The sequence below is a fragment of the Tenacibaculum sp. 190524A05c genome, assembly GCF_964036595.1.
Taxonomy (GTDB): domain Bacteria; phylum Bacteroidota; class Bacteroidia; order Flavobacteriales; family Flavobacteriaceae; genus Polaribacter; species Polaribacter platacis.
The window spans coordinates 2,607,573-2,838,258 of the sequence record NZ_OZ038523.1; the positions used below are offsets into that span (position 1 = coordinate 2,607,573).

The window sequence follows — 230,686 nt, forward strand, 5'->3', positions numbered from 1 at the left end:
GTTCCAAACTTTTCAACACAGAACGATGCCAAGTTCGAACCATAAATAATTGCATTCTTCATGTTTTCAAAAGAGTAGTCTTCTGTTTTAGCTAAATATCCACAGAATCCTCCAGCAAAAGTATCTCCTGCTCCTGTTGGATCGTATACTTCAGCTAATGGTAATGCTGGTGCATAGAACATATTCTCGTCATTAAATAATAATGCTCCGTGCTCTCCTTTCTTAATTACTACATACTTAGGACCCATTTCATGAATTTTCTTCGCTGCATTAACTAAAGAATATTCTCCACTTAACTGACGCGCTTCTTCGTCGTTAATTGTAATAACGTCAATTCTTTTTAATACTTCGTGTAAATCATTTAATGCAATGTCCATCCAGAAGTTCATAGTATCTAAAACTACTAACTTTGGTCTTTCATTCATTTGATCTAAAACAGAAGCTTGTGTTAATGGATGTAAATTCCCTAACATAACAACCGGAGCATCTTTAAAAGATTCTGGAACAACAGGAGTAAATGTTTCTAATACATTTAATTCTGTAACTAAAGTGTCTCTTGAGTTCATATCATTGTGATATTTTCCACTCCAAAAGAACGTTTTTCCATCTTTTACAATTTCGATTCCTGCTGTATCGATTCCTTTTCCTTCCATCATATCTAAGTATGATTGCGGGAAATCTCCTCCTACCACAGAAACTACTCCTGTACTTACTCCAAATTGAGATGCTGCTAAACCTACAAAGGTTCCAGATCCTCCTAATATTTTATCAGTTTTACCAAAAGGTGTTTCAATTGCATCAAAAGCAACTGTTCCTACTGCTAATAGTTTACTCATTTATTAATTTTTATCAGTAATTTTGCACAGTGAATGCGCAAAACAATTTATAAAGTGCAAAAATAGTTCTAAAAAATGACTATCAAAGAAATACAAGAAGAAATTATCGATGAGTTTTCAATGTTTGAAGACTGGATGGAGCGTTACGAGTATATAATTGAGTTAGGAAAATCGTTACCTATTATTAATGAGACATATAAATTAGACGAGAATTTAATCAAAGGATGTCAGTCTAAAGTATGGATGCACTCTGAGATTGATGGTGATATCATAAAATATAGCGCGGATAGCGATGCTATTTTGACTAAAGGAATAGTAGCGTTATTATTACGCGTTTTTTCCGACCAAAAACCACAGGATATTTTAGATGCCGATACTAAATTTATTGATGAAATTGGTTTAAAAGAGCATTTAAGTCCAACTAGAGCAAATGGTTTAGTATCTATGGTAAAGCAAATTAAAATGTATGCCATTGCTCAACAATCTAAATTAACTAGTTAATATTTCAAAAAGTGTTATGAAAAGAATATTTACAGGCCTGTTAATTTTATTTTTGATTTCATGTTCAGAAGATGATTCATTTGTTAACAATGGATTTGTTAAGAAAGTAGAAGTTAAAGATATTTATTTAGGCAACTTATACTCATCATTTTCAGATAATTATTTTTACAATGATAAAAATCAAATTGTAAGAATTGAAAGTGAGTATGATACAAACAGTTTTTATGAAAAAGTTTACACTTATAATGGTGAATTAATTGTAAAAGAAGTATGCTTTCTCAATTCTGAGCTTATCGAAAGTAGATCTTTTGAATATGATAATTTTGAGAATCTAACAAAGCAAGTTTACTCAAGACCTAATTCCTTGAATCAAGAAATGGAAGTTATTCGTACCTATGAGTACTACTACGATTCTAATTCAAAATTAATCAGAGAAAAGTATACTTTCAAAAATACTGAACCAATAATATATGAATACAAATATATTGGAGGTAATAAAGTATCCTATCAAAAAACGGATTACAGCTATGTGGTTATTGAATATGACTCTAAAAAAAATCCTTTTTCCGGAGTCCCATATTACAATAAAATTTATGATGATTATCTTTTTCCAACAAAGAACAAATTATCTATAAAAAAATACAGCGTAAGTAACGATGAACTTACATCAGAAAGTAAATTCAAAAACACCTACAGCGGTAATGGTTTTTTAGTAAAATCAGAGTCTAACCTAGAGGACACTGGACATCAATTTATAGTAACATATACATATAACTAACAAAATGACTGAAGAGAATTTAGAAGAATTAGGAGATAAAATAGTTCGAGTATTAAAAACAATATTCGATCCAGAAATTCCTGTAGATATATATGAATTAGGATTAATTTATGATGTTTTTGTTTCAGAAGAAAATGATGCGAAAATATTAATGACATTAACTTCACCAAACTGTCCTGTTGCAGAAACTTTACCTGTTGAAGTTGAAGAAAAAGTAAAAACCTTAAAAGAAATTAATGATTGTGAGGTTGAAATTACTTTTGATCCAACTTGGACTCAAGATATGATGAGTGAAGAAGCAAAACTTGAATTAGGAATGTTATAAAACCTTTTCTATGGCTGAAGAAATTGTAAATAGAGTAGCAAATAGTAAATTAGTTACTATTGATTTAGAAGACTTCTACCCTTCTGGACAACGTGTGAAATTCGATATTTCAGATTGGTTGTTTGAAGGTTTACTTTTAAGAGAAAAGGATTTTAGAGACCAAGTGAAAAATCACGATTGGTCTCAGTATAAAGATGCTTATGTAGCCTTAGGATGTTCAACAGATGCAATAATTCCTTCTTGGGCATATTTATTATTGTCTACTCAACTAAATCCTTTTGCTAAAAAAGTAATTGTTGGTGATTTGGAACTTTTAGAAACTGTTCTTTTTTCTGAAATCATTGGAAATTTAGAAGTTGATTCTTTCCAAGGTAAACCTGTAATTATTAAAGGTTGCGCCAATAAACCTATACCACAAAGTGCTTATTCTTTTTTAATCGAAAGAATTCAGCCCGCAGCAAAGTCTATCATGTTTGGAGAGGCTTGCTCAACAGTTCCCCTATTTAAAAATAAGTAATCCCTAATTTTTAGATATGATAAAAAAACTACTATTAGTTATTTTATTGGTTAGTAACATTGCATTCTCTCAAGAGGAAAAAGTACAACAAGAAAAAAACCAAGATAGTATTCCGAAAAAATGGAACACTATTACCAAGTTGGCATTTATATTAAATCAATCAACATTTTCAAATTGGGTTGCTGGTGGAACCAATACAGTTGCTGGTAATTTAAATGTAAACTATGAATTCAATTACAAAAAGAACAACTGGAACTGGGATAATAAAATAACTTCTGCTTACGGCTTAAGCTATGTTGATAAACAAGGTGTTCGTAAAACTGATGATCGAATTGAATACAATTCTCTTCTGGGTTACAAATCGAAAAAAGATTGGTTCTTTTCTTTTTTCAATAATTTAAAAACTCAATTTACACGAGGGTATGATTATGTTCAAACACCGAAATTAGCTATTTCCGATTTCTTCTCTCCTGCCTATTTAAGTTTCGGACCAGGAATGTTATGGAAGAAATCAGATACCAAGTTTATCAATATTGCACCTTCTTCTTCTAGATTTACATTTGTTTCTCCTGATTTTTCAGGAAAGTATGGTGTTGACGAAGGACAAACAAGTAGTTTCGGTTTAGGATTTAATTTATCATCTTATTATAAGTTTTCTATAACTGAAAACTTAACTATGGAAAATATTTTGGCTTTATATTCCGATTATCTAGATAACCCGCAAAATGTTGATGTTGATTATCAAATTAATTTTTTAGTAAAAATCAGTAAATACTTTTCTACAAACCTTGGTTTTCATACTATTATAGATGATAACGCCTCTAAAAGCATTCAGTTTAAACAACTTTTTGGCTTGGGCGTGAATTATGTTTTCCTATAATATGTGACTTTTTCATTTCATATTGGTCTAAATTCCAGAGAAAGCGTAGTTTTGCGCTAACATTTATTTAATTAATTTATTTATAATGAAAAAATTATTAGCTATTGCTATAGTATTAGGAGGATTAACTCTTTCTGCTCAAGATGAGAAAAAAGAAGAACCAAAAGAAGGATGGAAAAAAGGAGGTACTATTTCTTTTCTTTTTAACCAATCTGCTTTTAACAACTGGTTAGCCGGTGGTACAAACAGTATTGCAGGTACTTTAGGAATTAACTACGATTTTAATTACATCAAAGGAGACTGGACTTGGGATAACAAGATTATAGCTTCTTACGGTTTAACAAAATTAAAAGGACAGAGTTTACAAAAAACGGATGACCGTTTTGAGTTTAACTCTTTAGCTGGTAAAAAAGCACAAGGAAACTGGTACTACTCAGCTTTCTTTAACTTTAAAACGCAAATGTCTTCTACAGATGTTAATGGTGTTCAACAATCACACTTTTTCTCTCCAGCATATTTCCAATTTGGACCTGGTATGTTATGGAAGAAAAGTGATAACTTAAAAGTAAATATTGCTCCAGCAACATCAAAATTAGTTGTTTTAGCAGAAGATTTAGCTCCTGCTTTTGGAGTTGATGCTGGTGAAACTACACGTTACGAATTAGGTGCTTCTGTTAGTGGTTATTACAAATTCAATGTTATGGAGAATGTTTCTGTAGAAAACATTGTGAACTTATACAGCAACTATTTAGAAGATCCACAAAATATAGATTTAGACTACACAGTAAATGTAGTTATGAAAATCAATAAGTACTTGTCTGCGAATTTAGCATTACAAACGATTTACGATGATAATGCCTTCAAAGGATTTCAAACGAGAGAAGTATTTGGTTTAGGTGTAAACTACGTTTTTTAAACCAAAATCATAAAACATTAGAAACCCCAAGTGATAATCTTGGGGTTTTTTTATTTTTACAAAAAAATCAAAAAATGGGACTATTAATTTTATTTGGTGTTTTATCTATTGTTTTTTCCTTTTTATGTTCAATATTGGAAGCAGTACTATTAAGTGTTACACCAACATTTGTTAACGTAAAAAAGAAAGAAGGTAAATCTTATGCTACAGGCTTAGAAGAATTAAAAAAAGATGTAGATAAACCTTTAATTGCAATTTTAACGCTTAACACAATAGCGCATACTGTAGGTGCCATTTTAGTTGGTTCACAAGCGGAAACAGTTTTTGCTGAAGATTCTGGAAGTGGAATTTTTAGTGGAGTATTTATAGTTTCTGCAATTATGACTATTTTAATTTTAGTGGCTTCAGAAATTATTCCTAAAACAATTGGAGCAACATACTGGAAATCATTAGCAGGATTTACTACCAAAGCACTTAATATCTTAATATTCTTCTTTAAGTACACAGGAATTATTTGGATCCTACAATTATTTACAAAAATGTTTGGTAAAGGTGGTCATGGAGAAAGTGTTTTAAGTAGAGAAGATTTTTCTGCAATGGCTGAAATTGCTGAAAAAGAAGGTGTTTTTGAAGAAAATGAAAGTAAAGTAATCAAGAACATGCTGAATTTTAAAGACGTTTGGGCAAAACATATAATGACACCACGAACTGTGTTAAAAACAGCGGACGCATCTCAAACGATTCAATCGTTCTTTGATGAAAACCCGACATTGCGTTTTTCACGTATTCCTTTGTATGCAGATACTACTGATAATATAATTGGGTACTTTTTAAAAGATCAGCTCTTAGAAGCTATTATTCGTGGTAAAGGAGGAGAAAAACTTGAAACTATTAAACGTGATATTATTGTTACTAAAAGAGAATTACCAATTCCTGAGTTATTTGAGCAATTAATTGAAAAGAGAGAACATATTGCTTTAGTTGTAGATGAATATGGATCGGTAAGTGGAATCGTAACACAAGAGGACGCTATAGAGACATTATTAGGTCTTGAAATTATGGATGAAAGTGATAATGTAGCTAACCTTCAAAATCTAGCTAGAAAGAGCTGGGAACAACGTGCAAAACGATTAGGAATTATCGAGTAAAGAGATTTCTACTACACTAAGAAAACATTATAAAGTAAAAAAGCCTGAGCAAATGCTCAGGCTTTTTATTTATGTAGTAGCCATTTAAAGCTTAGTCATTAATTGTCCAAGAGAAGTAGTAAACTTGCCCTATTTGTCCAGTACCTGGAGCAACTAAGTATTCGTCACCGAATAAATTTGTACCTCCGATTTTGAATTTTGATTTAATAGAAGGTACTCTATAGTTTAATTGTGCATCCATTACAGTTCTTGCATCAACATCTCCTTTTACAAATGGAGAAACCCATCTATACTTATCTAACCATCTTCCGCTAAAGTTAAATCCAAAGTTTTTTAATAGACTGTCGTTCCCAAATTGAACTTTTGCACTATGTTTTGGAGTATTAAAGTTAGGCTCGAAGAAACCGTTATCTCTTTCTTCAACGTTAAAATTTATATAATTATAATTCAACCCTAAATCAAAACTTCCGAATACCTTAGTATTAACAGCAATACTTGCACCGTATGAATTAACTTTAGATTTACTATTGGTAACAATATTAAATTCTTGAACTAATTCCTCTCCATTTGGACCTAAGTTAGTGAAAGCATATTCTGCGTAAGCATCCCAAATTAATACATTTGTATCTGGATCTATACGTCCCCCAGAAACAACTGGGTCTTGCAACTGAGCTGCTGTTAATGGAGTATTACCAAATGGAAAAACTTGACCAAATTTTGGTGTAACTATATCTTGGAAAAATACGAAGTCATTATGTATACTATAGAAACCGTTCACATCAATACTAATATTATTTGTATCAGAAATAGGGAACATACTGCGGTATCCTAATTCAATTGTTCTAACTTCTTCAGGTTTGATTTCACCATATTCTGATTTTAAAAAACTACCAGTTGTATATACAGATTCAGTTAACATGGAATTATTAATTACATCTTCACCAGTGATAACACCATCTGTAACTTGTGGTAATCCTGGGATATTAAGAATTAATCCATCTCCCACTGAAATTCTATCTAAATTATCTTTAGAGGTACCTAAATTTATTTTTCTTCCCGGTTGATTAAACAAATATTGTTCCTGAATTGTAGGGTTTCTAAATCCTGTTTGATACGATGCACGAACGATGTGGTTTTTATCAGCTCCTAAAGCATAATTCACTGCAAAACGTGGTGAATAGTTTCCTTCGAAATTTTGAGATTTATCATAACGAACAGAAGCTGTTAATTTTAATCTTTCGTCTAAAAATTTCTTTTGAATTTGCGAATAAAACCCGTATTCCTGAACTTGAATTGATTCTGTAGCATCATTAAAAATTGTTCCTCTAGAATCAGGATTATACTGTCTAAAAGATCCTCCAACTTGTACGTCTGCCCAATCGTTTAATAAACTTGCAAAGTTGTAGTTCCCATCAAGATGAGTATACGTACTTCTGTCATAAATTCTACTACCACCTTCTGTAATTAAAGTTGATCGAACATCATTCAAAGCTTCTCTGAATTCAGTTGTACCCGGTTGTAGGCTAAAACCATCTGCATACGTTCTTGCAGCTTGTAAAATTGAAAGATCAGCTGAAAAATTATTCCAATCAATTCCGTTATTGCTTAATCCAAGCACATAATCAACTCCCCAACTTCCTAGTAAGTTAGTTGCCTGAGTCCTTCTATTAAGAGCAGCTCCAGTAACATCTAAATTATAAGAATCTCCAGCATCATTTCTTGTATGATAAGCTCTAACATAAAAGTTTTCTCCTTTTACCTCAAATTTAGATTGTCCAATTGAATAGTTTCTTTGTGAGAATCTAGATGAATTTCCTTGTAACAAGTTATTTCCACGTGCTAATCTAGTTGTTAAAATCAGCTCTAAAGTTTCATCCTCAAAAGGTCTATAATGTAAAGAAGTAGAGAATCTCAAATTCTTAGATTTATCATCTATTAATAAATCTCTTTCAGCAAACCCTGTTCTACTAACTGTTTCATTTGGCAATGCTACTCCAAAAACATTCGCTCCTATACTTGCAACGTTAATACTAGTATTAAACTCATCTCCGTATATGTTAACTCCGTCATAATTCAAGGTATTACCTCTTTCACCTTCAGTTAACTCATTTGTATCTATTAATTTGTTTCTAGTATCATTGGCTAACCATTCTGTTGCTTCAAAATAGGTGAAATTAACTTTAGCAGCAAAAGACTCGCTGAACTTATATGCAAACCTAGAAGATAAATCATAGAAAAAATTAGTACCTGCTAACTCTTGATGAGTAACCCCTGTTTTATATAAAACACTTATTCCTGTAAAGTCAAAAGGGTTCTTAGTATTCATTAACAATATACCATTATAGGCATTGGCACCATATAAAGCAGAAGATGCTCCTGGTAATATTTCAACATTATTGATATCTAAATCAGATACTCCAGAAAGATTTCCTGCACTAAAATTAAGTGCTGGAGCGGCAGTATCCATTCCATCAACCATTTGCACAAATCTAGAATTAGAAAAATCAGCAAATCCTCTAGTGTTTATTGATTTAAATCCGTAACTCCCTTCTCTTGATTGAACTCCTTTAAGGTTTACTAATCCATCATAAAACGAATTTGAAGTTGTTTTTCTGATTTCTGTTAATCCAAATCTTTCGATAGTTACTGGAGATTCAATAATTCTTTCCGGAACTCTCGAAGCGGAAATTACAACCTGATCTAAAAGTAAGTTCTCTTTTAAGATTACATTTACTTTTTGACCTACTCTTGTGATTTCTACAATTTCAGATTGGTGACCAAAAGCTGAAACTGTTATCGTTTGTGGTAAACTACCTTTAACGGTGATTGTAAATTCACCATTATCATTCGATGCAGTTGTCTCAGAACCACTTACAACTTTAGCTCCATAAAATGGCTCTAAATACTCGTTGTAAACCACACCATTAATTTTTACCTGTGCAAAATTTACTACAGCACTTAAGGTAAAAACAATTACTAGTAATTGTTTTTTCAACATTTTAAATTATTATTTAAGGATTGGAAATTATTCTTATTCTTCTAAGGAAAAGTTGATTGGGAAACCGTACTTTACAGCTACAGCTTTTCCATCTTTCTTAGCAGGGATAAATTTTGTAAGTTTAGTTACTACTCTCTTTGCTTCTTCATCAAGAATCTCAGCATTTTCAGGTCCTAATGTTTTAATATTCCTAACGTCTCCATTAGAGTCAATAATAAAACGAACCCATACTTCTCCTTGAACCATATTAGCTACGGCTTCAGCAGGGTATCTAAAATGCTTTTGAATATGCTTAATCATCTCTTCGTTGAAACAATCAACCATTTCACCTTTTTTAGCTTTTTTACATCCTGTAAATAAAGGTAATCTATCTACAGTTGTAAATCTTTGTGCTTTTCTTACTTCCTCTTCAGATAAACTGTTTGTTAAAGCAGCAATATCTGTAGCAGCAGTTTTTCTTTTCAAAGTAAGTGAACTCGAAATTCCTGAAGTAGTAGAAATTTCAGACACTCCTGAAGTGTTTAAAGAAGCTGCATTTGTTGCAACTTGTTTCTTCTTTTTTACTTGTCTTTTCTTTAAAAATCTTTTTGAAGCAGAAACTCTTACAGTAATTTGTCTACTTCTTTTACTTTTACCTTTCTTTGAAGGTTTAATAGAACATTTTGTGATGCTGTTAAGGTCTTCAATTACATCTTCCTTAGGAGTTTCACAAACTTCTTGGCCAAAAATGTTAAGGGAAGCTAACAATACGATTAAAAGTACTTTTATTTTCATATATTCAATATTAACGCGTAGTTGTTAGTTTAGGTTTGGGTTTTCGCGGTGCAAAAGTACTGCTTTTTTGCGAATAATTCATTTTTTAAGATTTTTTTAACAAAAAAAGAGTTAGCAAAATGCTAACTCTTAGATAATTATATGATGTATACCCTAGTTATTAATTGTCCAAGATACATAATATTGTGATCCAATAATACCTGCTCCAGGAACTGACGTGTAATTTTCTCCTGTTAAATTAGTACCTCCAACTTTAATTTGAGATTTTAACGAAGGAACACCGAAACTCATCTGAGCATCTAAAACTAATCTGTCATCAACTAAAGCATCAATAAATCTAGATTGATATAAGAATTCATCCTGCCATCTTGCATTCACTCCAAATCCAAAGTTCTTGAATAATCTCTCGTGACCTAATTGTAACTTCACTTGATGTTTTGGCGTATTAAAAGACGGTTTAAAGTCAATTGTTTCAGCATCTACCTTAAAATCTGAGAATGTATAGCTTCCTCCAAAGTCAAACCCTCCTAGGATTTTAGTAGAGAAACCTGCTGCAAATCCATAAGTGTCAATCTTAGAACTTGTATTTGTTCTCAAGATATATCTTAATACATCATTACTTACAACAGCAGTTAATGCTTCCGTTCCAGGACCATTTTCTGGTGTAGTTGGATTATTTACATCTCCATATAATGGAGCAAACACCTCCTTAGTAGTAATGAAATCTTCGTGGAAGTTATAGTACCCTACAAGGTCAAATTCAAATAACTTTCCAGCTAAATCAACTGCTCCCCTGTATCCTAATTCAAAAGATTGTACTGTTTCTGGACGTAAAACCTCAAGTTCTGCTTTTTGTAATAAACTTAAATCTGGCGCATTTCCTAATCTCACGTCTGCTAAGAAAGCATCTACAGACTCCGCTGTAAATGAATTATTAAATGCATCTTCTCCAGTTAATGTTGCTGTTAAAGCCGGATTAGAACGATAAGGAGTTGTTGTAATTTCTCTTGTTAAATTTTCCTCTACCGTTCCTAAGAATACTCTATCTCCTAATTGAAGACCTAAATATTGATCTTGAGAGGTTGGGTTACGGAAGGCTGTTTGGAAACCAATTCTAAAGTTATGATCTCTTCTTTCACCTACAGCATAAGAAAGTGTTGCTCGTGGAGAGAATTTTCCTTCAAAGTTTCTTGCCTTATCAAAACGAGCTGTCGCTGTAAGTTTTAATCTATCGTCATTAAACGTTTTTTGTAACTGTGTATATAAACCGTACAGTCTATGTCTAATTACTCCATCATCATCCGTATAAACTTGTCCTTGAGAATCTAATGCGAAACTTCTAAAACTACCTCCAACTTGAATATTTGCAAAATCAAAATAATCAGATAAGTTCCAGTTTGCATCCGCATGATAATAACCAGTTTGGTCAATTAATCTAGCACCACCAGCACTTAACGTGGTGCTTTTTGCTTTATTTAAACTCGCTTCATATTCCGGTGTTCCTGGAACAAATCTTCCAGTTTCTGCTGTTTGTCTTGCAAAAGCATGTGCTTGCTCATTAGTAGCTCCAGTAAAAACAGACGCTAAGTACGCAATACCATATTCACCAAAATAAGTTCCATGATCTTTCCAATCGTTTGCTACGAAAATACCGGCTAATCTAGTATCCGTAGTTTGCCCTGCATCATTCTCAGTATAATAACCTCTTACGAAGTAATTCTTACCTTTTACTTCTAACTTATACTGTTCCATGAATCCTTGACGTTGATCATATCTATTACTAGCATGAATTACGTTATCTGATAAATGAAATTTAGAAGAGAAGATAATTTCAGCAGATTCTTTACCCCATGGTCTAAAGTGTAAAGCTCCATCAAAAGTTAAGAACTTTGTTCTGTAATTATTTAAATCTTCCTCACGATAACCAACTCTTGATACGTTAGTATTGTCAACAGTTAACCATGTTCCAGCAGGAATTGGTTGTCCGTTTGGTAATGGAACATTTCTATTTTCAAGACTTCTAATAATATCTCTTAAGTTGAATCCGATTTCATCACCGTAAACATTAACTCCGTCATATCCTACATCATCAGCATGACTAAAACCTGGAATAATAGTTCCACCTTGACCTGTTGTATTTCTGTAATCTCTTGCATACCAATCTTCACCATTCGTATATACAATATTTGCTTTAGCTGCAAAATGCTCACTAAACTTAAATGCCATTCTAGCACCAACATCATAAAAAGCGTATGCTCCTCTATCATCTTGAGTAGTAACCCCAGATTTGAAATACGTACTCATTCCGTGATCATCAAATGGGTTTTTACTTGTCATTAATAAGATACCGTTAAATGCGTTTGCCCCATATAATGCAGAAGCCGCACCTGGAAGAATCTCGACAGTCTTTACATCTAGTTCATTTAATCCAAATAAGTTTCCGAAAGAATATTCGAAAACAGGAATAGAACTTTCCGCTCCATCGACTAATTGTACGAAACGGTTATTAAGTGTATTTCCAAAACCTCTATTTGACGTAATAATTTTAGTAGAAAAACTATTTCCAAGAACATCAATTCCTTTCAAATTTCCTAAACTTTCAAAGAAATTTGGCGAAGCTGTTCTTTTAATATACTTACCATCAATTCTTTCAATTGTTACTGGCGATTCCATAACTCGTTCAGGAGTTCTCGAAGCCGAGATAACTACTTGGTCTAATACAAATGCTTCTTTTAAAATAACATTCAAATCATCAGATGCACTAGTTACTTGAACAACTTCTGTTTGGAATCCAACAGATGATACATTTAGTGTTACTGGAAACTTTTTAACCGAAATGGTAAACTCACCATCAATGTTAGAAGTTGCCGATGTTCCTTCGCTTGATGTAATACTTGCACCTGGAAAAGGCTCCAAATACTCATCAAATACCAATCCTGACAGTTGGGTCTGAGCCAGCATGGTAAAATTTACTGCACAAAATAACAGTAGAAGTAGTTTTCTAACCATAATAAAATGTTTGATTAATTGATTTTGCTCTCTTAAAGTAACAAAAAATTAGTTATCCTCCAAAGAGAAGTTAATTGGGAACCCATATTTTACTGAAGTTGGCTCACCATCTTTTACTCCCGGAATAAACTTAGGTAAATTTGAAACTACACGAATAGCCTCATCATTTAATATTTTTGCTCCTTTAGGTCCAAGAGCCTTAATGTTTGTTACGTTACCGTCTTTATCGATAATAAATCGAACCCAAACTTCACCTTGAATTTTATTCACCAAAGCGTCATCTGGATATCTGAAGTGTTCTTGGATGTGTTTCATCATTTCTGTATTGAAACAATCCAACTGATCATCTCCTTTTTCTCCTTTACACGAAGGAAATAAAGGAATATCATTTACAGTACTGAATTTATCTGCCTTTCTAACTTCTTCTTTTGATAAGGTATTTGTTAAAGCTGCTAAATTAGTTTTTAATGCTACAGCTTTTGAAATACCAGTAGAGTTTGTGCTTGCTAAACCAGAGCTGCTTAAGTCATTTGCTCCAGCTACTTGCTTCTTTCTTTTCTTTAAAAATCTTCTTTTTGGAGCTGATACTCGAACAGAGATTTGTCGAGCTCTTTTGTCTTTTGATTTTTTCGAAGGTTTAATAGTACACTTCGTTATACTGTTTAAGTCTTGAACTGCGTCTTCAGGTGTTTCACAAGTATCCTTTTGTGAAAAAGCATTAAATGAAAGGGTCACTAATGCAAAAAATATCAATTTCTTCATAATCTGGGGAATGACTACCTAGCATAGATTGCTCTATATTAGATAATTATACATCAACTTTACACTAAATATGTTCCGCAACAAATTTAACGAAAAAAACTATACGTATTTTTTGTTATTATTTTTTTGCTTTTTTTTAACTGTTTTCAATAAATTATTAACAATTACAATGCCAGAAAAGTTGTATTAATACAAAAAGTTGTTGTAAGGGAAGATTTTGGTATGGATTTTCATTACCTCATCATAAACCATTTCTTTAAACTCTTCAATATTTGTTTTTTCTCCGGCAGAAATAAAGGAAACTTTTTCGCTCAAGTCGTTAACCCATTTATTTTTCCAGTCTTCTAATGTAAAATGAGCTTTAGTCCTTTCTGTAACTAAATCATCTTCATCTATAGTTTCACAAATATAAGCGTCGATTTTGTTGAATACCATAATGGTAGGTTTATTGGCACTGTTTATTTCGACCAAAATCTTGTTTACTGACGATATATGGTCTTCAAAACTTGGGTGAGAAATGTCTACAACGTGAATAATTAAATCCGCTTCTCTAACTTCATCAAGTGTAGATTTAAAGGATTCAACCAGTTGTGTAGGTAGTTTTCTAATGAATCCAACTGTATCTGTTAGTAAAAAAGGAATGTTTTTAATTACCACTTTACGTACAGTAGTATCTAAAGTTGCAAATAATTTGTTCTCGGCAAAAACATCACTTTTACTTATTAGGTTCATTAAAGTTGATTTACCAACATTGGTATACCCAACTAATGCAGCACGAACCATTTTACCTCTGTTCTTTCGTTGAACAGCCATTTGCTTATCTATCGTTGCTAATTTCTTTTTCAGCAACGTTATTTTATCACGAATAATTCGTCTATCAGTTTCGATTTCAGTTTCCCCTGGTCCTCTCATACCAATACCTCCTTTTTGCTTATCTAAGTGCGTCCACATTCGCGTTAAACGAGGTAATAAATATTGATATTGTGCAAGTTCAACCTGAGTTTTGGCAGAACTTGTTTGTGCTCTACTAGCAAAAATATCTAGAATAAGATTTGTTCGATCTAAAATTTTACAATCTAAGATTCGCTCAATATTTCTTAATTGTGCAGGAGATAATTCATCATCAAAAATTGCTGTTCCTATATCATTTGCATCAATAAAGCTTTTCACGTCATTTAATTTTCCTGTTCCCAAAAATGTTTTTGGATTAGGTCTATCTAGTTTCTGTAAAAATCTTTTCACCGGAACACCTCCAGCAGTTACGGTTAAGAATTCTAATTCATCTAAGTATTCTTTGGCTTTATCTTCATTTTGTAATTGCGTAATTACACCTATCAACACTGCCTTTTCAGAAGTTACTTTTCTTGTCTCTATCATAAGCCACAAAAGTACAAATAATTAAAAATGGATATCAATTTTTGTGAAGTTCTTTCCTGAATTTAGTTCTTCGAACATTGATACACAAAAGCAGGAGGAATATTAATAGCTTCAAATTGAATTGAAATATTCTCTTTTCCGAATACGGTTTTCAATTTCTTTAAATAGTTTAACGAATATTGAAACTGAATATATTTACCGCCATTTTTTAAAATATCATGAGATTTATTCAAAATACTCATTGAAATTTCCTTTGGTATTATAGATAATGGTAAACTAGAAACAATATAATCAGCTTCATTAAAACCGAAATTCTGAATTTCTCGCCTCAAGTATTCAGCAGACTCTTTTAAGACTACTAGTTGAGGATGATCTATTTTTTGCAATTCATTATAAAAGTTTTCATTTATCTCGAAACAAATCAGTTTTGTGTTTGGTCCAATTCTTTGCAATAGATGTTTTGTAATGGCACCATTACCTGGACCTAACTCTACAATTAGCTCTGCTGAATCAAAATCAATTCCTTTTAACATTCTATCTGCTAAAAATCTAGAACTAGGAGCTATTGTTCCCGAGGTTTTTGCTGTGGCTATTGCTTCTTTAAAAAAATTAAACTTTTTACCCAAAAATTAGATCTATTTGTATATTTATAAAAAAATTGCTTCGCAAATATGCGTTTTTTAAAAGACTTTTTCAGGGTATTTTACCCTAAAATATGCGTTGGATGCTCCAACGAGCTACTTTCATCAGAAAAAATATTATGTAATTTCTGTAGTAATGATCTTCCTATATTGGAACTAGACGATCATTCTAACAATATTGTTACAAACTCTTTTTACGGAAGAACAAAAATTGAAAAAGCGATTTCTTTTCTTTCATTCCACAAGAAAAATACAACACAAAAATTAATTCACGAATTAAAGTACAATGGGCGACAAGAGATTGGTACAAGTTTAGGATTATGGTTTACTGAAAATCAAAAAGATGGAACTTTCTTTTCCAACATTGATTATATAATTCCTGTACCGATTCATCCTAAGAAAATGAGAAAACGAGGTTACAACCAAGTAAGTAGTTTCTGTAAAAGTTTAAGTGAAAAATTTAACATTCCTGTTTTAGAAAAAGTTTTATTCAGAGGTAAAAATAGCAGTTCTCAAACTTCTAAAAATCGTCTTGAACGATCAAAAACCATTGAAAATGATTTTATGCTTAACCATTCAGAAGAAATTGAAAACAAACATGTCCTATTAATAGATGATGTTATAACTACAGGTGCAACTATTGAAGCTTGTTGTAAAGAATTGTTAAAAACACCTAATTTGAGAATAAGTGTTTTAAGTATTGCGTTTACAGCACATACTTAGATTGTTTTTTTACTACTTTTGACTAGATTTAAATACCTGTTTCTTGTGAAGTTTTTTAAATACTCTTTATTTCTTTTTTCATTAGGTTTAGTAATTCAAAGTTGCGCTAGAAAAGGAACTCCTGGTGGAGGACCTAAAGATGAAGACGCGCCAATTATGGTTGTTGCCAAACCTGCACATGAGAGTTTAAACTTTAATGAAGATGAAATTCGTATTTATTTTGACGAGTATATTGTTTTAAGAGAATTGACCAAGAAATTAATTATTTCTCCTCCTTTTAAAACTCCCGCTTTAATTACTCCACAAGGAACACCAAGCAAGTATATTGATATAAAGATTCTTGATACATTAAAGAAAAATACTACCTACACTTTTAATTTTGGAGATGCCGTTCAGGATAATAATGAAGGGAACAAACTAGATAATTTTAGATATGTGTTTTCTACTGGTGATTATATCGATTCCTTAACATTAAAAGGTTCTGTAATTGATGTTTTAGAAAGAAAAAAGACTAAAAATTACAATCTATTATTATACAAAATAGACTCTGCCTTTAATGATTCAATTATTTACAAGAGAAAACCTGATTATGTTACCAAAACTTTTGATTCTTTAAACTATAAGTTTGAGAATATTAGTGAAGGAAAATACAGAATTTACGCATTGGAGGAAGAAACTTCAAACTATTTATTCAACTCCAAAACAGATAGAATTGCTTTTTTAGAAACAGAAGTTTCTCTACCGAAGGATAGCATACTTAATAAGCCTATTGTGCTTTTTTCTGAAGATCAACCTTACAAATACAAACGCGTAAAAGAAATAAAAAAAGGTAAAGTACAATTTGCATTTACAGGAAAGCAAACTGATTTAAAAGTTAAATTATTAACGGACGTTCCTAAAGATTTTAAAGCTTTCTCTAAACTCACAAAGGATAAAGACTCGTTAACCTATTGGCACACTCCTGTTGAGCTTGACTCTCTTAATTTTATTGTGACCAATGGAACAAGTATTGACTCAACTAGAGTTACTTTAAGGAAGAAGAAAATAGATTCATTATCTATATCTACCAATATTAAAAACAGGAACTTACATTTAAAAGATACGCTTAAGATATTTACGAACAATCCTATCGTAGATTTTGATAGAGAAAAGTTCACCATGACCGTTTCAGACAGTATTCCTTTAGATTTTGAGGTTAAGAAAATGGCCTTTGATGAGCTTGCGGTTTTATTTGAAGTGAAACCTAAATCTAAATATCAATTAAAGGTGCTTCCTGAGGCCATTGAGGATTTATATAAAGTAAAGTCTAAAGATACCTTAGATTACATAATACGTACTGCTCAAGTGGAAGATTATGGTGCAATTATACTAGATGTTAAAAAAGAGGTTGAAGAACCTGTTATACTTGAACTTGTTCTAGACAATAAAGTTGAAAAAAGAATCTTTTTAAAGTCTTCTAAAAAATTGGAATTTAGACTTTTAAATCCTAAAGACTACATCATAAGAGCAATAATTGACGCTAACGATAACGGTGTTTGGGACACTGGAGATTATTTAAAAAATATTCAACCAGAACGTATTGTGTTTTTCGAAAAAGAACTCAAATTAAGAGCCAACTGGGAGCTCAACGAAACTTTTACGATTAAAAAAGAGAGTCCCTAAACTCTCTTCTTGACACACTTCCCTTTTTTCTCTCCGTTACAGAGAGAAATCAAGAGAAAGTTCATATGATAACGGAACTGAAACTCCGTTTTTCTTAGCAGGTTTAAATTTAGGAAGCTTAAGAATTAGGTTTTTTGTATAGTTTCCTAATACTTTATCTTCATTTTCGTCAAGCACTTCATTGATTTTAATGTTTCCATTTTTATCAAAAATAAACTTGACAGTAATTTTACCTGTAATATCGTTTTCTAACGCCTCTTCTGGGTATTCAAAATTATTCTGAATATGTTTTCCTATTTCCGATTTAAAACACTTTAAAGTATTCATATCCTTAGTTTCCAAACAAGAGTTGAAAACAGGAATGTAATCCACTTCATTTAATTTAAAAATAGACGAACTGTGTTTTTTGGTAACAAGATTTTCGCTAGGTATAGAAGTTTTATTAGAATCCTTATTTAAACCTTTAGAATCTAGTTCGCTGATAGCTTGAACAGCTTCTTTAGCTTTACGAATAGACTTTACATCTGGTTTACGTTTTCTTAAAAATCTTCTATTTACATGACTTAATCTTAGATAGATTTGTCGTGAAGGCTTTTCTTTATTGCTGAGTTTATCATTTAAAGCTTTGCATTTATCAATGCTATTTAAATCTTCAACTACAACTACTTTGGAGCTACAAACCTTATTGGTTTGAGCTGTGATTATGTTTACTAAAAACAAGTAAACTAACAATCTTAGGGGGGTTTTCATTTTGCGAGGGGATGTTAAATTGTTGTTTAATTATTATTTGGTAAATACCTTAAGTATTTATAGAGTATTGGGTCTTATATATCTATGGTTTTAGTTAAAGTGAAAAATCTAATTGAAACTCATATGAAGATGCCACAGGTTTACCTTCTTTAAGAGCTGGTTCAAGTTTTGGTAACTTAGAAATTAATTCTACACTATACGATGTAAGTGTTTCAGAGTCATTGGTATCTGTAGCAATTACATTTACTACTTTACCATTTTTATTTATCGTGAATTTGATATTTACTTTACCGGTAATTCCATCTTCAATAGCATCTTCTGGGTATTCAAAGTTGTTTTGAATAAACTTACTTATTCCTACCTTAAAACATTTCTTGGAATTTCTTTTACCATTTACGTTGCAGTTTGAGAAGGTTGGTACAATATCTACTTTATCAAAAGTAAAAACAGAGTTCTTTTCTACAGACTTTACCTTTTTTACTTCTTTAGTTTTGGTTTTAACTAAGGTCGTCTTATCGGTCTTATTGTCCTTTCTCTTTATTCTAAATCGAGTTTTATCGGGACTTGCAGTTTCAGTAATTTTAGGTGGAGTTTTTTTTGTTACCGACTTTCTGTTATAAACAATTTCCACTTCAATATTCTTTGAAGCGCTATTGCTCTTTTTGATTTTAACAGTATGGTCGTTGCTACTCTGGCCAAAGGCCGAGTTCATCATAAATAAACTATAGAGTAACCAAATAACTTTTTTCATTTCTGAGGGGATTAAAAGTTTGGTCCTAAATAATATTGGGATTACTAAAGTAATAAAAAAAATTAGTTTTTTAACATTTTTTTTAACTAAAAATCAATAAGATAAAGAATTTGTAACGAAAATTTCACAAATCTTACTTGTTCACTTTTGCCCAAGTATCTCTTAAACCTACTGTTTTATTAAAAACTAACTTTTCTTTGGTACTATCGTCATCAACATTAAAATATCCTAATCTTTGAAATTGGAATCTATCACCTATTGCGGCAGAAGCTAAACTTGGTTCAACAAATGCCTCAATCTTCTCCAAAGAATTAGGATTTAAAAACTCCATAAAATCTTTGTCTTTGTGAGAATCTGGTGCTTCATCAGAGAATAAACGATCATAAACTCTTACTTCTGCTTTAACAGCATGTTTCATCGAAACCCAATGTAAAGTTCCTTTCACCTTTCTCTTACTCTCTTCTGTTCCACTTCCTGACTTACTTAAAGGATCATACGTACAGTGAATTTCTGTAATATTACCATCCGCATCTTTCACACAGCTCTCTCCTTTTATAATGTAAGCGTTCTTTAAACGAACTTCTTTACCAATTGTTAATCGGAAATACTTTCTGTTTGCTTCTTCCTTAAAATCTTCTCTTTCTATGTATAATTCATGTGAAAACGGAACTTCTCTTGTGCCTGCATCCATTTCTGGATTGTTCTCCGCAATTAATATTTCCTCTTCTCCTTCAGGATAATTGGTAATTACTAATTTCACAGGATTTAAAACTCCCATTACTCTATTAGCCGTTTTATTTAAGTCCTCACGAATTTTGAACTCTAATAAAGCAACATCAATTACATTCTCTCTTTTGGAAACTCCTACTGTTTCAATGAAATTTCTAATAGACGCTGGAGTATATCCTCTTCTACGTAAACCAGAAATTGTAGGCATTCTAGGATCATCCCAACCAGCAACGATTCCTTCCTCAACTAATTTTAGAAGTTTACGCTTACTCATTATGGTATAGCTCAAATTCAAACGAGAAAACTCTCTTTGCTTTGGTGCATTAGGATATTCATCCTTACTATATTCAAATACGTTATCTCTAAACCAATTGTATAAATCACGATGTGGTTTAAATTCTAAAGAACATAATGAATGTGAAATTTGTTCGATATAATCACTTTCACCATGTGTCCAGTCGTACATTGGATAAATTACCCAATCATCCCCTGTTCTATGGTGTGCTTTTTTAAGAATACGATACATGATAGGATCACGCATTAACATGTTAGGTGAAGCCATATCAATCTTAGCTCTTAACACATGAGAACCTTCATCAAACTCACCATTTTTCATACGTGTAAACAAATCAAGATTCTCCTCTACAGATCTATCTCTGTATGGACTAGCAACACCAGGTTCAGTTGGAGTTCCTTTTTGTTCAGCCATAGCTTCAGAAGATTGACTATCTACATAAGCTTTTCCATCTTCAATTAACTGAACTGCCCAATCGTATAATTGTTGAAAATAATCAGAAGAATAACATTCGTTTGCCCATTGATAACCTAACCAAGAAACATCTTTCTTAATTGCATCAACATATTCTTGCTCCTCTTTTGCAGGGTTAGTATCATCAAAACGTAAGTTTACAGGAGCATTATACTTTTCTCCTAAACCAAAGCTAATTCCAATAGCTTTTGTATGACCAATATGAAGATATCCATTAGGTTCTGGTGGAAAACGAAAACGTAAATTTTCATTCTTCATTCCGTTTCCTAAATCCTCTTCTATAATTTGCTCAATAAAGTTCAATGATTTCTTTTCTTCTGACATCTTCTATTAAATTGAAGAGCAAAATTAATGAAAATAGTTGAGCAAACATTCTGTATAACCTTAAGTTATTTGTTTAATATTTTGTACTTCTTAATTTCCTCTTGCGTCATGTTATGTATATTATCTGCAGACGCTGCTTCAAGAGTATACCAATAGAATTCTGATGGAATTTCCATTTCCTTGTAGTACTCTAAATACATCTTATGAACTTCATCTTCTCTTGGATATTCTATTCCTTCTTTTTCGCCATCCGACCAAGAATGAACACCGATTTCTGCAGTACTATCAGCATTTCTTTTTTTACCAGCCAAAAACATATCTGTTCCCCCAGAAGCTACCATTCCACCTTTAGGAATAAATGTATTTATATTTCTTTTACGAATTTCACGAGATGCTAATAAGTTAATATGATCATCAATCGATCCAGGTACTTCCTCCATAACTAATGTTTTTACCTCTGGATTTTGATCTAATACTTCCTTAAGATCATCCAATGTATTTGCATAGATGACACCGTTCATATACAAGCTATCTTTTGATGAAGATTTAAATTCGAAGGTTGCAGTTTGTTCTCCCATTACTTTCATCATCATCTTTTGTCCAAATCCTGTTGAGAAATACAGTTGTGGATAAAAGAAAAATGCTAAAACTCCAATGAATATTAATGTAATTGTTCCAAAAAATAATTTTTTCATAATGACTTTGATTTAAAAATTTGAACATAAAAAAACTCCATACACCTATCGTTTTATTGATAAGGTATATGGAGCATTTCCATAAAAATTAACTTATAACCCTCAATTTCTTCCTTATGATAGGATTATAAACTTATGTATTTGATTATATGACGTAGAACCTCTTCTAATGTTACAAAATCAAGTAAAATTAATTTACCTTTTATAAGTTCCATCGGGTAAAACAGTTGGGAATTTGTATGTATTATTTGTCAATAACGTATAAATATCCTTGTCCTTATCTTCAACCTTTTCCTTTGTATTTAGCTTCCATTCTTGTTGAATTTCACTCAAACGATTTGATTGCGCTCCTAAAATAGAAGTCATCGCCCAATAAAAGTATTCCGTTGCTTGACAATCGTAAGTACATGTTGTATCATCATAAGTATACCAGGCTTCAGAAGGATAAGTACTTGGGATGCTTGTAAAACTACCACCACGTGCTTTATCCATAGCATTAGTTAGTGATGTTCCAGCATTTTCACCGAAAATTTCCGGATATGCTTTAGAATATCCTGCATGCGTAATAATGTGCCAAACTTCTTCTAATGAAGCATCAAACCGTCCTGTTTTTCCATTTGAAACAAAACTCGGAATCGTTTCTTCATTTCCTAAATCCTGACCTAATCTTCCTGAAGGAGGATTAATTGAGTTTAAATCAGATTCAGATTTCCACATAAATAAAAACGCCTTATTCTCTAGCATTTTATCCAGAACCAATTGATTATCTATTACTCCATCTTCGTTATTATCTAAATATTGCGCCATAACATTTGCCGCGTGCAGTAATTTTGCATCTTCTACTCCTGAAACCGCATAAATATCAATTCCAAAGACGACAACCTTTCTATTAAACGCTGTCATGCCAGCATCTGTGTTGGCAACGATTTTAAAATTTGGATCGTTACCCTCATTTATTGCACCTGAACCAACTACTTCATTTCTTTTTGAACAGGAAATACAACTTATAGAAATTGAGATTAGAATTAGTACTATTGAATTTCTAATAACTCTTTTGAATTGCTTTATCATACTTTTAAAATTTACATTATTACACTTGTAACTTCAAAAGTATTACCACCATTGTATTCTGGAGTCTTAAACAAGTCCGTTTAGACGTTATTCGGACTTTTTTAGCGAGTTTTGATATTGTTTTGGAGTAATACCTTCAAGGTTTTTAAAAGCACTGTAAAAAGTTGATTTAGAAACGAATCCTGCTTCCTGGGCCAATCCAAGAATAGATAATTGCTTAGCTTTATCTGATTGAAGTAGTTTTTTGAACTCATTTACCCTAAAGCCATTTATAAACTGATAGAAATTAGTTTTTGAATGACTATTTATCAACTTGGAAAGTTCTTTTTCTCGAACATTCACTAAATCTGAAAGCATTTTTAAATTTAAATTGGAAATTGTGTAGAATTTTTCTTTTTCAATTAATTCGAAAATTTCGGTGTACTTCTCCTTTGAATATTCTTGCTCTGCAACAATCTCCTCTTTTTCTATTTCAAATAACACCGAAGAAAACATTGCCGATTGTGTGAATCCGTTATAACCGATCCAATAAATAATAAGGAATGTGAGTACTGTAGATACTAGAGCAAAATACTGAGTAATATTGCTATTGCTAAAATCAATAATATCTTCAATAATCCAGAAGAAATGAAATATTAAGAAAATATAGATAATCCCTTTTATCCAGGATAACGTTCTTGATTGTAAATCTGAATAAAAATCCTTTAATCTGTGTTGATCTTCATTTATCTGTTTTAATGTAAATATCAAAAGTGAAATATTAAACAGATAAGAAATGTACTTTACAAGCTCCTCATCGAAATTAGAAACCACAACCACTAACCAAGGAATACACAGCAGCACCAACCATTTCTTAAACTTGTTTTTAAATGTAAAAAAGACATAAAAGAAAAGAAAAACTATAGTAAGTAACTCAGAATTGAAGTTAAGATGTGTAATTCCATCAATAGCTTCGGAAAAGCTTTCCAAAACTTCGAACCCGAGCGAAAAAAGAAATAATCCTAAAAATATATTGGCTCTCCTATTCTTTGTTTTTGAAGTGAAAAATAGTAAGCCTAGCATTACACATGTTGCTGTTGATAATACATCTAACACTAAAGGAAAACTCAATTCTACTACTACTTCTTTCATCTGATCACAAAACTTAAAGTAAATATAGTTATAAATAAAAATGGTTGAGAATAAGAACTCTCAACCACTTCTATGTATTATTATGAATGTAAATTATTCAATTGAAAATGTGTTGTTTAATGGGTTTACATCTGCCATTAAACCACTTTGATCTATTTTCACAGCTTTAACAGCTTTACTTGCCGTAAAACTATATGTTGGATATGCCCAACCCCAGTCTTTCAGTAATTTTGCATCCGTTGTTTTTGCACCACGCATTATTTCTAATGGAATGTAGAAAGATTCTTTAGAACCGTCCGTATACTCAACTTCTAAATCAATAGGCATTGGCATTGCACCAATTCTCTCCAAAGTAATTTCTTTATCCTTTACTTCTTTAATTCCATAATCGATTGAGTGTGTAGTTTGCGTCCATTCGTTTAAATACCAATCTAAATGAATTCCTGAAACTTTCTCTGCTGTTCTTTTAATATCATTTGGCGTTGGATGTTTAAAGGCAAAATCATCGTAATATTTCTTTAATGTTTTTGCAACATTATCAGCTCCAATAATATATTCTAACTGGCTTAAAAAGATATTTCCTTTACTATAACTACCAATGCTATACGCAAAATTCGTTTCATATCTATCTGCATGTGTAGAAAGTGGTTTCTCTTTTCCTGTTTTTACTAAATAAGCGTAACCTCTGTAAGATCCAGCATGTGGATTTTCCCTTCCTTTTCCTAAAACTGCATTTTCTGCCTTATTAGAAATATAAGTTGTAAAACCTTCGTCCATCCAAGGATGCTTACTTTCGTTTGTAGCTAATAAAAATTGGAACCAACTATGTGCTAACTCGTGCGCAGTAACACCAAATAAACTTCCCCATTTTCTCTTTCCAGTAATTAAAGTACATTGTGCATACTCCATACCACCATCTCCTCCTTGAATAACACTGTATTGCTTGTAAGGATATGGACCAATATGATCACTGAAATACTTCATTAAATCAGCAGTTTTTGGCTGTAATTTTTTCCAGTTTTCTAAGAATTTTGCATCAAGATTTTTCTTATATAAGAAATGTAAATCAATTCCATTATCCATCTTGAAAATATCATGCTGATATTCTGGATCTGCAGCCCAAGTAAAGTCGTGAATATTCTTACCAACAAACTTCCAAGTTAACTTATCTCCTTTTGGCAAATCTAACTTCTTGTTCTTATCCTCATATCCATGACCTACTTCTTGAGGATTTTGAAGGTTTCCTGTCCCACCAACAACATAGTTTTTATCAATATGTAATGTTACATCAAAATTACCCCAAACACCATGAAACTCTCTTGCGATATAAGGTGGTGTGTGCCAACCTTCAAAATCATATTCCGCCATTTTAGGATACCATTGCGTCATTGATAAAGCTACTCCTTCTTTATTATTTCTTCCAGATCTTCTAATTTGCTTTGGAACTTGAGCATCAAAATCCATCACAAATGTTGATTTTTTCCCAGATTTTAAAGGCTTATCTAAGGTTACTTCTAAAATAGTTCCAACAATCTCATATTTTAAAGGTTTACCGTCTTGAGTAAGTGCATTTACCTTGATAAAACCAACTTCAGAAGGACTTAATTTAGCGATTCTACTTTCTGCTACTGGATTTTCAGCAGTTCCTGTTTTATCTACCATTCTTCCATCTGGATCGTCAATGGTATGTAAACGAGCATCCATTTGAGAGTTTGGTTGGAAGGCATTGAAATATAAATGATAAAATACCTTATCTAATTCATCTGGTGAATTGTTAGTATAGACTAACTTTTGTTTCCCTTTGTATTGATATGTTTTTACATCCATATCAATATCCATAGTATAATCTACTTTTTGCTGCCAATAGTCATTATTATTACCAGCATTTTGTGCTGTACTACCGCAAGCAAAAACTAGTAGACTACTAACTAAGAAAATTGCTTTTTTCATTATTTATGGTTTAATCAAAAAAAGAGCATTTGTCAATGCTCTTTCTTTTTTATTGTTTCTTTAAATTACTTTCCGTTCACTAATCTGTCGGCCATTTTTAATGCGTTATATGCATTAACTACACGACCAGAAACTGATAAATCTGAGAACGGTACTAATTCATCTTTAGTTCCAGGCTTAATTACTTTAAAGTCTATTTTTGTTCCAGAGTTCATTAAGATTCTCTTTACTTGACTCGCTGATAATTCTGGGTAGTAAGAACGAACTAATGCTGCAACACCTGCTACTGCTGGAGAAGCCATTGACGTTCCACTTTTCTTACCATATTCACTATCTGGAGTAGTAGAATATACCGCTACACCAGGACCGAATACATCCACATTAATTTTACCGTAATTTGTAAAACTTGCTGGTAATTTTTCGTTGTAGTTTGAACTCATTGCTCCAATTGTAATAAAGTTATCTGATACTTCATTTACTTGATCTGGTGCATCATTCGGGAATGTTTTGTCTACATCAATATTCTCACTTGAGTTTCCTGCTGCATTTACAATTAATACATCTTTTTCAGCTGCATACTTAATTGCATCGTAAACCCAGTTTTTGTGAGGAGAGTATCCTTTACCAAAACTTGTATTGATTACTTTAGCTCCGTTGTCAACAGCGTAACGAATACCTAAAGCAACATCTTTATCATACTCATCACCATCTGGTACTGAACGAACTGCCATAATTTTTACATTACTAGCAACACCATCCATACCTTTTCCATTTCCTCTAGTAGCACCAATGATACCAGAAACGTGAGTTCCGTGAGATTCATCTTTTGTAGAATGACCAGAGTTTCCATTTCCGTAACCTGGGCTATCGTTAATATCTTCTGGGTTATCACCAACTACTTTACGATAGTTTTTCTTTAAAAGATCTCCAGAAATCATAGCCTTATCAGACTCTAACTTTCCTGTGAAGTAGCTCACAGCTCCTTCTAATTCTGATTTAGCTTCAGAAAGAGATCCAATTCCAAATCCAAAGATTTGTTTTGCAACAGCCACTGAACTTTCTAACTCAGCATTGTCTTTAATACCTAAAACATCTTGACTAGAATAATCTGATTTACCAAAATGCTTTGTGAATTTCTTATCAGCCTCAATTACGCTTTCTAACATTTTGCTGTATAATCCAGCATTTTGCTCAACTTTAGCAATCCCTTTTTTTGCTTTTTCTAACTCTTTGTTATAGAATTCTTTTACTTCAGCAGCAGTTTCTTCATCTGCAATTGAAGGGTTTTGCATGATTCTTTGGTACTCTAATAATTCTTTATAAGAATCACCTAAGAAGTTCCATCCGTTGATATCATCAACATATCCGTTTTTATCGTCATCAATTCCGTTTCCAGGAATTTCATCTTCATTTACCCATGCAACATCTTTAAGATCTTCATGTTTTAAATCTGTACCACTATCAACTACACCAACGATAACTTCAACTCCTTTTTTTCCTTTTAAAAACTCTTGAGCTTTATACGTACTCATTCCAGGAATTGTATCTGTAGCTAAATCGTAATGTTGCCAGTTTTTTCCTTCCTTATCTGTTAATTCAGCTTTTTTAGCTGGAATATCTATAGATGTATTTGGTCCTTGAGGAACCTCTTTTTTTGCAATACTACCGGCTGTAGAACAGCTCGCTAAAGCTACTGCTACAGTTGAATATAAAATTGGTTTTAAAACTTTCATGTTTATTTAATTAAATATATCTGTGAATTTATGTGTCTCTTTTAATCGAACTCCTTTTTCTGTATGCTTAACTGTAACTAGCTCGTTATGCGCGTCGTGCTCTAAGAAAAGGTAATATTCGTTATCTGCCGCCTCTTTTAAAAAGGCTTCTTTTTCTTTAAGTGTTAATAATGGTCTGGTATCGTAACCCATTACATATGGTAACGGAATATGACCTGCTGTAGGTAACAAATCAGCCATGAACACCATTGTTTTTCCTTGATATTCTATTTTAGGCAACATTTGCTTTTCTGTATGACCATCTTTAAATATTACATCAAAACCAACATAATCTTTTGCATTTAAATGCAAGAAGTTTAATTGTCCGCTTTCTTCAATAGGTAAAATGTTCTCTTTTAAAAACGAAGCTTTTTCCCTTGGATTCGGATTTACAGCCCAATCCCAATGTCTGCTATTACTCCAAAATCTGGCATTTTTAAAAGCTGGCTCAAAACCAGTTCTATCTTTATTCCATTGAATTGCACCACCACAATGATCAAAATGTAAATGAGTTAAGAATACATCTGTAATATCATCTCTGTGAAAACCATGAGCCGCTAAAGATGCATCTAACGAAAAGTCACCATACAAATAATAATATCCAAAAAACTTATCGGATTGTTTATTTCCAATTCCTGTATCAATTAGAGTTAATCGATCGCCATCTTCGATGAGCATGCAACGCATTCCCATTTCGATCATATTATTAGAATCTGCTGGATTTGTTTTTTGCCATAAAGTTCTTGGCACAACTCCAAACATTGCTCCTCCATCTAGTTTGAAATTACCTGTTTCTATTGGATATATTCGCATAGAAAACAAATATCTGAAAATTTAACAAAACTTAAAGTTAATAATCTTCTAATTTTAATTTAACAAAAAAGTGTTGCTAAAATTAATACTCTGCTAAAATCGCTGAGCTAAACATTACTTTTTGAAGGATTTATACAAAACGAAAAACTCCAGCCGCTAAACTGGAGTTCCACAATCTCAAGTAATAATCACCTAAAACACAAAAATTATTGTGCATTACCTGTTCCAAACGATGGTGTTGCATCCTCATTCCAATCCGATGACGCATCGCCTTCACCATCGTATGCGATACTGTATGAAGCTTGACTTACCACTGGCACAAAATCTCCAGCTGTCCAAATTCCTGCAGCCGCAGCTACATTTTCTCTAGCACTTCCAGCAGCTCCCCACTGAACAAAATCTTTAATTGCTTCTGAACTTGTAAATTGATTTGTTTCATATAATCCTAACCCAGCGCTATCGCTTAAATCATCCCAGCTTACTACTAAGAATTCGCTAGCATTTAATTGCGTGCTTCCACTGATTACAGTTGCATTTTTAAGTTGTAAATACTTTCCAGGACCTAAGCATAACCAATAGTTTGAAATATCAACATCAACATCTCCGTTATTCCAAATTTCAATTTGTTTGCTATCTGAATAGTTTACTTCGTTAATTACGATTGATTTCACAGCTTCTGGTTCTTTTAATACGTTTTCTGATCCGAAAGTAGCTTCTGTAGTTTCTGCCCAATTTTCTAATCCGTTTCCTTCTCCGTCGTAGATAATTGTATTTTGAGCTGTTTTTACTTCAGCAATAAAATCACCAGCTGTCCAAATTCCAGCTGCAGCTGCAACATTTTCTCTAGCACTTCCTGCCGCTCCCCACTGAACAAAGTCTCTAATTGCTTCCGAACTCGTGAATTGGTTTGTTGCATATAAACCTAAACCTGCACTGTTACTTAAATCATCCCAAGTAACTACTAAGTAATCTCCTGCATTTAATTGCATGCTTCCGCTAACTACTGAAGCATCTTTAATTTGTACATATTTTCCAGGGCCTAAACATAACCAGTACTCTGATAAGTCTACAGTTACATTTCCGTTATTCCATAACTCAATTTTCTTGCTATCTGCGTAGTTTACTTCGTTGATTACAACAGATCTCACCTCTGCTACTGGTTCTTTTAATACATTTTCTGCTCCAAAAGTAACTTCTGTAGTCTCATCCCAGTTTGACTTTCCGTTTCCTTCTCCATCGTAAATGATACTGTTATTTTCGCTTTGCACTACAGGAACAAACTCTCCTGCTGTCCAAATTCCTGCTGCAGCTGCAACATTTTCTCTTGCACTTCCTGCTTCCCCATATTGCACGAAATCTACAATTGCATTTGAATCTGTAAACTGATTTGTTTTGTATAATCCTAACCCTCCTTTTGCATCATCTAAATTATAACTCACCACTAAAAAGCTTTTTGCAGGAATTACAATATTTCCACTTTCTGGAGTTAACTCTCCAATTTTTTGATAAGCACCAGGACCTAAGCATAACCAATAGTCATTTAAATCTGCAGCTTCATCTCCGCGGTTATAAATTTCAATTAGGTCTTTTGTACCTTGGTATTTTATTTCACTAAACACCACATCTAAAACCGTTTCTTGTGGTGGATTGTTATCATCTGGTTGTTCTGATACTACTTCGTCATCACTACATGACGCCATTAATAGTAAAATAGGTAGTAAAAAATAATTTAATCTTTTCATGATATATACTTTTATAAATTCTGAGACAAAATTATTTTAAGACCAGTGTTTACAAGCTATTAAACATGGCTAGGAGGAAATAAAGTTGGTTAAAAAGGAAAAAAAAACGTTGAATTATATCTTGATAATATAATTTTAAACTATGTTTTTAAGTTTTTAAATAAGTTTTGGGTATTCTTTTGGTTTAAATAAAATCAACTTTATTTAACATTTTTACTTAATTAAGTTTTACATCAGATTGGGAATAAACAACTCATCAATGAAATATGAGTAAAAAAGTAAGATTATAGCTTTTTAACCTTAATCAACAGGTACTCTAATTTTTGTTTCCGTTAATTTAAGTCTTGTTTTATCAAGAGTAAGATATTCAGGTTCTTTTCTTGTTCTATCATAAATTATATTTTTGTAAATTTTAATTTCTTTGACGGCTATAATTTTTACATTTACATCAATTCCTCTTGTTAAATTGTCATTTGATAAACCAATGTAAAAAGTACCTGATTTTTGTTTGTCATTTCTACCATAAGCTGAAATTCCTTTACCTCTATCAAATAAATAAAACTGGTTGCCATTTAAAAAATTAGAAATATTATTAAATCCTCTTACAAAATAATATTCAACATCTTCTCCTGTACTTGGAACTGTAAGATTCGATATAGCTCCTAAAGCGATTCCAGCAAGAGGAGTTTGAAAATATGTGTTTGCCGCATTACTAATTAATTTTTCAACAGCTTTAACATTATCATCATAAGCTTTTTTTGACTCTTGACCAACACCAATCCAATAGGACCAAGCAATTAAATTTTCCTCCGTAAATTGATCATTAGTTAACTCTGGTAAATCAATTTTAAGATAAGTTTTACTCCTATGTTTATTGTAAAAAGAATGTACTCTTTGAACCTTATCTATAATCTTTATTTCCTTAATTTCTTTTCTTTTTAGTTCTCTAACTTCTTCTTTAAAGGAAATCATTTTATAACCTATCAAACTATCCACAGTATAATGAACCAAGCTAGTATCAATTTTTTTCTTCCATTTCCAATTAGTGTTAAAATGTTTTAATTGATTATTTGCAGGAATCCTCTGAATATTAACATCTGCTACTCTGTTAAAAAGACCTTCGCTGTAAAACCTAAATTGGTAAACTCCTCTTTTTAATGCGTATATTTTTTTACTACTAATTGCACTCGCATTAAATTTCGAGAACTTCTTGCTTTTATTAGAATCATAAACCTCAACATTTTTGAAATGTTTACCCTTCATCATTTTAAAATTCAATACAATTGTATCTCCTTTCTCAAAAGCATAAAAATAATCTTTAGTTTCACCCATTGATAATTTTACATTTAAATGAGCTACATCTATTCTATTTTGACAAACGATATAAGAATACTGAAGTAAGAGAATGGATAGCCAAACTTTTGATTTTGTTACCACCATTTTTATGGGTTTAAATGTTAATTAGAACAAATCTAAAATCTGGGCAAAAAATAACCTTACGGGATTCCGTATAGTGTCAAATTCCAATTAAAAGTTAGCTTGATATCATAAAAAAAGCTTTTACAATTTGTAAAAGCTTTTTGAGGTGTCGAGCGGATTCGAACCGCTGTAGATGGTGTTGCAGACCACTGCCTAGCCACTCGGCCACGACACCCTAAGTGAGAATGCAAATTTAATACTTTTCTTATTTAAGACAAGTATTTTTTAATTTTTACGCGAATTTGATAGTTCTATAGTTACCTCTCCAACGTTCCCACCAATCGGAGGGTTTAGTTTTGAGATACTTACGGTTGCTTCCTCAACCATTTTAATTTCATCAAAAATCCTGTCTATGATTCTTTTTGCTACTTTTTCTAACAATTTAGAACGAATAGCCATCTCTTCTTTTGCTATTTTATTCAGATGAACATAATCAACAGTATCTTCTAATTCATCACTTTCGGCTGATTTCATTAAATCAGCTTTTACTACAATATCCACACGATACTCTGAACCAATTCTAGCTTCCTCATCTAAACATCCGTGGTTTGTAAATAATCGGATGTCAGTAACTTTAATAATTCCCATTCAGTCTATTTAATTTCAAATGTCTTTTCTTCTTTACCTAACTTCACTGTATACTTTCCTTTAGGTAAATATGTTTTTCCGTTTTTAGCTTTCGATAAAATTGCCTCTTTTTTCGCCTTTTTAAATGCTTTTAAACCTTTTTCATCAAAAGAAACATCAAACATAGCTTCATTTATTCCTTTTTCCGCATTAACAGTTAAAGAATTTACTTTTACATCACCATTGTAAATGTCAATAGTTACTTTTTTATCTCCATTTACATAAAAAGGGATTTTGAATTCGGGTGTATTTGGCTTTAACCATTTACTCCATGAATTTCCCCAAAATCTTCCTTTTCTAATATTTTCAATTGAAAAAATATGATTCTCTTTACTCTTAACTTCATTTGTTAATTCTTGAAGTGAAGCAACATTAGCTTTGTATAAACTTCTTCCGTGTGTTCCTACCACTAATTCTTTTGCCTCTGGTTGAATCACAAGATCATGAACAGCAACATTAGGTAAATTCTTATTGAAAATCTCCCATGAATTACCTCTATCTAGCGAAATATATAATCCATTATCTGTTCCTACGTAAAGTAACTCTGATTTCTCAGGGTCTTCCTTAATCACATTTACTGGCGAGTTTGGAATTGAAGTTCCAATGTTTTTCCAAGTTTTACCGAAGTCATCAGAAACATAAACATACGATGTAAAATCATCCCAGCGATATCCATTTAACGTAACATAGACGCGTCCTTTTTTGTGTTTTGAAGCAATTACTCTACTCACCCATAAATCTTTCGGCAATGAATTTGAAATCACTTCCCAGCTTCCTCCTCCGTTTTTTGTAATGTGAACTAAACCATCATCAGATCCTGTATAGATTAAACCAAATTGAAACGGACTTTCACTAATGGTAGTTAAGGTACCGTAAGCCACATTTCCTTTTTTACCGCCTTGAGTTAAATCTGCAGAAATGGTTTCCCAATCGTTACCTTGATTTAAAGAACGGTGTAATTTATTTCCTCCTAGATATAAAATATCTTGATTATGAGCTGACAACAAAATTGGTGTTTGCCAATTGAATCTGTAAGGGCTTTCTCCTAAATTATGCTTTGGCTGAATATATTTCTGACGACCAGTTTCTCTATTAATTCTAAAGTAATTTCCGAATTGATAACCTGTATATACAACATCTGCATTTCTATTGTCAACTTGAACTTGCATTCCGTCTCCACCCATAATTGATTCATATGGATTCTTCCCAGATTGATGCCAAGCTTTGCTTATTCTAGCATTATTTGTAGCTGTCCAAACACCGTTATCTTGTAATCCTCCATACACATTATACGGTTTTTGATTGTCTGCATATACCGCATAAAATTGCCCAACTGGAGGCGTATTTAATTTTAACCAGCTTTCTCCATCATCATATGAAACATTCAATCCACCATCATTTCCATCAATTAAATGACCTTGAACTTTAGAATTTACCCATAATGCCTGATGATCAGCATGAACGTTTTCTCTACTGATTGACGTAAATGTTTTTCCTCCGTCTTTTGATTTTAAAATCGGAACTCCCAAAATATAAATCCCATCTTTATCTTGTGGATCTACTCTAATTTCACCAAAATAATATCCATAAGAATAGTATAAATCATCTAAATATCCTTCACGAGTTTTCTTCCAAGATTTTCCTCCATTCGTCGTTTTAAAAACCTCTGCTCCAACAACTGGAGTATCAAATAACAACGAATTTGCATTTTCAAGATACTTTGCTAAATCTATTGGTTTAACTGAACCTGAACGTACCATTTGTTTTACATTCTCAGCTCGATATTTCTCTTGAAAACCATTCATTTTTAAATATGAATTCAGTTTTTTATCTGATAAGGCTAAAAACTCATCAACTGACATCGTTTTAAAGTCCTCTTTTGATAACGCATTCGTTGACGACTTTTTCTTACCTTCTTGTTTTCTTCTAAACTGACTATCATGAGAGGCATATACTGTATTCTCATCAAAAACCGCTAAACCAATTCTACCTACTCCTTCTCCTTGAGGAAATCCGCTGTTATCAGATATTTTTTTCCATGAATTTCCTCCATCTTCCGATTTATAAATCGCAGAGTTTTTTCCGTTTCCAGTAAAATTCCATGCTTTACGATCTCTTTCCCAAGAAGCCGCATATAAAACATTAAAATTATTTGGAGCTGGCTGAATATCAATAATTCCAGTGTCATCATTTATAAATAACACTCGCTTCCATGATTTCCCTCCATCGGTTGTTTTATAAATTCCTCTTTCGTTATTTGGTGAGTATAAATGACCTAATGCTCCTACAATAACTTCATTTGGATTATTTGGATTAATTAAAACTCTACCAATATGATGAGAATCGTACAATCCAACATTTTCCCAGTTTTTTCCTCCATCTGTAGATTTTAAAATTCCAATTCCAGCGTATGAAGATCTTGATGAATTGTTTTCTCCTGTTCCAACCCAAATGGTATTATTCTTCCAATCCACAGCAATATCTCCGATGTTTTGCGTATCGGTGTTATCCATTACCGGTGTAAAAGTATTTCCGTTATTCTTTGTATGCCATAATCCACCTGAAGCATAGGCTACATAAAATTCATTTGTATTTATAGGATTTACATCAATATCCACAACTCTTCCGCTCATTACAGTTGGTCCAATATTGGTAAAAGGAATATTCTTTACTAATGAATTTTTTACCATTGTTCTCTTTTTAGCTAAAGCTTGTTTGACTTTATCTGCAGATGTTGGATTTTGTTGGCTGTAAACTGAAACTCCTAAAAGTAATAGAAGTACAAGGATTTTTCTCATTTGGTTTGATTTATAAAGTAGTATCAAAAATAAAAAATAAATATTCTGTCGTCTATTAATAATTATTTTTAACATGTCTGATTCATTTCATATTTTAGTTAGATTTGTAAAAAAAGCCATATGAACATTTTTATTCTTTCTGTCGGTGAACATGTTTATTCCACAAAACGTTTGTATGATGAAGCCGTCAAAAGAGGTCATGATGTGAGTATTATCAATCACATGAAATGTTCTATTAAATTAAGTGGAGGAAAACGAGAAATTGTTTACTACGGTGAAAATATAATTGACGAACCGGATATTATTATTCCTAGAATTGGTGCCTCTGCAACAAGACATGGAGCTGCAGTAGTAAAAGAATTTGAAATGAATGATGTGTTCAGTTCTGCTCGTTCCTTAGGAATCATTAGAGCGCAAAATAAAGTTCGCACACTACAAATTATGAATCGTAAAGGAATTCCTATTCCCGACACTTTATTTTCTGTAAATCCTGAAAACATTAAAGAACAAATTGAATTACTAGGTGGTGCACCGGTAATTATAAAACTACAAGAAGGAACTCAAGGAATGGGTGTAATGTTGGCTGAAAGTAAAAAGTCAGCCAAATCAATTATTGATACATTCTACAGAATGAATATGCATATTTTACTTCAGGAATTTATTAAAGAAAGTAATAGTGAAGATATTCGAGTAATTGTAGCTGGAGATAAGGTGATTACAGCAATGAAACGTAAAGGTTTAGATGACGATTTCAGATCTAATATTCATAGAGGCGGTTCAGGTTCAAAAGTTGAATTGACCAATAAAGAGAAAAACATGGCAATAAAAGCTGCAAACTATTTAGGCTTGCCCATTGCCGGTGTTGACTTAATTAGATCAAAAAGAGGTCCTTTACTTATCGAAGTAAATTCAACTCCAGGTTTACAAGGAATAGAGGCGTACACAAAGGTTAATGTGGCTGAAAGAATTATTAAATACTTAGAGAAGAAATGTTCGATACAAAATTCAAGAACGAGGAGATAAGCATAAGAAGTGAGAAAATTGGTCTAGGTGAATCTAAATTGATTAAAATTCCCGTAGATAGATTACCCACAGGAACTCTCATAGAAATTCCAGTATATGTATTTAATGGTAAAGAATTAGGTCCGACAGTACTTTTACAAGGAGGATTACATGGTGACGAAACAAATAGCATTGAACTTGTTCGAAGAATGCTAATTGATAAATCTTATAAAATTCATAAAGGCTGTGTAATTGTTGTTCCCTTGTTAAATATTTTCGGATTCTTGAGTTTTTCAAGAGAACTGCACGGAAAAGATGTTAATCGAAGTTTCCCAGGATCGAGAAGAGGATCTTTAGCAAGCAGACTTGCGTATTATTTAATGAAAGAAATTACAAAGAATGTAGATTTTGCAATAGATTATCACACAGGTGGAGCGCAAAGAAGTAATTTCCCTCAAATTCGATATACTCCACAAGATGAAAGAGGTAGAAAATTAGCCGATATTTTTAATTCACCTTTTGTATTCCCTTCTAAAGCAATTCCAAAGTCATTCCGAAATGAGTGTTTTAAACATGATATTCCAGTGATTGTTTATGAAGGAGGAGAATCTTTAAGATTAGATGAACATGCCATAAACGAAGGAATCTACGGTACTTTAAGAATTTTGAGACACTTTAAAATGATAAGTGATACTGTTGAAATTCCAGAGAATAATTCTTCTATTTCCATTGAAAAACGAAGCTGGATTCGTGCCAAAGCTGCAGGAATATTCAATTCAAAAGTTGAAAACGGAGCAGCAATTTTAAAAGGAGATGTTCTTGGATTTATAATGGATACCTATGGTGAAACTAAGTTTGCTGTTAAGGCTCCAAAAGATGGATATATCATTGCAAAAAACAATTTTCCCGTTGTAAATTTAGGAGACGCTCTTTTCCATGTAGGCTACTAAATTTGTGTTATTAGTTGATTTTTTGTTAATTTATTGTCTAATTAACAAATTTTAAATCAAATAATTATGGAATTAATTGTTAGCTTACTTACAGGTGCCTTAGGTGGAAATATTGCTGGAGCTTTATTAAAAAAATACTCAATGGGTACTTTATGGAATTCTGTTGTTGGAATTCTGGGAGGTGGTCTTGGTAGTCATTTACTAGGAATGCTAGGTTTAGATCTTGGAGGATTACTTGGTAGCATTGCTGGAGGAACAGCTGGAGGTGGAGTTTTAATGGCAATTATTGGTATTATAAAAGGAGCAATGAAAAAATAACATTTCACTAGAATAGATTATAAAAGCGCCTAAAACTAATTTAGGTGCTTTTTTCATTTACAAGAGGTATAAACAGTACCTTTGTGATCGATAAAGAAATAAACTTAATTTATTTCTACACACATATTTATGACATTTGAATCGTTAGGATTAAAAAAAGAGCTTTTAAAAGCAATTGAAGAAAAAGGATATACAACTCCATCCCCAATACAAGAAAAAGCAATCCCAGTAATTTTAAAAGGAAATGATGTACTTGCCTCAGCTCAAACCGGAACTGGTAAAACAGCAGGATTCACATTACCTATTTTACAAATAATAACAGACACCAAGAATCCAAAGTTCCGCCCTATTCGAGCGCTTATATTAACACCAACAAGAGAATTAGCCTCTCAAATTTATGACAACGTAAGAGATTACAGTAAACATGTCAATATAAAATCCACCGTAATATTCGGCGGTGTAAACCCTAAAAAACAGATTGCTGCCATTCGAAATGGAGTTGATGTTTTAGTTGCTACACCAGGAAGACTTTTAGATTTGCATGATCAAAAAGCATTGTCTTTAAAACGAGTTGATATCCTCATTCTTGATGAAGCGGATAGAATGCTAGATATGGGATTTGTTAGAGATATTAAAAAAATAATTGCTCTTCTGCCAAACCAAAGACAAAACTTACTTTTCTCGGCTACTTTTTCAAAAGAAATCAAAAAACTAGCTCAAGGAATTTTAACCAATCCTTCCTTAGTTGAAGCTGCTCCAGAAAATACAACTGCGGAAATGGTAACACAAAAGATTTATCGTGTTCCAAAAAGTAGAAAGGCTGCAATGGTTATTGAATTGATTTCAAAAGGCAACTGGGATCAAGTACTAATTTTCACAAGAACCAAACATGGTGCGAATAGGTTAGCTGAGAAACTCCAAAAGAAAGATATTTCTTCAGCCGCTATACATGGAAATAAAAGTCAAAGCGCACGTACAAAAGCTTTAAAAGGATTTAAAGAAAATAGCATTCGTGTTTTAGTTGCTACTGATATTGCCGCACGAGGCATAGATATTCCACTATTACCACATGTTATCAATTATGAACTGCCTAATATTCCTGAAGATTATGTACACAGGATAGGAAGAACTGGTAGAGCTGGTGCAAGTGGAGAAGCAATTTCTCTAGTCAGTAGAGAAGAATTAGAATATGTAAAGAGCATAGAAAAGTTATTACAGCAAAAGCTCAAAATTGTTGAATTAGAAGGTTTCGATCTTACGCCTACTGAACAATCTCAACAAAATAGGTCTTCCACTAAAAAACCTAAATCATCTCAAAGTAATAAACCTAAAAGAAACTTTAGTCGTAAAAAGAAAACTAACGATACTAAAGAAAACAACCCTAAATCAACTAAAAACAGACGAAATAATAATAAGAGAAGGTTTAAAAAGGGACCAAGAAAAGATAACGGATAATCTTTTTACGTTAATAAAGGATAATTCAATGTAAAGGAATATATCTTAATTTGTATTATGAATTTAGAGAAATATCTAAAACATATTATTGATAATCCTTCTTTGGATCAAGAATTACCAGAGGTAATTAATGCCTTCGAAAAAACCACACTAAAAAAAAATGATTTTTTCGTGAAGGAAGGTGCGGTATGCAATCATTTCTGCTTTGTAGAGAGTGGAGTTTTACAGCATGCAATTCTTCTAAACGGAGAAGAAAAAACAACATATTTAGCATTAAAAAACTCCTGTACTGTTGCACTTAAAAGCTTTTTAAATCAAAAACCATCTAGAAAAAGCATCAAAGCGTTAAGTGATTGTACTTTGTGGATTATATCTGCGGATAATTTCAAAGACTTACTTAAGAATAATGAAGCATTTTTCATGTTTTATCATAAGCTCATCGAAAATCAAATTTTTAGAATCGATGACTATAGAATAGACTTGCTTACTCTATCACCAGAAGAACGATATCAAAAATTACTTCATAACGATCCTCAACTTTTACAAAGTATTCCTCTTCATTATTTAGCTTCCTTCTTAGGAATTTCTACAAGACATATGAGTAGAATCCGTAAAAACATAAAATAACGCCATTTGGCTACTTTGAGTACAGATTTCTTTAATTACATTTGGAAATACAAACACGTAAATGCCAAATTGAAATGAAATATTTACCAATAAACAAACAACTTTTCATAAAGAATAGAAAAAACTTTATGGCTCAAATGAAGCCAAACAGTTTAGCTGTATTTAATTCTAATGATATTTATCCTGTAAGTGCAGATTCTACACTTCCTTTTGAACAGCACAGAGATATTTTCTTTTTAAGTGGAGTAGATCAGGAAGAAAGTATTTTAGTGGTTTTTCCAGATTGTCCTAAAGAAAACTTAAGAGAAGTATTATTCTTAAGAGAAACTAATGAGCATATTGCGGTTTGGGAAGGTGAAAAGCTAACGAAAGAAAAAGCTTTTGAAACTAGCGGAGTAAAAACTGTTTTTTGGTTACAAGATTTAGAGAAAGTATTGGCGGAAATGATGGCGTATGCAGATACTGTTTACATCAATACAAATGAGCATTATCGTGCAAATATTGAAACAGAAACCAGAGAAGCACGTTTTACAAAATGGTTACTAAATAAATACCCAGCACATTCTGTTGCTAAGAGTAATCCTATTTTACAACGTCTGCGTTCTGTAAAAGATCAAATCGAATTAGATTTAATTCAAAAAGCTTGTGATATAACGGAGAAAGGTTTCAGAAGAATCTTAAACTTCGTACAACCTGATGTTTGGGAATATGAAATTGAAGCGGAGTTTTCTCATGAATTCTTAAGAAATCGTTCTAAAGGATTTGCTTATACTCCAATTATTGCTAGTGGTAGTAATGCCAATGTTTTACACTACATAGAAAATAACCAACAATGTAAAGCTGGTGAATTAATTTTACTAGATGTTGGTGCTGAATATGCAAATTATTCAAGTGATATGAGTAGAACAATTCCTGTTTCTGGACGATTTACGTATCGTCAAAGAGATGTGTATAATGCTGTAAATCGAGTTAAAAAGGATGCTACTAAAATGTTAGTTCCTGGTGCAGATTGGACAGAATATCATAAAGAGGTTGGGAAATTAATGACTTCTGAGTTGCTTGGTTTAGGATTATTAGACAAAGCCGATGTTCAAAATGAAAATCCAGATTGGCCTGCATATAAAAAGTACTTTATGCACGGAACTTCTCACCATATGGGATTAGATACGCATGATTACGGATTATTACACGAACCGATGCAAGCGAACATGGTGTTTACTGTTGAACCAGGAATTTACTTGCCAGATGAAGGATTTGGAATTCGTTTAGAAGACGATGTTGTAATCCAAGATAACGCAGAGCCATTCAACCTAATGCGAAACATTCCAATCGAAGCAGAAGAAATTGAAGATATTATGAACAAATCATAACTTATGAAAATCCCGTTAAAACGGGATTTTTTTTGATCTAGTTCCAACCCTATATAGAAAATCTGATTTTAAAATAATTTCATACTTTTACCAAAATTGCACACTGAAAATCAAATTGCTATATATTCATGTCAACACATTTTGAACTGAACAATATCTTATTTTTAGATATTGAAACGGTTCCTCAATATGAACATTGGAATGATGTTCCTGAGGAAACCCAACATTTATTTGAACTGAAAACTCAGTATCAACGAAAAGATGAATTCACACCAAAACAGTTTTACGAACGCGCCGGAATTTGGGCTGAGTTCGGAAAAATTATCTGTATTTCTGTTGGTTATTTTGTAGAAAAAGAAAATGATTATCAACTTCGAGTTACCTCTTTTGCAGGAGAAAATGAAAAAGATCTGCTTCTTGACTTTAAGGAATTACTGGATGTTCATTTCAATAAGAAAAAACATTTGTTATGCGCCCACAATGGTAAGGAATTCGACTTTCCTTTCATTGCTCGGAGAATGCTAATTAATGGAATCCAATTGCCTGAAAAGTTAAATCTTTTCCGCAAAAAACCATGGGAAGTTCCACATTTAGACACCATGGAATTATGGAAATTCGGAGATTACAAGCATTTTACTTCATTGAGTTTATTAACTCATATTTTCGGTATACCTTCTCCTAAACAAGATATCGATGGAAGTGAAGTTGCGAGTGTTTATTATCAGGACAAAGATATTCCTAGAATTATTCGGTATTGCGAAAATGACACAATTGCTGTAGCACAACTGCTTCTTAAATTCAATAATTTGCCTATTTTAGAAAAGAAAAACATTCTGCAAGTCAGTTTACAACTAGAAAATAGTTGAAAAACACTTCAAGAAGAATAACTAAAACCCTCACAATAAGCAATGGAGCAAAAATATCTAGTCGCTTTCGATCAAGGTACAACAAGTACACGAACAATTATTTTCGATAAAAAAGGACAAATAAAAGCGATTGCTCAAAAAGAATTAACGCAGCATTATCCTAAATCTGGTTGGGTTGAACACGATCCTGTTGAGATTTTTAATGATCAACAAGCAACTTTTCATGAAGCTGTTAAAAAATCAGGAATTCAACCTTCAGAAATTGCAGCCGTAGGAATCACCAATCAACGTGAAACTACAGTAGTTTGGGATAAAGAAACAGGAGAACCTGTTCATAATGCAATTGTTTGGCTAGATAAGCGAACTACAGCTATTTGTGAAGATTTAAAAAATCGTGGATTATCAAATTATGTTCGAGAACATACTGGTTTGGTCATCGACTCTTATTTTTCTGCTACAAAATTAAAATGGATACTAGATAATGTTGATGGTGTTAAAGAAAAAGCTGCGGTTGGTAAGCTTTGCTTTGGAACTATCGATAGCTGGTTGATTTATAAATTTACCAATCATCAAAAACATGTTACGGATCACAGTAATGCATCTCGTACCATGATTTACGATATCAAGAATTTAAGTTGGGACGATACTTTACTCAAGGCTTTAGAAATTCCGACTTCTTTACTACCTAAAGTACAGACATCATCTTCACATTTTGGAGATATTAATTTTGAAGGAAATACAATTCCAATCTATGGTGTTGCGGGAGATCAACAAGCTTCTTTATTTGGACAAGGTGGTTTCAAATCTGGAATCGCTAAAAATACGTACGGAACAGGATGTTTCATGCTATTAAACACGGGAACAAAACAAGTTCAATCAGAAAGTGGTTTACTAACCACCTTAACGTGTAGTCTAGAATCAGAACCTGTTCAATATGCATTGGAAGGAAGTGTTTTCGTTGGTGGAGCCTCAATTCAGTGGTTACGAGATCGAATGAAATTAATTGATAATGCTGCCGATACAGAAGCCATTTGTAATAGTATTCCACCGTTAAAAAATATTTATGTTGTTCCTGCTTTTGCTGGTTTAGGTGCTCCGTATTGGGATGCAGAAGCTAAAGGTAGTATTTATGGAATGACGTTAGATACTGGAAAAGAGGAAATTATTAAAGCTACTGTTGAAGCTTTAGCGTATCAAACCAAAGATGTAATTACTGCTATGATTAAAGATAGTGGTAAAGAAATGATAACACTAAAAGTTGATGGTGGAGCAAGTGCAAACAACTATTTAATGCAATTTCAATCCGACATTTTAAATGTTGCTGTTGATCGACCAAAAATGATTGAAGTTACTGCTTTTGGAGCCGCATTATTAGCTGGAATAAAAGCTGGTGTTTGGACTAAAGAAGATATTGAAACCATTAGAGAAGTTGATACTATTTTTACCACCAAAATGAAACCTAAGGTTCGTAAGAAAAAGTATAAAGGTTGGTTAAAAGCTATTGAAAAAACACAAACGTCTAAGAAGAAAAAATTAAAACCTCAACCTGTTCGTTTTTCAGTTTTAGATCGTGATAAGCACCTTAAAAAATTAAAATCAGAAACTTTTGATTTGCTCGTTATTGGCGGAGGAATTACAGGAGCTGGAATTGCATTAGATGCATCTTCTAGAGGAATGAAAGTTTGCTTGGTTGAAAAAAACGATTTTGCTTCTGGAACTAGCAATAAATCAACAAAACTTATACATGGTGGACTTCGATACCTAAAGCAATTAGAAATTGGATTGGTAAGAGAATCTGGTTCAGAACGTGCAATTGTTCATAAACTAGCGCCGCATTTAGTAATTCCAGAAAAGATGTTGTTGCCTTTAATTGAAGGTGGAACTTATGGTAAAATGATGACTGCAATTGGTTTGAAGGTTTACGATTTATTGGCCAATGTTGGCGGAGATGATGCTCGAAGAATGCTGGATAAAAAAGAAACCATGGAAAAAGAGCCAATGTTAGATGAAAAAATAACATTGGGTAGTGGTTATTATGCAGAATACAGAACAGACGATGCCAGACTTACCATAGAAATTCTTAAAAAAGCCACGGAATTTGGTGCTACAGTAATTAATTATTGTGAAATGGAATCTTTCCTTTACAATAAAGAAGGAAAAATTGAAAATGTACAATGTGTCGACATCAATACTGGTAAAAAATTCAATGTAAAAGCGCGAAATTATGTTTCTGCTGCCGGACCTTGGGTTGATTTACTGAGAGAGAAAGACACCTCTATGAACAACAAACACTTGCATTTAACCAAAGGTGTTCATATTGTTTTTCCGCACGAGAAATTACCAATTAAACAGTCAGTTTATTTTGATGTACCTGATGGAAGAATGGTTTTTGCAATTCCAAGAGGAAGATGCACCTATGTTGGAACTACAGACACGAATTATTATGGTAGTTTGGATCGCGTAGTTGCTACTAAAGAAGATGCTGAGTATCTTTTAGAAGCAGTGAATAATACATTTCCCGATGTTGATTTGACCATCAAGGACATCGAATCGAATTGGGCCGGTTTACGACCTTTAATTCATGAAGAGGAAAAGGATCCTTCAGAACTATCAAGAAAAGACGAGATTTTCATCTCTAAAAGCGGATTGATATCTATTGCAGGAGGAAAACTCACTGGATATCGTAAAATGGCACATCGTGTTATTGATGCTGTTTTAAAAACCATGGATGAAAAAAGAAGAAATTCCTATAAAAAATCGCAAACGGAAAACATCTTGTTGGTAAATCCAAGTATGCATTCGGTTGAAGAAGTTGAGGCTTATCAACTAGAATTAGAAAAACAACTTTCTGATTTAGGAGTTAATGATGCTTACTATGCTTGGCACTTATGCACTACCTATGGTAAAAAAGCAAATACAATTCTGGAAAGAACTTCGTTTTTTGCTAGTGGAAGCATTGAGCAACGATTAATTCGTGCAGAATTATGGTACTGCATCAATTTTGAAATGACAAATAGTTTAGCTGATTTCTTTGTGAGACGTACTGGAAGGTTATATTTCAATATTGAAAGTATTTCTAAACATTTAGACATAATTATCAATGATTTTGTTCGCAGTTTAGACTGGGATGAAAATCGAGTTCATGAAGAAAAAACGTTATTGAACCAACTTTTAGCTGACGCAACAACCTATTACGATTCAGAGTTTTAATACTTACATCTTGTTTTTTTACCTAGTTGTAAGGATATTCTCTAGCTCAGAAGATTATAATTTTATAAATACTTAAAAGCTTTAAAGATCAAGCGCATTCTCATAAAGAATTGCGCTTTTCTTTTCTTCTGTTTTTAAGTATATTACAACTCAAATCAACCAACCATGAGCTCAAAAATCGATCTAACTTTCTTAAAACAATTATTCCCTAAAAATGGTAACTTCTTAAAAACCGTCTTTATTATTGCGCTTATTCTTTTAGGCAGTATCAGTTTTTATAAAACAACCAGCTTTTTTACAGTTCAAGCGGATGAAATGAATGGATATTTCCAGGATAAAGATTCTATTATTGAAAAAACAGTTTTCGCGTATCAATCGGATAAAAAGGAAATAAAACAATTAAAAGAACAGTTTGAAATTCTTTCATTGCTAAAAAAACCTCATTTAGTTACTGCTAAAAAATACGCATCTTTCAATTATTCGTTTTCAATTTTCTTAACCTTATTTCTAACCATTACAGCAATTTTAGGATTTATCATTGTAAAAATAGGTTGGGATAACGTTACTAGTTTTTATTTAAAAACAGCTTTTTTAATATCGTTCTTCTTCTCTTCTATCTTTGGAATTTTACCTAAAGTATTAGGGAATCAAGACAACATAAAAAATAACTTAACTAAATATAACTTCTACAACGGATTACAACTTGATGTGTATAGTTTAATCAATGATAATAAAGGTTACTTAGAGCGAAATACAACGCAATCTCTTGACAGTTTAAATCTGGAAATTTTAGCGATTACTCAAAATATTAAAGAAAATCAGGACTTGTATTTCGATGTTTATATTGATAGAGTTCCGAAGGAAATCAAACCTTTTTAAATTCATTTTAATAACCTAATCTCTTCCATACCTAAATCAGCATCTTTTATACATTAATTCCTTGGTGTTAAGGTCTTTTTCACAAAATCAATCTATGTTTTCGACAACTTTGGTATATAATTTAACCAACCTCATTAAACATGGAAACATTAACACCTATCTTAACAAAAAAACATGAGCCGGTAGTGTCTTCTTTACAAGAAATTCTTGCAGAAGATCCAGCAATGGCTGCTGCATTAACTGCATCTTTGAATGTTGCTGTTGCTGCTGCTAAGAAAAATTTAAACTCAGATTTGTACAATGCAATTAATAACGAGTTTAAAGGAAACGGATGGCCAACATCTATATCTGCGTATTTAGATTACTTAGATTTATACGTACGAATGGTTCCTAATGAGCGTAACGATCCTGAATACCCAAATGCTTGGAAAAGTAACGGAGAAAAAAACGGTTATAACCAAAAGGTATACGACTTACTTTGTCAATCATATTGGTTAATTGATCAAAAAATTCCAGGAACAAATACGACCATGCAAAGCTTTGAAAAATTCGCTGATTGGTTAGTTCAATTCGCTGTAGCTTGGGGTAAATTTTTAGATACTCCTGCTTCTTTAACTAAAGAGAGTTTACATTCTTTCAAGTATGATAGAATGTATAATTTCCCATTATATGCTAAGAATGAAGATTCTTGGAAAACATTCAATCAGTTTTTCTATAGAGAGTTTAATGACGCCGACCCTAATACTGGGATTAGTCCATTACGTCCTATTACCGCTCCAAATGACAACACAGTTGTGGTTTCGCCTGCAGACTGCACATACAAACAGTTTTATCCAATTGATCAAGATGGAAATGTAATTGGTCTTGAAGGAGATAAAAAACAACTTAAATTAAAAGGAACGCATACTATCGGAACTATAAGTGATTTATTACAGGATAGTCCGTATGTGAACGACTTTAATGGCGGAACTTTTGTTCACTATTTCTTAAGTCCGTTTGATTATCACCGTTTCCATACACCAGTAAGTGGAGAGGTTAAAGAAATAAGACCAATAGATGGAAAAGTTTACTTAAACGTAGAATTAAAACCAGACGGACAATGGGATGCTCCTGATGGTGCTGGAGATGGTTACGAGTTTACCCAAGCAAGAGGTTTAATTGTTGTAGATGCTGGACCAGAAGTTGGAAAAGTAGCAATTTTACCAATTGGTATGTGCCAAGTTTCTGGTGTAAAAATGTATGAAGATTTACTAGGAGAAAATGTAGTAAAAGGACAAGAGTTTGGTAAATTCAGATTCGGCGGATCTGATATTATCATGTTATTCCAAAAGCCACCAAGAGATATTTACATGTATAAATATAGTCCAGGTCAAGAACCAATTCACTTTCAATACGGACAAGCATCTGTGTTATTCAATAAGTAATCAGCAAACGTTGATATTGGATTAGTTTTTGAAGTTTTTAATTCAATGAGAAAAGGAAGATATTATGTCTTCCTTTTTTATTTCAAATAGTTTATCTTTTTTCATCGAAAAATGTAACAACTTAAAACTTGGTTTGTCTTTTCTAAAAATATTTTCATGCTTAAAAAACTAGTATTAGTCTTAATCGCTTTAACTTTCTTCAACTGTAAGAACAATCCGAATCAAAATATACAAACCGAAGGCTTAAACAGGCATGAAAAATGGGTTTTTGATATCAACTATTTCGAAAAAGAGTTTTTAAACAAGGCTAAAACCTATACAGAAACTTCAAAAGACTCATGTCTTGTTTTATTAAATACCTTAAAAAAGAATATTGATAACCTTACTGATTTTCAAATTAGATTAGAGTTATCAAAATGTGTTGTATTAGCTGATAATGCTCATACTGAAATTGTTGTACCTCTTCTTTCTCAGATTCCTTTGCGTTTATATCGTTTTTCTGATGGATTACGTGTTATTAGAACTGATTCTATGAATGCTACATACTTAGGATCAAAACTTTTAAAAATAAACGATTTAGAAATACCAAAAATCGAGGAGAAACTATTTCCTTACTTATCTGGAATTGAAAATTGGAAAAGATTTAAAACTCGAGATTGTATGCTTGCTCCTGAATTGCTACATGCATTGGATTTAAATAAAAGCAAAGACTCATTAAAAGTTACTTTACTTAAAGATAGAGATACTGTTCATATCAAACTTGCTGCACAAAAATTCAATAAAGATCGTTATTGGTTTGAATCATGGGCAAATTTATATCCTATTGATAGTAAAGAAAACAATTGGCAATTTCTAAAGAAGCAAACTAGTAACTTACCATTATACTTGAAACGTGCTGAAGAGGGTGTTTTTTATGATTTTAACACAACTGAAAAGATCGCCTATTTTCAAATTAATTCCTTTTGGGATAAATGTCCGAACTTCAAAGAAAGAGTAGACACATTTAATACAAAACTGAAGTCGAAAAAAGACTACGATGTGGTTATTGACTTGCGTTTTTATACTGGAGGAAATTATGCCTACGCAAAAAAACTTGCCACTCAACCTCCGAAAATTATCAATTCTGATAAAAAAATCTATTTAGTAGTTTCTGAAAAAACTTATTCTGCTGGTATTGTAACAGCCGCAAGAGTTAAGCATTTTGCCAAAGATAAAATTGTCATTGTTGGTGAAGAAGTTGGAGATCGCTTAAAGTTTTGGGCAGAAAGTGTTGCTTGTGTTTTACCTCATTCTAACATTAGAGCATATAATTCTATGGAAGAGCACGATTGGAAAGACAATAGCAAGAGTATTTTTAGAACTCACTATCCTAACTTTTTTCATGGAGTTGCTGCTAAAAACTTAAACTTAGATCAAGAAATACAATTAAGTATTGAAGATTATTTGCAGGATAAGGATCCAATTATGGAATGGATTCTTAAGCAGAAGTAATTTAAACATCAAACCTTATATTCAATATTATCTTTCTTCTTTTTCCATAATATAGTTGGTTAATTATACCTAATTATAGGTATTTAAGACACTTCACATCCTTCATACTTTTATCAAAAGATAAATTATGAAGACTAATAGCATCTCAAAATTAAAAGTTGAACTGGATAAATCGCCTGAATTAAAACAATCTTTTCTAAATGATCCGATACACTTCATTAACTCAGTTGATACAAAAGACCCTATAAAAGATAAAATAGTATTCTTAGTTATTGTTGGAATTGTTGGAGTTGTATTACTGATATCAATAATTCTAGGAGCTGTAATCATATTTAAAAGTTCAGATGTAAGTAAGGCAAAAGTTCCTGAATTTATAGTATCAATAGGGTCAACAGCATTAGGTGCCATAGTTGGGCTTTTAGCCCCAACTCCAAGGAGTTAAACTTGATCTATAATTAGACTCCAGAAATGGTTTACCCAATAGTTTTGCGATTCATGCTTCAGAATAATATTTCGTTTTATGTTTTCACAAAGGTTTACATAGAAGTATAAAAAATTACACAAAATGAAAAATATACTCTTAATTACACTCTTTATTATCTCTTTGTCTTTAAATGGACAGACAAACAAGTCAATTGAAAGACAATTAAAACTTGAAAAAATAAAAAAGGATATCGATAAACTAAACTATCAAGTTGAAGAATTAGAAGATGTTTTTAGAATAATAACTGAAATAAAGACTAATTACAATGATAATAAATTAGATAAAAATTCTATTAAGAATGAAATTGATTTAATAAAAAGTTATTCTGACAATAAATCAAAATCGATAATAAAATCATTGAGACAATTATCTAAAATATCATTTAAAAAAATTATCAATCTTAGAAACCAACTTTCGCCTTACTACAGAAAGGACGATTATAAATATAGGCAACTTTCAAACTTATATTTTAAAACAAGAGATATAGACTTATCTTTAATTCAATATGATGATTTAATCGATTTCGACGATAATGATAACGAAAGACTAGATTATAATAGATTTAAAGAATTTCAAAAAGAACTCGATTCAAATAAGTTCATTCAAGACTTAACGAATGTTATAGATAAATTAAAAAGCGAAGTGGATGGAGTATTCAAGTTAATATCCACAGATTTAAATAAGAAAAATAAAGCTTTAGATGATTTGACAAAAAAGAGAATAGAGCTAGAAATTGAAAAAAATAACGAATCAGATTATGATAGAACAATTTTTCAATGGGGCTTTCCTGTTTTCATCATTTTTATACTACTTCTATATTTGGTTCCATTGTGGCTTCTACATAAAAAACAAAATACTAATGAACAAGGAATTACTAATCTTTATCAGTCAATTTACGGAACGGGTCTATTAACAGAAATTGTCACAGTATTTTTACTTACATCTACAATTTTATTACTAGGAATTACCAATAAGTTAAATCCTGAAATTCTAGGTACACTAATTGGGGGAATATCTGGTTATGTTTTAGGTCGGTCTTTCAATGCTACGAAAAAAAATTAACCTCGAAAAAAGCTGGAGTTTGTTTTAGTTTAGTTTTTGTAAATTTTGAAGGTAAATTGGGCAACCCTATAAATGAGACTATTCACAATATTATTAACGCAAATGAGCTTATAAATCATGGTGATACTCCTTAGTTGGTTCTCACAGTGATCATCATAAACCAAAGTTTAGAAATTTCATTTCTAACATCATTATTAAGCTGGTAATAAATACGACTTCAAATAGGATTTAAGTTGATAGTCAATGTATTTTAATATTGCTATTTTTGATTTTTACCATTAAATTTTTACATTTAGATCCAAATAAGATAAAAGAAATAGACAGTCCCCCTGTTCCTTTCCCTTTTTCTTAGAACTAAAATTAGTTTAAAAATGTATCCATCACATTTGATTCGAATACATTTTTATTTCAACCAGTTAACCATTAAAATAAATCTATAACCAAATAAAACCAACCAAACATTTATCAACTCAATTTTTTCACAATTAAAATTTTAGACATTCTAAAATCAATATAACTCTTTGTTTTAAAACTGGTTTACACCAGGGAAATAGTGTTAATATCACAAGGAAACAGCAGGGAATTTTAAAATAATTTAATTTTTTCAGGTATCCGATAGTAACAATTTATTTATGGAGGTAACTTGATATTAGAATTGGATAACGTTTGATGGCATTATTATTCAAATAATGTATCAAACCAAAACAATAGAAAGGTCAAAATTAACCGCCCAAGACCTTAATGGGGCATAAAATCAACCATTATTATGAAAAATCTATTTTTCGTTTTTTTATTCGCTTTTACAATTATGAGTTTTAACACAACTCAAGAAACAGAAGTAAATTCAGAATTCACTAGCTCTATTCAAGTTGAAAACCTTGACAATGAGGATCGTCCTTGTCGTTGGAGAACTTGTACGTATAGAAACGGAGTTCTTGTAGGATGTACTGAATGGACTTATGGTGAATGTTTAGACGAAGTAGTTATTACTGCTAAAAGGTAATTTCATTCAATCTAGCCTGTGCTTTACTATTAAGCACAGGTTTTTAATTTTTTTAAGAAACAATGAAAAAAATATTTTTTATAATTACACTTCTGGTTGCTAACTCTGTTTTCGCACAAAACTCAACGATTTGTGGTGAAATTGATTACATCCAATCTACACACTTCTCAAAAGATTTTTCAAGGGATTTTACACTAAAATTCAATAATCAAAATTCCATTTATAGCGAAGCTAATTTGAACAAAACCAAGGAAAAAATTGATCAATCAGATAATGATGATGGTCGTAAGCTATCTCGTGAAATATCAAGAAGTAATTTAACTCCTGAGTTTTATTACAATGATAGATCAGAATTTCATTTTATGGAAATTTGGTTCGATGAAGAGTTATTAGTAAAAGAAGACTCTTTTCAATGGATTTGGACCTTAAAAGATGAACAAAAGAAAATTGGAGGGTTTACGTGTCAAAAAGCATCAATAGAATTCAGAGGAAGAACATATATCGCTTGGTTTACAAAAGAAATACCTGTTCCTTATGGGCCTTGGAAATTTAATGGTTTATCTGGTTTAATTTTAGAAGTATATGATACAGATCGTGTGTTTCATATTGTAGCAAAAAAAGTAAAAATTGAAAAAAATCCAGTTTGCAAAATAACTGTTGATAAATCAAAGTTTAAATCATCATTAACAATTGATCAATATCGAAAACGTAAAGTTGAATTAATTAAAGAAGATCTTGCAAAATTATCTGCTAGACTTCCAAAAGGATATGGGCCATTAAAATATGATGAGAATTGTGATGATTGTAGAGAAGATGTTGAACTATTCCCTAAGAAGGCAAAGTAGTAGAATACTTTTATTATTTATTGTATTAAGCTCAAGTTTCTCTTTTTCTCAAACCACAATTAAAGGAACGGTTTTTAACGAACAAAACAAACCGATTCCTTTTGTAAATGTTTTTGCTAAAAAAGACAGTCTTTCTAGCATTATTAATTACTCCTACTCTGATAATCAAGGTAAATTCAAAATTACTATCAAGAAAGAAGGAAGTTATGATGTACATTTTTCAATTTTAGGTTTTGAAACTAAAATCATTAAAATTGATGTTACCTCGTCGAACGTAGAAGTTATAAAAAACATTACGTTACAAGAAAAATCCTTTTCTCTTGAAGAAGTTATAATTACTGCCGATAAGGCGATTTCAGTAAAAAAAGATACCGTTGTTTTTAGTGCAAAACATTTTTTAACTGGAGAAGAACAATCTGTTGAAGATTTACTTAAAAAAATCCCTGGAATTTCTGTTGACGATAGCGGAACCATAAAAGTTGGTAATCAAGAAATTGAAAAGCTAATGGTAGATGGTGATGATTTCTTTGAAAAAGGATACAAAGTATTATCTAAAAACATGCCTACGCATCCCATCGAAAAAATAGAAGTTCTCAATAATTTTTCGAACAATAAACTTCTTAAAAACATTGAAATAAGTGATAAAGTAGCTTTGAACTTAACACTTAAAGAAAAGTTTAAAAACGTTTGGTTCGGAAATGTAGATCTGCACTATGGTTTTGGCTCAGAAAACACGTATGAGTCGCGTTTTAACCTCGCGAGCTTTGGTAAAAAGAACAAATACTTTTTTATCGGGAATTTTAATAATATTGGTTACGATGCTGTTGGTGATATTGAAAACCTAATACAACCTTTTAGAAGCCGAGATGAGCCCGTTACAATAGGAGATAACCAACGCATAAACAATCTACTTAGTTTAAATCCTCCGTTCCTTAGTTTTAAGAAAAGCAGAACCAATTTTAACAATGCAGAATTAGCATCGTTAAACGCTATTTTCAAACCCATTAAACATCTAAAAATAAAATCTTTAGCATTCTTTAATTGGGATGAAACTAATTTTTTTCAAAATGGTATTACCACAGTTAACACCACAAATTCAAACTTTTCGAATACAGAAGATTATCAGCTTCAAAACAATAAAAAGGTAGGTTTTGGTAAAATTGATTTGACCTATGATTTGTCGAAAACAAAAATGTTAGAAGCAACAACAAAATTCAATAGTGGTACTTTTAATGACAATTCTAACTTAGTATTTAATGGTAATTCTACCATAGAAAATCTTGACTATCAAAACACGCTTTTCGATCAAAAAATAAATTACACCGACAAGTTCAAAAACAATAAAGTTCTGCTAGTTACAGGTAGATTTATAGATGAAAAAACACCTCAATTATATAAAATTAATCAGTTTTTTTATCAAGATTTATTTCCATCAACCACAAATGCGAACAATAGCCAACAACGAAGTGATGTTAAAATGCAATTCACTGGAATAAATGCGCATGTATTAGATCGAAAAAGTAACGGAGATTTATTGGAACTACAAGTTGGAAACGAATTTACCAAAGAAGAATTAACCTCTCAATTTTCTTTATTTAATAACGACTTACTTATTGATCAGCCAGTAGGATATCAAAACCAAACCAATTACAACGTAAACAACTTGTACGTAAAAGGTAAATATCGCTTAAAACTGAATGATGTTAGTATAACAGGAAACTTAAACGTTCATCAGCTCTTTAACAGCTTACAAACCGATAATGTTCGTCAAAATCAAAGTCCGTTTTTCATAAACCCAAGTATATCTTTAGATTGGGAAATAAATGATAACAATAAAATCACCTCTTCTTTCTCAAGGAATACAAGTAATGCCAAAACACAAGATGTGTATAGCAACTTTGTACTCACAGGGTTTCGTTCATTTACAAAAGGAACAGGAAGTTTTAATCAATTAAGTTCTTCAAATTTGGTTGTGAATTATCAACTTGGAGATTGGAGCGATCGTTTTTTTGCCAATACTTTCTTTATTTATAATAAAAATCATGATTTCTTCTCTACCAATACAACTATAGATCAAAACTTTGTACAAACTGAAAAAATTCTGATTCAAGATCGAGAGTTTTTAAGCATTAACTCGACATTAGATTTCTATTTAAAAAAGCTTGCTACGAATTTAAAAGCGAATATTAGCTATTCTAAAAGTGAATTTAAAAACAGTATTAACAATGGAAGTTTAAGAACAGTACGTTCTAACAATTACAACTATGGTTTAGAGCTTCGCTCTGGTTTTAAAGGTATTTTCAACTATCATTTTGGTACCAAATGGACCACTTCTGAAATTCAAACCAACATCAACAATGTATTTACCAACAATGTGAGTTTTTTAGATGCCTCTTTTGTTATAAACTCTAAATTCAATTTTCAACTGCAATCAGAGCGTTACGATTTCGGAAATGTAGATAATAACAAAGCCTATTACTTTCTTGATTTTGATATGCAATACAAACTAAGCGAGCAAAAAATTACCCTTGGTTTATCTGCTAAGAATTTATTGAACACAAAAGAGTTTAACACCTTTTCTATAAACGATATTGGAAGTTCGAGTACTACATATCGTTTACTTCCTCGTTATGCAATTTTAAAGCTTGGCTATCAATTTTAAGATGTAATTCTATAACAAATAAGAACGGTTTATGCTTGTATTACCTCATATATAAACCACCATTTATACACTATTTAAAACAACTCATACTTGTGTGCTTACCGAATTTATATAATTATGGTTTGCACACTATTTATTTTCTCCCTACATTTAAAACCGAAAATGATAAAGAAATAGACCAGTCCCCCTGTTCCTTTCCTTTTTCTTAGAAATTTTATGATTTAATAAATAACTGTGGTTTATACTGCTGAATTAGCAGTATATCCAACATAAAGGTTTGTATATACACAGTTAGCCACAATTAAAACGAACCAACAGAATGACAAGAATTATACTTTGGGCACTTACAATAGCTTCTTTAATTGGAATATACTTCTCATCTCAAATTAACACTTACCTAAACACAAATTTGTCTTTCTACAATTTTGAAGATGCAAATCTATTGCAGGTGATTTTGGCTGTTGTTGCAGGTGTTTTTGCAACTAAGGCAACTGATTCAAGTACTCAACTAAAAAGATTGATGAAAGTTCCTGAAATCAATGAAATGATTGCAAAAGCTGACTCTGCACAGGAACGATATGAAAAGTTGGAGGAACTAATTAAAGATGAAACTAAACGACAATTTGCGAGAGATATGCTGGTTAATCACAGAAAGCAATTGATAAACCACTGGGAGCAAATTACAGAAATGGAAAGAGTTCTTTCGGAAAATCTTGACACAGAATTTGACCCTAAAGTAAGAAAGCAGATTAGAAATTACATTCTTAAAACTAAATACATTGACTATGTTGGAAGAGGAGTTTTAGGCAACATTCCTTTAATAGGTGGAATGTTGGACTTTCTCTTAGGTCCACTTTGGGACACATATTATAGTAGAAATTTGGAAAAGTTTGAGAAAACCAAAAGAAAAGACAACAGTGGCTAACATTGTATAAAAATAATAGCGGCTTAGTCGCTAAAACGAAAATGAGTTTTATAAATCAAACAACAGTTATAATCGGAAAAGTAAGCACATAAAATCCGCTACTATTCTTATACGAGACCGTTGTGCTTCATTTGACAAAAAATAAACAAAGAACTATGTCAGAAGAATTTAAAGGTGAAAAAATAGAAAGAGATTTAACTACAAAACAAGTTTGGTTCTACCACGACACAGAAGCTGGCATAAAACAAATTTCCAAAGAAGTATTCAAAAAAGTTGACAAACTTATTCATTACCCAAGAGGCTTTGAAGGTAGAGAAAAATATAAGTTTATTAAAAAATTTACCTACTTAGGATTTGGGAAGAAACTACCTGTTGGAGTTGTCAAAGCTACTTCATATGGTTATGGTTTTACTAAAACTTTAAATCCATTTTCATACTTTATTGATGAAACATATGAAATTAAAGAAGTAATAATTGAAAAGAAAGGAAAAACTGAATTAGACGTTGATAATAAATTACTTTATTTAAATGAAACTAGCTTACAAAAATTACAAAATTCATTTAGTGATATTTATAAAAAAAATCGTGCTGAAATAGATTTTGTATTACAGTTAACTTTAAATAGTATTTTCCCAAAAGTAATTGACAAACCTGAAAAGACATATATAGAAAATGCTCTTGCTTCTTCCTTGGCAAGTTGGGGAAATTCTATTAATGAATTTTCAGATGGAGATAAAAAAGCTATCCAAGATTTATTTGACAAACTATCTATAGGAACAGACTTTTTAAGCAAAGAATCTTTGGCTAAAACAAAGGAAATTGTTGATAGTAAATTCATTCAAAAGACAATTGAACGATTTAATGAACTTTTTGCATTATCAACTGATGGAGAAAGTCTTGAAAAACATTGGCAAGTATTTCTACAAGAAAACAACTGGGTTTTTTCTTCAATATTCGCACAGCCAATTATTCTATATCAAAGAGAAGCTTATGTTGGAGGAAAAAGTCTTGACAATACAAATGGAAAAATGAATGATTTTCTAATTAAAAATAGTCTAAGTGATAATGTTTCTTTCTTGGAAATAAAGACTCATAAAACTAAACTTGTTGAGAATAGTTCTTACAGAGGAGAAGATGTTTATAGTGTTTCAAAAGACCTTTCTGGTTCGACTGCTCAAGTTCTAAATCAAAGGGATAATTTTCAAAAGGAATTTTATGCATTAAAGGCAAAAAGCAGGAAAAACGGAAATTTTGAAACCTTTAATTCTAAATGCATTGTATTAATTGGAAACTTGGCAGATTTGAATGAAGACCAAAGATATTCTTTTGAACTTTCTAGAAGCAATAGTAAGGATGTTGAAATTATAACCTTTGATGAATTAAAAGCAAAAATTGAGAGCTTTCAAGAATTATTAAATGAAGAATAAAAACGAACGCACAACAATGGGTATAAGTAATTACTTTTTCTCTTCTACTTCTGAAAAATTTAAAAGTAATATTAAATGAATAAAAAAAATTTAAAATATTCAGCAAAAATAAGAACCGAATCGACTCAATCTTTTGCCAACTTTCAGCAAGAAATTCTAAGGTCAGAAATGCTAATAAGCTATTTAGATGTTGGAAATATTCTTATTTCAGAGAATAAAAATGATGCTAAACAATATTTTACAAGTATTTACGACCATGTATATAACCCTAAAATTGTAAAAAAAAGCTTAAATAATAATTTGGAAAACTTTCTAAATGTAGAATTTTATGAAATCCATCTAAGCTCAATGATTTACGTGAATACAATCGATAACTTTACTACTTACTTTAAAGATATTCTTTCAGAGGTTGTACTTGCAAAACCTCAAATTTTAAAATCACAAGAATCCGAAAAGCTTGACTTCATTTTAAGCCATGAGTCAATGGATGATTTAATTAACTCGATAGCAAGTAAAAAAATTGAAGAGCTTTTTTATAAAGGAATAGAAGACATCGAAAAATTCTTTAAAACTAGATTAAACATAGATATTTTTAAAAATAAAGAACAAAAAGAAAACACCAATTTCTACATTAAACAAAGAAATTTAACGGTACATAATAGGCGAAAAGTATCAAAAGAGTTTGCTAAACAATTTCCAGGTTTTGAAAATCAAATTGGTAAACATCTAAATTTTAAATTTGATTATGTGTCTAAAGTGAATTTAATCTTATTTAACTTTTTAGCAGATATAGATCAAGAGATTTCTCAAAAGTTTAAACTTAAAATCATAAACTCTAAAAATTAAGCATATAAAGATCACCCCTCCATTTTCATCGATAGCTCAAACCAACGTTCTTCTTTAGTTTCTAGGTCTTCAATAATTTGTTGGAGCTCTATAGATTTGTCGTTAATTTCTTCAGGAGCAATGCTACCATTAGCAAATTGTCCTTCTATATCGGTTTTCTTTTTTTGGAGTTTTTCAATGTCAATTTCTAAAATTCCAAACTCTCGCTTCTCGTTATAGCTTAACTTTCCTTTTTGAGGTGTTTTTTCGCGTTTTACAGCTTCTTTCTTCTCAATCTTAGGTTCTGGAGTTTTAGAATCTTCATAAGCTCTAAAATCAGAGTAATTTCCAGGAAAGTTCTCCACTACTCCATTTCCTCTAAATACAAACAACGAATCCACAATTTTATCCATAAAATAACGGTCGTGAGAAACCACCATTAAATTCCCAGGATAATCCAACAAGAAGTTTTCTAATACGTTTAGCGTTACCACATCTAAATCGTTGGTTGGCTCATCTAAAATCAAGAAGTTCGGATTTTGTATCAACACCGCACACAAATACAAACGCTTTTGCTCACCTCCACTTAACTTCTCTACAAAATCGTATTGTTTTTTACGATCAAACAAGAAACGCTCTAGTAATTGCGCAGCAGAAATCCTTCTTCCTTTGGTTAATGGAATTTCTTCCCCAAATTCTTTAATCACTTCAATTACCTTCTGCCCTTCTTTGATCTTTATTCCTTTTTGGGTGTAATACCCAAACTTCACCGTTTCACCTACTACAATTTTTCCGCCATCAACAGGAATTTGTCCAGTTAGTAAATTTAAGAATGATGATTTTCCGGTTCCGTTTTTACCAATAATTCCAATGCGTTCTCCTTTTTTAAACACATATTCAAAACCATCTAAAATTACTTTATCGTCAAAGGATTTTTTCAGTTTGTGTAATTCTACAATCTTACTACCCAAACGCTCCATGTTAATTTCTAACTGAACTTCATGTTCTTGTCGGCGTTGGTGTGCTTTGGCTTTGATTTCGAAGAAATCATCAATTCTAGATTTTGATTTGGTCGTTCGTGCCTTTGGTTGACGACGCATCCAATCCAATTCTTTTTTATATAAACTCTTCGCTTTACTAAGATTCGTAGCCTCTAAAGCTTTTCGTTCTTCTTTGTTTTGTAAGTAATACGAATAGTTTCCTTTGTATTTATATAACTGTCCGTTATCTAACTCAATAATTTCATTACACACACGCTCTAAAAAGTAACGGTCGTGCGTTACCATAAACAAGGTAATTTTTTCACGAGCAAAAAAGGATTCTAACCACTCAATCATTTCTAAATCTAAGTGGTTGGTTGGCTCATCAAGAATTAATAAATCAGGTTTGTTAATTAAGATAATCGCTAATGCCAAACGCTTTTTCTGTCCACCAGAAAGTGTTCCTACTTTTTGCTGTAATTTATCAAGCTTTAATTTCGATAGAATTTGTTTGTACTGCGTTTCAAAATCCCAGGCATTGTGTTGATCCATTAAATCAAACGCTGCTTGATACGCTTCTGCGTCATCTGGATTCTGCAAAGCTTGTTCGTACTTTTGAATAATTGGAAGAATCTTATTCTCTGTTGCAAAAATAGTTTCCTCTATAGATTTGTTTGCGTCAAAATCATGCTCTTGAGATAAATATGCAATATGAATTCCTTTTCTGCTAATCACCTGACCAGAATCAGGAGTGTCTTTTCCGGCAACAATATTTAATATTGATGTTTTACCACTTCCGTTTTTAGCTACAAAAGCTATCTTTTGATCTTTATTAATTCCAAAAGACAAGTCATCAAATAAAACGCGTTCTCCGTAAGCTTTTGATATGTTTTCTACAGTAAGGTAATTCATAATGTATTAATAGCGTATTAAGGCAAGCAAAGGTAGTGTTTCAGAGTGAAATATTTTGTTACAACTACGTATTTAGAAATTAGATTCCGCATCTCCCGAAGCATCAACAACTATAAAAACAAAAACCCAAGCACATGGCTCGGGTTCTTGTCTTAATAATAAATTGGGGATTTATTACTTCTTAATCAGTTTTGTTCTAAATGATTTCTGACCATCAGTCACTTCAATCAAATACATTCCTTGCGTTAAGCTAGAAACATTAACTGTTCCGTTGCTTAGGTTTCCTCTTTGAACCGTTTGCCCGATTGTATTTACAATTCTGTATGATGTTAATTCTGCCTTAGAGTTCAACTTCACTTGTACAAAGTCAGTTGTTGGGTTAGGATAAGCTAATAAATCAATAGAAGCTTCGTTTCCTAATCTATCTGTAGTAGCTGTTACACCTTCTACACGAGCAGAGCTTACGATGTTAATTGTATAGTCTTCAACTTCTCCATCAGCAAAAGTTTCACAAGCTGTTTGAGCTGCGTTATACTTCATAGAAACACGCATTCTAGTTTGACCTAAAGTTGCATTAGCTGGTACGTTTACAGTAGCTGATAAGTTGTTTGCGCTAGAAGAAGATCCAGAAACTACTTTTTCACTATCCGCAAATGTTCCATCTTGGTTAAAGTCAATCCAAACTGCCCAGTGCTCTGTATAAGCTGTTCCGCTAAAACCTGCACTTACAACCATGCTGTTTGTACTTCCTTGAGCTAATGTTCCTACTTGAGCTGTAAAGTCAGAATATCCGCTTCCTGCTCCTGTTGCATTTGCAATTCCTCCTAATTCTACATTATCAATCCACTCAAACTGAGTTCTGTTACTGCTAGATGCACAGTAATTTACTGGAGCTGGAGTATTACTTTCTGTAGTAAATGAAACTGAACCAGCAGCAGATTGGTTTCCTGCAGCATCGTTAGCTCTTACTGAAATTGTATATGAAGTTCCAGCAACTAATCCTGTAATGTTAGCAGAAGTTCCTGTAACTGTTCCTAAACTAGAAGATCCTTGGAAAATTTCATATCCTGTAACACCAACGTTATCCGAAGAAGCTGACCAGCTTACTGTAGCACTAGTTTGTGCAATGCTAGAAGCTTGTACATTTGAAGGAGTTGTAGGTGCTTGTGTATCTGCAGTTGAACCTCCACCTGTTGTTACAGATAATGCATCAACAGCGATATCACTTGACCAACCGTTTCCTGTTGTTCCAACGATTCTTAATTTTACTTTTCCACCTAAGTATGCGCTTAAGTTTACTGAAACCGCATTCCATTGGTTTCCTTTATTTCCTGAATCAGACCAAATAGATGTCCAAGTTGATTCTCCATCTTTTAATGCTTGAACCGCTAACGATCCTACATTAGTTCCATACATATGGTTTTCGAAAGCAAATGTTGCTGAAGACTTTCCTGATAAGTCAAAACATGGGCTTTCTAAAATTGCAGTTGCATTTGATCCAATTTGACCTGTACTACTGTTTGAAGATGCTTCTAAGAACATGTAGAAAGATCCTTCTGCTCCAGTACTTGGTCCTGTGTTGCTAGATGGAGTTCCTCCACTATCTCTTACCCAATCTCCATCATCTCCAGAAGCTTGAGTCCATCCTGTTCCAGATTCAAATCCTTGACTGTAAGGGAAAGATGAAATTGTTGAAGAACAAGAACTTGCAGGTGGATTAGATCCTCCTCCATTAGTTTTATCAGATAAAGCTAAAGCACGTCTTGCACCACCAGCTTCTAAATAGGTATGCATTCTATCTCTTTGTCCTGCTGTGAATAAATTCATACAAGAATCATCGGAGTAATCCATATAGTTTTGAATCATATCTTCAGAACCACAAGAAGTATGTCCAGAAGCACAACCATAGTTTGGTGCATCAGATTCTGGAGTATCAGATACAAAATCATCTACACCACAACCTCCGTCACCCCAAATGTGACGTAAACCAAAATAGTGTCCTACTTCGTGCGTTGTTGTTCTACCTCCATCAAAAGGAGCTTGAGCAGTACCTGTTGTACCAAAATATTGATCTGCCATTACAACACCATCAGTTGATGCATCTGTATCCCAAGGGAACTGAGCAAATCCTAAAATTGTTGCTGTGCCAGTTGGAGTGTTTCTAATAATATTATCAACAACCCACATGTTTAAATATTCTGAAGTATCCCATGGATCAACACCACCTTGAGAAGATTTTTTAAGATCGTCTCCTTCACCTAATGAAGTATTCCAAGTTGATTTACTTACTTGTTTTCTAGTAATACCTGTAGTTGCATTTCCATTAGGATCAACCTCTGCTAAGTAAAACTCGATTTTAGTATCAGCCGCCTGAGACCATTTATTGTTCGCATCAGAATTTGTTCTACGGAAATCAGCGTTTAAAACATCTAATTGAGATTGAATCTGAGCATTACTAATATTGTTAGAAGAGTTTGTGTATAAAACATGCACCACTACTGGAATTTGATATACATCTCCTACTATTTTTCTTTGTGTATTTTTTAATTCAAGAATCTTCTTTTGAGTATACTTCTCCATTTGTTGCATATACTCTTCTGCAGCAGGATTGTTTTTAAATTTTTCTTTGATCATTTCGTCAGCGTGACAAGTACGTTTTTGCTGAGAAAATACCACACCAGAAAGGAGTAGCAATGCTAAAGTAATTTTCTTCATTTTTTTAGGGCTTTTTAATGAATTTTCGAAACTGTTACATATCCTATAACCAATTCGGTTCTTTATTGAAGAATTTATGAATGGGGATTTATAGGGTTGCCAAATATACAGTAATGTTAGTTTTATGTTAGAAATATGTTAACATATTGTATAAACTGACACATAAAACACAATAAAAGGTTATTTTTACATTATAGATTGCAAAACAAAAAGCCTTAAAAATTCAAAAACCCGAGTAAATTACTCGGGTTTTCTCAGTTAATAATAGGGTAAGGGTCTCTATTATCTCTTAACTAGTTTTGTTCTAAATGATTTTTGACCATCATTTACTTCTAAAATATACATTCCTAAAGTTAAATCAGAAACGTTAATTACTCCATTTGTTACTTCTCCTCTTTGTACCGTTTGTCCGATTGTATTTACAATGCTGTAAGAAGTTAATCCTGCATCTCTATTATTTAATCGTACTTGCACAAAATTTGTTGTTGGGTTAGGGAATGCTAAAAGATTAATAGCAGATTCATTTCCTAAAGCATCTGCATCTGTAGATACAGTATCTATACGAGCAGAACTTGTAATGTTAATAGTGTAATCTTCTACTTCACCGTCTCCAAAGTTTTCACATGCCGTTTGAGCCGCATTATACTTCATAGAAACACGCATTCTAGTATTTCCTAATGTCGCATTCGAAGGTACATTTACAGTAGCTGATAAGTTATTTGCACTAGAAGAAGATCCAGAAACTACCTTTTCACTATCAGAGAATGTTCCATCTTGATTGAAGTCAATCCAAACTGCCCAATATTCAGTATATGCAGTGCTTCTAAATCCTGCACTTACAATCATAGTATTTGAACTTCCTTGCGCTAATGTACCTACTTGATCTGTAAAGTCTCCATATCCTCCATTACGTCCAGTAGCATTAGCAATTCCTCCTAATTCTACATTATCAATCCATTCGTAAGTAACTCTACTTCCGCTTGAAGTACAATAAGAAACTTGATTACTTAATGTTGTAAATGTAACCGAACCAGCACTTGATTCGTTTCCAGCAGCATCTTGCGCTCTTACCGAAACTGTATAAGAAGTATTAGCCGATAAACCTGTTAAGTTTGCTGAAGTTCCTGTTACAGTTCCTAAACTTGTAGATCCTCTGAACACTTCATATCCTGTAACTCCTACGTTATCAGAAGAAGCGTTCCAACTAACTGTAGCTGTAGTTTGTGTTACAGCAGAAGCCTGTACATTTGATGGAGTAGATGGTGCTTGTGTATCTGGTGCAGAAGCTCCAATTACAACAGTATAATCTTCTACTTCTCCATATGAGAATGTTTCACATGAAGTTGGAACTCCATTATATTTCATAGAAACACGCATTCTTGTAGCTCCTTCAGCAGCACTTGCTGGTACTGTGAATGATCCAGAAACTGGTGTGTTTTGAGTAGCAGACTGTGTCCAAACAGTTTCTCCACTATCTGCAAAATCTCCATCTTGGTTATAATCGATAAATACTGCATATCCTTCGCTGTAAACAGTTCCTGTCCAAGTTGGTGTAATTGTAATACTTGCAGAAGCAGACTTCGCTAAAGAAGTAGACTGTGAAGTAAAGTCTGAATATCCATTTCCGTTTCCAGAAGCATTATTAATTGATCCGATAGCAACTCTACCGATATATTCGTCGTTTACATTATTTCCTTTAGAATCACAGTAGTTTAATTGAACCTCTGTTGTTGTAAAACTAACCGTTGAACTATAAGAAGAATTTCCTGAAGAACACTTGCTTCTTACTTGAACTTGATATTGTGTTGTAGCTGATAAACCAGATAATGTAGTTGAAGTTCCTGAAACTGCATTTACAGTCCAAGAAGTTGTTCCTGCTGGACGGAATCTTACATCATAAGTCGCTCCTGAAACTGCATTCCAAGAAATTGTAGCTTCAGAAGAAGAAACTCCTGAAACTGAAACTCCAGTTGGCGTAGTTGCGTTACAAACTGCAGGTGAAAATTTATCAGATAAAGCTAAACTTCTTCTAACTCCTCCAGCCTCTAAAACAGCTCTCATTCTATTCTTTTGTCCAACTGTATATAAGTTCATACATGAATCATCAGAGTAATCCATAAAGTTCTCTACCATATCCTCAGTTCCACAAGATGTATGTCCTGTTGCACATCCATAGTTTGCAGCGTCTGATGTAGGTGTATCAGATACGAAATCATCAACTGAACATCCACCATCTCCCCAAATATGGCGTAAGTTTAAAAAGTGACCTACTTCGTGAGTTGTAGTTCTTCCTTTATCAAATGGAGCAGATAAGTAAAAACCTGATCCTTTATCAGAACTTCCGAAGTATTGTGGACTCATTACAACTCCATCCGTAGCAGCGCTACCTCCTGGGAATTGAGCATATCCTAAAATTCCTCCTCCGATATTACATACCCACATGTTTAAATATTCAGAAGTATCCCATGGACTAACACCACCATTTGAAGAACTTTTCATTGCATCATTAGTTCCCCAAGATGTTCTTGTAGATGATTTTCTAGTAATTCCTGAAGTTGGATTACCATTTGGATCAATTGCAGCCAAAGCAAACTCTATTTGAGTATCTGCTGCTTGAGACCATTTGTTATTAGCATCAGAGTTAGTTCTTCTGAAATCTTCATTCAATACATCAATTTGAGATTGGATTTGAGCTTCACTAATATTCTCTTGAGCATTACTATAAATTACATGAACTACTACAGGAATTTTGATGATTTCTCCTTCAATCTTTCGTTGTCCATTTTGCATTTGAAGAAGTTTGTTTTGAGTAAACTTCTCAATTTCCATCATTCTTTCTTTAATAGCAGGGTTTTTTTGTTGTCTATACTCAAGATTATCCATCGAGTGACAGTTCCTTTTCTGTTGAGAAAAGACAACACCAGTAAGTAAAAAAAATAATAAAGTAATTTTTTTCATTTTGTAAGGGTTTTTAATGGTTTTCGTTAAACTATTTGATTTCCCACAACAAAATAGGGCTCTTATTGAAGAATTATTAGAAGGGGTAATCAAGGATTCCAAATATACCCCAATGTTAACATAATTTAACACTTTTGTTAAATTTTTGTATGAATTGCAGGTTTTTGTTAAATTTTATGTTAAAAAAGTATTACAAATTGCAAATATCAGCACAATAAAAAAAGCAAAAACCCGAGCAATTGCTCGGGTTTTTCTTTGGTTTAAGTAAAAATTGAAGGGTTTCTATCTTTTAACCAATTTAGTGTTGAATAATTTTTGTCCGTCATTAACTTCTAAGATATACATACCTAGACCAAGTTGCGAAACATTAATTCTATTATTAGTTAACTCTCCAGATTGAACAGTTTGACCAATTGTATTTATAATTCTATAAGAAGTTAATCCAACATTTCTATTACTAGATCTTACTTGAATTACATCTTTAGCTGGGTTTGGATATGCTACAAAGCTAGTCGCAGCTTCATTTCCTAACACGTCAGCATTTGTATTATTAAACGTAGTAAATAAGCTAGACGTAGAAGAAGTAATATTAATTGTATAGTCTTCTACTTCACCGTCTCCAAAGTTCTCACAAGCCGTTTGAGCAGCGTTATACTTCATAGATACACGCATTCTAGTTTGACCTAAAGTAGCATTAGAAGGAACGTTTACAGTAGCTGATAAGTTATTTGCACTAGAAGAAGATCCAGAAACTACTTTTTCACTATCTGCGAAAGTACCATCTTGGTTAAAGTCAATCCATACTGCCCAGTGCTCTGTATAAGAAGAACCACTAAATCCAGCACTTACAATCATAGTATTAGTACTTCCTTGCGCTAAGTTTCCTACTTGAGCAGTAAAGTCAGAATATCCGCTTCCTGCACCAGTAGCATTAGATATTCCACCTAACTCAACGTTATCAATCCACTCATAAGTAGTTCTGCTTCCGCTAGAAGTACAATATGTTGGAGCTGGGTTATCACTAGAAGTAGTGAATGTAACCGATCCTGCGTTAGAAACGTTTCCAGCAGCATCTTGAGCTCTTACGTTAATTGTATAAGAAGTACCTGCAGTTAAACCTGTAAGGTTAGCAGAAGTTCCTGTAACGGTTCCTAAACTAGAAGATCCTTGGAATACTTCATATCCAGTAACACCTACATTATCAGTAGAAGCATTCCAGCTTACTGTAGCTGTAGTTTGCGTAATACTTGAAGCTTGAACATTAGATGGTGCTGAAGGTGCTTGAGTATCAGATCCTGCATCAACAGCAGTAACTTCGATATCATCAATTGCAACATCACTTCTCCATCCATTTCCTGTTGTACCAACTAATCTTAACTTGATTGTTGATCCTACGTAACTATTTAAATTAACAGAAACTGAATTCCATTGGTTTCCTTGGTTTCCTGATTGAGTCCAAACATTTGTCCAAGTTGATCCATCATTAGTAGAAACTTGAGCTGTTAAAGATCCCATGTTAGTTCCATACATGTGGTTTTTGAATGCAAATGTAGCCTCAGACTTTCCAGATAAATCGAAACATCCACTTTCTAAAATTGCTGTAGCGTTGTTTCCAATTTGTCCTGGACTATTATTAGTTGAAGCTTCTAAGAACATATAGAAAGACCCATCTGCTCCTGAACTTGGTCCAGTAGTTGAAGAAGGTGTTCCTCCACTATCTCTTACCCAATCTCCGTCATCTCCAGAAACTTGAGTCCATCCGTCATTATTTTCAAAGCTTTCAGCATATGGTAAAGATTCACATGCAGCAGGTGCAGCAGTAGTGAATGAAGTTGTAGAACTATAAGACGAGTTTGTTCCGTTTGGACACTTACTACGTACTTGTACTTCATATTGAGTACCGGCAGTTAACCCAGATAAAGTTGAAGAAGTTCCAGTTACTGCATTTACAGTCCATGAACCTCCAACTGGACGATGTCTAACATCATAAGTAGTTCCAGCAACAGCTGACCAGTTTACAGTAGCTCCTGTTTGAGAAACTCCAGTTACACCAACTCCTGTTGGAGTAGTTGCGTTACAAACTGCAGGTGTACCAGTTACACCAGTTACAATTAAAGAGAATGCTTGGCTTCCTCCTACTAAAGAACCTTTGTTAGTTACAGTAATTGTATAAGAACCAGAAGCTCCGTTAATATCAACTCTTTCATAAGGATCAACATTATTATCTTGTTGAGCACTTGTAGTAGGACCTGTTAACTTATATGGGAAATAAGTTGTTCCTCCTTTAGTTACTCTAATATCTAAATCATTTACTAAAACTGGAGTAGTAGAGTTTACAGTACTATTAGCAGTACCTGGTCTATCTGTCCAAGAAATAGAAGCTAATAATGGACTTGTTCCATCAGAATCAACAGTAATTGTGTAAGATTGACCACTATTTAAAGTTAATTCTTCAATCTTAGAACCATTTCCATTAGCTGTAATAGTTTCAGCAGCTCTCTTAGTGTTTAATAATCCCCATCCGAAAACAGCATCTGGTCCAGAAGCACCAGCGTCATCAGCAGTATGAAGAGCTAAACCTTTTAATGTAGCAGCTCTCATTAAACCACCACTATTTAAGTTTCCGTAGTGTTGTTGTAATAATAATAACGATCCAGCAACGTTTGGAGATGCCATAGAAGTACCTGTGATAGAATTATAAGCACTATCACTATTATCATAAGTTGAATAAACTCCAGTACCATTACCAGTAATATCCGGTTTAATACGCATATCATCAGTTGGTCCTTCACTACTTGAACTATTGATAGAAACAGAAACTAAATTTCCATTTGCATCAATGTTAGCATCTTGAGCATTTGCAACTACTAAGTTATTCTTAGAAGTTGAGTGTCCAGTTAACTTATCCCATCCAGATCCACCAGTTGGGTTTTGGTTAGCTGTATTATCATTTCCATCGTTACCAGCAGCAACAACCATTAAATAGTTTGGAGCATTAAATAAGATTTCATCCCAATCACGAGATTCATCGATATATCCTCCAAAATAGTTTTGTGGTAATTGTACTTGTCCAAATTGATTTCTGAAAGCAAAACCGTAAGAGTGGTTAGAAATAATCATTCCGTTACCAGTCTCTGTAGTTGCCTCAGACTTATCATTATTCCAGTCAGCCGTTCTTGCTTTTGCATGAGGTGCCATACCTTTTGCATTCGCAACAACTCCAGAAGCAACAATTGTTCCTGTAACGTGCTGAGCATGGAAACTGTTTCCGTTTAATGTAGAACCGTCAATTGTAGTAACACGATTATTTCCACCAGCACCATCAAATTCTTGGTGAGTGTTACGTGTTCCACCACCATCCCATACGTTGGCAGTTAATCCTTGTCCCATTAAATTTAATCCTAAAGATCCTCCTGAATGTAAGTGATCTGTTCTTGTTGATTTTGCAGCATCAACATTAAAAGTAGTGTAATAGATTGGCTTTCCATTAACTACTCTTTGAAGTTCCATAAAAGTTCCATCTTCTCTTTTGATAGTTGTTTTCCAACCTTTTTGTTGAGCAATTCTAATTGCTTCTTTCTTTTGAAGATTTTCCTTTGTTTTTAAATTCTTTTGAATTGATTGAAGCTTTACCAAATCGTATTCACTACGAATTTTTTGGATCTGCTCCTCGCTTTGTGCAAAGGTGTTGCTACCTAGAAATAGCAAACCAGCAGAAAGCAGTAACTTTGCAGTGTACTTGTTTCTCATTGTGAAGGGTTATTTTGAGTTAAATAAAACTTAAAGCCGTTTCACATTAAAAAATGTTAAAACAAACCTTAAAATTTTGTTAATAGTGTGCCAAATATAATTTTTTTTTACTTACAGCAAAATAATTGTTTGATTTCATACAGATTTTTAGAACATCTTATATATTAGTTGAATTATATGTAATCTTAAAGTTAATTAATGCTAATCCTTAAAGATTTTTCCGTTTCTATTAAAAATAAACCCATCCTTAAAAACGTGTCTTTTACCGTTCAACCCAATAGTATTCTTGGGCTGGTGGGAGAAAGCGGAAGTGGAAAATCAATTACTTCTTTGAGTATTATGGGATTACTTCCCAAAGCAGAAATTTCGACTGATGGATCCATAAAATTCGAAGAAAAAAATATTTTAAATTTTAGTGATAAAGATTTTCTGAGAGTTAGAGGAAATGAAATTTCTATGATTTTTCAAGAACCAATGACCTCTTTGAACCCAAGTTTAACTTGTGGTTATCAGTTATACGAAGTATTTAAAAATCACACAAAACTATCGAAAACTGAAATCAAGGATGAAATCATAAGTCTTTTTGAGAAGGTAAAACTTCCTAGGCCAGAAGCAATTTATAAATCGTATCCGCATCAAATAAGTGGCGGTCAGAAACAGCGCGTTATGATCGCTATGGCAATTGCATTAAAACCAAAGCTTTTAATAGCTGACGAACCCACAACTGCCCTTGATGTAACTGTTCAAAAAGAAATAATTCATCTGTTAAAGACACTGCAACAAGAAACAAAAATGAGTGTTCTTTTTATTTCTCATGATCTGAATTTGGTTAGCGAAATTGCTGACGATGTCGTAGTGATGAAAAAAGGGAAAGTAATAGAATACGCAAATGCAAAAAATATCTTTAACAGTCCGAAACAGGATTACACACGTGCCTTAATTAACTCTAGACCAAATCCTAATAAACGATTTAATAAACTACCCACTGTTGAAGATTTTATAAATGACTCTGTTGATTTCAGTATTGAAGCATCAGAAGAACGAGAAAAATATCATCAAGAGATTTACAATAAGCCTCCATTATTAAAAATCAAAAACTTAAAAAAAGAGTTTATTACAAAACGTTATTTATTTGGGAATTCATCTTCTGTAAAAGCAGTTAATGATGTTACTTTTTCTATTTATGAAGGAGAAACATTAGGACTAGTTGGTGAATCTGGTTGTGGAAAAACAACGTTAGGAAGAACCATTTTACAACTAGAGAAAGCAACTTCGGGACAAATAATCTACAAAGGCAAAGACATTACTTCATTAAATAAAAGCGATCTGAAATCATTACGAAAAGAGATTCAAATTATATTTCAAGATCCATTTTCATCCTTAAACCCTAGAATACCTGTTGGTGAAGCTATAATTGAACCGATGAAGGTTCATAATATTCTTTCATCTTACAAAGAACGAAAAGAATATGTTTTAGAAATACTTGAAAAAGTTGGTTTGGAAGCTCAACATTTTTATCGTTTTCCTCATGAGTTCTCAGGCGGACAAAGACAACGAATCGGTATTGCTCGAACTATAGCCTTGCAACCAAAATTTATCATTTGTGATGAATCCGTTTCGGCTTTGGACGTTTCAGTACAAGCTCAAGTCATAAATTTATTGAATACTCTTAAAAAAGACTATGGTTTTACCTACCTGTTTATTTCACATGATTTATCTGTAGTTAAGTACATGTCTGACAATGTAGTAGTGATGAACCAAGGAAAAATAGAAGAAATAGGTGAAGCGGACGAACTTTACAAAAACCCAAAAACACTGTATACTAGAACTTTAATAGAGGCTGTACCAAAAGATATATAACTTTTTCATTACGCCTAATTATATAGTATATTGCATCACTGAAAAACAAAAGAAAGAATTAATGAAAATTATTGTTCCTATGGCCGGTGTTGGTTCTAGATTAAGACCACACACTTTAACAACTCCTAAACCTTTAACTGTTATTGCTGGAAAGACTATCGTTCAGCGATTAGTTGAAGATATTAGTAAAGTAATTGATCAGAAAATTGATGAAATTGCTTTTGTTATTGGGCCTGCAAAAAAAGGATTTCCGTCTGACACAAAAGACAAATTAATTGAAATTGCAAAAGGATTAGGAGCAAAAGGATCAGTTTACGTTCAAGAAGAAGCTTTAGGAACAGCGCATGCTATTTATTGTGCTAAAGAATCATTAAGCGGGCCTTGTGTAGTGGCTTATGCTGATACTTTATTTAAAGCAGATTTTACATTAGATACAAATGCTGATGGTGCTATTTGGGTTAAACAAGTTGAAGATCCTAGTGCTTTTGGTGTTGTTAAATTAGAAGAAGGTTTTATTACTGACTTTATAGAAAAGCCAAAAGATTTTGTTTCTGATTTAGCTATCATCGGAATTTATTATTTTAAAGACGGAAATAAACTTAAAGAAGAAATTCAATATTTAATTGATAACGACTTAAAAGAAAACAACGAGTATCAATTAACAAATGTTTTAGAATCTTTAAAGCAACAAGGTGCTAAATTTATACCTGGAAAAGTAAATGCTTGGATGGATTGTGGTAAAAAAGATCCAACAGTAGATACAAATAAACAAGTACTTGGGTTTGAAAAAGCAGATGGAAATAACTTAGTGTCTTCGGATGTAGTTTTAGAAAACTCTGAAATTATCCAACCTTGTTACATTGGAAAAAATGTAGTTATAAAGAACTCAAAAATTGGTCCTTATGTATCAATTGGAGAGAATAGTGTAGTAGAAAATGCTACAATTACCAACTCATTAATCCAAACTAATGTTCAAATTAGTAATGCTAGTTTTGACAATGCCATGATTGGTAATTATGCAAAATATAACGGAAAATTTACCTCTATCAGTATCGGTGATTATACAGAGCTTATATAACATAAAAAACAAATTCAACTTAAACACCAATGTTTATTATTGGTGTTTGTTGCTGTTTTTTATTGCTCACTTTTCATTTGGTCAAGATAGTATTGTTTTAGAGTCGAGTATCAGCGAGAAGAAAATGATCAAATTTGAAGAACATTTCTTTGAAGCCATTACTCAAAAAGCAATAGATAATTACGAAAATGCTATTGATAATTTAGAAGAATGCAACGAAATTCTTCCGAATAACAAAGCTGTTTTATTCGAGTTGTCTAAAAACTATTATTACCTCAATAAATTTCCCGAAGCTTTAATATATGGCGATAAAGCCTTGAAATTAGAACAAGATAACGTTTGGATTCTTGAGCATATCGTAAATATTCATAAGAAGAACAGAAATTTTGATGATGCTATTATTGTTCAGCAAAAAATAGCCGAAAAACACCCGAAGAAAAAGCGCGCCTTAGTTTTCTTGTATTTACAAAACAACAATAGAAGTGCTGCAATGGAAGTGATGAATCAACTTGCAGAAGCAAAAATGTTAGATTCAAGATTACGTTCGCTTCGAAAACGTATGCAAAACATAGCTAAAAAAGCATCGAATTCTACTGCTGTAAAGACAAATAGTAACGGTAAAAAAGATTTAAAAATGCTTTTTGAAAAAGAAAAGTCTTTTTCCGTGCTTACCGATTTACTTGCTGAACTTGACAAGGAAGACAATGAGCTTTTATTAAATTATAGTGAGCGAGGAATGTCTCTCTTTCCTGCTCAACCTATAGTGTATTTAATGAATGGAAAAGCGTTAAATAAAAACAAACAATTTAAAAAAGCTATTGAAAGTTTACAAAATGGTATTGATTTTGTGATTGATGATAAATCATTAGAAAAGCGTTTTTATACTGAACTAATTAAAGCATATAAAGCTTTAGGAGACACTAAAAACGTAAATAAATATCAAAAAAAACGTAAATAACACATGAAGTTATATCGCTATCTTTTAGTTGGATTACTTGCTTTTGCATCATGTAAATCCTCTAAAACAGCTACAGAAGGCACTGGTGTAGTTGAAGAAATGTCTTCTAAAAAAATCATTAGAAAGCACAACAATAATAAGTTTCCAAAAACTATAGATGCTAAGCTTAAAGTAAATTACAAAGACGCCAAAGAAAGTCTTGGTTTCTCTGTAAAAATGAAAATGGTTAAAGACGAAGTTATTTGGTTAAAGGGAACTAAAATCATCACAATTTTTAAAGCTAAAATTACTCCTGAAAAAGTAAGCTTCTATTCTCCTTATAAAAAGAATTATTTCGAAGGAGATTTTGCAATGCTCAAGAAATTACTTGGAGTAGATATCAATTTTACACAGTTACAAAACTTGCTTCTTGGTCAGGCAATTTATAATTTGAAAAAAACTAAGCAAGAAGTAGAAATAGCAGACAATGCTTACAAGTTATTTCCAAAAAATCAATTGTCTCTTTTTGATATTTTTTACCACATAAACCCTGCTCATTTTAAAGTGGACAAACAGTATGTAGTAAACTCTTTAAAAAATCAACGATTAGATGTTTTTTATCCTAGTTATATAGAAAAGAACGACTACTTGTATCCGGAAAAAATTCAAATCAAAGCCAAAGAAAAAAATAAATTTACTAATATTGATTTAAACTTACGTTCAGTTGAGTTTAATAAAAAGCTAGTAATGCCATTTAAAATACCGTCAGGTTATAAAGAAATTGAACTATAGTGAAACGTCTTTTTTACATATCTTTTTTGAGTTTTCTCTTTTTAGGAGTGTCAGTACATGGACAATCTAGAAAAGAGCTAGAAAAGCGCCGTAAAAAGCTGAATAAGGAAATCAAAAAGATTAATAACTTACTTTTTGAAACCAACAAGGAGAAAACAAACGCTTTAGACGATTTAAAAGATTTAAGTCAAAAAATTACTGTTCGTGAGCGCTTAATAGAAACTATTGAGTTAGAAAATGAAACACTATCTAAGGAAATAGCTCTAAATGAAAAGAAAATTGAGCAAAATAATCTTGAGCTTGCCAATTTAAAAGCCGATTACGGTGCAATGGTTTTTAAATCATACAAAAGTAAATCGCAACAAAGTAAGACCATGTTTTTACTGTCTTCTGAAAACTTTTTACAAGCCTACAAGCGAATAAAATATATTGAGCAATACAAGAGTTTTAGAAAAAAACAAGGACAGCGTGTTATTGCCAAAACCGCAGAAATTAAAAAACTGAATGATTCTTTAACCAAAAGAAAGAATCAGAAAAAGATTTTAATAAATACAGAGAAGACTCAGAAGAAAAAAATTGAAAACGAAAAAGAAGAGCAAGAAACTCTTGTAACTAAAATAAAAACACAAGAAGGAAAGTATAAAAAGCAACTTCAGAAGAAAATACGTGAAGAAAAAGCCGTTGCTAAAAAGATAGATAAAGCCATTAGAGCAGCCATTGCGAAAGCCAATAAAGGTAAAAAAGGAAAAGCCAAAAAAGGAGAGTTATTATTAAGTAAAGCAGAAAAAGCTTTAAAAGCCAACTTCGAGCAAAATAAAGGAAACTTACCATGGCCATTAGACGGTGTTGTAACACGAAAATTTGGTGTGCAACCTCATCCAACTTTTAAATCGATTACCATTAACAGTACAGGACTTCATATTCGTGGGAAACAAGGAGATGTTGCTAAAAGTATCTTTAATGGTAAAGTGTTAAGTATAACGAAGTCAGATAAAGGAACTAGAAGTGTTATGATTCAGCATGGAGATTATATCACAACTTATTCTAACCTGAGAGAAGTCTTTGTTAAAAAAGGACAAACCATAACTACTGGAACTTCTGTAGGAAAAATATTTACCGATCGAATCACAGGTAAAACAGATCTAGTTTTTGTACTTTTCAAAAACACAAATCGTTTAAACCCATCTGACTGGATAAGAGCTAACTAAATGAATAAAGCGTCAAATTTTATAATTGTAACAATCGCAGTTATTGCTGTGCTTGTTATTGGAAAAGGAATTTTAATTCCGTTTATTTTTGCATTAATTTTTTGGTTTTTTACTCGTGAAATTCGAAAAAGTATTTATAAAATTCCATTTGCCAAACGATTTATTCCTAAATGGTTAAGTAACGTTATTGTATTTACTTTAATCATCCTGGCTTTTGGTTTCGTTTCTGAAATTATTACCAATAGTGTAACTGACGTTACTAATTCTTATGATAAATACGAGCCTAACGTAGAAAAGATTATTACCGATTTAGGTAATTATTTGAATGTAGATATTATGACTTCCATAAAATCCGTTGTTGGAGACTTTAATTACGGATCTGTTTTAGGCGATATTGCTAATGGTGTAAGTGGTTTATTAGGAGATACATTTATGATTATCATCTACGCTCTTTTCTTGTTTTTAGAAGAGAAAAGCTTCACCAAAAAGCTATACATGATTCTAACGAATGGGAATAATTATGATAGTGTAAAATCAATGATTGATAAGATTGAAGATTCTATTTCAAACTACATTCGTTTAAAAACATACGTTAGTTTATTGACGGGAATATTGAGTTACTTCGTACTTCTCTTTGTTGGAATTGACAGTGCGCCATTTTGGGCATTTCTTATCTTTTTATTGAATTACATTCCAACTGTAGGATCTTTAGTAGGAACATTATTTCCAGCAATTTTTAGCTTATTACAATTCGGTGAGTTTACTCCGTTTTTAATTATTGCTATTGCCGTTGGTGCAATTCAGGTTGTAGTTGGTAATATTATCGAACCACGATTATTCGGTAAATCACTAAACTTAAGTCCACTAGTTACCATTCTTTCCTTAGCTGTTTGGGGAAAAATATGGGGAATTACAGGAATGGTCCTTTCTGTACCAATTACGGTAATAATGATTATCGTGTTCTCTCAATTCGAAAAAACACGAGCTATTGCAATAATGTTATCTGAAAATGGTGAAATCGATAAAATAAGCCGTTCTAACCAACAAACAAAGCTTTAAGCTCTGTAGCTTCATTTGGAGTCATTTTACCTGCTAAAACCAAGCTTAATTGCTTTCTGCGCAGTGCTCCTTCGTATCGTTCTTTTTCTAAATCCGTTTCTGGTTCAATTTGCGCGATAGGTACAGGCTTTCCTGTTTCGTCTACGGCCACGAAAGTGTAAATCCCTTCGTTTACTTTTGTTTTTTCTCCAGACTGACGATCTTCAATCCAAACGTCAACGAAAACTTCCATTGATGATCGGAAAGCTCTAGAAACTTTTGCTTCAAGAGTAACTACACTTCCTACTGGAACAGATTTTGTAAAAGCCACATGGTTTACAGAAGCCGTTACAACAATTCTTCTTGAATGTCTTCTTGCAGCAATACTACAAGCTCTATCCATTCTTGCTAATAACTCTCCACCAAAAAGATTATCTAAGTAGTTTGTTTCTCCTGGTAAAACTAAATCGGTAAGTACAGTTAATGACTCTTTAGGATGCTTTGCTCTCATCAATAATAATTTCAATAATTACTTTGGGCAAAGATAGACAATGCTCTTTTAAAGAGCTAACAAGAAGTCGTATTAAAAATAGAGAAAAGTTTATTCTTCTTATTCTTCGTTTACTAGAATCCAAGCATCAGCAGAAACCTCATTTCTTACTGTTTCAATTGCTTCATCTGCAGCTTCTTTACTTGCGTAACTTCCCACAGATACTTGAGTAAGTCCCCATTGGTTTCTACCTAAGATTTTAGCATCTTCATAACCTTTCGCCTTTAATTGCTTAATTTTCTTCTCAGCATTTTTCTCTAACTGAAAAGCTCCAGCAATAATGTGGACTAAGTTATTTTCTTTTGCAACATTAAGACTAACCGTTGGAAGTTGATCGTCAATTACAAATGTTGCCTTTTGAATTTTTTGCTCAATAGCATCTTGCTCTTTAGCAAACTCTTGAAGTTTGTTGTTTTGATTGTACTGATTTGCACCCAAAACTCCAGCAATTAAAATCGCAGCACCAGCAGCATACTTTAAGAAATTTCCTGCTCCTGCAACTTTTTTATCTTCTTCGTTCGAAGGAGTTAACACTTTCACTTTTGGGTCTACTACAACCTCTTCCTGTGGAATCTTTGTAAGATCAGAAACCTCAGCCAAACCAAATGAATTCAAGTCAAAATTCACTTTTCCACTTGGCTCAAAATTTAATTGATTTTCATCATTTGTTGTTAATGTACCTAAACCATCAATTACAAGAGCATTAGACTCTAATTGGTTTTTCCACTCAGCAACAACTTTAGCCACTTTATCATTGGCTTCATTAAATGAAATCTTTTCAATTGAAGCTACATGATTTACGAATAATCCATCATTATGATTTAGCTGTGCGTTAAATGATACTCTTTTTGCAGGAGGATAAATTACCTCTCCTTCAATAGTTGCTCCAATCTTATTGGCAATAAAACCACCAAATCCCGGAACTATCACACAATCATAACGATATAATAAATCTTGTATATAGCTTTTCAATGTCATAACTACAAAGTTAGTTTTTTTGTTTGTCATTTCAAAAAACCAAAGTCCAATTTATCAAACAAAAAAGTTGTACTTTCGCTATGCTATTAAAAAAGAACATGCTAGAAGAAGAATTATTTGCAGTACTCAAACTGCAAGCTACACCTAATGTGGGTGACATTATTGCTAAAAAATTAATTCGTGTTATTGGCTCTGCTGAACAGATTTTTAAAGAGAAAAAATCGTCTCTTTTAAAAATTGATGGAATCGGGGAGTTTGTTGTGAAACAACTTCAAAACATTGAGATTATAGAACAGGCAGAACATGAAATGAATTACATTCAAAAAGGAGCTATTAAATACACTTATTTTCTTGATGAAAATTATCCCAGTAGATTAAAACATTGTGTTGATGGGCCTTTGTTATTGTTTTATGATGGAAACGTAAACTGGAATCAAGAAAAGATAATTTCTATTGTAGGAACTAGAAACTTAACTAATTATGGAAGGTCTTTTTGTAATGATTTAGTCGAACACTTGGCTGCATATAATCCAATAATTGTAAGTGGTTTTGCTTATGGAACTGATATTTGTGCTCATAAAGCCGCAATTGAAAACAACCTACAAACTTTTGCTGTTTTGGCTCACGGGCTAGATGATTTGTATCCTAAAGTCCATAAGAAATATATGCGGAGTGTAATGGAAAATGGTGGATTTCTAACAGAGTTTTGGCATAAAGAAAAACCGTTTCGTGAAAACTTCTTGAAGCGAAATCGGATTGTAGCTGGAATTTCACAAGCAACAATTATAATCGAATCGGCTGAAAAAGGAGGTTCTTTGGTAACTGCCGATATTGCCAATTCATACAATAGAGATGTTTTTGCTTTACCAGGAAGATTTGATGATGCCTACAGTAAAGGCTGCAACAATTTAATCAAGAACAATCAAGCACATTTACTGAATTCTCCTGATGATATTGTAAAAATGTTGAACTGGGATGTTCCACAACAACAAGAAATTATTCAACCCAAACTATTTATTGATTTAAACCTTGAAGAGCAAAAAATCTACGATTATTTGCAAAACAACGGCAAGCAGTTATTGGATGTTATTGCAATGGACTGCGAGATTCCTGTATACAAATTGTCATCTGTATTAATTCAAATGGAACTAAAAGGAGCTGTAAAATCTCTACCAGGAAAAATGTTTGAAGTTTAACCTACTCAATCATCAAATTTATAGGTAAATTATACTTGACTTTTACTCGTCGATTATCATTTTCTCCAGGAATGAATTGAGGAAGTTTCATCAATATTGATCGCACTTCTTCTTTTAATTTTGGATGAGGAGCTCTTACTCTTATTTTTTCAACATTACCAAAACTATCTATTACAATTTGGGTGAAGATTTTCCTTTTTCCAGGAGATAATCCAAGATTTTGATATGACTCGGCATGAAGTTTTTTAACTAGAAATTCCTTAATTTTTCTTTCAAAATTATCCTCCCAAGATTCATTAGCTCTTTTAACAACTCCTTTAAATCTTGGAACTTTATCAATAAGTGAAAAATAATGAGGTTCGTCATATTCTTCAAGAACTGGTTCACCTGTGACTTCAACTATAATTCCCGTAGTTTTAGGTGGTGGAGGTAGTGCTCCTAAAACTGTTATAGTGTTATCATTTTCTGGTATTTTGATATTCTTTTCATTCTTCTTTATAGTTGAATCCATTTGTATAATTGAGAACAAACCGTCTATGGTTTTATCAGTTGTTTCCATAGAATCTTTCACAATTATTTTCTCAATTTTCTGAGTTTTACCTTCAGTTTTACAACTCAGCAAACTGGTTCCCATTACCACTAAAACTATTAAAATAAACATCTTTTGAAAGGATAATTCTCTTTCAAAAATGGTATTAGGTAATTCAACAACTATACTATCCAATTGCTTTTTATAAAAATGACCGCATACTCGTTTGCCCTGATTTTGTTGCAAGTATTCCTGAATTTGTTCAGGTGATTTTTTAGTGAAATCAATAACTGTTTTAGCACAGGATTTACAAAAACGTCCTTTCTCAACAGAAGTCATTTCTTTCCAATTCTCATGACAAGGTTCTGGAATGCTAATTTTATAGTTTTTCATAGTAGTGTAGTTTTCCTTTACAGGAAACAAATTCTATTCCAAAAATCTTCGTTTAAATGCTTACATTTGAAAAAAGACCCACTCATGCATTCCGAAGAAAAGTTAATGTCGAAGAAGAAACCTGCGTTTCCAATCAATCATTTTTTAAATGAATATTTGATTGAACACAGCAGGAACATTAAAATCCCAATTTTTTATGAAGACTTACTACGATTTCAAGGATCTGTAGTAGTGTACGATAAAAATGACGAAGATACACTTTGGGTTCGTGTATATTATTCAGACTTCGATCGAGAAGAAATAGATTTGAGTTTAAAAAAGGTCTACAATATTTTACACTCCAACGGAAATGAAGACAATATTCAGTATTTAAACATTGATGCTGTTGACTATTGTACCTTCGGAAATTCTAAACCATTTCGTGTAAAAGTTCGTAATGTTTTAAATGACAACTACACCTATTTTTACGTAAAGAAAACCGATGCTTCTCGTGTTTATGGCTTAGAACTCGAACATATTTTATCTCCTTATAACTTGAACTTCTTAGTATATAAAGACACACTTATTGAAGAGCACATTGCTGGAATTCCTGGAGATACATTTATTAAAGAGATTTTACCCAATTGCTCGGAACCTGAAAAATCACAAATTGCAAAAGAGTTTGTAAAGTTTAACGAACGTTGTATGATTCGTTTGCTAGGAGATATGCGTTCTTACAATTATGTAATTGTTCCTACGCATGATTTTGATAGTGTTGTTTATAAAATCAGAGCAATAGATTTTGACCAACAATGTTTTGAAGGAAAATTTAAAGTGTATTATCCGCAATTCTTCAAGGAAAATTTTCCAATGGTGAAATTAGTAGGAGAGAAGCTTTTAGAAAATTCCATAGAGCAATATAAAATGGAGGAAAGATCTATTGTTGCTAAACGTATTTTGTCATCTGAAGATCGTATTGACGAATTAGTTTTCTGTATGAAAAACGATGAGATTTCAACAAATGACAACATCGAAAAGTTAAAAATGCAGGTCTACGAATTTACCCGTGATATTTCTTTTAAAAAGAGTAAAAATATGGGTGAAGTTTTAGAAAGTGCCCTAGATTTTGTTCGTAGAAATTATGAAGATGTTTCTACACGATAGTTCACTTATTTAATGCACTTATTCGACTATAAACTTTTTAGAATAATATCACTTCCAGCATACGTGTCATCTAACTCTCTCCAATGTCTTATCCTTGGAATTTTAATATCATCTGATATTTGAAATTCTCCTTCAAAAACTAATCGTTCACCTTTGGTTGGATCATCTGGAAAAACCATTTCTAGTCCTATAATTTTATCGCTTTTTTTAGCAATAAAAACATTCCAATGTTTAGAGAATAGTGGTTTATTAAAAATAACATTCAACTTGTATGATTCTTCTTTATTGAAGGTAGTTTCTACCACATCTTTGGAAACTATAACTCCGTCCGATTGCAACGACATTGGTAATCCTAATAAAACATTATAAAACCTTTGATATCCAGTATTTCTTTCAGGTTGTAATCGGTATTTTTTAACTAAAAGTGAATCGGTTTCCACTTGATCATTCAGATAGGTAAGTAGCCTTCCATCTTTTTGAACAATGTGAGTAGAAATATGCTCGTCTCTATTTCTTTTCAACTCAAAAGAATTTTCACGATTATTCATTTTCACTTCTGAAAATCGTTTTGCATTTCCAACTCGTGGCTCTTGAATGTAAATTGAAAAACTAGCTTTTTCCCAATTACCATTTGGGTCGTGAATACCAATACTTTTTGCTAATATTTCACTTGAAGTAGGAAGTTGTTCTTTCGCCTGACAACCTAAAAAAACAATAGTCAAAAGGAAAAAAAAGTATCTCATAACATGTCGATTAGTTCTTTATAAAGGAACACAAAAAACAGAATTCTTGTTGTTAATCAGAAGTTAAAGTTCACTATCCTTTCTTACTGCGTATACTTTCAATAACTACAGTTGCTAAAATTAATCCTCCACCTAAAAAAGTATTTAAGGTTGGAATTTCACTAAGAAATATATACGCCAAAATAATTCCAAAAATCGGTTGAATACTGCTAATAATACTTGTGGTTGACGCCGTAAAAAACTGTAAAGAATACACCATTAAACTATGACCAATCGCTGTAGTTAAAAAGGCCAAAAGCAGTAAATATGGTAATTGACTTTGGAATCCAGAAATGTCCATAAAAAACAACGTTGGTAGTAAACAAATACTGATGATTATAGTTTGATAGAACATCAACAATACGCCGTTGTATTGATGTACGTATTGCTTTAATATTAATATTCGAATTGAATAACACAATGCTGAAACTAATCCGAATAATATTCCTTGAATTGTGGAGCTTTCAAATGTCAAATCAGGTGATAAAATGTAAAGACCAAGTAAAACTAAAATACCTAAAACAATGTAAATTGGATTGAATTTTACTTTCAAAAACAGAGGTTCTAAAAAAGCTGTCATTACTGGAAATGTGTATAAAGACAACATTCCGATTGCAACATTAGAGAGTTTCAATGCGTAAAAGTAAGTTACCCAATGTACGCCCATAAATACACCTGCAATTAAAAACGGTAACCGATGTTTACTCGATTTGAGTTTGAAATTAACTCGTTTGTATTTTAAAAAGACAAACAAAATAATCATCGCAAAAGTGGCTCTAAAGAAAATAATAACCTCGGAAGGCATGCTTATATATCTTCCTAAAACACCTGAAGTACTGATAAAAAATGTAGCAACTATTAACCCTAGAAGTTTATCTAAATAATTGTTTTGCAAGGAATTATTTTTTAATGAATTAAGGGCGAAAGATAGTAATATTTACAACTTAGTTCATATAATTCTCTTTCTTTTTAAATGCTAGATTAAGATTCCCGCCTCCGCGGGAATGACAATAAAATATAAAGGTCGTTTTACCTCGTCTTAATGACGATTGTAGTTCTTTAAGTCAATTAACCTAATCATCAAAAAGCTTTCGTAATTGACGTTGGGTTTTCTTTGAATCTACTTCTTTGATATCGATTTCCATTCTTTCTCCTTTTAGAGATAAAACTATTAATGCAGGAATAGAAGAAATATCATAAGCTTTTACAATCTTAGATCGTGTTCCATCAAAGAATAACTGTAATGCTGTTTTTTTGAGTTCTGAATCTTTCACAATTCCAGACCATTTTTCAAAGTCTTCTTTTTTATCTACAGATACGCCAACGAAAATAATGTTCTTGTCCTCAAAGTTATCTCTTAATTTTTCGATGTTTTTAAACTCATTTACGCAATCTTTACAAAAAGACGCCCAAATGTATAAGAAAATATAATTTCCTTTAAAATCGGCTAATTTTATCTCTTCTCCGTTTGTGTTTAAATAACTAAATCGAGACAGGTTTTTAACCGATTCTTCTTGACGAATTTCGGCCAATCTCGTTTTTGCTTTTGCAATCAATCGATTGTCTTTAGAGTAGGCTTTAATGAAATCTAAATAAGCACGCATTCTGCTCGGTTCGTCTTTAGACATAGTTTCATACAATCGCTCCAACAATCCTTTTTGAATAGCTTCAGTTCTAATAGAAGCAACGATTCCTTCCATTACAGGATAATCATTAGTTGCTTCAATATCTTTTTGCCATTTTAAAACGGCCAATTTGTTATACGATTCGTATGTATCAGAAAACAATTGATTATCGAAATGTATGCTATTTAACGGTGCTAAAAATGCTTCTGAAACTTGAATACTATCTGTATACTCATAATGCTTTTTCGCTATCTCGAATTTCAAAATGTCTAGATAATATCCATATTGCAAATTCTTAGATTCTTCATTCACAAAACTTTCATCGAATCCGCTTCCAAACAAAGTTCCATAAAAACCTTTGTAATACTGATCAAGTCGACTTAAATATTGGTTTTCATTTCCTTCATAAAACTCTTTTGGATGAAACGGTTTTGCATTTCCGTCTTTATCTAAAAGCTCAGCATTTTTACTATGCATATAGGTATTTCTTCCTGCACCTCGTTTTCCTGTAAAACTTAGTGATTTTTGAAAATTATCGGCATCAAAAGAAATAGAAAACTCATCGTTTTTCTTTAAATACAAGAGTACTTTTTCATCTTCCTTTTGAAGAAAATAATATCCATCTTCAAAGTTGATGTCAACATTAAAATTCAAAGCTTCAATAGTAATGGTTTCTAGAATTTCATTGTTGATTTTAGTTAGGTAAAACTCACTATCGATAGAATCGTTCGTAATGTTAAACGACAATCGTTGCCCGTAAACGAAGTTTACTAAACACAAAAAAAGAAGAATAATTATTCGTTTCATTTACCTAACTTTTTAAAATCAGCTCTCTTACATCATAAACAGTACCAAAAGATACTATTTTTAAAACAGAGTTTTTATTTAGATTCCCATTTTCATGGGAATGACAATATCATCCACTTCTGTCATTCCTGCCAACTCGGAAATCTTTTTACATTTTTAAACTTTTTCCAAAGTCTCCAATGCCTTTTTAACGGAATCAATTTTTATGAATGTGATTAATAATCGTAATCCGTTTTTGGTTTGTTTTTCCTTCATTACACAGCTTTTCGAATTTCGCTGTACATACTTCAACATTCTAGTAAATGCTTCAGTTTGATAAAAATCCGATTGTTGATCTGACACAAAATATCCTACCAAACGTTTTTGCTTTAAAATTACTTTCTCTAATCCTAATGATTTTGCTAACCATTTGATTCGGACAGAATCTAGTAAATCTTGAACCTGTGTTGGGAATTCTCCAAAACGATCAATAATGTTCTTCTCGAAGGTTTGTAGTTCTTCTTCCTCGTTTAAATCACTCAATTGCTTATATAAATTCAAACGTTCTGAGATGTTATTTACATAATCATCAGGGAATAGAATTTCAAAATCAGTATCAATTTGAACTTCTTTTACATATTCCTTCGGACCCGTATTTTCATCAGCTGGATATAAATCTTTGAACTCGTTTTCCTTCAGTTCTTCAATTGCTTCTTTTAAGATTTTCTGATAGGTGTCAAAACCAATATCATTGATAAATCCACTTTGTTCTCCTCCTAATAAATCTCCAGCACCACGAATTTCTAAATCTTTCATGGCAATGTTTAATCCGCTTCCTAATTCAGAGAACATTTCTAAAGCTTGAATACGTTTACGCGCTTCTTCCGTCATCATATGATACGGAGGCGTAATGAAGTAACAAAATGCTTTTTTATTCGATCGACCAACACGTCCACGCATTTGGTGTAAATCTGATAATCCGAAGTTATTGGCATTGTTAATGAAAATTGTATTTGCATTTGGTACGTCCAATCCACTTTCGATAATCGTAGTAGAAACCAACACATCAAACTCACCGTTCATGAAAGCTAGCATTAATTCTTCTAACTTTTTCCCTTCCATTTGTCCGTGTCCGATTCCGATTTTTGCAGCAGGAACCAAACGTTGCAACATTCCGGCTACTTCTTTGATATTTTCAATTCGGTTGTGAATAAAGAAAACCTGACCTCCACGTGAAATTTCATAGGAAATTGCGTCGCGCATAATTTCTTCAGACAAACGCACCACATTTGTTTCTACCGGATGACGGTTTGGTGGTGGCGTTTTAATTACAGATAAATCACGCGCAGCCATTAAACTGAACTGTAATGTTCTTGGAATTGGCGTAGCCGTTAAGGTTAATGTGTCTACATTTTCCTTGATGGTTTTCAACTTATCTTTTGCGGCAACTCCAAACTTCTGTTCTTCATCAATAATCAGTAAACCTAAATCTTTAAACTGAACATTTTTGTTGGTTAACTGATGCGTTCCGATTACAATATCTACAGATCCGTCTGAAATCCCTTCTAAAACACCTCTCTTTTGTTTTGCAGTTCTGAAACGGTTCAGATAATCGATTTGTACAGGAAAATGTTTTAAACGCTCTGAAAACGTCTTAAAATGCTGAAAGGCTAATATCGTTGTTGGTACCAAAACAGCAACTTGTTTTCCGTTGTCAACGGCTTTAAATGCGGCACGAATGGCAACTTCTGTTTTTCCAAAACCAACATCTCCACAAACCAAGCGATCCATCGGTTGATCTTTTTCCATATCAGCTTTGACATCTTGCGTTGCGGAAAATTGATCTGGTGTATCTTCAAATAAGAAACTTGCTTCCAACTCATGTTGCATATGCGTATCTGGACCGAAAGCAAATCCTTTTTCTAACTTACGTTTTGCGTATAACTGAATTAGGTTAAAGGCAATTTCTTTAACTCGAGTTTTGGTTTTCTGCTTGATTTTCTTCCAAGCATTTGAACCTAACTTAAATATTTTTGGAGCCTTTCCATCTTTTCCATTGAACTTGGAAATTTTGTGTAACGAGTGAATACTCACATACAAAATATCGCGATCGCCATAGATTAACTTAATCGCTTCTTGTTTCTTTCCGTCAACATCAATTTTTTGCAATCCTGCAAAGCGTCCAACTCCGTGATCGATGTGGGTTACATAATCACCCTTTTCAAGATTGGTTAGTTCCTTTAGCGTGATGGATTGCTTTTTAGCGTAGCCATTTTTTAATCGGAATTTGTGATAACGTTCAAAGATTTGATGATCGGTATAACACACAATATTCTGATCTTCATCTATAAATCCTTGATAAATTGGGAAAACCACCGTTTCATAATGAACCTCTTCATCGGCGTCATCAAAAATATCATGGAAACGTTGTGCTTGTTTTTCATTCGCACAGAAAATATAGTTGGTGTATCCTTTGCTGTGATGCACATTTAAATCTTCAATTAACAAATCGAATTGTTTGTTAAAAGAAGGCTGGGAGCGAACCGCGAACGAAATGTCACCCTGAACTTGTTTCAGGGTCTCACTCGACTGCGAAACAGAACTCTTCTCTTGATGAGATGCTGAATCAAGTTCAGCATGACGTCCAATTCCTAAATAGGCAACTGTAAAGTTTTTAAGTTGATTTGCAATAGTAGTTCCGTTACAAAACAATTCTGATGGTTTTGAATGCTGAACTTCCTTCGACAGCTTTTCAAATTCTACTTCCGCTTTGCGGAAAAATTTATCAAGATTTCCAGTGAGTAAATCTTTGTTTTTTACAAACAGAACTGTTTTTGCAGAAATGTATTTCAAGAAACTTTCGCGTGATTCTTGCAATGCCTTGTTTTCAACATTTGGCATAATGCTCACTTTCGAGAATTTCTCTTTTGACAATTGTGTTTCTACATCGAATGTTCGGATGCTGTCTACCTCATCACCAAAAAATTCAATTCTGTAGGGTTCATCGTTTGAAAATGAAAATACATCTACAATTCCTCCACGTACCGAAAACTCTCCGGGTTCAGTTACAAAATCTACACGATTAAAATTGTACTCAAACAACACTTCGTTAATAAAATCAAGTGATAGATTTTCTCCTTGGGTAACTTTCAGTGTGTTTTTTTCCAGCTCTTTTTTTGTCACTACTTTTTCAAAAAGTGCAGTTGGGTAGGTAACAATTATCGCAGGTTTTTTACGAGAATTGATTCGGTTGAGTACTTCCGAACGCAACAATACATTGGCATTGTCGGTTTCTTCTATTTGATATGGACGACGGTACGAACCCGGATAAAAGAGTACGTTTTTCTCTCCAAGTAATTGCTCAAGGTCGTTTAAATAATAAGCCGCCTCTTCTTTGTCGTTACAAATAAACAAGTAAGGTTTATCGGCAGTTTTAAAAGTTTCGGATATGACAAAAGACAACGAAGAGCCGACCAAATTCGAAAGTTGAAAATGGTGTTTATCTTGTTGTAGCGCCTGTTGTACCAAAGCTACCTTTGTAGCATTTTGGTAATAGTTTACAATGGTTTGCTTACTCAACGGTAATAAATTTTTGCAAAGATACGGGGATTATATTTTACATAAATTTATTTACCCTGAGAATTATAATTTCTTTCGTATCAAACCAAAATGATAAGTTCTATCTGATAAATTCGAGTAATAAAAATAAGAACCATCCTCAAAAACATCAAGAATTCTTACATCTATCTTTTGACCTATTAAATATTTACTCTTCTCATTAGATATATTTAAGTATGTCAAAACATAGTTGCATGGAGAAGGCCATTCTACACTAAACGCCATTTTTGTATCCTTACTCGTTTCAATTTGCACATCACTTAATCGAACAATTTTAGTATTCTTTAAATTAGGATCTAAATATCTAAATTTTCCCGTCTTTAATTGAGGTTGACACTTTTGCTTTGCTAAATTCAGTGATTCATACTTCTTATTTACAACTTGAAACATGTAATCAAAGCATTTATTCTTATGACGAGTTTCTGGGTAAAAATCGAATTGTTTTCTATAATCGATTATTTCTTGAATTACCTTTTCGTTTTTATATGTAGTTTTTTCAGGAATATTAGATACCGATAATGTTTCTCCTTTACTTCCAATACATATTTTCAACCAAACATGTTCAACAGTATTTATATCATCAACAAAAAAATACTGTTGAATTTGACTCAATACGATACCTGTATTTAATAAGAAGACTAATAGGACTATCTTTTTCATGTTTATAATTTTCACAAATGTAGGTCTTTTCACTATTCACAAAAAAAATATATAGAAGTTGTTCCACGATGAACAGATTGCTTCACTTCATTGGATTTCGCTCGCAATGACAAGTTTTTGTTTTGCTCGTCATTACGAGGAAGAATGACGAAGTAATCTTTAAATCAAGAGGGAGATTGCTTCAGGTTTATTCAAACCTTCGCAATGACGGAATTGTCACATCGAGTGATTCAGAAACTTACCAAAGTTGATGAATCGTATCGAGATGTGGTTGAGTACACAGAATTAGTTCTCGGTACTCCCAAAGCGTCGGGATTTCTCTCATCTGCATTCGTGAAATTCACTCGAACTGACAGAGGGTAAGTAAAACTGTTAATTTATAAACGTAATAAGATTCCCGCCTTACTGAGACTAGCTCAGCATAAAACGCGGGAATGACAATAAAATTGAAGAACTAGTTTAAAATCAAATAAAAAAAGCCATCTATTCAGACAGCTTTCTCTTTGGTTGATAATATTATACAATATGCGGAGTATCGGTAATACAACCTCTACCATTCCAAGCACATTGTGGACTAGAAAGACATTCTTGTTCTGTTTTTCCAGGACAAGTATTAAAGAATACTCCGAATCCTCCAGATACTGTTTGTTGTTCTTGTTTACTTAATGATTTTCCTAAGTTTAAAATTGATTTTTTCATCTTTTTGTATTGTTTAAGTTGTATAAAATTTAGTTTAAATAGAAGAGTACTCCTTCATACACATAACCGTGAGCTCCAGCTCCTAATTCATTGTAGTTGTTAGTATATAAATGATCTTTTAAATCGTGATTGTAATACCCATGAATGGCTCTGTTTCCTCCAGCTCCTCCAATAATTCCTTCGTACTGCCAATAATGACGATGTGAAGTACTAAAACCATCCGCAAGAACTTGAATATTATTTCCAATATCAATTCCAAAAAACAGTTGGTGTCCGTTATATAAATAGAAGCAATCATTCGCAATAGCATGGTGGTTTTCATTTGATATTTGACCTACTGCAATAACTCTATCATAGTTTCTATGGCTATACCATCTGCTAATAAAATTACTCTCGTTAAAAGAAGTACTTGCTAAACCAAGTACTCCTTCGTAGGCAAAACCAGCATTTTGTCCTTCAGAAAAACTCTTTGTGTAAAAATGATCTCCATCTTTATAAAATCTATAAATTGGAACAACACTGTTAGGATCTAAACCAAAAGCAGGTCTTGCTTTTGAAGTACTTTCTGTAGCATTTTCTTTTTCCAATTCTTGACGGATGAAATTATTCAGTTTTTCATCCATTTTTTTATCAAACGGTTGATCTGAATTATCTGCCAAGAAGGTTTCTACTTTTGCATTAATTTGCTCAAGGCTTAGTCCTTTTTCTGCTACTTGTTCTGTTTGAGTTTCATTCAACTCGTCATTAGAACACGACACATGAAAAAGTACAGTTACTATCGCAATTATTTTAATTAAGTTTCTCACTTTCATATTATTAATTTTTAAGTTATTACTTTTTTGGTGGTTCTTCTTCTCCACATGGAACACATATAGGGTTTCCCATTGGATTGTGGTTACCAGTAAAACAATATCTTATTCCATCGCAAGTTCTTCCGCTTCCGTTAATCGATTTTAATGCTTTTTTATCAAGCATTTTTCCTAAGTTTTTTAAGTTATTCATAATTAAAAGTGTTTATGTTATTATTAATTCTCTTCTCCGAAATTAGAAGTAAAACAAGCGTGTTTTTCTCCTAGTTCATATTTGCTTTATATCAATTCAAAAGCGCAAAAAAAGGAGCTAAAGAGTAACTCCTTAGATCAGATGTTACAATCCACAAGGATGTACATCTCCGAAAATTCCAGGGGCGCAAGTACCGTTGTAGCATAAATAGCCATAAGAACTATTATGTTTGTAATTACAACAGTCGCTATCTGATTGGCAACGTAGTGATTTTCCTCCTCCATGTACACTTCTTTGTGTGGTTCTATCCAACACTTTTCCTAAGTTTAAAATTGTTTCTTTCATAAGTAAAAATTTTTGTCAGTGATTCAGTTCACTGCAGTTTTGAAAACAATTTAAACCGAAAGCTTTAGCGGTAAATTGGGAATTCAGATTTGTAAGAAATCACTTCATATACGCTAGGTATTTGATTGTTTTTTAACATTTCTATTTTTAAAAATTAGTAACTTTAGGGTTATTTTTAAATTTTTATGAAAAAGATTCTTGGGTTGTTTTTACTGCTTATTGCTGTTGTTTCATGTGAAAAAGAACACCAATCATTTGATTTCCAATCGCCCGATTTTTTCTTCAAAAAAACAAGACAAGGTTTATCAAAGGATTCTCTTGAGTTCTACCTCAATATTTTAGAGAACATTCCAACCGAAAAACTTTCTGACTCTTTACAAGCTGAGTATGCTTACATGACTTCCCGTTTTCATGATCGATTATTAGATTATGATGCTGCCATTGGAAAATTAATATTCGCTACATCGTTCACCAAAGAGAAAATTAGAAATAGCAGAGAAATGTTGTACTTCAAGGCATTAAGAGCAATGTACTATAGACGAAAAAATGACTATTTAAATGCAGCTGGAGTAAACGAGAAAATGGCAAAATTGTTAGATTCTTCTGACTATAAGAAAAGAGCTCAAATATTTTATTATAACCAATTAATTCAAAGAGGTTTAGGAAAACCTAATGAAGCTCTTTTGGCTAATGCCAAAGCAAAAGAATTCTTTTTAAAAGCAAAAGACACTCCAAATTATTTAGTGTTAAGCTTAGATAGAGTGCCGATTCTAAATAGTTTATCTAAAAATGATGAAGCTCAGGAAGAACTTCGTAGCGTTTTACCTTATGAACATTTCTTAGATACACAGAGAAAATATCAATTATACAGTGCACAAGGCTATTCATACAACAGCACAAAAAAGTTTGTTAACGCCCTAAATGCTTATAAAAAAGCGCTCGCATATTCTAAGCAACTTGATCCTAGAGTTGGCCTTCAAGAGGTTGCCAATTGTTATTTAAATGTTGGCGTAATGTATTCTAAATTAAATAATTATCAACAGTCAAAAGTTTATTTAGATTCGGTTTTTAGCTTAGGAATGGATCGTCTAAATTTTACAGATCAACAAGAAGCCTTGCGAACAAAACTTGAAATTTCCTATAAGCTAAAAGAAGATTTTAAATACACCTCTTCTCGATTGGATTCGTTATTCTCATTCTTACAAAAGAGTAGTGATACGAGAATTAATAACGAGTTACAGGTATTACGAGAGTCCTACGAAAATGGGAGAAATTTACAGGAAGAGAAAAATCAAGTAGAAATCAAAAGTTTGAAGTTTGAACGAAACCAGTATATTCTGATTGCACTACTTCTTATTTTAATTGTAATTACTGTTTTAGTTCTGAATTTTTATCGTCAACGAAGATTCAAAATAGAAAAACAAAACTTCTTATTGCAACAGCGATTACTGCGCTCACAAATGAATCCTCATTTTATATTCAATAGCCTGAGTATGATCAAACAAAATGTGGAAAGTAATCCGAATCAGTATTCAAAATACATTGTGAAACTCTCTCGATTATTACGAACTGTTTTTGATAATTCTACTCAAGATTATGTGCTTTTAGAGGATGAATTGCAATCGTTAGAAGATTATATTGAGTTACAAAAATTCCGATTCCCTGATCGTTTTGACTATGAAATTGAAAATAAAATTACTACAGAAAATGAACTCTTCATTCCGCCGATGTTATTGCAACCTTTTGTAGAAAATGCTATTATTCATGGGTTTGGAAAACTAGAAACTAAAGGCGATTTATACATTGAAATTTCACAGCAAAAGGAGTTCATAACTTGTTGTATTGAAGATAATGGTGTCGGAATGCAAAAATCCGATCTCAAAAAGAATTCGTCTATGTATTTAATTGATCAGTTTTTGTTTAAAATGACAGGAAAAAAACTGGAAATTTCAAACGATGAAACAGGAAAAGGAACTAAAATTGAAATCAAAATACCATATTCAGAACTATAAATTATGCTACGAGGGTTACTTATTGAAGATGAACAACATGTAAGAGAAGAATTGCAACAATTAATAGGCAAAAATTTTGCTAATGAAGTATCAATTGTAGGTGAAGCAACTTCCGTAAAAGAAGGAGTAAAGGCAATTTTAACTCATCAACCAGATTTGGTGTTTTTGGATGTAGATTTAGGTGATGGTTCTAGTTTTGAAATCCTGTCTATGCTTCCGGAAATTAATTTTGAAATTATTTTTGTGACAGGTTATGATTCGCATGCTATTAAAGCTATAAAACTAGGAGCCTTAGATTATCTTTTAAAACCAATTGATGAAGACGAACTTACCGAAGCAATTTTAAAGGCAATTCAACAAAAAAGTAAAGCAAAAAGTAATGAAGTTTTAGTAGATGTTGCGAGTAATTTCTACAAAAACAAAGTACATAATAAAATCGTTGTAAAGACTTTAGAGGCGCAACATATTTTAAATTTTGAAGATATTGTTTTTTGTAAATCTGAAGGAAACTATACCACTTTTCATCTTGAAAATGAGCAAGTATTGGTGTCTAAATCCATGAAAAAATTACAGCCACTTTTAGATGATACTATCTTCTTAAAATGTCATCAATCTTATCTTGTAAATACTTCATATGTTACTAAATACCTAAACGAAGGTTTCTTAGTAACTAAATATGGAGATCAGATTCCTGTTGCAACCCGAAGGAAAGATGAAGTTTTGGGTTTGTTATTTTAAAATTTTAAACAGATTTGAAGTCAATTCGAGCGAATTTGAACTGGTTTCATCTTGTATACAACTCAATAGTACTTTTATTGCCAAACTAAAAATTATAATAACATGAAGTATGTACGATTAGTAATTTTAAGCATGACTATGATTTTTTTGTCATGTTCAAAAGAAGAAGAAAGTGTGCAAATGTTAGAAACATTTGAAAAAGAAAAAGTCATCACAAATCGATCTAAAGGAGGAAATAAAGTACCACCCATAGGTACTCCATATTCTCTTATTGAAGAAGAAAATATGATGTATATGACTTCATATCTCATCGGCTTGACATTATTACAAGATCAAGCAGCGAGAGATTATTTTTATCAAGAATTAACCGGAAAACAGCAAAAAATTAGCTTAAGAACTTTATTAAACGGAACGAACAATCCTTTTGAAACAGCTTTTAGTGGGCGTTACATGTTGTACAATTGGTATACAGACCCTAAAGGAGAACCAACACCACCAATATCTTCTGCAATTCCAGATCCTTTGGAAAGAGCTTATGATGTGTTGCATATGGGATATTACACCTATTATCTTTCGATTCATAACGATTACGATTGGGATATACATGTACCGAACAAGCACATATTATTTAGCTATTTTAACTTTAATCAATACCTGAATCATAAACAATATATTATCAATTTATGGGACATGGACACTGGATTATATGATGACGGGTTAAAAATGTCTGATACAGATAAATTCTTTATTCCAAGCACTTTTGATTATGCTCAAGAACTCAACGATATCTTAATCCTAACGCTGAGAAACGCAGGAACTTATTCTATCTAAAATTTAAATTTGAAAATAATACAACCGTCTTTGTTCAAAAGGCGGTTATTTTTTCCCCTTAAAAATACCGAATAATTCATTTCCTTGTCTAGGTGGAATGGAGTTGTAACAAGCTTCAAAACGTTGAACTTCAAAATAGGGTGAGAGGTAACTCAAATATTCTTCCATGTCGCCTCCAAATGGTCGTTTTTCTAGATCTCCAGTTAATGGAATATCAAACCACAATCCTACTAATTTTCCATTTGGTTTTAGAAGTTCATTCATCTTTTCTGCATAGGATTTTCTGGTTTCTGGAAGTGGAGGAAAAGAACAGAAAAAAGTTTGTTCTAATATCAAATCAAACTGACCTTCAAACTCAAAAAAGTCGTTTTCATGTAATTGTTCCACGGGAAAATTTGGGTTTCTTTCAGCAAAAGCTTTTAGTGGTTCATTAGCAATATCTAGTACGTGAACATTTGTAAATCCATTATTGAATAAATATTCTGCCTCATAAGAATTACCAGCACCTGGAATTAAAATAGTAAGCTTCTTGTTTGACAATTGATCTATATAATTCTGCAATGGAGGAGAAGGCGCTCCTAAATCCCATCCTGTATTATTCTCATTATAGCGTTGCGACCAATATTCTTTTGTAGTACTCAAGTTCTTAGATTTTCAACTAAAAATACAGCTTTTGGTTTAATTCTAATTTAAAAAAAGTACCGATAACTTTATCTATCGGTACTTTGTAACAACTATTAGTTTCTAATTTTCAATAATTAGTTTCCTAAAATTACTGTATATACCACTTGATCAACATTCCAACCTCTTTCGTTGAAACATCCGTTTTGTGCATCAGCTTGAATAAAAGCAATTTTCAATGGGTTAATTTGACGCTGAATTTCTGCAATGTGAGCATCAAATTGGAACTGATATCTATCCATATTAATATCAGAATCGCCATCGATATAATAAGAATAATCAAAAGTAAATTGCTGTGCTTGAGGTGGAAAAATTAAAGTTCCTTGAGTATAACTAATACAGTTAGAAGTATTCACATAAGCCTCAATTTCTTGAGCAGATTCACTTCCACATTGAATATCGCTATCTAAAGTACAGTTCACAATTCTTTGAGAAATTGCAGCATTTTGTAGTTTTTTTCCAGACTTTAATTCTTTAGCTAATTGCTGAATTTCTGGAGTATTAGAAACATCAATTACCTTAACAAATTGTTGGTTTTGTGTACTAGTTGGAACTATTTCCGTAACTACATTTTCGTCGTTCTGACAGCTGTTGAATGCAACTAAAGCTACAACAGCAATAATTAATTTAAAAGTTTTCATTTTAATGATGGTTAAAGGTTAATTCGATGGCGAATTTACCGATAATCAACATCCAAAAAACGGTACTTTAAAATGGTGATAATTGTATAATATTCTTAAAGTTAACTTAACAAGTTGATAAAGATTTTTTCGAAAATTCTTAATCCGTTTTATCGTTTCAAAAACTAACTTATTCAGTTTTTACTGTAAGTTCAAATTCATTTGTTTCACCATAAAGTCAAAACATAACACTTCTAAACGTTTTCCATCAAAAGTTGCATTCCAAGGTCCATGTCCTTTTCCTTCTAAAGGATAAAACTCATAAGGAACACCAGAATTTATATAATGATCTCTCAAGGTTTCTGCCTCTGAAAATAAAACTGTAGGATCTTCTGTTCCATGAATGATAATAATTGGCGCGTCATTAGCTCCAAAACGTTGTTTTCCATATAAATCATTAATCAATCGAGCTGTAACTCCACTTCCCCAAAAATCTAAAATAGTTCTAACCCTAGTGGTTTCGCCACCATTTGTACTTGCTAAAGTAGGATCGGTAGATGAAGAAATTTCACTGTAATAATCTTCAGCTTCGGTAACTCCAAGCATTGTTGCAGAAACAGCACCAGCTGAACCTCCACCAACAGAAACATAATCTAGATTAATGTTGTAAGTACCAGCATTTGCAAATACCCAACGCAATGCAGCTTTAGCATCTCTACTTGCTGGATACAAAGCATAAGCTTGATCTTTATCTGCAATAATTGCACTATTATTTTCAATATAAGTTGCCCATTCCTGCGGAACAGTTCCTAAATCAGCTTGTAAACGGTAGTTAATTGAAAAAGCAACCCAACCTCTTTCAGCAAAATAATTTGCCAAATACGTCATTTGCGATACTTCTTTTGAACCACCTACAAAACCTCCGCCATGAATTAGTAAAACTGCAGGTCGGTTTGTAGATGAATTATTTGGAACATAAGCATCAAGTTTCAATTCTTTAACCGTTGAAGAACTGCTATTTATAGTTTGATGACTTAAGCCTTCGGCATAGGTAATATCTTTAGTTACTGTTACTTGATAAGTAGAGTTTTCAGAAACTGTTGGTGCTTGATTATTTGTATCTGGAACATCATTGGTATCAGAAGAACTACAAGCGTATAAAATAGTCGTTAAAGCAAAAGTGTAAATTAATTTTCTCATGAATAGGGATTTAATACTGAGACTCCAAAAAACCATAAAGGTTTAACGTGGAACAAATTAGCTTAAAGATAATGAATTATTTATGGCTGAATATGTGACTTTTGAAGGTTTTTTTCATCTAAAAAGTATAGAAGACCTAATTCAAAAACTAAAATTATGCCGATATACGAGTTATACTCATGGGGAAAACACAATCAAGAAATTGGATATTTTGCAAGTATTGTAAAAATTGCATTAGTAGATAATACAATTTCGAAAGGAGAACAAAAGTTACTGGATAGAGCCGCTCGAAAATTAAATATCAAAGACGAAGAATATCAGAAAATTTTAAAAAATCCTGAAAACTATCCAGTCAATCCTCCTGTTGGATATGATGAAAGTATTGAACGATTGTATTTATTAACAAAAATGATTTTTGCCGATGGTAATGTTGATAAAGATGAAGTTGCACTTATGCGCAAGATTACCACTGCTTTAAGCTTTCCTTTAGACAATGTGGAAAAGGTTTGTGATGAAGCTATTCATCTGGTAATGAACGACAATGACTTAGAAGATTTTTCAGCAGCCATAAAAAAAGTAAATGCAGTATAAATTATACTAAAATAAAATTTTACTAGTTTAGTACTGTAACAAATTCCCCTAATTATGGTTTTAAAAAGAACTTTTTTGGCCTTGTGTCTACTTTTTTTTTCTGCTAATGTATTAGCTCAAGTACAAGAACGAGGAGATTTATGGCAAATTGGTATCGGTGCTGGAGTAGTTAAATTTTCTGATGAAAATGCTGCTTTTATTGGAGATAAAAATCTCTTTCAAATTCCTAGATTAAATCTTACAATTCCTATTTCAAGCAATTTATCTGTTGATGGCGCAATGTCTTTCAATACTTTCGATGTTGGATTTATAAGTAACTCTGTAAAGTATTTCTCTATGGACGCTTCTTTGCGTTACAACTTCAAAGATCTAATTAAAGATTTCAAACCGTATGTATTTGTAGGTGGAAGTTTGGTTGACTCTGAATTGAAGATGACGCCAACTATGAATATTGGTTTCGGAGCAACATATTGGGTAACGAACACCATAGGTTTAAACACGCAGTTGTATTACAAACATTCATTAGAAATTTATGAAAGTATGCGTTCTCACATTCAAATAACTGGTGGAATTGTATTTAGTTTCAACGGATTATTCGGTGGTGGTGGAATGAGTAGAAGAAACTCATTAACTGGTGGAGCGTGTTACCATAATCCAAACGATTAGAACATGTAAAGTATTCCGTTTGTTAATCGATATTGTTCTTTTGGAATTCCTAACACAGGAAATTGATCGTATTGATACGTGAAATTCGTGGTAAACGATAAATTTTTAAAAATTCCCAGAGCAATGGTAGACTGACTAGAAATTCTAAAATCTGAAAACATATCAAATCTAGGTTGATAGTAGGTAGTACTAACAATCGAGATATTTTTTTTAGGAAATAAACTCATGGAAAAATAAGAGCTACTTCTCCAATCTCTATTTGCTTCTTCTACGTCAGAATTTACATTTTCATGTTCGTACATTACCAAACTCCCTAAATAAAACTTGTATTTCTCGTTTTTAGACAATTTAAAGCGTAATCCGGTTCCCACTAATCCTCTGAATCGAATTGCTGCTATTTCGTCCGTCTGAGACTGTAAAAACGCCTCTAGAGCGATTTTATCATTAAATCGGTAGTTGTACCTCAAATGTTGTGCATTTCGGCTTACAAACTTGTTAGAATTCGCCTCACGAAAATCTAAATCGTTTATGAACAACCATAAATGGTTTTTGGTTTTGTATTGAACACGTGTTCTATTTGAAATTCCGAATATGGTGTTCTTGTTTTTGATAAGATGTAAATCTAATCTCGTAAAGCCAGACCAACCAGTAGTATCAGTAACTCGACGTAAATTTTCAACGTTAATCACTTGAGCATTTGTGATAAATGGTAAAAATAGAAATGCAATAAAAACAAACTTTTTCATTCTGTATGGTTAAACTATTGTTGTTTGAAAGAAGCATAAAATTCTTTCTTTAGTTGTGTTATTTGGTCTTCACTATATTTCCTAGAAAAGTGAACTGGTATTGGGTTTTTGATTCCCGAAAGTCTAGCTATTTTACCTGACTGCTCAGCATAACTATGAAAATTTTTCACTGCAAAGTCTTTGTCTTCGTTCAAGTAAAACGACTCTATAAGAACTGTTTCACAAGACTTGAAATGTGTCTTGATCTTTTCATGGTTTTCAATACTCGGTGCATGATCCATAATAATTCCAAGACTATCTCCCTTTTGAATATCAAGTAAATAAAATAAGTCTTTTGCCTCGTAAGAAACATCATCAATTATAATTTCAGTATCCAATTTTTGATGTTCAAAAGCATCTTTTAATTGCTTTACCCATTTTCCTGGTTTAAAATCTGCTTTGCTTATATCAATTTTGATTTTCTCTTTTTCCTCAAATTTGTAGGCAACTGTTGGGATTTTATGATCTAAAAACACAACGGAAACATTAAAATCATCGTTCTGATAAACATAATCCACTTCGCTTTCTTCTACTTTTTTCAAATTCCATAAAGGAGGTTGAAGCTCAAATGAAGTATACTTATCCTTCGATTGTAATTCGCGAACTTCATAAATAATAGCATTTTCATCAATTAAGTTCCACGTGTAGCCTAACAGTTTAGCTTGGACTTGTGAAGCAATTCCAGGTGGACCTACAATAACAACTCGTCTTTCAATTCCTATTTGATGCCGAATAATACTATCAAAATTTATGAAATGATCAATGTGAGTATGACTTATAAAAACAACTTTTATATTTTGTATTTCTTTAACTGTCAAACCACTAGCTTCACCGCAATCGCATAAATAATTCCACGAATGGTTGTCTTTTTGAATTAAAATAGAAATATCCTCGTCTTGGGCACTTTTAACAGTAGCAGTAAACATGTTTTCTTTTCCTTGGTTTCCGTACAAAGAAACAAAAAAGTAATAACCAACAAAAAAGAAAGCGCTACTAAGAAAATCCTAGTAGCGCTTGTATTTTATCGAAATTTGAGCTTAGCCTAAAGCAGCAATTGCGTTTTGTATTCTTTTGATCGTAGTTTCTTTACCTACCATTGTCATGATTTCAAATAAATCTGGACCCGCTAATTTTCCTACTAAACTTAAGCGTAACGGTTGCATTACTTTACCAAATCCTATTTCTTTAGAAGTAATCCATACCTTAATTTCTGTTTGAGCATTTTCAATTGAGAAGTCTTCAATTCCCTCAATTATAGAAACTAGCTCAGTCATTAATTCACCTGTGGTTTCTTTCCACTGTTTTTTCGCAGCTTTTGGATCATATTCTGTTGGATCTGCAAAGAAGAAATTAGATAATTCTGATAAATCATTTACAAAATTTGCTCTTTCTTTTACTAATCCAACTACATTTTGAACATAGTTTTTATCAGCTTCAACACCTTGTGAATTCAAGATTGGTAAGAATAATTCTGTTAATTCTTCAGCTGACTTTTGTTGTAAATATTGTTGGTTGAACCATTTTGCTTTATCCGGACTAAACTTCGCTCCCGATTTACTCACTCTGGCCAAATCGAATGCTTCAGTTAATTCCTCTAAAGAGAATAATTCTTGTTCAGTTCCAGGATTCCATCCTAATAACGCCAATAAGTTTACAAAAGCTTCTGCAAAATATCCATCTTCCTTGTATCCACGTGAAACATCTCCTGATTTCTCATTTGTATATTCCATTGGAAATACTGGAAATCCTAGTTTATCACCGTCTCTCTTACTTAATTTTCCTTTTCCAACTGGCTTAAGAATTAAAGATAAATGCGCAAATTTTGGCGCTTCCCATTCAAAAGCTTTGTATAGTAAAGTGTGTAGTGGAAGAGAAGGTAACCATTCTTCACCACGAATTACATGTGAGATTTTCATTAAATGATCATCAACAATGTTCGCTAAGTGATACGTTGGCATTCCATCAGATTTAAATAAAACCTTATCGTCTAATGTGTTAGTATCAATTTTTATCGTTCCACGAACTTCATCTTCTAAAATTAAAGTTTCATCCTGTGGTGTTTTAAAACGAACAACATATTTATCGCCGTTTGCAATTCTTTGCTCCACTTCTTCTGAACTCAATACTAGAGAGTTTACCAATCTTCCTTTTTCACGATTGTGCCAATTGTAAATAAATGTTTTACCATTCGCTTCATGATCTTTTCTATGTGCATCTAACTCTTCAGCAGTATCAAAAGCATAATATGCCCATCCTTTTTCAAGTAATTCATCAGCATATTGCTTGTATAAATGCTTTCGTTCTGATTGTCTGTATGGTCCATACTTTTCATTCTTTCCTGGTCCTTCATCAAAAGGAATATTACACCATTCTAAAGAATCAATAATGTACTGTTCTGCATTTGCAACGTAACGAGTTTGGTCCGTATCTTCTATACGTAAAACAAAAGTTCCGTTGTGTTTTTTAGCAAATAAGTAATTATATAAAGCGGTTCTAACGCCTCCCATATGTAATGGTCCTGTTGGACTTGGTGCAAAACGCACTCTAACATTTTCAGACATTTCTATTTTTTTTAAAGCGCAAAGATAGTTTTAAAACATCAAGAAAAAAACAGTAAAAACAAAGCATAAAAAAAAGGTTTCATATGAAACCTTTTTAGATTTATTTAGGACAATTAATAGTTAGAGTTTGTAATATAACCCTAATGAAATTGCAGGAGATTTAGCAACGTTTCTTCCGTCAAATGCACCACCTAAACCAACGTTTGCTCCAAAGTTTTTATCAAATTCACCAATAAGTTTAAACCCGAAAGCGGCATAACTCTGATTATTAACGTATAAACCTGTTAATCTATTGTTTCTAGGATCAACAAAATCTCCGTTTTGGAAAGATGCAACTCCATCTAAAAATCCAGCAACCCATAACCAATCCAATGCTTTATAACCAGCTTCTCCTCCTAATTTAAAGGCAGAACTATACTCATTTGTTCTAATATCAACTCCTGTAAATCCTTGGATATACCAGTTATTGAATCCACGTCCAACAATAATTGTTGGAGTTAATGTCCAAGCATCATAACCTGTTCTTAAACCTGAAGCATCTTCATACGAACCTGTATTCGCTTCAACTAAAAGTTGACCAGAGATTAACCATTTTTTATTGTAAAAATTATGCTTAACTCCTAATTGAACATTTCCTAAAGATGATTGTGAATCTTCCGTTGTAAAAGGAGTGATAGAAGGACTAGTAACTTCGTTACTAGCCACCATTTTAAAAGGTAAGTTAGCAATTAAAGTTGTTTTGTCAGACAATCCATACTCTGCATAAAATTGTAATGTATTATCATTTATTTTTCTTTCTGTATTGTATTCAGGATTTCCAAAAAGTGTTGAATACGAAGGAATAGTAGTAAAACTTAATTGTAAATATGCTTCTCCTTTCTTTTGAGTCCAAGGACTTTGCGCATAAACGTTTAGCGTAATTGTTAGAAGTAATAAATAGGCTAGTTTCTTCATGTTTTAAATATTTTAGTGCTTAGTTTGTTTTGAACATCAAACCTTACAAAAAAGATACAATTTTTTATAAAAAAAGCTGTCCTTAATTGGACAGCTTAATGTTTTCTCTACATTAACACATGAAATCTTAGTTAAAAGATCCTATACAACATTGACCGTTGCGCACAGTACCAATACAATCTTGACCAGTAGGTGTGGCGATTGCACATGGACCACCTTCTCTTCCAACAAATCCGCCACCAATATCACCAGGATAATATGAATGACACCCGGTAATTAAGCAATTATTGCTTCCCCAGATTCCTCCATTGATGCTTTTTTGATCTTCTTTTGATAAAATTTTAGTGTTTGTAATGTTTGATAATTTGGTTTTCATAATCTTTAGATTTTTACGATTAATATGATATTCGGGGTTGTTACAATACTAACGAATTGTCGGGTAAAATGTTATAAGTATTTGTTTTTTAGGGATTTTTTAACAAATCTCTAGTCTTTTTAACTGTTACCACATAAACTGAAGTTCTTTTAATTACTTAATTTTACAGTAATAAGGTATTTTTTATGGCTAATTTTTCTTTGATAGAACAGAAACTTCAACAGTTTAGTAAAAAGTTTTACACTAATGAACTCATAAGAGGTAGCATTTTATTTGCTTCTTTAGGTTTACTCTATTTATTCATCATTCTTCTTGTTGAATATTTTCTTTGGTTAGAACCGAAAGCAAGAACTTTACTATTCTGGTTATTCATTCTTGTAGAAATCACTCTTTTAGTACGATTTATTCTATTCCCGTTATTCAAAATACTTGGTTTAAGAACGGGAATTTCTAAAGAAGAAGCTTCTAAAATTATTGGAGAACACTTTCCTGAAGTTAAAGATAAATTACTGAATATCATACAGTTAAAAGAAAATAATAGTAAATCAGAACTACTATTAGCTAGTATCCAACAGAAAGCAGATCAACTAGAACCTATACCTTTTTCTAAAGCCATAAACTTCTCTGTTAACGTAAAATATTTAAAATATTTAGCCATTCCAATACTTATTTGGGTTGCCACTTTAGCAACCGGAAATTCCAATAAATTAAATCAGAGTTTTAATAGAGTTGTTAACCATAATTTAGCTTATCAACCTCCAGCTCCTTTTAGTTTTAACTTAACAACACCGCAATTAGAAGTAATTCAAGGTAAACCATTAACAATTTACATAGAAACGAAAGGTGAAGTTTTACCAGATGAAGCAAAAATTTACTACAACAACGAAGAATATTTTCTAGATAACAACGGAGGCGGACTTTTTTCATACACCTTTGAAGAAATTAATGACCCAATTTCATTTTACGTACAAGCAAATGAAGTAAAATCACTCAATTATCAAATTGATATTATAGAAACTCCAAGTATTCAAAATATCAGTATCCAAGTGAATTATCCGAGTTATTTGCGTAAGAAAAATGAAATTCTTCCAAATGCTACAAATATGACTGTTCCACAAGGAACATCTTTAAAATGGATAGTCTCAACACTTCAAACTGATTCCGTAAGTTACTCAGATAAAGATAATTACACAACAAAAAAGTTTAATAAAGAAGAAGATAATCGTTTTAGTTTTCAGAAAAGAATATTGAAGAATACCAACTATGCTATCAGTACTTCAAATAAAAAACTCAAAGATTACGAAAAGCTTGAATTTTCAATCAATACGATTCGTGATGAATCTCCGACAATATCAGTAAAATCAAATATCGATAGCATTTCTAGAGGACCAGCCTATTTTGCAGGTCAGATTTCCGACGATTATGGGTTTTCTAAGTTAGAAATGGTGTATTACGATATTCAAAACCCAAATAAGCAATATTCCAAAAGGATTTCTATTACAAAAGAACCAGTTCAAAGTTTCTTTTCTTCTTTTCCAGATGATTTAAATCTACAAGAAGGAATTGATTATGAAATTTTCTTCAGAATTTTTGATAATGATGGTATCAATGGTAGTAAAAAAGCATTAAGTAGAAAATTCTCTTATCGTAAGAAAACAGAAGAAGAAGTAGAAAATGAATTACTACAAGAACAACAAAACTATTTAGAGAACATTCAGAACTCTATAGACAATCAACAAAAAAACAAACAAGAATTAGAAAAATTACAGTTCGATCTTCAAAATAAGAAGAACATGAATTGGAATGATCAGAAAAAAGTTGAGAATTTAATCAAGCGTCAAGAGCAGTACAAGAAGATGATGGAACGACAAACGGATAAATTACAAGAGAATTTTTCTGAGAAAAAGGAAGAAAATGAAAGTTTACAGCAGAAAAAGGAACAACTACAGAAAAGAATAGAAGAATTAAAAAAATTAGAGAAACAAAAGAAACTTCTTGATGAAATCAAGAAAATGGCTGAAAAGCTGAATAAAGAAGATCTTTTGAAAAAAAGTAAAGAATTAGCTCAACAAAATAAGCAGCAAGAAAAGAGTTTAGAACGTGTACTTGAATTAGCTAAACGCTATTATGTTGAACAAAAAATGAATCAGATTTCTGAGAAATTAAATGAACTTTCAAAAAAGCAAGACGATCTTGCAGAACAAAAGAAATCCGACGAAAACAAAAATCAAGAAAATAAAGATGATAAAAAGGAAAGTGATAAGGAAAATGGAGAAGAAGCTAAAAAAGATGCAAAAGATAAAGATAGTTTAGAAGAACAAAAGAAAGCTCAGGACGAAATAAAAAAAGAGTTTGAAAAAATTAAAAAAGATCTTGATGGCTTAAAAAAAGAGAATGAAAAACTAAAACAACCTATGGATATTCCTAAAATGGATGATTTAGAAAAAGAAACTGAAGAAGAATTAAATAAAGCTGAAGAGAATTTACAAAAACAAGACAGTAAAAAGGCAAAACAAAATCAGAAGAAAGCTTCTCAAAACATGCAAAAAATGAGTCAGAAAATGCAACAGAATATGCAAATGATGAGTAGTGCTATGCAAGAAGAGAACATGGAAGATTTGAGAAGTGTTGTCGAAAATTTAATTACGTTCTCTTTTGATCAAGAAACATTAATGGATTGGTATAGTAAATCAAGCTCTTCTCATCCAGAGTTTGGAGAGAAAATTCGAAAGCAAAATCAACTTAAAACATATTTCGAGCATATAGATGATAGTTTATATGTTTTGTCTATGCGTGTTCCAGAAATTAGTTCCAAGATTCAAGAACATTTAGCAACGGCACATTATAACTTAGATTTAAGTTTAGAAAATTTCTCTGAAAGTAGATTCAGAAGAGGAACATCTAATCAGCGTTATGTTATGACAGCTACCAACGAATTGGTAAATATGTTAAGTAATACTTTAGATGCGATGCAAAACCCTCAACCAGGAAGTGGATCTGGAAAAGGTAAAAAAGGAGAATCATTTAGTTTACCAGATATCATTCAACAACAAAAAGGACTTTCTAAACAAATGAAGCAAGGAATGCAGAAAAAAGGTCAGCAAGGTAAACCAGATAAAGAGAAAGATGGTAAAAAAGGAAAGCAAGAAGGACAACAAGGTAAACAAGGACAAGGAAATCCTAATGAGGATTTAGATGGAGACTTATATCAAATTTACAAGGAGCAAGCCAAATTAAGACAACAGTTAGAAAACGCTATTAAAGAAGGAGGAATAAAAGATGGAAATGCTAAGAAAGCATTGAAAGAAATGGAGCAATTAGAGAATCAAATTTTAGAAAGAGGATTTGATCAAAATACGCTGCAAAGAATGCAAAAATTAAACTACGAATTACTGAAGTTAGATAAAGCCACATTTGAACAAGGAAAGGAAAAGAAAAGAAAATCGAACACTAATATCATTGATTATAATAAAAACAGAGCTAAAGAACTTCAATTCAAAAAGCTTTACTACAACCAAACTGAAATATTGAATAGACAATCGCTACCTTTGCGCCAGGATTACAAAAAGAAAGTCCAACAATATTTTAATAACAACAAGTAATTTAAATTAATCAATGATCAAGAATTTTTTTGTGCTTGTGCTTACTTTTTTAAGCACAGCACTCATTGCTAATGAAAACCTAACTGAAACAATTAAACTGGAGAAACACTACAAAGTAGAAAACACCTTTTCGGGCGACTTATACGAAAATACATCTTTCCACTTTATCTTCGCTAAAAACAAAAAAACTAAAGAAAAAGAAATCCTCGGGTATCTATATAACGGGGCCCAGGTAGAAAAACTAGAAAACATTTCTAGTAAAAAAGAATTATCAATTATATCATTTCACAGTACTACTTCACACTTAACAGTTCTATTCTCATATAAAGAAAAGAAAAATGAATTTCTTAAAAGAGTAGTGTATGATTTATCTACTAAGAAAATTACCGAAAACGAATCTTCATCAAATGAAGACATGGAAGCTTCCTTTAGAACTAAAAATAAATCTGTCTTAATATTTAAGAATGATGATAAACTATTTTTTAAATCTTTTACAGAAGATAAAAAAGCTAAAGAAAGTTCATATACTTTTAAAGATGATAAAGATCCTATCAAAATCTTTTTTGAAGACAATCACATTTCTACGATTAAAACTGATGAGTTTGTTGCAAACGGATCAACTTCTGAACTAAAAGCATATTTAGAAAATGATAAAATCATCTTTACGAAAGAAGATGAGAAGCAAAACAAATGCTCTGTTTTAGCTTTATCACTTTCCGAAGAGACGATTATTCCACAGCCGATTTTAAATTTTACAAATACAAGTCCTAATAAGAAATTCAAGAAAACAGTATCTTATTATAGTAATGGTAAACTATTTTTAGTCTCACTTAGTAAAAAAATGGGTGGACTTAAAATATTTGATATCGCAAAGAACCAAGAATTAAATTCGATTGCTTTTGATCAAAACTTGGTTTCGCAGCTTAAAACAAGTACAGCATTTGACGGAATAGAAAAATTTTTAAAGAACGCTGGGAAAAACAAATACAATCCTACAGTAACAGTAAACAAAACTACATCCGATAAACTAGTTATCCGTATGGATTATGTTGATGTGAATTATGGATATAAATACAATTGGTGGTGGCATCATCAACAATTCTTTATGTGGCAACAACAATTCTATATGCAACAAATGCAAATGAATATGCCTTCTGGTTTTGGACCAAGTCAACCAGAATACTTTTTTCCATCTATAACGAAAGATGAGAAGCATTACTTTGAACTTCTAATTGATTTAAATGGTAAACTATTAAACGAAGAATTACCTAGAACAATGTATAATGAAGTAGACAAAAAACAATTCGTAGATACTTTAGAAAAGATAAAAAGTATAAAACATGAATCTAGTTGCTTTTTAAAAGATTCTTTTCGCTACATTGGATATTCTAAAAAACTAAAGTCATTCATATTTCAAACAAATAAAATTTAATGATAGCTTTTAATTACGAAACAGAATTCAACTTAGATAATGAAGAAGGTACATCAAAATGGATTATTGATTGTACTGAGGATGGTGGATTTGAAGTAGGGGAACTTAACTATATATTTTGTGATGATGATTATTTACACAAAATCAATGTAGAGTTTTTACAGCACAATACATTAACTGATATTATCAGTTTCGATTATACAATGGGAAAACTAATAAGCGGAGATATTTTCATCTCTGTTCCTAGAGTAAAAGAAAACGCGGATAAATTTAACGTCTCCTTTAAAGAAGAATTACATCGCGTAATAATTCATGGAGTTTTGCACTATATGGGTTATAAAGATAAAACCGATGATGAAAAACAATTAATGAGAGACAAAGAAAATAGTTGTTTAAAAACCTTAAATTTGTAGTCTGTTCCACGTGGAACAGACTTTTTTATTTTATAAAATCTAGTATATATTAAGAATGAGTTTATTCACAACAACGTATGATGTTATCGTAGTAGGAGGAGGACATGCTGGAAGTGAAGCCGCAGCTGCGAGTGCAAACATGGGAGCACGAACATTATTAATAACAATGAACTTGCAGAATATTGCACAAATGAGTTGTAACCCTGCTATGGGAGGAATTGCTAAAGGTCAAATTGTTAGAGAAATTGATGCATTAGGAGGATATAGTGCAATAGTTACAGACAAGACTGCTATCCAATTTAAGATGCTCAATAAATCAAAAGGACCTGCAATGTGGAGTCCAAGAGCACAATCTGATCGCATGCAGTTCGCAGAATGTTGGAGAACATTATTAGAACAAACAGATAATCTTGATTTCTATCAAGACTCTGTTAATGGATTAATTTTTGAAGGCGATACTATCACAGGTGTTAAAACCAATCTAGGTTTAGAAATAAAAGCTAAGACAGTAATTGTTACAGCAGGAACATTTTTAAATGGTTTAATTCATATTGGTGAAAAAACTTTTGGTGGAGGAAGAGCAGGAGAAGGAGCATCAACTGGAATTACAGAAGACTTAGTAGAAAAAGGTTTTGAATCTGGTAGAATGAAAACAGGAACACCTCCAAGAGTTGATGGAAGATCACTAGATTATTCTAAAATGACCGAGCAACCTGGTGATGAAAATCCAGAAAAATTCTCTTACTTACCAACAACCAAATCTCTTACAGAACAACGTTCTTGCTACTTAACTTATACAAATCAAACAACACATGATTTACTAAGAGAAGGGTTTGATAGATCTCCAATGTTCAACGGAAGAATCAAATCAACAGGACCAAGATATTGTCCATCTGTAGAAGATAAGATTAATCGTTTCGCAGAAAAAGATAGACATCAAATCTTTGTTGAACCTGAAGGATGGAACACAGTTGAAATTTACGTAAATGGATTTTCAACATCATTACCTGAAGATATTCAAGACAAAGCAATTCGTTCGATACCTGGATTCGAAAACGTGAAATTCTTCAGATATGGATATGCTATCGAGTATGATTATTTTCCACCAACACAGTTAAAACATTCCTTAGAAACCAAGTTAATTAATAATTTATTCTTCGCTGGACAAATTAATGGAACAACAGGTTATGAAGAAGCAGCTGCACAAGGTTTAATGGCCGGTGTAAATGCAGCTTTAAAAACTCAAAATAAAGAACCGTTTATCCTAAAAAGAAGTGAAGCTTATATCGGAGTTTTAATTGACGACTTAATCACAAAAGGGACTGAAGAACCATATCGTATGTTTACTTCAAGAGCCGAATATAGAACTTTATTAAGACAGGATAACGCTGACTTAAGATTAACTCCAAAGTCATATAAATTAGGTTTAGCTTCAAAAGAACGCATGGACAGGGTAGAAGCTAAAAAAGAAAAAACAGAATTATTAATTAATTATTTAAAGAATCTTAGCGTTACTAAAGAGGACATAAATCCAATCTTAATTAATAAAAATCTTTCACCGATTAATCAATCGATGAAGTTATACAAGATTGCAGCAAGACCTCAATTAGCTTTTAATGATTTCTTATCTATAGAAAAACTAAACGACTTTATTTATACTAATAACATCGATCAAGAAATAATAGAGCAGGTTGAAATTCATCTAAAATATTCTGGATACATAGAAAAGGAGAAGAGCAACGCTGATAAATTAAATAGATTAGAAAACGTTCCAATTCCTTCGAACTTTGATTACACCAAAGTAAAATCACTTTCATACGAAGCGAGGGAAAAACTCACTAAAATAAAACCGACTAGCATTTCGCAAGCAAGTCGAATCAGCGGAGTTTCACCCAGTGATGTTTCCGTTCTTCTCGTATACATGGGGAGATAAAAAAGACACCAAAAAAAACGTTCCATGTGGAACGTTTTTTTTATTTTCACTCCAAAATAAACTATGTTCCACATGGAACAAATCAATCTAAAACCTTAAATTGTTCCATGTGGAACATAAATAAAATTATATTGACACATCCAGAATTACTTAAAAATTCAACCGAATTATATCTCCAAACAAAAGACCATTCTCTAACTAAAGAAGAATTCTCTCTTATCCTTAATAAGGAATTCGATCTTTTAATTACACAACCTTTACCAGAACGTTTAGAAAAATATTATGAATTTGACGAGTACATTTCTCACACAGATAATAACAAATCTCTAATTGATAAAGTATATCAATTAGTCAGAAATTACACATTAAAAAAGAAACTTAAATTAATCAATTCTCAAAATACCGATACCAAAAATATCCTAGACATCGGATGTGGTACTGGGGACTTTTTATCAACCTGTTCAAAAAATAAATGGAAGACCATTGGAGTAGAACCAAATCAAAAAGCTCGTGATATATCAATAACTAAAAACTTAGTTGTAAAAGAAAAATTAGAAGAGATAATTGAAATTGGAGAACAATATGATATCATAACCTTGTGGCATGTGCTTGAACATGTACCTAACTTAATAGAATATATTGACCAATTGACACGTCTACTAAAAGATAATGGTACTCTCATTATTGCAGTTCCAAATTACAAAAGTTTCGACGCACAACATTATCACACGAATTGGGCAGCTTATGATGTTCCACGTCACCTTTGGCATTTTTCTAAAACTAGTATTCAAAAATTATTTTTTGCATTTGACATTAATCTTGTAGAAACTTTACCAATGAAATTTGATTCGTTTTATGTTTCACTTCTTTCTGAAAAATATAAAACAGGAAAAATGAATCCAATTACAGCCTTTTATATTGGTTTAAAATCAAATTTAAAAGCTCGTAAAACTAAAGAGTACTCATCTCACATATATTTACTAAAAAAAGCTATTTAATAGTATTTAATCAATTAATAAACTATTTCTATAATATCTACTTACTAAAAAATAAAAACCCTTTAAAACGTAAAATTTAAAGGGTTTATTAATAAATATAATTAATACTTTTAAATATTATTATATATTTTATCTATTTAATAAATATACTCCAAAAATAGAAATCATAAAGTAAACTGCTAACGTCATCGCTCCTGCATAATCTTTTGCCAAACGTTGACCCACTAATAAAAATACCAGACATAAAGCTGACAACTCAACTCCTAATAAAGCTAAATTAGTTTCTCCGGTTGTAGCTAATTGAAATACTCCAACAAACATTAAAGCACCAGCCATTAATTCTAAAATTAGAATAACAGCCAATAATGGTGATACCATATTTTTTAATGGTGAATTCTTAAAATGATCTTTTATGAAGGCTAAGTTACCTTTCCAATCTGTAACCTTATCAACACCCGATTGTAAAAATGTTACAATCAAAAAAAGTAATAATAAAATTTCAGTTGCATTCTTTTGTATAAGTTCCATATAGTCGATTTAGTTTTAGTAAAATTAGCACTATTTGTAACAATTCAAAAAAATTGCGTCATATAAGTAACTATTAATAGTATATTTATATACAAATCAACATTAAAAAAATTAAACTATGTATTTTCTACCATTAATTATTTTCCTATCGATTATAATTTTAATCTCTGCCGTTTTCATTGTAAAACAGCAAACTGCAGCAATTATAGAACGATTTGGTCGCTTTCAAAGTATTCGTCATTCTGGACTACAATTTAAGATTCCATTAGTTGATAGAATTGCGGGAAAATTAAGCTTAAAAATTCAACAGTTAGATGTACTTGTTGAAACAAAAACTTTAGATGATGTATTTGTTCGTTTAAAAGTTTCTGTTCAATATAAAGTAATCAAAGATAAAGTATATGACGCTTTTTATAAATTAGATTATCCACATGATCAGATTACAAGTTATGTATTTGATGTAGTTCGTGCCGAAGTACCTAAAATGAAGTTAGATGATGTATTCGTTAAAAAAGATGACATCGCTATTGCTGTGAAATCTGAATTAAACGACGCCATGATTGAATATGGTTATGACATCATTAAAACGCTTGTAACAGACATTGATCCGGATTCTCAGGTAAAGGAAGCCATGAACAGAATTAACGCTGCAGAACGTGAGAAAATCGCTGCTCAATACGAAGGAGACGCTCAACGTATCTTGATTGTAGAAAAAGCAAAAGCTGAAGCTGAAAGTAAACGTTTACAAGGACAAGGTATCGCTGATCAAAGAAGAGAGATTGCAAGAGGTTTAGAAGAGTCTGTAGAAGTTTTAAATAAAGTTGGTATCAACAGTCAAGAAGCATCTGCATTAATCGTTGTAACGCAGCATTACGATACTTTACAGTCCATCGGTGAAGAAACAAATAGTAATTTAATATTATTACCTAATTCACCACAAGCCGGAAGTAATATGTTAAACGATATGGTTGCTAGTTTCGCGGCAAGTAATCAAATTGGAGAAGCAATGAAAAAGGCAAAAGACAAGAAGAAAAATGATGGTGAAGCATAATTCACCGTTTACTAAATAAACAAAAAATCCCGAGTAAATTACTCGGGATTTTTATTTATTCTTTATTTTCAGATGATTCTTCTTTTGTTGCATCTTTAAATTCTTTGATACCTGATCCTAATCCTTTCATTAGCTCAGGAATCTTCTTTCCACCAAATAATAAAAGTACTACAACCAATACAATTACGATCTGATATCCTCCTGGTATTCCTAATAATATAGTTAATGCATTCATGTTTCAATATTTTGAGCTACAAAGATAACAAAACTTTAGTTTCGTTGTTCAACTGTACCACCAATTACCTTTTTTTCACTAAAAAATTCTGGCTCTCCTTTATATAGAATTGTTCCGCCAAATGTTACCTTAGCTTCTAAGCTTTCTCCAGCTAGAATCTCAGCTTTTGAACCTGAGCCTGCTTTTACATTAGTTTGATTCTCTGTTTCTAGTTTATAACCGTGATATGTAGCACCTAAATCAAGTTTAACAGTTTCATTCTTTGTTTTTCCAGTAAGCTTTATTACTCCACCTGAAGAACCTTTTACTGTTAAATGTTTTGTGTTTACAACCATGTTAACAAATGCTCCTTCTTGGGCTTTTACTTCAACATGACCTTGATCCAAGTTCTTACAGGTTAGTGTTACACCTTCATTAGCATCAATTGTTGAAATGTCTTTATTAAAATAAAGTACAGCCTTAACTTTACCATCTGCAGTGGTCTCAGGAAAACGCATCATAATTTTTAGTGTTTTACCACTCTCTTTCACTTTAACCTTTTCCGCTTTTTCTCCAGTAATTATAAGTTCTTGTTTTTCAGATTGTACTAATTCTATGTCTATGCCGTTATAAACCTTTAAAACTTCAAAGTCTTTTAGACTCTTTGTAATAGTAGTTTGTGCATTACATATCAGTGTACATAAAAGTATTGGTATGTATAAAAAATGTTTCATTGGGTGATTATATTAATACTATCATAACTAGATTATATCTTAAAAAGTATATCCATTACGTTAAAATTTCATTTCTACAAAGTCCTTGATTTTGATAAGTTTACCTTGTTTTGGATTACGTACAATTTGTATAACTAAATACACAAAAAATACAACTACCAATCCACCAATAAGTAAACTTCCTGTAGAGCCCAGAAAATCTGCTATTCCAACAAATAGCTTCTTTATTAATCCTCTTCTACCGGATGTACTTACATGCTCTCCTCTTTCTAAACTTTTTGCTGTAGAAAACAATAATGCCGTAATTCCAGCAGCTACCAACGCAGCTATTCCAGGTGGTTGAATTTGTTTTAATAGAGAATAATCTTTTATCGCTACACCTTTCATACTGCTAATGAAATGTTCTTTCATTTTATTAAAAATATTCTCCTCTAGTTGTAGTTCAAATTCATCAACATCGTCATCTTTGAATACTATTTTAAATGAACTGTCTGAATCTATAAATATAAATTCTTTAACGTCTTCATAACGAATTGTTCTAACCTTAGTTAATTTTTTTTCCTCTAATAACTGATCAATATCTTCATCTTGAGATATCTCAGCCAATAAAATGGAATTTTCTTTAGGAATTAAATAGTTCTTTACTTCTTCCGTCTGGAAGATTATCCATTTTTTCATAGTCTTACTTTTTTTATGGTTAATGATTAATTAGTTCAAAATCTAAATGTTTACGCTCTAAATCAGTACTTTTCACTTTCACTGTAACTAAATCTCCTAACTGAATCATAGCATTTGTTGCTTGACCAACTACAGCGTATTGCTTTTCGTCAAATATATAATAGTCATCTTTAATATCACGAATTCTTACCATTCCTTCACACTTATTGGATAGAATTTCTACATAAATTCCCCATTCAGTAACTCCGGAAACAACACCTTCAAATTCTTCATTTTGATGATCTTGCATGAACTTAACTTGCATATATTTTATAGAATCTCTCTCTGCTTTCGAAGCTAACTCTTCCATTTTAGATGAATGTTTACAACGTTCTTCATATGGATCAACCTTTGGTGAAGCGCCTCCATCTAAATAATGCTGTAACAAACGATGCGTCATCACATCTGGATAACGACGAATTGGTGATGTAAAATGACTATAGTAATCAAAAGCTAAACCGTAATGACCAATATTTTGTGTAGTGTACTCTGCTTTACTCATAGAACGTATAGCAAGTGTTTCTACCATATTCGCCTCACCTTTACCATGTACATCTTTCAACAACTTGTTTAAAGATTCAGAAGTTGATTCTCTTGTTTGCGTGTCTATTTTATATCCGAACTTGCTTACAATATTTTGTAAAGCTGCTAACTTTTCAACATCAGGTTCGTCGTGTACACGATAGATAAATGTTTTATTAGTTGGCTTTCCAGCTTTACCTTTTCCAATAAATTGAGCAACCCTCTTATTAGCTAATAACATGAATTCTTCAATCAGTTTGTTAGCATCTTTGGATTCTTTAAAATAAACTCCAATAGGATTCGCTTGTTCATCTAAATTGAATCTCACTTCCACTTTATCAAATGAAATAGCACCAGATTTCATTCTACGCGAACGCATCTTTTTGGCTAATTCATCTAACTTTAAAACAGCTTGAACAATATCATCAGAAACTTCATATTCCTCACCTGATAATGATACAGCACTTGGAATTACATTCTTTTTAGTTTCAATGATAACTTGAGCTTCCTCATATGCGAATCTTTTGTCTGAATACGTCACAGTTCTACCAAACCATTGATCAACAATGTTAGCATTTTCATTAATTTCGAAAACCGCAGAGAATGTTAATTTCTCTTCATTCGGACGTAAAGAACAAACTCCATTAGATAACATTTCTGGTAACATAGGAACCACTCTATCCACTAAATACACAGATGTAGCTCTATCATAAGCTTCATCATCTAAGATTGTTTTCGGTTGAACATAATGCGATACATCTGCAATATGAATTCCTATTTCATAATTACCGTTTTCTAATACTTTGAAAGACAATGCATCATCAAAATCCTTTGCTGTTATTGGATCAATTGTAAACGTCAAATCCGTTCTCATATCACGTCGTTTACTAATCTCTTTAGCTGTAATTTCTATTGGTAACTTCTCTGCTTCTTGCTCTACTTCACTTGGAAATTCATATGGTAAACCATATTCTAATAAAATAGAATGAATTTCTGTATCATGATCTCCAGGCTTTCCAAGGCTTTCAACTATTTTTCCAAATGGATTTTTAGAATTATCTGGCCAATCTGTAATCTTTGCTAACACTTTATCACCATCTTTCGCTCCATTAATTTTTCCACGTGAAATAAAAATATCAGCATACATTTTCGCATTATCAGGAATAACAAAACCGAAGTTCTTACTCATTTGTAATGTTCCTACAAACTCCTGTTTAGCTCTTTCAATAACTTCAACTACGTCAGCCTCAAGTTTGTTTGACTTTCTTTTGTTGTAGACATAAACTCGTACCAAATCATTTTGTAATGACTTATTCAAGTTTACTGATGGTACAAAAATATCTTCCTCAAAATCCTCACATATAAAATAACCATTTCCATTACTGGTTAAATCCATGGTTCCAATGTGATATTTTCGAACTTCATTAATCTTATACTTTCCTTTTTCTATTTGTATAATTTTTGCATTAGCAGCTAATTCTCCTAACTTTCTTATAATCTGATTTTTACCTTCAGTATTATTTATTCCGTAACGATCTGCTATTTGTTTATAGGTAAAGCCTTTAGATGCATCTTCATTTAGTACTTTAAAAATCTTACGCGTAAGATCTTTAATTACTTTTCCCTTTTTCTTATATATTTTCTTTTTTTTAGGCATAAAAAACCGTGTTTGTTTTACAGAAAGCAAAGTACAAAGAAATTTAACTTTATAACCATTAAATAATTCTTATCAATACATTTTTGTACTTTACAACTGTACTACTTATTTATTTTTTATGGATTTAACTTGGTTTGTTATTATAAACCCTACCGCTGGAAATTATTCACCTACTGTTTTAAAACAAATTCAACATCATTTAAAAAATAATAACATAACATACTCTTATGCCGTAACAACACATGAGAAACATGAAATAGAATTAGTTCATGATTCTATTAAAAATGGAATTACAAATTTTATTTCTGTTGGTGGTGATGGAACACTTCATAATATTGTTAATGGAATAATGACACAAAATTTTGTTTCAACAAGTAAAATTAAAGTTGGTGTTATTCCTTATGGTACTGGTAATGATTGGGTTAAAACTTATAATATACCTAAAAATATTTCAGAAGCGATTTTAATTATTAAACAACAAAAAACTATTAGTCAAGATATTGGTTATTTAGAGTTAGAAAATAATTCAACCTTTTTCAATAATGTAGCTGGAATTGGTTACGATGGTTATGTTGTTAATAAACTAAATAAGTTAAAACGATTGGGTAGTGTTTCATATTTATTAAGCGGTTTGTATGGTATACTATTTTATAGAAAAACTTCTTTTCTAATAAAAATTAACAACCAAACTATAAAAACAAAATGTTTAATGACACTATTTGGTATTTGTAAATATTCAGGTGGTGGAATGAGATTAACCAATTACAAAGATTCTACAAATGGTTTATTAGACATTACTATAGCTAAAAACCTAAATTTTAAAGATTTAATTTTAAATATCAAAAAATTGTATGACGGTACTCTTATTAATCATAAAAAAGTTGAAGCTCTTGTATCTGACGAAATAATAGTAACACCAGAAACTACAGATCAAAAAGTATACGTACAAGCAGATGGAGAATTAATAGGAACAGGTACTGTAAAAGTGAAAATATTTAAGAATGCTATAACTTTTGTGGTAAAAAAATAGTCTGTTTTTCCAACGAAAGTTAAAAAAAACTTAAGAAAAATGTAACATCTCTTAAAATTTCTCGTCTTTACTATAAAGAAAGTCCTTTAATTTGAAAAACTTACGCAAAATAATCATCCTTTTTTTATTCATATTCCTAGCAGGAATAGTGGTTACCGCGTTGAGTATTAACACTACACTGAACAAAAAGGAACCTTCAAAAAACTTAAAAACCAAACAAGATACCGTTTACTTGATCAAAAAGAATAAGAAGTTAGCCTAACCATAAGAGAATAGACGGCTACACTATTAGAAATAAGATATAAGACTTTAGTTTCTGTTCTACATTAAAAATTCATTTTAGCTTTTCATAGTATATCAATTTAAATACGTCATTCCGATGAGGAACGAAGAAGGAATCTTACCTTTCTGAAAAATATCAAAACTTAAATTCTTTCTTCTCGTTTTTCACAGTTATCAACACTTTATATTATTATATATTTTCTTCTTTAAAATTTAAAAAAAGAAATGATTGTTATTATAGTGTGTTAATTTGTGGAATTGATTTTACTTTTAAAATTTTGATTTCTGATTTATTAAATATAATGAACAACTTATTCATATAAATACTTACTGAAAATCAAAAGATAAGTAAGGTTATTAACAATTTTTATTAACAAGAGTTCACGTAATTTTATGGAAAGTTAATTTTATGTTCACTGTAAATAAATTGTAAATTTTATGTTGATAAATGTTCATTAAAAACTTAAAAAAAAAGTTGCATAATTCATGTGGTCCGCTGTATTGTAAAAAAAACTGAGAAAGTCAAAAATTCTTTTTCTATTCTTTTGATTAGTTCTTAACAATTTGGAAATATAGGTTAATAGATTAGTATGTAGTAGTTTATCCTACTTTTCAAAAAAACGATTGTTAATTACTGTTGATAACCGTTAATAACTGTATTTTTGTGGCTAATAACACAACACAAATCAACACATTATGACAATAGCGATAGGAAATGACCACGCTGGAACAGAATACAAGTTCGAAATCATTAAACTTTTAGAGGAATTAGGTCATGAAGTTCTAAATTTTGGAACGGATGATTCTAATAGTATGGATTATCCTGATACCATTCACCCAACAGCTGATGCAGTAGAATCAGGAAAAGCTTCTTTAGGAATTATTTTATGTGGAAGTGGTAATGGTGCTCAAATGACTGCTAATAAACATCAAGGTATTAGAGCTGCTTTATGTTGGAATAATGAGTTGGTTGCTTTATCAAGACAACATAATAACGCTAATATATTAACGATTCCTGCTCGTTTTGTTTCTGTACAACAAGCATTAGGTTTTGTAAAGATTTTCCTTTCGACTGAATTTGAAGGAGGTCGTCACCAAAATAGAGTTTCTAAAATTGCTTGTTCATAACACATGGAATTTATAGTTAAATCTTTTGATCAACTAACTACTTCAGAATTGTATGCAGTTTTGCAATTACGTTCTGAAGTGTTTGTTGTTGAGCAAGATTGTGTATATCAAGATATTGATGGTAATGATCAAAAGGCAATTCATGTTTTAGGTTATAAAAACAATCAGTTAATTGCGTATACACGTTTATTTAAACCTGCTGATTATTATGAATATGCTAGTATTGGTAGAGTAATCGTAAAACAAGGAGAACGAAAATATGGTTACGGTCATGATTTGATCCGTTTTTCAATTAATACGGTTCAAAAAGAGTTTTCAACAAAAATGATTAAGATTGGTGCACAAACCTATTTAAGAAAGTTCTACGAATCACATGGTTTTCAAAAAGTTGGTGAAGATTATATTGAGGACGGAATTCCTCATATATATATGATTAGAGAGTATTTTATTTAACGCTCTCCATTAAATCTTCAACTTCCATTACTCCACCAGATTCTAAATTATTTAATAATACATTTCCAATTCTTACACGCACTAATCGTAATGTTGGGAAACCAACTGCTGAAGTCATTTTTCTAACTTGACGGTATTTTCCTTCTTGTAATGTGATAGATATCCATGATGTTGGTCCATGTCTATCATCTCTAATTTTCATTATTCGATCAGGAAAATTTGGTGTATCAATTATAGTTACTTTACAAGGTTTAGTTAAGTACTTTTCACCTTTTATTCCAATTTTTACGCCATTTCGTAATTGTTCTATTTCGTTCATTGTAATAGCTCCATCCAATTGAACGTAATATTCTTTTTCAACTTTACCTCTAGTGGTTATAAAGTCACTTACTTTTCCATCTGTAGTTAATAATAATAAGCCTTCAGATTTTACATCTAATCTTCCAATAGCCATTGTTCCTTCAGGAAAGTCGTGTAACTCTCCTAACATTTTTTTCTTCCTTTTAGTTTGATTATTAATAAATTGAGAAAGAAAACCGAAAGGCTTATGAATTATGAAATGTCGATGTTTCGTCATTAAAAAGTAATATTGTGGTCATAAAATATTGTGCAAGTATAAAACTACTTTCTCAATAATGAAAAACTACCAACCTTAGAAGTGTTGTCTTCAAAAATTACTTTATACCAATATGTATTCGATGGCATTTTTCGTCCATTAGACAAACCATCCCAACCTTCATCTTTCGGAATAGTAACCAATAAAGATCCAAAGCGATCGAATATGTGAATAGATTGTATAGGTAGGTCTGAACTTACTCTCCAGAAATCATTTATACCATCTTGGTTAGGTGTAAAAAATGAGGGAAAAGTTTGATTAATAGTAACCGTACATATAGTTACTTTAAAGCTTGTTTCTCTAAAGCAGTTTTCATCATCAGGATCAATATTATAAATAAATATTATTTGCGTTTCATTTATTATATCACCTGGGAATAATTGATCTCCTAAACCACCAGACAAAGTATAATAATTTCCATGAGTTAAACTTGGAAGTTCATAGGGTTCACAAATTTCAACATCTTCTAAAGTATCTATTTCCGTTCCACAAGTCAAGTTATAACATTCTCTCTCAGTTTCAACATAAAATGAAGTGGCATCTTTATTCGTCCAATTGGTATTGCTATAAGAAGCATCATCTACAAAAATACAAGTAAGATTAGGATTATTTCGAATTGTAATAGTCTCTATATTAGTATTGTTTTCATTTCTTAAGTCTACAAAATTTAAGTTGTTATTATCCAACTCAACTAATTTTAAAAACTCACTTCCACTTAGATCTAAACTTTGAATTTTATTATTATTAATAGTAATAAATTCGAGTAAAGGATTGTTAGTTGTATCTAATACTTCTATTTCATTATTATCAATAAAAAGGTTTTCAAGTCTAGTATTCCAAGTAACATCTAGTTTGGTAAGTTTATTATTTTCACAAGCTAAGGTTACTAATTTTGTTAAAGAAGAAACATCAAGTTCTGTTAAGTTGTTATTGTTTACTTGTAAATGTTCTAATGCTCTAAAATCTTCAATACCTGTTAAGTCGGAAATATTAAAATTGAGAATAAATAATTCATCAACATCTTTAATGTTATCTGTGGGAACAAAATCATCTAAAGGAGGTGTATCAAATCCTTGGTCAATAAGAACCTGCTCAAAATTATCGTCCGGAACGAAAGTCATACTTTGAGAATAAACTATTGAAATAAAAAAGAAAGATATGATACCCGTTATTTTCTTCACCTCAAAAAGAATAAGTTATCTAAGATAAGCATTTAAAAATTGCTTATTAAAAGCTTAGTCTCTAATTATGGTGAGAAATTACATTTTAGAGGTAAAATTTGTATTCAGAGAGAATTAAAATTGTTAATTACTTCTTTTCATTTTGAAATATTTGTACAAAAAATCATACACATTTTTCATAACTTAGCAGTTCTTATTTTGATAAATTTTTAGCATAACTTATGGCAGCAGATAAAGAAAAAGAAGCGAAATTAAAAGCGCTTCAACTTACTCTAGATAAATTAGATAAGTCTTACGGAAAAGGAACAGTAATGAAGTTGGGTGATAAAGTGATTGATGATGTAGATGCTATTTCTTCAGGATCTTTAGGATTAGATTTAGCCTTAGGAGTTGGAGGATATCCAAGGGGAAGAATCATTGAAATATACGGACCAGAATCTTCTGGTAAAACAACATTAACTTTACATGCAATTGCAGAAGCTCAAAAAGCAGGTGGAATTGCTGCTTTTATTGATGCAGAACACGCTTTTGATCGTTTTTATGCAGAAAGCTTAGGAATTGATGTAGATAACTTAATTATCTCTCAACCAGATCATGGAGAGCAAGCTTTAGAAATTGCAGATAACCTAATTCGTTCGGGTGCAATTGATATCGTAGTTGTCGATTCTGTTGCGGCATTAACTCCAAAATCTGAGATTGAAGGAGAAATGGGAGATTCTAAAATGGGATTACATGCACGTTTAATGTCTCAAGCATTACGTAAATTAACAGCTACAATTAGTAAAACAAATTGTACAGTAATTTTCATTAACCAGTTACGTGAAAAGATTGGTGTAATGTTCGGAAATCCTGAAACAACTACTGGTGGTAACGCTTTAAAATTCTACGCTTCTGTTCGTTTAGATATTCGTAGAAGAACTCAAATTAAAGACGGCGATCGTGTTATTGGTAACAGTACGAAAGTAAAAGTAGTTAAAAACAAAGTTGCTCCACCTTTCCAAACTGCTGAGTTTGATATTATGTATGGAGCTGGAGTTTCTAAAGTTGGAGAGATTTTAGATATCGGAGTTGAGTTAGGTATTGTTAAGAAAAGTGGATCTTGGTTTAGCTATGGAGACACTAAATTAGGTCAAGGTAGAGATGCAGTTAAAGGTCTAATTAAAGATAATCCTGAGTTAATGGAAGAACTAGAAACTAAAATTAAAGACGCTATTGAGAATCAAGAATAGTAAGATTTTCAAATACTCATAAATAAAAAGCAATTGAATTACTCAATTGCTTTTTTTGTATCTTAAAATGTCAATTGTCAATTTAGGATAAAAACGCTGGCTATTTTCAATACTACATTTGCCTCATGGAAACAAAAGAATTCTATAAACAACGGTTGCAACAAGTAGTTTCCTACGTAAGAACGAAATACAATCAAAAGATTTCGATTGATGAATTAGAGCATCTATCTAGTTTCTCATATAGAAATCTACAGAGAGTGTTTAAAGCTTTGTATAGTGAAACTATTGGAGCTTATGTAACAAGATTGAAGGTAGAAAACGCGGCAAAAATGTTAGTTTATTCACAAAAGGAAATAAAACTTATTGCTGAGGAAGTAGGATATTCAGATGTCTTTGCTTTTAGTAAAGCATTTAAAAAACACTTTGGTATTTCGCCTTCAAAGTATAGAGATAAAAAGGAAGAATTATTTAAGAAAAGCGAAGAAATAACAGAAGAGATTATGCCTTTTTTTGAGGAAAGAATTACTGTTTTACCAAAGAAAAGAGTTGTGTACACCACTTTTAAAGGAGATTATTATAGTACAGACTTAGATGCTGTTTGGGATGATTTTATTGAGAAATCAGAAAGAATTGGGATTGATGTTGATGCTGCTGAATCATTTGGAATTATATGGGATGAACCTATTATATCTGAAAAGTTAAGCTATCATTATGATGCATGTTTGGTTATTGATGATTTGGAGTTAGCTAATTCAAAATTTAATGTAAAAACAATAGCTTCACAAACCTATGCAGTTTTTGAACATTTAGGTTCATATAAAACCATTGCTGATACTTACGATAAGATATTTTCGAAATGGTTGTTTACAACAAATCATGAAATCATTGAAAAGCCATTTTTGGAATTTTATATTCTTCATGATGGAAATACTTCTAATGAAGATGATTATAAAACAGAAATTTTTATCCCCATAGAAGGCTGATTGTAAAATCAGTTTTAAAGATGAATAAAATGAAAATTATAGCACTTATATTAAGTTTTGTACTGAGTTCTCAAGCATGCTCAAAAAGAGAATCTATTAATATTACAAGCAGTAGTCAGAAGTTATATTTTAATGGAAAAATTTATACTGTTGATACGAATCAACCTTGGGCAGAAGCTATGATTATTGAGGGTAATTCAATTGTTTTTGTTGGATCAAATTCAGAAGCTAGAAATATCCTTGAAAATGGTTCTGAAGAAATAGATTTAGAAGGAAAATTAGTGTTGCCAGGTTTTCATGATGTTCATATGCATCCTATGGAAGTTGGCTCTACAAGCACAACGTTTACGTTAAATGAAAACGAAGTTGACATTAACAATTACTTACCTGTAATTAAACAAGCTTCTCAATCAAATCCAGGAAACGATTGGTTAATTGGTTTTGGTCATTCTATTAATACGTTATTAGGGGCTCAGGAAAGTCCGTTAAAACTTTTAGATGAAACTGTTTCTAACAGACCAGTTATCATTATGGAACATACTTCTCATTCTATGTGGGTAAATTCTAAAGCTTTGGAACTAGCCGGATTTAAAGATGCAAGTGAAAATCCTACAGGTGGAATTCTTATGAAGGATAATGGGAAATTAAATGGAATTTTAATTGATAATGCTGGTGATATTGTCTTTCAAATAGCTCAAAAGTCTTTAGCGAATTCAGATAATGAGTACGACGGAATGGTAAGTTATGTATTACCAGAACTTGCTAAAAATGGAATAACGTCTGTATCAGATGCAAGAACGTATTGGAAGAGAGATCAACACAAAGTTTGGCAACAATTAGCAGAAGATGGAAGATTAACTGCACGCTTTAATCTTGGGCTCTGGGCTTATCCTGAAGCTAATGATAACGAACAAATAGCTAGTTTAAAGTCATTGTTTAGTAATGACAAGAATAGTTTACTTAAAATCAATCAAATTAAGTTGTATTCAGATGGAATTACCCACAATACAACAGCTGCTTTACATTCTGATTATCATGTTGATTTTTTCAATCAATCTTCTAATAACGGATTGAATTATTTTAGTGAAGATAGGATTAAAAAATATGTTCAAGAGTTAGAAACAGTAGGATTTGATTTTCACATTCATGCTATTGGTAATCGAGGAATACATGAAGCATTAAACGCTATTGAAAAAGGAAGTTTACTTCAAAATAGACACAGATTAACTCATGTTGAAATGGTAGATGCAAATGACATTAATAGGTTTAAACAATTAAATGTTACTGCAGATGCTCAAGTTGCTGGAGATTTTACTCAACCACATCATTGGCAAGAAAATGCCGAATTGGTAGGATCATCATTGGCAAATAATTTAATTCCCATAAAATCATTTTCAAATGCTGGTGTGCGATTAACATTAAGTAGCGATTGGAATGTAAGTACTTTAAATCCATTTGTGGGAATACAGAATGCCGTAACTCGAAATCCACAAAATATCTCTTTAGAAGAAGCTATAAAAGCCTATACTATTAATGGTGCATACACAATGAGACAAGAAACGGAAGTTGGATCTTTAGAAAAAGGAAAACTGGCAGATTTTATAGTTTTGGATAAGGATATTTTTTCTATTCCTAAAAGTCAGATTAGCCAAACAAAAGTAGTTCGAACTATTTTTAATGGTGAAGAAATCTATAAAAAATAAACAATTCAAAACATCTTGTATAAAATGAAAACGGTTGTAGTATAAACTATAACCGTTTGTTATTTTTATAACATCTTATGACGATTCAAATCAACGAAAATATCAGTTTAGAACCCATTACAAATTCAACAAGTAATGAGCTTTTCCAATTAATGAAAGAAGTATATCCTTTGGCTTATGATTATTTCTGGGAAGATGGTGGAAATTGGTATGTAAATTCTCAATATTCTAAAGAAAATATTAAGGAGGAGTTAGCTCAAGAAAATGCCGAGTATTACTTTGTGGTTTTTAATGGGGAGCGTATTGGTAATTTTAGAATTCTTTGGAATGAACCTTTACCAGATACAAAAGAGAATTTAAAGTCAGTGAAACTTCACAGAGTGTATTTACATGCTAATACCCAAGGAAATGGTATAGGAAAATCGTTATTAACTTGGTTGGAAAACGAAGCTATAAAAAAGCAATGTGAATTGATTTGGTTAGATGCTATGGATGAAAAACCACAAGCGTTTAACTTTTATAAAAAGTTAGGCTACCAATACCATTCACATTGTTTTTTACCTTTTGACTTATTACATGATAAGTACAGAAAGATGAGTCAGCTGTATAAGAAGTTAGGTTAAACTCCGGTACTTCCAAATCCACCAGCACCTCTTTCAGTTTCATCTAATTCAGAAACTTCTTTCCAGTTTACACGTTCGTGTTTTGCAATAACTAATTGTGCAATTCTTTCACCATCATTTATCGTAAAATCTTCGTTAGAAAGATTTACTAAAATCACGCCTATTTCTCCTCTATAATCGGCATCAACTGTTCCTGGAGCATTTAACACTGTAATTCCTTTTTTAGCTGCTAAACCACTTCTAGGCCTTACTTGAGCTTCATATCCATTAGGTAAAGCAATAAATAATCCGGTTTTTACAATTACTCTTTCAAGAGGTTTTAATACAATAGCATCATCTATATTTGCTCTTAAATCCATTCCTGCAGAACCTTCTGTTTCGTAGGCTGGAGTTTGATGCTTTGATTTATTAATAATTTGAACGTTCATATGTTAATTTTTCGAAATCAAAGATAAATAATACTAAGTATTACTGACTAGATTATAGATTTATTAATTTAGCATTACACAAACAAACAACATGTATGAGTAAATTTGAGAAAATAGCTGTTATTGGTGGTGGAAGTTGGGCAACAGCAATCGTTAAAATGCTTTGTGAGAATTGTGATAAAATAGGATGGTATATGCGCAGCGTTTATGCTACGGAACATATTAAACGTAATAAACACAATCCCAATTATTTAAGTTCTGCAGAATTACATCCCGAGCAGCTAGACTTATCAAATGATATTAATGAGATTGTAAAAGAATATGACGTTTTAATCTTTGCAATTCCTTCAGCATTTTTAAATACTGAACTTGAAAAACTTACTGAAAGTTTAGACAATAAAATTCTATTTTCAGCGATTAAAGGTATTGTTCCTGAATCTGGTTTAATCGTAGGAGAACATTTTCATCAAAAATATGATATCTCTTATGAGAATATTGGAGTAATTGCAGGTCCATGTCATGCAGAAGAGGTTGCCATGGAAAGACTATCGTATTTAACTATAGCTTGTCAAGATCAAAAGAAAGCTAAAGAATTGAGTAAGTACGTAAAAAGTAGATATATAAAAACAAAAGTGTCTGATGATATTTTTGGAACCGAGTATGCAGCAATGCTTAAAAATATATACGCAATTGCAGCTGGAATTGCTCACGGTTTAGGTTACGGAGATAACTTTCAATCGGTTTTAATGAGTAATGCTATTCGAGAGATGAAACGTTACATTAAGAAAGTTCATAGAATGAAACGTAACATTAATAACTCGGTATATTTAGGAGATTTATTAGTAACGGGTTACTCTATTTTTAGTAGAAATAGAATGTTCGGAAATATGATTGGTAAAGGATACACAGTAAAATCTGCCATGTTAGAAATGAATATGGTAGCAGAAGGATATTACGCAACCAAAAGTGCCTATAACATCAATAAAGAAAACGGTGCAAAAACGCCAATAATTGATGCAGTATATGCAATATTATACGGAAAAAAAGAGGCGAAAGATGTGTTCGAGAAATTGACTAATCTATTAGACTAATACGTTTACAGTTAAAAGTATAAAAACCCTTCAAATAATACTTTAATTGATACCCAAACGACCTCTAACGCCTATAAGTTTTAATTTTCGTAAAACTCGGGGCAAATGTAAGTTAAAATGAAAAACTAACAACATATAAAGGTTATTAAATTTTTTATTAAAAGTTAAATAAAAATTAACAACTTTTTATATTTTTACAACAAATAGTATATTTTTAAACATCCAAATGAAAACAATTCAAGAAGCTGTTGAAATTACTATCAGAAAAACCCCTTTCATTGAAGAAGCTCTTAACGAAAAACTTATCAATGTTTCATCATTAGCTAGGGTGATTTTACCTGAAGTAGCACAGCAATTAAAGAAAGAAGTAAAAGTTGGCGCCGTTATGATGGCAATCAACCGACTGTCCCCAGTAAACGAACTTCGAATCCGAAAAAACATTAAAAAATTAGCATTAAATCTAGGAGACGTAATTGTACGTTCTGATTTATGCGATTTTACTTTTAAAAACACTCCCACTTTATTTAAAAGAATCGCAAAAATATTAGATAAAGCTTCTGAAAATAACGACTTATTCTTAACTATCTCCCAAGGAATTTTTGAAACAAATATTGTTGCAAGTGTTATTTTACAGCCGTTTATCGTAGAAATTTTTGAGAAGGAAATTTTAATTAATAATGTAACAGATTTAGCTTCGATAACAATTAAGTTACCGAAAGAGAATTTGGAGCAATCGGGTATTTACTATTTTATTTTAAAACAATTTGCTTGGGCTAATATTGCAGTACAGGAAGTTATTTCTACTACACATGAAATGACAATTGTTGTAAAAGAGTCTGACGTGAATGAGACATTTGGTATTTTAATGGATTTAAAGCTGAATTAAGCTTATGAACAAAATCGATCCTTATGCTTCGCTGAGGTATAAAGAATTCAATATATTCTTACTCGTCCGTTTTCTATTGATATTTGCGTGGTCGATGCAATTTATAATCATAGAATGGCAAGTATATTCTATAACAAAAGATCCTTGGAGTTTAGGGTTAATCGGCGCGTTTGAATTTCTTCCTGCATTTTCAATGGCTTTATTTGCGGGTCATATTGTAGATCAAAGAGAGAAGCGAAATTTACTAGCACTTTGTATTGGATTATTCTCTCTAATTAGCTTTGGATTATACTTTTTAACCAACCCCGATTTTGTTGTCAATTGGAGTGAAAATAGTGTGTTGTATTCTATTTACGCTCTGGTTTTCTTCGGAGGTTTTTTACGTTCGTTTTTTGGTCCAACAATTTTTTCTTTAATAGCGTTAATTGTACCGAAAAAATTATATCCAAATGCCGCAACTTGGAGTAGTTCTACTTGGCAAATTGCCTCAGTTTTAGGTCCAGCTTTTGCTGGATTTACCATTTATAAAATTGGAGTGAATCTTTCACTTTGTATCGTATTTGGATTAGTAATACTTTCATTTTTAATGGTTTTTCTAATTAAAAAGAAACCAATTATGAATCCTAAAAAGAATGAACCAGTAAGTAAAAGTTTAAAAGAAGGAATTTCATTTGTATTTAAAACTAAAGCTATTTTAGGTGCAATTACATTGGATATGATTTCTGTTCTATTTGGTGGAGCTATTGCATTATTACCTGTTTTTGCGCAAGACATATTAGAAGTAGGTTCAAAAGGTTTTGGAGTATTGAGAGCTGCCCCTGCAGTTGGAGCTTTTTTAACCATGTTAATAACAGCATACATTCCAGTTAGTAAAAATGCCGGAATAAAATTACTCGGGGCTATTTTTGGGTTTGGAATATGTATTATCGTATTTGGATTATCTAAAATATTCTGGGTATCCTTATTAGCGTTGTTTTTTAGTGGTGTAACAGATGGAGTTTCTATGGTTATTAGACAAACAATTTTACAATTAAAAACTCCAGATCATATGCGTGGAAGAGTTGCATCTGTAAACTCTATGTTCGTTGGATCTTCAAATGAATTAGGAGCTTTAGAAAGCGGAATTACTGCAAAGCTTATGGGAACTGTAACTGCTGTAGTTTTTGGAGGAACAATGACCTTAATAACAGTTTTAACTACTGGAATTTTAAATCCTACACTACGAAAATTAGATTTGACTGAAGATTTTGAAAATCATGAGAAATAAAAAAGAATCCATTACGGATTCTTTTCTTTTTATATAAACGGCTATTTAACTAAACTCGACCAATTTTTATCAGCTTTCATTTTAAGTTCTTCTGGGTTTTCATCTAACCACAATTTCAAGGTATTGGTTCCCCAAGAATTATAGAATAGGTATAATTTACCATCTCTAATTTCAAAAGTTTTAGGATTTATTCCAACTTTTTCACCTTTTACTCCAATAGCATAGGCACAATATCCGCCATATTGAGGAATATATTTTGTTGGATTTGCTTTGAAAGTGTTTAAGTTTTCTTGTGTTGAAAACCGGAAAGTAACATCATCATATGTATAAGATAACTTCTTACTTCCTTTTACAGCTTTGTTTGAAAAGTATGCTACAACGTCATATCCATTTGCAACAGCTCCTTTTTTAGTATTGTAATTTTCCTTTTGTGAGAAAGCGGTAAGGGAAATGAATAAAATAGCGATAGTAAAAATGCGATTCATAAGTAATAAATTTTCAAAGTAGTCGAAGGATACTATGAAAATTTACAATACCATTAAGTTACAACCTCTAATATCTGAATTATCAAACCTACCAATAATCTCAAAAGAATTATCAGCATGTACTTTTCCTAAATCTTGAGTAGCAATAAACGAACAAGAGTTGTAATTGGCTAAATCTATAACATTTATTCCTCCAGTTTTTCCTTTAGTTTGAATTGATAATGGATCTTCGGTATCTCTTGTTAAAATCTTCATCCAGGGCGGACAAGCAAAAATTCCGTTTCCATTAGAATATCCTTGACTCAATAACTCAGTCATACCATATTCAGAGTGAATATTTTCAACTCCAAAACCATCAGAAAGTAATTGATGAAGCTCAGTTCTAATCAATTCTTTTCTTCTTCCTTTCATTCCTCCAGTTTCCATTATAATGGTATTTTTAAGGTTGAAAGAATGTTGTTCTACCATATCAAGCAAAGCAAAAGAAACACCGATTAAAAGCACCTTTTTACCACTGCTGTCTAATAAAGATAATTTATTGGCAAGTTCATCAAGATTATTAAGGTAAAACCCACTTTCTTCATGATTTGATTTTTGAATTAAATCATCAACCATATATACCAAAGAAGAACCTTTTCTTTCTAAATAATTAGGAAGTAAAGCAAGGATAATATAATCATCAATATCACCATAAAAATGTTGAAAACCCTTGATATAACTTTCTTGATAAAGAGAAATATCAGTAACATAATGTTTACTCGTTACAGATCCTGTAGTTCCAGAGCTTGAGAATACTTCTTCAACCTCTTTCAAGGAAGAAATTACCTTTTTAGATTTGAAAAACTGAATTGGTAAAAACGGAATTTCTTCAATATCCTTTACATCACTAGGATGTACATATAGTAAATCACAAAAAGATCGATATACAGGATTATGTTCAAACTGATGTTTAAAAACCTGTAACACAACTTCTTTAAATTCTTGCTCTGTTTGTATGTTAAAAATGGAGTTTTTCATTTTCAAGAACAAAAATAATAGTATTTCACGCAACCCTTCGATAAAAATTACATCTTATCTATAAACACCAAAAAGTTTAGCCATGAGAACTGTATTAAAACTTATCTGTTTCGCACTTATTCTGGGGGCTTGTAACAAAGATGAAGAGATAAAAGAAACCTGTTTGGTTGATAATCCACTTGAGGAATTATTCTGGTTGAAACAGATTAAAACTGGCCTTGAACAATCTGCTGCTGCAGGGAAAGCAGAAATTTATGAATACACATACAAACAACAACGTGTTTTTAGTGTGAATTCATGTGTAGGTTGTAGTGATTCTAAAACTGATGTTTACAATTGTGGAGGAAATATAATGTGTGAATTTGGAGGAATAGCCGGGTTAAATACTTGTCCAGATTTTGATTCTCAAGCAACACATAAAAAATTACTTTGGAAAAATCATGATCAGCCCATAATTGACAAAGATGTGTATGACAATACAACAACAGATAATTATTCTATTACAAATATTGAACTGAATGACGATACTTTAAAAATTAGTATTTCATTTAGTGGATGTTCACCAGATTCAGATAGAATTTATCTTGTAGATTCTGAGTCTGTTTTAGAATCTACCCCACCTCAACGTCTTTTAAAACTTGAGTTTTTTAAAGAAGAATCTTGTTTGGCCGCGTTTAATAGAATATTAGAATTTAACATTAATAATTTACAAGTTTCTTCAATTAACGAGTTGAATTTATCAATTGAAGGTTGGAATAATAACATTACATATCAATATTAAAAAGTACAGAAAATGAAAAGAATTTTAGCCATTTTAACCGTAGTATTAACCATCTCATCTTGTTCAGTTACAGATGAAGATATAAGCTTTGATCCAAAAGACCTTTTATCGGGAAATTGGACGTTTGAGTATTCCAATAATGGAGAAACAGTTTTTAAAAGAACTAATACATTACCAAATGAAAAATATGGAGTATCGTTTTTTAGAGATGGTAAATTTATAGAAAGAACATCGGGTTGGTGTGGTACTCCTCCATTAGTTTTTTCTGATCTTCAAGGAACTTATCAATTAGAGAAAACCTTGATAAAAGTTAATATTGAAGGTTTTCCAGGAAATTATCATTGGAGAATAATTTCACTAACAAATAAAGAATTAGTTATTACGTATGATAGCGCAGATCAAGAAACAGATCTTCAAGAATTGATGGATTTATTTAACGAAATTTATGCAATGGCAACGAGCGAATCATGCCAAGATGCTAATGATTGGTCGTTCACTGCTTACGGATCAAAAGCGTGTGGTGGACCTCAAGGTTATTTGACATATCCAAATTCAATTAATGTAAATTTATTCTTAGAAAAAGTTGCAGCTTACACTCAAAAGGAAAAAGAATATAATATTAAATGGGATGTAATTTCAACATGTGATTTACCAGCTCAACCAAATGGTGTCAAGTGTGAAAATGATTTACCAGTTTTAACGTATTAAGAAGACGAAGATTAATATACAAGAACTCATACAAAAGTGTAAGGAGAATAACTTACAAGCACAATCTCAAGTTTACCAGCTTTTTGCTGGTAAACTCTTTGCGTTGAGTTTAAAGTATTCAAGAAATCAGCAAGATGCAGAAGATGTATTGCAGGATAGTTTTTTAACAGCATTCAACAAAATACATCAATACAATTTTAAAGGTTCTTTTGAAGGATGGTTAAAACGAATTGTAATTAATACAGCGCTTCAGAAATACAGAAAGGAGCCATCGTTGTATTTGGTAAAAGAAGAGACAATTTCAGAGGAAGATGTAGATTTTGATGAAAGTAGTCTCGGAGTTCATGATTTGTTAGAGATGATTCAATGTTTACCAGACCGATATAGATTAGTGTTTAACTTATATGTTCTTGATAGTTTTTCGCATAAAGAAATTGCGGAAATGTTGAATATTTCTATCGGAACATCAAAATCTAATTTGTCTAGAGCAAAGCAAATACTGAAGAAGTCAATAGAAAATCGAAAGGAAAAATTAGAAAAGGCATAATGATGGAAGACAAAAAAATAGAAAGATTATTTCAAGAAAAACTAAAGGATTTTGAGATGCAGCCTTCTCCTCTAGTTTGGGAAAATATTGAAAGTAACTTAACAAAAAAGAAGAAAAGAAGAATTCTTCCTATTTGGTGGTTTACAAGTGGAATTGCATCTATGATTGTGATTGGATTATTACTTTTTCCAAAAGCTGAAAATGTAGATGAAAACATTCCTTTTGAAACTAAAGAAACCATAAAAAAACAGAATGAAAACACAAACATAGTTACGAATCAAAACAATCAAATAAAAGAACTAAATACAACACCAAAATCCGCGGAAGACAACATCATAAAACAAAAAAACACACCTGTTGTAGTTCAACAAAAAGAAGAATTAGTGGTTTCTAACAAAATTGCTACACAAAAGAAAAACCCATTAAAATCAGCCTTAACTGTGAAGGGTTTCAAAGCTGACGGAAAAATTGCTATGAAAAATGTTTTATATGATGAATTGAATCTAAAAACAAAGGAAAGAGAATTAGAAAAGAAGGATTTCATTGCTGAAGTGAGTAAGGAAAACGAAAAGAAAGAAGATCAATCAAATAATTCTAAATGGAGTGTTTCTCCTGTTTTTGGAATTTTAACTTCTCAGTCGTTCACAAAAACTTCAGCAATAGATTCTAAACTTAGTCAAAACGAAATTAGCAATCCTGGAACCATTGCTTATGGAGTTAATTTCGCTTATCAATTGAGCGATAAGTTGTCTATTAAATCTGGTTTACAAGTTCAAAATATGAGTTATGATACCGAGAATGTCGGGATAGTTGCTAGCTCAGTAATTTCAAACAATTTAGAAAACATTAGTTTTAATAATGGTAGTAATTTTCTGTACATAAATGCTACTGATGCGGAAAGTGTTTCATCTTTAGATTTATCATCTTCTAACAGTTTACAAGAAGCTACTTTAACTCAAGATTTAAATTATATTGAGTTTCCGTTAGAATTGAAATATCAAGTTTTTAGTTCGGGAACAATTCAAACGAGCATTATTTCTGGATTTAGCACATTGTTTTTAACTAAGAATAATATTTCTGCTCAGTCTGCCACATTTAGTGAAAACATAGGTGAGGCAAATAACTTAAATTCAATAAACTTTAGCGCAAATTTAGGTTTGGATGTAGAGTTTAATATAACCAGAAAAATGAGACTAAATATTAACCCAATGTTTAAGTCTCAATTAAATACCTTTTCGGAAAACCCAACTAATTTCCGTCCATATATCTTAGGCGTGTATTCAGGTTTGAGGTATAGTTTTTAAATGAATAAAATTTGCGAACTATTTGTTTCAATTTCAGTTTTAGAGTAACTTTTCAACAAATTTGAATAAACAGTTATGGCTTTAAGTGTAAGAGAAATAGAATTAAGAGATATCGATCTACTTTTAGATTATTGGTATAATTCAAGTGAAGAACATTTCTTGAAAATGGGCGCTGATATACATAAACTTCCAAAGAGAAATGAATTTCATTCGATCCTTGAAGAACAAATAAAAACTCCAATTCAAGAGAGAAAGTCTTATGCATTAATCTGGGAAGAAAATGGTATACAAATAGGTCATACAAATGCAAATAGTATACTTTTTGGAAAAGAAGCATTTATGCATTTACATGTTTGGAATACCACTAATCGAAGAAAAGGATCAGGTGTTGAATTAGTTAAAAAATCACTGCCGTTTTATTTTAAAAACTTGCAGATTGAAACACTATTTTGCCAACCTTACGCGCTAAATCCAGCACCAAATAAGACGCTAGAAAAAGTAGGTTTTGAGTTTGTTAAGGAGTACGTTACTATTCCAGGATCCATAAATTTTGAACAAAAAGTGAACCTATGGAAAATGACACGTAAATAGTTTATTTCATCTTAAATTTACTTCAGAATAAATGTAAAATTTAGTCTTTATAGATTTTTACATCAACTTCACCTTTAGCATTCATAGATGCTCTATACATTCCAGCAGTATTAAATTCAAATACCATATTTCCATTTTTGTCAACGGCAATAATTCCTCCTGTTCCACCTAGTTTGGTAAGTTTATTTTGAATCACTTCTCTAGCAGCTTCTTTTAAAGATAAACCTTTGTAATCCATCAAAGCAGAAATATCATGAGCAACTTGAGCTCGAATAAAATATTCTCCCCAACCTGTTGATGAAACTCCACAAGTGGCGTTATTAGCATAAGTTCCAGAACCAATTATAGGAGCATCACCAATACGATTCCAACGCTTATTTGTCATCCCTCCTGTTGAGGTTCCTGCAGTAATATTTCCATCTTTATCTAAAGCAACACAACCAACAGTTCCAAATTTAGAATCTTTGATTATAGGATCATAAAAAGCCGATTTTCCATCGTGATCTAATTCAGCTTTCATTTTTTCCTTTACGCGTTGTAATGAGTTAAATCTATTTTCGGTAAAAAAGTATTTAGGATCAACAATTTCTACTCCTTGTTCTTTTGCAAATACTGAAGCTCCTTTACCAGATAGCATTACATGTTCAGAATTTTCCATTACTTTTCTCGCAAGAGTAATCGGGTTTTTAATATCAGTAACACCTGCTACAGATCCAGCATTTAAATCACTTCCAGTCATTATTGAAGCATCCAATTCGTTAGTTTCTTCATGAGTAAAAACAGCACCTTTTCCTGCGTTAAACAGTGGTGAATTTTCTAAAACATGAATGGTTTGCTCGACAGCATCAATACTTTTTCCTCCATTTTTTAAGATGTTATATCCAACTTTAATAGCTTCTTCAAGCTTTTGTTTATAAGCTGCTTCTTTTTCTGGAGTCATATTTTTCTTTAAAATGGTTCCAGCTCCGCCATGAATAACCAGAGCGAACTCATTAATTTTCTGTTCTTTAACAGGTTTAGTAGTAGATTTAGTAGCACAACTAAACAGTACAAATGCTAGTATAAATAGAGAAGGAAAGTAAGTCTTCATAAAAAGTTTAATTTTAAACAAAAAACATATGATTTGTTTAATTTATTAATTTAGAAATATTTGTAAATTTGACTTTTCAATTTAAACAACTAAAACGTAAATACAAAATGGCAGATTTTGGTATTCAAGAAGCATTACAAACCTTAGGGTTAAATGAAATAAATGAAGGAACTTCAACAGGTTCAAAGTGGTTTTCTAACGGAGAAGTAATCGAAAGTTATTCTCCAGTAGATGGTAAATTAATAGGAAAAGTAAAGGCGTCTACAAAAGATGATTACGAAAGTGTAATGAAATCAGCTACAGAAGCTTTTAAATCTTGGAGAGTTTTACCAGCTCCACAAAGAGGAGAAATTGTACGTCAGTTTGGTGAAAAGTTGAGAGAGAAGAAAGAAGCTTTAGGTAAATTAGTTTCTTATGAAATGGGTAAAAGTTACCAAGAAGGATTAGGTGAGGTACAGGAAATGATTGATATCTGTGATTTTGCAGTTGGTTTATCTCGTCAATTACACGGTTTAACAATGCACTCTGAAAGACCAGGTCACAGAATGTACGAGCAATATCATCCATTAGGAGTAGTAGGAATTATTTCTGCATTTAATTTCCCTGTTGCTGTTTGGGCTTGGAATACAGCTTTAGCTTGGATTTGTGGAGATGTTTGTGTTTGGAAGCCATCTGAAAAAACTCCATTATGTGGTGTAGCTTGTCAAAATATTATTGCTGAGGTATTAAAAGAAAATGATTTACCAGAAGGAATTTCTTGTTTAGTAAACGGAGATTACCAAGTTGGTGAGTATATTTCTAAAGATACAAGAGTTCCTTTAGTATCTGCAACAGGTTCTACTCGTATGGGTAAAATCGTTGCAAAAGAAGTTGCTGGTCGTTTAGGTAAGAGTTTATTAGAGTTAGGAGGAAACAATGCAATTATTGTAACTCCAGATGCTGATATTAAAATGACTGTTATCGGTGCTGTATTCGGAGCAGTAGGAACTGCTGGTCAACGTTGTACTTCTACACGTAGATTAATTGTACATGAATCTATGTATGATAAAGTGAAGAACGCTTTAGTAGATGCTTACAAACAATTACGTATTGGAAATCCATTAGACGAAAACAATCACGTTGGTCCGTTAATCGATACACAAGCTGTTGATATGTATAAAAATGCATTAGAAAAGGTTGTTGAAGAAGGAGGAAATATTATTGTTGAAGGTGGCGTTTTAGAAGGAGAAGGATACGAAAGTGGATGTTACGTGAAGCCTGCAATTGCAGAAGCTGGAAACTACTATGATATCGTTCAACACGAAACATTTGCACCAGTATTATACTTATTAAAATATACAGGAGAAGTTGAAAATGCAATTGCTTTACAAAATGGGGTTGCTCAAGGATTATCTTCTGCTATTATGACCAATAACTTACGTGAAGCTGAGCGTTTCTTATCTCATGCAGGATCTGACTGTGGTATTGCTAATGTAAACATCGGAACTTCTGGTGCTGAAATTGGTGGAGCCTTTGGAGGTGAAAAAGAAACTGGTGGTGGTAGAGAATCAGGATCTGATGCTTGGAAGGTTTACATGCGTCGTCAAACAAATACAATTAACTATACAACTGAATTACCTTTAGCACAAGGAATTAAATTCGATTTATAGGAATTAATAATTATCACATAAAAAAAAGGACCACATCAATTGTGGTCCTTTTTTGGTTCACAGTCCCCCCGAACTATAAACGATATATTTTGAAACTTACTAACTATATTATCTTTTGCTTACACTGTAAAGATACTATAGATATTAGCATTTATAGGGTTTTGTCGATGAATAGACCATTGTTATTGCCGACTTTCAATTAACATATGCTAAACCTATATATTCTTATTAGACGTTTTATGTATAACTATTTTACAATTTTATTTTATAGAAAATTAGTAAGATTATTGCTAATTGAATTATATAAACAAACAAAGGAGCCACAAAACTGTGACTCCTTTGTTTGTTGGTAGTTCCCCCGAACTACAACCGGTATATTCTATTGAAACTTAACATTGATTCTTATTTACACTGTAAAGATATTACAGATTAGGTTTGAAATTATTTTTTATCGATGAACTGCGGTTTGTTAAAGCCGATTCAAAAATTAACCTAGGTTAATACTATTAAAAACCATTTAACGATAGTTATAAAGCATAAAAAAGCTAGAACATTGATATAATTGAGAAGTGTTGAGAAATATTATAATATTATAGAAAAACAAAAGAGCCACTAAATTGTGGCTCTTTTGTTTGTTCACAGTCCCCCCGAACCATAAACGGTATATTTTGAAACTTACATTTAATTTCTTTTGCTTACACTGTAAAAATACTACAGATTTAAAATGAATTGGGTTTTTATCGATGAATAGACGATTGATGTTGTCGATATTAAATTAACATAGGTTAACCGAAAAAAATTAAAACGAAAGAAATGTTAATACAGTTATTACAAAGATTTTATTAGTGAAACATGAAGTTTAAAGATTTGAATATAAGGTAAATAAAAAGGGCCGCATAAAATGTGGCCCTCCCTTTTTGGTTCACAGTCCCCCCGAACTATAAACGTAAAATCTAAATGAAACTTTTTTTAGTTACAATCTAAAGTTACAACGCTTTTTCGTGTTAAAAATTTTATATCGATGAATGGTAACTTAGAAAAGGTGACTCCTTATTAACACAAGTTAATTAACATAGGTTAATAGGTTTTATACAGATTTAGAAGCTATTTTATCCATGTTTATTGGTTTTAGATTAGATTTGCACCTGAAATTTAAATTATGGGTATTCTTTCATTTATTAATGGGCTATTCGGAAGTAAAAAAGAAACACAAGAAGAAATCATGAAGAAGTTTTTGATAGTTGGATTAGGAAATATTGGTGAGAAGTACGACAATACACGACATAATATCGGTTTTAAAATTGTTGATGCTCTTGTAAAGGAGTATGAAGAATCTTTTTCTACAGAGAAGCTAGGAGATTTAGCTAAATTGAAAATTAAAGGAAAAACAGTATTTGTGTTAAAGCCAAATACATTTATGAATTTAAGTGGAAAGGCCGTTTTATATTGGATGAAGAAAGAGAATATTTTAATTGATAATGTGCTGATTATTACAGACGATTTGAATATTGATTTTGGAAAAGTAAGAATCAAAGGAAGAGGAAGTGCAGGAGGACATAATGGATTAAAAGATATTCAAGACAAATTAAATACAGGATCATATCCTCGTTTCAGATTTGGTGTAGGTGCCAATTATAGAAAAGGTGGTCAGGTAGATTTTGTTTTAGGAAAATGGAGCGATGATGAAGAAAGCGCATTAATTGAGCGTGTTCCAACGAGTATTAAAGCAATAGAATCTTTTGTAAATGCTGGATTAGCAAATACAATGAATACATTTAATGGTAAGTAGTTAACGAACAATATATGTTGGTGTAAGTTTTATTTCCTCTAGGTTAGCATTAGGATTTTTGGTCAACAAATTATTAATAACATTGAATTCAGCACTCAATGATGCAATCTTCAAAATAATTTTGCTATTGGGATTTACATCAAAATACGTTGAAGTTACCTCATCTATTATTCTATACCTTATATTCTTTGAAAATGGTTTTCTAATCTTTTTGTTTTCAGAATAAAAATCAACATAATAGGGCAACCATTTTACTTGATATAACATTTTTCTACAAAAGGCTATAGGTAAAAAGATGGTAATTTCCTTTGCTTCTTTTTTAGGAATATCATGAGAAATGAGGAGTTCTAGAAGTTCCTCTATTTCAATTTCTTTGTCAAGATTACCAATTAATTTGATAGTAGTTAATACGTAGTCTCGAAATTCAATTGGTATTGGCTTTGAAAAAACATTACTAAAATTGAATTTCATTTTTAACTACAAATTATCACTCGCAAACCACTCTGCGTAGCAGGTTTCCGTTTCTTGTAATTTTAAAGAATGTAGTGAAAGACCTTCAGGTAATTGTGCTTTAATTTTTGCAGCAAAATCTAAAATCATCATTTCACTTGAAGGTTGATAATCCACTAATATAATATTATGACCTAATCCTAATAAGTGATTGGCTAATTCTAAGTGAGGAGTGTTTTTATTTAATATTGTAGCATGATCAAATACATCAACAACTTCTTTATTTACAATCTTTTTTAAATCACCAAAATCGATAACCATACCATATTTTACATTCGTAGGATCGCTTATTGGTGTTCCAATTACAGTAACTGAAAGTTTGTAACTATGACCATGAACATTTTTACATTTCCCGTCATAACCATACAGCGCATGTGCTGTCTCAAAAGTGAATTGCTTTGTAACTCTTATCGTACTCATAATAATGCGCAAAAGTATATAAAATACTAATACACCGCTTTATTTTGTATAAATAATTGACATTAAAAAAGATGAGTGATTACTGTGGCGGTAATCACTCATCATTACAAAAGAATCCCCATTAGGATTTGGTTACATAAAACCTGACAACATAAAAAATGTCTTTCTGTAAAGCTTACTCTTCTAACTCGATGTAAACTTTACTTTTAATTTTAAGTTTTTTACCTTGAATTCTAGCTTGAGAGAAAAACTCTTTAGCTATCTGTTGTTCGTTTAATAATTCTTGAATTCTTCCATTATCATACTCGCAAGCATCATTTTCATTTCCTTCTTTGATAGAAAGACGCTTAATTTTATGGAAGTTAATTTTAGCGTTTAGTACATCATTAATAATTGTTGCCGCTTCCGCTGCTGTAAATACATTATCAATTAAATTGATTTCTTGCTCTGTTTTTACAGTTTCTAATGTTTGTACCATTTTCATATAGGTTTGACTTTTATTTTCTTGGTGTAAAGATCCTACTTCTTTTTAATTAGTTTTTATTTATGTTTTTTATTATTAATATAAACTATTGTTATGACGAGTTTATAATACATAGGTAGAGTGGAATTCCTAAAGTGATATTAAAAGGAAATGTTATTGCTAATGCCATTGGAATGTATAAACTCGGATTTGCTTTTGGGTTAGCTAATTTCATTGCAGCCGGTACAGCAATATAAGATGCACTCGCCGCTAATATTGCAAACAACAGTCTATTTCCTGTTCCTGCAATAAAAAAGCTAGTTACAAAAGCAACTAAACATCCATTAACTATTGGGATAATGATTGAAAATGCGAAAGCAAAACCACCTTTTTTTCCAAAATCAGATAGCTTTTTTCCACTGGTAATTCCCATATCTAAAAGAAATACAGCTAAAAACCCTTTGAAGATATCCGTTGTAAATGGTTTAATTCCTTCAGCCTGGGCTTCACTTGCGAAAAAACCAATAATAAGACTTCCTATTATCAACAAAACACTTCCGTTTGTAAGTGAATGATGCAGTACTTTTTGAACAGAGAAATTTTTATCTCGTTTTTTCTTTTTGTTGAATATCGACATTAATAACAAACCAACCATAATTGATGGAGCTTCCATCAGTGCCATTACGGCAACCATATGACCACTAAATGGAATTTGTTCTAATTCTAAAAATGAAATTGTAGTAACAAATGTAACTGCGCTTACAGATCCGTAAGCTGCTGCTATAGCTCCCGAGTTTTCTACGGTAAATTTTAATCTTAGGATAAAATACGTATAGATAGGAACAATAATTGCTAAGAATATTCCAAATAAAAGCGACCATAAAATTTCGACCGAAAACTCGCTATGTGAAAGCTCTTGTCCTCCTTTAAAACCAATTGATAATAGCAGATAAAGAGAGATGAATTTTGAAGAATTTTCAGGTATGGAAAGATCACTTTTTAATTGAACCGCTATAATTCCTAAAAAGAAAAAGAGAAGTGCGGGGTTAGTCAAATTGTCGAATAATAAATGTAAATCCATTTTTGCTTTTTAAAATTTTCGCAAAGATGAATGGTATTATTCATATAATATTATTTATATTTATAATGTAAAATATAATTTATTGTTATGCATTATACCTTACATCAATTAGAGATCTTTCGAAAAATAGTCGAATTGAAAAGCGTAACTAAAGCTGCAGAAGAGTTATTCTTAACTCAACCAGCAGTTTCTATACAACTAAAAAAGTTTCAAGATCAATTTCAAATTCCTCTTTTCGAAGTTGTTGGAAGAAGAATTTACATAACTGAATTCGGTGAAGAAATTGCTACAGCGGCAGAAAAAATTTTAGAGGAAGTTTCTGCCATTAATTATAAAGCAATGTCTTTTCAAGGTGCACTTGCAGGGAAATTAAAAATTGCAATTGTATCTACTGCAAAATATGCAATGCCATATTTCTTAACTGGTTTTTTAAACCGACATAAAGGTGTTGATTTAGTAATGGATGTTACTAATAAATCAGAAGTGGTAAGATCTTTAGAAAATAATGAAGTTGATTTTGCAATGGTATCTACTATTCCTAAAAATTTAAAAATCAACAGAATTGAGTTGATGGAAAATAAATTACATTTAGTTGGAGGAAAACAATATAAAGGAACGGGAAAAGATGTAACAATAAAAGAATTTGAACAACTTCCATTAATTTATAGAGAACAAGGTTCTGCTACTAGAAACGCAATGGAAAGATTTATTGCTTCACAGAAAATATCAACGTATAAAAAAATGGAGTTAAAGTCTAATGAAGCATTAAAACAAGCTGTTATTGCTGGATTAGGTTATTCCATTATGCCATTAATTGGGATAAAAAATGAATTAAATAATGGTGATTTGCAGGTAATTCCTGTGAAAAAATTACCGATTATTACCAATTGGAATTTAATTTGGTTAAGCTCAAAAAACTTATCAAACGTAGCAAAGGAGCTAATTACTTATATCAATGAAAATAAAACTGATATAATGAATGAGCATTTTAATTGGTTCGAAAAATACTAGTTGATTCCTTAGCGTCTATTTCTGTTTTTATTATAAAAATACACGACTACTAATCCAACAGCTAGTACAAGAAATAAATATTGATCCATTGTTATTAATTTTTGCCTAAGGTACAATTTTAATTGACTTTCACTTTTAGAATTCAATTCTTGAAAACTTTAAAATGTCCTATTTTAACAAACAGCCAGCGGAATAAATATATAGGTTTGTATATCAGAATTGTAATTTGATGAATGAGTAATCCAACACAAATAGAGCGATATCAGAAACTACTAGAGTTTTTAGACAAGCAGTTTAAAAGCTCCATATCCTCAAAAGATATTGAAGAGGTTTCGTTTTATTCCTATCGAAATATTAATCGAATATTTTATGCACTTCAACAGGAAACTATTGGTCATTATCTTAAAAGAATAAAACTTGAAAAAGCTGCAGAGTATTTGAAGTACAGTTCAGATGAAGTATCTGACATTGCAATTGCAGTTGGTTATGCGGATCTTCCCACTTTTAGCAAAGCGTTTAAAAATCGTTTCGGATGCTCTCCTACATACTATAGAAATTCAGAAATTTTAAAAGAAGAAATACTTGAGGAAGCGATTAAAGATTCACAAGGATTCAATAAACTTGAATTTACAATTGAAGAATTACCAGCATTTAAAATATTGTATCTGCAATACAAAGGGAATTATGATAATATTAAAGCCATTGAACAAACATGGGAGAAATTAGTTCGTTACGCACTAAAAAAGAAGCTCTTTAAAGACGATACGATTATTGTTGGAGAAGTTTTAGATGATGATGAAATATCAGAATCGTTAAAGTGTAGATATAATGCTGGAATTATTATTGATTCTAATGCTGATATAACTACGGAAGGCTTATTCGGAACAAAAGAAATTGAAGCTCAAAAATATGCTAAATTCATTCATAAAGGAAGTCATGAAAGTTGTTTTGAATCCTATAATTCCATTTACATGCATTGGATGAAAGACGTTAAATTGGAGTTTGAAGATAAACCTACATTAGAGTTTTATTTGAATGACGAAGAAACAACTCCCAAAGAAAAATTAATTACTGAGATTTATATTCCCGTAAAATAATTGTCCTAAATCGACAAACAGCAGATTTCCATTTAAAATACTTTTACGCTATAAAAAAAGAGTAAAAATGGAATTAAAAGAAGTTGTTTTTCTGTTTGAAAATGCGTCAATTATAAAGTATGTAGGATTGTTTTTCATCTTTAATTTAAGTATCGTTTTCATTGAAATTATTGTTGATTTTTTAATTGCGAAGAAGAGAAGATGGAAAGATACTGGAGCTAATGTTGTGATTTTTGGAATCAATCAATTACTCGAAAAAACAATTGTAGGAAGTATTGGTATTATTTTATTGATTCCGTTTCAATGGTTATCTCTGTTTGAAATTCCAATGAACATCTGGACCTGGATTTTAGCAATTTTTGTTGCCGATTTCACCTATTATTGGATGCATAGATTAGAGCACGAACATAGAATTTTATGGGCGCATCACAGTGTGCACCATTCATCTGAAGATTATAATCTTACCATTTCAATGCGATTAAGTATTATAGAAGGATTGTTCGAATGGATTTTTCTAATTCCAATGATTTTGGTTGGTTTTAGTCCATTTCAGGCAGTTGTAGGTTTGGTTTTAGTTGCACAATATCAAACTTGGATCCATACAGAGCATATTAAAAGTTTAGGTTGGTTAGATGAGGTTTTCAACACACCATCAACACATAGAGTTCATCATGGTTCTAACAGAAAATACTTAGATAAAAATTATGGAGGAATTTTAATTATATGGGACAAACTTTTCGGAACTTTTGAACGTGAAAAAGAAAAGGTAATTTATGGCTTAACAAAAAACATTAATACGAATAACCCACTAACCATCAACTTTATTGAATACCTCAATATTTGGAAAGAAGTTAAAAAATGTAAAACACTAAAAGATAAATTCAGAATTGTATTTGGAAACTTAATTTGGAAACCCGAATACTTCAAGAGGAATGATTAACGTGGGTTAGATATAAGTACTTAAGATGATCAAAATTGTCATTGCTACAAAGGTTAACTAATTCGTCATTGCGAGCGCCAGCAAAGCAATCTCACCTCGATAAAAAGATTACTTCGTCATTCTTCCTCGTAATGACATCTTTCAGTTATGTCCTAGAAATTAATTAAATCAGTTTTTTTTCAAAACAAAGGCTTTCTTCTATTCCAGCATATTGCCCATAGTTTTCCATCAATGTATATTTATTCTTTTTGTATAGATGAACAGCTTCAACTTGTCGAATTCCGGTTTCTAGAATGCATCTTTCAAAAGACAATTCTAAAGCCCATTTTTCAAGTTCAACTAAAACTTTTGATGCCATTCCTTTACCTCTAGATTTTTCTGAAGTAAACATCCTTTTAATTTCCATGGTTTTGGCATCAAATTGTTTTATTGCACCGCAAGCAACAGGAATAGAATCCATATAACCAACAATAACATATTTGATATTGTCTAAGCCATTATACTGATTGTAAAAGTCATGATCATCGCCATCAGTAATAGCTAAAAAAGCATCGAGTTGTTTTACCAACTCGATAAAGTCTTTATTCTTAGAATCTGTTCGAATTAAGGAAATCACTTTTTAAATTTTGCTAAGGCATTTTTAGTGAATTCAGAAAGTACTAGTTTACCAGAAGTTTCTGCTCGATCAATTAGTAAAGTATCCCAATGTTCTGTGCCTAACCATAAAGCTCTTTTCATTTCATCTAAAGCTTCAGGATTGTATGAAGCTAGCTTTTCAGCTAATAATTCTACTTCTGAATCTAATTCAGAAATTGACTCAAATACACGTGCATATAATCCTTTATCTTTTGCCCAATATGCATTTTTCCAACTTGTTGCGTCTAATGTTAACTCTGCTAATCCGCTAACACCAACTTTACGTTCTACAGCCGGAGCAATTACAAAAGGTCCAATTCCAATAGTTAATTCAGAAAGTTTAATTGAAGCCGCTTCTGTTGCTAATACATAATCACAAGCACCAGCTAAACCAACTCCACCACCTACAACTTTTCCTTGGATACGACCAATAACTAATTTTGAACATTTACGCATTGCGTTGATAACATTAGCGAATCCAGAAAAGAAAGCTTTCCCATCTTCTAAATTATCAATCGCTACCAATTCATCAAAAGAAGCTCCAGCGCAAAAGGCACGTTCTCCTTCAGATTTTAAAACGATAACTGAAACGTTAGTATCATCAGAAAGTTTATCAAATTCTTTAGCTAATCTATCTAATAATTCACTTGGAAATGAATTACTTGCTGGATGTCCAAATTCAATAGTTGCTACTTTATTTTCAATTTTGGTATATAAACTCCCGTTGGGTCTTGTTGTTGTAGTCATTATTTAGTTGTTTGTTCAAAAATAGTGGTAATTTTAATTTTTGAGAAATTATGAATGATCAAAACATAAAAATTAAGTCAATTCAAGGAATCCCAAGTAACGAAGTCTTGAATGAGCTGTTGACCTTGTATACTTCGGTTTTTGAAGATGCGATAGTCGATTTTTTTATGGAAAGGATTTCAACCAAAGAAGATGTCGTTTCAATAATTGCTTATAAAAATGAAGTGCCAGTTGGATTTAAAATCGGATATCGATACAACGAAAGTACTTTTTACAGCTGGGTTGGAGGTGTTTTATTGAACCATAGAAAAGAAGGAATTGCTAAACAATTAGCAGCAACACAAGAATCAATTGTAAAAGAAAAAGGATATACCAAATTAAGAACAAAATCTATGAATCGATTTAAGCCTATGTTGATTTTAAATCTTAAAAATGGATTCGATATTGTTCAAGTGTATACCAATGAAAAAGGACAACAAAAGATTGTTTTTGAGAAGGAGATTTAAAATTAATCAGTTTCTTTTTTTAGCGGGAACTCTAAATAATGAGAGATGTCGAGTTACAATACCTTTATTAAAATCAGTAAATAACTCTAAGCTTAAAGTGTCTACACTGTTATGAATAAATATAATGCTCTCTTCTTTTTTTAGATAGGAAAAATTAAACTTTCTTAATTCGCTATTTAATTTTTTAACATCTAAATTATTTAGGTTATTGATTATGGATTTATATTGACTTTTAGAAATATTAGAGGTGTCAATTTGCATGGTATCTAAAGAATAATTAAATCCTTTCGCCACTACTTTTCTCCAATCATCCATATAAATTTGATAATATGTTCTTAACCTACCTGAATTTTCTTGTAAATTGAAGTAACCACATCCAGCAGAAATAGTGTCACAATTGTCTTTAATTAGTTTACTAACATTAACATCAAACTGATCATCAAAAGGGTTATAATTTGGCGTTTCTTTACAACTTATAAAATATAGTAAACTTATGCTAAATAGTATCTTAATAGAAATCTTCATAGTTTTTTACTTCCAAATTACTCATTTTTAGCCAATGCTAAAAACTTCTTTCGAAATACCATAATTAAAGGAAAGCCACGAGCTATGATCCAAGCAAAGAACGCAATCCAAATTGCATATAATTTGTAGTCCAAAGAATCAAAAAATAGTAGTGTTGGAATAAAGACAATTCCTGTTGTTACTAAAAGTAAATTACGCAGATATTTCATTTCTCCCATTCCTTTAAACATTCCATCATAAATAAAGGCTAAGGAACAAAAAGGTTGCATTAATAATATGATCCAAAATGAAGTATAGAAGGTGTCTAAAACTTCTTTTTCTTGTGTAAACAACCTTCCAATTGGTTCATACAGCAAAAAACCAATAATAGCCATAACTACTCCTAAAGAAAAACCATATAAAATCAATCTATTACCTAATGTTACTAAAGTTTTATATGCTTTAGCACCAAGTAATTTTCCCGATAAAATATTTCCAGCAGAAGAATATCCATCAATTATAAATGCCCCCATAAGCCAAAGATTTAAACCAATGGTATATGCAGCAATATATTCGTTTCCGTATCCTGTTGCGTAAGATGTACCGAAATATAAAGCAGTATTTAAAGCAATGGTTCTTACGAATAAGTTTAATACCATTGTGATAAAACGTGGAATTTCATCGTGAAATGGTAATTGAAACTTCAAAGAAATGTTCGTTTTTTTATACAGTAAAATCAGTGAAATAACAGCCATAATAATTTGTGCAATTACACTTGCATAAGCTGCTCCTTGTATATGCATTGGAGGAATGTAACCATCTATTCCGTATACTAAAACAATATCTAAAACAATATTTACTACCGTTCCAATAATTGCAATAATCATTGGATAATAGGTGTTTTGTAATCCTCTAAAAGTTCCGTAAACTGCTATAGTGAATAAGGTAAACGGAAATCCAAAAACTCTGATTTTATAATAGTCGACAGAATATTCTAAAACTTGACCAGAGGCATTATAAAACTCAAAAATTTCTTGTGCAAACGGATAACTGAAGACCAAAATTACAATACTTGCCAAAACAATAATTACTGTGGCTTGTGCGGGTAGCGTTTTTATATTGTCTAGTTTTTGTGCACCAACATATTGAGATACAATTGATGAAATACCACTGCGAGTTTGTCCAAAAACCCAAATTAACATAGAAAGAAAAGCCCCAACAATACCAATGGCAGCAATGCTTTCGGTAGCATTTTCTTGAATATTACCAACAATAGCTAAATCTGTAGTAGATAGCAGAGGTTCTGCAACACCAGTAATTAATGCAGGAATTGCCAATTTATTAATATATTTAAAACTGATATCGTGTTGCATAACAGTCAACAAAAATAGGTATTATTGAAATTGAAAAATGAAATCGTAATAAATTGTTTTTATGTTAGAATTAATTGCTGAAATTGTAGGTTATTTTAGTTCGATTGCTCTAGATATTCAAGAGTTTTTCTTCAGAAAAAAACGAGAAAAAAGAAGAAGGTTCGAGGAAGAAAACAACCTACCAAAAAAGAAAATGCGATCTCCTTACGATAGAACAAATATTTTGTTTGTAGTCGTTTTAATTATAGTATTTGTATTGGGTGTTTTCGGTTTTCCTAGATTTAATGTTACTTCTAAAAACTCAGAAAGGGTTAAAAAAATCAAAGAATTATTAGAAAAAGAAAAAAAAGTGTTTGGTACCTATCCGGAAAAATTGCAAAGTATAAAAAGAGGAGATCCGCTGCGTAAAAATTTACTTATTGACGATTGGGGGACAACGTTTAAGTATAGTATTGTTGAAGATTCTTATCTGTTAATATCCGCAGGAAAGGATAAAAAATTCGAGACAGAAGACGATATTCAATTCAATTAAGAACAACTAGAGCATTTACCTGTTAAGAACACAGTTGCGTTTTCAATCGTATGATTTTCAACTTGTGGAATTGAAATTTCAACAGATAAACACGTTACTTTTTTACATTCTGTACACTGAAAGTGCGGATGAATATCATTATGATGATGCGAAGAACAACTTGTGCATTTTGCATACCATTTAATTCCTTCGGTTCCCATGAAGGAATGAACAATACCATCATTTTCAAGTCTGTCTAAAACTCGATATACCGTAGTCTTATTCATTTCTTCATTAAGTTGTGACACTAAATCAACAGCTGATATTGCTGATACACCTGGCTCAAATAAACTTAATAATCTTTTTACTGCTTTTGTTTTTCTAATAACTCCCATAAAATCAACTAACGCAACATTGTTGCAATTAAAAAATTAACGTATTTTTGCTAATTCAAAATACTAAATTAAGAAATCAATGGTTCTGAAGCAAAAGTCAGATACTTTAGGAGCTTTATCAAGCGGTTTGTGTTTGGTGCATTGTGTTTTTACACCGTTTTTATTTGTTATTCAATCTCATGCTGCATGTTGCAGTCATGAAGAGGTTCCTTTTTGGTGGAAAAGCGTTGACATCCTATTTTTAATTATCTCATTTTTCGCAATTCACAAATCGGTACAAACTACATCAAAAATGTGGATGAAATATGCGATGTGGATAACTTGGTTTGTTCTTACATTGATTATTATTAATGAGCATTTCAGTTGGATGTCTTTAGCTGAAGAAACTATTTATATTCCTTCATTAACACTGGTATTTTTACACATATATAACAGTAAATATTGTCAATGTTCAACTGATGCGTATTGCGACGTGAACTAACTTAAAAAATTTCGAAATGGAGAAACATGATCATATTGGAGATAACCATATTTCAACAAGTGTAGAAACCCCTTTAGTACCAAACGCTTTTGATAAATCAGATGACGAAAAGATAGCAAACATTCAAGGGTATTTTTCAAAAATCATGGAAGAGCTAGGTTTAGATTTAACTGATGATAGTCTTTCAGGAACTCCATATCGTTTTGCAAAAATGTATGTAAAAGAATTGTTTTACGGTTTAAATCCGGCTAATAGACCAAAAGCATCAACTTTTGAAAACAAGTATGGTTATGGTAAAATGTTAGTAGAACAAAATATTACTATTGATTCTTCTTGCGAACATCATTTTCTTCCAATTACGGGTTATGCACATGTAGGTTATATTCCAAAAGATAGAGTTATTGGGCTTTCCAAAATCAACAGATTGGTAGATTATTATTCACACAGACCACAAGTACAAGAGCGTTTGTGTTTACAAATTCTAAAAGATTTACAAGAAACTTTAGGTACTGAGGATGTAATTGTGTTGGTAAATGCCAAGCATTTATGTGTTTCTTCTCGTGGAATTAAAGACAAGAATAGCTATACAACAACCATTGAATACGGAGGAAGTTTTAATGATTTAGCCGTTCGTAACGAGTTCTTTAAAATTTGTGAGTTCGAAAATAGAGAGTAGATATTCTGGACATTTCGAATAAGTGAAACGAATGAAGGAATCTTTGTATTAGGAGTAATAGTAAAGAGATTGCTTCTTTCATTCTTCAATCGTAATGACGTTTGAGAAACTACTTCTTAACCAACATTCTCTTAATTTCATTTAGTTTCATTAACGCTTCAATTGGCGTTAGAGTGTCAATATTTGTAGTTAAAATTTCTTCCCTGATATCTTCTAATAAAGGATCATCTAATTGGAAGAAGCTCATTTGCATTTCTTGATTTTGAACATCTTTTAAAGTGTCTTCAACTTCTTTGTGTGAATGACTCTCTTCTAATTGTTTCAAAATTTTATTTGCTCTATGGATAACTTGATTTGGCATTCCTGCAAGCTTTGCTACATGAATTCCAAAACTATGATTACTTCCACCAGCTACAAGTTTACGCAGGAATATGATACTATCTTTTAACTCTTTTACAGAAACATTAAAGTTTTTAATGCGTTCAAAAGTAGTTGTCATTTCATTTAACTCGTGGTAATGTGTAGCAAATAAGGTTTTTGCTTTTGCTGGGTGCTCATGTAAATATTCAGAAATTGCCCAAGCAATAGAAATTCCATCATAGGTAGAAGTACCACGACCAATTTCATCTAATAAAACTAAACTACGTTCTGAGATGTTATTTAAAATAGAAGCAGTTTCATTCATTTCTACCATGAATGTAGATTCTCCCATCGATATATTATCACTAGCACCAACTCTGGTAAATATTTTATCTACAATTCCAATTCGAGCTTGTTGAGCCGGAACATAACTTCCCATTTGAGCTAATAAAACAATTAAAGCAGTTTGACGAAGAATCGCAGATTTACCTGACATGTTTGGCCCGGTAATCATGATAATTTGTTGCTGATTGCGATTTAAAACCACATCGTTTGCAATATATTCTTCACCAATTGGAAGTTGTTTTTCAATTACCGGATGACGACCATTTTTGATTTCAATATCTGTGGTTTCATCGACAGTTGGTCTTACATAATTATGATCGATAGCCAATTGCGCAAAGGATAACAAACAATCTATTTTAGCAATAATTTGTGCATTTTCCTGAATTGGTTGCACAAAGTTGATGATATATTGAATTAACTTTCCAAACAACTCAACTTCTAAAGCTTGAATCTTCTCTTCAGCTCCTAATATTTTTGTTTCATACTCCTTTAGTTCCTCCGTAATGTATCGTTCAGCATTTACTAAAGTTTGCTTTCGAATCCATTCTTCAGGAACTTTATCTCTGTGCGTATTTCTTACTTCAATATAATATCCGAAAACATTATTGAATGCTATTTTTAAACTCGGAATTCCGGTACGTTCTGTTTCACGAGCAAGCATGTTATCTAAATACTCTTTTCCAGAATTTGCAATGGCTCTCAGTTCATCTAATTCTTCTGAAACACCATTTGCAATTGCATTTCCTTTGTTGATGTTTACAGGAGCATCTTCAAAAACAGTAGTATTTATTTTATCTATTAAATCAGTACACGCATGTAGTTGTTTTCCTAACGATTTTACTGTTGCATTTTTAGTAGCTTCAGCAGCTTCTTTAACAGGAAGAATTGCTTTTAATGAATTCTTTAATAGTACTACTTCTCTAGGAGAAACTTTCCCTGTAGCTACTTTAGAAACCAATCGCTCAATATCAGAAATTTGCTTAAGTTGATATGATGTGGTTTCAAAAAAGTCATCACTATCAATTAAAAACTTCACCAATTCGTGACGCTCTTTAATTTGTTCTAAATTTTTAAGAGGTAAGGCCAACCAACGCTTTAATAAACGTCCTCCCATAGGAGAAATGGTTTTATCAATAACATCTAATAATGAAACTGAGTTTATAGAATTTCCTCCGTACAACTCTAAATTGCGAACCGTGAATCGATCCATCCAAATGTAGTTGTCTTCAGCAATTCTATTAACACGTTGAATATGTTCAATTTTGTTGTGCTGTGTTTCCGATAAATAATACATAACAGCACCAGCAGCAACAATTCCGTAAGAAATGTCTTCTACACCAAATCCTTTTAGGTTTTTAACGTTAAAATGATTGGTTAAAGTTTCGTAACCATAGTCTTTTTGAAACACCCAATCTTCCATATAAAATGTGTGGAATCGATTGGTAAATTGTTCTAGAAAACGTTGTTTATGTTGTTTTTGAACCAAAACTTCACTTGGAGAAAAGTTTTGTAATAACTTATCTATGTAAGATTCATTTCCTTGCGCAACTAAAAATTCTCCAGTAGAAACATCTAAGAAAGAAACTCCTAATTGCTTTTTATCGAAATGAATTGCAGCTAAAAAATTGTTGGTTTTAGACTGTAAAACTTCGTCGTTTAAAGAAACTCCTGGAGTAACCAATTCAGTTACACCACGTTTTACAATTTTCTTTGTCATTTTAGGATCTTCTAACTGATCGCAAATGGCAACACGATGTCCTGCTTTCACTAATTTAGGTAAATAGGTGTTTAACGAATGATGAGGAAAACCAGCCAAAGCAGTTTCACTCTCACTACCATTTCCTCTTTTAGTTAAAACAATTCCTAAAACTTCTGAAGCTTTTATAGCGTCCTCACCAAAGGTTTCATAAAAATCACCAACACGAAACAACAACATTGCATCCGGATATTTGGCTTTAATTCCGTTATATTGTTGCATTAATGGAGTAACCTTTTTTGCCTTTGTTTTTGCCAAGTTTATAGATTTTAAGTTAGTTTTGCGAAGATAGAAAAAATACTCAGTGTCTGTTGATTGATGTGTATTGTTATTTGTCACTTCGAGTGAAATTATGAGGAGAGAAAAGTATCATAATTTTGTATCGAGAAGTGTTCAAAATAGTTCTCGATACAATTTCATCTCATTTGATTTCAATTACTCGAACTGACATTACTCGAACCAATTAAATAATAGTGAAGTATTTATGCGTAAACTAAGAAATAATGAGTTAGGAAGAATTTCTGTTGATGAATTTAAAGAAGCAGAAAAAACTCCAATAATTGTTGTACTTGATAATATTAGAAGCTTAAATAATGTAGGTTCCGTCTTTAGAACTTCAGACGCTTTTTTAATTGAGAAGATCTATTTATGTGGAATTACAGCCACACCTCCAAATAAAGAAATTCATAAAACAGCTTTAGGTGCTACAGAATCTGTAGCATGGGAATATGTAGAAGATACCTTAACGTTAATTGAAAAATTAAAAGACGAAGGTGTTAAAGTATTTGCTATTGAACAAGCAGATAATAGTACAAAATTGAATCAACTTACTGTCGCTAAAGAAGAAAAGTATGCCATTGTTTTTGGTAATGAAGTTAAAGGTGTACAACAGGAAGTCGTAACTGCATCTCACAATTGTATTGAAATTCCTCAATTAGGTACAAAGCACTCATTAAACATTTCTGTGAGTTGTGGTGTTGTACTTTGGGATTTGTTTGTAAAGTTGAGAGGATAAGATTTTAAACACACATTTTTTAAATATTAATACAAATTAACCATGCGTTACATTCTTGTTTTTTTGTTTGTTATTAATTTTTCATTTGGTCAGAACAAGAACACTGAAAAAGATAGTATTATCAAAGAGGCATTAAATGCTTATTTTAAGAGGGATACAGTTAAATTAAAGAAATATACAGGGGCTGTATTTAACTTGTACCAAAGAACAAATGATTCAACCTTACTAGCAAAATATCATCAATACAACGCGTTAAGAGCTAAAATCACATTTAAAAATGATAGCGCTTATTACTATCAATATCAAGCTCTTGAAATATCAAAAAAGCTAAAAGATTCATTGCAAGTAGGATTACGTTATTTAAGTATTGCTGGATTACAAAGAATGAACCAAGACTGGATTGGAAGTGAAGAAAATTTAATTCAATGCTTAAAGTATCATGAACCTTTGGCGAGTAAGGACGATCCTGATATTTACATGTATGTAAAATCAGCATATAATATTTTAGGTTTAATTTCTTTTGAAAGGAAGCGATATGAAGAATCCCTAAAATATTATAGAAAAGCATTAGAGTTAAATGAAAAGGTAGTTAATAAAGGAAGAAAGGAAAAAGGATATTTATATCTAATCAATAATATAGGTGTAACCTATATGAACATGAATAATTATGAGAAAGCAATTGAATATTTTAAAGAAGGTTTAGCTTTTGAAAATATAAAAGAAAACTACCCTTCAAACTATGGATTATTCTTGGAAAACTTTACTGAATCAAGTTTTAATCTAGAACGATATGATGACGTTTTAAAAAACTATAATGTAGTAATAGATATTCGTTTGAAGAACGGGAATTTGTTTGATTTAAGTGCTGTTCATATTAACATTCTAGACTTTTATTTGAAAACAGGAAATCTAAAGAAAGCAAAAGAATATGGCTTAAAAGCTCTTGATTATGCTAAAAAATCAGGAAATACTAGATACATTTTAAAATCCTATTATAACTTATCTAAAGTTACTAACGAGAAAGAGTCTAATAATTATTTAGATGCCTATATTCAACTCTCAGACAGTTTACAAGTTGCTGAGAGAGATACTAAAAATCAATTTGCAAGAATAAGTTTTGAAACAGAAAAAAAGGAGAAGGAAAATGCCATATTAACGGCAGAAAATCAATCGAAAGAATTAGAAATTTTAGAGCAAAAACAACAAAAAACATGGGGTTGGTTTTTGGCTATTTTTAGTTTGTTAGGTCTTGGAATTAGTATTCTGTTTTTCAACTTAAAGAAAAGAAAGGCCGCTTTTATAGCAGAATTAGATAAAGTTAGAGTTGCTAATAATGAACGTGATAGGATTGCTCAAGAATTACACGACGGTATTTTAGGAAGATTATTTGGGACACGATTTGGTTTAGGATTTTTGCCTGTAGGAGGAGGTAAAGAAGAAGCCGAAAAGTATGGTCAACTATTAGATGAGCTTCAGGATATTGAAAAAGAAATTCGAGAAGTCTCACATAAATTGAGTTACACTCCGAGTAGTTCTTCAGAGAATTTTAACGCAGTAATTAATGAGCTGATTAAAGAGAAAAGTACTATTGCTGATTTGAATTATAAAGTTGATATAGCCAAAGAGATCAATTGGGATATCATACAGAAAGATATTAAAACTGATATTTACAGAATTCTTCAGGAAGCCTTACAGAATATTATCAAGCATGCAAAAGCAAACACAGTTTCTGTAGCCATTAAAGAGTCCAATAATAATCTTTCTTTAGAAATAGAGGATAATGGTGTTGGTTTCGATGCTTCAGAGCAAGCTGAAGGAATTGGTTTTAGAAATATGGAAGCACGAGTTAAAAAGTTACAAGGAATTTTTGGAGTACAAAGTTCAAAAGGAAATGGGACAAACGTATTAGTTCAAATTCCTATTTAATTCTGAATTTACAGATTACTTCATCCCGAAGTTTCGGGATTCGCAATGACGTAAATGGTTACTAAAACTATGCGCAAACTAAGAAATAATGAGTTAGGAAGAATTTCTGTTGATGAATTTAAGGAAGCAGAAAAAACTCCGATAATTGTTGTACTTGATAATATTAGAAGCTTAAATAATGTAGGTTCTGTCTTTAGAACTTCAGATGCTTTTTTAATTGAGAAGATCTATTTATGTGGAATTACAGCCACACCTCCAAATAAAGAAATTCATAAAACAGCTTTAGGTGCTACAGAATCTGTAGCATGGGAATATGTAGAAGATACCTTAACGTTAGTTGAAAAATTAAAAGACGAAGGTGTTAAAGTATTTGCTATTGAACAAGCAGATAATAGTACAAAATTGAATCAACTTACTGTCGCTAAAGAAGAAAAGTATGCCATTGTTTTTGGTAATGAAGTTAAAGGTGTACAGCAAGAAGTTGTATCTGCATCTCATAATTGTATTGAAATTCCTCAATTAGGAACAAAACATTCTTTAAATATTTCCGTAAGTTGCGGTGTAGTGTTGTGGGATTTATTCGTGAAACTTAAAAAATAATTAGTATGCGTTTTTTTGTTTTTATTTTTTTTACTGTTGCCTTCGTTTTTGGTCAAGAAAAAACTACCGAAAGAGATAGTATTATAAAAGAAGGTTTGAATGCTTATTACAAGCGAGATACAGCTAAACTAAAAGAATATACTGGAGCGGTATATAATTTATATAAGTCAACAAAAGATTCGGTTTTATTGGCTAAATACCATCAGTATAAAGCTTTGTTCTCAAAAATTACTTTTGAAACAGATAGTGCTTACTATCATTATTACAAAGCCAAAAACATTTCAAAAAGCTTAAAGGACTCTGTTGAAGTCGGATTGAGGTATTTGGGGTTAGCGGGTTTGCAAAGAGTCAATAAAGATTTAATTGGTAGCGAAGAAAGTCTGGTTGAATGCTTAAAACATTTAGAGCCGTTGGCGAGTGAAGATAATCCAGATATTTATATGTATACCAAAACAGCATATAATATCTTAGGATTGGTTTTTAGAGAAAGGAATGAGTATGAAAAATCACTAACATATTATAAAAAGGCATTAGAACTAAATGATTTAATTGTTAATAAAACAAGGAAAGACCGAGGTTATTTGTATATCAATAATAACATTGCCGGAGCGTATATGAATTTAGAAGAGTATGACAAGGCAAAAGAGTATATTCAAAACGGATTATCATTTAAAAATGTAAAAAAAGATTACCCATTAAACTATGCATTGCTATTAGAAAATTTAGCTGCTTGTAATTTTAAGTTAAAAAAATACGATGGTTTATTAGTTCAATATAATGAAGCTAGAGACATTTATATTAAACAGAAAAGCTGGGTAAATTTGAGTAATGTGTATTTAAATATTGCACGCTACTATCAAAAAAAAGGAGAAGTTTTAAAAGCTAGAAAATTTGCACTAGAAGGGTTAAAAAACTCAAGAAAAACTAATAATAATAGATTTGTACTAGAAAGTTTGAGTGAGTTATCTGAAATGTCAAATAACCGAGATGCTAAGAAATATTTGGGAGAGTACATTGAACTTTCTGATAGTCTTCAAAAAGTAGAAAGAGATATTAAAAATCAATTTGCAAGAATAAGTTTTGAAACAGAAAAAAAGGAAAAAGAAAACGCCATATTAACAGCAGAAAATCAATCGAAAGAATTAGAAATTTTAGAGCAAAAACAACAAAAAACGTGGGGTTGGTTTTTGGCTATTTTTAGTTTGTTAGGTCTTGGAATTAGTATTCTGTTTTTCAACTTAAAGAAAAGACAAGCAGCTTTTACGGCAGAATTAGATAAAGTTAGAGTTGCTAATAATGAACGTGATAGAATTGCTCAAGAATTACACGATGGTATTTTAGGAAGATTATTTGGAACACGATTTGGTTTAGGTTTTTTACCTGTAGCAGGAGGTAAAGAAGAAGCAGAAAAGTATGGTCAACTATTAGATGAGCTTCAGGATATTGAAAAAGAAATTCGAGAAGTCTCACATAAATTGAGTTACACTCCGAGTAGTTCTTCAGAGAATTTTAACGCAGTAATTAATGAGCTGATTAAAGAGAAAAGTACAATTGCTGATTTGAATTACAAAGTTGATATAGCCAAAGAGATCAATTGGGATATCATACAGAAAGATATTAAAACTGATATTTACAGAATTCTTCAGGAAGCTTTACAGAATATAATCAAGCATGCAAAAGCAAACACAGTTTCTGTAGCCATTAAAGAATCCAATAATAATCTTTCTTTAGAAATAGAAGATAATGGTATTGGTTTTGATGCTTCAGAGAAAGCTGAAGGAATCGGTTTTAAAAACATGGAAGCACGAGTTAAAAAGTTACAAGGAATTTTTGGAGTTCAAAGCTCAAAAGGAAATGGTACAAGTGTATTAGTTCAAATTCCTGTTTAATTCTGAATTAAATTCAGGATAAACAGATTGCTTCACTCATTTTATTCCATTCGCAATGACGTTTTGAATTGTCATTACGAGGAAGGATGACGAAGTAATCTGTTAATTCGTATGAAAAACCCAATCTTTAGATAAATCAATCCATTCAGAATTCGAAACATTTATTAAACCTTCTTTTCTTTTTCTATTCCCTGATTTTAATTGTTTTTCTCTTATAATTGCTTCATTTATTGAATCAAACTTTTCGAGATAAACCAGTTTATTACAATTATACTTAGAAGTAAAACCTTTAAATACTTTTGTTTTATGTTGAAGAATTCTTTTCTCTATATCACTAGTAACCCCAATATAAATAACCGTATTATTTTTATTGGTAAGAAAATATACATAGCTCTTTTTCATAAAGATAAATATATATAATTTCTGTCATAACGAGGAGGTAACGACGAGGTAATCTGTCTTTTTAATAATTCTGATTTAGTCCTAAACTTAAAGATTGCTTCATTCCATTTTATTCCATTCGCAATGACGTTTCATTCCGTCATTACGAGGAAGAATGACGAAGTAATCTCTAATTTTCTATTATTCTAAATTTATTTTAGAATCCCATAATGGTTTGATGTTAAAAGTTTCTTGCAGATTGTAATATTTCTGTGATTGAATTAAGAAATTTCTAATTTTTTTTGCATATTTTCGCAAAAATTGAAACCACCCACAGGAAAATCCCCCTTTTTCGAAAAATAAAACAGTTATTGTTTTGAGAATTGATATATTAATGTCGCTCAAAGAAATAGCTCTAGAAAAACAAAAAAATTTGCTAACCTCAACAAACGCGGGGAAAAGTTTAGAATACTATTAACATATGTAGATTTTGTGTTTTTCAACTAAAATGTTTAATTTGAGAGATAGAATACATAATATTAACATTTAAATTTTTTTAAATCATGAAAAAAATTACTTACGTTCAGAAAACAGAAACAATGAAGTTCCCAGGAGGAGATGACAATAACGGTGGAGGAATGACTACCGGTGGTGGTGGATCTAGCGGAGATGGAGAAGGAGGAGGAAAAAAATTATAAAATAAGTACTATATTTATGAATAAAAAACCATCATATTATGATGGTTTTTTAATTATATTAATCTTATGCGTTTTTTTCTAATTGCTTTTATTGTAGCTTACTCTTCTTATTCTCAAAAGAGAATAGATTCCATTACGGCAAAAGTTATTGATGATGGATTAAAGTCTTACCGCAACAAAGATTCTTTAGGTTTAAAAAAGTCAATTAATAAACTTTATGAGTTATCAAATTCAGGTAAGGATTCTTTGGTTCTAGCAAAGTACTTTCATTACAAGGCATTATCATATAGGGTGAGATTTCAATATGATAGTGCTTATTACTATTATAATACTTCAAAAAGTATTTCTAAGGATATCGGAGATTCCTTAAATGTTGGTAGAAGACTTCTAAGTATGGCTGTAATGCAAAGAAGAGCTAAAGATTATTTGGGAAGCGAAATTAGTTCAGTTGAAGCATTACAGTATTTAGAGCCAATAAAATCTTATACCTTTTTAGAAAGTGTTTATAATAATTTGGGTTTAGTTTCTGAAGAATTAAATCAAGACAGAGAAGCTATTAAGTATTATAAGCAGGCCTATAAAATTAGTGAGTTAATAGAGGACAAATCAAGAAAAGAAGTAAGTTTTCTTCGTTTTCATAACAATTTGGGCTTATTATATCAGCAGGATAGTATTCATAATACTGCTGTTGAATATTTTAGAAAAGGATTGCAGTTTGATAGTTTAAAAGAGAAACATCCAATTCATTATGCTTTATTGTTAGAGAATTTAACTTATAGCAGTATTGCACTAGGAAAAAAGGGTTTTGCTGAAGAGAACTATAATGAGGTTATTCAAATAAGAGAAAATCAGAAGGACTACAGTGATTTATGTATCACTCACGTTTTATTATCTGAGTTTTATACGAGTGAGAAAAGAGTTGGTAAAGCTAAATTTCATGCTAATCAAGCATTGGAATATGCAAAGGAAACTCATAATAATAAACGTTGGTTACAGGCACTACAAAAGTTATCTGAACTTTCTACAGTAGAGGAATCTAATAAGTATTTAAGAGAATATATGACTCTTAACGATAGTCTTTTTCAACAGGAAAGGCAGTTGAAAAACCAATTTGCCAAAATCCGTTATGAAACGGATAAAACTGAAAAAGAGAATAAAGAGTTAAAAGTCGAGAATGAAAAAACATTAGCGGAAGCAGAATTACAAAAACAACGTGCAACTATTGGTTTACTTCTTTCAGGAATTAGTATAATGTTTCTTTTATCAAGTATTTCATTTTTTAGATTTAGAAGAAAAAAGCTTTTGTTTCAATCACAACTGCAAAAAATAGAGGCAAGAGAACAAGAAAGAAGACAAATTGCAAAATCTTTGCACGACGAGGTTGCTGGTGATTTACGTTTACTACATAGAAAGCTAGAAAAATCATTTTTATTAGAGGAGGCTCAAAAGTTAGAGTTGGTAAAAGATAATGTTCGTAATCTTTCTCACCAGTTGAGTAGTGTGAGTTTTGAAGACGTTCCATTTAGAGATCAAATTCTAAATTTGGTAAGCGATTATTTTTCTCCTGATTTTATTATAAAAGTTAACGGACTAAAAGAGATTGATTGGTCCGAAGCAAATAAATCAATCAAAAGATTACTTTATTTGAGTTTACGAGAGTGTATTCAAAATTGTCAGAAATATGCAGAAGCTTCTAAAATGACAATTAATTTCTCAATACATAAAAAATCTGTATTTTTGGATGTAGCAGATAACGGTAAAGGTTTCGATACCGCTACGCAAAAAAAGGGAATTGGATTACTAAACTTACAAGAACGTGTTCAAGATTTAAACGGAACATTAACCATTGAAAGTGAGGTAGGAAAAGGAACTAAAATAATCATCCAAACACCTCTAAATGCCTGATAAGATAAAAATATTAATTGCAGATGATCACCAGTTAATTATAGAAGGTATACTATCGTACATTAAAGATATTGATAATCTAGAGATAGAAACAACCAATTCTTGCGATGAAGCATTCTCTAAAATTAAGGTAGCATTAACAGAGACCCCCTTTCAAATTTTATTTACCGATTTAAGTTTTGATAACGCTAGCGAGAACTCAAGAATCGATAGTGGCGAAAACTTAATTAAAACCATTAAACAAGAAGAAATTCCAATTAAAGTTGGTGTAATTACTGGACATTCTGAAACAAATAGAGTATTTAATGTAATTCAGAATTTAAATCCAAATGCATATTTATTAAAAGGAAAGTGTAATACAGCTGAGCTAAATTTTGCCATTGATAAAATGTTGTCTGGTGAAGTATATTACACACATGAAATTCATCAAAAGTTGTTGAAACGTGCTTTAATAGATATTCAAATGGATGATGTGGCTATTCAAATATTAAAGGAATTACCAAAGCATCCAAAAATTAGTAACCTTGAAGGAATTATTACTAAAGATGACGGTAGTTTGCTTAAAATAAGATCAATAGAAAATAAATTAGCTAAGCTAAGAACAGATCTTCAGGCAAATAATAACACTGATTTAGTACTAAAAGCTAAGGAATTAGGTATCCTAGATTAATTTTGCGGAAAACCACAGTTTAGCTTGCAGATATCCCCTTTCCAGTGCTTCTAATCTCTTATATCTTTGTATCACTTACATGAAACAAATTCTTTAGGGAAGAATTACTGAAAAGAGTAAAAGAAAGACAAAAGACCTCTTAGGCGTTAAGCTTAGGAGGTTCTTTTTTGCGTTTAATTTTAGGGTACATAAATCCACATTTCAATCTGCGGAAAACCCTTTTTTTAACCTGAAAATATGAGATAGCTTTGTACCAGAATCAATCATGTAATTCACGTTGGGGGAAGGAATTACTGTAGGAGATTAGTATTCTTGAACCTCTCAAACGCTCGTTTGGGAGGTTCTTTTTTTTGCTTAATTTTTGGGTTACATAAAACCACATATTTATCTGCGGATATTACTTTTTTTCTGAGAGGATGTTCACATAACTTTGTATCAAATCAATCAGGTAATTCATTTTGGGGATTATAAATTACCATAAGAGATTAGTATAATGCGAACCTCTCAAACTTTTGTTTGGGAGGTTCTTTTTTTATCTGATTTTTAAGGGTTTGCATAAATCCACATTTTAAATTGCGGAAATCCCCTTTATTAAAATGTGACTTTAATATACATTTGTATCAGTGATCATCCGCGGAAACATAAGGGTGAAAACATTTTAGGGGATTATATGGCCTTCTAGAAATTTCTTTTCTAGAAGGTTTTTTTATGAAATTTAGTGGAGTTGTAATTGATTTCTTTTTCTATTACATTTGAGTATACTAACCATAAACTACTAATAATGAGAGGAAAAGAAGGAATTATCAACTTCTTGGTAATAGTAGCTCTCTTAGGTTACATTATCAGTTCGGTCTTACTTTTTAAAGAAGCTTTTGAATTAAAAGGACAAAAAAATCCAGAAACTAGTCCTGTTTTAATGTATTTGGCAAGTGCCTTAACAGGTCTTGTTGGAGGAATAGTTGCTGCTGCTTTTGGTGTAAAAACTGATAATGACGGCGTAGATGCAATGAATACAGGAGGAAGTTCTGCAACTGCAGGAAAAATAAAAATGCAGAGAGTTGGCGAATTTGCAATGGGAGCAAACGAAGAGAAACTAAAAGAAAAATTAGGAACGTTATATGCTTGGGCATATATCTTAGTCGGAATTGCTTCCATTGTAGTTTGGGCGATGTTAAACGCAGATGCTTCTCAAAGTATTACCACCAACGCCACAACATTTATTGGAATGATGTTGGCAATTGTGAGTGCATTTTTTAAAGATTAAAAACTATAATTTGGTTTGAATAAAAAAGGTCTTCATTTGAAGACCTTTTTTGTAGTATTTATCTTAAATCCCAAAACCAATCATTGGTTTTCAGTAGGAATGGCAAATATCCTGTAATATGTTCTCCTAAGGTATAATCGAAACTTACAGAACCTCCAAAACTTTTATGTTTTTGATAATATTCAAAAGCCTGACTCGTATAAACTGCATTATCTAACTTACCATGATACATTCTAAATTGACATCTATTGTTCCAAGGTTGAATGCTGTTTTTTCGTAACGTATTAAAAAAGTTGGCATAATCAGAATTCTGATCATTAGGATTTGCATTGATAAAATCACTCATCAATAATCTACTAGGTATATTAGGTAGAGCGAATTGAAGTTTTAAAATTGAATTTGTTCCATCATATAACGCTCGTATTTGATCGTAATTATCATATTGTTGAGTAGATGCAAATTTGTTCAATTGAATAATTCTGTCTTCACCAATAGAAATCAGATTGTTCTCTTTCATTCCGTAATATGCATATGGGAAGAAGAACGGATGTGGATGAAAACTTTCTGAACGAGCCTTAACAATAAAGTTGTCTAGTAAAGCTGGTGTTCCTCCAGCGGAAAGACCTTTTACTTTTTTAAGGTTATTTGTTTCTAGATATCTAGCAAATTGAATGGCTGAAAATGCACCTTGAGAATATCCTTGAATTAGCATTTCATCCTTTAGTTCATAACCCATGTTTTCTAACTGCTGAATTCCCGCTTTTAAGAAATCATAGTTAGAGCGGTTGTGAGCATCCTTATTCACAAATGGAGGAAAACAATCTCCGAAGGAATCTCCAAATCCTGGATAATCTGGAACAAACACTGCAAATTTACCAGTCCAAGCTTGAGCAATCATAGTTAATGGTACTAATTGATCTATCTCATCTGGAATGCTAAATATATTATTATAAGAAACTGACGCTGCAGATGAATTACTCGTATATGTAAAAGGAGTTACAAATCTAATACGATACGGGATCTTTTCTTTTTTAAACCATACAATACGGTCTTTATATTTTGGAATTAAAACAACACCAGAAATTTGAATACTTCTTCCTGATCCATCTGGATGCGGCGACTGAGTTGATACCTTATATATATTAACTGTTATTCCAGAATAGATTTTTTCAGATGATTTTGAAGATTCAATGATCTCTTCAGTTTTCATTCCATACTTTTCACCAAGTTTGGTAACTATCTCATTTGGAGGTTGAAAGTTTTTTTCATTTACTGTTGTAAGTAAGTTGACTTCGCTGAGTTGTTGCGAAACATCTTCATTATTGATTTCGTCTTCTGCACAAGAATAAAAAAAGCATAACGAGATGATTGAAGCTATTATCAATAGCCTCTTTTGAAAGGGTTTTAAAAGATTCATAATTTGAAAGGTTAAAATTTGTTACCTTCCTAAAATACTAAAAGAAAAATTACCGTAAGCTTAAAATCTTAACAAATAAACAATCATTTGGAATGTTCATAGGAAAAACCCCTAACGAGAATTCGGAAAATTGCATCCTAATCTGCGGCAATCCCCTTTTATTAGGCTTGAATTGCGTTCTATATTTGCAGTGTTATTCTTTAATAACAAGTTTTAGGGATTATTTTTTAAATTAAAAAAATGGGAAAGTTATTAATCAAAAAAGTTAAGCGAATTATTAAGGGGATCGTTTTAACTTTAAGCGAATGGGGCAAAGCTGCGAGCTATGCATTACAACATTAAAAAACAATTAACCAAATTTTTAGAGCTGTCATTATCGACAGCTTTTTTTATGGACATAATTTCAGTTTAAAAACAGGTGTTCGGAAAATTGCATTTCAAGTTGCGGATATCCCTTTTTTTAGACTGTAAAGCTATTATATATTTGTAGTGTAATTAATTAGATACTAACAATTAACAATATAAAATAAGGGGATTATGACAACAATATTACTTAAAAGAATAGATAGAATTGCAAAAGGGTTTTTAACAGCATTAGCAGAATGTGCAAAAGGTGCTAGTTATGCAATTCAACACTAAAAAGAACAAACTTAAATTCTTTAAAGCTGTCTTTATCGACAGCTTTTTTTTATGGAAATAAATTAGAGTAAAAACAGGTGTTCGGAAAATTACATTTCAAGTTGCGGATATCCCTTTTTTTAGACTGTAAAGCTGTTATATCTTTGTATTGTAATTAATTAGATACTACTAACTAACAATAAAATATAGGGATTATGACAACATTATTACTTCAAAAAATCGACAGAATTGTAAAAAGCTTTTTAACAGCATTAGCCGAGTGTGCTAAAGGAGCAAGTTATGCTTTAAATCACTAGTAAATTTAAAATCACGAATTAAGAAAGCCGCTTAACTAAGTGGCTTTCTTGTTTTTGTAAGTTATATTAAATCTAACTACGGAAAATCACACTTTTAATTGCGGAAAACCAATTTAATATATTGATAATCAGTTATATATTTGTGTTGTAACCAATTAGGGATAACAAAAAAACATTATTAGGGGATTATGGGAACACTATTAACTACAAGGATTAATCAAATTTTGAAGGGGATTATATTAACACTAATTGAATGTGGTAAAGGAGCTGGTTACGCCATTCACCACTAATCGGTTAATAGCCAAACTGAGAGAGCTGCTTTTCTTAAAAGCAGCTTTTTTTTATTTGAAAATCAATAAATTACGGAAAAATGCATTTTTTATTGCGGAAATCCCTTTTTTTAAATTAATAATCCTGTCTATCTTTGAATTGTAACGTTTAAAACACTGCTAGTCAGTAATATAAATAAAGGAATTATGACAACAATATTACTTAAAAGATTAGATCAAATTATAAAGAGCTTATTAGTGACTTTAATTGAGTGCGCAAAAGGCGCAAGCTACGCTTTAAATCACTAAACTCACCCCCCGACGCTATTAACACACGTTGTAAGCTGCCACTTGGCAGCTTTTTTATTTAAAAGCGTTTAATCCTGTAATATCTAATCCTGTTATTAGTAAGTGAACATCATGAGTTCCTTCATAGGTAATAACACTTTCTAAATTCATCGCATGTCGCATAATAGAGTATTCACCAGAAATTCCCATAGCACCTAATATTTGTCTTGATTCTCGAGCGATTTCCAAAGCCATAGCCACATTATTTCTTTTTGCCATTGAAATTTGCGCAGAAGTTGCTTTACCTTCATTTTTTAAAACACCAAGTCGCCATGCTAACAGTTGAGCTTTTGTAATTTCCGTAATCATTTCAGCTAACTTTTTCTGTTGAAGTTGAAATTGACCAATAGGTTTTCCAAATTGCGTTCGTTCTTTTGCATATCGCAGAGCGGTGTCATAACAATCCATTGCAGCACCAATTGCTCCCCATGCAATTCCATATCGAGCATGATCTAAACATTTCAATGGAGCACTTAATCCAGACTTGTTCGGAAGTAAATTTTCTTTAGGAACTTTTACATTATCGAATAATAGCTCTCCTGTTATAGAAGCACGTAAAGACCATTTGTTTTTTGTTTCTGGAGTTGAAAATCCTTCCATTCCTCTTTCAACAAGTAAACCATGAATTCTTCCTTCTTCATTTTTTGCCCAAACAACAGCTACATCACAAATAGGAGAATTTGAGATCCACATTTTAGAACCATTTAATAAGTAATGATCTCCCATATCTTTGAACTTAGTTTCCATTCCTCCAGGATTAGATCCATGATTAGGTTCTGTTAAACCAAAACTACCAATCCATTCACCAGAGGCCAATTTTGGTAAATATTTTTTACGTTGTTCTTCAGTTCCATAATTATATATAGGTCCCATTACTAAAGAAGTTTGTACAGATGCTGTAGAACGAATTCCACTATCTCCACGCTCTAATTCTTGCATAATTAAACCATAAGAAATCTGATCCAAACCAGCGCCTCCATATTCTTCAGGAATATAAGACCCAAAGGCTCCAACTTCGGCAAGACCGTTAACTAAAGTCTGTGGAAATTCTGATCGTTGTGCATATTCTTCAATAATTGGAGATAAATATTTTTTCACCCAATCTCTAGCAGTATTTCGAACTAATTTGTGTTCATCAGTTAAAAGTTCATCTAGTTGGTAATAATCAGGTGATTGGAATAAGTCGGATTTCATAAAAATGATTTTCTCAAAAATAAGTAAAAAAACAAATGATAGCTTTAGTTTACGTATGTTTGTAATAATGAAATTTACACTTGGTAAAGAAGAACGACTAAAAAGTAGAAAACTAATTGGGAGGCTTTATTCTGAAGGAGAATCGATAAAAAAGTTCCCATTGAAAATGGTGTATTTACAAACCGAACATACTTCGAAATACCCCACTCAAGTTGGAGTTTCCGTTCCTAAAAGATTATTTAAAAAAGCTGTTGATAGAAACAGAATTAAACGTTTATTAAGAGAATCGTATCGTTTGCAAAAGGAAATCGTTTATTCAGAAGTTGATAAACCCTATGTGTTCATGATTTCTTATCTTGCAAAAGAGGAGTGGAAATATGCCGATATTGAAGATAAAATGAGAAAATTATTAACTTTATTTATAGAAAAAACATCTAAAAATGAGGAATAAAAAAAATCTTATACTGCTTGTAGTAACTGTTGTTATAGTTTCTTTTTCGTTTCAAGATCGTTTTTTCGAGATTGCTAAACAAATTCAGATATATAACAATGTGTATAAAACATTGAATATAAATTATATTGATGAATTGAATCAAGGAGATTTAACATCAAAAGCAATCAATAACACATTAGAAAATTTAGATCCTTACACACGTTTTTATAATGAGCAGCAAGTAGAAGATGCAAAAATCAGAAGAGAAGGTGAATATGGAGGAATTGGAATTTCATCAAAGTATACGAAAAAAGGAATTCTAATAGTATCTGTAAAAGAAGGATTTCCAGCAGATAAATCAGGATTAAAAGTAGGAGATGTAATTACAGTTGTAAACAATCAAAAATTAGAGGAATTAGAAAGAGAGCAATTATCTCAAGTATTGAAAGGAATTCCTGGAACACCTATAACTTTAAAAATTGAAAGAGGAAATAAAAACCTTGACTTTGGATTGAAGTTAGATAAAATCATAGACAATCCGGTTCCTTTTTACGATATGATTAATGAGGATACTGGGTATTTTATTTTAACTCGTTTTACAGTTCGTAAAGCAACAGATGGAGTTAAAGATGCTATCGAAGCACTGAAATCAAAAGGAATGAAAAAATTGGTTTTTGACCTTCGTAGTAACCCAGGAGGATCTTTGTTTGATGCTGTTAATATTACCAATTTGTTTATTCCAACGGGTAAAAAAGTTGTAGACACCAGGGGTAAAACAAGAAAAAATTCTAGAACATACAGTACAAGTAATACTCCGTTAGATACAGAAATGCCAGTAGTAGTTTTAATTGATAGAAGATCTGCTTCTGCATCAGAAATTGTGTCTGGAGCATTACAAGATTATGATCGTGCAGTTGTGATGGGACAGCGATCTTTTGGGAAAGGATTGGTACAACGTTATTTTGATTTGAGTTATGGAACTCAAATGAAAGCAACAATTTCAAAATATTATACACCAAGCGGTAGATGTATTCAGGAATTAGATTATGCAAATCGTGATTTAAAAACAGGAAAAGTTCCTAAGTTTTCTGATAGAATCGTAAACTCTTTTAAAACTACAAACGGAAGAACGGTTAAAGATGGTGGTGGAGTTACTCCAGATATTGTAATTGAAATTGCTGATAAAACGGATGAAACAAAGAAATTATTAGGTTCTTCGGCAATTTTCAATTTTGCAACCGATTATGTTAGAAACAATGCAAAGCCTACACTTGAAAATTTTGCTTTTGGGAATTCAGATTTTGATGCATTTAAAAGTTATTTGAAATCTAAAGACACAACCTTTACAAGTAAGCAAGAAGCATTATTCAAAAAGGCATATAAATCAGTAAAAAATAATAAAGCCATTTCAAGTGATTATAACAAGCTATTAAAACAATTAGAGAACCAAAAGATAGCATCAATCACAACGAATAAAGATATTTTGATGACTGAAATTCAAGATGAAATATTAGAACAATACTTTTACAAAAAAGGTGTTTATCAATATCATCTTCAAAATGACGAAACGATTAAAAAAGCAGTTGAGATTTTAAACGACACTGAGAAATATCAAAAAATATTAGCAAACGGAAAGTAAACATATGACCAAAGTATATAAAGAAAGAACAAGAGCACAAGAATCAACAAATGCCATAGAAAGATTATACATTTCTATGCGTCACCTTTTTAGTAGAGGATTTTATAAACCAATGGGTGTTTCAGGAGAAACACTGAGAAAATCACTTTTATTATTAAGACCAGAGATTTATGGTTCTATTGCAGAGGAGAAATCAGAATTAAACGGATTAACATATATCATTGAGCGTTTACCAGAAGGAATTGAGGAATGTCAATTTATCAATTTAACAGCTGACGAAGGTTATAGAAATTCTCATTTTAAATGTATTGTTCCTCCAAAACGTAGAAGAAACTGTTATCGAATAGATAAAGATCAGATGAATATTGAGATTACTCGAGGAAGATCTGATATCTATGATATTTTAACTCATCTTACTTTCTTATTTATTGAATCGCATAAGATAAAAGATAGAGTTTTACTTTCTGATGCCGGAAAAACTACTAGAGAATGGTCTAACCTTGAAGATGTAGTTGTAAATAACACAACGTTATCTGATAAGGAAAAAGATGTATTAATGGTGCATCTTGGAAGTATTTTAGGAAGAACATATGATGAGGTTTATCAATCATACAATACTTTCTCTACCGAAGAAAATCCGCATCGTTTTTTCCATTTAATTTACTGGTTAGGAAAATTAGCGATTAACGAAGAGTTACATGATAAGAAAAGATCTATTCGTTTTAGTTCGGTATTATCAGAAGAGATTGGAAGACATTACCATGGAGAGCGTTGGGCAAATGATATTAAAGAAGTACTATTAAAAGAAGGTTTAATAGAAAGACCAATTCATATTATTAGTGCTAACATGCATAGTGTTTTAAATTCTATCTATGCTAAAAATGCAATTCCAAATGAAGCAAATACCAATGTAGGGTTTTCATTATTTGAACTGTTAAGTAATAGTGATAGTAAACCATTACAAACAGCGGTAAAGAATTTTGCTTCTGAAAATGGATTGATTTATTTGAAAGACAAATCAGGAACAAATATTAATGTTCAGGTAATTGATACAGCTAAAATTTCATTTGACTCTGATTTAATTTCAAAAGATAAAGGTGGAGAGAAACCTGTAATAATTGTAATGGATTATGCATTTGGTGAGCAGGCTTATGAAACAATGGATGAGTTATTAAAACCATATAAAGATGGAACAAATACACATCTTTTAAATGTAGAGTCCGTTTCTATAATGGGTAAAGCCGGAATATTAGAAGGAGGTAAAGGAGATATCATGATTCCTTCGGCTCACGTTTTCGAAGGAACAGCCGATAACTATCCTTTTAAAAATGAGTTGACCAAAGAAGATTTAGAAGGATTTGGAGTTGAGGTTTTTGATGGAAGTATGGTTACGGTATTAGGAACATCTTTACAAAATAAAGATTTATTGAAGTTTTTCCACGATTCAACTTGGAAAGTAATCGGATTAGAAATGGAAGGAGCACATTATCAAAAAGCTATTCAATCCGCTTCAAGAATTAGAGAAACTATTGGTGAAAATGTAAAGGTAAGATATGCATATTATGCTTCGGATAATCCGCTAGAAACTGGAGCAACATTAGCATCTGGTGGTTTAGGAATGAGCGGTGTAACACCAACATATGCGATCACACAAAGAATATTAGAACAAATATTAAAATAAGACAAATGTCAAAACAAGTAAAAGATAACGAGGAAGTAGACTTAGGTTCTTTATTTGTAATTATTGGTAAAGGATTTTCAAAACTAGGAAATCTTATCGTTTCAATGTTTAATGTAATTTTTAAGTTTTTAATTGAGGCGTTATTATTTCTAAAAACAAACGTTATCAAACTTTCAATTGCTGCTCTTATTGGAGGTGTTGTTGGTTTTATAATTGAGTATAAAAACGGAACAAAATATGAAGCAAACCTTTATGTTAAACCAAACTTTGGAAGTTCAAGACAATTATATAATAACGTAAACTTCTATAATGATTTAGTAAAACAGAAGAACAGTAAGGATTTATCTGAGATATTTGGAATTAGTGAAGATGAAGCAAAATCATTAAAAAAATTCTCTATTAAACCCGTTATTAATGAAAACGACATTTTAACTTCTTTTGATGAGTTAATGCAATCTATTGATACCGCTACAGTAAAGAGTTATTCTTACAAAAAGTTTAAAGAAACATTTACTGAAGTAGATTATAATATTCATGAAATTTCTGTTGAATCATTAAATGATAATATTTTTCAAAAATTAAGTCAGCCTATAATCTCTTCAATTATAAATAATGATTATTTCAAAACCTTAAAAGGAAATAAAAAAGAGAATTTAAAAAGGACTAGTTCTTTACTTAAAAAGAATTTGCAACAAGCCGATTCTCTTCACAGTTTATACAAGAAAGTTTTATTAGAAGAGGCTAAAAAGAGCAATTCTGGAACCACTATAGATCTTGCTCAAAGTAGAAATAAATCAGAAAGAGAATTGAAACTTTTTGAAACGAGTTTACGATTAAACGATAATCTTGTTGAGGTAAATGATGATTTATCTGAGAAATCAGAGGTAATTAATATTGTTTCTAATTTTCAACCTATTGGACATAAAGTAAGAGAAATTGAAAAGAATAAAGGATTTCAATTTGCTTTAGTTGGCTTTGGTTTAATGGTTGTCTTTTTATTATTAGTTCAACTAAATACGTATTTAGAAGAATACAAAGAAAGAAATTAGAACTCCTTGTAAAAGTTATTTTAAAGGATCATGTTTATGAATTTATAGAGGAATGAAAAAAGTAGCTTTAATTACAGGAATTACAGGGCAGGATGGTGCTTATCTAGCTGAGCTTTTACTTGAAAAAAACTATATCGTTCATGGTATAAAAAGAAGATCATCTAGCTTTAATACCCAACGAATAGATCACCTTTATCAGGATCCTCATAGTAATAACAGAAATTTGATTCTTCATTATGGAGATATGACTGATGGAATTAATTTAATCAGAATTCTCCAAGAAGTACAACCAGATGAAATTTACAATCTGGCTGCAATGAGTCATGTTCATGTTTCATTTGAAACTCCAGAATATACAGCAAATGTCGATGGTTTAGGAACACTACGTTTACTTGAAGCAATTCGAATTTTAAAGCTAGAGAAAAAAACAAAATTTTACCAAGCTGCTACCTCTGAATTATTCGGGAAAGCAAAGGAAATTCCGCAATCGGAAACGACTCCTTTCTATCCACGAAGTCCATACGGAGTAGCAAAAATGTATGCATATTGGATTACAGTAAATTATAGAGAAGCCTATAATATTTTTGGATGTAACGGAATTTTATTTAATCATGAATCTCCAATTCGAGGAGAAACATTTGTTACTCGAAAAATTACAAGAGCCGTCTCAAAAATTGCTTTAGGATTACAAGACCAATTGTATCTTGGAAATTTAAATGCTCAGAGAGATTGGGGACACGCTAAAGATTATGTTCGAATGATGTGGATGATTTTACAAGCAGAAGAACCAGAAGATTGGGTTATTGCTACTGGAAAAACTACCACAGTAAGAGATTTTGTGAGATTAGCCTTTGAAGAAATTGGTGTGGAGTTAGAGTTTGAAGGAGAAGGAAAAGAAGAGAAAGGAATAGTAAAATCATGCAGCAATACCGATTATAGCATAGAAATAGGAAAAACTGTTGTTTCAATTGATCCACATTATTATCGTCCAACGGAAGTAGATGTGTTAATTGGTGATGCGTCAAAAGCAAAGAAAAAACTTGGTTGGATTCCAGAATACACTTTAGAAGATATGGTGAAAGAAATGATGGTGAGTGATTTGGAGTTAATGAAGAAAGAAGCTTTTTTGAAACAAAAGGATCATAATACACATAGAGATTATGATTAAGTCATCTAAAATATTTGTAGCTGGTCACCGTGGATTAGTGGGTAGTGCTATTGTAAGAAACTTAGAACAAAAAGGATTTACAAACATCATTACTAGAACACACAACGAGCTTGATTTAACAAATCAAGTTGAGACCGCATCTTTTTTCAATAAAGAAAAACCAGAATATGTTTTTTTAGCCGCTGCAAAAGTTGGTGGTATTATGGCGAATAATACCTATAGAGCAGATTTTATTTATGATAATTTGATGATTCAGAATAATGTGATTCATGAAAGTTATAGGCATAATGTAAAAAAACTTTTATTCTTAGGAAGTACTTGTATTTATCCTAAAAATGCAGAACAACCTTTAAAAGAAGATTCATTATTAACAGGAGAATTAGAATACACAAACGAACCATATGCTATTGCGAAAATAGCAGGTATTAAAATGTGTGAGAGTTATAATTTACAGTATGGGACTGATTTTATCTCTGTAATGCCAACAAATCTATACGGTCCTAATGATAATTTCGATCTGGAGAAATCTCATGTTTTACCCGCTCTTATTAGAAAAATGCATTTGGCAAAATTACTATCGGAAAAAAAAGAAACAGAAGTTATTAAAGATTTAGATGTTGAATCTATAGAACAGGCAAAATTTTATTTAAGGAAATTCGGTGTATCTGAAAATAGTGTAGAGATTTGGGGTTCAGGAAAGCCAACAAGAGAGTTCTTATGGAGTGAAGATTTGGCTGATGCTTGTATTTATATAATGGAGAAAATACATTTCAATAATGTTATAAATGAAGTAGAAGGAGACATAAAAAACACACATATTAATATTGGTACCGGTAAAGAAATTTCGATAAAAGAATTAGCTGAAATTGTGAAGAGAGAAGTAGGGTTTAAAGGAGAATTACAGTTTAATATAAGCAAACCAGATGGTACAATGCGAAAGGTTACCGATGTGCATAAGTTAACTAAACTAGGTTGGAAACATAAAGTTGAGTTAGAGGAAGGAATTCATAGAATGTATAATTGGTATATTAACAATAATTAGAGAAATGACTGGTAAAGGAATAATTATTCAAGCAAGAGTAGGATCAACTCGATTGAAAAATAAAATCTTACTTCCTGTTGATGATCAAATCACATTTTTAGATATTCTAATTCTAAACTTGAAGAAGAATTTTAAAAACATTCCTATTATACTAGCTACCTCTATAAAGGAAGAGAACGATGTTTTAGTAACTGTAGCTAAGAAACACCAGATTAAGTGTTTTAGAGGAGATGAAAACAATGTGCTTAAGAGATTTACAGATTGTGCTAGTGAATTTAACTTAGATACAATTATTAGGGTGTGTTCTGATAATCCTTTTTTAAGTAGTAACCTCTTGAAGGAATTATTACAAGATTATCAAAACGAGGATTATTTAGCTTTCAGCGTAAATGGAACACCTAGTATTTTAACACATTATGGGTTTTTTGCTGAGATTGTAAGTACAAATGCTTTAAATAAAATTTTAAGTAAAGGGAATTCACATTGCCAAGAACATGTTACCAATTGCGTTTACACTAATAACGAAGGATTATTTAACGTAAAATTCAATGACTTAAATATACGCTCAACTAATATTCGTTGTACTTTAGATACACAACAAGATTTTGAGAATTTGAAAAACATCTACTTTAATTGGTATAAAGGAAATGAAGATAGAAGTATAGATTCGTTATTAAATTTTCTGAATAAACAAGAGGATTTAAAGAGATTAATGGAATTAGAAATAAAAAATAATAGTAAATAGATGGCTTATATAATAGGAGAAATAGGACAAAATCATAATGGTTCTGTAGATATAGCTAAACTTATTGTAGATGTTGTAACCAGACAAGTAGATGATAAGCTTTTTGGAACAGTATTAAAAGGAATGGATGCAGTAAAGCTTACAAAAAGAGATTTAGATTATGAGTTATCTGCATCACAAATGAGTCGACCTTATGATTCTCCAAATTCTTTTGGTAAAACTTATGGGGAACATAGAGCATTTCTTGAATTGGATGATCATCAACATTTAGATGTTTATAATTATGCCAAAGAAAAAGGACTTGATTTTGTAGAAACACTTTGTGCACCGTCATGTCTTAAAATGCTAAATTTATTTACTCCTGATAAACTAAAAGTAGCATCAAGAGATTTAACAAATTTACCGCTACTTGAGGCCATGGCAGAAACTAAAATTCCAATTATTCTTTCTACTGGAATGGCGGGAGAAAAAGAACTTAATGATGCTTTAAATGTTATTGAAAAACACCATAATGATATCACTATTTTACATTGTGTTTCTCAATATCCAACGGAGTACAAAAACGTTAATTTAAAGACAATCACCTATCTAAAAAGAGTGTATCCTAACTATAAAATTGGTTATTCAGATCACACTATTGGTATTGCTACACCAATTGCTGCAGTTGCAATGGGTGCTGAAGTTATTGAAAAGCACATCACATTAGATAGACAAATGAAAGGTACTGATCAAGCAGGTTCATTAAGTGTTGATGGAATATATAGAATGATGAGGGATATAAGAAATCTTGAAAATTCATTTGGAGAAGAATTAATGAAAATTGAAGATTCAGTTGATTCTGCAAGACATAAATTAGAAAGGTCTATTGCAAGTAATAAAGATCTAAATAAAGGAGCAGTTTTAAGAGAAGAAGATATTCATTTACTAAGTCCAGGAGATGGTGTTAAATGGATTGATAAAAGTTTAATTATTGGTAAAAAACTAAAGAATGATTTACCAAAGGATGAAATTATTTACTTGAATAATATTGAATAAAATGTTACCCAAATTAGTACTAACAGATATTGATGGAGTTTGGACAGATGCAGGAATGTATTATGACGAACAAGGAAATGAATTTAAAAAATTCAACACTTATGATAGTGCTGGTATTTTATTCTGTAAAGAGCTAAATATTCCTACTGGTATTATTACTGGAGAAAACTCTAAAGCAGTCAAAAGAAGGGCTGAAAAATTAAAGGTAGATTATTTGTATTTAGCAGCTAAAAACAAATTAGAACTAATTGAAAACTTATGTGATTCTTTATCAATTACCTTAAAAGATGTAGCATATATTGGAGATGATATTAACGATTTTCAGTTATTAAAAAATGTAGGTTTTAGTGCAGTACCTTCGAGTGCTCCAGATTATATTAAAGACGATGTTGATGTTGTTTTGCATAAAAAAGGAGGTGAGGGTGTTTTTAGAGAGTTTGTTGAGTTAATACTTAAAAAGAATAACATTAATATTAAGGAACTTGTTGAAACGATAACGATAAACAAGTTTAAACAGTAAAAATTGTGCGTTTACCGTCTTACTTTTCTTTTCATAAGTTAGTTAATGTATTTTTAAGAATTAGTGCCATAGGCAGTAAATTCATAGTATTTACTTATTTATCTAAATACTTTACGGATATCGAATTTGGTAATTATAGTTTAATTACATCTTTAGTAACTATTATGATTTTTGTTCTAGGATTAGATTTCTATAACTTTAGTATTAGAGATATTCTAAAAACAAAAGAAACTTCACAAATTCAAAAAAACATAGTCTCAACTGTTCTATTATATTTAGTGATATATACAGTTTTTTTTGTGTTGGGATGGGCAGTTTTTAATCAAATCAATTTCACAAAAGAATATGCTTTTCTAATTATTGCTTTGTGTGTTACTGAGCATTTTTCTCAGGAAATTTATAGATTCCTAGTTGGTTTTAATAAAGTATTATTTGCAAATATTCTTTTGTTTTTAAGAACTTTCATTTGGGGTACTTATGTTCTTTTTCTTTCTTATATGAGTAAGTCAATATCTATTGAATTCATCTTGAAAATCTGGACAGTATCGAATGCTCTAACCATACTAATTACCTTAGTTTCATCTTTAAAATATATCGATTCTAAGAGTATTAGTATTAATTATAACTGGATATCCAAAGGATTAAAAGTGAGTTCACTTTTTTTCATTTCAACTATTTTCTTAAAGCTAATAGAATACGCAAATAGGTTTGTAGTTGATATTTTTTTAGGTAAAGAAATGGTAGGTGTTTATACTTTTTATTCTAGTATTGCCATTCTCATTACAGTATATATTAATACAATTGTTATCTCTTTTGAGTTGCCAAATATACTTAAGGCTTCTAATGAGGCACAAGATCAACAGTTATTTCCAAAATTTAAGAAGTCGCTTTTGGTTCAGAATATTGTAATATCAATAATTTTACTTTTAATTATTTATCCAATATTATGGTGGCAAAATAAACCAATATTTCAAGAGTTTCAACCTATTTTATATTTTATGATAATAGGTGTGGTTTTAATGAACTACTCTTTATATTACCATTTTAAATTATATGTTAAACATTTTGATATGCAACTGGTAAAGACCATAGTTGTTTCAGGAATTATAAGTTTAGTATTAGCCATAATCGCTACGAAATATTTTGGAATCTATGGAGCAGCATTGGCTTTCTCCTTGTCTGGAGGTGTGTTATTTTATTGCAGATATTATGAGGTTAAAAAATTAAAGCTATGACGAATATATTTATAGGCCTTTCTAATAATCAAATAAAGAGTTACGAATCCTTATTAAAAAAAGGAATAAAAGGGAACAATATTTTAATTGCTAATAGTAGTTTGAATTTTGATCAAACTCTTTTTAGTACAGTTATTTTATCAGAGTCAAGTTTTAATAATCAAGCTTCAGGAAGATTACAATCAATACAGAATATAACGAATAAGATTAGCGAATATAAACGAATAGTCAAAGGGTTAAAATCATATAAAAGAGATAAAGACATAACACTTTATTTTACGTACATAGAGGATGTGTTGACAAACTATTTGTTTTTTTCTTTTAATAAAAACCTTAGAGGTATTGTTGTAGAAGATGGAACTTTAAATTATTATAATCATACAATTGAAAACTTAAATAAAAAAAAGGTCTATCTAAAAAAAGTATTAAGTTCCTTATATGGATTGAATTTTACTTTATACAAAGGTCATTCAAGCGGTATAGAGTACAATAAGGTTATAAAACAATATGTTCGTTCACCAAAACTTAGCATGTTTCCTGAAAAATCAGAGGAATTACCTTATAGTAAACGAAGTGCTAATCTTACTGATACTTTTTTAATTATTGGTCAGGAAGCCTACATAAATGAGAGCGGAAAAGAACTTTACAATACTCGACTTCAACAGTTGTTTGAAGTAATTAAAAAAAATAACGGTTACAATACAGTAAGTAAAATTTATTACAAGCCTCATCGAAACGGTGAGCGTATCGATTATAATTTACTTTACGATGCTTTTTTGGATAAAGAAGTAGAAGTGCTTTCTGCTAATGAACCTCTAGAAGATTTATATTTTAATGAGATTGGATCTGAAAATATTTTTTCATTCGATTCAAGTGCACTATTAAATATATATTTAGAAGCTGCGGAAGAAATTAAATCTAAAATTAAGTTTACAGTACTTTTAAAGTATAATAAAGAGCTAAGATTTATTTTTGAGAGATTTAACTTTAAAATTATTGAATGATAATTGCAACTAACATAGCACTAATTATAATCGCTCTGATTATTCTTATCTATATCTTAGAGAGAGATTTAGGTCTTTTTCTTTTATCCTTCATAATTTTATTGCAGTACATATGGATGTTCTGTTCCATTTTAGTAATCGAGAATGGAATTTATATTAATGAACAAGGACGAAATGGCTATTTTGTATATTCTGGTTTCATTCTGCTCTTGTTTTATGTCACCTCACTTCTATCACTTATTTTTTACAAGAAAACTTTTGGAACTTTATTTAAAAAAACACCGTCATTTAAATTTAAAATAGGTGAATTAAAAGATATAAATATTGCAAGTATATTAATAGGAACAATACTAGGTATTGCTTATTTCAATTTGTTTAATTCTCCTATTCCTCTGTTTTCTGAGGAAGTTACAAAGTTCAATTTTTGGGAGTATGCTAAATATCCTTTTTTAAAATCAATAATAGGAAATGTAATTGCTTTCGCTGGCTTTGGTGCAGCATTATTATACAGATTTAAAAAGCGAACCAGTATTTTTTATTTAACATTATATATAGGATACTTAGTTTTAATGGATCAGAAATTCACTGGGTTTCTAATAGCAATTTATGGTATTCTAGTAGCATTGTATTTTTCATCTAATGTAAGGGTACAATTCAAACTCAAGTGGATATTAAACAAATATTTAATAACAATTGTTATTGCTCTTTTTTGTTTGGTATATTACAAGTATAGTGTTAAACAACCATTTAAATACATGGGTTTAACACCATTAGAGTCTGTTTTTTATCGAGCTTTTGGATTACAGGCTCACGTGTTTTGGGGTACAACAGAACATTATATTTATAATGGAACTCCAAATACATGGAATCTATCTGAACTTTGGAAAGGAATGCATGTGTTGATGAGAGAATTTTGGCCTTGGTCGTATGAAGCTTATGTATCGGTAACAACCAGAGGTGTGAGTTGGACAAACGCTTATCCTTCTATTTTACTAAGAATTTTTCCGTTGCCTATTGCGTTACTTGTAAACATGCTATTGTTAAGTGTTGTGGGATTTTTCCAGTCTTTATTGGCAACTTTTATCGAAAGAAGATCATTTGTATTAAGTATTGTTTTCTTCCAACTTTTAATGTGGGTAAGTTATGCATACACAATGGCATATTTTAATAAATTAATAATACCTTTTATTCTCTTATTTGCTTTGAGCTTCTTTACCTTTCTAATTAATAAAACGAGAAAAAATGAATCAGAAAATTAAACTAGCTCAGAGATATGTAGTGTATGTCTTATTCTTTTTTCTTCCTACTTGGAGACTGATTCATAATATCTGTTTAGCCTTATTGTTTGTCTTACCTCCCTATAAATTTGAAATAAAGAAAAAGACATTATTAATTGGTACACCTGTAGTATTTTTAGTTTACTTACTGATTAATGCATTAGCCCAAGGGAGTTTTAATATTGAATTATCCAATATTCTTAAAATCATTCCAATAATTCTAGTGCCTTTTGTTTTATTAAGAGATGATGAGAAAACCATTGAATACGCTTTGTTAGTGCTACTATTAGGGGTTTTTTCAATGCAGTTGATTTCAATATATGGAATAACAAATTACTTCTTGACCAGTGATAAAATTGGTAGAGATTTAACAAATTATGTAAAACTGAATGAAATACTTCGATTTGAAAGACCATACTTAGGTTTTTTCTCGGCAATAAACATTTTACTTTCTTATATATTTTTCAAAAAATACAAGAAATGGTATTATGTAATCACCGCAATAATTTCGTTATGTTTTATAATCTATATATCTGCCAGGCTAGCACTTATTCTTGCAGGCATTTACATAGTTTGGATTCTTTGGAGAGAGATGAAAAATTTAAAGCAGAAATTAATTGTTTTTGGATTAATGGGGTTAACGGTAGTAGGAGTAACACTAAGCTATAACTCATCAATAAAGAAAAGGTTTTCCCAAATAAAAGAAGATTCAAGGAATATTATTTGGGGTGGAGCTGCAGAGCAATTAAGTTCTTTTAAAGATTTCCTAATAGGAAACTCCAGTTTAAAGCAAACAAGACAATATCTTTTAGAGTATTATAAAAGGTATGAACACTTTAATGATATAGAAATAAGAAATAGATTTATAAAGAACAATTACAATACTCACAATCAATTTTTAAATGAATTGGTAAGAGGAGGATTTATTGGTCTAATCCTATTTTGTTTACCTATTATCTATGGGTTTTTCATTAATTTTAAATTGAAGAATTATACCAATATCCTTCTACTTATCTCATTATCTATGTTTATGCTGGTAGAAAATCTATTGGAACGACAAATAGGAATTTATACGATTGGAATTGTATTAACAATAACGAACTTTAAGAATATATTTTACTTTAAAGAGAAATAGAATCAGTATTTATTAATTGAAGAACTTGATTCTATTAAACACAAGAATTGATGAAAAGAGCACTAGTTCATGATTGGTTTTATACCAAAGCAGGAGGAGAAAAGGTTGTTGAGGCAATTAGCGATATATGGTCGGATTTTGATTATTATACGTTAATTGATACTCTGAATGATCAATTAAGAAATGAAATTCTAAAAGGATCAAAAACAACCACAAGTTTTATTCAAAAGTTACCAAGATCTAAAAAGAATCATAGAAATTACTTAGAATTATTTCCTGCTGCAATAGAAAGTTTTGATTTATCTCCATACGACTTAGTTATTTCATCGTCATCATCTGTTGCAAAGGGTGTTTTAACAAATCAAAATCAATTACATATTTGCTATTGCCATTCACCTATTAGGTATGCGTGGAATTTATATTTCGATTATTTAAATGACAAGAATTTAAACAAAGGAATTAAAGGTTGGTATGCCAAAAGGGTATTAAGAAAAATTAGACTTTGGGATGTTATTTCTTCCAACAGAGTCGATTTTTTTATCGCAAACTCTAATTACATTGCTCAAAGGATTAAGAAAATCTACAATCGAGATTCAGTGGTAATTTACCCACCGGTAGAAACAGAGAAATTTACTTTATGTAGTGAAAAGGAAGATTTCTATATCGCCGCATCTAGATTAGTTTCATACAAGAAAATTGATGTTATCCTAGAAGCATTTAATCAAATGCCAGATAAACAGTTGAAAATAATAGGAGACGGTCCAGAAATGAAAACATTGATCAAGAAAGCAAATAAAAATATTACATTTGTTGGGAAGGTCAGTGAAGAGGATATGATATCCAATTTACAAAAAGCAAAAGCACTTGTATTTGCGGCAGATGAAGATTTTGGTATTCTACCAGTTGAAGCCCAATGTTGCGGTACACCTGTTATAGCATTTAGAAAAGGAGGTTTGTTAGAAACTGTAATTGAAAATAAGACAGGAGTGTTTTTTGATCGTCAAATACCTGAAGATATCATAAAAGCTGTAAAAGTATTCGAATCCTCATCTTTTGATTTTTCAGTCATTAGAGAGAATGCTTTAAGATTTAGTGTTGATCGTTTTCAAAGAGAGTTTAAATTATTCGTTGAAGAAAAATTAAAAGAGTTTTATTCTTGAGAAAAAGATATTCAATATATATTCCCCTAGTCTTAGTATTGGTTGATGTGTTTATCATCAATACAGTTATATACTTAATTAACGATAAAGATTATTTAAACCCGAAATTTCTTGGATATATTAATTTGTTCTGGATTCTCTCAGGAGTTATTACCAATTTTTACAAGATTTATCGTCATTATAATTACTTCAAAGTAATATCAGCTTTAAGTACTCAAGCAATCATATTTGTACTTGGTTTCTTTACATTCTTTACCATTTTTAGAGAAGGAGATATTGTTAACAATCAAACAAAAGTGTTAGCATCAATTATTCTGAGTATTGTAATTGCAAGACTTTTGTTCGTATATGCGATAAGAAAGTATAGAAGACGAGGTAATAACTACAGAAAAGTAATAGTTTTAGGTGCAGATGAGTCCGCTAAAAAATTAATAGAAATTCTAAAAAACAAGAAGAGTCTTGGATATCAATTTTTAGGGTACTTTTCAAATAAAGAAGAAGATGATAACGAAAACTTTCTTGGATCTTTATCTAAATATGAAAGTTTTGCCTTAGCCGAGGAGGTTGATGAAGTATATTGTTCGTTGGCTGAACTCAAAAGCAAACAAATTAAAAAAGTAAAAAAATTTGCTATAAAGCATAAACGAGGTGTAAAACTGATTCCAAATTCAAACGAATTAAACACAAAGAATGTTGCTGCTCAGTATTATGATGATTCTATGCTGATATTAAATGTTAAAAAATTACCGTTTGATTTACCAGAAAATAGAATTATTAAACGCGTTTTTGATTTTCTTTTTGCCGCCTTTGTTTGTTTGTTTATTATTTCATGGTTGTATCCTATACTTTGGATTTTAATAAAGTTAGAATCTAGAGGTCCAGCAATTTTTAAGCAAGAAAGGGAAGGTTTTAATGGGGAAGAATTTGTCTGTTATAAATTCAGATCTATGAGGATTAATCAAGAAGCAGATAAAGTCCATGCTACTAAAAACGATCGTAGAGTAACAAAATTAGGTTCATTTTTACGCAAAACTAGCTTAGATGAAATACCGCAGTTTTTTAATGTTTTATTAGGAAGTATGAGTGTTGTAGGACCACGACCTCATTTAGAGAGTCTTGCTTTAGAATATCAAAAAGATGTTGATAATTATTTAGAAAGACACGCGGTAAAACCTGGAATTACAGGATTAGCACAAATAAGTGGTTATCGAGGTGAAATCAAAAAGAAGTCAGATATTAAAAATAGGGTTCGCTTAGATATATTTTACATAGAAAATTGGTCTTTTATTTTAGATGTAAAAATCGTGGTTAGTACGGTTTTAAATATATTTAAAGGAGATGAAAACGCATATTAATGCTTAATCAGAACATAAACATATCAGCAGCGATAGTTTTATATAATGAGGAAGAGGAAGAACTATTACAAGCAATTAATTCCTTTTTGTCCAGTAAGCTCACGAAGAAGTTGTTTTTAGTGGATAATTCTACATCAAAATTCACAAACGCAACTATATTAAACCATCCAGATGTAGTATATATCTTCAATAATAGAAATTTAGGATTTGGACGTGCTAATAATTTAGTTATTGATAGTATCAAAGATGTTTCAGAGTTTCACCTAATCTTAAATCCTGACACAAAATTTGATCCTAATATACTAGATGAGCTAACAACTGAGCTTATCAAGAATGAAGACTTAGCATTAATAACACCAGCCATAAAGTTTCCAGATGGAAGTCATCAATATTCAGTAAGAAAGTATCCTTCTTTTTTCGATTTAATTATTAGAAAGTTAGGAGTTTTCAAGAGTAGAATTCATAATAAAGAATATAGAGATATAGATTTATCCCAACCCTTCTATCCTGATGCTGTTCATGGAAGTTTTATGCTGTTTAAAACAGAAGATTTTGTTGCTGTAGATGGTTTTGATGAACGTTATTTTTTATATCTAGAAGACATTGACATTTGTAAGAAAATAGATACTCTAGGTAAGAAAAAACTATTCTATCCTAAAGTAACTGTTACCCATGCTTTAAAGAAAGAATCTTCAAAGAAATTGAAGTTGTTTTTTTACCATTTCTCATCTGCTATTCAATACTTTTTAAAATGGTTATAGCTATATTTGCGGCTCAATAACACAACACACAATGAATATTTTAGTATTAGGTTCTGGAGGAAGAGAACATGCATTTACTCATAAGTTATTAGAGAGTAAAAAAATTGATAAACTTTATGTAGCTCCTGGTAATGCAGGAACGAATGAAATAGCAACTAATATTGCAATTAATCCAACGGATTTTGAAGCAGTAAAGAAAATTGTTTTAGAGCACAATATTAATATGGTTGTTGTTGGACCAGAAGCACCCTTAGTAGAAGGAGTTCATGATTTTTTCTTGTCAGACGAAGAGCTAAAATCAATTCCGGTAATTGGTCCTAAAAAGGATGGTGCTTTATTAGAAGGAAGTAAAGACTTTTCGAAGCAGTTTATGGAAAAGCATAATATTCCAACTGCAAAATATCAATCATTTACTAGCGAAACTCTTGAAGAAGGATATGTGTTTTTAGAAACTTTAAATCCGCCATTTGTTTTGAAAGCAGATGGTTTAGCAGCAGGTAAAGGAGTACTAATTTTAGAAGATATACAAGAAGCAAAAGCTGAACTAAAAGAAATGCTTACGAACCAAAAGTTTGGAGCTGCTTCAGCAACAGTAGTTATTGAAGAGTTCTTAAAAGGAATTGAGCTTTCAGTTTTTGTTTTAACAGACGGTAAAAGTTACAAAGTATTACCATCGGCTAAAGATTACAAGAGAATTGGAGAAGGAGATACTGGTTTAAATACAGGAGGAATGGGAGCTATTTCACCTGTTCCTTTTGCAGATAATGATTTCTTAACCAAAGTAGAAGATAGAGTTATAAAACCTACAATTGATGGACTACAAAAGGATGGAATAGACTATAGAGGTTTTGTTTTTATTGGATTAATGAATGTTGCTGGAGATCCATTTGTAATTGAATATAATGTTCGTATGGGAGATCCAGAAACAGAAGTGGTTTTACCAAGAATTGAATCAGATCTTTTAGAGTTGTTCGAAGGAGTTGCTACTCAAACCTTATCAGATAAAAGCTTTAGTGTAATAGATAAAACTGCTACTACTGTGATGTTAGTTTCTGGAGGTTATCCAGAGGCATATGAAAAAGGGAAGGAAATTACAGGTTTAGAAGCTGTAGAAGGATCTTTAGTTTTCCATGCGGGAACGAAAAATGAGGATAATAAAGTGGTTACTAATGGAGGACGTGTAATCGCAATTACATCATTTGGAGAAACCATTGAAGAAGCTCTAAAAACTTCATATAATAACATTAATAAAATCTCATTTGACAAAATCAATTATAGAAAAGACATAGGTTTTGATTTAACAAAATAGAAGATTAACAAATACTTTAATTTATAAATAAAGCTTGGGGTTTATTTCTCAAGCTTTTTTTTAAACAAAAACGAAACTAATAATTGACTTGAAGTCTGTAAAACGTACTTTTAGTAAATTAGGGGAGAATTCAATAACAATAGAATATTGTTCGATTGAATAATGATTAATAGATGTTTATGATTACTTCCAGCGCCCAACAGTAAGTTTATAAATAGAGGATAATTCATCTAATAATTCACCTCAAACTTCAACGGGTTATAGAAAATTTAGAAATGGAAAAGTAAAAAAATAATGAAAAAAATATTCTTACTAAGTTTTATTCTGATGTTGTCTTTTGGGAATGCTCAAAAAGAGAAAGAATTCTTTTTTCCTTTAGATACAATTGTTTTAAATAAACCCATCATCTTTTCTTTAAAGAATTATGAAGGTTATTTCGTAACGGAACTTTCGAACTTCAATAAAAGAGATTTCAAGAAGAAAAGTAAAGTTTTAGCTTCGGAAAATATCTATTTTATGGGATTTAATCCCTATATCTTTTCTATTAGAGATGATTTTAGATACAATACTAATAAATGTGAAATCAAAGTAAATGAAAATCTTTATTATGATAGTTTTACAGAGGATACTGTATCTTTTGCCGTAGGCTTAATAAAAGCTTCGTATTATGATAAATTAATCAGAACAGTAGATAAAGAAAAGACTGTTTTACATAAAACTAACAATAAAGTTTACTACAAGATAATTTTTCCTATTTGTAGTACCCGATAGCTCTAATGCTCTCGCCAGTTTGTAACTGGTAGCAGTTTTGGTAATAAGAAAAATAATTAGCTTAGAATACAACCACGATATTTACTAAAATAGCGTGGTTTTTTTATTTGAAAAACAATAGTAAAAACCAAAACACACCATAGTAACATTCACTAAACTTTAAGAACTTAAATAAGCGAATGCATTTAGTTTTTATGAGTCTATTTTTAACAGAAAACATAGTAACAGCCGTGCTTTTTGTTAAAGTATCGTTATAGTTCTATTAAAATTTAAAAGACAATTATTTTAATCACTAATCTTGCTAGGTTTTTAATGTAAGTGAAAAAGAAATGAGTACATATCCTGTAATTCCCTATTTACCTAAAAATTTCAATTTAGTAAAACGTGTAGTTTTTTTACTTTTTTTTAGTGCTGTTTTAACATCAAATATTACTGCTCAAACAGGTAAAGATTATCAAAATGCACAAAGAGTTGTCAATAGCGTTTTTCATAACGATTTACCCAACTCTTATATGTTGTTTTCAATAGAAAACTCAGAGTATTTAATTGTAGAGAAGAAAGGAGAATCCTTTAAAGAACATTTTGTTGAAGTAAATAAACAAAACATCATTACCAATGTAATTCAAAAGAGTATTCAGAAAAACACTACCTTAAACAGAGCCTTTCATAAAGAGTTGTACTTTAAAGATTATGTAGATTTAGAGTCTCCATATTTTATTGCTCGAAATTCATTTTCAGAAGGAAAACCCATCTATTTTTATTATAAAGATAAAGATGGAAACATGTACGGAGAATCAAAACTAACTACAATTATTCACCCTAATCCAATAGATCTTTCGGTATTTGGATATTTATTAAACGAGCTTACAGCAACGTTCAATAAGAAAGCATAACTCATTAGAAAATAAAGAAACGAGTTCCTGTTTTATTATAGGATTCATAGTTGTATTTTTACTACTGTGAAGTATGCAATTGTAGATATAGAAACCGATGGTGGTGTAAAAATCACTGAAATCAGCATTTTTGTTTTTGATGGAGAAAGTGTTATAAATGAATTTACAACACTCATAAATCCAGGTACATTTATCCCGTCGTATATTACTCAATTAACGGGAATTACCAACTTTATGGTAAAGGATGCTCCGAGGTTTGAAGAAGTTGCCAAGCAGATTTATCAAACTACAGAAGATTGTGTTTTTGTAGCGCACAATGTAAATTTCGATTATGGAATTATTGGAAAGGAATTTAAATCTTTAGGCTTAACATACCGCAGAAAAAAACTATGTACCGTTCGTTTATCAAGAAAATTATTACCAGGAAAAAGATCATACAGCTTAGGTAAATTATGTATTTCTGAAGGAATTGAAATTAAAGCAAGACATAGGGCAAAAGGTGATGCTGAAGCGACTGTAATACTGTTTAAAAAGTTATTGGAAAAAGATAAACTTAATAACTTTGAAGTTGTTAATTCATTTCTAAATCCTAAATCTAGAGAGGCAACCTTACCACCGTTGCTACCAAAAGAGGTTTTTGATAGTTTGCCAGAAACACACGGAGTGTATTATTTCTGGAGTAAAGACAAAGAAGTGATTTATGTAGGGAAAGCCAATAATATCAAACAACGAGTTGTAAGTCATTTTCACGATAAGAAAAAGAAAGAAATAGAAATGTGTTTGGCAACGGCTAACATCACGTTTACAGAAACAGGAAGTGAACTCATTGCCTTACTTGAAGAATCTGTCGAGATCAAACGTTTATTTCCTAAATTCAATCGAGCACAACGAAGAACAAATGCGAATTACGGATTATTCAGTTATAAAGATCGAAAAGGAATTATTCATTTAGCGTGGAATAACGTTAAGCTGATCAGTCAACCACTAATGAGATTTTACTCTGTACCTCAAGCCAGAAGTTTTGTAGAACAGTTATGTAAAGAGTTTGAGTTATGTCCTAAATACTGTCATTTACAAGATAATGTTACTAGTTGTTTTCATTATCAAATAAAAGATTGTAAAGGAATTTGTAGAGAGGAAGAATCGATTGAATCCTATAATAAAAGAGTTGAAAAGGCCATTGCTTCTGTCGTATTTGAAACTGAAAACTTTATCATTACAGAACAGGGTAAAACGGAAGATGAACTGAGTTATGCTCTAGTTTTGAATGGAGTATATGAAGGATATGGATATTTAAAATTAGAGGAACAGAATTCGAGCAGTTCTGAAATCTATTTGCAGCATCTTAAACCACAAAAAGACAATCAGGATATTCGTCGAATTTTAAATTCACATGTAAAGAAGAATCCTGAATCATTAAAGCAAATCGAACACAAAGAACTAGGTCGCCTTTTCTAAAGTAAAAGAAAACTCTGAACCTTCACCAAAGTTACTTTTTAGTAGAATCGTTTCGTTGTGTGCTTCAATAATATGTTTTACAATTGACAATCCTAAACCAGAACCTCCTTGTTCTCTAGATCTACTTTGATCAACTCTATAAAAACGCTCAAACAATCTAGGAATATGTTCTTGTTTAATTCCTTCACCATCGTCAATGATTTTTATAATGAACTTATTTTCGTTATAAAGTTCAACAGAGGCAGTGGTAACTCCGCCTGGTTTTCCATATTTAATAGAGTTAACAACCAAGTTAATTAATACTTGTTCTATACGTTCAACATCACCTTTTACAAATATTGGAAATTCATAAAGTCGATCGAAAATCAGCTTAATATTCTTCTTTTTAGCTTTCATTTCGAATAAGTCGAATACATTTTGAATCAGCTCAAGAATATTAAATGGTTCGAATTTTATTTTCATTCCATCTGTTTCTAATTTGGCAATCATGTCCAAATCTTTAACAATAGAAGTTAATCGTTCGACTCCTTTATTCGCACGTTCTAAATATTTATCACGAATTACCTTGTCTTCAGCAGCACCTTCAATTAAGGTTAAAATATATCCTTGTACTGTAAAAAGAGGAGTTTTTAATTCGTGAGCAACATTCCCTAAAAAATCTCTACGAAAAGAATCTCTTTCTGTTAGGTTAGCAATTTCTTCCTTTTTATCCTCAACATAATCTTGTACCGTTTTGGTAAAAGCTTCAATATCTGTGGTGATTTTATCACGTTTTAAATCTTCTACATCTAGAATAGAAATATCCTTATATAGTTTTTTAACACGTTGATAAATAAAATGTTCAGCTCTGTATTGAATTACGAAGAATGAAAAAACAAATAGAATTATTCCAAAAATAATTATGGAAACTAAACCAAGAGATTTAAAAAAGTAGAGATATGAAAAAACAGCAATAACAACTGATAAAATGGTTAAATATAAAGCTGATAAAAAAGCGTAGTTGTATGTTTTTTTTAGTTTTTTCATAAAAAGAAAGAATGCCCTTTAGGGGGCAAACTAATTCATTGTATTATTTAATATGTGGGTTTATTTATCTGTTTCAAGCACAAATTTATACCCTACACCTTTAACTGTTTTAAAGTAGTGATCGCCTATTTTCTCTCTAAGCTTTCTAATATGAACATCAATAGTTCTTCCACCTACAACAACCTCGTTACCCCAAACACTATCTAAAATAGTTTCTCTTTTAAACACTTTTCCAGGTTTAGAAGTTAATAAAGAAAAAAGTTCAAACTCTTTTCTAGGCAAAGTAATTTTCTGCTCTCCTTTAAACACAACGTATTCATCACGATTGATAAGGATATCACCAATTTTAGTAGTAACCTCAGAAACTGTATCGGTTTTTAATCGACGTAAAAGTGATTTTACCTTACTAACTAATACTTTTGGTTTAATAGGTTTAGTAATGTAATCATCGGCACCAGCATCAAAACCAGCAACCTGAGAATAGTCTTCACCTCTAGCAGTTAAAAATGATATGATAACATTTTCTAAAGGTTTAATGTTTCTTATTTTTTCACACGCTTCGATACCATCCATTTCTGGCATCATAATATCTAACAAAATTAAATGAGGAGATATTTTGCGGGCTATTTTAACACCTTCGGCTCCATTAGTTGCTGTAAATACTTGATATCCTTCAGATCTAAGATTGTATCCAACAATCTCCAAAATATCTGGTTCGTCGTCAACTAATAAAATCTTAATGTCGTTAGTGTTCATACGTTTAAATTTGATTATAAATCAACCCAAAAGTAACGATTAAATAACAAAAATGGTTAAAGCCACTTTAACTTAATGTTGATTTAATATTAATAAATTTTTTTTGAAGAAAAGTAACAATGAGAGACTTAACATTAAATTAATCCAAAAAAACCATTGTTAAGTCAGATAATTCCCTAATTTTGAGAGCTTTTTTTAAATTAAATGAAAACATGAGAAAAAATTACTTTTTAAGCTTTTTATTAATCCTTGTAAGCTATGTTTCAAGCGCTCAAATAACTGAGCTCTATATAAGTAAATATGGAGAAGGAAGTAGTAATAATAAGTTTTTAGAAATTTACAATGGTACTTCAGGAGCAATTAATCTGAATGATTATGCTTTTGCTACTGTTGGAAATGCACCAACTACTCCAGGAGAGTACGAGTTTTGGAATAAGTTTCCTGATGGGGCTACAATTGCAGCTGGAGATGTATTTGTAATAGCTCATCCAAGTGCTAATGCTACAATTTTAGCAGCTTCAGACATGACTTTCCAATTTTTAAGTAATGGTGATGATGGTTTAGCACTTGTTAAAGGTGGAACTCACAACGACGCAAATATGGATGGAGATATAGATGCTGGTGAAATGACAGGATTTACCATTCTTGATTGGTTAGGAGATTGGGATGGTGATCCAGGATCTGGATGGGATGTTGCCGGTGTTGCAGCTGCAACAGCAAATCATACATTAACGAGAAAGACTAGCGTTTGTGGACCAAATAATGATTGGGCAGCTTCTGCAGGAACCGATGCGGCAAGTTCTGAATGGATTGTTACTGATATAGATACTGAGTTCGATAAAATTGGATCTTATTCAGGATGTATTACTACACCTACATTAACAATTAGTTCTCCTACAGACGGATCAACAATTAGTTTTACTGATATGGCTACTGTTAAGTTTTCTGTAAGTAACTTTAATGTTGCTTCGGGTGGTTCAGGAGATGGATATATTAAATACACAGTAAATTCTGGTGCAGCTATTGATAAATTCGATACAACCGATATTACTTTTAGTTCTGCCGCTGGAACTACATATACTGTTTACATGGAGTTAGTGGATAATTCAGGAAATCCATTATCTACTGCGGTAAATGATACTGTAACTTTTACGGTTAATTTTCCGTGCGATATTCAGTTAGGAACAATTACAACAACTTGTAATGCAGAAACAGCAGCTCTAGATACGTATGATGTATCAATTGCTTTTACAGGAGGAGGAACTTCAACATATACATTAACAGCAGATAACGGAACTGTAGGCGGAGATAATCCATCAATGATGGCTTCTGGAACAATCACAATTTCTGGAGTTACTGAAGGGACAAATATTGTATTAACTGTAAAGGGAGATATGGCAAATAGTAGTTGTGATTTTACTAGAAATATATCTAGTCCAACTTGTAAAGGTTTACCTTTTATTGATACTTTTGACTATTCTGATGCGGCGGTTTTATCTGCGCAAGCTAACTGGGAGACTGTTAATTCTGGTGATGATATTGTAGTCGCTACGGGAAGTTTAGATTATACTGGTCTAAAAGCTTCTGAAGGAAATAAAATTACATTTAGCGAGTCAGGAGCAGAATCATATACTCAATTTACAGATGTTTCATCAGGTACAGTTTATAGTTCATTCTTATTAAAAGTAGCTGCTTTCCAAACAGGATCTAGTCCAGATACTACAGATGGTGGTTATATCGCTGGTTTGGCCGCTGGAACTTCATCTTATGATGCAAGATTATGGGTGAGACCAAATCCTGATACGAGTGGAACAACTTTCGATATTGGTTTTGGAGCTGAGTCATCTAATCCTCCTTTTACAACATCTACTTATAATGTTGGAGATGTTTTATTCATTGTAATGGCTTACGATTTAGATAATGATGTGGTAAGTTTATGGATTAATCCAGATGCATCTACTTTTGAAGGAGCTGCACCAACTCCAGATTTAGGAGGTAATGATCCAAGCGCACCATCTAATATCAATACTTTTATTTTAAGGCAAGACTCTTCGAATGAAACTCCGAGTATTGAGATTGACGAATTGAGAATTGCTAAAACTTGGGCTGAGGTTACTCCAAAAGAAGCTACTGCTTCAGTGGATAAAAATGATATTGAAGGATTTGCAGTGTATCCAAACCCTGTAAATGCTAAAACTTTTAAGTTAACAACAGCTTCATTTACAACTAAAACAGTTCAAATTTTTAACGTTTTAGGTAAAGAAGTTTACAATACTAGAGTTAATGGAGCAAATAACGATATTGATGTTGCCACGTTAAACTCTGGAATTTATATTTTAAAAGTAGTTGAAGGAGAAAAAGTAGCTTCTAAAAAGTTAATTATCAGGTAATTTTTATTTTATAATTGTATATTATAAAGAGTCCTTATTTTAAGGGCTCTTTTTTCTTTGTAGTTAATATTGTTGTTGTGCACATTCGAAGTATATTTTGTTGTCTCCTTTTCTTATCAATGAGCGTTTTTGCTCAATCAAATTATCAAAAGTTTAAAAAACTATCTTCTCCAAAAAAATGGTGGGTAATTCTACATCCTTTTAAAGCAAAGAAAGCTTTGTTAATATCTAAAGATGTAAATAAAGTTAGTGATAGCATTAGAAAAAGCAATCTTTTAGATGGAGATCATTCTGGTGGACATGTAGATGCTTTCAGACATGCATATTGGATGGCAAGGTTGAAAGAAGAGATTGGTGCTTCTGCTGCAAGATCATTAGGTAAAGCACACGAAAAAGAGAATTACTTAATGTATAAAAAAAGAAAATTGGAGGAAGGAATTGTGCCGGATGAAATTTCTTCCGAAATGGATTTGTTTAATAATGATGTTGGTCTTTCTCTTACAACAAAAGGAAATAAAACCCCGAGAAAAGGATTAATTTATAGAGTTATCAATGCTGTTTTGGAAGGAAAAATGAAGGTGATTAAAAAAGATAAAAAAGGAAACTTCTTAACGTGTAAAGGAGACATAATAAATCCGAAGTCATTAAAAGGAAAATGGAAAAACACTAAATGTTTAGTTTCGTCAAATGCGAAAAAGAATTAGTGATATTTTACCTTTCTAAGTACTCTAATCACATCTTTATATTTAATGTAAGTAGTTTTGTCTTCTAAGTTTCGAATGTAGTCCTTTGCTTTTTCTAGTTGCTCTTTCGCATCTAAAAAACCATTCAAATAACAGATTAAATAATTGTTAGGTAATCTATGAACATCTTCATGTTCAGTTACTGAAAGTGGAATGTTATTTTCAATATTAGAAACAATATTATTACTACTTTCATACATGTGATTTATAATTGATGTATCGAAAGTTGGAGGTTCAAATAAAAACTCTTTAATAATTTCTAATTTACCGTTGTTTTTAAAGTGAATAATGGTTTTCTCTAATGGATATCTAACTTCTTTTTGCTCTAACCCAAGTAAAATATATTCGACAATAATAAAGGAATGGTCGTTAATTTTTATTTGAACTTCATCAAGTGCAGAGTAGAATAATCGAACATTTTCATTGATTAGTTCAATGTCTACTCGGGAGTAATATTCCTTAGCATTTATAGTTGTTTTCTTTCCGGCCCAGCAAAGCACAAATTGCTCTTTAAAAACTTTGTATTGTGGATTGTATTCTTCTTTATGTCGATTGATAAAATCAAAAACTCCATCAAGTGTCAATTGAATATTATTGCTGGCATTTTTTTCAATAGCTTCGACTACATTACTATTAGTGTTTTTTAATTCAAATTGTTCATTAACTGGAAGTGAATTACTTCCGCGTCTATAAAATATGGTTCCTTTTGGGTATTTCCATGCAGATTTTGCCAAATGAGAAACGTTATCGTTCGGATAAATAGTTACTAATCCAATAACTTTATACCTCGGTAAGCCTGGAAAAGGGATGTTTTCGTATTGAATTTTTGGAGGATGAATTAAATAAGCGTTCACTAAATTTTGAATCTTACTATCATCAAAAAAGTCAACGCCTATTATTTTATTATCCTCATCTCTTATTCCTATTAATATATAAGAGTTGTTATCAGGATTTGAGTTTGATAGCGCACAAACGTGTTTAATAAACTTCGCTTTTCCTTCTTTAGAACTTAAGGTAAGTTTTTGCTTCTTATCATAAAAACTATTCTCATCATTATGAGAAAGTAGGTTTTTAATAAGTAAGCGTTTATTAATCATGTTATGCTACTTTATGGCCTCTGCTAGCTTCATAAAGAATAAACCAATCTTGTAATTCTAGATTTATCTTTGTAGCATCATTAGCAATTTTTATACGCTCTTTATTAGAAGTTCCTACCACAGGAACCACCGCAGCTGGATGTTTTAAAATCCAAGCAAGTAATAATTGATCTTCAGTGGCATTATATTTTTCTAAAAGAGAAGGTAGAACTTCTTTTATTCTTGAAGCCTGCTCTGTTTCTAAGGAAAAGAAACCGCCTAAAGGACTCCAACTCATAGCTTTCATTTTATGTTTTAACAAGTAATCTAAAGTTCCATTGTCTATAGCTGTATTTTGAACTAACGAGAACTCAAATTGATTACAGGTGATTGGAATTTCACTTTGTAATACATCCATTTGGCTCGGAGTAAAATTTGAAACTCCAAAATCTATAATTTTTCCTTGTTCTTGTAATTGTGTAACCGCTTCTAAAACTTCATTAGTTTCTAATAAAGGACTAGGACGATGTAACAAAAGAACATCCAAATAATCTGTTTGTAAATTTTTTAGAGATTGTTCAGCACTCCAAATAATATACTCTTTAGAATAATCGTAGTGCTTTACTTTATTATCTCTGTTTTCGGTTTTGTACTGAATTCCACATTTCGAAATCAGTTGAATTTGTTCACGTTCAATTCCACTAGTTGAAAAAGCTTTTCCGAATGATTCTTCTGTAGTGTATCCGCCGTAAATATCGGCATGATCAAAAGTTGTATTTCCTTCTTCTAAACAAAAATGAATGAGCTCATCCATTTCCTTAGTTGAGAAATTCTTTCCCCAAATTCCCCATGACATACAACCTATTATAATATCAGAAAGTTTAGTTTTCATTTTTATTAAGTAAAGTAGCACTAGCCTGTGCTGTAGGATAAACAATTAAATCTTCAATATTCACATGATAAGGTCTTGTTACCACAAAATGAATAATATCTGCAATATCTTCAGGTTGCAAAGCTTTATAACCTTGATACACCTTTTTAGCTCTATCTGTATCTCCTTTAAATCTAACATCAGAGAATTCAGTTTCAACTAATCCAGGATGAATTGCGCTTACTCGAATATTATATTGATTCAAATCCAGACGCATTCCTTTATTTAATGCATTTACAGCGAATTTTGAAGCACAATACACATTTCCGTTTGCATATACTTCTTTTCCAGCAATAGATCCAATATTTAAGATAAACCCTGTATTCCTTTTAATCATCCCAGGAATAATAGCTTTAGAAACGTATAATAACCCTTTTACGTTTCCATCAATCATTGCATCCCAATCGTCAATGCTACCGTCTTGTATTGTGGCAAGACCATGAGCATTTCCAGCATTATTAATAAGAATGTCAATATCATTAAAGTTATCGGGTAAACTTTCAATAGCATTAAAAACCTCTTCTTTAAAACGAACGTCAAACTGTAAAGTATGTACTTCGGTGAATTGAGAAAGGTCGTTTTTTATTTCTTGTAGTTTTTCTGTTCTACGACCACATAAAACCAAGCGGATGTTATTTTGAGCAAATAAATATGCAGTAGCTTTACCTATTCCTGAGGTAGCTCCTGTTATAAAAGCAGTTAAAGGCATGTGTAAATTTAGTTTTTTATAAAGGTATACTTTTTATGTAAACCCTATGTTATAAAAAATAGAAAACCGCCTTCTGAGGAGGCGGTTTCTTGTGTTGGTTTTCAAAAAACCAACCAAAAATCAACTAACCAAACTTTATTTTAAAACTCTTCTAATAATCTTATTTCTTTTAATTTTAGTACGTTTTCTTCCACTATTCCTTACAGCTTCCTTCTTAACTTTTGAATCTCCTTTTTTATACAAGATAAATCCTCTTCCTGTGAAAACGTATGTTGTGTTACTACTTAGGTGAAATAGCTCTATTGTTCCATCATTAATAACGCTCAATTCAAATTCTTCAGTATCTCCTCCATCATAATAAAGTGTTAAAAACTTTAAGTCGTCATAATCTTGAATATCCTCTACTTTATAGCTACCTACATAGTCCCAATTAATTAGATCAACATTTGTGCCAAAATTATCTTGAGAAGAGTAAAACGTTGTGATATTTTCTGGAGTAAACTGTAAGAAGTGCTCACTATCAAATGGATTTGGAGTACCATTTGCTGCTCCAGTTCTTTCCCAAGCTACATACTCTTGCAAGAAATACTCAATATTGTCATAAAACAACATGTCATAATCGAAATTATTTCTTTGATATCCAACAAGGAAATAACTAGTATTGCTTTGTAAATCGTTTAATCTTATTTCGTTTGCAGATATTTGAATAACTTCAAAGCTGTAAGACCCATCTAAATCGTGACGAGTTTCTAATACTCCATCAACAAAAGTTCTATAGCTTCCAACATGAATTCCTAATCCATTTCCTGTTATTCCTATATCTACGATGTTATTATTTGCATATAAATCTCCGTTGAAAAAAGATACTGTGAATGCTTTCGATAAATATGGAATTTCAGCATTTCCTGTTGTTCTATGAAAATCTACATACCATAAGTCATATCCTCCAACAACCTCTTCTAATGAAACGAAGTTATCTACAATTGGCTCATCATTAACTACAACACATGAAGTTATCGAGACGGATAAAAATAGTGCGAAAAGTAATTTTAATGTTTTCATAAGTATCAGTTTTTACGGTTATACTAAGTACGTTTCAAAATGCATGCCAAAAAATAAAGCCGCTAATTTTAGCGGCTTTATTTTGATGTTTGAAATAGTTGTTTACTGCATCATTACTGGCTTTCCAGTCTTTACATTACCTATTTTAAAATACTTTGTTTTTTTACCTTCAATATAACTTATCACTGCTTCATTCTCTTTTAAAGTAAAAGGCATATCTTCCTTTTTTGTTGGAGCAGAATTCCCATACTCTTTACTTGCATCATTGTGCATTTGAGTATCATTTGAAACTGAGGTTGAATAAAAAATAGCAGAAACAACGTTCATTTTATTTTCTGTAAAAGTTCTAGTTTTAGCCTTCTTATTGTTATAAAACATACTATCGAACTTTATTTCTTTATCAGAAGAATATACAATTTTCACTTCAGTTCCTCCTGGAGAACCTGGTCTACCACCAATTCTTGAAACCGATGTTGCAGATTTAACATCGAAGGGAGCTGTGTTTTCTAATTTATAACTAGCACATTTTGTTAATGTAACTAATAAAAGTGGAAGTGAAAGTAATTTAAATAATTTCATATTTGTTGTTTTTCTTTTGAGTTTTCAAGATTTATACCAAAGTACAAATTTATATGAAACCTTTTTTATAGTTTTAATTTATGAATCAATTAAGTTATTGGGAAATTAAACAATGGTTTCAACAAGTGGATTTTACTATTGTTGGAAGCGGAATTGTAGGTTTAAATTGTGCATTATCTTTAAAAAAGAAGCAACCAAATGCCAAGATATTAGTTTTAGAAAAAGGAATGCTACCTCAAGGTGCTAGCACAAAAAATGCAGGTTTTGCTTGTTTTGGTAGTTTATCTGAATTGATTGATGATTTAAATTCTCATTCTGAAGAAGAGGTTGTAAATCTGGTAAGAAGAAGATGGGAAGGATTACAGTTTCTTAGGTCAAACTTAGGTGATGAAAACTTAGATTTTCAGCAAAACAAGGGATTTGAATTATTTGATAGTAAAGACTTGTATAATGAGTGTTTATCTAGAAAAGAAGAAATAAACAAATTACTACATCCTATATTTAAGTCTGATGTGTTTTCAGAAAGTACTAATGTATTTAAGTTCAAAAATGTAGAGGAGAATTATATTGTCAACCATTTTGAAGGCCAAATTGATACTGGTAAGATGATGTTCCACTTACTCAAGAAATGTCAGGAAAGTGGGATTAAGATATTAAATAATACTTCTGTGGATAATTTTGAAGACCATGGGAATCATGTATCCGTTCAAACTTCAGATATAACCTTTACTACGAATAAGTTAATGATTGCTACTAATGGTTTTGCGAAGCAGTTGATTGATCAAGAAGTGAAACCAGCTAGAGCTCAAGTTTTAATAACTAAACCTATTAAAAATCTTCATATAAAAGGAACTTTTCATTTAGAAAAAGGGTACTATTATTTTAGGAATATAGATGATAGAATTTTACTTGGTGGAGGAAGAAATTTAGATTTTAAAGCTGAGGAAACAACAGAATTTGCGTTAACAGAATTAGTTCAGAATAAATTAGACGAATTATTACAAACCACAATTTTACCAAATATAGATGCTGAAATTGATCACAGATGGACTGGCATTATGGGGGTTGGAACTCAGAAGAAAAGTATTGTAAAGCCAATTTCAGAAAATGTGTTTTGTGGAGTGAGATTGGGTGGAATGGGCGTTGCTATTGGAAGTTTAGTAGGGAAAGAATTAGCTGATTTGATATGAGTGTAAAAGAGCAACTTTTCAAAGAGTGTCAACTGTATGTTGAAAAACGCGAGCAAACCATTCGTGAAATCATGGCTTCAAACAAAAAGGCATTACTTTCTGAAACTAAAAGTTCAGCAGGTGATAAACATGAAACAGGAAGAGCTATGTTGCAATTGGAAATGGAAAAAGCAAGTCAACAAATAGGGGTAGTTCAACAAATGAAAGAAGTTTTACATCGAGTTAAAACCACTGAATCTTCAAAGGTTGTAAGACTGGGAAGTTTGGTTCAAACAGATAAAGCGAGGTATTACTTAACTATTAGTATTGGTCTTGTTTCAGTAAATGATGAGACGTATTTTGTGATTTCAAGTTCTTCTCCAATTGGGAAGTTATTGTTAGGAAAACAAGTAAATGATGTAATTCAATTTAACGGACAACAGATAAAAATTACTCAGATAGATTAAATTCTAAATGAATCTCCGAATTTATTTCAATTGCCATTGAGTTAGATAAGAATATTGGTTTTCCTTCTAATGTTACTTCAATTAACGAATAACTACCTTTAAAGTAATTGTTTTTAACAATCGCTTTATGTTCAGATTTGTCTGTTATTAAGATTTGATGAGGATATAACAACTTAAGCTCTCCATCAATTTCAATTTCATTTACATCATCAAATAAGGCAGCTACATATTTATGTTTAGGGAATTGATATAATTCACTTGGCTTTCCTTGAGCTAAAACTGCATGGTTTTTAATTACAATTAATTGATCTGAAAAAGAAAGTGCATCGCTACCATCATGAGTAGCAACAATACAAGCGATATTCTTTTCCTTTAAATATTGAAAAAGTTTTCTGCGTAGTGAGTTTTTCTTGAAGTTATCAATTTGACTAAAAGGTTCGTCTAATAAAAGTAGCTCTGGTTCTTTGGCTAATGCTCTTGCAATGGCAACTCGCTGTTGTTGTCCACCGCTCAACGTTTTTACTTTTACATTGGCAAATTCTTCCATTTCAATAACCTCAAGAAGTTCTTGAGTTCTTTGTTTGGCTTCTTCTGGAAAGAAACGAGATAAAAACTTTGAGATATTTTCTGCTACTGTTGTGAAAGGCATTAAATCGAAGTTTTGAGGAACGTATTTAAAGAATTCCATCCCAGGAACTAAATGGTATTCTGGACCTAAAATTTGATGATCATTCCAAAACAATGTTCCTTCATTTACATCTAATAAACCATAAATTACCTTAAGTAAAGTAGATTTTCCACAACCACTTTCTCCCATAACACTCAAATGCTCCCCTGGTTTTAAAGAAAGAGTTATATTGTTAAGTGTAGGTTTTTCTTTATCGTATGAGAAAGAAATGTTATTTACTTGTAGCATAACAGCAAAAATATGCAAACAAAATAAGTTAATCTCTTGAAAGAAGAGCTTTATCTATTGAGCAAATAAATTCATTGGAATATATTCGTTTTTGATGTGTGATTGAGTAAAATGAGAATCTAGATTTTACTTTAAAATTCCCATTTGAAACCTTGAAATTATAAGTGATTTTTTCTTTTGGTGCTAGGACAATATTATTTTCTTGTCTTTGGTTTTTATGTAATAAGGTATTCGCACATTTTACAATCTGTTGTTTCGAAATATTATATGAGATCCATTTACCCATATAATAAATTTGAAAGTTTGGTTTTCCATTATAATAGCTTACCTTATTTTTTGAAGAGTTGGAAAGAACTACAGTAATGTTGTTTTGATTTTTAACTTCAGAAGTAGCGGTTAATGAAACCTTATTTGAATTAGTTTGTGCAAAACTAAATTGAATAGCTAAAAGAATTAAAATGCGTAAGAATTGTCTCATATTTTAGTAAGACGATTTACACTAAAAATTGTTCCAAAAAAATAACCGATACTTTCGCATCGGTTATTTGTGAAAAATATTTTGAATAATATATTACCAGATTTTAACTCTATCTTCTGGTTTTAAATACATTTTATCACCTTCTTTAATATCGAAAGCTTTGTAGAAAGCATCAACATTCTTTAAAGGTACATATGCTCTAAAGTTTCCAGGAGAGTGAGGATCTGTTTTAATCTGATTTTTAATCGCTTCTGGACGTGCTTTAGTTCTCCAAATTGTTCCCCATGAAAGGAAGAAACGTTGTTCTGGAGTAAACCCATCAATTTCACCTGGACGACCATTTTTATCTAAGAAGATTTGTAATCCTTCATATGCAGCATTAACACCACCTAAATCACCAATGTTTTCTCCTAATGTGAATGTACCGTTTACGTGAACATCATCAATAGCAACTAACGCATCATATTGTCCGATTAAAGCTTTACCTTCTGCAGTAAACTTTTCTAAATCTTCATCAGTCCACCAGTTGTTTAAATTTCCGTCGGCATCAAAACGAGCTCCAGAATCATCAAAACAGTGAGAAATTTCATGTCCAATTACAGCACCAATTCCACCATAATTTACAGCTTCATCAGCTTGGTAATTGTAGAAAGGTGGTTGTAAAATAGCAGCTGGGAAAACAATCTCATTATTTACTGGGTTGAAGTAAGCATTTACCGTTTGAGGAGACATTCCCCATTCAGTTCTATCAACTGGTTTACCTAATTTAGCCATATCTTTATCGTAGTTCCATTTAGAAACATTAATTGCATTTTCAAAATAGCTTCCTCCTTGTTTTACGCCTTTTACTTGTAAAGCTGAGTAATCTTTCCATTTATCAGGATATGCAATTTTCACAGTTAAACGGTGAAGTTTTTCTAAAGCTTTTTGCTTTGTAGAGTCACTCATCCAAGACAATCCTTTGATACGCTTTTCAAAACCTAACATTACATTGTCAATCATTTCCTTAGCCTTTTGCTTAGCTTCTGGTGGGAATTTTTTGTCAACATATAATTTACCTAAAGCTTCACCAATAGAACCATTAACCGAAGCTAATGCTCTTTCGTTACGTGGTCTTTGAGCTTTAGCTCCTCTTAAGTCTCTACTATAAAACTCCCAGTTAGCAGTTTCTAAATCTGTAGATAATAATCCTGCTGCTCCATTGATTGCATTCCAACGTAAAAGTGTTTTCATATCTTCAACAGAACGTTCTGTGAAAATAGTATTGAAAGCTTTAAAATAATTAGGATCTGTAACGATTACCTTATCAATATTAGCAACTCCAATTCCTTTTAAGTGCGCATCCCAATCAATAGCTGGAGCTAAAGTTTGTAATTCCTCAACAGACATTGGGTTGTACATCTTTCTTGTATCACGTCTGTCTTCTTTTGTCATCATTGGTTTTGCTAAGCTGCTTTCAAAAGCAACAACAGTTGCTGCATTTTTTGTAGCAGTAGCCTCATCATCTCCTAATTTTTGGAACATTTTAGCTACAAAACCTTCGTATTTTTTTAGTTTCCCTTTTGTATCCTCATCTTCATCAACATAATAATCTCTAGATAATCCAAGTCCACCAGACCCTAAATAACCAGCATTAATTTTACTGTCTTTTAAATCATTGAATACACCAAAACCATAGAATGCACCACCACCATATGGAGCCATATTGGTAATATAATCTTCTACGTCTTTTTTAGTTTTGATTTCATCAATTTTAGCTAAATAAGGCTTTAATGGATCTAATCCTTGACTATTACGAGCAACAGTATCCATAATACTTTCGTAATAATTTACAGCTTTTTGCTGATCGCTATCAATTTCATTTCCTTGAGTATCCTTAATTTTTGGGAAATTACCTTGTTCAATAGCTTCGTTTAAAATTGTTAAAACATCAGCATCTGTTTGTTTACGTAATTCTCCAAAACCACCCCATCGAGTTCTATCGGCTGGAATTTCAGTTTTATCTAACCAAGAACCATTTACGTATCTAAAAAAGTCGTCTGATGGTTTCACAGACGTGTCCATATTCTCAAGTATAATACCTGGAATTTTTTCCGCGGTTTCGGCTTTTTCAGTTTTACATGCCGTAATACCTAAAGAGGCTACAGCAGTAAAAAGTAAAGCTTTTTTAAGTGTAATCATTATGAATTAATTTAAGGCTTAATTTTTTCTATTTTAGGGTTTGGTAAATCTTCAAATCCCATATTGTGTAATGTAAATCCGAAAATATCGGCATATTGTTCAATGGTTTTAGCAACAGGAGTACCCGCACCATGACCAGCATTTGTCTCTATTCTAATTAAAACAGGATTATCTCCTTTTTGTTTGTCTTGTAATTCAGCAGCAAACTTAAAACTATGAGCAGGAACTACTCTATCATCATGATCTCCTGTAGTAACCATTGTAGCAGGATATTCTACTCCTTCTTTTACATTATGAACTGGAGAGTATGCTTTAAGATATTCAAACATTTCTTTGCTGTCTTGAGCTGTACCATAGTCATAAGCCCAACCTGCACCAGCTGTAAATGTATGGTAACGTAACATATCTAATACTCCAACTGCTGGCAAAGCCACTTTCATTAAATCTGGACGTTGCGTCATAGTTGCACCAACTAATAATCCTCCATTAGACCCTCCTCGGATTGCTAAGTAATCAGATGAAGTGTATTTGTTTTCAATTAAAAACTCAGCAGCCGCAATAAAGTCATCAAATACATTTTGCTTTTTCATTTTTGTTCCAGCATCATGCCATTTTTTTCCATATTCACCACCACCACGTAAGTTCGGTACAGCATACACTCCACCTTGTTCCATCCAAACTGCATTGGCAATACTAAAGCTTGGTGTTAAGCTGATATTGAATCCTCCGTACCCGTATAAAATTGTTGGGTTTTTACCATTTAATTCTAACCCTTTTTTGTAGGTAATAATCATAGGAACTTTTGTTCCGTCTTTTGAAGTATAAAATACTTGCTTACTTTCAAAGTTGTCTGAGTTAAAAGAGATACTAGGTTTCCAGTATAACTCATATTTTCCATCGTTTGGATTGAATTTGTATGATGAACCAGGTGTATTATAATTTGTAAAAGAGAAGTATAGTTCTTTAGCATCTTTCTTACCACCAAAACCTCCAGCAGAACCAACTCCTGGTAATTCGATTTCTCTTATTAGTTTACCATCATAATCATATTGTAATACTTTTGAAACTGCATCTACCATATACTTAGCAAAGAAATAGCCGCTACCAGTAGAAGCGCTTAGTACATTCTCTGTTTCAGGAATAAAATCTTTCCAATTTTCTGGAATCGGATTTGATGCGTCAACTGTAACTACTTTTTGATTAGGAGCATTAAGATTTGTAACTAAATAAAGTTTAGAATCTTTATTAGCTGCTACATAAGTATCACTATCAAAGTTGTTGATGACAGTAGTGAATTTACTATTTGGTTTAGATAAATCCTTAATAAAAAGTTTGTTTCCAGAGGTAGATGTTGAAGCAGAAACAACTAAGTATTTATCATCATCAGTTAAGTATCCACCAACATATCTGTGTTTTTCTTCAGGAGTTGCTCCAAATATGATTTCATCTGATTTCTGAGACGTTCCTAACTTATGGTAGTACAACTTGTGTTGATCTGTTTTTGCAGAAAGTTCACTTCCTTTAGGTTTGTCATAACTTGAATAATAAAATCCTTCGTTACCTTTCCAAGAAATTCCAGAGAATTTTACATCGACTAAAGTATCTTCTTTAATCTTCTTAGATTCAACATCCATGATGATTATTTTCCTCCAGTCACTTCCACCTTCAGAAATTGCATAGGCAACGGTTTTTCCATCTTTAGAAAAACTAACACTACTCATAGAAGTTGTTCCATCTTTAGCAAACGTATTTGGGTCTAAGAAAACTTCTTCTTTTTGATCTTTGTCTTTTCTATATAAAACATAATGATTTTGTAAACCATTGTTTTTATAAAAATAAGTGTAATCACCTTCTTCAAATGGAACACCTACTTTTTCATAATTCCAAAGTTCAGATAAACGTTCTTTAAGTTGAGCTCTGTATGGTATTTTATCAAGATAATCGAAAGTAACTTCATTTTCTGCTTTTACCCAGTTTTCAGTTTCCTTACTTCTATCATCTTCTAACCATCTATAGTTATCGGTAACTTCAGTTTCAAAATAAGTGTCTACAACAGGTTGTTTTGTTGTTTCAGGATAGTTCAAGTCAATATTTTTTTTAGGAGATTCAGTCTTACAGGCAGTTAGAAGCACTGCTGCAAGTGCAGTTAAGACTAATTGTTTCATAATATATTAGGTTAATCTTTTCAAAATTAGATTAAAAAATGATAGAATTGTTACAATTTAAGAGGTTTTTAACATAAAAGAATAGATTTGTAATGTTATAAAATTATATCGTCTAACAATTTGAAAACATATTTATAAAACAATGACAGAATTATTAACTAGGAGTGAATTCGTAGAGAAAATATTTGACTATGAGAATAAAAAAGAATGGGACTTTCAAGGAGACGTTCCAGTTTTAATAGATTTTTACGCAGATTGGTGTGGACCATGTAAAATGTTAGCTCCTGTATTAGAACAGTTAAGTGATGAGTATGAAGGAAAAGTAAAAATTTATAAAGTTGATACTGAAGCAGAGCAAGAACTTTCTGCTGTATTTGGTATTCGCAGTATTCCTTCTATGTTGTTTGTTCCAGTAGGAGAAGACCCACAAATGGCGCATGGAGCACTTCCAAAAAACCAAATAGAAAAGATCATTTCGGATGTTTTAAAAGTATCTAAATAATGTTAAACTAATGATAATAAGTAGCAAATAATATAAATAGATATACAAACTATAAAACAATAGTTTACCAATCACACAAAAAACCCAACCATTTATACAAAATGCAATTGAGAGGTTTGAAGATGTCTATATATTTGCTGCGTACTTTTATGTATTCAACATTTACACAATCATAAATCGTAATATTGGGGATTATTCGAATTATGGAATCAAAAACGACGTTTCTCAGACGTCGTTTTTCTTTTTTACAAACTTTTTTACTTGCAACTTTTTTATAACTTTTTCTTCAAACTAGAATCCTAGCAAAATTAACTACTTAGCGAAAATTGATGCTTCTAATTATTTGAAAAACAAGAAAATAACGCTAGTCTGTAAAAGTGTTAAAATTAGAAGAATTTTATCATTTTGTTAAAAACTTCAAGGAGTTTGTGGAAAAGTATGGCTTTATTTTAGTCATAAAATTTCCAATCTTTGTACTTCCCCCCAAAAGAGAAAAAAAAACACGAAATTTAAATTATCAGATGGCTACTATAGAACCTATTTTACAAGAAAACAAGGACAGATTTGTTATTTTTCCAATCCAACATGACGATTTGTGGGAATGGTATAAAAAACAACAAGCATGTTTTTGGACTGCCGAAGAAATAGACTTACACCAAGATTTAGACGATTGGAATAATAAGCTTTCTGATGATGAGCGTTATTTCATTAAACACATTCTTGCATTTTTTGCTGCATCTGATGGTATTGTTAATGAAAACTTAGCTGAGAACTTTGTAAATGAGGTACAGTATAGTGAGGCGAAATTCTTTTACGGATTTCAAATCATGATGGAAAATATTCATTCTGAAACATATTCTTTATTAATTGATACGTATATTAAAAACGATGAGGAAAAAAATAGACTTTTTAAAGCTATTGAAGTTTTCCCAGCAATTAAAAAGAAGGCAGAGTGGGCATTAAAATGGATAGAATCTGATTCTTTTGCAGAAAGATTAATTGCTTTTGCTGCTGTAGAAGGAATTTTCTTCTCAGGATCGTTCTGTTCAATATTCTGGTTAAAGAAAAGAGGGTTATTACCAGGATTAACATTTTCAAACGAATTAATTTCAAGAGACGAGGGAATGCACTGTGATTTTGCCGTGCACTTACACAATAATCATCTAGTAAATAAAGTTTCTAAAGATAGAATTAAACATATTATTATTTCTGCTTTAGATATCGAAAGAGAGTTTATTACTGAATCTTTACCGGTTAGTTTAATTGGTATGAATTCAAAATTAATGACTCAGTATTTAGAATTTGTAACAGACAGATTATTGTTAGAATTCGGTTGTGAGAAAGAATACAATGCAACAAATCCTTTTGACTTTATGGAAATGATTTCTTTAGAAGGAAAAACAAACTTCTTCGAAAAGAGAGTTTCTGAATATCAAAAGGCAGGAGTTAAATCAGGGGGAACGGGCTCAATCAGTTTTGATGCTGATTTTTAAGCTCTACTATATATAAAATATCAACAAATAAAATAATTAAAATCTTGAGGGAATTTTTTCCCTTAGGGCTAACCTATATAAAACCAAAATTCATATGTATGTAGTAAAAAGAGACGGGAGAAAAGAACCTGTGATGTTCGACAAGATCACAGAGAGAGTAAAAAAGATGTGTTACGGATTAAACAAAATTGTTGATCCAGTGAAAGTTGCAATGCGAGTTATTGAAGGTTTATATGATGGAGTTACGACTTCTGAATTAGATAACTTAGCCGCTGAGGTAGCAGCAACAATGACAACTGCACATCCTGATTATGCAAAATTAGCAGCAAGAATAGCCGTCTCCAACTTACATAAAAACACCAAAAAGTCGTTCACTGAAACTATGACCGACTTATATGAATATGTAAATCCACGTACAGGAAAAAAGGCTCCATTACTTGCAGATGATGTATATGAAATCATCATGAAGAATGCTGATAAGTTAGACTCAACTATTATTTATAGTAGAGATTTTAATTATGATTATTTTGGTTTTAAAACTTTAGAGCGTTCTTATTTATTAAAGTTAAATGGACAAATTGCTGAAAGACCTCAGCAAATGTTAATGCGTGTTTCTATAGGTATTCACAAAGAAGATATTGACGAAGCGATTGCTACATACGAGTTAATGAGTAAGAAATACTTTACTCATGCTACACCAACATTATTCAATTCTGGTACACCAAAACCTCAAATGTCATCTTGTTTCTTATTACAAATGCAAGATGATAGTATTGATGGTATTTACAATACATTAAAGCAAACAGCAAAAATTTCTCAGTCTGCAGGAGGAATAGGATTATCTATTCATAATATCCGTGCTACAGGAAGTTATATTGCAGGAACAAATGGAACATCAAATGGTATTGTTCCTATGTTACGTGTATTTAATGATACTGCTCGTTATGTAGATCAAGGAGGAGGAAAGCGTAAAGGATCTTTCGCTATGTATTTAGAGCCTTGGCATGCAGATATCTTTGATTTCTTAGATTTAAAGAAAAACCATGGTAAGGAAGAAATGCGTGCACGTGATTTATTCTATGCAATGTGGATTTCTGATTTATTTATGAAGCGTGTTCAAGAAGATGGAAATTGGACGTTAATGTGTCCTCACGAGTGTCCTCATTTATATGATACATACGGAGAAGAATTTGAGCGTTTATATACAAGCTACGAACAAGCTGGTAAAGGAAGAAAAACAATCAAAGCTCGTGATTTATGGGAGAAAATATTAGAATCTCAAATTGAAACAGGTACACCGTACATGTTATATAAAGATGCTGCAAACCGTAAGTCTAACCAAAAGAATTTAGGAACAATTCGTTCTTCAAATTTATGTACGGAGATTATGGAATATACAGCAGAAGATGAGGTTGCTGTATGTAACTTAGCTTCTATTGCTATTCCAATGTTTGTTGCAGAAGATGAAAACGGAAACAAATTCTTTGATCACCAAAAGTTATTTGATGTAACTAAAAAGGTAATCAGAAACTTAGATACGGTTATTGATAGAAACTACTATCCAGTTGTTGAAGCTGAAAACTCTAACATGCGTCATCGTCCAGTTGGATTAGGTATTCAAGGATTAGCAGATGCATTTATCATGTTACGTTTACCGTTTACAAGTGAAGAGGCTAAGAAGTTAAACCAAGAGATTTTTGAAACACTATACTTTGCATCTGTAACTTCTTCTATGGAAGTTGCAAAAGCAAAAGGAGCGTATTCAACTTACGAAGGATCACCAATGTCTCAAGGAGAATTCCAACACAATATGTGGGGAATTAATGATGATGAATTAAGTGGACGTTGGGATTGGAAAGCGTTACGTAAAGAAGTTAAAAAGCACGGAGTTAGAAACTCATTATTAGTTGCTCCAATGCCAACAGCTTCTACATCTCAAATTTTAGGAAATAACGAAGCTTTCGAACCATATACTTCTAATATTTATACACGTAGAGTATTATCTGGTGAGTTTATTGTTGTAAATAAACACTTATTAGAAGACTTAGTGGAGCTAGGATTATGGAATAACGATATGAAAGAAGATATCATGCGTGCAAATGGATCTATCCAGCATATTGATATCATTCCACAAGACTTAAAAGATTTATATAAGACAGTTTGGGAAATGAGTATGAAAGATATTATCGATATGGCTCGTCATAGAGGATACTTCATCGATCAATCTCAGTCGTTAAACTTATTTATGAAAGATCCTGATTTCGGAAAATTAACTTCTATGCACTTCTATGCATGGCAGAGTGGTTTAAAAACAGGAATGTATTATTTACGAACTAAATCTGCAGTAAACGCAATTCAGTTCACGTTATCTAAAGATAAAAAACAAGAAGAAGACAAGCCAATGAGCCCAGAGGAATTCAAGGCAATGGTTGATGCTTCTAAAAATGCAGGACCAGATGATTGTTTAATGTGTGGTTCTTAATTAGAGTTAAATTAAAAGGGAAAAAAAGAGAAGTCATTTGACTTCTCTTTTTTATTTTATGTTGTTATGATTATCTAAATAAGTATCGCATTACTAAAATAAAAATACCTACTATACTTGCTAAAGAAGAAGTAATTAATGATATTAAAACTGTATTGTCTAATACAAAACCAGTGTTTTTAGAAAACCCTGCGATTGTAATTATAATCAGAATTGCAGATGTAAAACTACTTAGAAACACAAAGGTTTTAGAAGCATATTTTTTACGTTCTTCTCTATCTTGAATTCTATCAGAAATTTCTTGTTGAGTAAGATTAATATTTAAATCAATATCGTTTGCATTTACTCTAGAGTTATCTGCTTTTTTTAGTAAATCATCTAAGTCTGAATTATTCACTTTCTAAAGAGTTCTTTAAACTGGTTATAAACTTATCATAGTATCTCTTAATCAATCGATTATCGATAATGTTATTCTCGCCTAGAGCATAGGTTAAACTCCATGGTGTACCTGGTCTATGTGTAGAAATAACTAAATCTTCAGCAGATGTGTTTTTGTATAAATTCCAAGTTAACTTAACGATTTTTTTATCATCTTCTGTAGTTAATTCTGGTTCGGAAGAATGTGTCCAATTACTATCTAAAATTACTGATTTAGTTGTAATAGGATCCGATTTAAAATGCTTGAACTCATGATAAATACTAGGAATAACGGGTCCGTATTTCCAAGCTTCTATTTTATCATCACTAAAAACAGGACGTTCCAATAAAGCTAAAGAAAGACCTTGAGCAATGTACATTAACTTTCCTAATTTCATATTAGTAACTTCTATACCTGTTTCGTTAGAAAGTTTAATAAATTCATTAGCAACTGAACTCGCTGTCCCCATAGGATTGATAATCTGTTTAGACAAATTTAATAACAATTTTTTGGTTTTTTCAATTTCGCAGTAACAAAGCTAGCATTTTTAGGCTAAAAATCAAACAGTTAAAATGCTTTGATTTTCAATTATTCAAGAGATATTTATAATGTCAATTTATAAGAATAGAATAAAAAGTTTAAATAACTTTGCTAGATATTGATTTTTAGATTACTTACATCAGAAACTATATAGAATGAACTGGGAACAACTACTTTCTTTAAAAAGATTTGGAGATACACATAAGAGAACTAGAGCAACACAAGATGAAACCCGTTTGGGATTTGAAGTGGATTTTGATCGAATTATATTTTCATCGGCATTTAGAAGTCTTCAAGACAAAACTCAAGTAATTCCATTATCTAAAACAGATTTTGTTCACACACGTTTAACGCATAGTTTAGAAGTGTCTGTTGTGGGAAGGACTTTAGGAAGAAGAGTTGGAAAAGAATTACTGGATCGTCATCCAGAATTAAAATCATTAGGATATACTTTTAATGATTTTGGAGCAATTGTAGCTGCGGCATGTTTAATGCACGACATCGGAAATCCACCGTTCGGTCATTCTGGAGAAAAGGCAATTGGAGAATATTTTAAAACAGGGAAAGGCTTACAGTACAAATCAGAATTAACTGAAAAGCAATATCAAGATTTGGTTGATTTTGAAGGTAATGCAAACGGATTGAAAATTGTTACTGAAAGTAAGGAAGGAACACCAGGTGGTTTGCGTTTATCTTATGCTACGCTTGGAGCGTTTATAAAGTATCCTAAAGAGAGTTTGCCAAAGAAACCAACATCACATATCTCTGATAAGAAATACGGCTTCTTTCAATCTGAAAAAGAAACATTTTTAGATGTTGTAGAAGAGCTAGGAATGTCAAAAAAGCAATCAGATGGAATTGCATATTATCGTCATCCTTTGGCGTATTTAGTGGAAGCAGCAGATGATATTTGCTATACCATTATTGATTTTGAAGATGGAATTAATCTTGGTTTAATTGATGAAGAGTATGCTTTAGAGTATATGATTAAGTTGGTGAAAGATACTATTGATATCAAAAAATACCATTCACTAAAACATAAGAAAGATAGAGTTAGTTATTTAAGAGCACTTGCTATTGGAGTATTAATTAACGAAGCAGTAGATTTATTTTTAGCTCATGAAGATGAAATTTTAAAGGGAACTTTTAATAAAGCATTACTAGATAAGTGTAAGTATGAAGCGCAAATGAATGACATTATTAAGATAAGTATTGAGAAGATTTATCGAAGTAATGATGTTATTGAAAAAGAAGTTGCGGGATACAAGATTATTGCTGATTTGTTAGATGTTTTTGTTACTGCTTTGAATAATAAGTTCACTGGAAATCAATCGAATTTTGATAGGTTAGTTTTAAATCTTTTACCAGAAGAATATCAGCTTGTTAAAGATGATTTATATGATAGAATTTTACAAACATGTAGTTATGTAGCAAGTCTTTCTGATGGTTATGCAATTCGATTACATAAAAAGATTTCAGGGAACGTTATTTAGTTGTTTGAATATAGTCATCCCAAAAAAAGGATGACCATAATCAAAAACAAATTAGGTTTATCACCATTTAAAAACCGTATTATTTTCATCGGTTTTTTGACCACTTCCATTTTCTAACCATTCGTAAATTACACCAGTATCATAAGTAATTTTTCCTGACCTATTATTTTTGTTAATAGTAAATGTAGTTTTCTCTGGAGTCATTAACTCAAGTATTAAATTACTTGAATCTGTAATTTTCCATGATAAAGAAACGGGAGATCCCGTATCTACAAAAAACACACCATTTTGTTCATTTGAAGATGTGTATCCTTTTATTGCATCTAAGGTTGTGTCACCAGCAGTAACATTGTAAACAAAATTAAATTTATCTATTCCTCTAGTGATATTATATTTTACAACCACAGAACTATTAATAAAGAAACCAAACCAATTGTAACTCTCTTCATTCTCGGTAATTTTTGAAGAAATAGCATTTTCAGGAACTTTTAAATACGTTAGTAATTGCCCAACAAGATCCACGAAAAAATCAAACTCTGCTTTCACTTCTTTTGCATTTTCATTTGTGTTAGATATAAGTGGCTCTGGAAGTTTTACATTAATAATGTTTTCTGTAAGGTTTCGAGTGACTAATTCACGTAAAGCAGTATTATCTTGTGGTGATTCGTTGTCATTATTGCAAGAGTTGAATAGTAAACCAACACTAAAAAGTATGGTATATAGAATTAATTTTCTCATGTTATAGAATTAATTTTTTTTGTTCAGCGATAAAACTCACTTTAATTGTTGTATTGATTTCAAAAGAACTATTATCATCGTTAATGATTTTCATTTTTATAGTTTCTTCAAATTGAGCTTTTACCTTTCTTTTATTGTAGACAACTTCTTTTTCCCAAGAAGATAACTCTAGTATTTCTGTTGGGGTACAACCATTAAAGTCAGCTCTAATTTCTTTATAGCTAAATTTATTATCGGTATCTCTAAAGAATAAGCTTCCGCACCCATTAGTGAATTGTTTTGAGTTTAATTTGCCAATTATCAGTTCTCCTTCAATTGATCTTCTGAAATTATTTAAAATTAAATTAGTCTCATTTTCTATGTTTTTAAACTCAAAACTTGTATAATCAGTGTTTAAATCTCCATCAATATTACTTTGAATATCATCTTTGATTTCTTTAAAAATATGCTTTCCTGTATGAGGCCCATCTAAGAATTCAATAGATAGTTGTAAATCATCAGTGATTTCTTGATTTGTACCATTTTGATCGGTTATTATTTCATCATTTTTACTGCAGGAGAAAAGAAATAATAGTAGACCAACAATGTATAAATTAAAATTTTTCATCTGGTTTAATTTTCGGTTCTTAAGTATTAATGTTTGATGTTTTAAAAGGTTAACATTTAGAATAAAAAAACCCAACTCTTAAGAGTTGGGAGGAACAGTAGAAACAGATAATACTATAATTACTCTACTATTAACCTTTTAGTAAAAGAAGAGGATTCAGTTTTTATGTTAACAATATAAATTCCTGCATTTAAGTTTTTAATGGATGTAGTAATTTCATTATGATTGACATCTTCTTTCAAGACAAGTTTACCTGTAATTGTATAAAATGCTATTTGATTTATGTTTGTACTGTTATTCGAGGTTATAGTTATTTTATCTGAGGCGGGGTTAGGGTAATAGATAATAGATTTGGAATTATACTTATCGTCTTTAATAGAAAGGGTAGAATTAACAGTATATTTCCATAAATCATAACCAGAACTGGTATAGTTCCCAGCTAAATAAAGTTCATTTTTAAAGCAAAATAGTTCAGTAGGAGTACTAATAAAAAAAGGTTCATTTGTAGCTGAATTGGGTTTTATTTTAGTAGCATTACCTGTAGTGTCAAATTCGAACAATGCATTTTCATTTCCATCATAAGCGCGGAAATACATTTTGTCGCCGCAATTACAAAAGGCTGTTGGGGCACCACTAATTGATCCTGGAGTAACATCTTCAGATAAAATAGTAGAACCATTTCTTCTAACATATAATTCTATTCCAGTTTCTGGTTTACTTGCAGTAAAGTATAATCCATTATTATATTCTATTGCAGGAGAAAATCCACCACTTCCACTACCATCATAAATATCAACTACTCTTTGGACGGCATTAGTAGTTAAATTATATCTATGCATCTCTATTCCTTTATTATCATCTGATTCAGCTTGAAAAAATAAACTTTCGCTATACACAACAAACTTTGCAGGGTTACTTGATAGATCATCTGTACTATTATCTTCTACTAATTCTGTACCTGATGAAGTACCGTCTGTTTTCCATAATTCATTACCATTCTGAATATCTGAAGCTGCAAAGTATATTTTACCTTTATATTCTATAAAATGCATTGGATTAGAACCATCCATCCCGAACTGATTAATGTCTTTAATCATTTCTGTTCCTGCTTCAGTGCCGTCAGATTTCCAAAGTTCCTTACCGTTTATACCATTATTTGCTGCAAAAATAACTTCGTTGTTGTAAGCGATTATTTGAGAATTAAATTGCAACGAGTTTGAAGTTCCTGGGTTAATATCTTTTACCATTTCTGTTCCAGCTTCAGTTCCATCAGATTTCCAAAGTTCTTTACCATTTGTATTATTTCCTGCAACAAAAAACAACAAGTTATTACTTACTGTTAGCTTTCCTTCTGGTGTAACTTGAGCAACTATTTCTGTACCAATTTCGGTTCCATCAGTTTTCCAAAGCCCACCAGTTGCAGTAAAATATAATACTCCATTAAACGGAATAAAGTTTCTTGGGTTAGAACTTCCATTCGGATTTAGATCTTTTATTTTGGACGTTCCTGTTTGTGTTCCGTCTGTTTTCCATAACTCAACTCCATCCGCATCTTTTGCTTGAAAGATTAAAATTCCATTAAATTCAGTAAAATATTTTGGTTGAAAATCTCCTGATGTATTAAAGTCAAATAACTCAAATGACTGTGCATTACCAGAAAAAATAATAATTAGAAGGAAACTAAATAGTGTAATCGTTCTCATAATCAATGATTTTATAATTTAGACTGATTTGCTAAGAATTCAACCCTAACTTTAGTTTGAATAATTTCTTGAGAACCATCGTCATTTGTAATTTCAAAAGAGATGTTATCAGAAAATTTACCAGCTACTTTTCTTCTAAACTTCACAGTTCCTTTTTTCCAAGGAGTTACTTGTGTAATTTGAGTAGTTGAACAACCAGTAAAGTTCCCATCAATTCTTTTATAGGCTTGATTGTTTTTTAAGTCGATAAAATTTAAATGTCCACAACCTTCAGTATATTTTTTGGTAGTTTGATTTCCTACGGATGCATCACCCATGAAACCTCTGGAAATAGTATGGATTTGAATGCCATTTTCAGAAACGATTTTTGAAGAGTTTAAAGTGCTTACTCCATCATGATAGCCAACATTTATCTGACTTAAATAATCGCCTTTTGCAGGTGTAAAGATATGAGTTCCTTGAAACGGCCCACCTTCGAATGTAATTTTAATATAAGGTTTCTTCTTTGCTATATTATCAATAGCGTTTCCTGTTTTTGATGACGTTTTTGCAATTGATTCTGGAGCTTTATCTTTTGGACAAGAACTTAATAATATTAAGGAAAATAAGTATATAATTGTTTTCATTTTAAAACATCGATTTATAGTCGTTAGATTTTATTTTCACTTTTTTATCTTTTTCGATATTCACAACTTTAATATTGGCTTTTTCTCCGTCATTTGAAGTGTAGTTTAATTCTAAAATAAACCCTTTAAGTTTTGTGTCTTTGGTCATTCCAAGTAATGGAGCATATTTTGATTTTATCGGGAACTTTTTGGTGATCCAAATAGAAGCTTCTCCTTCATCATTTGAATAGATATATTCATGACATTCATATCCCAAGATTTCTTTAGTTTTTCCTGATTTACTAAATTCTCCATGTTCTGTTGGTACCTTATCTGTATTATCGAATTCTAAAGTATTGTTCTCTTTCTTAATCTTCATTCCACTTACATCCATAAAAGAAATTACTTTCGAAGGAGTAATAACATTATAAATTTGATTGGTTTTGTCCACCTTCATTTCCATACAAAATACCTCAGCATCTTTGTGAAATAACAAATTGAATTTTGCTGTTTCATTGGTTTCATTTGAAGCTTCTACGGTAACACTTCCTTTAAACTCAAAAGTATCTTTACCCTTCTTTTTTGTTTTGTTGGGTTTGTCATCGAGAGCTTTATCCATGGCCTTATCAGCCTTTTGATCTATTTTATCAAGGGTTTTATTTTCTGCTTTATTTTGTAATCTTTTGGTTACTTTTTTCCAAAATTGAGCATTTGATTGTATTGGGTTAAATGCTAATAATCCAATAATTAAAGTCGTTCTGAATAATTTTTTTGTGATCATAATACTATCTGTTTTTTTATCTTAATGAGAACAAATGGAAAAGGTTAACATTCGTGTTTAAATTTTTTTATTAAGATTTTTGTTTACTTTTAAAAAAAATAGTCACTAATGAATGATAGTGAGAAGTCTTTATTAATTAGTAAAGGAGACACTAAAGCATTAAAAGAGTTTTACCTAGAGCATAGAGATGCATTCTTAGAATTCGGAAAAAAGTACGTGAGTTCTAATGAAGATGTCTTAGATGTGTATCAAGATGCAATTATTGCTTTTCAGGAGCAAGCTATGAGAGGTAAAACAGAAAACTTAACCTGTTCGCTTAAAACATATTTATTCGGAATAGGAAAGTATATGCTTTATGAAAAGAATAGAAAGCGAAATAAAGAAGTCAATCTATCACATGATAATATTGAAGATGATTATGATGTTGTAAAAGTAGATATTGATGATGCAGATGGAGTAGTAAGTTTACAGCAAAAAGCAATTGAAAAAGCAATGGCTAGTTTAGGTAAAAAATGTAGAGAAATTCTGACGTTGTTTTATTACAACAACCTAACGATTGATGAGATAAAAGAGTATTTGAATTACGATAATAAGAACGTTGTTAAAAGTCAAAAATCGAGGTGTTTAAAACAATTAAAATCAACAATAAATGGATAAGTTTTCACTAATAGAAAAGTATTTCGAGGGAACTTTATCTGTTTCTGAACAAGAGGAATTTGATAAGTTTTTAGATACTGATGTAGAATTTAAGAAGGAATTTGAATTTCAGAAAGATGTTCAAAACGCAATTCGAAAAAATACGAAGCTTGACTTGAAAGAAGAGTTAAAAGCTTTAGAGAAAGAATCTTTCCCTAGAAAGGATAAAAAGAAGTACTCACAATATTTAAAGATAGCTGCTTCCGTTGTAGTGTTGTTATCAGTAGGTATTCACTTTTTATTGAACAGCAATACTGTAAATTCAGAAGCTATTTACGAAGAGCATTTCGCTCCGTTTGAAAATGTAGTTCGTCCTATTGTTAGAGGAGAAGAGTCAGAGGATAAAGAGTTTAAGGCATTTTTGAGTTACGAACAACAAGCGTATAAAAAAGCGTTGGTATTATTTGATGAGTTATATTCTAAATCAAAAAAAACACATCTTTTATTGTACAAAGCGAATTGTTTGTTACAGCTAAATAATACTGAACAAGCTATTGAGAGTTTAGAAGACTATCTTAAAACAGAAAATGCATATGCGGATAAAGCACATTGGTATTTAGGTTTGTCAAACCTTAAACTTGGAAATACAGAAAAAGCCAAAGAGAACTTTAAGCAATTACAAGAATTAGGAACTTACAAGAAGAATACAGTTGATGAAATTCTAAATGAGCTATAGTTACTTTCGCTCTTCTGCGATTTTTTCTAATCCCATATACCAGTTTTCACCAAACTTACGTATCAAAGCTTCCTTTACAAATTCGTAAACCGGAACTTGCAATTCTGCTCCTAATGAACAAGCATCATCACAAATATCCCATTTGTGGTAATTTACTGCAGAAAACTCCGAGTAATCTTTTACACGTACTGGGTATAAATGACAGGAAACAGGTTTTTTCCAGTCTACAATTCCTTTGTTATAAGCTTCTTCAATTGCACAAAGAGCAGTTCCTTTATCGTCAAAAATAACGTAAGCACATTCGGCATGATTCACTAAAGGAGTTTCTAATTCTCCAAAATCACTAGTAACCCAAGTACCATTTGCTTCAATGGAATCAATTCCTTCTTGTCTTAGAAAAGGTTTAACCTTAGGATAAATTTCCTCTAAAATTTTGGTTTCCTCTTTATCTAAAGGAGCACCAGCTTCTCCTTCTACACAACATATTCCTTTACATGCAGATAAGTTGCACACAAAGTCTTTCTCTATAATATCTTCTGATACGATTGTCTTTCCTAACTGAAACATGACGCAAAAATAAAGTTATTTTTATTACATTTAATTCAATTAAATATACTTTTGACATTTATTAATTCAAAAACTAATAAGAGATGAATTTTGATCTTAATGAAATATTTACGGCGTTTATGGTTCTTTTTGCTGTAATCGATATTGTAGGAAACATTCCAATTATTATTGATTTACGAAATAAAGTTGGTCATATACAATCAGAAAAAGCTTCAGTTATTGCTGGTTTTATAATGATTTTATTCTTGTTTGTAGGGCAACGTTTATTAGGTTTAATTGGTATTGATGTAAACTCTTTTGCAGTTGCAGGTTCATTCATTTTATTCTTCATTGCTTTAGAAATGATACTAGGAATAACCTTATATAAAGAAGATGAAGATCAAGCATTAAACGCAACAGTTTTTCCATTAGCATTCCCTTTAATTGCCGGGCCTGGTAGTTTAACTACGTTATTATCGTTAAGAGCGGAATTTGATTTAATGAACATCATTATCGCAGTACTATTAAATGTTCTTGTGATATATGTGGTATTAAAAACATCTTCTCGAATTGAAAAAATGATTGGTAAAAACGGAATTGCAATTATTAGAAAGATTTTTGGAGTAATACTTTTAGCAATCGCTGTAAAACTTTTCGCTGCAAATATTAAAATGTTATTAGCTTAATGATATACGATACTTTAGTAATTGGAGGTGGAGTTGCGGGAATGCAGTGTGCTTTAGTTTTAGGATCTGCACACAACAAACCATATGCAAAGGATAAAAAAACTGGTGTAATAATGCATCAAAGAGCTTCACATTTGCAAGACGCTTTGTTCAATAATGTTTTAGGTTTATCTGCTGGAACTTTAGGAAGAGATATTTTAACTGAGGGAAAAGAGCAGTTACATTCGTTGTATCCTGAAGTAGATCAAATCGAAAATGAGAAAGTAATCTCAGTTTTAGATCATGAGAATGGATATAAAGTTACCACCAATAAAAATGAATATGTGACGAAGATTGTGGTGGTTGCATTGAATTATGCAAAGCCATTCACAATTGCAGGATTGGAACAATATATAGAAAGACACTCTAGAGCAAATCCAATGAAGGATAGAATTCAATTGCGAAACTTTAATCACTTGATAAAAGAAGGATTGTATTGTTGTGGAACTATTGCGGGTTGGAGAAGCCAGTTTGCAATAGCCGCAGGAAGTGGAGCTAGCGTAGCCACAGATATTCTCACATTATGGAATGATAATATTGCCACGAAAGTGCATGATAAAGTGAAAGCTGAGTAGAAATACTCAGCTTTCTTAGTTTAGTTAGACAAAACCACTTCATTCCCCCGAAAAAAAGGTTTTCTAAACCGTTTTTAAAATTAATACAGATTTAAAGTGATGTTGCTCAAAATACCTTAAGTGTAATGAGTATTGGAATAAGTGTGTTTGCTATTGGCATTAGTGATTATAAGAAATAAAAAAAGCCATCTACTATGTAGATGACTTTTAGACTTATAAAAACTTTTGTTTGCCTTATTGAGGCTTAACTACTTTTAAAGGCATAGAGTAAACTTTACCTTTCACGATAAATTTATTAGTAATTACGTGGTAGTTTAATTTGTTCTTTACATATGCTTCTACGTCAGCGCTATCAGTATCAACAGTTAATACGATAACTTCTCCTTTATTATTAATAGTAAACTCAACATTAGCAGTTAAATCTTGGTTTAACTCGATGTTTGCTTTACCTAATAATTTAATGATCTCTGTTCTTAACTCAGACTTGATTACCTCAGCTGGTCTTTCGTTATTTGCGAAAATACTAGTACTTAATGTGATTGCTAATAATAAAACTAACTTTTTCATTCTAATTCTATTTTATTGATTTTGGGTTTATTTTTTTGTTTGTTAATTACACTCCAAAAGTAGTATGAGCATCATTATTTTTGACTATTGAAAATGTTAATAAATCGTCTACTTTTAGTCAGATTTTGTTAAAGTTCTCTAAAAATTAACATACTCAAAACATTGAATTATTCTCATTTAAATAGCTTTATTATTAAGAAATAATCATGTAAAACAGTAAATACGGCTCTTTTAATACGATATATTCAAATTAAAAAAATGAAAAATTTAAAAATCAAGGTTAATTTAAGGTTAGTTTTGACCAAAAAATGGACGTCAGATTTACGTCAATTGAAGAATATTTCTTGCAATTTTAAGAGTTAAATTTCTTCATGAAATTAGGCTTAAAAGTTCTTCCTATCGGAATCTTAATTTCACCCATGCTAATTTCATTTCCAGCAATTTTATCAATATGATTTAGATTAATTATGTAAGACTTATGAATTTGAATAAAATCATCAGTCAATTTGGAGTTCCAGTTTTTTAATGAGTCGATAAAAACGTATTTCTTTTGTAGTGTCACAAAGGTGAGATAGTTTCTATCTGATTCTATAAAAAGAACATCACTAAGTAAAATCTTATGTAAGGTTTTATCAATATTTAGGAATACATGATTATTTGGTTTTACTTCTTGTCTATTAATAATGTGTTCAACCTTATGAATGGATTTTAAAAAACGATCGAACGAAAATGGTTTTACTAAGTAATCTACAATAGTGGGAAGCTCGAAACTGTCAACTGCATAATTTGGGTATGCAGTCGTAATAATAACTTGTGGTGGATTTTTAATGGTTTTGATAAAATCAATCCCAAGAATATCAGGAAGGTTAATATCTAAAAAAAGAAAGTCAACTTCATTTTCCTTTAGAAAAGTATTTGCATCAAGAGCAGTTTGAAAAGCAGCTACCAATTTTACATCAGGAATTTTCTTAAGAAAATTCTTAAGAAGGTTTTGTGCGGGAAGTTCGTCTTCAAGAATAATACAAGTCATCATATTAAATTTAGCTTTAAACTTACCTTAAATGTACCTTCTTTATTTACCTTAAATTCATGCTGATTTTGATAAAGTAAATTCAACCTCTTCTGTAAGTTTTTTAAACCAATAGCTTCTCGTTTAGAAACAGCCGAATCCGAGAAACTATTTTCACAAGTACATAGTAATGTATCATTCTTTATTTCAATATGAATACGAATTGTACTATTAGGAGTACTATGTTTGAACGCATTCTCAATTATAGTAATCAATAATAATGGTGCAATCTGATACTGAATAGAGTTAATACTTTTGGTATATGCTATCTCTTTAATTCCTTGAGTACGTATTTTCTGAAAATCAATATAATTATCAATATACTGTAGTTCTTTTTGTAAAGGAATAAAGTCAGAGTTACTTTCATACAGAACGTGCTTTAAATTATCAGATAATTTCAGAATTAAATCAGGTGTTTGATCTGGTTTTTCAATGGCATATGAATAGATAGTATTCAAATTGTTGAATAGTACATGCGGATTTATCTGTGATTTAAGAAACTTTAATTCGAGTTCTGTTCGTTCTTGTAATGCGGTTTCAATTTCCTTTTCTCTATCCAAATATTTGAACAGAATCCAAACAAATGAAAAGAAGAATAGAGGAACAAGAGTTTGCCATAAATAATCGCTTAAACACTTCATAAATGAACAGCCACAGCGCGTAAAAACATTACAATAGAGTTGTGTTGCTAAAAACGAAATAAGAATAAACAATAGGGCGTATACGATATATTGTTTCTTTTTTACAAAGTATGGTAAGAGTATTAAGTTATTGGCATAAACTATAAATACTAATATAGATAGATATTGTAAAAAAGGATTTTCAGACCAATAATATTCTGAAAACACAAAAAGTGATATAAAAACAAAAAGCAACCAAAATAAAAGGTGTACTAATATTTGCGTGATATGTTTTTTGAATAATTCCATTTCTGTTGTTGAAAATACATAATTAATAGGTTTTAAGCTTTTATAGCGGTATAAAATACATAAAGAACTATACCAACTGCATTTGGTATAGGCAACTATGTCGTTTGTACTTCGTTGTTTGTGTTACAGCAAGTTATTTTTTCTTGGAGTGTCTTACTGGTTAATTTCGAGGAACTTAAAAACTATAGCCACATGAAAAGAACATTATGGATTCTCGTACTCTTTATACTGAGTCTTACACTTCAGTCACAAATCAATCAAGTTGTCGTCGATGAGAAAGGAAATAAAATGTTGTTGGGAGAAACAAATCGAGAAGCGTTCAAGGTTTCGGATTTTAAATGGTTTGATCAAAATCATAAGAAATATCTGACGAATGATAAGATTATAAAAGAACTTAAAAAGGATCTAAATGGATATGAGATAAAAGTATTTTTTGGCTCGTGGTGTGGAGACAGTAAACGTAACTTACCAGTATTTTATAAAGTTATAGAGGAGGCAGAGTTACCGAAAGAGAATTTAAAAGTGTATGCTTTGGATAGGAAAAAAGAAGCATACAAGCAATCTCCAAATAAAGATGAAAAGGGATTAAATATTCATCGGGTACCAACATTTATTATTTATAAAGATGGGAAAGAGGTTAACAGAATTGTTGAATACCCAAAGGAAACTTTTGAAAGAGACCTTTTGAAAATAGTAAAAGGTGAGCGCTATTATCCTAATTATAGAGGAGTTCAAGTTCTAGATAATTTATTGATAAATGCTAAAGACAGTCTTCAATTTATGGAGGAACAATTAATCCGTTATCTACCAGAAGTAACTGAAGGAACTAAAGAGTTAAATACTTACGGTTTTGTAAAGCTTAGAAACAAAGAATTTGATAAAGCTGAGTTTGCTTTCAAACTAAACACTAAGATGTATCCAAAGAATTATGTTACCTATAGTAGTCTAGGAACATTGTATTACGAACAGAAAAAATATAAAGAGGCTTTACAGCAAATGTATAAAGCATTAAGTTTAAATCCTGACGAAAAAAGAATAAAAGAAATGATTACCAAGATCAATGAAAGTTTATAATTTAAAATCACATATTATGAGAGTACGTATTACCTTATTCATATTACTTTTTACTGGAGTAGTAACAAGTTATGCACAAGAATTCAAATTCGAAAAAGAAACAATTAATTATGGTAAAGTAGCACAAGGGTCTGAAGGAATTCGAGTTTTTGAATTTACAAATATTGGAGATGCACCATTAATTATAAAGCATATCAAATCTTCATGTGGATGTGCAGTTCCGCAAAAACCAGAAAAGCCAATTATGCCAGGAGAAAAAGGTCAGATTTCAGTATCGTATGATACAAAAAGACCAGGAGGTTTCTCAAAAGCAATTACGATTTTCTCCAATGCTAAAAGAGAAAGGTTAAGCTTAAAAATTAAAGGATTTGTAAACAGAAATACACCGAAAGAAAAAGTGTAGAATGTAGTTTTTGGAGGGTTATAAAAAGAAAAAAGCTCGGATAACTTCCGAGCTTTTTTGATGTATATAGAATAAATTTTTATCCTTTTAAACTTGCTTTTAAGAATTCAGTATTCATACGAGCAATGTTTTCTAAAGAAATTCCTTTAGGACATTCTACCTCACATGCACCTGTGTTAGTACAGTTACCAAATCCTTCTTCGTCCATTTGCTTAACCATGTTCAATACACGATCAGCCGCTTCAACTTGTCCTTGTGGTAATAAGGCAAATTGAGAAACTTTAGCAGATACGTATAACATTGCAGATGAATTCTTACAAGTTGCCACACATGCTCCACATCCAATACAAGTAGCTGCATCAAAGGCTTTGTCTGCATTCTCTTTATTAATTGGGATAGCATTTGCATCTTGTGTATTACCAGAAGTGTTTACAGAAACAAATCCTCCGGCATGTTGAACTCTATCAAAAGCAGATCTATCAACTACTAAGTCTTTAATTACTGGGAATGCTTTAGCTCTAAATGGTTCGATATAAATTGTATCACCATCTTTAAACTTACGCATGTGTAATTGGCAAGTAGTTACACCTCTATCTGGACCATGTGCTTCACCATTAATATATAAAGAACACATTCCACAAATTCCTTCACGACAATCATGATCAAAAGCTACAGGCTCATCACCACTTTCGATTAATTGTGTATTTAAAACATCTAACATTTCAAGGAAAGACATATCTGGCGATACATCATTGATTTTATAATCAACCATTTTTCCTTTATCGCTTGCGTTCTTTTGACGCCAAATTTTTAACGTTAAATTCATAATTCTTTCCTTATTTGTATGAACGTTGTTTTAATTCAATATCGTTAAACTCTAACTGCTCTTTATGTAAAATTGCATCTTTAGGCTCTCCTTTGTATTCCCAAGCAGCAGCATAAGCAAACTCCTTATCGTTACGTAAAGCTTCACCTTTTTGCGGTCCATCTAACTCAACAGATTCTTCACGGAAGTGACCTCCACAAGATTCAGTTCTGTTTAAAGCATCCTTAGCGAATAATTCTCCTAATTCTAAGAAGTCAGCAACACGTCCTGCTTTAGCTAATTCTTCATTGAATTCGTTAGCCCCACCTGGAACTCTAACGTCATTATAGAATTCAGCTCTTAAAGCAGCAATTTCTGCAATTGCTTCTTTTAATCCTTTCTCATTACGAGACATTCCAACTTTGTTCCACATGATTTTTCCTAAACGTTTGTGGAAATAATCAACTGATTTTGTTCCGTTATTATTAACGAACTTATCAATAGTTGCACGAACGCTCTTTTCAGCTTCTTCGAATTCTGGAGTTTCAGTTGAAATAGGTCCAGTACGAATATCATCTGCTAAATAATCACCAATTGTATATGGTAATACAAAGTAACCATCAGCTAATCCTTGCATTAAAGCAGAAGCTCCTAAACGGTTCGCTCCGTGATCAGAGAAGTTTGCTTCTCCAATTGCATATAATCCAGGAACAGTAGTCATTAAATTGTAATCAACCCAAATTCCTCCCATTGTATAGTGTACCGCTGGGTAAATCATCATTGGAGTTTCGTATGGATTCTCATCAACAATCTTCTCATACATTTGGAATAAGTTTCCGTACTTATTCTTTACAACTTCCTGACCTAATTTTTTAACTAAAGCAGCATCGTTTACATTTAAACCTTTTATTGTAGCTTGCTCTTTTCCGTAACGTTCAATTGCTGAAGCGAAATCTAAATAAACAGCTTCACCAGTTGCGTTAACTCCGAAACCAGCATCACAACGTTCCTTAGCAGCACGAGATGCAACATCACGTGGAACTAAGTTACCAAATGCAGGGTAACGACGCTCTAAGTAGTAATCTCTATTTTCTTCTGCAATTTGTGTAGGTTTTAAACTTCCTTCACGAATTGCTTTTACATCTTCCATTTTCTTTGGAACCCAAATACGACCATCATTACGTAATGACTCTGACATTAACGTTAATTTAGATTGATGATCTCCAGATACTGGAATACAAGTTGGGTGAATTTGCGTGTAACATGGATTTGCAAAGAATGCTCCTTTCTTGTGAGCTTTCCAAGCTGCCGTTACATTACTTCCCATTGCATTAGTTGATAAGAAGAATACGTTTCCGTAACCTCCAGTTCCTAATACAACAGCATGAGCAGAATGACGCTCAATTTCTCCAGTAACTAAGTTACGAGCAATAATTCCACGAGCTTTACCATCAACAATTACAACGTCTAACATTTCGTGACGGTTGTACATTTTGATTTTTCCACGACCGATTTGACGGTTCATCGCAGAATACGCTCCTAATAATAATTGCTGTCCTGTTTGTCCTTTTGCGTAGAAAGTTCTTGATACTAATACTCCACCAAAAGAACGGTTATCTAATAATCCACCATAGTCACGTGCAAAAGGTACACCTTGAGCAACACATTGGTCGATAATATTTGCAGATACTTCAGCTAAACGATATACATTTGCTTCACGAGAACGGTAATCTCCACCTTTTACAGTATCATAGAATAATCTGTATGTAGAGTCACCATCTCCTTGATAGTTTTTTGCAGCGTTAATTCCTCCTTGTGCAGCAATTGAGTGCGCACGACGCGGAGAATCTTGAAAACAAAACGCTTTTACATTATATCCTAACTCAGCTAACGTAGCAGCGGCAGATCCTCCTGCTAAACCTGTACCCACAACAATTACATCAATTAAACGCTTGTTTGCTGGGTTAACTAAGTTGATTTTATTTTTATGATTAGTCCATTTATCAGCAATTGGACCTTTTGGAATTTTTGAATCTAAAGTTGCCATACTTAAATTGTATTAATGGTGATTGAAATGGTGAAATAAAGCAATGATGATAAAACCTAGTGGTAAACCAATTGCATAAATTTTACTAAACGTTTTCAATCCTTTAGTATATTTATTGTTTGCCCCTACTGATTGAAAAGCAGAGTTAAATCCGTGTAATAAGTGTAATGCTAAGAAAACAAAACCTAAACAGTATAAAGCTACACGCCAAATAGGTACAAACTTCTCTTGTAATTCGTGGAAATATCTGAATTCACCGTTGTGCATTCCAGATAAATCTCCTTGAATGTACTTTGTGTTCATTTCTGGAATCCAGAAATCGATAAAGTGAATCACTAAGAAAATTAAAATAAATAATCCGCTGTAAATCATGTTTCTACTCATCCAAGTAGAGTTTGCAGCTCCGTTATTTTTAGCATACTTAACTGTACGTGCACTTTTGTTTTTGATCTCTAGAACAAATCCCATTGCAAAGTGAAATATTACACCAAATATTAATACTGGTTGTAATAAATACTGAACAGCCCAGAAAGTACCCATAAAGTGAGAAGCTTCGTTAAAAGCATCTGCGCTGAATACTGATAAGATGTTAATTGCAAAGTGTTGTAATAAGAAAACCATAAGAAAGAGTGCTGAAAGTGCCATTGCAAACTTTCTTCCGATAGAAGATTTAAGTAATCCGCTCATTATTTTGAATGTTGGTTATAAATAATTACAAGCAAAGTTACGACCTATGGGGAATTTGAACAAGTATTAGAGTTCGTTTTGTTAAATATTTAGAATCGGTATAAATAGAGTGTTTGATATTAATCAATCAATACAGTATTGTCAGTTTTTTACACTAAAATGAAGTTTTTTGTTGAAAATTCATCATGATTCTCTAAAATCAATGAATATTATTTAATGAAAACCAAATCAATATATTAAGAAAAACTGTTATTTCTCCTTCGTTACTTGCTCTTTAAGAATAGTAATTTGACTCTCTAAATCGTGAAGTCTATCATAAACATCAATTGGTTCTGGCATTTGTTTAGATGCATACATAGTTACATACCATACTTCCATAACTTCATCAGCATTTATAGTATAAGTAGGGTAATTCCCGTCTTTATTATCACTTTTTAAAATTAATTTTCCTCTTTCTCTAATTCTATTAATCACGCGCTTTAAAACAATACCATCATTTTTACTAACAATTACATAAACTCGTCCATCTTTTACATCGTATAAATTTTCTACATACTGACCAAAAACCAAATCGCCATCAAAGAAAGTACGGACCATAGAGTTTCCTTGCACTTCAAAACATCTAAAAGATCCATGTCGTAAATGAGGCATATGGAATGAGGGTAAATTTTGAATATATTCTGTATCTCCGTAACCAGTTAGGTAACCAGCTCGAGCTTGGGTTGGAACAAACACAATATTTTCTTCACCAGAAGTATTTGTTGCTACAACTTGCGGTGTACCTGTATAGTTGCTATTTGGTAGATCTTCACGAAGCATTACTTGGCTCTTGCCAAATAAATAGTCAGGATTTATATTGAATTCATTGATGATTGCGGTTAAAACATCATAACCAGGTTTTGTTTTCTTTCTGGATCCATCTGATTGTGGTCTACCGTTCACAATACTATCTACAGTAGTACCAGTTACACCAATTCTTTTAGAGAATGATAAGTTGTTTAACTTGTGATAATCTCTAATGTTTTTGATTTTTTCTGATATATCCATTTTTCCAATTTTTTTTAACAAAAAACATTACAAAAAACTTGTATTTTCTGTAAAATGTTTGTATTTTTGCCCTGTATTTGATTACAAAGATACATAAAATCTTTAAAAATCAAACATTTGTGTTATTTTTAATGACTTTAGGAGCTTTAATCTGATTTATTCTTCACCACTGTAAAGCTTCTGTCAAATACAAATTCGCTATAACTTATTGAATTACATTCTTATTAGTGTATAAAGCTGTTAGGAAAGCAAAAAGGACAGTATGCTCTTTTAGGAGTTAATTTATTAAAGAAAAAAAGAAAATGGAAAAAAAACCGATCAAATCAAACCTTTTTAGGTTTGTAACATTGCGTAGCCCACAATTGCTTAATGAGAAAAACAAAAACTTCATGTTTGTCTCTTATCCAGAAGGAAAAGAAAATGAGAGTTTAGCAATGGTTGCTGGTAAATTAGATGCCGCTTCTAGTGGAGAAAAAATGGAAAATTTAAAGAAGGCTCATGACACTGGATTTACTCCTGTTGAGAAGAGATATGATTTTAAAGACTCCAAAAACTCTTTGTATTATCCGTTTAGTAAAATTTATGGGTTTTCTAATTGGTTAATGCGTAATAAGTCTAGTTTATCATATGTGAGTATAAAAATGAACCTTGCTGGAGCGCAAAGTTTATCTTCAGCAAATGAAATTCTTATTTGGGAAAACCTTTTTTATCAAACTATTCAAAAAGAATCTAATTCAGTTCGTGAAGCTTTAATTCAGATTTTAATTGCTAATAAGTTTTTAAAAGCTTTCGAAGATCTTGATGCTAGTTTTGGTGGGTTAGTATATAAAACTGAAGGAACTGTTCCGGTTACTACTAAAGAGGGGGTTAATTTAGATGATGGTAGAGAATCTCCAGCTATTGGTGAGGCTTACGTTTTTACATCAGAAGAGGAGAAAGAGTTTACATATTTAGCTAGTGCTAGCGTAATAATTCCTCAAGATGTTTTGTTATCAGCAAAAAATGATTCAGTTCCGTCAAAAGAAATCTCATTACCTACAAGAGCAAAAGAATATTTAAGTGCAATTGAAAAAGTAGATAAGGCTGAAGTTAGATTGGGTGAGTATGAAACAGCTTTGAAGGAAATTGAAAGAGCTGAATTGGTTTATACGAAAGATCAAGAAAAGAAACTTCAAGAAGCAATAGATGCTTATGAGAAGAAGATTGAAGAAGTTAGGGCTAATACATCGCCTACAATTGTTAAAGAAAAAGACCTTGTAACAGGAGAGTTAATTGATGTTGAGACTTATCCAGAATTAGATGATGTAAAAGTTGATTTTGTAAAAGCGCCAGAGTTAGAGTTTTCAAGCAATTCTAGTTCAGATATGTTAGCAAGATCTATTAGTACGAATACTGTATCAATTACTTCGCAGTTGTCACCAGAAACTCAAGGTTTACTAAATAGTACTGAGTTTGATATTTACGATTCTTTTGCGGAAGTTAAAGATTCTTTAATTGATAAAATCAAGGATGAGCAACAGGTCATTTCTGATAATTCTATTGATTCTACTAGT

Annotated in this window: 208 protein-coding genes and 1 tRNA gene (2 of these 209 only partly in view); 114 read left to right on the forward strand and 95 right to left on the reverse strand. The window is 31.5% G+C overall.

The features are described 5' to 3' along the window. Window positions 1-836: the 5' portion of a PfkB family carbohydrate kinase gene (locus ABNT61_RS11350; protein ID WP_348710954.1), read on the reverse strand. Its footprint begins 91 nt before the window's first position; only the first 836 of its 927 coding nucleotides appear in the window; it begins with the start codon at window positions 834-836; its stop codon lies off the left edge, out of view. 75 nt (window positions 837-911) lie between these two features. Here ABNT61_RS11350 and ABNT61_RS11355 point away from each other — a divergent pair, with 75 nt between their 5' ends. The 7 genes from ABNT61_RS11355 to ABNT61_RS11385 all read left to right on the forward strand — a co-directional run bounded on the left by ABNT61_RS11355 (window position 912) and on the right by ABNT61_RS11385 (window position 5,901). Then, window positions 912-1,337: a SufE family protein gene (locus ABNT61_RS11355; protein WP_348743297.1), complete on the forward strand. Its 426-nt coding sequence runs from the start codon at window positions 912-914 to the stop codon at window positions 1,335-1,337. Window positions 1,338-1,353: 16 nt separating this feature from the next. Beyond that, window positions 1,354-2,115, forward strand: coding sequence for a hypothetical protein (locus ABNT61_RS11360; protein ID WP_348743298.1), 762 nt, complete (start codon window positions 1,354-1,356; stop codon window positions 2,113-2,115). A gap of 4 nt (window positions 2,116-2,119) precedes the next feature. Next, window positions 2,120-2,440 (forward strand): DUF59 domain-containing protein, encoded by a 321-nt coding sequence (locus tag ABNT61_RS11365; protein ID WP_348743299.1) that lies wholly within the window; start codon window positions 2,120-2,122, stop codon window positions 2,438-2,440. 10 nt (window positions 2,441-2,450) lie between these two features. Beyond that, window positions 2,451-2,957, forward strand: coding sequence for a DUF2480 family protein (locus ABNT61_RS11370; protein ID WP_348710949.1), 507 nt, complete (start codon window positions 2,451-2,453; stop codon window positions 2,955-2,957). A 16-nt stretch (window positions 2,958-2,973) separates the two neighbouring features. Beyond that, window positions 2,974-3,837 (forward strand): DUF3078 domain-containing protein, encoded by an 864-nt coding sequence (locus ABNT61_RS11375; RefSeq protein WP_348743300.1) that lies wholly within the window; start codon window positions 2,974-2,976, stop codon window positions 3,835-3,837. Window positions 3,838-3,922: 85 nt separating this feature from the next. After that, the gene (locus ABNT61_RS11380) at window positions 3,923-4,753 is read left to right on the forward strand and encodes a DUF3078 domain-containing protein (protein ID WP_348710945.1); all 831 of its coding nucleotides are present in this window, start codon (window positions 3,923-3,925) and stop codon (window positions 4,751-4,753) included. Between the two features lie 74 nt (window positions 4,754-4,827). Then, window positions 4,828-5,901 carry a hemolysin family protein gene (locus tag ABNT61_RS11385; protein WP_348743301.1) on the forward strand — a complete coding sequence of 358 codons (1,074 nt, stop codon included), beginning with the start codon at window positions 4,828-4,830 and terminating at the stop codon, window positions 5,899-5,901. A gap of 91 nt (window positions 5,902-5,992) precedes the next feature. On the opposite strand, the gene ABNT61_RS11390 is transcribed toward ABNT61_RS11385, so the two are convergent. The 6 genes from ABNT61_RS11390 to ABNT61_RS11415 all read right to left on the reverse strand — a co-directional run bounded on the left by ABNT61_RS11390 (window position 5,993) and on the right by ABNT61_RS11415 (window position 15,447). Beyond that, entirely contained in the window at window positions 5,993-8,899 is a 2,907-nt protein-coding gene (locus tag ABNT61_RS11390; protein WP_348743302.1) for a TonB-dependent receptor plug domain-containing protein, read from the reverse strand. Window positions 8,900-8,932: 33 nt separating this feature from the next. Then, window positions 8,933-9,673 carry an energy transducer TonB gene (locus tag ABNT61_RS11395; RefSeq protein ID WP_348710939.1) on the reverse strand — a complete coding sequence of 247 codons (741 nt, stop codon included), beginning with the start codon at window positions 9,671-9,673 and terminating at the stop codon, window positions 8,933-8,935. A gap of 153 nt (window positions 9,674-9,826) precedes the next feature. Continuing rightward, on the reverse strand, window positions 9,827-12,682 hold the full coding sequence (locus ABNT61_RS11400) for a carboxypeptidase-like regulatory domain-containing protein (RefSeq protein ID WP_348743303.1): 2,856 nt from the start codon (window positions 12,680-12,682) through the stop codon (window positions 9,827-9,829). Window positions 12,683-12,730: 48 nt separating this feature from the next. Then, complete coding sequence (locus ABNT61_RS11405; RefSeq protein WP_348710936.1) at window positions 12,731-13,444, reverse strand: energy transducer TonB; 714 nt, start codon at window positions 13,442-13,444, stop codon at window positions 12,731-12,733. Window positions 13,445-13,630: 186 nt separating this feature from the next. Beyond that, window positions 13,631-14,821 (reverse strand): GTPase HflX, encoded by a 1,191-nt coding sequence (gene hflX / locus ABNT61_RS11410; RefSeq protein WP_348743304.1) that lies wholly within the window; start codon window positions 14,819-14,821, stop codon window positions 13,631-13,633. A gap of 62 nt (window positions 14,822-14,883) precedes the next feature. Continuing rightward, window positions 14,884-15,447 (reverse strand): class I SAM-dependent methyltransferase, encoded by a 564-nt coding sequence (locus ABNT61_RS11415; protein WP_348724746.1) that lies wholly within the window; start codon window positions 15,445-15,447, stop codon window positions 14,884-14,886. Between the two features lie 165 nt (window positions 15,448-15,612). Between ABNT61_RS11415 and ABNT61_RS11420 the strand changes: the two genes are divergently transcribed. After that, entirely contained in the window at window positions 15,613-16,185 is a 573-nt protein-coding gene (locus ABNT61_RS11420) for a ComF family protein (RefSeq protein WP_348743305.1), read from the forward strand. Between the two features lie 45 nt (window positions 16,186-16,230). Next, window positions 16,231-17,847 carry an Ig-like domain-containing protein gene (locus tag ABNT61_RS11425; RefSeq protein ID WP_348743306.1) on the forward strand — a complete coding sequence of 539 codons (1,617 nt, stop codon included), beginning with the start codon at window positions 16,231-16,233 and terminating at the stop codon, window positions 17,845-17,847. A gap of 36 nt (window positions 17,848-17,883) precedes the next feature. Here ABNT61_RS11425 and ABNT61_RS11430 read toward each other — a convergent pair whose 3' ends face one another. The 14 genes from ABNT61_RS11430 to ABNT61_RS11495 form a co-directional block, all read right to left on the reverse strand. Then, a complete protein-coding gene (locus tag ABNT61_RS11430) occupies window positions 17,884-18,597 on the reverse strand; it encodes an energy transducer TonB (protein WP_348743307.1) in 714 nt (237 codons plus the stop codon). A 94-nt stretch (window positions 18,598-18,691) separates the two neighbouring features. Then, entirely contained in the window at window positions 18,692-19,348 is a 657-nt protein-coding gene (locus ABNT61_RS11435) for an energy transducer TonB (protein ID WP_348743308.1), read from the reverse strand. A gap of 133 nt (window positions 19,349-19,481) precedes the next feature. Further along, window positions 19,482-21,170 carry a glutamine--tRNA ligase/YqeY domain fusion protein gene (locus ABNT61_RS11440; protein ID WP_348743309.1) on the reverse strand — a complete coding sequence of 563 codons (1,689 nt, stop codon included), beginning with the start codon at window positions 21,168-21,170 and terminating at the stop codon, window positions 19,482-19,484. Between the two features lie 65 nt (window positions 21,171-21,235). Further along, window positions 21,236-21,865, reverse strand: a complete 630-nt coding sequence (locus ABNT61_RS11445) for a hypothetical protein (protein ID WP_348743310.1) — start codon at window positions 21,863-21,865, stop codon at window positions 21,236-21,238. Window positions 21,866-22,060: 195 nt separating this feature from the next. Continuing rightward, the gene (locus ABNT61_RS11450; RefSeq protein WP_348743311.1) at window positions 22,061-22,936 is read right to left on the reverse strand and encodes a hypothetical protein; all 876 of its coding nucleotides are present in this window, start codon (window positions 22,934-22,936) and stop codon (window positions 22,061-22,063) included. An 87-nt stretch (window positions 22,937-23,023) separates the two neighbouring features. Next, the gene (locus ABNT61_RS11455; protein WP_348743312.1) at window positions 23,024-24,067 is read right to left on the reverse strand and encodes a helix-turn-helix domain-containing protein; all 1,044 of its coding nucleotides are present in this window, start codon (window positions 24,065-24,067) and stop codon (window positions 23,024-23,026) included. A gap of 93 nt (window positions 24,068-24,160) precedes the next feature. Further along, window positions 24,161-26,017 carry a M1 family metallopeptidase gene (locus ABNT61_RS11460; protein ID WP_348743313.1) on the reverse strand — a complete coding sequence of 619 codons (1,857 nt, stop codon included), beginning with the start codon at window positions 26,015-26,017 and terminating at the stop codon, window positions 24,161-24,163. Between the two features lie 65 nt (window positions 26,018-26,082). Next, the gene (locus ABNT61_RS11465; protein ID WP_348743314.1) at window positions 26,083-27,750 is read right to left on the reverse strand and encodes a S8 family peptidase; all 1,668 of its coding nucleotides are present in this window, start codon (window positions 27,748-27,750) and stop codon (window positions 26,083-26,085) included. Window positions 27,751-27,756: 6 nt separating this feature from the next. Then, the gene (locus tag ABNT61_RS11470; protein ID WP_348710917.1) at window positions 27,757-28,602 is read right to left on the reverse strand and encodes an MBL fold metallo-hydrolase; all 846 of its coding nucleotides are present in this window, start codon (window positions 28,600-28,602) and stop codon (window positions 27,757-27,759) included. Window positions 28,603-28,808: 206 nt separating this feature from the next. After that, window positions 28,809-30,344 carry a hypothetical protein gene (locus ABNT61_RS11475; protein WP_348743315.1) on the reverse strand — a complete coding sequence of 512 codons (1,536 nt, stop codon included), beginning with the start codon at window positions 30,342-30,344 and terminating at the stop codon, window positions 28,809-28,811. Between the two features lie 300 nt (window positions 30,345-30,644). Continuing rightward, window positions 30,645-31,784, reverse strand: a complete 1,140-nt coding sequence (locus tag ABNT61_RS11480) for a hypothetical protein (RefSeq protein WP_348743316.1) — start codon at window positions 31,782-31,784, stop codon at window positions 30,645-30,647. A 143-nt stretch (window positions 31,785-31,927) separates the two neighbouring features. Continuing rightward, a tRNA-Cys gene (locus ABNT61_RS11485) sits at window positions 31,928-31,998 on the reverse strand. Window positions 31,999-32,048: 50 nt separating this feature from the next. Next, on the reverse strand, window positions 32,049-32,411 hold the full coding sequence (folB, locus tag ABNT61_RS11490) for a dihydroneopterin aldolase (RefSeq protein WP_348710910.1): 363 nt from the start codon (window positions 32,409-32,411) through the stop codon (window positions 32,049-32,051). 5 nt (window positions 32,412-32,416) lie between these two features. Further along, window positions 32,417-35,248 (reverse strand): VPS10 domain-containing protein, encoded by a 2,832-nt coding sequence (locus ABNT61_RS11495; protein WP_348743317.1) that lies wholly within the window; start codon window positions 35,246-35,248, stop codon window positions 32,417-32,419. A 120-nt stretch (window positions 35,249-35,368) separates the two neighbouring features. Between ABNT61_RS11495 and ABNT61_RS11500 the strand changes: the two genes are divergently transcribed. The 19 genes from ABNT61_RS11500 to ABNT61_RS11590 all read left to right on the forward strand — a co-directional run bounded on the left by ABNT61_RS11500 (window position 35,369) and on the right by ABNT61_RS11590 (window position 58,094). Next, complete coding sequence (locus tag ABNT61_RS11500; protein ID WP_348710908.1) at window positions 35,369-36,271, forward strand: RimK family alpha-L-glutamate ligase; 903 nt, start codon at window positions 35,369-35,371, stop codon at window positions 36,269-36,271. Next, window positions 36,238-37,200 (forward strand): succinylglutamate desuccinylase/aspartoacylase family protein, encoded by a 963-nt coding sequence (locus ABNT61_RS11505; protein WP_348743318.1) that lies wholly within the window; start codon window positions 36,238-36,240, stop codon window positions 37,198-37,200. Before ABNT61_RS11500 ends, ABNT61_RS11505 begins: the two co-directional genes overlap by 34 nt. Window positions 37,201-37,266: 66 nt before the next feature. Continuing rightward, window positions 37,267-37,518, forward strand: a complete 252-nt coding sequence (locus ABNT61_RS11510) for a hypothetical protein (RefSeq protein WP_348710906.1) — start codon at window positions 37,267-37,269, stop codon at window positions 37,516-37,518. Window positions 37,519-37,647: 129 nt separating this feature from the next. Beyond that, window positions 37,648-38,973, forward strand: coding sequence for a DEAD/DEAH box helicase (locus tag ABNT61_RS11515; protein WP_348743319.1), 1,326 nt, complete (start codon window positions 37,648-37,650; stop codon window positions 38,971-38,973). A 57-nt stretch (window positions 38,974-39,030) separates the two neighbouring features. Next, window positions 39,031-39,600, forward strand: a complete 570-nt coding sequence (locus ABNT61_RS11520) for a Crp/Fnr family transcriptional regulator (protein ID WP_348743320.1) — start codon at window positions 39,031-39,033, stop codon at window positions 39,598-39,600. 74 nt (window positions 39,601-39,674) lie between these two features. Beyond that, window positions 39,675-40,970, forward strand: a complete 1,296-nt coding sequence (locus ABNT61_RS11525; protein WP_348743321.1) for an aminopeptidase P family protein — start codon at window positions 39,675-39,677, stop codon at window positions 40,968-40,970. A 128-nt stretch (window positions 40,971-41,098) separates the two neighbouring features. After that, complete coding sequence (locus ABNT61_RS11530; protein WP_348743322.1) at window positions 41,099-41,836, forward strand: 3'-5' exonuclease; 738 nt, start codon at window positions 41,099-41,101, stop codon at window positions 41,834-41,836. 42 nt (window positions 41,837-41,878) lie between these two features. Then, the gene (gene glpK, locus ABNT61_RS11535) at window positions 41,879-45,046 is read left to right on the forward strand and encodes a glycerol kinase GlpK (protein WP_348743323.1); all 3,168 of its coding nucleotides are present in this window, start codon (window positions 41,879-41,881) and stop codon (window positions 45,044-45,046) included. Window positions 45,047-45,211: 165 nt separating this feature from the next. After that, the gene (locus tag ABNT61_RS11540; RefSeq protein WP_348743324.1) at window positions 45,212-45,925 is read left to right on the forward strand and encodes a hypothetical protein; all 714 of its coding nucleotides are present in this window, start codon (window positions 45,212-45,214) and stop codon (window positions 45,923-45,925) included. Between the two features lie 140 nt (window positions 45,926-46,065). Next, window positions 46,066-47,349, forward strand: a complete 1,284-nt coding sequence (locus ABNT61_RS11545) for a phosphatidylserine decarboxylase (protein WP_348743325.1) — start codon at window positions 46,066-46,068, stop codon at window positions 47,347-47,349. 156 nt (window positions 47,350-47,505) lie between these two features. Next, the gene (locus ABNT61_RS11550) at window positions 47,506-48,840 is read left to right on the forward strand and encodes a hypothetical protein (protein ID WP_348743326.1); all 1,335 of its coding nucleotides are present in this window, start codon (window positions 47,506-47,508) and stop codon (window positions 48,838-48,840) included. Window positions 48,841-48,967: 127 nt separating this feature from the next. Then, on the forward strand, window positions 48,968-49,282 hold the full coding sequence (locus tag ABNT61_RS11555) for a hypothetical protein (RefSeq protein WP_348743327.1): 315 nt from the start codon (window positions 48,968-48,970) through the stop codon (window positions 49,280-49,282). 123 nt (window positions 49,283-49,405) lie between these two features. Continuing rightward, the gene (locus ABNT61_RS11560; protein WP_348743328.1) at window positions 49,406-50,386 is read left to right on the forward strand and encodes a hypothetical protein; all 981 of its coding nucleotides are present in this window, start codon (window positions 49,406-49,408) and stop codon (window positions 50,384-50,386) included. A 766-nt stretch (window positions 50,387-51,152) separates the two neighbouring features. Next, window positions 51,153-51,389 (forward strand): hypothetical protein, encoded by a 237-nt coding sequence (locus tag ABNT61_RS11565; protein WP_348743329.1) that lies wholly within the window; start codon window positions 51,153-51,155, stop codon window positions 51,387-51,389. A 62-nt stretch (window positions 51,390-51,451) separates the two neighbouring features. Then, window positions 51,452-52,234: a GLPGLI family protein gene (locus tag ABNT61_RS11570; protein ID WP_348743330.1), complete on the forward strand. Its 783-nt coding sequence runs from the start codon at window positions 51,452-51,454 to the stop codon at window positions 52,232-52,234. Beyond that, window positions 52,173-54,896: a carboxypeptidase-like regulatory domain-containing protein gene (locus ABNT61_RS11575; RefSeq protein ID WP_348743331.1), complete on the forward strand. Its 2,724-nt coding sequence runs from the start codon at window positions 52,173-52,175 to the stop codon at window positions 54,894-54,896. The genes ABNT61_RS11570 and ABNT61_RS11575 overlap by 62 nt, the downstream gene beginning before the upstream one ends. Window positions 54,897-55,215: 319 nt before the next feature. Next, window positions 55,216-55,821, forward strand: a complete 606-nt coding sequence (locus ABNT61_RS11580) for a hypothetical protein (RefSeq protein ID WP_348743332.1) — start codon at window positions 55,216-55,218, stop codon at window positions 55,819-55,821. Between the two features lie 155 nt (window positions 55,822-55,976). Beyond that, complete coding sequence (locus tag ABNT61_RS11585; RefSeq protein ID WP_348743333.1) at window positions 55,977-57,248, forward strand: Shedu immune nuclease family protein; 1,272 nt, start codon at window positions 55,977-55,979, stop codon at window positions 57,246-57,248. A gap of 75 nt (window positions 57,249-57,323) precedes the next feature. Beyond that, window positions 57,324-58,094 carry a hypothetical protein gene (locus ABNT61_RS11590; protein ID WP_348743334.1) on the forward strand — a complete coding sequence of 257 codons (771 nt, stop codon included), beginning with the start codon at window positions 57,324-57,326 and terminating at the stop codon, window positions 58,092-58,094. Between the two features lie 11 nt (window positions 58,095-58,105). Here the strand turns inward: ABNT61_RS11590 and ABNT61_RS11595 are convergent, their stop codons facing one another. From ABNT61_RS11595 to ABNT61_RS11610, 4 genes are all read right to left on the reverse strand, one after another. Beyond that, window positions 58,106-59,965: an ABC-F family ATP-binding cassette domain-containing protein gene (locus ABNT61_RS11595; RefSeq protein WP_348743335.1), complete on the reverse strand. Its 1,860-nt coding sequence runs from the start codon at window positions 59,963-59,965 to the stop codon at window positions 58,106-58,108. Between the two features lie 174 nt (window positions 59,966-60,139). Then, window positions 60,140-62,680, reverse strand: a complete 2,541-nt coding sequence (locus tag ABNT61_RS11600; protein WP_348743336.1) for a GEVED domain-containing protein — start codon at window positions 62,678-62,680, stop codon at window positions 60,140-60,142. A 282-nt stretch (window positions 62,681-62,962) separates the two neighbouring features. Beyond that, on the reverse strand, window positions 62,963-65,638 hold the full coding sequence (locus ABNT61_RS11605) for a GEVED domain-containing protein (RefSeq protein ID WP_348743337.1): 2,676 nt from the start codon (window positions 65,636-65,638) through the stop codon (window positions 62,963-62,965). A gap of 282 nt (window positions 65,639-65,920) precedes the next feature. Further along, window positions 65,921-69,388 (reverse strand): S8 family serine peptidase, encoded by a 3,468-nt coding sequence (locus ABNT61_RS11610; protein WP_348743338.1) that lies wholly within the window; start codon window positions 69,386-69,388, stop codon window positions 65,921-65,923. Window positions 69,389-69,586: 198 nt separating this feature from the next. Here ABNT61_RS11610 and ABNT61_RS11615 point away from each other — a divergent pair, with 198 nt between their 5' ends. From ABNT61_RS11615 to ABNT61_RS11640, 6 genes are all read left to right on the forward strand, one after another. Further along, window positions 69,587-71,248, forward strand: a complete 1,662-nt coding sequence (locus tag ABNT61_RS11615; RefSeq protein WP_348743339.1) for an ABC transporter ATP-binding protein — start codon at window positions 69,587-69,589, stop codon at window positions 71,246-71,248. A 61-nt stretch (window positions 71,249-71,309) separates the two neighbouring features. Further along, complete coding sequence (locus ABNT61_RS11620; RefSeq protein ID WP_348741300.1) at window positions 71,310-72,326, forward strand: sugar nucleotidyltransferase; 1,017 nt, start codon at window positions 71,310-71,312, stop codon at window positions 72,324-72,326. Next, window positions 72,265-73,284 (forward strand): hypothetical protein, encoded by a 1,020-nt coding sequence (locus ABNT61_RS11625; protein WP_348741299.1) that lies wholly within the window; start codon window positions 72,265-72,267, stop codon window positions 73,282-73,284. Before ABNT61_RS11620 ends, ABNT61_RS11625 begins: the two co-directional genes overlap by 62 nt. A gap of 3 nt (window positions 73,285-73,287) precedes the next feature. Continuing rightward, window positions 73,288-74,055 (forward strand): DUF4292 domain-containing protein, encoded by a 768-nt coding sequence (locus ABNT61_RS11630; protein WP_348741298.1) that lies wholly within the window; start codon window positions 73,288-73,290, stop codon window positions 74,053-74,055. A gap of 26 nt (window positions 74,056-74,081) precedes the next feature. Continuing rightward, entirely contained in the window at window positions 74,082-75,263 is a 1,182-nt protein-coding gene (locus tag ABNT61_RS11635) for a murein hydrolase activator EnvC family protein (protein WP_348741297.1), read from the forward strand. Beyond that, window positions 75,264-76,322 (forward strand): AI-2E family transporter, encoded by a 1,059-nt coding sequence (locus ABNT61_RS11640; RefSeq protein WP_348724694.1) that lies wholly within the window; start codon window positions 75,264-75,266, stop codon window positions 76,320-76,322. Here the strand turns inward: ABNT61_RS11640 and ABNT61_RS11645 are convergent. Both ABNT61_RS11645 and ABNT61_RS11650 read right to left on the reverse strand, forming a co-directional pair. Next, window positions 76,300-76,812, reverse strand: a complete 513-nt coding sequence (locus tag ABNT61_RS11645; RefSeq protein ID WP_348710867.1) for an acyl-CoA thioesterase — start codon at window positions 76,810-76,812, stop codon at window positions 76,300-76,302. The two genes, ABNT61_RS11640 and ABNT61_RS11645, sit on opposite strands and share 23 nt — an antisense overlap. A 99-nt stretch (window positions 76,813-76,911) precedes the next feature. After that, window positions 76,912-77,829: an SPOR domain-containing protein gene (locus tag ABNT61_RS11650; RefSeq protein WP_348741296.1), complete on the reverse strand. Its 918-nt coding sequence runs from the start codon at window positions 77,827-77,829 to the stop codon at window positions 76,912-76,914. Window positions 77,830-77,927: 98 nt separating this feature from the next. On the opposite strand from ABNT61_RS11650, the gene dprA reads away from it, so the two are divergent. Continuing rightward, window positions 77,928-79,025, forward strand: coding sequence for a DNA-processing protein DprA (dprA, locus tag ABNT61_RS11655; protein WP_348741536.1), 1,098 nt, complete (start codon window positions 77,928-77,930; stop codon window positions 79,023-79,025). A gap of 1 nt (window position 79,026) precedes the next feature. On the opposite strand, the gene ABNT61_RS11660 is transcribed toward dprA, so the two are convergent. Further along, a complete protein-coding gene (locus ABNT61_RS11660) occupies window positions 79,027-79,947 on the reverse strand; it encodes a hypothetical protein (RefSeq protein ID WP_348743340.1) in 921 nt (306 codons plus the stop codon). 105 nt (window positions 79,948-80,052) lie between these two features. Between ABNT61_RS11660 and ABNT61_RS11665 the strand changes: the two genes are divergently transcribed. Continuing rightward, window positions 80,053-81,090 (forward strand): hypothetical protein, encoded by a 1,038-nt coding sequence (locus tag ABNT61_RS11665; protein WP_348710864.1) that lies wholly within the window; start codon window positions 80,053-80,055, stop codon window positions 81,088-81,090. Between the two features lie 26 nt (window positions 81,091-81,116). Here the strand turns inward: ABNT61_RS11665 and ABNT61_RS11670 are convergent, their stop codons facing one another. The 9 genes from ABNT61_RS11670 to ABNT61_RS11710 form a co-directional block, all read right to left on the reverse strand. After that, the gene (locus ABNT61_RS11670) at window positions 81,117-81,833 is read right to left on the reverse strand and encodes a DUF6503 family protein (RefSeq protein WP_348743341.1); all 717 of its coding nucleotides are present in this window, start codon (window positions 81,831-81,833) and stop codon (window positions 81,117-81,119) included. Between the two features lie 73 nt (window positions 81,834-81,906). Beyond that, window positions 81,907-82,767 carry a DMT family transporter gene (locus ABNT61_RS11675; RefSeq protein WP_348743342.1) on the reverse strand — a complete coding sequence of 287 codons (861 nt, stop codon included), beginning with the start codon at window positions 82,765-82,767 and terminating at the stop codon, window positions 81,907-81,909. Window positions 82,768-82,945: 178 nt separating this feature from the next. Continuing rightward, on the reverse strand, window positions 82,946-84,304 hold the full coding sequence (locus ABNT61_RS11680; protein ID WP_348743343.1) for a TlpA disulfide reductase family protein: 1,359 nt from the start codon (window positions 84,302-84,304) through the stop codon (window positions 82,946-82,948). Window positions 84,305-84,460: 156 nt separating this feature from the next. Next, on the reverse strand, window positions 84,461-87,862 hold the full coding sequence (gene mfd / locus ABNT61_RS11685) for a transcription-repair coupling factor (RefSeq protein WP_348743344.1): 3,402 nt from the start codon (window positions 87,860-87,862) through the stop codon (window positions 84,461-84,463). Between the two features lie 63 nt (window positions 87,863-87,925). Continuing rightward, window positions 87,926-88,561: a hypothetical protein gene (locus ABNT61_RS11690; RefSeq protein WP_348710856.1), complete on the reverse strand. Its 636-nt coding sequence runs from the start codon at window positions 88,559-88,561 to the stop codon at window positions 87,926-87,928. Between the two features lie 516 nt (window positions 88,562-89,077). Then, a complete protein-coding gene (locus tag ABNT61_RS11695) occupies window positions 89,078-89,260 on the reverse strand; it encodes a hypothetical protein (RefSeq protein ID WP_348710855.1) in 183 nt (60 codons plus the stop codon). A 29-nt stretch (window positions 89,261-89,289) separates the two neighbouring features. Further along, a complete protein-coding gene (locus tag ABNT61_RS11700; RefSeq protein WP_348743345.1) occupies window positions 89,290-90,072 on the reverse strand; it encodes a hypothetical protein in 783 nt (260 codons plus the stop codon). A gap of 19 nt (window positions 90,073-90,091) precedes the next feature. Then, complete coding sequence (locus ABNT61_RS11705; protein ID WP_348710851.1) at window positions 90,092-90,262, reverse strand: hypothetical protein; 171 nt, start codon at window positions 90,260-90,262, stop codon at window positions 90,092-90,094. A gap of 144 nt (window positions 90,263-90,406) precedes the next feature. Beyond that, window positions 90,407-90,607, reverse strand: coding sequence for a hypothetical protein (locus ABNT61_RS11710; RefSeq protein ID WP_348710849.1), 201 nt, complete (start codon window positions 90,605-90,607; stop codon window positions 90,407-90,409). 185 nt (window positions 90,608-90,792) lie between these two features. On the opposite strand from ABNT61_RS11710, the gene ABNT61_RS11715 reads away from it, so the two are divergent. From ABNT61_RS11715 to ABNT61_RS11725, 3 genes are all read left to right on the forward strand, one after another. Continuing rightward, complete coding sequence (locus ABNT61_RS11715; RefSeq protein WP_348743346.1) at window positions 90,793-92,619, forward strand: sensor histidine kinase; 1,827 nt, start codon at window positions 90,793-90,795, stop codon at window positions 92,617-92,619. Between the two features lie 3 nt (window positions 92,620-92,622). Beyond that, window positions 92,623-93,357 (forward strand): LytTR family DNA-binding domain-containing protein, encoded by a 735-nt coding sequence (locus ABNT61_RS11720; RefSeq protein ID WP_348741284.1) that lies wholly within the window; start codon window positions 92,623-92,625, stop codon window positions 93,355-93,357. Between the two features lie 102 nt (window positions 93,358-93,459). Further along, the gene (locus ABNT61_RS11725) at window positions 93,460-94,188 is read left to right on the forward strand and encodes a hypothetical protein (RefSeq protein ID WP_348743347.1); all 729 of its coding nucleotides are present in this window, start codon (window positions 93,460-93,462) and stop codon (window positions 94,186-94,188) included. Window positions 94,189-94,233: 45 nt separating this feature from the next. Here the strand turns inward: ABNT61_RS11725 and ABNT61_RS11730 are convergent, their stop codons facing one another. The 3 genes from ABNT61_RS11730 to ABNT61_RS11740 form a co-directional block, all read right to left on the reverse strand. Further along, window positions 94,234-94,830 (reverse strand): methyltransferase, encoded by a 597-nt coding sequence (locus ABNT61_RS11730; RefSeq protein ID WP_348743348.1) that lies wholly within the window; start codon window positions 94,828-94,830, stop codon window positions 94,234-94,236. Window positions 94,831-94,946: 116 nt separating this feature from the next. Next, window positions 94,947-95,510: a hypothetical protein gene (locus tag ABNT61_RS11735; RefSeq protein ID WP_348743349.1), complete on the reverse strand. Its 564-nt coding sequence runs from the start codon at window positions 95,508-95,510 to the stop codon at window positions 94,947-94,949. Between the two features lie 180 nt (window positions 95,511-95,690). After that, the gene (locus tag ABNT61_RS11740; RefSeq protein WP_348743350.1) at window positions 95,691-96,689 is read right to left on the reverse strand and encodes an alpha/beta hydrolase; all 999 of its coding nucleotides are present in this window, start codon (window positions 96,687-96,689) and stop codon (window positions 95,691-95,693) included. Window positions 96,690-96,845: 156 nt separating this feature from the next. Between ABNT61_RS11740 and ABNT61_RS11745 the strand changes: the two genes are divergently transcribed. Both ABNT61_RS11745 and ABNT61_RS11750 read left to right on the forward strand, forming a co-directional pair. Beyond that, entirely contained in the window at window positions 96,846-97,280 is a 435-nt protein-coding gene (locus ABNT61_RS11745) for a TerB family tellurite resistance protein (RefSeq protein WP_348743351.1), read from the forward strand. 81 nt (window positions 97,281-97,361) lie between these two features. Beyond that, the gene (locus tag ABNT61_RS11750; RefSeq protein WP_348743352.1) at window positions 97,362-97,946 is read left to right on the forward strand and encodes a hypothetical protein; all 585 of its coding nucleotides are present in this window, start codon (window positions 97,362-97,364) and stop codon (window positions 97,944-97,946) included. On the opposite strand, the gene ABNT61_RS11755 is transcribed toward ABNT61_RS11750, so the two are convergent. The 5 genes from ABNT61_RS11755 to ABNT61_RS11775 all read right to left on the reverse strand — a co-directional run bounded on the left by ABNT61_RS11755 (window position 97,943) and on the right by ABNT61_RS11775 (window position 102,622). Further along, a complete protein-coding gene (locus ABNT61_RS11755; RefSeq protein WP_348743353.1) occupies window positions 97,943-98,692 on the reverse strand; it encodes a DUF481 domain-containing protein in 750 nt (249 codons plus the stop codon). The genes ABNT61_RS11750 and ABNT61_RS11755 overlap by 4 nt on opposite strands. Window positions 98,693-98,706: 14 nt before the next feature. Continuing rightward, window positions 98,707-99,657 (reverse strand): peptidase, encoded by a 951-nt coding sequence (locus ABNT61_RS11760; protein WP_348743354.1) that lies wholly within the window; start codon window positions 99,655-99,657, stop codon window positions 98,707-98,709. Window positions 99,658-99,768: 111 nt separating this feature from the next. Further along, window positions 99,769-101,292, reverse strand: coding sequence for a glutamate--tRNA ligase (gene gltX / locus ABNT61_RS11765; RefSeq protein WP_348743355.1), 1,524 nt, complete (start codon window positions 101,290-101,292; stop codon window positions 99,769-99,771). Between the two features lie 120 nt (window positions 101,293-101,412). Then, complete coding sequence (locus ABNT61_RS11770; protein WP_348743356.1) at window positions 101,413-102,246, reverse strand: hypothetical protein; 834 nt, start codon at window positions 102,244-102,246, stop codon at window positions 101,413-101,415. A gap of 127 nt (window positions 102,247-102,373) precedes the next feature. Continuing rightward, the gene (locus ABNT61_RS11775) at window positions 102,374-102,622 is read right to left on the reverse strand and encodes a hypothetical protein (RefSeq protein ID WP_348743357.1); all 249 of its coding nucleotides are present in this window, start codon (window positions 102,620-102,622) and stop codon (window positions 102,374-102,376) included. A gap of 185 nt (window positions 102,623-102,807) precedes the next feature. Here ABNT61_RS11775 and ABNT61_RS11780 point away from each other — a divergent pair, with 185 nt between their 5' ends. The 5 genes from ABNT61_RS11780 (at window position 102,808) to ABNT61_RS11800 (ending at window position 111,000) form a co-directional block, all read left to right on the forward strand. After that, window positions 102,808-106,224 carry a DUF4175 family protein gene (locus tag ABNT61_RS11780; protein ID WP_348743358.1) on the forward strand — a complete coding sequence of 1,139 codons (3,417 nt, stop codon included), beginning with the start codon at window positions 102,808-102,810 and terminating at the stop codon, window positions 106,222-106,224. 13 nt (window positions 106,225-106,237) lie between these two features. Next, a complete protein-coding gene (locus tag ABNT61_RS11785) occupies window positions 106,238-107,656 on the forward strand; it encodes a hypothetical protein (RefSeq protein WP_348743359.1) in 1,419 nt (472 codons plus the stop codon). After that, the gene (gene ybeY, locus ABNT61_RS11790) at window positions 107,656-108,069 is read left to right on the forward strand and encodes an rRNA maturation RNase YbeY (RefSeq protein ID WP_348743360.1); all 414 of its coding nucleotides are present in this window, start codon (window positions 107,656-107,658) and stop codon (window positions 108,067-108,069) included. The genes ABNT61_RS11785 and ybeY overlap by 1 nt, the downstream gene beginning before the upstream one ends. A gap of 55 nt (window positions 108,070-108,124) precedes the next feature. Then, window positions 108,125-110,002 carry a tRNA uridine-5-carboxymethylaminomethyl(34) synthesis enzyme MnmG gene (gene mnmG / locus ABNT61_RS11795; protein ID WP_348743361.1) on the forward strand — a complete coding sequence of 626 codons (1,878 nt, stop codon included), beginning with the start codon at window positions 108,125-108,127 and terminating at the stop codon, window positions 110,000-110,002. Between the two features lie 107 nt (window positions 110,003-110,109). Beyond that, window positions 110,110-111,000, forward strand: coding sequence for a class I SAM-dependent methyltransferase (locus ABNT61_RS11800; RefSeq protein ID WP_348743362.1), 891 nt, complete (start codon window positions 110,110-110,112; stop codon window positions 110,998-111,000). A gap of 129 nt (window positions 111,001-111,129) precedes the next feature. Here the strand turns inward: ABNT61_RS11800 and ABNT61_RS11805 are convergent, their stop codons facing one another. Further along, complete coding sequence (locus ABNT61_RS11805) at window positions 111,130-111,528, reverse strand: DoxX family protein (protein WP_348743363.1); 399 nt, start codon at window positions 111,526-111,528, stop codon at window positions 111,130-111,132. Window positions 111,529-111,646: 118 nt separating this feature from the next. Between ABNT61_RS11805 and ABNT61_RS11810 the strand changes: the two genes are divergently transcribed. Then, window positions 111,647-112,579: an SPFH domain-containing protein gene (locus ABNT61_RS11810; RefSeq protein ID WP_348710815.1), complete on the forward strand. Its 933-nt coding sequence runs from the start codon at window positions 111,647-111,649 to the stop codon at window positions 112,577-112,579. Between the two features lie 55 nt (window positions 112,580-112,634). On the opposite strand, the gene tatA is transcribed toward ABNT61_RS11810, so the two are convergent. From tatA to rnr, 4 genes are read right to left on the reverse strand one after another with little or no spacing between them, the layout of a single operon-like run. Continuing rightward, window positions 112,635-112,814 (reverse strand): twin-arginine translocase TatA/TatE family subunit, encoded by a 180-nt coding sequence (tatA, locus tag ABNT61_RS11815; protein WP_348710814.1) that lies wholly within the window; start codon window positions 112,812-112,814, stop codon window positions 112,635-112,637. A 35-nt stretch (window positions 112,815-112,849) separates the two neighbouring features. Continuing rightward, a complete protein-coding gene (locus tag ABNT61_RS11820) occupies window positions 112,850-113,527 on the reverse strand; it encodes a head GIN domain-containing protein (protein ID WP_348743364.1) in 678 nt (225 codons plus the stop codon). Between the two features lie 60 nt (window positions 113,528-113,587). Then, the gene (locus ABNT61_RS11825; RefSeq protein ID WP_348743365.1) at window positions 113,588-114,205 is read right to left on the reverse strand and encodes a hypothetical protein; all 618 of its coding nucleotides are present in this window, start codon (window positions 114,203-114,205) and stop codon (window positions 113,588-113,590) included. A gap of 19 nt (window positions 114,206-114,224) precedes the next feature. After that, on the reverse strand, window positions 114,225-116,423 hold the full coding sequence (gene rnr / locus ABNT61_RS11830) for a ribonuclease R (RefSeq protein WP_348743366.1): 2,199 nt from the start codon (window positions 116,421-116,423) through the stop codon (window positions 114,225-114,227). A 118-nt stretch (window positions 116,424-116,541) separates the two neighbouring features. Between rnr and ABNT61_RS11835 the strand changes: the two genes are divergently transcribed. From ABNT61_RS11835 to ABNT61_RS11845, 3 genes are all read left to right on the forward strand, one after another. Beyond that, window positions 116,542-117,453 carry a diacylglycerol kinase family protein gene (locus ABNT61_RS11835; RefSeq protein ID WP_348743367.1) on the forward strand — a complete coding sequence of 304 codons (912 nt, stop codon included), beginning with the start codon at window positions 116,542-116,544 and terminating at the stop codon, window positions 117,451-117,453. A 978-nt stretch (window positions 117,454-118,431) separates the two neighbouring features. Further along, entirely contained in the window at window positions 118,432-118,863 is a 432-nt protein-coding gene (gene rpiB / locus ABNT61_RS11840; protein ID WP_348710809.1) for a ribose 5-phosphate isomerase B, read from the forward strand. 3 nt (window positions 118,864-118,866) lie between these two features. Further along, the gene (locus ABNT61_RS11845; protein WP_348743368.1) at window positions 118,867-119,316 is read left to right on the forward strand and encodes a GNAT family N-acetyltransferase; all 450 of its coding nucleotides are present in this window, start codon (window positions 118,867-118,869) and stop codon (window positions 119,314-119,316) included. On the opposite strand, the gene ABNT61_RS11850 is transcribed toward ABNT61_RS11845, so the two are convergent. Both ABNT61_RS11850 and ABNT61_RS11855 read right to left on the reverse strand, forming a co-directional pair. Then, window positions 119,309-119,893 (reverse strand): pseudouridine synthase, encoded by a 585-nt coding sequence (locus ABNT61_RS11850; protein ID WP_348743369.1) that lies wholly within the window; start codon window positions 119,891-119,893, stop codon window positions 119,309-119,311. The two genes, ABNT61_RS11845 and ABNT61_RS11850, sit on opposite strands and share 8 nt — an antisense overlap. 44 nt (window positions 119,894-119,937) lie before the next feature. Beyond that, window positions 119,938-121,053: a T9SS type B sorting domain-containing protein gene (locus tag ABNT61_RS11855; RefSeq protein WP_348743370.1), complete on the reverse strand. Its 1,116-nt coding sequence runs from the start codon at window positions 121,051-121,053 to the stop codon at window positions 119,938-119,940. 281 nt (window positions 121,054-121,334) lie between these two features. On the opposite strand from ABNT61_RS11855, the gene recA reads away from it, so the two are divergent. The 4 genes from recA to ABNT61_RS11875 all read left to right on the forward strand — a co-directional run bounded on the left by recA (window position 121,335) and on the right by ABNT61_RS11875 (window position 125,651). Then, window positions 121,335-122,342, forward strand: a complete 1,008-nt coding sequence (recA, locus tag ABNT61_RS11860) for a recombinase RecA (protein WP_100926370.1) — start codon at window positions 121,335-121,337, stop codon at window positions 122,340-122,342. A gap of 125 nt (window positions 122,343-122,467) precedes the next feature. Beyond that, window positions 122,468-123,325, forward strand: coding sequence for an AraC family transcriptional regulator (locus tag ABNT61_RS11865; RefSeq protein ID WP_348743371.1), 858 nt, complete (start codon window positions 122,468-122,470; stop codon window positions 123,323-123,325). A gap of 29 nt (window positions 123,326-123,354) precedes the next feature. Continuing rightward, on the forward strand, window positions 123,355-125,028 hold the full coding sequence (locus tag ABNT61_RS11870; protein WP_348743372.1) for an amidohydrolase: 1,674 nt from the start codon (window positions 123,355-123,357) through the stop codon (window positions 125,026-125,028). Between the two features lie 77 nt (window positions 125,029-125,105). Beyond that, window positions 125,106-125,651, forward strand: coding sequence for a GNAT family N-acetyltransferase (locus tag ABNT61_RS11875; RefSeq protein WP_348743373.1), 546 nt, complete (start codon window positions 125,106-125,108; stop codon window positions 125,649-125,651). Here the strand turns inward: ABNT61_RS11875 and dut are convergent. Then, window positions 125,648-126,079 carry a dUTP diphosphatase gene (gene dut / locus ABNT61_RS11880; protein ID WP_348743374.1) on the reverse strand — a complete coding sequence of 144 codons (432 nt, stop codon included), beginning with the start codon at window positions 126,077-126,079 and terminating at the stop codon, window positions 125,648-125,650. The genes ABNT61_RS11875 and dut overlap by 4 nt on opposite strands. Window positions 126,080-126,174: 95 nt before the next feature. On the opposite strand from dut, the gene ABNT61_RS11885 reads away from it, so the two are divergent. The 3 genes from ABNT61_RS11885 (at window position 126,175) to ABNT61_RS11895 (ending at window position 129,323) form a co-directional block, all read left to right on the forward strand. Next, window positions 126,175-127,170: an NAD(P)H-dependent glycerol-3-phosphate dehydrogenase gene (locus ABNT61_RS11885; RefSeq protein ID WP_348710798.1), complete on the forward strand. Its 996-nt coding sequence runs from the start codon at window positions 126,175-126,177 to the stop codon at window positions 127,168-127,170. Between the two features lie 226 nt (window positions 127,171-127,396). Then, window positions 127,397-128,056 carry a hypothetical protein gene (locus ABNT61_RS11890; protein ID WP_348710797.1) on the forward strand — a complete coding sequence of 220 codons (660 nt, stop codon included), beginning with the start codon at window positions 127,397-127,399 and terminating at the stop codon, window positions 128,054-128,056. A gap of 4 nt (window positions 128,057-128,060) precedes the next feature. After that, the gene (locus ABNT61_RS11895) at window positions 128,061-129,323 is read left to right on the forward strand and encodes an MFS transporter (RefSeq protein ID WP_348743375.1); all 1,263 of its coding nucleotides are present in this window, start codon (window positions 128,061-128,063) and stop codon (window positions 129,321-129,323) included. 41 nt (window positions 129,324-129,364) lie between these two features. Here the strand turns inward: ABNT61_RS11895 and ABNT61_RS11900 are convergent, their stop codons facing one another. Both ABNT61_RS11900 and ABNT61_RS11905 read right to left on the reverse strand, forming a co-directional pair. Beyond that, window positions 129,365-129,808, reverse strand: coding sequence for a YHS domain-containing (seleno)protein (locus ABNT61_RS11900; protein ID WP_348710794.1), 444 nt, complete (start codon window positions 129,806-129,808; stop codon window positions 129,365-129,367). Window positions 129,809-129,850: 42 nt separating this feature from the next. After that, window positions 129,851-130,825 (reverse strand): acyl transferase, encoded by a 975-nt coding sequence (locus ABNT61_RS11905; RefSeq protein WP_348743376.1) that lies wholly within the window; start codon window positions 130,823-130,825, stop codon window positions 129,851-129,853. Between the two features lie 82 nt (window positions 130,826-130,907). On the opposite strand from ABNT61_RS11905, the gene ABNT61_RS11910 reads away from it, so the two are divergent. The 5 genes from ABNT61_RS11910 to ABNT61_RS11930 all read left to right on the forward strand — a co-directional run bounded on the left by ABNT61_RS11910 (window position 130,908) and on the right by ABNT61_RS11930 (window position 134,756). Then, window positions 130,908-131,606: a DUF6970 domain-containing protein gene (locus ABNT61_RS11910; RefSeq protein ID WP_348743377.1), complete on the forward strand. Its 699-nt coding sequence runs from the start codon at window positions 130,908-130,910 to the stop codon at window positions 131,604-131,606. 12 nt (window positions 131,607-131,618) lie between these two features. Then, the gene (locus tag ABNT61_RS11915; RefSeq protein WP_348743378.1) at window positions 131,619-132,314 is read left to right on the forward strand and encodes a hypothetical protein; all 696 of its coding nucleotides are present in this window, start codon (window positions 131,619-131,621) and stop codon (window positions 132,312-132,314) included. Window positions 132,315-132,324: 10 nt separating this feature from the next. Further along, a complete protein-coding gene (locus tag ABNT61_RS11920; protein ID WP_412766944.1) occupies window positions 132,325-132,861 on the forward strand; it encodes an RNA polymerase sigma factor in 537 nt (178 codons plus the stop codon). A 2-nt stretch (window positions 132,862-132,863) separates the two neighbouring features. After that, on the forward strand, window positions 132,864-134,165 hold the full coding sequence (locus ABNT61_RS11925) for a hypothetical protein (RefSeq protein ID WP_348743379.1): 1,302 nt from the start codon (window positions 132,864-132,866) through the stop codon (window positions 134,163-134,165). 75 nt (window positions 134,166-134,240) lie between these two features. Then, the gene (locus tag ABNT61_RS11930) at window positions 134,241-134,756 is read left to right on the forward strand and encodes a GNAT family protein (protein WP_348743380.1); all 516 of its coding nucleotides are present in this window, start codon (window positions 134,241-134,243) and stop codon (window positions 134,754-134,756) included. 40 nt (window positions 134,757-134,796) lie between these two features. Here ABNT61_RS11930 and ABNT61_RS11935 read toward each other — a convergent pair whose 3' ends face one another. After that, window positions 134,797-135,846 carry an isoaspartyl peptidase/L-asparaginase gene (locus ABNT61_RS11935; RefSeq protein WP_348743381.1) on the reverse strand — a complete coding sequence of 350 codons (1,050 nt, stop codon included), beginning with the start codon at window positions 135,844-135,846 and terminating at the stop codon, window positions 134,797-134,799. Window positions 135,847-135,953: 107 nt separating this feature from the next. Between ABNT61_RS11935 and ABNT61_RS11940 the strand changes: the two genes are divergently transcribed. Both ABNT61_RS11940 and pth read left to right on the forward strand, forming a co-directional pair. After that, a complete protein-coding gene (locus ABNT61_RS11940; protein WP_348743382.1) occupies window positions 135,954-137,495 on the forward strand; it encodes an aldehyde dehydrogenase family protein in 1,542 nt (513 codons plus the stop codon). A 1,159-nt stretch (window positions 137,496-138,654) separates the two neighbouring features. Next, a complete protein-coding gene (gene pth / locus ABNT61_RS11945; RefSeq protein WP_348710783.1) occupies window positions 138,655-139,284 on the forward strand; it encodes an aminoacyl-tRNA hydrolase in 630 nt (209 codons plus the stop codon). Here the strand turns inward: pth and ABNT61_RS11950 are convergent, their stop codons facing one another. The 4 genes from ABNT61_RS11950 to ABNT61_RS11965 form a co-directional block, all read right to left on the reverse strand. Further along, entirely contained in the window at window positions 139,285-139,755 is a 471-nt protein-coding gene (locus ABNT61_RS11950) for a hypothetical protein (protein ID WP_348743383.1), read from the reverse strand. A gap of 6 nt (window positions 139,756-139,761) precedes the next feature. Continuing rightward, window positions 139,762-140,214, reverse strand: a complete 453-nt coding sequence (locus ABNT61_RS11955) for a 6-carboxytetrahydropterin synthase (RefSeq protein WP_348741247.1) — start codon at window positions 140,212-140,214, stop codon at window positions 139,762-139,764. Window positions 140,215-140,389: 175 nt separating this feature from the next. After that, window positions 140,390-140,692 (reverse strand): hypothetical protein, encoded by a 303-nt coding sequence (locus ABNT61_RS11960; RefSeq protein WP_348724599.1) that lies wholly within the window; start codon window positions 140,690-140,692, stop codon window positions 140,390-140,392. A 97-nt stretch (window positions 140,693-140,789) separates the two neighbouring features. Then, window positions 140,790-141,758 carry a sodium-dependent bicarbonate transport family permease gene (locus ABNT61_RS11965; protein WP_348743384.1) on the reverse strand — a complete coding sequence of 323 codons (969 nt, stop codon included), beginning with the start codon at window positions 141,756-141,758 and terminating at the stop codon, window positions 140,790-140,792. Window positions 141,759-141,845: 87 nt separating this feature from the next. On the opposite strand from ABNT61_RS11965, the gene ABNT61_RS11970 reads away from it, so the two are divergent. From ABNT61_RS11970 to ABNT61_RS11980, 3 genes are all read left to right on the forward strand, one after another. Beyond that, on the forward strand, window positions 141,846-142,769 hold the full coding sequence (locus tag ABNT61_RS11970; RefSeq protein ID WP_348743385.1) for a LysR family transcriptional regulator: 924 nt from the start codon (window positions 141,846-141,848) through the stop codon (window positions 142,767-142,769). Between the two features lie 233 nt (window positions 142,770-143,002). Further along, entirely contained in the window at window positions 143,003-143,866 is an 864-nt protein-coding gene (locus tag ABNT61_RS11975) for an AraC family transcriptional regulator (RefSeq protein WP_348743386.1), read from the forward strand. Between the two features lie 67 nt (window positions 143,867-143,933). Beyond that, window positions 143,934-144,806: a sterol desaturase family protein gene (locus ABNT61_RS11980; RefSeq protein ID WP_348743387.1), complete on the forward strand. Its 873-nt coding sequence runs from the start codon at window positions 143,934-143,936 to the stop codon at window positions 144,804-144,806. A 163-nt stretch (window positions 144,807-144,969) separates the two neighbouring features. Here the strand turns inward: ABNT61_RS11980 and ABNT61_RS11985 are convergent, their stop codons facing one another. Together ABNT61_RS11985 and ABNT61_RS11990 are read right to left on the reverse strand one after the other, a co-directional pair. Next, window positions 144,970-145,422: a GNAT family N-acetyltransferase gene (locus ABNT61_RS11985; protein ID WP_348743388.1), complete on the reverse strand. Its 453-nt coding sequence runs from the start codon at window positions 145,420-145,422 to the stop codon at window positions 144,970-144,972. After that, a complete protein-coding gene (locus ABNT61_RS11990) occupies window positions 145,419-146,189 on the reverse strand; it encodes an enoyl-CoA hydratase/isomerase family protein (protein ID WP_348743389.1) in 771 nt (256 codons plus the stop codon). The genes ABNT61_RS11985 and ABNT61_RS11990 overlap by 4 nt, the downstream gene beginning before the upstream one ends. A 50-nt stretch (window positions 146,190-146,239) precedes the next feature. Between ABNT61_RS11990 and ABNT61_RS11995 the strand changes: the two genes are divergently transcribed. Continuing rightward, the gene (locus ABNT61_RS11995; RefSeq protein WP_348743390.1) at window positions 146,240-146,695 is read left to right on the forward strand and encodes a GNAT family N-acetyltransferase; all 456 of its coding nucleotides are present in this window, start codon (window positions 146,240-146,242) and stop codon (window positions 146,693-146,695) included. A 6-nt stretch (window positions 146,696-146,701) separates the two neighbouring features. On the opposite strand, the gene ABNT61_RS12000 is transcribed toward ABNT61_RS11995, so the two are convergent. Both ABNT61_RS12000 and ABNT61_RS12005 read right to left on the reverse strand, forming a co-directional pair. After that, complete coding sequence (locus tag ABNT61_RS12000) at window positions 146,702-147,220, reverse strand: hypothetical protein (protein WP_348743391.1); 519 nt, start codon at window positions 147,218-147,220, stop codon at window positions 146,702-146,704. Between the two features lie 17 nt (window positions 147,221-147,237). After that, window positions 147,238-148,572 (reverse strand): MATE family efflux transporter, encoded by a 1,335-nt coding sequence (locus ABNT61_RS12005; protein WP_348743392.1) that lies wholly within the window; start codon window positions 148,570-148,572, stop codon window positions 147,238-147,240. Between the two features lie 61 nt (window positions 148,573-148,633). Between ABNT61_RS12005 and ABNT61_RS12010 the strand changes: the two genes are divergently transcribed. After that, entirely contained in the window at window positions 148,634-149,104 is a 471-nt protein-coding gene (locus ABNT61_RS12010; RefSeq protein WP_348743393.1) for a hypothetical protein, read from the forward strand. On the opposite strand, the gene ABNT61_RS12015 is transcribed toward ABNT61_RS12010, so the two are convergent. Beyond that, on the reverse strand, window positions 149,101-149,478 hold the full coding sequence (locus ABNT61_RS12015; RefSeq protein WP_348743394.1) for a Fur family transcriptional regulator: 378 nt from the start codon (window positions 149,476-149,478) through the stop codon (window positions 149,101-149,103). The genes ABNT61_RS12010 and ABNT61_RS12015 overlap by 4 nt on opposite strands. A 79-nt stretch (window positions 149,479-149,557) precedes the next feature. Between ABNT61_RS12015 and ABNT61_RS12020 the strand changes: the two genes are divergently transcribed. Then, the gene (locus tag ABNT61_RS12020) at window positions 149,558-149,959 is read left to right on the forward strand and encodes a MerC domain-containing protein (RefSeq protein WP_348743395.1); all 402 of its coding nucleotides are present in this window, start codon (window positions 149,558-149,560) and stop codon (window positions 149,957-149,959) included. 16 nt (window positions 149,960-149,975) lie between these two features. Continuing rightward, a complete protein-coding gene (folE, locus tag ABNT61_RS12025; protein ID WP_348710762.1) occupies window positions 149,976-150,635 on the forward strand; it encodes a GTP cyclohydrolase I FolE in 660 nt (219 codons plus the stop codon). Between the two features lie 109 nt (window positions 150,636-150,744). Here the strand turns inward: folE and mutS are convergent, their stop codons facing one another. After that, a complete protein-coding gene (gene mutS / locus ABNT61_RS12030; RefSeq protein WP_348724579.1) occupies window positions 150,745-153,354 on the reverse strand; it encodes a DNA mismatch repair protein MutS in 2,610 nt (869 codons plus the stop codon). Window positions 153,355-153,580: 226 nt separating this feature from the next. Between mutS and ABNT61_RS12035 the strand changes: the two genes are divergently transcribed. The 4 genes from ABNT61_RS12035 to ABNT61_RS12050 all read left to right on the forward strand — a co-directional run bounded on the left by ABNT61_RS12035 (window position 153,581) and on the right by ABNT61_RS12050 (window position 158,526). After that, on the forward strand, window positions 153,581-154,111 hold the full coding sequence (locus tag ABNT61_RS12035; RefSeq protein ID WP_348743396.1) for an RNA methyltransferase: 531 nt from the start codon (window positions 153,581-153,583) through the stop codon (window positions 154,109-154,111). A gap of 42 nt (window positions 154,112-154,153) precedes the next feature. Continuing rightward, window positions 154,154-156,037 carry a tetratricopeptide repeat protein gene (locus ABNT61_RS12040; protein WP_348743397.1) on the forward strand — a complete coding sequence of 628 codons (1,884 nt, stop codon included), beginning with the start codon at window positions 154,154-154,156 and terminating at the stop codon, window positions 156,035-156,037. A 69-nt stretch (window positions 156,038-156,106) separates the two neighbouring features. After that, window positions 156,107-156,637 (forward strand): RNA methyltransferase, encoded by a 531-nt coding sequence (locus ABNT61_RS12045; protein WP_348743398.1) that lies wholly within the window; start codon window positions 156,107-156,109, stop codon window positions 156,635-156,637. A 5-nt stretch (window positions 156,638-156,642) separates the two neighbouring features. Continuing rightward, window positions 156,643-158,526 (forward strand): ATP-binding protein, encoded by a 1,884-nt coding sequence (locus ABNT61_RS12050; RefSeq protein ID WP_348743399.1) that lies wholly within the window; start codon window positions 156,643-156,645, stop codon window positions 158,524-158,526. 102 nt (window positions 158,527-158,628) lie between these two features. Here ABNT61_RS12050 and ABNT61_RS12055 read toward each other — a convergent pair whose 3' ends face one another. Beyond that, window positions 158,629-158,928 carry a GIY-YIG nuclease family protein gene (locus tag ABNT61_RS12055; protein ID WP_348743400.1) on the reverse strand — a complete coding sequence of 100 codons (300 nt, stop codon included), beginning with the start codon at window positions 158,926-158,928 and terminating at the stop codon, window positions 158,629-158,631. Between the two features lie 542 nt (window positions 158,929-159,470). Here ABNT61_RS12055 and ABNT61_RS12060 point away from each other — a divergent pair. The 4 genes from ABNT61_RS12060 (at window position 159,471) to ABNT61_RS12075 (ending at window position 163,444) form a co-directional block, all read left to right on the forward strand. Further along, the gene (locus ABNT61_RS12060; RefSeq protein ID WP_348743401.1) at window positions 159,471-159,605 is read left to right on the forward strand and encodes a hypothetical protein; all 135 of its coding nucleotides are present in this window, start codon (window positions 159,471-159,473) and stop codon (window positions 159,603-159,605) included. A 66-nt stretch (window positions 159,606-159,671) separates the two neighbouring features. Beyond that, on the forward strand, window positions 159,672-161,510 hold the full coding sequence (locus ABNT61_RS12065; RefSeq protein ID WP_348743402.1) for an ATP-binding protein: 1,839 nt from the start codon (window positions 159,672-159,674) through the stop codon (window positions 161,508-161,510). Beyond that, a complete protein-coding gene (locus ABNT61_RS12070; protein ID WP_348710752.1) occupies window positions 161,503-162,180 on the forward strand; it encodes a response regulator transcription factor in 678 nt (225 codons plus the stop codon). Before ABNT61_RS12065 ends, ABNT61_RS12070 begins: the two co-directional genes overlap by 8 nt. A gap of 781 nt (window positions 162,181-162,961) precedes the next feature. After that, window positions 162,962-163,444 (forward strand): hypothetical protein, encoded by a 483-nt coding sequence (locus ABNT61_RS12075; RefSeq protein WP_348743403.1) that lies wholly within the window; start codon window positions 162,962-162,964, stop codon window positions 163,442-163,444. A 58-nt stretch (window positions 163,445-163,502) separates the two neighbouring features. Here the strand turns inward: ABNT61_RS12075 and ABNT61_RS12080 are convergent, their stop codons facing one another. Both ABNT61_RS12080 and ABNT61_RS12085 read right to left on the reverse strand, forming a co-directional pair. Next, window positions 163,503-164,861, reverse strand: a complete 1,359-nt coding sequence (locus tag ABNT61_RS12080) for a hypothetical protein (RefSeq protein ID WP_348743404.1) — start codon at window positions 164,859-164,861, stop codon at window positions 163,503-163,505. A gap of 1,567 nt (window positions 164,862-166,428) precedes the next feature. Then, window positions 166,429-167,607, reverse strand: coding sequence for an acyl-CoA dehydrogenase family protein (locus tag ABNT61_RS12085; RefSeq protein WP_348743405.1), 1,179 nt, complete (start codon window positions 167,605-167,607; stop codon window positions 166,429-166,431). Between the two features lie 67 nt (window positions 167,608-167,674). Between ABNT61_RS12085 and rnpA the strand changes: the two genes are divergently transcribed. From rnpA to ABNT61_RS12185, 20 genes are all read left to right on the forward strand, one after another. Further along, the gene (gene rnpA, locus ABNT61_RS12090) at window positions 167,675-168,058 is read left to right on the forward strand and encodes a ribonuclease P protein component (RefSeq protein WP_348710745.1); all 384 of its coding nucleotides are present in this window, start codon (window positions 167,675-167,677) and stop codon (window positions 168,056-168,058) included. Further along, window positions 168,048-169,679, forward strand: coding sequence for a S41 family peptidase (locus ABNT61_RS12095; protein ID WP_348743406.1), 1,632 nt, complete (start codon window positions 168,048-168,050; stop codon window positions 169,677-169,679). Before rnpA ends, ABNT61_RS12095 begins: the two co-directional genes overlap by 11 nt. A 4-nt stretch (window positions 169,680-169,683) precedes the next feature. After that, complete coding sequence (locus ABNT61_RS12100) at window positions 169,684-171,360, forward strand: DUF6909 family protein (RefSeq protein WP_348710742.1); 1,677 nt, start codon at window positions 169,684-169,686, stop codon at window positions 171,358-171,360. A 5-nt stretch (window positions 171,361-171,365) separates the two neighbouring features. Further along, a complete protein-coding gene (locus ABNT61_RS12105; RefSeq protein WP_348743407.1) occupies window positions 171,366-172,409 on the forward strand; it encodes a hypothetical protein in 1,044 nt (347 codons plus the stop codon). 52 nt (window positions 172,410-172,461) lie between these two features. Next, complete coding sequence (gmd, locus tag ABNT61_RS12110) at window positions 172,462-173,577, forward strand: GDP-mannose 4,6-dehydratase (RefSeq protein ID WP_348743408.1); 1,116 nt, start codon at window positions 172,462-172,464, stop codon at window positions 173,575-173,577. After that, window positions 173,570-174,619: a GDP-L-fucose synthase gene (locus tag ABNT61_RS12115; protein WP_348743409.1), complete on the forward strand. Its 1,050-nt coding sequence runs from the start codon at window positions 173,570-173,572 to the stop codon at window positions 174,617-174,619. The genes gmd and ABNT61_RS12115 overlap by 8 nt, the downstream gene beginning before the upstream one ends. Before the next feature lie 4 nt (window positions 174,620-174,623). Beyond that, window positions 174,624-175,364 carry a cytidylyltransferase domain-containing protein gene (locus ABNT61_RS12120; protein ID WP_348743410.1) on the forward strand — a complete coding sequence of 247 codons (741 nt, stop codon included), beginning with the start codon at window positions 174,624-174,626 and terminating at the stop codon, window positions 175,362-175,364. After that, complete coding sequence (locus tag ABNT61_RS12125; protein ID WP_348743411.1) at window positions 175,365-176,399, forward strand: N-acetylneuraminate synthase family protein; 1,035 nt, start codon at window positions 175,365-175,367, stop codon at window positions 176,397-176,399. A 1-nt stretch (window position 176,400) separates the two neighbouring features. Then, complete coding sequence (locus ABNT61_RS12130) at window positions 176,401-176,919, forward strand: HAD-IIIA family hydrolase (protein ID WP_348743412.1); 519 nt, start codon at window positions 176,401-176,403, stop codon at window positions 176,917-176,919. Between the two features lie 5 nt (window positions 176,920-176,924). Beyond that, window positions 176,925-178,154, forward strand: coding sequence for a lipopolysaccharide biosynthesis protein (locus ABNT61_RS12135; RefSeq protein WP_348743413.1), 1,230 nt, complete (start codon window positions 176,925-176,927; stop codon window positions 178,152-178,154). Next, window positions 178,151-179,158, forward strand: coding sequence for a hypothetical protein (locus ABNT61_RS12140; RefSeq protein WP_348743414.1), 1,008 nt, complete (start codon window positions 178,151-178,153; stop codon window positions 179,156-179,158). Before ABNT61_RS12135 ends, ABNT61_RS12140 begins: the two co-directional genes overlap by 4 nt. Continuing rightward, window positions 179,155-180,417, forward strand: a complete 1,263-nt coding sequence (locus tag ABNT61_RS12145; RefSeq protein ID WP_348743415.1) for a DUF6418 domain-containing protein — start codon at window positions 179,155-179,157, stop codon at window positions 180,415-180,417. The genes ABNT61_RS12140 and ABNT61_RS12145 overlap by 4 nt, the downstream gene beginning before the upstream one ends. Further along, a complete protein-coding gene (locus tag ABNT61_RS12150) occupies window positions 180,401-181,570 on the forward strand; it encodes an O-antigen ligase family protein (RefSeq protein ID WP_348743416.1) in 1,170 nt (389 codons plus the stop codon). The genes ABNT61_RS12145 and ABNT61_RS12150 overlap by 17 nt, the downstream gene beginning before the upstream one ends. Before the next feature lie 50 nt (window positions 181,571-181,620). Then, complete coding sequence (locus tag ABNT61_RS12155; protein WP_348743417.1) at window positions 181,621-182,730, forward strand: glycosyltransferase; 1,110 nt, start codon at window positions 181,621-181,623, stop codon at window positions 182,728-182,730. After that, on the forward strand, window positions 182,727-184,085 hold the full coding sequence (locus tag ABNT61_RS12160; protein WP_348743418.1) for an undecaprenyl-phosphate glucose phosphotransferase: 1,359 nt from the start codon (window positions 182,727-182,729) through the stop codon (window positions 184,083-184,085). Before ABNT61_RS12155 ends, ABNT61_RS12160 begins: the two co-directional genes overlap by 4 nt. Beyond that, window positions 184,085-184,846: a glycosyltransferase family 2 protein gene (locus ABNT61_RS12165; protein ID WP_348743419.1), complete on the forward strand. Its 762-nt coding sequence runs from the start codon at window positions 184,085-184,087 to the stop codon at window positions 184,844-184,846. Before ABNT61_RS12160 ends, ABNT61_RS12165 begins: the two co-directional genes overlap by 1 nt. 31 nt (window positions 184,847-184,877) lie before the next feature. Beyond that, window positions 184,878-186,155 (forward strand): phosphoribosylamine--glycine ligase, encoded by a 1,278-nt coding sequence (gene purD / locus ABNT61_RS12170; protein ID WP_348743420.1) that lies wholly within the window; start codon window positions 184,878-184,880, stop codon window positions 186,153-186,155. A gap of 294 nt (window positions 186,156-186,449) precedes the next feature. Continuing rightward, complete coding sequence (locus ABNT61_RS12175; protein WP_348743421.1) at window positions 186,450-186,926, forward strand: hypothetical protein; 477 nt, start codon at window positions 186,450-186,452, stop codon at window positions 186,924-186,926. A 329-nt stretch (window positions 186,927-187,255) separates the two neighbouring features. Next, window positions 187,256-187,819, forward strand: coding sequence for a hypothetical protein (locus tag ABNT61_RS12180; protein ID WP_348743422.1), 564 nt, complete (start codon window positions 187,256-187,258; stop codon window positions 187,817-187,819). A 66-nt stretch (window positions 187,820-187,885) separates the two neighbouring features. Then, window positions 187,886-189,277 (forward strand): exonuclease domain-containing protein, encoded by a 1,392-nt coding sequence (locus ABNT61_RS12185; protein ID WP_348743423.1) that lies wholly within the window; start codon window positions 187,886-187,888, stop codon window positions 189,275-189,277. On the opposite strand, the gene ABNT61_RS12190 is transcribed toward ABNT61_RS12185, so the two are convergent. Together ABNT61_RS12190 and ABNT61_RS12195 are read right to left on the reverse strand one after the other, a co-directional pair. Then, complete coding sequence (locus tag ABNT61_RS12190) at window positions 189,260-190,303, reverse strand: sensor histidine kinase (RefSeq protein ID WP_348710718.1); 1,044 nt, start codon at window positions 190,301-190,303, stop codon at window positions 189,260-189,262. The two genes, ABNT61_RS12185 and ABNT61_RS12190, sit on opposite strands and share 18 nt — an antisense overlap. Before the next feature lie 60 nt (window positions 190,304-190,363). Continuing rightward, window positions 190,364-191,059 carry a response regulator transcription factor gene (locus ABNT61_RS12195; RefSeq protein ID WP_348710717.1) on the reverse strand — a complete coding sequence of 232 codons (696 nt, stop codon included), beginning with the start codon at window positions 191,057-191,059 and terminating at the stop codon, window positions 190,364-190,366. Between the two features lie 212 nt (window positions 191,060-191,271). On the opposite strand from ABNT61_RS12195, the gene ABNT61_RS12200 reads away from it, so the two are divergent. Next, window positions 191,272-193,449 carry a T9SS type A sorting domain-containing protein gene (locus ABNT61_RS12200; protein ID WP_348743424.1) on the forward strand — a complete coding sequence of 726 codons (2,178 nt, stop codon included), beginning with the start codon at window positions 191,272-191,274 and terminating at the stop codon, window positions 193,447-193,449. Window positions 193,450-193,568: 119 nt separating this feature from the next. Continuing rightward, a complete protein-coding gene (locus ABNT61_RS12205; RefSeq protein WP_348743425.1) occupies window positions 193,569-194,153 on the forward strand; it encodes a DUF6973 domain-containing protein in 585 nt (194 codons plus the stop codon). Here ABNT61_RS12205 and ABNT61_RS12210 read toward each other — a convergent pair. The 5 genes from ABNT61_RS12210 to ABNT61_RS12230 all read right to left on the reverse strand — a co-directional run bounded on the left by ABNT61_RS12210 (window position 194,150) and on the right by ABNT61_RS12230 (window position 198,549). Then, entirely contained in the window at window positions 194,150-195,289 is a 1,140-nt protein-coding gene (locus ABNT61_RS12210; RefSeq protein ID WP_348710713.1) for an ATP-binding protein, read from the reverse strand. The genes ABNT61_RS12205 and ABNT61_RS12210 overlap by 4 nt on opposite strands. A gap of 1 nt (window position 195,290) precedes the next feature. Continuing rightward, on the reverse strand, window positions 195,291-196,160 hold the full coding sequence (locus ABNT61_RS12215) for an aldo/keto reductase (protein ID WP_348743426.1): 870 nt from the start codon (window positions 196,158-196,160) through the stop codon (window positions 195,291-195,293). Continuing rightward, window positions 196,150-196,908: an SDR family NAD(P)-dependent oxidoreductase gene (locus ABNT61_RS12220; protein ID WP_348743427.1), complete on the reverse strand. Its 759-nt coding sequence runs from the start codon at window positions 196,906-196,908 to the stop codon at window positions 196,150-196,152. The genes ABNT61_RS12215 and ABNT61_RS12220 overlap by 11 nt, the downstream gene beginning before the upstream one ends. A 135-nt stretch (window positions 196,909-197,043) precedes the next feature. Then, window positions 197,044-197,970 (reverse strand): hypothetical protein, encoded by a 927-nt coding sequence (locus ABNT61_RS12225; protein WP_348743428.1) that lies wholly within the window; start codon window positions 197,968-197,970, stop codon window positions 197,044-197,046. A 102-nt stretch (window positions 197,971-198,072) separates the two neighbouring features. Next, window positions 198,073-198,549, reverse strand: coding sequence for a hypothetical protein (locus ABNT61_RS12230; RefSeq protein ID WP_348743429.1), 477 nt, complete (start codon window positions 198,547-198,549; stop codon window positions 198,073-198,075). Window positions 198,550-198,629: 80 nt separating this feature from the next. Between ABNT61_RS12230 and ABNT61_RS12235 the strand changes: the two genes are divergently transcribed. Continuing rightward, window positions 198,630-199,739: an FAD-dependent oxidoreductase gene (locus ABNT61_RS12235; RefSeq protein WP_348743430.1), complete on the forward strand. Its 1,110-nt coding sequence runs from the start codon at window positions 198,630-198,632 to the stop codon at window positions 199,737-199,739. Then, on the forward strand, window positions 199,736-200,185 hold the full coding sequence (locus ABNT61_RS12240) for a 3-oxoacyl-ACP synthase (RefSeq protein ID WP_348743431.1): 450 nt from the start codon (window positions 199,736-199,738) through the stop codon (window positions 200,183-200,185). Before ABNT61_RS12235 ends, ABNT61_RS12240 begins: the two co-directional genes overlap by 4 nt. On the opposite strand, the gene ABNT61_RS12245 is transcribed toward ABNT61_RS12240, so the two are convergent. The 4 genes from ABNT61_RS12245 to ABNT61_RS12260 form a co-directional block, all read right to left on the reverse strand. Beyond that, complete coding sequence (locus ABNT61_RS12245; RefSeq protein ID WP_348743432.1) at window positions 200,169-201,101, reverse strand: ABC transporter ATP-binding protein; 933 nt, start codon at window positions 201,099-201,101, stop codon at window positions 200,169-200,171. The genes ABNT61_RS12240 and ABNT61_RS12245 overlap by 17 nt on opposite strands. Window positions 201,102-201,129: 28 nt before the next feature. Then, entirely contained in the window at window positions 201,130-201,579 is a 450-nt protein-coding gene (locus ABNT61_RS12250) for a hypothetical protein (protein ID WP_348743433.1), read from the reverse strand. Window positions 201,580-201,672: 93 nt separating this feature from the next. Next, window positions 201,673-203,760 (reverse strand): M13 family metallopeptidase, encoded by a 2,088-nt coding sequence (locus tag ABNT61_RS12255; RefSeq protein ID WP_348743434.1) that lies wholly within the window; start codon window positions 203,758-203,760, stop codon window positions 201,673-201,675. Between the two features lie 11 nt (window positions 203,761-203,771). Continuing rightward, entirely contained in the window at window positions 203,772-205,925 is a 2,154-nt protein-coding gene (locus tag ABNT61_RS12260) for a prolyl oligopeptidase family serine peptidase (RefSeq protein WP_348743435.1), read from the reverse strand. Between the two features lie 142 nt (window positions 205,926-206,067). Here ABNT61_RS12260 and trxA point away from each other — a divergent pair, with 142 nt between their 5' ends. From trxA to ABNT61_RS12275, 3 genes are all read left to right on the forward strand, one after another. Beyond that, window positions 206,068-206,427 (forward strand): thioredoxin, encoded by a 360-nt coding sequence (trxA, locus tag ABNT61_RS12265; RefSeq protein ID WP_348743436.1) that lies wholly within the window; start codon window positions 206,068-206,070, stop codon window positions 206,425-206,427. A gap of 521 nt (window positions 206,428-206,948) precedes the next feature. Beyond that, a complete protein-coding gene (locus tag ABNT61_RS12270; RefSeq protein WP_348710695.1) occupies window positions 206,949-207,920 on the forward strand; it encodes a ribonucleotide-diphosphate reductase subunit beta in 972 nt (323 codons plus the stop codon). 94 nt (window positions 207,921-208,014) lie between these two features. After that, window positions 208,015-210,402, forward strand: a complete 2,388-nt coding sequence (locus tag ABNT61_RS12275) for a ribonucleoside-diphosphate reductase subunit alpha (protein ID WP_348710693.1) — start codon at window positions 208,015-208,017, stop codon at window positions 210,400-210,402. Between the two features lie 70 nt (window positions 210,403-210,472). On the opposite strand, the gene ABNT61_RS12280 is transcribed toward ABNT61_RS12275, so the two are convergent. Both ABNT61_RS12280 and ABNT61_RS12285 read right to left on the reverse strand, forming a co-directional pair. After that, on the reverse strand, window positions 210,473-210,799 hold the full coding sequence (locus ABNT61_RS12280; protein ID WP_348710691.1) for a hypothetical protein: 327 nt from the start codon (window positions 210,797-210,799) through the stop codon (window positions 210,473-210,475). Further along, window positions 210,792-211,313, reverse strand: coding sequence for a Panacea domain-containing protein (locus ABNT61_RS12285; RefSeq protein ID WP_348710689.1), 522 nt, complete (start codon window positions 211,311-211,313; stop codon window positions 210,792-210,794). The genes ABNT61_RS12280 and ABNT61_RS12285 overlap by 8 nt, the downstream gene beginning before the upstream one ends. 202 nt (window positions 211,314-211,515) lie before the next feature. Here ABNT61_RS12285 and ABNT61_RS12290 point away from each other — a divergent pair, with 202 nt between their 5' ends. After that, on the forward strand, window positions 211,516-212,853 hold the full coding sequence (locus ABNT61_RS12290; protein WP_348743437.1) for a deoxyguanosinetriphosphate triphosphohydrolase: 1,338 nt from the start codon (window positions 211,516-211,518) through the stop codon (window positions 212,851-212,853). 60 nt (window positions 212,854-212,913) lie between these two features. On the opposite strand, the gene ABNT61_RS12295 is transcribed toward ABNT61_RS12290, so the two are convergent. The 5 genes from ABNT61_RS12295 to ABNT61_RS12315 all read right to left on the reverse strand — a co-directional run bounded on the left by ABNT61_RS12295 (window position 212,914) and on the right by ABNT61_RS12315 (window position 217,287). Beyond that, complete coding sequence (locus ABNT61_RS12295) at window positions 212,914-213,591, reverse strand: hypothetical protein (protein ID WP_348743438.1); 678 nt, start codon at window positions 213,589-213,591, stop codon at window positions 212,914-212,916. Between the two features lies 1 nt (window position 213,592). Then, window positions 213,593-214,198, reverse strand: coding sequence for a hypothetical protein (locus ABNT61_RS12300; RefSeq protein ID WP_348743439.1), 606 nt, complete (start codon window positions 214,196-214,198; stop codon window positions 213,593-213,595). 119 nt (window positions 214,199-214,317) lie between these two features. Then, window positions 214,318-215,901 carry an ELWxxDGT repeat protein gene (locus tag ABNT61_RS12305; protein ID WP_348743440.1) on the reverse strand — a complete coding sequence of 528 codons (1,584 nt, stop codon included), beginning with the start codon at window positions 215,899-215,901 and terminating at the stop codon, window positions 214,318-214,320. A gap of 11 nt (window positions 215,902-215,912) precedes the next feature. After that, window positions 215,913-216,527, reverse strand: a complete 615-nt coding sequence (locus ABNT61_RS12310; protein WP_348743441.1) for a hypothetical protein — start codon at window positions 216,525-216,527, stop codon at window positions 215,913-215,915. A gap of 1 nt (window position 216,528) precedes the next feature. Continuing rightward, the gene (locus tag ABNT61_RS12315) at window positions 216,529-217,287 is read right to left on the reverse strand and encodes a DUF4412 domain-containing protein (protein WP_348743442.1); all 759 of its coding nucleotides are present in this window, start codon (window positions 217,285-217,287) and stop codon (window positions 216,529-216,531) included. 108 nt (window positions 217,288-217,395) lie between these two features. On the opposite strand from ABNT61_RS12315, the gene ABNT61_RS12320 reads away from it, so the two are divergent. Next, window positions 217,396-217,944, forward strand: a complete 549-nt coding sequence (locus ABNT61_RS12320) for a sigma-70 family RNA polymerase sigma factor (protein ID WP_348743443.1) — start codon at window positions 217,396-217,398, stop codon at window positions 217,942-217,944. Continuing rightward, entirely contained in the window at window positions 217,937-218,659 is a 723-nt protein-coding gene (locus ABNT61_RS12325) for a tetratricopeptide repeat protein (protein WP_348743444.1), read from the forward strand. Before ABNT61_RS12320 ends, ABNT61_RS12325 begins: the two co-directional genes overlap by 8 nt. Here the strand turns inward: ABNT61_RS12325 and ABNT61_RS12330 are convergent, their stop codons facing one another. Continuing rightward, entirely contained in the window at window positions 218,660-219,226 is a 567-nt protein-coding gene (locus ABNT61_RS12330) for a DUF3109 family protein (protein WP_348743445.1), read from the reverse strand. It abuts the gene before it with no gap. Between the two features lie 83 nt (window positions 219,227-219,309). Between ABNT61_RS12330 and ABNT61_RS12335 the strand changes: the two genes are divergently transcribed. Both ABNT61_RS12335 and ABNT61_RS12340 read left to right on the forward strand, forming a co-directional pair. Further along, window positions 219,310-219,891: a MarC family protein gene (locus ABNT61_RS12335; protein ID WP_348710682.1), complete on the forward strand. Its 582-nt coding sequence runs from the start codon at window positions 219,310-219,312 to the stop codon at window positions 219,889-219,891. Beyond that, window positions 219,891-220,505 (forward strand): NAD(P)/FAD-dependent oxidoreductase, encoded by a 615-nt coding sequence (locus ABNT61_RS12340; protein ID WP_348743446.1) that lies wholly within the window; start codon window positions 219,891-219,893, stop codon window positions 220,503-220,505. Before ABNT61_RS12335 ends, ABNT61_RS12340 begins: the two co-directional genes overlap by 1 nt. Before the next feature lie 234 nt (window positions 220,506-220,739). Here ABNT61_RS12340 and ABNT61_RS12345 read toward each other — a convergent pair whose 3' ends face one another. The 3 genes from ABNT61_RS12345 to ABNT61_RS12355 all read right to left on the reverse strand — a co-directional run bounded on the left by ABNT61_RS12345 (window position 220,740) and on the right by ABNT61_RS12355 (window position 222,782). Next, window positions 220,740-221,072, reverse strand: coding sequence for a hypothetical protein (locus ABNT61_RS12345; protein ID WP_348710680.1), 333 nt, complete (start codon window positions 221,070-221,072; stop codon window positions 220,740-220,742). 352 nt (window positions 221,073-221,424) lie between these two features. After that, window positions 221,425-222,102 carry a LytTR family DNA-binding domain-containing protein gene (locus ABNT61_RS12350; RefSeq protein WP_348743447.1) on the reverse strand — a complete coding sequence of 226 codons (678 nt, stop codon included), beginning with the start codon at window positions 222,100-222,102 and terminating at the stop codon, window positions 221,425-221,427. After that, window positions 222,102-222,782, reverse strand: a complete 681-nt coding sequence (locus ABNT61_RS12355; RefSeq protein ID WP_348743448.1) for a histidine kinase — start codon at window positions 222,780-222,782, stop codon at window positions 222,102-222,104. Before ABNT61_RS12355 ends, ABNT61_RS12350 begins: the two co-directional genes overlap by 1 nt. Window positions 222,783-223,262: 480 nt before the next feature. Here ABNT61_RS12355 and ABNT61_RS12360 point away from each other — a divergent pair, with 480 nt between their 5' ends. After that, on the forward strand, window positions 223,263-224,144 hold the full coding sequence (locus ABNT61_RS12360) for a thioredoxin family protein (RefSeq protein ID WP_348743449.1): 882 nt from the start codon (window positions 223,263-223,265) through the stop codon (window positions 224,142-224,144). A gap of 16 nt (window positions 224,145-224,160) precedes the next feature. Further along, complete coding sequence (locus tag ABNT61_RS12365) at window positions 224,161-224,547, forward strand: DUF1573 domain-containing protein (protein ID WP_348743450.1); 387 nt, start codon at window positions 224,161-224,163, stop codon at window positions 224,545-224,547. 79 nt (window positions 224,548-224,626) lie between these two features. On the opposite strand, the gene ABNT61_RS12370 is transcribed toward ABNT61_RS12365, so the two are convergent. The 4 genes from ABNT61_RS12370 to ABNT61_RS12385 form a co-directional block, all read right to left on the reverse strand. After that, window positions 224,627-225,373 carry a succinate dehydrogenase/fumarate reductase iron-sulfur subunit gene (locus ABNT61_RS12370; protein WP_348743451.1) on the reverse strand — a complete coding sequence of 249 codons (747 nt, stop codon included), beginning with the start codon at window positions 225,371-225,373 and terminating at the stop codon, window positions 224,627-224,629. Window positions 225,374-225,383: 10 nt separating this feature from the next. Beyond that, a complete protein-coding gene (locus ABNT61_RS12375) occupies window positions 225,384-227,399 on the reverse strand; it encodes a fumarate reductase/succinate dehydrogenase flavoprotein subunit (protein ID WP_348743452.1) in 2,016 nt (671 codons plus the stop codon). A 12-nt stretch (window positions 227,400-227,411) separates the two neighbouring features. Next, window positions 227,412-228,086, reverse strand: coding sequence for a succinate dehydrogenase cytochrome b subunit (locus tag ABNT61_RS12380; RefSeq protein ID WP_348710668.1), 675 nt, complete (start codon window positions 228,084-228,086; stop codon window positions 227,412-227,414). A 249-nt stretch (window positions 228,087-228,335) separates the two neighbouring features. Next, window positions 228,336-229,133 (reverse strand): LexA family transcriptional regulator, encoded by a 798-nt coding sequence (locus tag ABNT61_RS12385; protein ID WP_348743453.1) that lies wholly within the window; start codon window positions 229,131-229,133, stop codon window positions 228,336-228,338. A 389-nt stretch (window positions 229,134-229,522) separates the two neighbouring features. On the opposite strand from ABNT61_RS12385, the gene ABNT61_RS12390 reads away from it, so the two are divergent. After that, window positions 229,523-230,686 carry the 5' end (the start) of a hypothetical protein gene (locus ABNT61_RS12390; RefSeq protein WP_348743454.1) on the forward strand. Its footprint extends 2,466 nt past the window's final position, so 1,164 of the gene's 3,630 nt are visible here — the first part of the coding sequence; it begins with the start codon at window positions 229,523-229,525; its stop codon lies off the right edge, out of view.

Bases quoted from the DNA above. Each gene is read 5' to 3' on its own strand.
- ABNT61_RS11785 (WP_348743359.1), top strand. From the start codon at position 106,238: ATGATCAAGAATTTTTTTGTGCTTGTGCTTACTTTTTTAAGCACAGCA.
- ABNT61_RS11710 (WP_348710849.1), bottom strand. From the start codon at position 90,607: ATGAAAGAAACAATTTTAAACTTAGGAAAAGTGTTGGATAGAACCACA.
- ABNT61_RS12015 (WP_348743394.1), bottom strand. From the start codon at position 149,478: ATGGGAGTTATTAGAAAAACAAAAGCAGTAAAAAGATTATTAAGTTTA.
- ABNT61_RS11725 (WP_348743347.1), top strand. From the start codon at position 93,460: ATGAAGTATGTACGATTAGTAATTTTAAGCATGACTATGATTTTTTTG.
- ABNT61_RS11430 (WP_348743307.1), bottom strand. From the start codon at position 18,597: ATGAAAACCCCCCTAAGATTGTTAGTTTACTTGTTTTTAGTAAACATA.
- ABNT61_RS12060 (WP_348743401.1), top strand. From the start codon at position 159,471: ATGAAAAAAATTACTTACGTTCAGAAAACAGAAACAATGAAGTTCCCA.
- ABNT61_RS11495 (WP_348743317.1), bottom strand. From the start codon at position 35,248: ATGAGAAAAATCCTTGTACTTCTATTACTTTTAGGAGTTTCAGTTTAC.
- ABNT61_RS11895 (WP_348743375.1), top strand. From the start codon at position 128,061: ATGAACAAAATCGATCCTTATGCTTCGCTGAGGTATAAAGAATTCAAT.
- ABNT61_RS11580 (WP_348743332.1), top strand. From the start codon at position 55,216: ATGACAAGAATTATACTTTGGGCACTTACAATAGCTTCTTTAATTGGA.
- ABNT61_RS12305 (WP_348743440.1), bottom strand. From the start codon at position 215,901: ATGAGAACGATTACACTATTTAGTTTCCTTCTAATTATTATTTTTTCT.
- ABNT61_RS12220 (WP_348743427.1), bottom strand. From the start codon at position 196,908: ATGCCTTTAACTGCTTTTATAACAGGAGCTACCTCAGGAATAGGTAAA.
- ABNT61_RS12070 (WP_348710752.1), top strand. From the start codon at position 161,503: ATGCCTGATAAGATAAAAATATTAATTGCAGATGATCACCAGTTAATT.
- folB (WP_348710910.1), bottom strand. From the start codon at position 32,411: ATGGGAATTATTAAAGTTACTGACATCCGATTATTTACAAACCACGGA.
- ABNT61_RS11850 (WP_348743369.1), bottom strand. From the start codon at position 119,893: ATGACGAAACATCGACATTTCATAATTCATAAGCCTTTCGGTTTTCTT.
- ABNT61_RS11825 (WP_348743365.1), bottom strand. From the start codon at position 114,205: ATGAAAAAATGGATAATCTTCCAGACGGAAGAAGTAAAGAACTATTTA.
- ABNT61_RS11370 (WP_348710949.1), top strand. From the start codon at position 2,451: ATGGCTGAAGAAATTGTAAATAGAGTAGCAAATAGTAAATTAGTTACT.
- ABNT61_RS11575 (WP_348743331.1), top strand. From the start codon at position 52,173: ATGATGAGAATTGTGATGATTGTAGAGAAGATGTTGAACTATTCCCTA.
- ABNT61_RS12330 (WP_348743445.1), bottom strand. From the start codon at position 219,226: ATGTTTCAGTTAGGAAAGACAATCGTATCAGAAGATATTATAGAGAAA.
- ABNT61_RS12375 (WP_348743452.1), bottom strand. From the start codon at position 227,399: ATGGCAACTTTAGATTCAAAAATTCCAAAAGGTCCAATTGCTGATAAA.
- ABNT61_RS12385 (WP_348743453.1), bottom strand. From the start codon at position 229,133: ATGGATATATCAGAAAAAATCAAAAACATTAGAGATTATCACAAGTTA.
- ABNT61_RS11510 (WP_348710906.1), top strand. From the start codon at position 37,267: ATGGAATTAATTGTTAGCTTACTTACAGGTGCCTTAGGTGGAAATATT.
- ABNT61_RS12130 (WP_348743412.1), top strand. From the start codon at position 176,401: ATGTTACCCAAATTAGTACTAACAGATATTGATGGAGTTTGGACAGAT.
- ABNT61_RS11845 (WP_348743368.1), top strand. From the start codon at position 118,867: ATGGAATTTATAGTTAAATCTTTTGATCAACTAACTACTTCAGAATTG.
- ABNT61_RS12230 (WP_348743429.1), bottom strand. From the start codon at position 198,549: ATGAAATTATTTAAATTACTTTCACTTCCACTTTTATTAGTTACATTA.
- ABNT61_RS11890 (WP_348710797.1), top strand. From the start codon at position 127,397: ATGAAAACAATTCAAGAAGCTGTTGAAATTACTATCAGAAAAACCCCT.
- ABNT61_RS12370 (WP_348743451.1), bottom strand. From the start codon at position 225,373: ATGAATTTAACGTTAAAAATTTGGCGTCAAAAGAACGCAAGCGATAAA.
- ABNT61_RS11505 (WP_348743318.1), top strand. From the start codon at position 36,238: ATGTTCGATACAAAATTCAAGAACGAGGAGATAAGCATAAGAAGTGAG.
- ABNT61_RS12205 (WP_348743425.1), top strand. From the start codon at position 193,569: ATGAGCGTTTTTGCTCAATCAAATTATCAAAAGTTTAAAAAACTATCT.
- ABNT61_RS11855 (WP_348743370.1), bottom strand. From the start codon at position 121,053: ATGACTTTCGTTCCGGACGATAATTTTGAGCAGGTTCTTATTGACCAA.
- recA (WP_100926370.1), top strand. From the start codon at position 121,335: ATGGCAGCAGATAAAGAAAAAGAAGCGAAATTAAAAGCGCTTCAACTT.
- ABNT61_RS12080 (WP_348743404.1), bottom strand. From the start codon at position 164,861: ATGAATCTTTTAAAACCCTTTCAAAAGAGGCTATTGATAATAGCTTCA.
- ABNT61_RS12325 (WP_348743444.1), top strand. From the start codon at position 217,937: ATGGATAAGTTTTCACTAATAGAAAAGTATTTCGAGGGAACTTTATCT.
- ABNT61_RS12100 (WP_348710742.1), top strand. From the start codon at position 169,684: ATGACCAAAGTATATAAAGAAAGAACAAGAGCACAAGAATCAACAAAT.
- ABNT61_RS11555 (WP_348743327.1), top strand. From the start codon at position 48,968: ATGAAGACTAATAGCATCTCAAAATTAAAAGTTGAACTGGATAAATCG.
- ABNT61_RS11960 (WP_348724599.1), bottom strand. From the start codon at position 140,692: ATGGTACAAACATTAGAAACTGTAAAAACAGAGCAAGAAATCAATTTA.
- ABNT61_RS11695 (WP_348710855.1), bottom strand. From the start codon at position 89,260: ATGAAAAAATCAATTTTAAACTTAGGAAAATCATTAAGTAAACAAGAA.
- ABNT61_RS11980 (WP_348743387.1), top strand. From the start codon at position 143,934: ATGGAATTAAAAGAAGTTGTTTTTCTGTTTGAAAATGCGTCAATTATA.
- ABNT61_RS12255 (WP_348743434.1), bottom strand. From the start codon at position 203,760: ATGATTACACTTAAAAAAGCTTTACTTTTTACTGCTGTAGCCTCTTTA.
- ABNT61_RS12245 (WP_348743432.1), bottom strand. From the start codon at position 201,101: ATGCTACAAGTAAATAACATTTCTTTCTCATACGATAAAGAAAAACCT.
- ABNT61_RS12340 (WP_348743446.1), top strand. From the start codon at position 219,891: ATGATATACGATACTTTAGTAATTGGAGGTGGAGTTGCGGGAATGCAG.
- ABNT61_RS11470 (WP_348710917.1), bottom strand. From the start codon at position 28,602: ATGCGAATATATCCAATAGAAACAGGTAATTTCAAACTAGATGGAGGA.
- ABNT61_RS12350 (WP_348743447.1), bottom strand. From the start codon at position 222,102: ATGACTTGTATTATTCTTGAAGACGAACTTCCCGCACAAAACCTTCTT.
- ABNT61_RS11930 (WP_348743380.1), top strand. From the start codon at position 134,241: ATGGCTTTAAGTGTAAGAGAAATAGAATTAAGAGATATCGATCTACTT.
- ABNT61_RS11665 (WP_348710864.1), top strand. From the start codon at position 80,053: ATGTCGAAGAAGAAACCTGCGTTTCCAATCAATCATTTTTTAAATGAA.
- ABNT61_RS11380 (WP_348710945.1), top strand. From the start codon at position 3,923: ATGAAAAAATTATTAGCTATTGCTATAGTATTAGGAGGATTAACTCTT.
- ABNT61_RS12270 (WP_348710695.1), top strand. From the start codon at position 206,949: ATGGCTACTATAGAACCTATTTTACAAGAAAACAAGGACAGATTTGTT.
- ybeY (WP_348743360.1), top strand. From the start codon at position 107,656: ATGATAGCTTTTAATTACGAAACAGAATTCAACTTAGATAATGAAGAA.
- ABNT61_RS12005 (WP_348743392.1), bottom strand. From the start codon at position 148,572: ATGCAACACGATATCAGTTTTAAATATATTAATAAATTGGCAATTCCT.
- ABNT61_RS11480 (WP_348743316.1), bottom strand. From the start codon at position 31,784: ATGGTGGTAACAAAATCAAAAGTTTGGCTATCCATTCTCTTACTTCAG.
- ABNT61_RS11745 (WP_348743351.1), top strand. From the start codon at position 96,846: ATGCCGATATACGAGTTATACTCATGGGGAAAACACAATCAAGAAATT.
- ABNT61_RS11715 (WP_348743346.1), top strand. From the start codon at position 90,793: ATGAAAAAGATTCTTGGGTTGTTTTTACTGCTTATTGCTGTTGTTTCA.
- ABNT61_RS11680 (WP_348743343.1), bottom strand. From the start codon at position 84,304: ATGAAACGAATAATTATTCTTCTTTTTTTGTGTTTAGTAAACTTCGTT.
- rnr (WP_348743366.1), bottom strand. From the start codon at position 116,423: ATGCCTAAAAAAAAGAAAATATATAAGAAAAAGGGAAAAGTAATTAAA.
- ABNT61_RS11385 (WP_348743301.1), top strand. From the start codon at position 4,828: ATGGGACTATTAATTTTATTTGGTGTTTTATCTATTGTTTTTTCCTTT.
- ABNT61_RS12065 (WP_348743402.1), top strand. From the start codon at position 159,672: ATGCGTTTTTTTCTAATTGCTTTTATTGTAGCTTACTCTTCTTATTCT.
- ABNT61_RS11780 (WP_348743358.1), top strand. From the start codon at position 102,808: ATGGCTAATTTTTCTTTGATAGAACAGAAACTTCAACAGTTTAGTAAA.
- ABNT61_RS12345 (WP_348710680.1), bottom strand. From the start codon at position 221,072: ATGAAAAAGTTAGTTTTATTATTAGCAATCACATTAAGTACTAGTATT.
- rnpA (WP_348710745.1), top strand. From the start codon at position 167,675: ATGAAATTTACACTTGGTAAAGAAGAACGACTAAAAAGTAGAAAACTA.
- ABNT61_RS11465 (WP_348743314.1), bottom strand. From the start codon at position 27,750: ATGAAAGTTTTAAAACCAATTTTATATTCAACTGTAGCAGTAGCTTTA.
- ABNT61_RS11740 (WP_348743350.1), bottom strand. From the start codon at position 96,689: ATGAGAAAATTAATTTACACTTTTGCTTTAACGACTATTTTATACGCT.
- ABNT61_RS12045 (WP_348743398.1), top strand. From the start codon at position 156,107: ATGCGCAAACTAAGAAATAATGAGTTAGGAAGAATTTCTGTTGATGAA.
- ABNT61_RS12055 (WP_348743400.1), bottom strand. From the start codon at position 158,928: ATGAAAAAGAGCTATGTATATTTTCTTACCAATAAAAATAATACGGTT.
- ABNT61_RS12085 (WP_348743405.1), bottom strand. From the start codon at position 167,607: ATGAAATCCGACTTATTCCAATCACCTGATTATTACCAACTAGATGAA.
- rpiB (WP_348710809.1), top strand. From the start codon at position 118,432: ATGACAATAGCGATAGGAAATGACCACGCTGGAACAGAATACAAGTTC.
- ABNT61_RS12075 (WP_348743403.1), top strand. From the start codon at position 162,962: ATGAGAGGAAAAGAAGGAATTATCAACTTCTTGGTAATAGTAGCTCTC.
- ABNT61_RS12195 (WP_348710717.1), bottom strand. From the start codon at position 191,059: ATGAACACTAACGACATTAAGATTTTATTAGTTGACGACGAACCAGAT.
- ABNT61_RS11605 (WP_348743337.1), bottom strand. From the start codon at position 65,638: ATGAAAAAAATTACTTTATTATTTTTTTTACTTACTGGTGTTGTCTTT.
- ABNT61_RS11630 (WP_348741298.1), top strand. From the start codon at position 73,288: ATGAAGTTATATCGCTATCTTTTAGTTGGATTACTTGCTTTTGCATCA.
- ABNT61_RS11375 (WP_348743300.1), top strand. From the start codon at position 2,974: ATGATAAAAAAACTACTATTAGTTATTTTATTGGTTAGTAACATTGCA.
- dprA (WP_348741536.1), top strand. From the start codon at position 77,928: ATGCTAGAAGAAGAATTATTTGCAGTACTCAAACTGCAAGCTACACCT.
- ABNT61_RS11625 (WP_348741299.1), top strand. From the start codon at position 72,265: ATGCAAAATATAACGGAAAATTTACCTCTATCAGTATCGGTGATTATA.
- ABNT61_RS12035 (WP_348743396.1), top strand. From the start codon at position 153,581: ATGCGTAAACTAAGAAATAATGAGTTAGGAAGAATTTCTGTTGATGAA.
- ABNT61_RS11360 (WP_348743298.1), top strand. From the start codon at position 1,354: ATGAAAAGAATATTTACAGGCCTGTTAATTTTATTTTTGATTTCATGT.
- ABNT61_RS11735 (WP_348743349.1), bottom strand. From the start codon at position 95,510: ATGAAAACTTTTAAATTAATTATTGCTGTTGTAGCTTTAGTTGCATTC.
- ABNT61_RS11500 (WP_348710908.1), top strand. From the start codon at position 35,369: ATGAACATTTTTATTCTTTCTGTCGGTGAACATGTTTATTCCACAAAA.
- ABNT61_RS11915 (WP_348743378.1), top strand. From the start codon at position 131,619: ATGAAAAGAATTTTAGCCATTTTAACCGTAGTATTAACCATCTCATCT.
- ABNT61_RS12155 (WP_348743417.1), top strand. From the start codon at position 181,621: ATGAAAAGAGCACTAGTTCATGATTGGTTTTATACCAAAGCAGGAGGA.
- trxA (WP_348743436.1), top strand. From the start codon at position 206,068: ATGACAGAATTATTAACTAGGAGTGAATTCGTAGAGAAAATATTTGAC.
- ABNT61_RS11610 (WP_348743338.1), bottom strand. From the start codon at position 69,388: ATGAGAAACAAGTACACTGCAAAGTTACTGCTTTCTGCTGGTTTGCTA.
- ABNT61_RS11950 (WP_348743383.1), bottom strand. From the start codon at position 139,755: ATGAAATTCAATTTTAGTAATGTTTTTTCAAAGCCAATACCAATTGAA.
- gltX (WP_348743355.1), bottom strand. From the start codon at position 101,292: ATGTCTGAAAATGTTAGAGTGCGTTTTGCACCAAGTCCAACAGGACCA.
- ABNT61_RS11390 (WP_348743302.1), bottom strand. From the start codon at position 8,899: ATGTTGAAAAAACAATTACTAGTAATTGTTTTTACCTTAAGTGCTGTA.
- dut (WP_348743374.1), bottom strand. From the start codon at position 126,079: ATGAACGTTCAAATTATTAATAAATCAAAGCATCAAACTCCAGCCTAC.
- ABNT61_RS11660 (WP_348743340.1), bottom strand. From the start codon at position 79,947: ATGAAAAACTATAAAATTAGCATTCCAGAACCTTGTCATGAGAATTGG.
- ABNT61_RS11700 (WP_348743345.1), bottom strand. From the start codon at position 90,072: ATGAAAGTGAGAAACTTAATTAAAATAATTGCGATAGTAACTGTACTT.
- ABNT61_RS11400 (WP_348743303.1), bottom strand. From the start codon at position 12,682: ATGGTTAGAAAACTACTTCTACTGTTATTTTGTGCAGTAAATTTTACC.
- ABNT61_RS12125 (WP_348743411.1), top strand. From the start codon at position 175,365: ATGGCTTATATAATAGGAGAAATAGGACAAAATCATAATGGTTCTGTA.
- ABNT61_RS11460 (WP_348743313.1), bottom strand. From the start codon at position 26,017: ATGAAAAAAGCAATTTTCTTAGTTAGTAGTCTACTAGTTTTTGCTTGC.
- hflX (WP_348743304.1), bottom strand. From the start codon at position 14,821: ATGATAGAGACAAGAAAAGTAACTTCTGAAAAGGCAGTGTTGATAGGT.
- ABNT61_RS12210 (WP_348710713.1), bottom strand. From the start codon at position 195,289: ATGATTAATAAACGCTTACTTATTAAAAACCTACTTTCTCATAATGAT.
- ABNT61_RS11545 (WP_348743325.1), top strand. From the start codon at position 46,066: ATGGAAACATTAACACCTATCTTAACAAAAAAACATGAGCCGGTAGTG.
- ABNT61_RS12000 (WP_348743391.1), bottom strand. From the start codon at position 147,220: ATGAAGATTTCTATTAAGATACTATTTAGCATAAGTTTACTATATTTT.
- ABNT61_RS11645 (WP_348710867.1), bottom strand. From the start codon at position 76,812: ATGAGAGCAAAGCATCCTAAAGAGTCATTAACTGTACTTACCGATTTA.
- ABNT61_RS11955 (WP_348741247.1), bottom strand. From the start codon at position 140,214: ATGAGTACGATAAGAGTTACAAAGCAATTCACTTTTGAGACAGCACAT.
- ABNT61_RS12360 (WP_348743449.1), top strand. From the start codon at position 223,263: ATGAAAAGAACATTATGGATTCTCGTACTCTTTATACTGAGTCTTACA.
- ABNT61_RS12235 (WP_348743430.1), top strand. From the start codon at position 198,630: ATGAATCAATTAAGTTATTGGGAAATTAAACAATGGTTTCAACAAGTG.
- ABNT61_RS11810 (WP_348710815.1), top strand. From the start codon at position 111,647: ATGTATTTTCTACCATTAATTATTTTCCTATCGATTATAATTTTAATC.
- tatA (WP_348710814.1), bottom strand. From the start codon at position 112,814: ATGAATGCATTAACTATATTATTAGGAATACCAGGAGGATATCAGATC.
- ABNT61_RS11565 (WP_348743329.1), top strand. From the start codon at position 51,153: ATGAAAAATCTATTTTTCGTTTTTTTATTCGCTTTTACAATTATGAGT.
- ABNT61_RS11865 (WP_348743371.1), top strand. From the start codon at position 122,468: ATGGAAACAAAAGAATTCTATAAACAACGGTTGCAACAAGTAGTTTCC.
- ABNT61_RS11615 (WP_348743339.1), top strand. From the start codon at position 69,587: ATGCTAATCCTTAAAGATTTTTCCGTTTCTATTAAAAATAAACCCATC.
- ABNT61_RS11910 (WP_348743377.1), top strand. From the start codon at position 130,908: ATGAGAACTGTATTAAAACTTATCTGTTTCGCACTTATTCTGGGGGCT.
- ABNT61_RS11395 (WP_348710939.1), bottom strand. From the start codon at position 9,673: ATGAAAATAAAAGTACTTTTAATCGTATTGTTAGCTTCCCTTAACATT.
- ABNT61_RS11450 (WP_348743311.1), bottom strand. From the start codon at position 22,936: ATGATAAAGCAATTCAAAAGAGTTATTAGAAATTCAATAGTACTAATT.
- ABNT61_RS11870 (WP_348743372.1), top strand. From the start codon at position 123,355: ATGAAAATTATAGCACTTATATTAAGTTTTGTACTGAGTTCTCAAGCA.
- ABNT61_RS12290 (WP_348743437.1), top strand. From the start codon at position 211,516: ATGAACTGGGAACAACTACTTTCTTTAAAAAGATTTGGAGATACACAT.
- ABNT61_RS11835 (WP_348743367.1), top strand. From the start codon at position 116,542: ATGGATTTAACTTGGTTTGTTATTATAAACCCTACCGCTGGAAATTAT.
- ABNT61_RS12260 (WP_348743435.1), bottom strand. From the start codon at position 205,925: ATGAAACAATTAGTCTTAACTGCACTTGCAGCAGTGCTTCTAACTGCC.
- ABNT61_RS12020 (WP_348743395.1), top strand. From the start codon at position 149,558: ATGGTTCTGAAGCAAAAGTCAGATACTTTAGGAGCTTTATCAAGCGGT.
- ABNT61_RS12320 (WP_348743443.1), top strand. From the start codon at position 217,396: ATGAATGATAGTGAGAAGTCTTTATTAATTAGTAAAGGAGACACTAAA.
- gmd (WP_348743408.1), top strand. From the start codon at position 172,462: ATGAAAAAAGTAGCTTTAATTACAGGAATTACAGGGCAGGATGGTGCT.
- ABNT61_RS11970 (WP_348743385.1), top strand. From the start codon at position 141,846: ATGCATTATACCTTACATCAATTAGAGATCTTTCGAAAAATAGTCGAA.
- ABNT61_RS11530 (WP_348743322.1), top strand. From the start codon at position 41,099: ATGTCAACACATTTTGAACTGAACAATATCTTATTTTTAGATATTGAA.
- ABNT61_RS11455 (WP_348743312.1), bottom strand. From the start codon at position 24,067: ATGAAAGAAGTAGTAGTAGAATTGAGTTTTCCTTTAGTGTTAGATGTA.
- ABNT61_RS12295 (WP_348743438.1), bottom strand. From the start codon at position 213,591: ATGAGAAAATTAATTCTATATACCATACTTTTTAGTGTTGGTTTACTA.
- ABNT61_RS12150 (WP_348743416.1), top strand. From the start codon at position 180,401: ATGAATCAGAAAATTAAACTAGCTCAGAGATATGTAGTGTATGTCTTA.
- ABNT61_RS11805 (WP_348743363.1), bottom strand. From the start codon at position 111,528: ATGGAACTTATACAAAAGAATGCAACTGAAATTTTATTATTACTTTTT.
- ABNT61_RS12095 (WP_348743406.1), top strand. From the start codon at position 168,048: ATGAGGAATAAAAAAAATCTTATACTGCTTGTAGTAACTGTTGTTATA.
- ABNT61_RS11975 (WP_348743386.1), top strand. From the start codon at position 143,003: ATGAGTAATCCAACACAAATAGAGCGATATCAGAAACTACTAGAGTTT.
- ABNT61_RS12300 (WP_348743439.1), bottom strand. From the start codon at position 214,198: ATGAAAAATTTTAATTTATACATTGTTGGTCTACTATTATTTCTTTTC.
- ABNT61_RS12010 (WP_348743393.1), top strand. From the start codon at position 148,634: ATGTTAGAATTAATTGCTGAAATTGTAGGTTATTTTAGTTCGATTGCT.
- ABNT61_RS11995 (WP_348743390.1), top strand. From the start codon at position 146,240: ATGAATGATCAAAACATAAAAATTAAGTCAATTCAAGGAATCCCAAGT.
- ABNT61_RS12190 (WP_348710718.1), bottom strand. From the start codon at position 190,303: ATGAAAAAACTAAAAAAAACATACAACTACGCTTTTTTATCAGCTTTA.
- ABNT61_RS11440 (WP_348743309.1), bottom strand. From the start codon at position 21,170: ATGTCAGAAGAAAAGAAATCATTGAACTTTATTGAGCAAATTATAGAA.
- ABNT61_RS11900 (WP_348710794.1), bottom strand. From the start codon at position 129,808: ATGAATCGCATTTTTACTATCGCTATTTTATTCATTTCCCTTACCGCT.
- ABNT61_RS12215 (WP_348743426.1), bottom strand. From the start codon at position 196,160: ATGAAAACTAAACTTTCTGATATTATAATAGGTTGTATGTCATGGGGA.
- ABNT61_RS12335 (WP_348710682.1), top strand. From the start codon at position 219,310: ATGAATTTTGATCTTAATGAAATATTTACGGCGTTTATGGTTCTTTTT.
- purD (WP_348743420.1), top strand. From the start codon at position 184,878: ATGAATATTTTAGTATTAGGTTCTGGAGGAAGAGAACATGCATTTACT.
- ABNT61_RS11355 (WP_348743297.1), top strand. From the start codon at position 912: ATGACTATCAAAGAAATACAAGAAGAAATTATCGATGAGTTTTCAATG.
- ABNT61_RS11720 (WP_348741284.1), top strand. From the start codon at position 92,623: ATGCTACGAGGGTTACTTATTGAAGATGAACAACATGTAAGAGAAGAA.
- ABNT61_RS11525 (WP_348743321.1), top strand. From the start codon at position 39,675: ATGAAATATTTACCAATAAACAAACAACTTTTCATAAAGAATAGAAAA.
- ABNT61_RS11820 (WP_348743364.1), bottom strand. From the start codon at position 113,527: ATGAAACATTTTTTATACATACCAATACTTTTATGTACACTGATATGT.
- ABNT61_RS12275 (WP_348710693.1), top strand. From the start codon at position 208,015: ATGTATGTAGTAAAAAGAGACGGGAGAAAAGAACCTGTGATGTTCGAC.
- ABNT61_RS11650 (WP_348741296.1), bottom strand. From the start codon at position 77,829: ATGACATTGAAAAGCTATATACAAGATTTATTATATCGTTATGATTGT.
- ABNT61_RS11925 (WP_348743379.1), top strand. From the start codon at position 132,864: ATGGAAGACAAAAAAATAGAAAGATTATTTCAAGAAAAACTAAAGGAT.
- ABNT61_RS11800 (WP_348743362.1), top strand. From the start codon at position 110,110: ATGTGGAACATAAATAAAATTATATTGACACATCCAGAATTACTTAAA.
- ABNT61_RS11585 (WP_348743333.1), top strand. From the start codon at position 55,977: ATGTCAGAAGAATTTAAAGGTGAAAAAATAGAAAGAGATTTAACTACA.
- ABNT61_RS12140 (WP_348743414.1), top strand. From the start codon at position 178,151: ATGACGAATATATTTATAGGCCTTTCTAATAATCAAATAAAGAGTTAC.
- ABNT61_RS11365 (WP_348743299.1), top strand. From the start codon at position 2,120: ATGACTGAAGAGAATTTAGAAGAATTAGGAGATAAAATAGTTCGAGTA.
- ABNT61_RS11965 (WP_348743384.1), bottom strand. From the start codon at position 141,758: ATGGATTTACATTTATTATTCGACAATTTGACTAACCCCGCACTTCTC.
- ABNT61_RS11475 (WP_348743315.1), bottom strand. From the start codon at position 30,344: ATGAAAAGATTAAATTATTTTTTACTACCTATTTTACTATTAATGGCG.
- ABNT61_RS11775 (WP_348743357.1), bottom strand. From the start codon at position 102,622: ATGAAAACCAAATTATCAAACATTACAAACACTAAAATTTTATCAAAA.
- ABNT61_RS12200 (WP_348743424.1), top strand. From the start codon at position 191,272: ATGAGAAAAAATTACTTTTTAAGCTTTTTATTAATCCTTGTAAGCTAT.
- ABNT61_RS11570 (WP_348743330.1), top strand. From the start codon at position 51,452: ATGAAAAAAATATTTTTTATAATTACACTTCTGGTTGCTAACTCTGTT.
- ABNT61_RS12240 (WP_348743431.1), top strand. From the start codon at position 199,736: ATGAGTGTAAAAGAGCAACTTTTCAAAGAGTGTCAACTGTATGTTGAA.
- ABNT61_RS11560 (WP_348743328.1), top strand. From the start codon at position 49,406: ATGAAAAATATACTCTTAATTACACTCTTTATTATCTCTTTGTCTTTA.
- ABNT61_RS11875 (WP_348743373.1), top strand. From the start codon at position 125,106: ATGACGATTCAAATCAACGAAAATATCAGTTTAGAACCCATTACAAAT.
- ABNT61_RS11760 (WP_348743354.1), bottom strand. From the start codon at position 99,657: ATGTTTACTGCTACTGTTAAAAGTGCCCAAGACGAGGATATTTCTATT.
- ABNT61_RS12115 (WP_348743409.1), top strand. From the start codon at position 173,570: ATGATTAAGTCATCTAAAATATTTGTAGCTGGTCACCGTGGATTAGTG.
- ABNT61_RS12165 (WP_348743419.1), top strand. From the start codon at position 184,085: ATGCTTAATCAGAACATAAACATATCAGCAGCGATAGTTTTATATAAT.
- ABNT61_RS11515 (WP_348743319.1), top strand. From the start codon at position 37,648: ATGACATTTGAATCGTTAGGATTAAAAAAAGAGCTTTTAAAAGCAATT.
- ABNT61_RS11590 (WP_348743334.1), top strand. From the start codon at position 57,324: ATGAATAAAAAAAATTTAAAATATTCAGCAAAAATAAGAACCGAATCG.
- ABNT61_RS12250 (WP_348743433.1), bottom strand. From the start codon at position 201,579: ATGAGACAATTCTTACGCATTTTAATTCTTTTAGCTATTCAATTTAGT.
- ABNT61_RS11620 (WP_348741300.1), top strand. From the start codon at position 71,310: ATGAAAATTATTGTTCCTATGGCCGGTGTTGGTTCTAGATTAAGACCA.
- ABNT61_RS11520 (WP_348743320.1), top strand. From the start codon at position 39,031: ATGAATTTAGAGAAATATCTAAAACATATTATTGATAATCCTTCTTTG.
- ABNT61_RS11990 (WP_348743389.1), bottom strand. From the start codon at position 146,189: ATGACTACAACAACAAGACCCAACGGGAGTTTATATACCAAAATTGAA.
- ABNT61_RS11905 (WP_348743376.1), bottom strand. From the start codon at position 130,825: ATGAAAAACTCCATTTTTAACATACAAACAGAGCAAGAATTTAAAGAA.
- ABNT61_RS11550 (WP_348743326.1), top strand. From the start codon at position 47,506: ATGCTTAAAAAACTAGTATTAGTCTTAATCGCTTTAACTTTCTTCAAC.
- ABNT61_RS12315 (WP_348743442.1), bottom strand. From the start codon at position 217,287: ATGATCACAAAAAAATTATTCAGAACGACTTTAATTATTGGATTATTA.
- pth (WP_348710783.1), top strand. From the start codon at position 138,655: ATGGGTATTCTTTCATTTATTAATGGGCTATTCGGAAGTAAAAAAGAA.
- ABNT61_RS11885 (WP_348710798.1), top strand. From the start codon at position 126,175: ATGAGTAAATTTGAGAAAATAGCTGTTATTGGTGGTGGAAGTTGGGCA.
- ABNT61_RS11755 (WP_348743353.1), bottom strand. From the start codon at position 98,692: ATGAAAAAGTTTGTTTTTATTGCATTTCTATTTTTACCATTTATCACA.
- ABNT61_RS12105 (WP_348743407.1), top strand. From the start codon at position 171,366: ATGTCAAAACAAGTAAAAGATAACGAGGAAGTAGACTTAGGTTCTTTA.
- ABNT61_RS12365 (WP_348743450.1), top strand. From the start codon at position 224,161: ATGAGAGTACGTATTACCTTATTCATATTACTTTTTACTGGAGTAGTA.
- ABNT61_RS11435 (WP_348743308.1), bottom strand. From the start codon at position 19,348: ATGAAAAAAGTTATTTGGTTACTCTATAGTTTATTTATGATGAACTCG.
- ABNT61_RS11670 (WP_348743341.1), bottom strand. From the start codon at position 81,833: ATGAGATACTTTTTTTTCCTTTTGACTATTGTTTTTTTAGGTTGTCAG.
- ABNT61_RS12120 (WP_348743410.1), top strand. From the start codon at position 174,624: ATGACTGGTAAAGGAATAATTATTCAAGCAAGAGTAGGATCAACTCGA.
- ABNT61_RS12355 (WP_348743448.1), bottom strand. From the start codon at position 222,782: ATGAAGTGTTTAAGCGATTATTTATGGCAAACTCTTGTTCCTCTATTC.
- ABNT61_RS11445 (WP_348743310.1), bottom strand. From the start codon at position 21,865: ATGAAAAAATTATTTTTTGGAACAATTACATTAATATTCATTGGAGTT.
- ABNT61_RS11405 (WP_348710936.1), bottom strand. From the start codon at position 13,444: ATGAAGAAATTGATATTTTTTGCATTAGTGACCCTTTCATTTAATGCT.
- ABNT61_RS11770 (WP_348743356.1), bottom strand. From the start codon at position 102,246: ATGAAGAAACTAGCCTATTTATTACTTCTAACAATTACGCTAAACGTT.
- folE (WP_348710762.1), top strand. From the start codon at position 149,976: ATGGAGAAACATGATCATATTGGAGATAACCATATTTCAACAAGTGTA.
- mnmG (WP_348743361.1), top strand. From the start codon at position 108,125: ATGAGTTTATTCACAACAACGTATGATGTTATCGTAGTAGGAGGAGGA.
- ABNT61_RS12310 (WP_348743441.1), bottom strand. From the start codon at position 216,527: ATGAAAACAATTATATACTTATTTTCCTTAATATTATTAAGTTCTTGT.
- ABNT61_RS12040 (WP_348743397.1), top strand. From the start codon at position 154,154: ATGCGTTACATTCTTGTTTTTTTGTTTGTTATTAATTTTTCATTTGGT.
- ABNT61_RS12180 (WP_348743422.1), top strand. From the start codon at position 187,256: ATGAGTACATATCCTGTAATTCCCTATTTACCTAAAAATTTCAATTTA.
- ABNT61_RS12175 (WP_348743421.1), top strand. From the start codon at position 186,450: ATGAAAAAAATATTCTTACTAAGTTTTATTCTGATGTTGTCTTTTGGG.
- ABNT61_RS12050 (WP_348743399.1), top strand. From the start codon at position 156,643: ATGCGTTTTTTTGTTTTTATTTTTTTTACTGTTGCCTTCGTTTTTGGT.
- ABNT61_RS11600 (WP_348743336.1), bottom strand. From the start codon at position 62,680: ATGAAGAAAATTACTTTAGCATTGCTACTCCTTTCTGGTGTGGTATTT.
- ABNT61_RS11940 (WP_348743382.1), top strand. From the start codon at position 135,954: ATGGCAGATTTTGGTATTCAAGAAGCATTACAAACCTTAGGGTTAAAT.
- ABNT61_RS11935 (WP_348743381.1), bottom strand. From the start codon at position 135,846: ATGAAGACTTACTTTCCTTCTCTATTTATACTAGCATTTGTACTGTTT.
- glpK (WP_348743323.1), top strand. From the start codon at position 41,879: ATGGAGCAAAAATATCTAGTCGCTTTCGATCAAGGTACAACAAGTACA.
- ABNT61_RS11690 (WP_348710856.1), bottom strand. From the start codon at position 88,561: ATGAAAAAGATAGTCCTATTAGTCTTCTTATTAAATACAGGTATCGTA.
- ABNT61_RS11595 (WP_348743335.1), bottom strand. From the start codon at position 59,965: ATGAATTACCTTACTGTAGAAAACATATCAAAAGCTTACGGAGAACGC.
- ABNT61_RS12380 (WP_348710668.1), bottom strand. From the start codon at position 228,086: ATGAGCGGATTACTTAAATCTTCTATCGGAAGAAAGTTTGCAATGGCA.
- ABNT61_RS11705 (WP_348710851.1), bottom strand. From the start codon at position 90,262: ATGAATAACTTAAAAAACTTAGGAAAAATGCTTGATAAAAAAGCATTA.
- ABNT61_RS12145 (WP_348743415.1), top strand. From the start codon at position 179,155: ATGATAATTGCAACTAACATAGCACTAATTATAATCGCTCTGATTATT.
- ABNT61_RS12225 (WP_348743428.1), bottom strand. From the start codon at position 197,970: ATGAAAACATTAAAATTACTTTTCGCACTATTTTTATCCGTCTCGATA.
- ABNT61_RS11540 (WP_348743324.1), top strand. From the start codon at position 45,212: ATGAGCTCAAAAATCGATCTAACTTTCTTAAAACAATTATTCCCTAAA.
- ABNT61_RS11640 (WP_348724694.1), top strand. From the start codon at position 75,264: ATGAATAAAGCGTCAAATTTTATAATTGTAACAATCGCAGTTATTGCT.